The following is a 230,686-nucleotide window of genomic DNA, read 5'->3' on the forward strand; positions in this document are numbered from 1 at the left end:
AGCTGAAATAACCCAGCACCAGTAGGATGTAGCCTAAAAAAATCTGCTTGATGTATTTATTCATAGGGCTGCTTAATTCGATTCATAAGGGGAATAATCGCTGTTCATCCAACGGCTCTTTTCAAAGGTATAATGCCGCCAGCCTTGCACCAGCGGAACCGCCCCTATTAATAGCAAGGCAATCCAGAAGTTAGACCAGATGGGTACGTCCTGTACCAATTTCAACTGGAACGTTTCTGGCAAAGTGGTCCCATAAGCCATGGTCTCCCGGGAAGGTTGCAGGTACACCTGGTAGGTCCCATGCGGAATAGAGGAAAGAATCTGATCAGTGCCAGGGCTTCCTTCGGTCCAGCGCTCCCCATCTTCAAAGCCTGCGTAAAACTCTACCCCCACTTCTACAAAATATTCTCGGCCTGTCTTCACGTTCAACAGGGAGATGCCGGTGGCAAACCAGGTATTGGTGACCGGAGCCCTAAGAATCACCTGCAAGTTAGTAGCCCCTAAAAAGGAAGACCCGATTTCTAAAGTAGGCCCAGGTACCGGGACCAAAGTTCCTTTGCCCGCCTCCTCCGTCACAGTAAAGGTTTGGTCCAGCAATACCTTGTTCTGGTGGAAAGTAAATAACAGCACCTGAATCAGGAACAAGAGTATGGCCGCTATACCGCCTACCTTGGTGACGTATTGGTAAGAGAAGTTATCTGAGAACGGCTCAACGGCACCCACATCAATCTTGTAGGGCATGGGGCTGGTGATGGAAAACGTTTCCTGTACCGTCTCTGGCTCCATGTGCTCCCCCAGCATCCAGCTTTGGTCTACCTTTGAGAAAGAGTGCGTAAGCATGTAGGGCGGTGCAACATACTCCACAAATTGGCTATTGTCTTCGGTGATTTGCCAGGAGAACTCGCCGCGGGCGTACATCACCTGCGAGCGGTATTTGTTATACAGTTTAAACTCCCTGTCTAGGTAATACAGCGAAGTAGTGTTTTTTGCGGCTCCTTTTGAGAAATCAGAGACAAACCGGAAGAAGGTCCAGTGACCGTCATATTCTGCTAGAAAAGAATACCCGTGCACAGGGTTGAAGAGCACATATTCGCGCCACCGATATTTGAAGTTCTGTTCTTTGTACACCACAAAGCCCACTACTTTGTACAGAATGTCCTTTATTCTTCCCTCACTGCCTATGGGTATTAATGGTTCTTGCTTTTCCCGGCCTACTTTCTTACCAGGTACCAAGCCATTCTCCTGCACATCTGATACACGTGCACAACGGTCACAGGCCACGCTTTTCGCTTGGGCGTACGTGTACAATTGGAGCGGATGCTTGCAGTCAGGACATTTTACCTCCAGCGGCAGGGCCGGAAGTTTCCCTTTTTGGGTTAACTCAAAGCCATTCATGGTGCACCCGCGTATTTTTCAAGGTCAACTCCTGTAACTCCACATACTTGCCCAGGTAAGCATGGGGCACCCCAACTCCGGAAGTATGAATGATGCCCATTTGCCCACTCGTATTGAATAACCCGATGGAAGTGAAGTTCTTCTCCAACAAACCTTGGTCAGGCACCTCTCCTTCCCAGTAAATGGACTTCACTTTATCTATAACTTCTATATCTATAACTTCTATTTCCAGCGAGGATTGTAAAAGGGCAAGGGTACCTCCTACCACTGGCTCAATGACCGGCTCTAACCCCGTGTAACTAGACTCCAAAAAAAGGCTGTAGTTACCAGCCCAATCCCCCAGCCAACCCGTTTTGCCGTTACTATATAAAATGTACCAATGATTGCGGTAGCTTTCTATGAGGAAGTACTGGATGCGCCCAATCACCTCAAACGCTTCATTTTGGTAAGATCCGGTAGCTCCAATCTGCAGAATGCTCAATTCTTCTCTCACCGGTTCTGCTTTCTGGATGCCTGCGCCCTCCACCCGAATTTTCCGGTTAATGGTGAAGCAAGTTGGGCACACTTGCGCCAGGGAATATTCAGTTTTGAAAACCAGGGGAGAACTACAGGAGGGGCATGAAAAGGCAATGCCCACGGGTGTCATCATACAATTGTGAATGGGTCAAACGATAGTGGTAGCTAAAGACCTCGCCTGTTTTAAGCTTGATTTTCTAAAAATAAGACTAAAATATTGAAATCAATACTGCCTGCCACCTGAAAAGAAACGCTATTGCTAAAATTCAAAATCAACCCTTAAATTTTCTGAAGCAGCATTCCTGCCCTTGTCCTTCATGTGAATTACCTTCTAAAAGCCAAACAAAAGGATTTCAGGAGGTATAAACTACTCTGTATTAGCTTATTCAAACAAGGCAACTACTTGAATGAATTGTGAAGCAAGAACTAGTTGGTACTTGTCGAGGAAATATTGCTCAAAGGCAGTTTCATACAATGCGAGGAAAATATTTTTCAGGCAACATATTGCAAATGCAAGGAGTACTACTAACTTTGAAACACAAAGTACTTTACATGGCTACACAACTAGAACACCTAGAAACCCTGAAAGAGATCCGGCGCATCATGGACCGGTCTTCCCGCTTTATTTCCTTAAGTGGTTTGTCTGGCGTATTTGCCGGCATTTTCGCCTTACTAGGTGCCGGAGTAGTGAACTGGTACCTTGACAGTCACCATTTGGTGACCCGCAACATGTATGAAGTCACCCCTAATTGGGACACAGTTGTTTTTCTTTGCTTGGTTGCCGCGGCTGTACTAGTAGCTGCGTTAAGTTCCGGCATCTTCTTTACCGTAAGAAAAGCCCGCCAAGCGAACCAGTTGGTGTGGGATAACCAGATAAAACGACTACTGGTCAACCTGGCCATTCCGCTGGGCGCGGGGGGTATTTTCTGTGGCGTGTTGCTGTACCACCAAGTCATTTACCTCATTGCTCCTAGCATGTTACTCTTCTATGGCCTGGCACTTCTGAACGCAAGCAAGTACACCCTGCGTGACATTTACTATTTGGGCCTCTGCGAGATGGGATTAGGGTTGATGGCTTGCTTCTTCATTGGATATGGCTTGCTTTCCTGGACCATCGGGTTTGGTGTGCTGCATATCCTGTACGGCGCCATCATGTATTTCAAGTATGACCGGAAGGCCTAGGTGGTATGGGGATGACTTATCTGGAGCAGATGAACAAAGCCTTCGAGAGCAAGGCGCGGCTAGGCATCATGTCGGTGCTGATGGTGCGGGAACGGGCAGATTTCAGCACCCTCAAAGAAACCCTGCACCTCACCGATGGCAACCTGGCCAGCCACCTGCGTGCGCTTGAAGTGGCCACGTACCTGAAAGTAGACAAACAGTATTTAGACCGAAAACCCTACACCACTTATGCTGCCACCGAGTACGGTAAAAATGCCTTCCACCAGCACCTGAACGCCTTTGAACAACTCATTTTAAATAACAGACTCAATACTCCATCAAAAAAATTTAACTATGAACTTTGAAACACAAAGTACTTTAAGCAAACCCACCCCAGAAGAGACATCCCCGCAACTGACGAAGAAACCTTTACTTCTTACCGGCTTCATCCTGATTATCATCTCCTACAGCATTTTCCTCCTAAAGGAATGGCGCTTATGGGAGCATGGAGAAAGCTTTGGGGGCATTTTCCTGTTCAATTACCTGATTGCGGCAGGTTACTTCCTCACCTTGGTGTTCCGCAAGTTCTTCCGCTTCAAGGAGCCGTTGCAGATGTTAAATCACCTGATGCTGTTTCTGGTCTTAGGGCTGATCAGTGATTTCGCGCTGAATAAGGAAATGAAGATTTTCCTACCATCCGTAGATTGGTTTACCGGGTGGCTGATCCTTACCTCTCTGGCCATGATGGGCTATTCTTTCAGATCTTTGCTTCCCAGGGCGCTTCAGTTGACGATGGTATTTCTTCTGGGAACCGGGGTGGTTTTGTTCAGCTATTTCTCGCTCTATTTGGCTCCTTACTACTTTGTGGGAGCCATAGGTGCCATTGCCTTGGGCATTGGGTTGCACATCTTTATTCCTTTGTGTTCGGCCATCGCGGTGGTAGTAGCCGTGAAGCGGATGAGCCAGGCAGACACCACGGTGCTGCGGACCTTTGTGTCCGGAATTTCGGTGACGCTGTTGTTTGCCTTGGTTTACCTGAGTCTTTGGCAATCAGGAGTGGAGAAGGTCAACCGGATCCTGAACTCGTACCAGGTACAGGAAAACCAGGACCTGCCTCGGTGGGTGGCGTTGAGCCAGCAGGTGCCCACCACCCCAATCTTCGAACGCATTGTGCAGTCTGACTTGGTGTACCAAACCGCCAGCGAGACGTTCGACGTCTTTGGAATGCCAAATCGGCAGTTTGAGGAACAACAACGGCATGACCCCATGGTGGTAGTGGCCACCCGACTTTTCCGCAAGCCCGATCTTTCTACCCAGGAGCGGGTGAAAATCATGGAGAGCCGGTTCAATGCCCGCCACCTGGCCCAGGAGCGCTTATGGTCTGGCACGCACCTATCCACCAGCAATGTCATCACCCAGGCCCAGATATTCCCGCAGCATCGTTTTAGTTACACCGAGAAGATTTTGACGGTGTATAACAACCACGCCAGCAACTGGGGACAAGAGGAAGCCATTTACACCTTTCAATTACCAGAGGGCAGCGTGGTCACGTCGCTTTCCTTGTGGATCAACGGGCGGGAGGAAAAAGGCTATCTTACCACCCAAAGCAAAGCCGATAGTGCCTACAAAACCGTGGTAGGCGTGGAGGCCCGAGACCCCTCGGTGGTGCATTGGCAGGAAGGCAATACCGTGAGCGTGCGGGTTTTTCCGTGCACCCCACAGGAAAGCCGCCAGTTCAAGATTGGGGTTACCTCTCCCCTCCGCTTAGAAGGCGGAAATTTGGTGTATGAAAACATCTTCTTTGACGGCCCTTCGCCTAAAAACGCCGCAGAAACAGCCATTATTCGGGTGGAAGGTGACACCGTCCCAGCAGACTTGCCCAGTGGTTTTGAGCCGACAACTCTTGGCAGGTTTGAACGCTACGGCGCTTACTCCCCAGATTGGAAGTTTAAAGTGAAAGCCTCCAACGTCAGTCCTGCTGGTTTTGCCTTTGAGGGACAAACCTACCACATGCAGCCGCACAAACCAGAATACGAACCATTCCAGCCCACCCGGGTTTACCTTGACCTGAACAAATCCTGGACCCTGAAGGAATTTACCTCGGTGTGGGCGGCGGTGAAAGGCGCCAAGGTGTACGCCTACGGTTCTTCCATGACGAAACTCACCCCCGAAAACCACCTCACGGTGTTCCAGCTTCTTCAGGAGCAAAACTTCTCGCTGTTTCCGCTGCACCTGGTCAAAGACCCCGAACAAGCCCTCATCATCAGCAAAAGCACCGGCAACTCTCCCAATCTAAAGGATTTGGAAGGCAGCCGTTTCGCAGATGAATTTGCAAAAACAGCCTCAAAACAGAAGTCCATCCGGCTATTCCATTTAACAGGACAACCTTCGCCCTACCTCAGAACTTTGAAGGAACTGAGGTTGATTCAGTTCGCCCAAGGTTCTTCTGCTGAGTTGGCGCAACTTTTAACCGAAAAAAAGTTTGTAAGACCTGACTCTGATCCCAATGCCGTGGTTTTGGACGAAGCTCAAATAAAGATATCCCGCACCCCGTCTACTGCTACTTCCCAACTAAATGGCCCTGATCATTTGATGCGCCTTTTTGCCTATAATCACTTACTGCAACAAATTGGCCCTAAGTATTTCCAGAAGGACTTTCTGGAGACAAACCTGATTGAAGAGGCAGCCCAGGCCAATGTGGTAAGCCCGCTTTCCAGCTTGGTGGTTCTGGAAACCAAAAAAGACTATGAACGCTTCGGGATTGAAGAAAGCAAGAACAGCCTGGGAAATGCCAGTGTGAAATCTTCTGGCGCCGTTCCTGAGCCACACGAATGGGCCCTTATCATCATTGTACTCCTGGTCGTATCTATTTCGGTTCTCAAGCCTCGGCTACTATCATGATGCACCTACCTCTTAATTCCTCCAGGCTTCTCCTCCCGCAACGCTATCTGTTAGCATGGTTGATCGGCATGGGCTATCTGCTCACTGCCGCCTTTTTCCTGCGCCAATACTTGCTCTGGAATCCGCAGTGGCTTTTGGGACTTGCCTTGCTTCCGTTCATCACCTTGCGCACGCCCCAGAAAACCTCGCCTCTTCTTTTATTGGTCACCGGGTGCATCCTGGCATTTTCGGGGTACTACCAGATTACCACGGTATATTTTTTTGGTTTTCTGCTGGTGCTATGGTTTGCCGCGCAAACGCTGCTGGGCCGATCAGGGATTTACCCCCTGCTCATGCTTTCGGTGGCTTCCCCTATTTTCGGGTACGTGGCAGATATCCTGAGCTTTCCCCTTCGGCTGGAGCTTACCAGGGCTGCAGCCTTCCTCATAGGTTTTATGTATGATTCGGCAAAAGCGGCCGGAAACATCATCTTACTGAACGGGCAAGAGTACTCCGTTGATCCGGCGTGTGCAGGCCTTCACTTGCTATCCTTCTCCTTTATGATAGCGGTTTTCCTGCTCGCGCACGTGCACCGCACCCAACAGAAAGCCTGGACCACCTGGATGTTGTTTGGATTACTGCTCCTGGTCCTGGGTCTTAACCTGGTTAGTAACCTCCTTCGGATCTTGGTATTGGTATTGCTGCAAATTGGTCCTTCCAACCCCATGCACGATGTGGTTGGCCTACTTTGCCTGGTGCTGTACACCCTCTTACCTTTTTACTTTCTGGCCAGAAAAGCATCTATGAGACTACCGCGCACGGAACAGCCAGAAACCCCTCAGTGGGTTTTTCCTAAGAAGGTTCTTTGGCTACATGTAGGATTGCTGGTGAGTGTGACCGTGTGTGGGTTTAAAGTGCAGCAAAAAAAGGTATCTTCCCAAATAGTAGCCCAAATACAGGCGCCGGGTTTTCAAAAGGAATTGCTGCAAGATGGAGTGCATAAATTCACCAATGAAAAAGCCCTTATCTACATGAAACCAATCAGGGCCTTTTACTCCACAGAGCATCACCCCATGATTTGCTGGGAAGGAAGCGGCTATTTGTTTCAGAACATCAGTCTTGGTGATATTGGGGGCCACCTGGTTTACACGGGCATTCTCAAGAAAGAGAAAGCGCTTTTACATACTGCCTGGTGGATGGACAATGGGCAGTACCAAACCGTTGAACAAGCAGATTGGCGCTGGCGCATGGCAAAGGGAGAACCGGCGTTCCACCTGGTCAACGTTACGGCCGCCTCTGAGGAAGAACTAGTAAGGCAAGTAACCCAATTGCTGGAAAGCAAAGCCATCACAAACAAAGTAGCGCACAGGTAAGCTGCACCAAGTCTTCATTCCCCAATACTCAGTAAAGTTGAATGCCCTGTTTTGCGGCTGTTTTGGTAAAACAGCCGCAAAACAGGGCATTCAACTTAATGTAGGTTCAGATTACAATTCAGGTACTGCACCGGCCAACTCGGCTTGCCGGTAGTCTTTGGCGCTTTGTTGACCCAGGAAATAGATCAGAATGCCACCTATGGTACAAGAGGTCATGACGGCTACCATGGGCAAGGCCGTGCCGTTGTGGAGTAAACTCACCGCGCCCGAAACCAAAGCCCCGATACCCATCCGGAAGCTTCCTCCCAAAGCGGAGGCGCTACCGGCAAAACGGGAGAAAGGCGCCAGAGACAAAGCCGAGGCATTTGGCGCGGTAAGCCCCTGCCCCAGCAGAAAGAGGAACAGCACGATGATCAGGCCCAGTTGGTCAAACCAGCCGGCATACACCCCCAGCACCATCAGGGTTCCTACCACGGTCTGGTAAAGAAGGCCCATTCTGATGATCTGCTCGCTTTTGAGTTTCCGCAACAGGATGTGGTTGAACTGCGGCGAGCCGATCATGGCCACCGAAAGAATGGCGAATATCCAGCCGTATTCCTGCTCACTCACCTTGTAGATGTTCATGAACACGTCTGGGGAGCCGGAGATGTAGGCAAAGGGGGCTGCGGAGGCAATTCCGCCTACCAGGGTATACACCAGAAATTGCGGGTTGCGCAGCACAGTGAGGAAATTGCCAAGCACCGCCTTCGGTTTAAGCGACATGGAAGCATCAGGCTGTTTTCCTTCGGGCAAGGCAAAGAAAATCCCAGTCAGAATCAACAGGGTAATACCGCCCAAAGCCAGGAACACCGATGGCCAGCCGAACGCCGCCGTCATGTAACCGCCCACCGTGGGCGCAATCATGGGCGACACGGCAATTACCAGAATCAACCAGGAGAAAACCTTTGCGGTCTCCGTGACCGGGAACAGGTCCCTAACCAGGGCCTGCGCCGCCACCATACCCGCACATCCGCCAACTGCCTGCAGAAAGCGCATGCTGATGAGCATATCGGGGGAAGTGGACATGGCACACCCGATGGAGGCCAATATGTACACGCCCAAGCCCACGTACAAGGGGTACTTACGCCCGAAACGATCTAGCAGTGGTCCGTATAACAACTGCCCCGCCGAAATACCAATAAGATAGGCTGTTAGAGAAAGCTGAACGGTAGAAATGGTGGTATGAAGATCCTCGGCAATGGCCGGAAAGCCCGGCAGGTACATGTCAATGGAAAAGGGACTGATGGTGGAGAGGGAGCCCAGAATCAGGATAATAAGGAAATACTGTTTACGCGTCATAACTGTAAGCCAAAGAGGGCAAAGGTACGGCATCTCTAGGTCAATCACCCAGAAAACCCCAACGTACCAGGTACCATCTGTGAAACCAGCTTTTATCTACGGGTATCCTCCGCAACCAGCCTACTGTTTTGAAGGTGTTTTTCAAAAATCAGGCAGAAAAGGAACATTGGTTTTAGCAGTTGTAAAATTCCAGGCATCATCTGTAAATGATGAATTTGCATTTCAAATCATAATGAGGCTCACGGCAGTTGCAAACTGCCAGTCATGGTAGGTCCAAGTCACAGACTTGAACCATGAAAAGTTCACCCACCCCTACCCCTCCGAGGAGGGGAATAAAATCTGTTAACGCTTCTCTCCTTTTGGCTAAGTATGGGAAGTTTCGCTGTGCTTGGATGTATAGGCTATGACTACTTGTATCAAATCCAGCCTTTCGGTTGAGCGCCTTGCCAGGTTCCGGTGCCGCAGGCATTGCGACCGAAAGGGAGCAAAGGAAGCTGGCGCAGCGCGAGGCCGGAAGGCGGGGCCTCGCGGCCGTGAGCGCACGGAGCCCAACAATACAACAATAAAGCTCATGCACCCACGACAACTACGGCGCCACGCCAGCACAAACGGACTACGCATACACAAGCAAACTCAAGCAGCTTCCTGAGAAAAGCCAAGCAGCTAATCATAAGGCTTATAAAAAGAAAAAGGGTGTTCAGAAAGGCATAAACCTTTCCAAACACCTTAAAACTTAAACGCTAAAACTATTTCTTATTTCCCATCCTGGTACAGCAAATGATAATACTCATCCGCCATCCTCTCTGATCCAAAATAGGCCGTGACATCCCGCATACTCTGCTTCATGATGCTCACCCACTTCTTACGATCCACATAATAGGCCGGAATGATCTCGGTCTCCAGGATGTGCATCATGTTGGTGTAATCTACCTGGTCCTGTTCATAATCCGGTAAGGTGGTATCCACGATGGGGAACAGGTAGCTGTTCTCGCCGTGCTTCCCGAACTCCGGAATCCAGCCGTCCTGTACTGAGAAGTTGATGGCGCCGTTCATGGCGGCGGTCATTCCGCTGGTCCCTGAGGCCTCTCTGGGGCGACGTGGGGTGTTCAACCAGATATCGGCGCCCTGTTTCAGTTTGGCAGAAAGGTCTAACTCATAGCCGGTGAGCACGGCCACATTCTTCTTCTGGTGCGATACCTCAATAAGCTTGTTGAAGATGCTGATGGCGCCGTAATCAAAGGGATAAGGCTTTCCGGCCCAGATCACCTGCACGGGCTGCCCTTCGCGGTTGATGAGCTCAAAGAAACGGTGCAGGTCATAGAGCAACAGATCGGCGCGCTTGTAGGCGGCAAACCGGCGGGCCCAGACAATGGTGAGCACATCGTTCTTGAAAATCTTCCCGGTCTGGTCGGCCACTACCTCAAAGAGCGGTTTTTTCATCTCGCACTTCAACTGTACCAACTGCTCATCATCGTTGGCTTCCAGGGCCTGCCGCAAAGAAGGATTCTGCCAATAAGAAACGTTTTGGGCATTGGTGATGGATTTGATCTCGCTCACGCCCTCATTGCCGTACCACATCTCGCGGGAGACATCGCCGTGCAGCTTTGACACGCCGTTGGCGATTTTGGCCAGCCGCAAAGCCGTAAGCGTGTAGTTGAGGCTGGTGCCGTACGTACCGGAGATACGCCGCGCCTCCTCCACGGGCAAGGGACCGAAGAAAGACATCTTGGCCAGCAGGTCCACGTCATGCTCTTCGTTCCCGGCTTTCTCTGGGGTGTGCGTGGTGAAAACCATGCGCTTTTTCACCTCGTGGATGTCGCGGTACTTGTCAAACAGGTGGAAGACCAACGGCAAGGCGTGGGCTTCGTTCATGTGATAGATGGCGGCGCCGCCCAGGGTTTCCACCACTTTGGCTCCTCCAATGCCTAGGATGATGCTCTGTGCGATGCGCGTAGGCAGTTCAGGGTCGTACAGACGGTGGGTGATGGTCCGGCTCAGGAAATCGTTCTCGGGGATGTCGGTGGTAAGGAAGTACATGGGCACCGTCCCGAAGGTCTCGGCGGGCAGTACCAGGGCTTTGACCCAAACCGGATTGTTGTGGATGGTTACCTGCACCATGATGCCGGTGTCTTCCAGGAAGGCGTAATACTTCTTCTGGAACTGAACGCCCATCATCTGGTCATCGGTGCGCACCTGGTCATAGTACCCGTAGCGCCAGAGAATGCCAATCCCGATCATGTTCTGCCGATGTTCGTAGGCGCTGCGCATGTGCGAGCCGGCCAAGTACCCCAATCCGCCCGAATAGATTTTCAGAGCCTGGTGGATGCCAAATTCCATACTGAAGTAAGCCACTCGCTCACTGTACTTCTCATTAATGGTATACGGATGATACCATTTGTTATAGTTTGCCATATGATGTGGGCCGACGTAGGGTAAAACAATTCTGAACGATTGGCTCTCCTGAAGCAATCCCTGTACCAGCCTTTATAACTGAACCAGGTTGCCGCAATGAAAAATGCGTATTAATACTAGCCATAATCTAACACAGAAACAAACACTTGAAAATATCTTTCTAGGCAAAAGCCAGAAATGGCCTTTGGCTTCCTTCCTAGCCCTATAATTTGGCTGCAACCACAGAAATCTTAAAAACGCACCTTTCAGAGCTGGGCTTTAAACATCAAAGCGACTAAACTAACCAGATAAATCTTTATCTATTTACAAATGAGGCTAATACAACATCCTTAAAGGTACTTCCCACTGCTTTTGCCTGAATACCGGGATTGATTTCCAATCTGCTTAGCTCTTAATACAAACGCCTCTGTTTCATAGCCGATTTCACAAAACCGGCCCTGAAACAGAGGCGTTCTATTCATAGGCTTGCAGCCTGATGGTCAAAGAAAATCTACGAACGTGGCATCTAGCAAGCTGATGCCATAAACTTAAAGGCAAAATAGCCTCAGGAGTTGGACTACGACGCAACTATGCTTTTTTGGACTTCCATCTTACCGGCCGAAATCGTCCTGTACACGAACGATATCATCTTCGTTGGAGGGATTGGAGACATCTGTGTGCTGCCAGATCTCGGCCAGAACTCCCCACTCCTCTAAGCCCACCAACCGGTGGCGTTCAGATTGTTTCAGGGTGATAAGGGCACCCGGCTCTAGGCGCTGCAGTTGGCCTTCTTCGTCTGTAGGGCTGGTGACTACCCCCACTTTCCCTTTCACCACTTTCCAGATCTCGGCGCGGCGGTGATGGTACTGCCAGGAAAGGCGCTTCTCTGGGGCCACTACCAAAATCTTCGGGCTCAGTTTCCCTGATATCCGGAGGTCATCCACGGAGATCCCGTCAAAATACGTATCGGCAAAATCCTGGGCCTGGTTTTCATCAATCACGAAGAAGCCGCCCCAGGGCCTGGTTTGGTCCTGACTGGCCACGGTAAATCCCTTGGAAGTCAGTTCTTGTTCTATTTCTTGGAAAAGGGCTTGTTTTTGGTCTTCAGTAGAGGACATAATTTGATCTGGTATAGGTGTACAGCGGCTAATTTAATAGCAGAAGATTAATTAACCACATAAATTTTTCCCACTAACAGGTTTACAACCGGTTCTTCCGCTTTTGGCGGGTTTTCACAAAACTAGGCTCTAAACAATACCTTCAGTGTTCTTGGCAAGTGTTAATTTAGCTAGAAGAAACTGGCAGATTTATTTATAACATCAAACAACATGCCTTATACCGGCATGTTCTAAAAAATTAAATTATATATTCGATAATGCTATTATTGAAATATTTACAAAATATAAAGTGATATACCTCCCTTCGTTTAATTACAGTTTGTGTTTTTCGGGCAGTTACCTAATAGGAAGACATTAACAAAGAACCACAGCAGAGAAATCACCTGTCACTTTCGCAAAAGACCTCATAATTTCTCCGAAAGACCTCAGACAAACCTTCAGGGTAGCTTTCAGTTAACCAAACGGCAGGTACAAGGAATGAATCATTTTTGCCTCTCTTCATAAAAGAAAGAAAATAGTTGGTAGATAAACTGGTAGCTTACAGGTCAAAAACCACCCTTTAGGTGCTACTACATTGTTTGAAAAATGAAATTTATATCACACCCAAAGAAGTTATCTTTGTAAAGGAAAAATAAAATTATTGGAGAGAAAAACCAATGGGCAATTTCTACAACTCACCCTCTGCAGAAACTCCTGAATACTTAGATGCCAGGATAGCCGGGAAACTCCTTTCCTTGCTTCAATCTGAAACCTATGAGCGCGGCGAAGCCATAGAAGAAGTTCTTTTGGTAGCCACCTCCTACCGGAATATCCTGAGCGAGAACGCTAAGCTCATGGAGAATGAGAACCCTGATTGCGTGATCTGGCACCTGGACTGCCTTATTCTGGAAGCCACCAACATGCAGAATGATCCAAAGAATGACCTTTTTCTGTACCTAAGGGCATTTCACTCCTTTAAAGAGGTGATGAAGAATATGTTCCCCTTCCTTAATGTCTCTGCCGCTTAATGAACCAGGTGGACTCCTAAGCACACCTTTCTCCGGAACAGTGGAAAGCGCCTTTCTATCCTTGCTCCCATAAACAAGAATAAACGAGCAACCCTCTCCACGGAAGGTAGAAGAGGGTTGTCTGTTCATGCGATTACCTTGAATAGCTTTAAGACTTCCCGTTAGGCTTCTTTGTTCCGATCATCGGCATCAACAAATTTCTCCATCCGGTCATGCACCACAGGCGTGGCTGAATTGGGCGAGACTTGGCCCGGGTAACTGTCGGGGATCTGATCTCCCAAGATCTTGCCCCAGGGTTTCAGGCCTTCAATGCGGTCGAATACGATTTTCAGCACGGCCACCAAAGGGATGGACAGGAACATCCCCGATACGCCCCACAAGGCTCCTCCCAACAAAACGGCCAAGACAGAAATCAACGCGTTGATCTTCACTTTGGAGGAGACAATGCGAGGCACCAGCACGTTGTTATCTATAAACTGAATAAGTAGGTAGGCCCCGATGATAAACAACTGGGTGGTATAGCCGTCTTGGGTAACGGTGGCCATCAATACCGGCAGCGTTATCGCGACCAAGCCCCCCACATAGGGAATCATGTTCAGGATAGCCCCAATCACGCCCAACAGGATTGCGTACGGTACGCCTAAAATCAGGAGGGCTGTAGAATTCATAACCGCCACAATGGACGCCTCAATGAGCAAACCCACAATGTAACTCTGGATAGCCGCTTTGGTCTCGTGCAGAATCTCTGCAACGGGGTTGGTGTCCTTTGTAGAAAATACCTCAAAAATAAAGTTCAGGATCAGGGGCTTGTACAGCAGAAACAGAAAAATATACACCGGAATCAGGAACAGTAAGCTAAAGACGCCCAGCACACCACTCACCGTTTGGCCCACCAGGGCTTTCCCACCGCTGGCCGTGTCTTTCAGAAACTGGGTTTGTTTCTGAATACTGACCCCAAACTTGGTTTGCAGAAAATTCTGAAGATCGGTCAGTATCTGGGTGAACTTCAGCTTTAGGGCCGGCATCATCTCCCCAAACTGGACTATCTGGGCGGAAAGAAAATACAGGATAGCTCCCAAAATGATTAAAGCGATGAGCAGCGTAAGAATAATGGAGAGCACCGTGGGTACCTTCAGGCGCATTAGGCGGCTGTTCAACGGATTGAGCAGAATGGCAAGCAGCAGCGAAAAGGCAATGGGTACCAGAATATCAGCCAGCGTGTACATCACGTACACCAGCAGAATAATACCCAATAAGGTGAGGGTACTCTTCTTGTAAAACGGTTCTGAAGAAGTCATAGCAAGGTGTACTACAATGATATTAGAATGTTGCCCAGCCTCTTCCGCTTTCTACCTGAGAAGGAAGACTCCTAATCCATTTTAAAACTTCCTCTTCATAACTTGAATGTTAAATTCCAACAGGTTTGGATTTACACTACAAACCCAGGATACCATTCCCAACCAGAAAGCAGGCAACATCAGAAGGCCTGGAACTAAAAGCCGTGCTTTAGGCCTGTTTTCTAAAAAAGGCGCCTTAAACATAAAATAGCCACTCTTTGGCTTAGAAGGAAGGGCTCCCCCATTTCTTTTCGGCACTTCCTCCTTGAGTTCTTAACCTGAATTCAAGCAAACAAGATAACTATTTGAATAAGCAGCGAATGGCCTTTTGGTAGGCAATAGGTTCAGCTTTCCTATAAATGAGGTGATATAAGAATTTCCCTGAGGCAGAACCAATGCCGCCTCAGGGAAAAGAAAAGCTGATCTATTTCAAATTCCTGCACAGCTTGGCAGAACGGCCGGATAACTGGTGTCATATTTATTTTTGTACCAGCAGTTATCAGTTCCAGAGCCATCCCAGAAAAGATCTACGCCAGGGAAGGGAATAGGCAGAGTTGGCGGCGATGCCCCGTTCTTCTTTACCACATTGTTGAGCACCCGCGTGCCGTCTGGGTCTGGGTTAATCAGCAAAAAAGCCTCGGGGGGCAGGCCGGCCAATCCGCCCAGCAAACGGGTACTCACCACAGCTATTCCCAGGAAATTGTTGTTCATGACCAGATTCCGTTCCAGGGTGGTATTATCTGTGCCCACCACCAGAATACCAGAGCCGGTGGGTACGAAATTCTCAAACCCGCCGCCAGGTTCAGAGAAATTCACGTGGTTATTGTCCACTACCCTGTTGTTTTGGAGCAGAATATCTGAAGAAGTGGTCACCCTGAGGCCAGGCAAAAGCACCACCAGCACACCCGCCGAGTTGTTATAGCTTTGGTTATTGCGGGCCACCACCCTGGAGCAATTTTCAATCTCCAACCCAATGACATTCTCAGAGGTTTTATTAAAACGCAACTCCGTGTCTTCAGATTGACCAATGTAAATGCCACTGTCTGTATGACCCCGGGCAATGCAGTGCTCAATAAGCCCATGGTTAGACGCGATAGGAAACAACCCGTACTCGCCGCAGTTGAGGGCCGTGACATGGCTCAAGACGTACCCATCGGCCCGGATGAGGATGACTCCGTTTTCCTCAAAATTCCGGAGCGTGACATTGTACAACTTGAAGCCGTCTCCCGCCGAACCCACCCTAATCCCGTTGTGGGCTTTACCGGGGTTTTCAATAACCACGGCGCCACTGCCAATAAGGGTAATGTTAGGCTTGTTCACCACCACGGTGTCTTTGTACACGCCGGGCAGAATTTTGATCACATCTCCAGCCGATGCCTGGTCCACCGCTGCCTGGATGGAAGTGCCAGGTTTTACCACAATATCAGGTTTCCCTTTAACTTGGGCCATAGCATCTGCCTCAAGGAAAGCAGTGGGTTGGGGTACTGGCTCTTCCTCACAGGAGAATAACAGGAGCGTGACCATGAATAGAGCCCATTTTCCCAGTTTTAAGGTAAAACCATAGCCTGTTGCAGGTTGGTTGGTAAGAGTTGAACGCATAGTTCTTTTGGTTAGGACATAAGTAAACAACACGAGGCCAGCTACTCATCCGGGCGGTTAAACCTAGCCCGGCGCACGAAGGACCTGAAGAAAGGCATTAAGGAAAGCGCAAATCAGGGGACAACAAGAAGATGCAAGTCACAATGGAAGATTGCGCCAGCGTTTTTGGTACAAGGGCATTTGAGCTCCACACCTCCCGCCAAAAGAAAGCTGCCCTCCCTTATTCCAAGCCGAAGCAAACAGCTTGGAATAGGTGGACATCAGCTTTTATTCACTTATTAGAAGCCAATTTGGTTTTGGCCATGGAAGCTTTCACCAAAGCATACTCGGAGCTAGGCTCATTGAGGGAGTTGAGCTTCTTCGCCAGTTGGGCAGCTTTCTCTGTGTTCCCAACCTTGGCTTCGGCCAGGGATTGGTAATACAGCACCCGGGGACTGTTCTGGTCAGCTTGGGCCAAGTGGGTCAGGGCGTCTTTGGGGTTTTCCTGCTGGTATGCGATAATGCCCATGAGTTTATGGTATTCCTGCATTTGCCCTGCATTGGGGGTTGCTTCCACCTTGGCCTTGAACTCACCTGCTTTAGCAGTGGCTTGCGCATAATCCTTGGCTTTGGCTGCCATTAAGGCTTCCACAAACAGCTGCCGTAGCTGGAGATTGGCTTTTTGGTAAGGGATGAGCTCTTCCCTGTTTTGCAATGGAATTAGCTGGGCTAGACTGGCTTTGGCTTTAGGCAGGTCATTCATCTGGGTGTAGATTTGCGCCTGCTGCAAATAGGCCCAAATAAGGTAGTACGTGCTATGGTGTTGCTGCAGGAGTTTTATTCCCCGGTCAGTGGCTAGGATGGCTTCTTTGTAGCGGCCTTCCCACAGGTATGACTCGGCCAGGGCCATGATGTTGTCCGCTTTCTCGGTGTAGAGGGGTGCCTTGCTTTCGGCGTACTGGTAGGCTTTGCGGCTTTCGTCCAACTGTCCCATGAACAAATAGTTGTGCCCTATTTTGGTGAGCGAAACGTTGAACCCGGGGTCCAAGGCGGCGGCTTTCTTGTAGTTCTGGATGGCTTCCTGGTGTTTGCCCCGCTTGGTGAGCAGATCGCCCATGGAGTCATACGGATTGGCCTCTTTGGGGCTAGCCTTGATGTAGTTTCTGAACGCCTCCTCGGCCTTGCCGAAGTCTTCTTTCTGGGTATAAGCGTAGCCTAGCAGGTTGTATGCATCCCCAAAGTGAGAATCCAACGCCACCGCTTTCCCTAAATGCAGAATGGCTTTGTCCGCATCATTGTTGTTCAAGGCAAACTGGCCGTTCAGAAGGTGCACGTACTTGTCATTGGGGAAACGCTCCGCCAGGGTAGTCAAGTGGCGCATGGCTTCCTCCGACCTGTTCTCCACGGAGGCCTGCATCACGGAAATCATCAGCTGTTCCCCTTCAGAGGCGTTGCTTTTCAGGGCGATGGCTTTGTTGTAGTGCTCCAGGAAATTTTCCGGGTCCGGTCCAGAAACCTGGGCCCGCAGCAGGTGTGCCATGGAGAAATCGGGGTCCAGCTGCAGGGCTTTGTCCAGGGCTTGCGCGGCCTTGTTTTGCTGCATGTTGCCCATGTGTGCCCGGGCTTGTTTGTAATACTGCCGGGCCTCCCCGGATTTGGTGGTGATGGGAATGGGCGCTTCCATCTCTTGACGGGCCCAGGAAGGCCGCACGCTGAGCATCAGAAAACCCAACAGCAGGCAAGAAAGGAAACAATGGTAAGGGATTGACTTTCTCATGATTCCAGGAATTGAAAGAGAAAAGACACAGAGGACACGGCAGAGCGTGTAGCTTAGCAGGGCGAAATTTATGGCGAAAGGCGCCATAACTATAGAGCCGGGAGGTAGAAAGGGGGCACACCTACCCCAGAGAGGTGCAATTCTAATTGAATTTACTCTTTTCGGGATAGGTTCCCTACTTAATGCCGCTTTATTTGTGCGCCTTCGCTTAGATTTCAGGCTATTTTTAGGGAATCAGGAAGAAAACAAAAAGACAGCTGAGGTATTCCCCTAGATGTTTTTGCACAAAGCCGTTTCTATCCCAAGGTTCAGTTTTCCCGCGTTTTTAGGAAAACAGCCTCTAAACAGGCATAATTTCCTGCTCCCTCCTAACTTTGGAACCAGTATAAATTTTACTATATGAAGCAGCTTCCTGGTCTGCTAGAAGCTTGTTCTTTCTCTCGTAGCCCCGCCCCTTACTAAACACAAACATGCTCCTTTATTTGCTTTTGCCCTTAAGGGAAGCTCCGCTCTGGTGGTCAAACAGGGCTTGTTTCTCCTCCAGTTCATCCATGACCATGGCCGCTAACCCCACTAGTAGCTGCTCCTCCTCCTTCGTGAATTTACGGGGCTTGCGGTCACCAATAGCCACCACACCAATGTTGTAACCATCCTGGGTCTTCACAGGCGCGCCGGCGTAAAACTGTAACCCGAAGTCGCCGTGGACCAGGTGGTTTTGCGCCAGTTTTTGCTCCAACTTGGCATTTTCAAAAAAGGTGACATCATCCCGAAGAACGGCATGCGAACAAAGCCCAATTTCCCGGGCGATGATGCTACTTTCCCCTTCTATGCCTACGCTGGCTTTCACCAAGATATTTTCTTCCTCCACAAAACTCACGAAAGCGAAAGGCACATTGAAAATCTTGGCTGCCATGCTGGCGACATGCTGAAACGTACCCGATAGCACAAAGTCGTTCAAAGCCGTGTATCCGTACAACTTATTGAGTCGTTCCTGCTCGTTATGAGAACTGGAGAGGTTGTCTGATCTATTTTCCATAAAGAAAACTTAAACTAAAACGCTACTTCTTCTCGCCCCCGCAGGGTACGGGAGGGAAATAGAGGTAACGCCAAAAAGCTGCAGGGGTTTGTGAAGTGACACCTGCTGTCCGCTACGATTTAGCCAGGTACATCAAGAATCTGGTGCCTTTCCCGGGGCTGCTGGTAACTTCAATATGTCCGCCCATGGTGTCTAAATGATTTTTCACCAGGTACAGCCCCAAGCCCCTGCCCTCCTGCGTAGCATGGAACCGTTTGTACATCTTAAACACATGCCCCTTCGCTTTCTCCATATCAAACCCAGTGCCGTTGTCTGAAAACGAAAGCAAGGTTCCCCGCTCTGAGTTGACAAAACACTTGATCCGGATTTTAAGTGGCCGGCTGAGGGAACGGTATTTGATGGCGTTGGATACCAGGTTATAGAAAATACTGTAGAGATAGGCTTTGTTCGCCAACACCAGCTGCCCTTCCTCAATTTCCACGGCAATGGTCGCGTCTAGGTTCTGGAGGGACTCCGTACAGGCGGCGAGCACCTGCTGGATGATGGAAGTAATATCCACGAGTTCCCGCTTCAAGCTATCGGCGCTGTTGCGGATGCTCAGGATGGTGTTCATGTCCTTCAGAACCGTATCTAACCTGAAAGCAACCTGCCGAAGGTAGGCAAGAGAGGTATCAAACGTTTCGGAGTCTTTGCTAACGGTGGTGAGGAGCTCAGTCAGTCCCATCACATTCGCCACGGGCGCCCTGAGGTTATGCGAGACAATGTAGGTAAACTGTTGCAGGTCGCTGTTCTGCCGGTAAAGATCCTTTGTCAATTTGGATAACTCCAACTCAGAGTACTTCAGGGCAGTGATGTCCGTCTGGATGACCACCATTCGGGCAAGTTCCCCGGTGTCCGAGAAAGCCGGATTGATCTCCACGCTCACCCACAGCCCTTCGCCATCCTTTTTGCGGTTCAGTACCTCAAAGGTAGCCGACTCTCCGCGCAACAGCTTTTCCTCAATAGGCGGATAGATAGAAGAATCCATTTTAGGGTGATGCAGCAGTTCTGAGGGCTTACGGCCCACCGCTTCTTCCAAGGTGAATCCGTGCAGCCTGGTAAACCCATCGTTCACCCACTCAATAATGCCGTTTTTGTCTATGATGAGCACCCCATTATTAGACCTGCTGGCCACCAGGGAGAGTTTTTCCAACTGGGTTTTAGCGGTAAGCAGGGAATTGGTGGCAGTCTGAACATTACCTTCCATCTCTCTTTCCATGTGGGTGGCCTCCCGGGCTGAGCAGAACATGAGGTTTTCTTCCGTAGACCATTCAGCCGACCAGACAACCCCTTGCACCTCGCCTTCTTTGCGGATGTATCGGTTACCAAATGCCGTGGCCCTTTGTCCCGCCATTACTTTCTGTGCCGTCTGGAGCGTGGTATACCTATCCTCAGGGAGCACGAAATCCAGATAAGGCCTGCCTTCCAACTCTTCGCCTTCGTATCCTAAGATCCGTTTGCAGGCCCCTACCACTTTCACAAACCTACCTTCTTTGTCTACGCAACAGAGCATGTCCGGCGCATATTTCAATAATCGGTCAGACAAGTTTTGTTCTTGTGGCATTTCGTATAAAATTTTTTATCTAATCTTTTTTAGCCTGAAACTCCCATCGGACCTCCAAAGTCAGGCATAAAAGTTTTTCAGCCTTTAAAAGTAAGAAAAATAAGAAAGCCATTTAGAGGTTTGTACAAGTCGTAGGAAGGTGCCAAAAGCAAGAACAAGCACCGGCTTGCTCTACTCACTCACCGAGAGCCTATTACCTTCTTTAGGAGCATAGAAGCAAAAATTTGATGTAAAGTATCCCTCCTGTTTTGCCTGCTGATTTCGTCTCGTTTTCTGAAAACCCGCCTATAAACAGACGTAATTTCCAGATCAACGCTAACTTTGGGGCAAACTCAGCGGCTTCATGCGCCCTATGGTACTCACCCATGGGCGCTCATGTCACGGACGCCTTACCCAACCTGAGAACCTATGAACCTATTTGACCTGATTGGCAATACACCCTTGGTGGAGCTTCAACATATGTCCCCGTCCAGCAACGTGCGGATTTTCGCGAAGATGGAAGGCCAGAACCCAGCGGGCAGCGTGAAAGACCGACCCGCCTACAACATGATCAAAAGTGCCCTGGACCGGGGCGACATACAACCCGGCGACAAACTGGTGGAAGCCACCAGCGGGAACACCGGCATCGCGCTGGCCATGATCGCGCAGGCGCTGGGCCTCAGGATCTCGCTGATCATGCCCGATAACTCCACTGCTGAGCGGGTAAAAAGCATGGAAGCTTACGGAGCCGAGGTGATTCTGACCCCATCTGCCAAAACCATTGAATACTCCCGCGAGCTGGCCGAGGACATGGCGGCCAACCAAGGATATTACCTCCTGAACCAGTTCTCCAACCCAGACAACTACCTGGCGCACTATAAAACCACCGGACCCGAGATCTGGCGCGATACCCAGGGCCAGATCACCCATTTCGTGTCGGCTATGGGCACCACAGGCACCATCATGGGTGTCTCCAGGTACCTAAAGGAGCAAAACCCTAATATCCAGATTGTGGGCACGCAGCCAGGACCCAATTCCAACATCCCGGGCATCCGGCGATGGTCGCCCGAGTTTCTGCCCCAGATCTATGAACCGGCGCGGGTGGATCGTATCTTGGACATCAGTGAACAGGAGGCTACGCTTATGACCAGAAGGCTGGCCAAAGAAGAAGGGATTTTGGCCGGTATGAGCAGCGGCGGCGCGCTGCAAGCCAGCATCAGGGTAGCCCAGGAACTAGAGGAAGGCGTGATTGTCTTTATTGTCTGCGACCGCGGCGACCGCTACCTCAGCACCGACCTCTTTGAGTAAAGCCTTGCCATCTCTTCCAAGGGAGGGTGTAAGAAAAAGGGGAAAAGGCTACTAAAGACATATGAACAAGCATAAACTTTCATTCCGCAATATTCCGGGTTGGGCTGTTGCCTTGGCAATCTTCGGGATTTTGTACCTGACGGGACTCCACACCGAAACTATCGGTCAAGTGCAGCGGCTCTTGCTGGCCACCGGACTCAAAAAGGCGGATGTTCCCGAGGGCACCACCCCAAACAAAATTGCCGAGACTGACCTCTCCCCGTCCAACCAGATGGCAGGAACCGGATTTCAGTTGACCACCCTGGACGGCAAGGTTGTTTCCTTTGAGAGTTTAAAAGGCAAGGTAGTGTTTCTGAACATCTGGGCCACCTGGTGCCCACCCTGCGTGGCAGAAATGCCCAACATCCAGAGCTTATACGAGAAAGTAGGCTCAGATAAAATTGCCTTTGTGATGCTATCCGTGGACCAGGCAGGATTGCCGAAGGTGCAGAAACACATCCAAAGAAAAGGCTATACTTTCCCGGTGTTCCTTCCGGCCAGTCCCTTACCCCAGGAATTTGACAGCCCCTCCATCCCAGCCACGTTTATCCTTTCACCCGAAGGCAAAATCGTGTCTAAACAAATAGGCATGGCCGAGTATGACACGCAGGAGATGCGGGATTTTTTGGTAAACCTTGCTAAATAAAGGGGGCTGTGCTTCTCTTTATTGGCTAAGAAACGAAGCTCATGTTCTTCAAGAAAGGCATGATGTCCTCGTTGGTGATGAGAAAGACGGTTTCATTTCCCCGGCTGGCCACCTGGGTTTCCAGCGACAAAGCCGAGAATAGCCGAGCGGTATCTTCCTCCTCCTCTACTACCTCTACCCTTCCTAATCCTGAGCCTTGTGTATCCGTTGCTTTCCTTTTCAAAAGCAAGGCCACCACTTCCGCGGAATTAGATAAGCGTTTACTTATGCCCAGGCAATCTTCTAAAAGTCGTTTTTCTTCCTGCAGTAGCGCTTCTCCTTTCCTTTCTTTCAAATCTTTGAAATACTGACATAAGTCGAAGATCAATTTTGCCACTATAAAATCGGACTCCACCTTCCAGAACTCCCGCATGCGGTTAGCCTTTGAACTGGTGCCGTTTCTATACTTCTCATGGTAGAAATCAAGGCCCACACTCCTGTGCACAAAGGCCTGTAAAGAGGGATCTGTGAAGTTCAGGAGGAAACCCTGCTTCATTCTGAGGAGGTTCTCCAGTTTCTGTTTTTCCAAGGAGTTTAAATCTGCCATAGTGTATAGATGTAGGGGAAATCTATTTGATTTAGTACTCTTTGTTTTAGGGTCATTTTTTAAAAAGCAGGCGCAAAAAGGCCCTGCTTTCACCTCCTTACTTTTGTGGCTTGAGCCGGAAAACTGAGATGGAATAAGGTTTCACGCCCACCTCAAAGGTAGGCGCCACCTTTGTAAGTTTGGTGGACTGTGGAACATACTTTTGCGGCGACTCAAACGAGTTCTCCGCCTGGTAACTTTCCGAGGATAGCGTCACCACTTCTCCCTCCGGCGACAAGCCCGCCACACCTTTTAGGTTGAGGCTGGTCTGGTAAGTTTCTGAAGAGCCGTTCACCACTTTCACAATGATATCGCCGGTTTTCTCGTCCACGCCAGAGATGCTGTAGAACATATCCGGTGTATTGTAGCTCATAAGCAACTTATCGTTCAGGTAGCAATTAACTTTGTCAAGACCAACCTCCAGCCGGATGTCGTACCATTTTCCGGTCTCTATTTTCTCGGGCAGTTTGGTGGAAGCCGATAAGTTGGCCACTTCCGTACCTTCGGTGACTTGCTCGAAGACGGCGTACTGGTTCCAGTAAGAACCGATGTGCGCCCGCATCTGCGTTTTGCCGCCATCTTTCACCGCGAACGGAATGATAAATGCGTTGTACCCGCTGAGCTTGCGGCCTTTCAGCTTGAGAGTGTAAGTGTCATAAGACTTGTCTTTGAGCATGGCAAAAAGCTGCGCCCCCTCGGCGGTTTGGCCTAGGGCGCCTTCCTTCACGCCCCAGGTGCCCCGCACCTTCTCCCACTCGCCTTCGGCTTTGTCGAAATTGCTGCTGTAGACCACCTTGCCCTTTTGGATGACCTGAATGTCTTTGTACTCGGTTTGGGTGTCCCAGGTACTCAGTCCGATGCCCCCGGCAAAAGCTGGCTTGGTTATCTTGGCGGGCTGCACCTGAACCGTGGTGGCCAGGTTCTGGTCGGCGCGGTGCTGGTTCAGCATTTGGATGGCGTAGTAGGAGATCCGCGCGAAACTCTGCGAGTTGTTGAAGTTGATCAGGTTCACCGGCCAATCCACGTCGTTGGTATTCACCAGCAGCGGCGCGTAACTGGACATGGTCACCAGGTCGCCGTTGCGTTCCATGGCCAAGATGTACACGGCGTCATTCAGCGCCGCAAGCATGTTCCCGCTGCCCACCCCCGCATTGGTGGCGTATTCGCCCACGTACAGCTCCCAGTCACCCCGTTTGTAGTTATCGAAGTGATCGTAGTTGTTCATGGCCCAGTACGCCGATTTGTAGGCGTGCTCATCGGCGATGTCCAGCTTCTTCATCCCGTCCAGGGTATGGCGATTTACATCGGCGATGCCCATGCTGGCGATCACTTTCAGGTCGGGGTATTTGGCTTTAATGGCATCGTAGAACAGGTTGAACCGGTTGGCGTACCAGGGACCGTGCTGCTCGTTGCCCACCTCCACGTATTTCAGCGGAAAAGGCGCCGGGTGCCCGTTGGCGGCCCGCACTTTCCCCCACTTGGAGGTGGCGGGACCGACTGCGTATTCAAGGGCATCCAGCACATCGGCAATGACCTCGGGCAGTTGGGCATCTGGCAGGAAGGTCCCACTTCTGAACTCACAGGCCACGCCAGCATTGAAGACGTACATCGCATCGGCGCCGGTGTCCTCGCAGAACTGCAGGAACTCATGGTAACCCAAGCCGTCGCTGGACCAATACCCCCACGGACTGAAGGTCCCCGGCCGTTTCTCTACCGGCCCGATGCTCTCTTTCCAGTTTGGCGCGCTCTCCACGGTGATGCCTTCTACGAAACAACCACCCGGCCACCGGATAAAGGAAGGTTTAAGGTCAGCCAGGTACTGTGCCAGATCGGGTCGCAAACCGTTCTCGCGGTTCTTGAAGGTTTCGGCAGGAAAAAGCGAAACGAAGTCCAGAAACACTGTCCCGGTACTCCCGAAGTTGATGACGAATTTGGCTTTAGAATCAGCGGCATTCGCTACCAGATCACAGCTTAACTTTTGCCATTCTCCGGCTTTGAATGAGTTTATAAACACATGGCTGCCCAGGGTATTTCCGTCTTCGCTCTGCAGCGAAACGGTCAGCGGCCCTTTGTATTTCTTCTCCGTTCGGGCGTAGAAACTGAGTTTGTAGGTTTTGCCCTGGTCCACCTTTATGCCCCAGAACCCTTCATTAACCAGACTGGCCTTGCCGGATTTCTCAAGACCAGAAACAGTTACCTTAAGGGAGTTGGGCGTGGCTTCATTCAGCGGTTTTTCCTGTGTTAAGGCAAGCGTCACCTCGGCTACGCCGCTGGTCTGGGTGGACCAGGCCGGCCAATCAGATTTCAAAACCCAGGGCATTTTCCAGTCACTGGCTTGCCCATTGGGCAGGTTGTAGTGCGGACCCGGGTTTGGGACTAGAAACCCGTTAAGCAGGGTGGTGCCTTTGGGGATGCGGACTTCTTCAAACCCTCGGTTCTGGATCAGTTCGCCGTACAAGCCTCCCTCGCCCCCGTGGCTGATTTCCTCAAAGAAGATCCCGTGCAGCGTAGGCGACACCTTCTTTTCCCGCTTCTGGGCATCAATAGAGATGGTGGCCTGCCGCTGCCCGAAACAGACCGTAAACGAAGCGATCCAAAGAAGAAGGGTTCCAACGCTAGCGTTCATACGAAAACTGTCTTTTAGATTTCATGGCGGGAAGTGGTGTGGGATTACGGCTTGTTTTTAGGAAAGGAACCCTAAACCAGACTTGGAAAACTTAAAAGAACTTTGAGTTTCCCAGGCCAGGACAAAGTGAACGAATTACTTCACTGCCCATTCATGGATGCCGGTCGCGGCCTCCTTAGGTAATTGGATCTCCATCCGCAGCGCGGTAGTTTTCACCGGGGCGAACTTGACCATGTTGTACTTGTCCTTGGCTATTTCGTAAGCCGTGGTGTTTTTCACCGGTATCCACTTGTCGCCTTGCTTGTAGAAGATCTGGTAAGAGGCCGGGATGGTGCAACCTCCCCAGGGGCTGTCATCAAACCAGTACACCTGCGACTCAGATACGGTGTGCTCTCCGTCAAAATTCAGCTGTACAAACTCTTTGGTGTTTTTGTTCGGCCACCAATGCAGATACGGGTAGTTGGAGTCTCTTGAATCCTGTGGATCGTACTGGTCTACCAAAGCGGCCAAGGTTCTGGCATTCTTTAGTGAGGCTGAGATCTTGCTGGTGGAGGCGATGGTGGGCGCCGGTTGCGGCTTGGCAGCCGAGGCCTCGTAAGGTACCCACACCGTCATGTCTACTGAACCGCGGTTCGCCCAGGAGAAGTACGGGATGGCTTTCACGGTCTGCTCGGTTTGCAACAGGGCGGTGGTGTTGGCCTGTCGTTTGGTACCTACCCCATTTGTTTTGATCACCGGCACGCCTTTCAGCAGGCTTGCCTCGAAGGTCTCCTCCACGGGGGCGTTTTTGTCCACTAGGATGTTGTGCACCAGGTTGTCTTTGTTATCGGGTCCTTCCAGGCAGTAAACCAAAGGGCCGCGCTGGAAAGAGAACTTCCCGAGGTCGTCTTTTACGTTTTTGTTCGCCAGCACTTTCTCGGTTTCCATGGGAAGGTCCAGCGTGATTTTGTCCCCTTTTTTCCATTTCCGCTTCAAAACGGCATAGCCTTTCTCGGTGCTGTATTGGATGGGTTTACCATTCACCTTTAAGACAATCGGCTTCTTGGTGGCATCGGCGAAGGTGTACAGATCGCCGGGCACCGGCTGTTGCTGCGCCCAACCGGGAATCCTCACCCTAAGGGTAAAATCCTTGTTCTTCTGCGGGTCTACTTCTAGGTTTACGGTGCCGTTGTAGGGGTAATTAGTTGTCTGCTTCACGTTCACGGAGCCGGCGGGCAGGCTGATGTCGCTGGCGCTGGTCATGAACAGGTTCACGTACAGATCATTGTTGTTCTGCGCGTACACGTAGCCCGGCACCGATGGCAGGAAGCGGGTCATGTTGGAGATGCAGCAGGCGCAGCTGAACCACTCGCCCCGCTGGTGCTGCCCCATAGAAGCTAACGGATTGGGGTAGAAGAACCGGTTCCCCGACAAAGAAATCCCCGAGAGAAGCCCGTTGTACAGCGTTCTTTCCAGCACGTCAATGTATTTGGCGTCGCCGTGCAGCAAGAACATGCGGTTGTTCCAGTACACGTTGGCGATGGAGGCGCAGGTCTCAGCGTAAGCCGACATGTTCGGCAGATCATACGCTTTCCCGAAGGCCTCTCCGTTACCCGTCGCCCCGATGCCGCCGGTGATGTACAGTTTTTTGTTTACCACATCGTTCCAGATGGCGTCAATGGCTTTCAGGTAGCTTTTGTCCCCGGTAAGCGCCGCGATATCGGCCATGGCCGTGTACATGTAAGTGGCCCGAACGGCGTGACCTACCGCTTCCTGCTGGTCCACCACCCGAGCGTGCGCCTGGTTGTACTCGGTTCCTTTGGGACCGCGCACGTCCAGGAAGAACTTGGCCAAGTCCAAGTACTCTTTCTTGCCCGTGATCCGGTACAATTTCGCCAACCCGATTTCCACCACCTGGTGGCCCGGATACTTTTCCTCCTTGCCGTACCTGAAGTCCTTCACCAACAGATCGGCATTCTTCAAAGCGATGTTCAGGAGTGTTTTCTTCCCAGTGGCCTGGTAATGCGCAACCGCCGCCTCAAACAAGTGGCCCGAGTTGTACAACTCATGGCTGAGGTCCTCCTCTTTTTCCCAGCGTTTGGAACCAATCCACTCATGCGGCTTGGCGGCCTTCACCGTCCGGAAGGTGAACAAATACCCGTCCGGCTCCTGCGCATCCCCGATGATGGTGATAAGGGAATCCACGTAGGCGTCCAGCTTGGGGTTCTTCTGAACCTGCATGGCGTAGGAAGCGCCCTCAATCACTTTGTAAATATCCGTATCGTCGAAGGTAAACTGGCTGAGCTTGTCGCCTTCCAGTTTGCCCGCTGCTCGCAGGAAATTATCGATGCGGCCCTGCTCCCGGCTTTTCTCCAGCGTGTGCGGAATGGTCACCGTGGCGTTCACCAGCATCTTAGGCGCCCAGAATTCGTCCTGCACGTGCACGTGCGTAAACGGCACCGGCTGAATAGGATAATCATTATGTTGGTGCTGCGCTACCACGGGTTTTGCGAGAAACACAAATCCGGTAAGGGCAACGGCCATGAATCTGTTTATGAACATAGCGTCAAACGTTAAGGCTTTGAAAACTGGGGAAGGATGGAAAACCGAAACAGGTTTACCAGCGAAAAAGCGTGTCTAACAGACACCTTTCATCTAACCAAATTTAGATTTCCCAAACCACTTTCCCTGACCGGATATTAGCCGATGCTTCCACCATATTAACATGGACCTACCATCAAACCCAGCCAACTACCTGCAAGCTGTTTTAAGACTACTTTTCTGGAATCAACTTGAAACCGGGGTTGAGCAGAATGCTGAAAGCCAAAACGGTCACCCACATGGATATGGATGACCGTTTTAAACTCTTTCTGGATGTTCCGTTTCTGGGCTATTTTCTGGAAAACAGGCAAATAACTATTCTTCAATCTGAATACATTCCTAAACGTGAGCAACCTTATTATTTGCGGCAAAGCCTAGTTATTGCCGAAGTGTTACTAACCTACCGAACTTCTGAACTCTTCCATATTCCTCGGAACAGGATTTCCTAGCAGCCTGCTTCCCTCCGGGGTGATTAGAAAATCCTCTTCAATCCTGATGCCGCCGAAGTCTTTGTACTCCGCTACCTTGTCATAGTTGATGAAGTCGGCGTGCAACTTCTCCCCCGCCCACAGGTCAATCAGATCTGGGTTGAAGTAGAGGCCGGGCTCTACCGTCAGAACAAATCCGGGCTCCAGGGCGCGGGCCAGCCGCAGGGACTTCAACCCGAACTGGGTACTCTTTTTCTGGTCTTCGGCGTAGCCCACGTACTCTTCGCCCAGGTCTTCCATGTCATGGGTGTCCAGGCCCAGCATGTGTCCCAATCCGCACTGGAAAAACAACGCATGGGCACCCTGCGCCACCGCCTCCTGCGGGTCGCCTTTCATCAGTCCGAATTGCTTAAGCCCGTCCACAAGCGAGGCACAGGCCTGCAGATGCACGTCTTTGTATAGCACGCCAGGTTTCAGCATCGTAACGGCTTGCTCATAAGCCGTCAGCACCACGTCAAACATTTCCTTTTGCCGAGAGGAAAAACGCTGGTCCACGGGGAACGTACGGGTCATGTCCCCGGAGTAGTGCATGTCCGAGGCCGCTCCGCAATCAACCAGCACTAGTTGGCCGGCCTGCAGTTGGGCGGAACTGTAATGGTTGTGCAGAATCTGACCGTTTACCGTCAAAATGGTAGGGAACGCCAGGTTCCCGCCCGCAGTGATGGCGATGGCCTGCAGCTGTCCTGCCAGCTCTGCCTCGGTCATTCCGGCCCGGGCAAGCAGCGCGGCCGTTTTCAGCATCTCGCCGGTGGTGTTAATGCCTTTCTCGATTTCCACCACTTCTTCCGGGGTCTTGATGGACCGCTGCGCCACGATGGTTTTGATCAACGGCACCGATACCATGGATTTGATAGAGGCCGGTGACGTTTGCAGCCAGGAACTTAGTTTCAGCAGGTTCTCGGGACGGTAAGGCGGCAGGAAGTGGATTTCGCGCTTTTTTGCCAAAGCCTCCCGGAAAAAGGATTCCAGCGAAGACAGCGGATTGGTCGCGAAAACCCCTACTTCGGAGCCCTGCTCCCGGATGGATTTCTGCGGTCCCATCCAGACGATATCGTCCGGCGTCAGTTCATCCCCGAAGAGTACCTCGGCATCGTCTTCTACATCAATCACCGCCACCAATCCGGCCCGGTCAATCCCGAAGAAATACAGGAAGGTGCTGTCCTGCCGGAAGTGGTACCAATTGTCTTTGTAGTTCATGCTGCTCTGCTCGTTGCCCAGCAGCACAATCAACCCACTTCCTACCTGCTTTTTCAGCCGTTCTCTCCGGCTCACATACGTTTCTTTGTTGAACATACTTTTATCTCCTATCAGATGCCCGAACTTCACCAGAAATGCTTACCGCTGATACGATTCGGGCCACCCTGTATCTTTACATTCGTTCTGAATACCGCTGCCGCTGAGCGCCGATGACCCGCAGCTGTTTAAGGCAATTTTACAAAAAACGGCCCTAATACGGCTTACAACACTATCTCCTTTTAACCTGAGCTTGTGGCTGGGCAGCACCTTTGATGGGCTTTATCATGAACTGCATTTCATACGAAGCGTACGGCAACCGGTATTTTTCCAGCGGCCAGGAACGCCAACTATCCACGCCTCCTACGCCCATTTGGGCGGCATCTATGCTGAGCTGCGTTTGGGGTCTGGGCTTCAGTTCGGCGGCGTGGCGTTGCTGTTTCTCTTCGCCATCGTCTAAGTCCTGGTCAAAGTAATGGAGGGCGCTGATGCTGAGCGGGGTTTCTGCTGTTACCTGCAAACCGTTTCCGGTGCCGTTGGTGACTTTGTACCAGCGCACATCGGTCTTGTTGCCGGTTTCCTGGGGGCGAACATACGGAAAATACTGCTCCGCTACGGTTTGCTTATACACGCCTAAATGGGCGCTGAAATTCCGGTCCTGATAGTTCTCATGCGGACCTCGGCCGTAGAATTCAACAGCGTTAAAGCCGGCCGGCAAGATCCACTGCATCCCGAAACGGGGCAGCATCTCTACTTTCTTGGAGGTATCGGCTTGCAGTTGCTGCCGTACCAGCATCTCGCCGGAACTGTTCAGCAGGTACTGCACCGCTAACTGGCCAGACACTTCCGGTAGCGTGTACACGGCCTCCACCGTCACCACCTTGTTCTTTTCTGAAGATGTAAGCTTCTGCAGTTTGGCCTGTTGCGAAACATTTTTCCAAACCTTCAACTTGGTTTGCAGTCCGGCCCCGAAGTCGTTGTCGTTGGGGGCGCGCCAGAAGTTGCTTTTCAGGGCCGCGCCTGCTTCCAGATAATTTACGCCCTCCACCACGTACTGGCTTAACCAACCGGTTTTCTTGTCAAAGCTAATAAATCCAGATCCCAGCGGAATGGTGAGGGTATTAGCTGATTCTTTCACTAGCAAGGCTGCTTGTCCTCTCAAGGCCAGCTGCTGAGGGCTGCTCTTACGCAGGGTCAATTGCTCTTTGGCGATGATATGCCCAGCGGGTACCAATGGTTCTGCCTTCTTGAGCTTGTAGGTTAGGTTCAGGAAGGCTTCGCCGGAGGTGGGTAATTTAACCGGCACTTTCACCTGAGTTGTTTTCTGCGGACCAACCTCCAGCTTGGTGATCTCGCCGGATTTCTTCTTCACACCATCTACCACCAGCTCCCACTCCAGTTTCACGTTCTCCAGCCCGGTAAACAGTTTCTCATTGTACACCGCAATAGTGGTGGGATTCACCAAGGTGGAATGAACATCCTGGTACACTTTCTTCATCTCCCAGGCGTGCGGATACGGCTCCCGGTTGGCGTAAAAGATGCCGTTGCAGTTGAAGTTCTTGTCTGAGGGAACGCCCCGGTCCTTGGGCCCGTAGTCGCCGCCGTAAGTGTAAATGGTATCCCCGGCTGCGTTCACATCCTGGAAGGCCTGGTCCACGAAATCCCAGATAAAGCCTCCCTGAAAGGCGTGTTTGTTTTCCCGGATCAGCTGCCAATAATCTGTGAAATTACCCAGCGAATTGCCCATGGCATGCGCGTATTCGCACATGATGAAGGGCCGCTCAGGCGTGGGATTGGCTTTGGCATAAGCGGCCATTCCTTCGGGTGTGGGGTACATGGGAACGATGATGTCCGAGTTCCACTCCCAGGTAAAGGTCTTGTAATCGGCCACGGCGCGCTCGTACTGGACCGGACGAGAAGCATCGCGGGCTTTCATCCAAAGATAAGACTGGTAGAAGTTGAACCCGTTTCCGGCCTCGTTTCCCATACTCCAGACAATAATAGACGGGTGGTTCTTGTCGCGCTCCATCATGCGTTGCACCCGCATCAGGTGGGCATCTACCCAAGTAGGTTTATTGGCGATGGTCTTGGTGATGTCATAGCCCATGCCGTGCGATTCAATGTTGGCTTCGTCTACCACGTACAGGCCGTAGGCATCACAGAGCTCGTACCAGTACTCATCATTGGGGTAATGGCTGGCGCGCACCGCGTTGATGTTGAACTGCTTCATTAGTTTGATGTCGCGCAGCATGGCTTCTTTGGAGATGGTCTGCCCCGTTTTAGGATCGGTCTCATGACGGTTCACGCCTTTCACCATGACCGGCTTGCCGTTCACCAGCAGCTTTCCGCCTTTGATCTCCACCTCTCTGAAACCCACCCGCTGGGGTATGATCTCGGTCACGTTCCCTTGCCCATCTTTCATCTGGATGACGGCATTGTACAGGTTCGGGGTCTCGGCGGACCAAAGTTTGGGAGCGGTTACGGCTAAGTTGAATACCGCAGAATCTGAGGAAAAGATGATTTGCTGTTGCTTGATGAGCTTCTTCCCGTCCAACAGTTGAAAATCGGCGGAGACGGGCTGGGTTGGTTTCTGATTCAGTTTGAGTTTCACCCGGAGCGAGGCATTCTTATAAGCGTCGTCCAGACTAGGGGTGAGTTCCACATCGTACAGGTGCACCGGGTTGCGGGCCAACAGGTAACAATCGCGGGTGATGCCGCTGATGCGCCACATGTCCTGGTCTTCCAGGTAGGTACCGTCGCACCAGCGCATGAGCTTTAACACAATCAGGTTCTTACCGGGCTTTAGGTAAGACGTGACATCGAATTCTGAGGGTAATTTGCTATCCTCGCCATAGCCCACGTAGGTGCCGTTCACCCATACCGCCAGGTTTGATTTAGCCGCTCCTATGTGTAAAACCACTTGCTTGCCTTTCCAATTCTGGGGAAAGGTGATTTCGCGGCGGTACACGGCCGTGGGGTTTTCCTGCATGGGCACTATGGGCGGCGTGGGTGGCATGAGATAGACAAACTCGAACCCGCCGCTGGAATAAATAGGGAAGCCATAGCCATTCAGCTCCCAATTACCCGGCACCTGGAAGGTTTTCCACTGGCTGTCGTTGAAGTCAACGGCCTCAAAGCGGGCGGGCAGATCTGCCGGATTTTCCACCCACTTGAATCTCCAGTCGCCGTTCAGGTTGAGGTAATTGGCCGATGTTTTCCAATCTGCCTTCTGCAAGGCCGCCTCCGTTTCATACACCTCATACGAGCTGTGCATGGGCATGCGGTTCTCCTCGTTCCGGCGTTCATCCAGCCACATAGGTACCTGGGCCTGAGCCGCTAAACCGGAAACCATGAACACCAAAGGAGCTATTCTTCTGAAAAAGGAAAGAAGCAAAGGAATGTGGAAAAAGTACGTTATCATGTTCTCAGAAGAAAATCCTTGCCTGCGTTTCAGGGCTGTTTTGGTAAAACTGCTCCGAAAACAGGCAAGATGGTAAGCAAATTTAACGGTGGGCTTCCGTTTCAACTTCTGCCCCACACCCCTGTGGTTTTGGGGTTATTTTTCTAAAATCAGCCTTAAAACTGGGAAGGGTTATTCTACCGGTTTAAGGATGGCAGCCCAGCCACCTCCGCCACTCATTTTCACGGGCACGATATCACCAGCTTTCACATTTCTGCTTTCGATTTTGTAGTCCTGCGGATGGCGGTCGGCGTTGATGCCGTCGCGGAGGATTTCCATTCGATAAGTCTTCCCATCCAGAAAAGTTAAAGGAAGGCTCAGGTCCCGGGCATCCCAGTTCGTCATACCCCCGATGTACCAGTTCTTGCCGTGCTGCCGGGCCATGGCCACGTACTTGCCTGATTCTCCAGCCAGGGCCACGGTTTTGTCCCAGGTAGTAGGAATCTGACTGATGAACCTGGTGCACTCCGGGTCTTTCAGGTAGTTCGTGGGACTATCGGCGAGCATCTGCAGCGGGCTTTCGTAGATCACGTACATGGCCACCTGGTGCGCCCGGGTGCCTTGGCTCATAGGTTGGTTGAACACGTCTTTGAAGCCCGCCTTGGTGGAGTTCACCATGGCCCCGGGCGTGAAATCCATTGGTCCGGACACCATGCGGGTAAAAGGCAACGTGACATTGTGCGTGGGGGTGATGATGTCGCTCCACTTGTTGTTCTCCAGCCCTTTCACGCCCTCGTAGCTGAGCACGTTGGGGTATTTCCGGTTCAGTCCGACGGGTTTGTAGGCCCCGTGCAGATCCACCAGCAAGTGGCGCTGGGCGGCGGCTTTGGCTACGCGCTCATAGTAGTTGACCATGTACTGATCGCCGCGGGCCATGAAATCGACCTTCACGCCTTTCACGCCCCATTTCACAAATTGGTCCAGAATCCCGTCGATGTCTTTGTCCAGGGTGTTCCACAGCGCCCACAGAATCACTCCCACGTTCTTGCTGTTGGCGTACTGCATTAAGGCCTCCAGGTCCAGGTCTTTGTTGGGCGCCATCAGGTTGGTGGTGGCCGCTGACCAGCCCTCGTCCAGAATGATGTACTCCAGGCCGTACTGGGCCGCAAAGTCGATGTAGTATTTGTAGGTATTGGTGTTCACGCCGGCCCTGAAATCCACGCCGTACACGTTGTTGAAGTTGTACCAGTCCCAGGCCACTTTGCCGGGCTTGATCCAGGCGATTTGCTGCAGCACGTTGGGCGAGGCCAGTTTGTACACCAGCTCCGTTTCCAGCAGGCCTTTGTCATCAGTGACGATGAGCGTTCGCCACGGAAATGTCCTTTTGCCCGAGGTGCGGGCGATGTACCCGGCTTTGCGGGTGATCTGCTCATTCCGGTCACTGTTGCCTTTCAGCTTTGACTCCAGAATCACCTTGGGGAAGGCTGAGGTTAACTGAGAACTGCCGCTCCCGAAGAGAAACAGGTTGGGGTAATCGTACAGGTCAGTTTCCGTGAGAAGCACTTTGGTGCCTTTGCCCGAGGTGAACAGCAGGGGAAGGTATCCATACTGTTGGTTTCTGATTGATGCTAGCGTAGTATCTTTGAACGTAGCCTCGTAATGCGACTGGAACTCAGGGTCGGTTTCCTGAGGCCAGTATACCTGGTAGTTGCCGCCCATCTGGAAATCGGCGGTTTCTTGCTGCACCTCTATTTCCTTACCTGGAAAATTGGTTTCAAACCGATAGGCGGCTCCTTCATTGTAGGCCCGGAAATGAACCACATACCCGCCCTTACACTGCAGTTTCAGCTCGTTGTACACATCCGGAATGGAACGGTTCTTCACCGGCACCACCGCCGTAATGGTCTCCTTCACTGATCTGCGGACATCCTTCTGCACCACCGGGTTCACGCCCAGCTTCTCCCCCGACACCAACGTCATGCTCAACGGACTAGGCAACAGCACCGCCTCCCCTTTCCGGGCCACCGACCACTTGATGACATCGGTCACCGACACCTTGACCTGGATGTTTTTATCCGGCGAAGTAATTAGATAGTCTTTCGCGAAGGTGATCGTGCTGGTTAACCAGAGGCACAGCTGTAGCACCAGAATTTTCCCGAGGAGATTGCGTTGCATGGAGTTTCGTTTCGTTTGCTCAAGGCTGAGCCCGAGCTGTTTTAGGCCTGATTCCTGAAAAATTGCCTTAAAAGGGTTTCAATAAAACTGGGATGAAAGCCTACCGTCCACCCGGCGGACAATGTTGCTTCAGGTAATTGGTGAACAAAGTAGCCAGGTGTTCCGAGGTCCCCTCTCCTTCCGAGATGCTGTGCGACCGGTTGGGATACGGCATCATCTGGAATTGCTTGTTGTGCTTCACCAGTTCGTTGATGAGTTGCTCAGCGTTGTTGTAGTGCACATTGTCGTCACCAGTGCCGTGGATGTAGAGCAGGTTTCCTTTTAGGTTTTTGGCGTGCGTGATGGGCGAACCGTTCACGAAATCTTCCAGGTTCTCCTGCGGCAGGCCCATGTAGCGCTCCTGGTAAATGTTGTCATAGGTGAGCTGGTTACCCACTGCCGCCACGGAGATCCCGGTCTTGTAGATCTGCGGATACTGAAAGAGCAGGTTAAGGGTAGCCGAGCCGCCGCCGCTCCAGCCCCACACCGCTACCCGAGAGGTGTCAATAAAAGGTTGTTTCAGGATCTCTTGCGCGGCCATTGCCTGGTCTTTGATGTTGAGGCGGCCTACCTGGCGGTAGATGCTCTTGCGCCAGTCCCGGCCCTTCGGTCCCGGGGTGCCGCGGTTGTCTACGGACACGTACACGTAGCCATCAGCGGCCATGCTGCCGTTGTACAGGTTGTTCATGCCGGTGCCGTAGCTGTCCAGCACCGTCTGACCGGCAGGCTCGGTGTATACCTGGAACACCACAGGGTATTTCTTCTTCGGATCAAAGTTGGTGGGCTTCACCATCCAGGCATCCATCTCCACCCCTTCAGAGGTTTTCACTTTGAAGAACTCCACCGGAGAACTCGCTTTGTTTGACTGAGTCAGCGCCTGGTCCACCGCACTGGTGCCACCTAAGGCTTTATGGTAGGGTAGGGAAATAGATTCCGAGGCGGGTCTGGTGTAATGGTTGGAGAAACTGTGGAAGGCGAATTTGGCGTTAGGCGACACGGTGTACTGGTGCGTGCCGGGTTGCGAAGCCGGGGATAGCCGCTCCAGTTTGCCTTTGCCGTTCAGCTTTACGCGGTACAGATATTTCTGCGTGGCATTCTCCGGAGAGGCCATCACGTAAACATAACCGTCCTGCTCATTCACATTCACGATGGACATGACGTCATAAGCGCCTTTGGAGATGAGGGTTTCCTTTTTGCCGTCGCGGCTCACGCGGTACAGGTGGCGCCAGCCGTCTTTCTCGCTCGCCCACAAAAACTCTTTCCCATTGCTGAGCCAGTCCCAACCGCCGTTGTTATAATTGCTGTCCCAGGTAGAGATCACATCAATCCAGGCCTGATCTTTCTCCGAGTGGATGTTGGTGGCTTTGCCCGAAGTAACATTGCACAGGAACAGCTTGCTTTCATTCTGCTTGCGGTTCAGTTGCTGCAGGATGATCTCGTTGGCGTTGGCAGCCCACTCCATGCGGGGCACGTAATTCTGGCGGGGATCACCGGGCACGTCCATCCATTTGGTAGCACCCGCGGCCACGTCAATCACCCCAATCTTGTAAGGCGAAGGTGCTTCTCCGGCAGAGGGATATTCCACCGGCAACACCTTGGAATACACGCCCTCGGTGAGGTTGAACATGAAATAGTCTTTCACGTCAGAGGCGTCTATCTGCCAGAAAGCGATTTTCCTGCTGTCTGGGCTCCAGCGGAATCCGTCGCGGCAGGCGAATTCCTCTTCGTAGACCCAGTCAAAGGTGCCGTTGATGCGTTTGCGGGTACCGTCGGTGGTGAGCTGTTTCACTTGTTGCGAGGCGATGTCCTCCACGTAAATATTGTTCTCGCTCACGTACGCCACCTGCTTACCGTCTGGCGAAAACTTAGCAAACATGAGCGAGGAAACCGGACGACCCACGCCTAACTGCTGCAGTTTTTTCGTTTGCCGGTCATACACCCAGTAGTCGCCGCGGGTGTGATAGCGCCATACTTTCTGGGTGTTGGTAAACAGCAAGACTTTCTGTTCGTCGTCTGAGAAGGCGAAACTGCGCACCTTCAACGGCTCTGCTTTTCCGGTGGGCACCAATTGTCCTTTCTCCACCAGTACCAGTTTGGTTTTACCGGGCAAGGTATACGCGGTGATGTTCCCCTCCTCCGGCACCACATAGGTGTTTCCCGACTTGAGCCAGAACACGCCGCCGCGCTGTTGCGCGAAACCCGGCAGCCCCAATGCCAGCCATAGAAGAAGTAAAAGGAAAAGCGGTTTCCCGGATGTGGTACGTGACCTGTTCATATCTCTTGAGGTTGATTCACCTGCAGTATCGTGTTTTTTGAAGGAGCCTCCAAGTGCCGTTTTGAACAAGCCCTGTTTCAGGCCTACTTTCCTGAAAACTAGCCTAAAACAGAGGTTAAAAAGGAAGGCGTAGGTTGAACTTTCCGGCCCTAATTAATTTATTTTTTAGAAGCGGATTTACCGTTGGCATTGCCGTAAAAGCGCCAGTTGGAGGTAAAATCCTTAGGTAGTGGCTGGTTCAGCAGAATGGCGCGGACCATCTCCACGGGCAGGTTGTTTTCCTGGATGATGGCATCGTGGAACTGCTTGTTCGTCATTTTGCCGGTCTGCACCAGTTCCTTCTGCAAGGCGTAGAATTGCAGGCCACCTATCATGTAGGCCAGCTGGTACAGCGGACTGTACCGGCCCTCAAAGGAGCGGCGCACCTCGCCCTCGGCGTTCGCGCGTTCGTGGCCCACGCGGTCTACCAAGAAATCAATGCATTCTTGCGGGGTCCATTTGCCTAGGTGATAATTCAAGGAGAATATGATGCGGGCGCACCGGTGCATCCGCCAGAAAAGCATGCCTACGCGGTCTTCGGCGGAGCGCGGAAACTTCTGGTCCCAGAGCTGCATCTCCCAATAGAGCGACCAGCCTTCGGTCCAGAAAGGCGTAAAAAAGGTGCGGTAGGCTTTGTAACGGTCGTTCATGAAGCCCTGCAGGTGGTGCCCGGCAATGAGTTCGTGGTGCACAGTGGCACGGGAGAAATGCGGGTTGTTGCCGCGCATGCTCATGAGCTTGTCTTCATGGGCCATGGTGCTGGTGGGGTACGAGATGATGAAGGTCTCGCCGCCCAAGAAAAAGGGGTTTACCAGTTGCCGCTCGGGGCTCATCATCTGCATGCGCCAGGTTTCTTCCGCTACCGGTGGAATGGTGATCAAGTCTTTTTCTTTCAGAAAGTCCACCGATTGGTTGTAGAGATCCAGCATGGCCTCGGGCTGCTTGCCGGCGGGCACGTACAGGTTCTTAACTTTCTCCAGCGCCGCGTGCCAGTCTTTGCCGAAGCCCATTTCCTGCGAGGCCTTCAGCATTTCCTGGTCGCACCAGGCAAATTCCTTGTTGGCAATGTCAATCAGCTCCTCGGGGGTGTAGGGGATCATCTCATACTGCAGCTGCCGGATGAGTTCGTCTTTCCCGATGGGATTGCCCACAATGCCGCTCTTGTCTATCTTCTGGCCTTTCGCCGGCACCTTGCCTTTTTTCTCGGCCAGAGCTGCGTACTGGGTCAGCAGGGTGTCTACTTTTTTGTAGGGTTCTTTGGTCCACCATGAGAAGCTGGGCTCATAGTCATAGTAGAATGTGTAGACACTTTTAAGAGCATCTTTCAAGTCCAGCGTCACGCCTTGTAAACGGTAGGCCAGGTCCCGGTCTAAACGCGGTTCCGCCTCTAAAGCGGTTTTGGAGGCGGTTAAACTTTTCTCAATCAGGTTCAGGTCGGCGGCTATTTTCTGCCCATCCACGTTGAGGCCGCGGCGACGGGGATTTTCTAGGGCATAGATCTTTTCCGCGAAGGGTACCCATTTGCTGATTTGGCTGTACTCCCTGGCGGCTACGTCCAGCAGGCGCAGTTCCTCGGCCAGGTTGCGCTTGGTGAGAAGGTAGTCTACCCTACTGCCGGTGTTCAGTTGGTCGTAGTTGAGGGTGCTGAGTTGCTGCTGGTATTCTTTGTACAGTTTCTGAAAACGGGCCGTAAACTCGGGCGAGTTTTCCATGAAATAGAAGCGCCGCAGACTCCCTTCATCGGCTTTCAGTTTCACCAGCAGGTTGTTCACCTCGCTTGTCTGTTCGTACAGCACATTGGGGCTCTGGGCGAACGTGGCCCCCGAACTCAGGAGCGTAAAAACAACTGGTAAACAAGAAAACGTCAGGAAGCGAGGCCAGCGGCAGATCATAGTTTTGGAATGGCTTAAGGGTCTTGGTGAGCAGGGTAAGCGCACTTCGCGCTCCCCTCTTCCTGGAAGAGAAGAACTTGCAAAGAGGTTAACTGTATCGGTCCGGCGAGAAGGCGTCTATGCCCACCGATGATTTCCGGTTCATGAGTTCCTCGGTGAGCAGCTTACCGGTGGCCGGGGCCAGGCTGAGGCCCATCATGCTGTGGCCGGTGCCAAACAGCACATTGTTCCAGCGGCTGGTGGCACCGATGTACGGCAAACCATCCGGCGAGCACGGACGCAGGCCGCTCCAGATTTGGTCCTTTTCCGGAAAATCGGCCTGAAAACCGCCGTAGTATTTGGAGATAGAATTGTGGATGCCTTTGACCCGGTTCAGGTTGATGCTGGTGTTGTCATTGGTGATTTCCATGGTGCCGCCAAACCGGACCTGGTCTCCGAAAGGAGTTACCGCCACGCGGGCCTCGGTGAGAATGGCCGGACGCTGAATGGCGGGAGCATTCTTGGTTAAAAAGCTGTAACCTTTGCCGCCCAGCATGGGCATGGTGATCTTAAGTTTACGGGCCACCTCACCGGCCCAGTTCCCGGCGGCGATGATGACCTGGTCCGAGGCAAACTCCCCTTTGTCGGTGATGACGGAAGTGACGGATCTACCGGAGGTGGCAAAGTCCAGCACTTCCGCACGACGAACTATTTTGACTCCTTTCTGTTCCAGGTGCCGCACCAGATACGCGTGCAGCTGCGACGGATTTAAATGAGCATCGCCTGGGAAAAAGACCCCGCCGCGCACGTCCATGCCGGCATGCGGTTCCAGTTGCTTTACTTCATCTGGTGACAGAATCTCGGTTTCCAGGCCGTGCTTGCGGGCCAAGTGCGCGAACTCCACTTCCTCGTGGGCTGCCTCTTCGGTTTTGTAGAGCATCAGCAGTCCTTTTTCTTGGAAGCCCACTTCCGGCGAGTTGTGCTTGCCGGCAAAGTCTACGTACAGGTTTTTGCTGTACAGACTCAGGTTCTTGAGGTACGGAATGCTGTATTCCACGTGCTTTTTGGTGGCCGCTTTGTAGAAAAGCAAGCACCACTGGGCCAGGCGCAAATCCAGCTTGGGATGGATGTAAAAGGGACTGGTAGAGGAAAGCATCCACTTCATGCCTTTGGCGATGATGCCCGGCGAGGCCAGCGGCACAATGTGGCTGGGCACGATCATGCCGGCGTTGCCAATGGAGCAACTGTTGGACAGATCCCCTTTGTCTATAATGGTGACCTCAAAGCCTTCATCTGACAAATAATACGCGGTAAAAAGGCCGATGATGCCGCCCCCCACAATGGTAACTCTGCTCATATTAAATCACTTGGAATCCGTGAACATAAGGGTCTTCGTCATCGAAAAAGATGGTGTTGAGCCCCGTAACAATGGCCCAGCCTTCAATGCCGGGCAGAATGGCGGGTTTGCCGGCCACCGTGGTTTCTCCTTCAATGGTGCCGTTGAAGATAGACCCGATGTAACTTTCATGCACAAACACATCGCCGGGTTTCAACTTGCCTTTGGCGTACCATTGGGCCATGCGCGCCGAGGTTCCGGTGCCGCAAGGCGAACGGTCAATGGCTTTGTCGCCGTAGAACACGGCATTGCGGGCGGTGGAGGTTGGTTGCAGTGTATCGCCGGCCCAGAGCACATGGCTCATGCCGTTGATGGTAGGATTCTCAGGGTGCACGAAGGTGTACTTTTCGTTCATGCGCTCCCGGATGACGCGGCTCCAGGAAATGAGCTTATCGGCGGTGAATTCCTGCAAACCAGGGAAGTTTTCCTGCGGATCAATGATGCCGTAGAAGTTTCCGCCGTAGGCCACATCCAAGGTCAGTTCACCCAACTCCGGGCATTCCACTGTCAAGCCTTCGGCGGCCAGATAAGAGGCCACGTTGGTCAGCTTCACTGATTTTACCTTTTTGCCTTCCTGGGTATATTGGATTTTGACCAGGCCGGCGGGTGCCTCCAACCGTAGTTCGCCGGGCGTTTTGGGTGTAATCAGACCTTCTTCAATGGCGATGGTTACGGTACCGATGGTGCCATGGCCGCACATGGGCAGGCACCCGCTGGTCTCGATGTACAAAACGGCTACGTCGTTCTGCGGGTCATGCGGCGGGTACAAAATGCTCCCCGACATCATATCATGGCCACGCGGCTCAAACATGAGGCCTTTCCGGATGTAGTCAAATTCCTGTAAGAAGTGCTGGCGCTTTTCGCTCATGTTAGCACCCTGCAAAACGGGTCCGCCCCCGGCTACCAGGCGCACGGGGTTCCCGCAGGTGTGGGCATCAATACAGAAGAAGGTTTTTCTTGCCATAAAGGGTTAAATGGGGTCTTTGGTGAACTGTCCATCCACGGTACGCCAGATGGAAAGGGGGTTCTGATCTTTTAATTCATCGGGCAGCAGGTCCTGTGGTGCCGATTGGAAAGTGATGGGCCGGGCAAACCGTTTGATGGCGTTGGTGCCCACCGAGGTGCTGCGGCTGTCTGAAGTAGCTGGGAACGGTCCGCCGTGGGTCATGGCGGGGCTTACCTCCACGCCCGTCGGCACGCCGGCGAACAACAGACGGCCGCATTTCTCGCGTACCGTGTCTACCAGGTTTCCGGCTTCAGCTAGTTCATTGGTCGTTCCCCAGATGGTACAGGTGAGCTGCCCTAGCAGCACTTCCGCCGCCTGCTCCAGTTCTGCCATGTCATTATAAGTTACCACCAAGGTGAACGGCCCGAAGACCTCTTCCTGCAGCGCCGTATTTTTAAGCCACTCCTGCACATTGGTTCTGGCTAAGGCGGCATGACCGGTCAATACATCTTCCTCCGCCGTCACCAAGGTTTCCACGCCGCTTTCGGCCAGTAGTCTGGTCAAGCCCTGGTAGTAGTTCTTGGAGATACCCTCATGCAGCATTTTATCGCCGATAGATTCACCTAGTTTTTGGGAAAGCAGGTCTAAAAAGGACTCGGTCGTTTGGGACTGCGGATAAAACACTAACCCCGGACAGGTACAGAACTGACCTACGCCCATCAATACCGAGGCTGCTGCCTGTTCTGCTAAAGTCACGGTTTCTGCTTCTGCTTTCTCGGGCAATATGAAAACAGGGTTAATGCTTCCCATCTCGGCATAGACCGGAATAGGCTGCTCGCGCTGGCAGGCCTGATCAAAGATGGCTTTACCGCCTTTATAAGAACCCGTGAACGCCACCGCCTTGGTTTTAGGATGCTTTACTAGTTCCTGCCCTACTTCAATGCCGCCGCTTACGTGCTGGAAAACCCCAGTTGGCAAACCGCAGGAGCCCAGAGCCTGTTGGATGGCCCCGAATACCAGCTGGGAGGTTTTTGGGTGCCCCGGATGCTCTTTGTACACCACTGGACAACCAGCGGCCAGCGCAGAGGCAGAGTCTCCACCGGCGGTGGAGAAAGCCAAAGGGAAATTACTGGCCCCAAACACCACTACTGGCCCTAAAGGAAACAGCATGCGACGCAGATCTGGTCTGGGCAGGGGTTTTCTATCGGGCAAAGCAGGGTCAATAGTGGCTTCCAGCCAGCCGCCCTGCTCCAGCAATTCGGCAAAAGCCTTAAGCTGGTTCATGGTCCGGCCCCGTTCTCCGGTGAGGCGCGCCAAAGGCAGATTGGATTCCTGGCTGGCTACCTGCAACAGTTCGTCTCCCAAGTTTTCAATCTCGGTGGCAATGGCCCGCAGAAAGGTGGCTTTCACCTGGGCGGGTGTTTTTTTGTAGGTATGGAATGCTACCTCGGCGGTTTGAAGCACCTGGTCTAGCGACATGCTTGGCATTGATTATCCTCCGTTTTAATAAATCTTGTGCCTTTCGGCGTAAGCCATCTTACCAGATGGCCCTATAAAGCCTAAGCCTATGTACTTTCACATAGGCTTAGGCTGCTACAAGGATATAAGTTCTTTTTCTGTTTTGAAGTCAGGCAAAACCGGACGGGTTTCCAGCGCCTCGTTGATGATGGCCAGAACTTGCTCGCGCTCTGCGCCTTCCAACGGCAGCCGGGGCTGACGTACGGCCTCAGTGCCCAGGTTTGTGCAGACTTCGGCCAGTTTGATGTTCTGCACCAGTTTAGGATGCACATCCAGTTCCAGCAGCGGGTAGAACCACCGGTTGATTTTCACGGCTTCCTCTAAGCGGCCGGCTTTTACCAGTTTATAGATAGCCACGGTCTCAGCGGGGAAAGCGCAGACCAAACCGGCTACCCAACCTTCGGCACCCAGTACCAGGCTTTCCAGGGCCAAGGTATCCACACCGGAAAGGATCTTGTATCGATCCCCGAAACGGTTCTTCATTTTGGTGATGTTACCTACCTCGCGGGTAGATTCCTTTATCGCCTGAATGTTGTCCTCAGAGGCCAGGTCTTCAAACATGTTCAACGTCACCTCAATGCGGTAATCAATGGGGTTGTTGTAGATCATGATAGGAAGCGGCGTGGACTGGGCAACGGCCTTGAAATAGGTCACGGTTTCCCGGGCATCGGCTTTGTAGCGCATAGGAGGCAGCAGCATGAGTCCGCTCGCCCCGTTCTTCCGGGCTTCTTCGGCCGCCTGAATCGCCTTGGCAGTAGACTGCTCGGCTACGTTCATCACCACGGGCACCTTGCCGTCTACAAACGCAACGGTTTCTTTCACCAACGTTGCTTTTTCTTCATCTGTTAAGGTGCTGGCCTCCCCTAAGGTCCCCCCTAAAATGATCCCGTTCACCCCGGCATTCAACTGAGCCTCAATGTTGCTCAGAAACGCAGGTATATCAAGTCGGTCATGCTCCGTGAACTTGGTGGTGACAGCAGGGAAAACTCCTTTCCATTGTACATTCATGGCGTGCTATTTTTTATTGTTACTGTATTTGATTTTTATAATTTTTAGACCTGTATAAGAGCTTAACAAAACTACCCTTTAGGGGCTGAAGGCAATTCCTACATTTTACCCATTGGTAATACAGAATTATCAATTAGGGCGCTTGTGCCGATTTATCAATAATGTTAGTTAAATTTAGGTAGGTTCCTACTTCTTACTTTCTTACCCGCACCATGAAACCCTTACATTTCAAAATCCCGAAAACATCAGGCGAATCCGTAAGGGTTCAGTATGATGAGCAGCGTCATTTCTACGAGAACCTTCATTTTCACCCCGAGTTGCAGATCATGGTCATCTGCGAAAGCACCGGCACCCGGTTTATTGGCGACAGCATTGGCAGTTTCGGTTCGGGGGACATTGTGGTGCTGGGTTCTAACCTGCCGCACGTGTTCCGGAACGATAAAAAGTACTATGAACCAGACTCTGAACTGCAAGCCAAGAACATCTCCGTGTTTGTAGACCTTGCGTCTTTTGAAGATAATCTTTTCTCGCTTCCCGAGGCACACGACCTGCAAAGATTTTTACTTAACAGCAAGCGCGGCCTGCTCATCAAAGGCGAAACCCGCAAAAAGGTGATGGCCCTCCTGCAGGACATGCGTACCCTAAAAGGTTTTGAGCGCATCATCCAGGTGCTGATCATCTTCAACCTCCTCTCCCACTCCACTGAACTGGAAATGCTCTCCTCGGTAGGCTTCAACGCGAACCTCAACGAATCTGACAACCGTAAAATCAACGATGTCTTCAATTACATCATGAACAACTTCTCTGAGGACATTAAACTCAGCGATGCCGCCAACGTGGCCAACATGAGCGTGAATGCGTTTTGCCGGTATTTTAAGCAACACACCCAAAAAACGTACTCTCAGTTCCTGAATGAAATCAGGATTGGCCATGCCTGCAAGCTCCTGATTGAGGACAAATGGAACATCCGGGAGACGGCGTTTGAATGCGGCTACGATAACATTTCCTACTTCAACCGCCAGTTCAAAGACATCACCAACTTCACCCCCACTGAGTTTGTCAAGCTCCACAACACCCGATTCACCAAAGACTTTTCGTTGGTGGAAACAGCCCAGGAGTAACGGTTTTCTTCTTGGGTGGATTGAATTTAGCCAGCTCTGTTTTAGGGCTGTTTTTCGGATTTCAGGCTTAAATCAGCTTTTGGCCTTTTCCTGGTTCTTGATCTCCCAAGCGGGCGGATCAATGCCCAGTAGGTGCTTCACGAAAAAGTCGCGGCGTTTGTGCTCGCCGTAGTCTCCGCCGGACGAATGGCCCATGCCAGGCACCATCAGGAAGTCGAAGTTCTTGTTCGCTTTGATAAGCGCGTCTACCAATTGCAGCGTGGAAGCCGGGTCTACGTTGTCATCCATTTCGCCCAGAATTAGCATCAGCTTGCCTTGCAGTTTATGGGCGTTGACCACGTTAGAGGAGGCGGCGTATTCCGGCCCGATGGGAAAGCCCATCCATTGCTCATTCCACCAGATCTTGTCCATTCGGTTGTCATGGCATCCCGCGGAGGAAACCGCCACTTTGTAGAACTCGGGATGGAACAACAGGGCCCCGGCCGAACTCTGCCCACCGGCGGAAGTCCCGAAAATGCCAACCCGCGTCAAGTCCAGAGACGGATATTTCTGGGCGGCGGCCTTCATCCAGGCAATGCGGTCCGGGAAGCCCGCATCCTTGATGTTTTTCCAGGCGACATCCTGAAAGGCTTTGGATCGGTTAGAGGTACCCATGCCGTCTATCTGCACTACCACAAACCCCAACTCGGCCAGTTCCTGCATGTGCCGGGCGCCGGAGTTAAACGTTTTGGGCACAAACGCACTGTGCGGACCGGCGTAGATATATTCAATAACCGGGTAATTTTTAGCAGGATCAAAGTTGGTTGGCCGCACCACAATGCCCCAGATTTCGGTTTGCCCATCGCGGCCTTTCGCGGTAAACACTTCCGGGGCTTTCCAGCCGGCTTTAGGCAATTCAGCCGCATCGGCTTTCTCCAGTTCCATCACTACTTTCCCATCGGTAGCACTTCTGAGCACCGTCACAGGCGGACTATCTACCCGGGAGTAATTGTCCACGAAATACTTGAAATCAGAGGAGAAAGTACCGGTGTGGTGGGCGTCTTCCTTCGTGAGCGCGGTGAGGCCGGAGCCGTCGAAGTTCACCCGGTAGTACTGGACCAGGTACGGGTCCTGTCCTGCTTCGCGCCCGCTGCCTTCAAACAAGATGCTGCGGTCTTTCTCATCCACGTGGATTACCCTCCTCACTACCCAATCGCCTTTGGTAATCTGGTTTTTGACGTTGCCGGTAGCGCCGTCATAGAGGTAAAGGTGGTTCCAGCCATCGCGCTCAGAGGCCCAGATGATCTCTTTCCCATCCCCCACATCCTGCCGGAATCGCTTGCCGCTATAGTCAATAAAGGTCTTGCTTTCTTCTTTGATCAGGTCCCGCACCTTGCCGGTGAGCGCATCTACCTCCAGCACCTTGTAGGCCTGGTGGCCTCGCTGGTTATACTCCACCGTGAATGCCTGCCCGTTTTTCCGCCAGCTGGGGTTAGACAAATCATACTGCATCCCCACCCCAAAGAGCGCCGGGTCCACCGGCACCTGCCGCTTCTCCTCCACCAGGAAAAGCTGGGGCGCCCGTTGCGGCAGCGCGTCGCCGGGTTTGAGGTAATTGCGGGAATGGAGCTTGGGTTGCAGTTGGTCTAAGGGCGAGGACTCAATCAAGTACACCAGATGTTCTTTGTTAGGCCGCACCCGGTTGGTGGCCAATTTCTTTGAGTCCGGGGACCACTCCAGATAGGAGGAATAGTACTCTCCCGCCGAGCCATCGAAACTTAACTGATACTCTTCTTTTTTGTCTTTCACCGAGCGGATGTAGACGTTGTGGTTCTTGATGAACGCCTCCCATTGCTTATCCGGCGAAGGCACGGGCTTGTTGCCTTGGTCGCTCCCCCTATCGCCCCAGTAGCGGTTGGATCGCTCCTCGGCTTTGCCCAGGTTCTGCTGTTTGTAGGAATTCAAAGGGCTGCGCCATTTTGTTCCTTCCGCGGTAAATTCCAGGGCTTTGCCATCCTCCACAAAGGTGATCTCAGTAAAGGGAAGGTTGTACGCCTCTACCGGTTTGCCCAAAGCCGATGATAATTCCTTCGCTAGTTTCTGCTGATCAAAGGCCGGTTTTTTAGAGCGTTTCCGGGCGTTGACCAGCATGAATTCCTTCCCTTTGGGCGTCTGCCGCACATACCAGAAAGACTCTTTCCCTTCCTGCCAATTGAACCGAGTGGGCGCATAATACACCTTCGTATTCATGGCGACCTTCAGCTTCTCTGCGCGTTCGTAATCGGCCTTGGTTCCCTGCGCCCGAAGTTGGGCAGAACTCAGGAGAACAATGGCACAAACCAGCAGCTGCTTCAAGGTGACGTTGTGCCCGCTCGGCTTGGCAAAAGGAAGGTAGGGGAAGTGAAACATTTCAGGCCGGATTTGGTGGAAGTGTACTGCAATATGTCTTTAATACCGGTAATTTCTGTTCAGCATATTAGCATCTCCTGATACAATATTAGCAGGTCTGCTGGAGCTGAAAACTGTAATTCGAAAGCTTATAAACCACTAACCATCAAAATTTTACGATTAAGGAAGCATAGGTTCTGTTCTCGGTCTCTGCGAAGTTGCTATTGCCGTTTAGAGCCTAAATTTGGAATATCGGCTTTAAATCGGCTATAAGCGTATGTAGAAAAAACGTAACTTTTTCCTCCCCCTTCCCAAGCGAAGTTTACCCAGTATCAAGCCGTTTTAAATAAATCCGCTTAAAACAAATTAGAGTGAATATGGCTGCTTAGATACTCTCTTTACCAGCGACTTCCACGTAAAAATTAGGATCAAGGGTAAGCTCCATGCCGGGTTTTACGCCGCTTAGTTCTTTCCAGGTGGTCACCGGTTCCAGCCATTTCTCCTTGCCATTTAGGTACACTTTCACGGGCAGGTTGAACCCGGCGACGGTGTTGCTCCAACGGTATTTGAGGGTGTTGCCGGCGAGTTGGTATTCCAACTTAGGAATCCGGATGTCGCGGAGGTATTGGTTAAAGAATGGCGTAAGGTCACGCCCTACCTGCATGCTTAGGTAGTTTTCAATTTGCTGGGTGGTCACGGTCTGGTGGTAGAATTCCTTGTTGAGCCCCCGCAGGATGTCGCGCCACTTCTTGTCGTTATTGACTACTTGCCGAAGCGTGTGCAGCATGTTGCCGCCTTTTGGGTACATGTCGCCGGAGCCTTTGTGGTTTACGTTGTACTCCCCGATGATGGGCTGCTTGTTCCCGATGCCAGCCCGGGTTCCGATCACGTACTCGCTGCCGGCTTTCTTCCCGTAATGGTACTCCACAAACAGGTTCTCCGAGTAGTTGGTGAAACTCTCGTGGATCCACATATCGGCGATGTCTTTGTAGGTGATGTTGTTGGCGAACCACTCGTGCCCCGATTCATGGATGATGATAAAATCGAACTTCATGCCCCAGCCGGTGGAGCCGCTGGGATCTTTGCCGCGGTAGCCGTTTTTGTACCCGTTGCCATACGTAACGGCGCTCTGGTGCTCCATGCCGGTGTACGGCACCTCAATCAGTTTGAAACCGTCTTCATAGAACGGGTACGGCCCGAACCAATGCTCAAACGCCTTGAGCATGCGGGGGGCGTCTTTGAACTGCACTTTCGCTTTCTCCAGGTTCTCCTTCAACACATAATAGTCCAGATCCAACAGGCCTTTCTCGCCTTTGTATTTCTCCGAGAAATGCACGTAGTCGCCAATACTCAGGTTCACCCCGTAATTGTTGATGGGGTTGGCCACAAACCAGTGAAAGGTTTTGGTGCCGTCATTATTCTGCTGCACACCCCGGAACTTCCCGTTGGAGACATCCATCAAATTCTCGGGCACGGTGACGCTGATCTGCATGCTGTCGGGCTCATCGTACATGTGGTCTTTGCAGGGCCACCACAAACTGGCGCCGTCGCCTTGGTTGGAGTTCGCCACGAAAGGCTGGCCGTTGGCGTCTTTTTTCCAGGTGATGCCGCCGCTCCAGGGTGGGTTCTTGCTCACCACCGGTTTGCCGCCGTAATACACCTCCACGGTGTTCACCGCGCCCTTAGTTTGTTTCTGATCTAGCTGCACAAACCAGGCGTTTCCGTCGCGGGTGAAGGTGAGTTCTTTCCCGTTCTGCAGAACCTTTTCAATCTGCATGGGCGGCTGTAAATCCACCTGCAGGCGCTGGTTGGGCGTAAGGACTTTGTAGGTGATGGCGTTCATGCCTTTGATGGTGCTGTCAGCGGGGTTTACCTTCACATTGAGGTGGTAATACGTCAAATCCCACCAGGCCCGCTCCGGGGTGATACTTCCCCGCAGGGTATCCTGACGGGTAAACGTTTTGGTCTGCGCCTGCGCCACGGTGCCCCACAGCAACAGAAAAATGACCGACAAAAAACAGGTTCTCACGCTAAGTGATGTATAATCCATAGGAAAACTGGTCAGTTGTTTCAGGCCCGATTCTCAGAAAACTGGCCCAAAACAGGTAAAGCAAAATACAGGAGTACACGCTGGCCCAGATTTGGCGAAAAGTATGAATCTGCTCCAGCGTGCAGCTACCTTTTATCACTGGTTATAATTCAGCAGGATGCCGTTGATCTTAGTGGGCAACCAGACCTGCATCGGGCTTTTGCCCCGGTTGGCCCAGGAATAATAAGGAATGGCGGTGATGGTTTTTCGTTGGGTCACGGTAGACAGGCCATCGGCACTCACGGAGATAACCGGTACTTCGGCTTTCAGGGCGACCACGCCGTTTAGGAGCTGTTGGTTGAAAGTAGCCTCAAAACGGGTATCCACCGGCACTACCATGTTCCAGGCTTCCTTGCCGTTGTCCACGCCTTCCACGCAATACACCAGCGGACCGCGCTGCAGGGCGATCCGGTTCTGGTTGTAGGTCAGGCTGTCTTTGGCCACTACCTTTTTCACCTCCATGGGGAAGTCCAGTTCCAGGCGATCACCTTTCTTCCACTTGCGGTCAATGACGGCGTAGCCGCGTTCCATTTTGTAAGGCACCGCTTTCCCATTAAGTTTGAGGGTGAATTTAGAAGGGGTCTTGTCAGAGAAGCGGTACAGGTCACCAGGCACTGGTTCTCCCTGTACCCAACCCGGAATGCGCAGGTGCAGCGTCGCGTTGGTCGCCTTCGCCGGATTCACGGTCAGATCCACTTTGCCCTCCCATGGGTAATTGGTTTTCATCTCCAGCGGAAGGTTCCCGTTGGGAGTATTGAGATTGGTCTGGCTCCCGATGTATAGATTCACCCACACCCCGTTTCCAGACTGCGCATAAACGTAATTGCCCAGCGAGGCGATGAGGCGGGAAATATTAGCCGGACAACAGGCGGTTCCGAACCACTCGCTGCGTTGGTGCTGCCCCCGTGAGGCCAGCGGATTACCATAGAAGAACCGGTCGCCGCTCAGCGACAAACCATCCAAGGCTCCGTTGTAGAGGCTGCGCTCCAGCACGTCTACGTACTTGCTGTCGCCGGTCATGGAGCTCATGCGCTGGTTCCAGAACACCATGCCCACCGAGGCGCAGGTTTCGCAGTACGCGTGCTCATTGGGCAGGTCATAGTCTTTAGAGAAGCCTTCGTTCCGGCCCGAGGAGCCGATGCCGCCGGTGATGTACATGTTGCGGTAGACCACGTCTTCCCACACGTTTTTCATGGCGCCCATGTACGCTTCATCGCCTTTCAGGGCAGCCACATCGGCGGCACCGGTGTACATGTACATGGCCCGCACGGCGTGCCCCGTGATCTCCTTCTGCAGTTTCACCGGCACTACATCCTGGGCATAGGCGGTGTCTTTCCAGTCGGTCCAGGTGTAGCCTTTGGCTAGTTTGTGGCCCCGCTCCTCCAGAAGCCAATCGGCTAAGTCCAGGTACTTTTTGTTATTGGTGGTTTTGTACAGCTTCACCAGGGCCAGCTCCAGTTCCTGGTGCCCAGTCACCCAGTGCTGCTTGCCTGGCCCGAACAGCGAGGCGAAATGATCCGCGAATTTGATGGAGACATCCAGCAGTTTGCGTTTGCCGGTGGCCTCATAGTAAGCCACGGCGGCTTCTATGAGGTGCCCGCCGTTATAGTCTTCGTGCATGCTCATATCGGTCCAGCGCTTCTCCGGGAACTGGAGCGTGTAATAGGTATTCAGGTAGCCATCGGGTTGCTGGGCCTTGGCGATAATGTCAATCCACTGGTCGGCTTTCTTCTCCAGCTCAGGGGAGGGTTTGTTTTTGATGGAATAGGCAATCGCCTCCAGCGCTTTATAGACATCGGAGTCATCGTAAAAAAGGCCTTTGAACTCGCCCTTTTTCAGCCCAGCCATGATCTCGAAGTTCTGGATGCGGGGCGTTTTCACCTCAGTTTGCTCAATACAGACCGGAATCGTGACGGTGGCCACCTGGTCAATGCGGGGCTTCCAGAAGGCATCGTTGATGGTGACTTTGGAGAAGTTCACCGGCGCGATGTTCCTGATGCCGCCCTGCGCGAACGCCCCCGTTTGCACGAGGCAAATGGCCAGTAGACTAAGTAGGTTTTTCTTCATTTTAATGGTCTTTTACAAAAAACAGAGCGTAAACACCTGATGTGAGAAAGGACAAGAGAGCCTTTGCCTGGGCTTTAGTGCAATTCCATTCCGGAACATGCAATTGCACCTGGGACGGCTGGAAAGCGAACAAACCGCTAAGAACCATGGGCAGGATATACCATCTTTTCCGATTGTTCATAAATAGGGGGTTATATTTATGGCATCTGATTTAAACCACCGTGCCCGTCACATCACCTATTTTGGTGCAACTAACTGGTTCCACTGACTCTTTCTGCGCAAGGCAAAGCATTTTCCCGCGGCATCTGGTTTGATTTAGGGCTAGTTTCAAGAAAACAGGCCTAAAGCTCTCCTCTATTGAAATCTTCTTCTAATGCAATAAACATTATTACCTTTAAAAGAGACTTCAACATGTTAGCCAATGGTAATACTATGTTAACAGTCGCTTAACAGACCGGAGGAGAAACAAAAAATCTGCTCACCCTTACCCCTTTTACAAGGAGCATGAATGAGCAGACACTCTAACAAACAAACCAATTACACTCTAATAACTTGGATTTTGCACCAGTTTGGGGTTCTTATTGATCTCATCAGCCGGAATGGGGAACAGTGCTTTGGCATCACTGCTTGGGCTGTGGTTAAACCAGGCTTTTTTCCCGAACACCCCGAAACGGATCAGGTCTTGTCTGCGGTGCGCCTCTGCGGCAAACTCCCACCCTAATTCATCCAGCATTCTCCCGAATTGGATGTCGGCACCGCCGCTACCAGGACCAGCCTGCACGTTCCCGTTCACATCCTGCAACCCGTACTCATAGGTACTCCCTTGCTTCAGGTCATCGCCGGTTACGGTGGCTTTGGCTGGGTTTGTATTTTTGAAAGCCCGCTGACGCACTTGGGTTACCAAGACGGCCGCCTCATCAGCCCGGCCTAACCGCAGCAGGCTTTCGGCTTTCATCATGAGCACATCGGCGTAGCGCAGCATCGGGAAGTCGTTGTCCAATGCCCCGGTAGCTCCTTCCTTGATTTTATACTTCCCAATCCGGTAGCCTTCGTTTGATTCCGTGGCAGCCATACTAGGCAATAGCTTTTTGTAATCAATGACCACTTCACCGGTAGCAGCATTCTTTTGGGGTCCCATAATCCAGGTGTCCTGCAAACGGCTGTCCTGTGCATCATAGGTGTCTATGAACTGCGGAACAGCGGCGTTGCCTCCCCAAGGTCCGGCTTGCATCTTGTATACAAAGCGGCTGGCAGGGTCCAGCGTTTTCATATGGACAATATTGCCCTGACCATAGATTTGGTCATATGGAATGGCAAAAATGATTTCCTGGGAATTCTGATTTGTGTAAGTGAAGACATCTGAATAGTTAGGGTCCAGCGAGTATTTCTGACTGTTGATGATCTCATCAGCCAGCTGGATTGATTTTTCCCATTGGGGAGTGCCGGTGTAAACTTGAGCATTCAGATAAATCTTCGCCAACAAAGCTTTCACGCCCCACTTATTAAACTGGCCGTAGGTGGTTTTAGGGTCATCACTCAGGACATCTACTACTTCCAGAAGTTCTTTCTCCACAAAGTCATACACCTGCTGGCGCGATTTCTGATCTGGTAGCTGGATGTCTTTGTAATCGGTTACAATAGGAACATTACCATGGTTATCTAAAAGGAGATAATAAGCGAATGCCCGGGCGGCCCGCAGTTCTGCTACCAAGGCCTCCTTGCCTGTTTCTATGGCGATTTCACCATCCGCAATCTGGGCAAGCACCCGGTTGGCCGTGTTAATGCTTCTAAAAGCGCTGCCCCAGGTGTTCTGAGGTTGCCACTCCAGTGCTGTCCAAGCGTGGGTGTGCATCCGAAGATAAGTACCCCCATCATACCAGCCATTGGGTCGGGCTGGGGTAGCGATGGCATCTGCACTTTCCTCCTGCAAATCAAAGTACCCTTGCCAGCCCATCATCAAACCCCTAAACGAGGCATACACGGGCGCGATAATGGCAGGAATGTCCTTTTCAGTTGGTTTAAAGCTATCGGCAAGAACCTGCGAATAAACATCTTCATCCAGGTTGGTACAAGAACTGATAGCGCCCACGGCCCCTAAAGTGGTGGCCAGTGTATAGGCAATAAATTTCTTTTTCATGATCGTACTTTTAAAAACCTAGAAGGATACATTAAGGCCAGCCGTGAACGTACGCGTGGTAGGGTATTTGTCCCGCTGGTCGTTGCCCGGATCAAACCCAGAGTAACTCACGCCTTCGGGATCCAATCCTTTGTAGTTAGTGAAGGTTACCAGGTTAAGGCCAGACACAAACACTCTTGCGTTTCTCACAACTTTGATCAGGTCTTTCGGCAAAGTGTAGCCAAAGGTCACGTTGTCAATCTTCACGTAATCTCCTTTTTCAATGTAGTGGCTTACATACACCAAGTCATTATTAAGGCGTTGGCCGTAAACCGGGTCATATGCGGTTTTCAGCATGTTGTAAGCTGGGTTCTTAGGGTTCTCATAAAACATGCGCTGGAAGTTGAGGATGTCATGCCCAAAGGCGCCTCTGATGTTGACCGTCATGTCAAAGCTCTTGAACCGGGCAGAGTTGTTCCAACCCAATACATGTTTTGGAATGGCATTGCCATAGTATTGGCGGTCTTCCTGGGTGGCTTCACTGATAGGAATGGTTTCTCCGGATTTGCTCTCCACCAGCCATCCGCCGTTTGCGTCCACCCCTACTGTTTTCCATACATAGAAGCGACCAATGGGTTCTCCAACCGCTACCCGGTGCGTGAAGTCTTGAATAGGCTCTCCGGTATACCCAGCATCAAAATACTCTGCCGTGGTTTCAAACTGGTCATTGGCTAAGGAAGCCAGCTCCGTTTTATTTGTTGAGTAGGTCAGATTTGAATTCCAGGTGAAGTTCTTGGTTTCCACCGGTACAAAATTCACCAGTGCCTCAAACCCTTGGGTCCGTAGCGTACCCGCATTGATGGTAATGAAGTCAAACAGGTAAGGAGGGGTGGGAACCCTAAAGTCATACAGCAAGTCTTTGATGTCACGACGAAAGAAATCCAAGGAACCACTGATGCGGTTTTTCAGGAAACCGAAGTCAAGCCCCACATTGTACTCCCCTTTTTTCTCCCAGCGCAGGTCTGGGTTAAAGTTACGTACCGGAGAAAAACCCCTTACCCATTGCCCTCCAATGAAGGCCCCTTCATCCCGACTGAAGTTATAGCTGATCTGAGAGATATACGAGGCGTTGGCAATAGTACCCGTAACCCCGTAACCCGCTCTTACTTTCAAGTCAGAAACAAACCCTAAGGAACTCATAAATTCTTCCTGGCTTATTCTCCAGCCCACAGACACTGCCGGGAAAGTACCCCATTTGGAGTTCATCCCAAATTTAGAAGAGCCTTCCCGCCGCACGCTTGCCATGAACAGGTACTTATCATTCCAGGCGTACGTGGCACGGCCGAAGAAACCTATCAGTTTCCAATTGTCTTTTCCGCTACCAATACTTGCATTACCAGCCTGGAGGGCTTGACCTACTCCCAGGTTGTTCCAGCCATAGGCATCTGTAGGGAAATTCCAGCTATCGGCATTGAACCCTTCATTGGTTTCATCTTGCCAGCTATACCCGCCCAAGACACTGAAACTATGCGCCCCTATGGTTTTGGCATAGTTAGAGGTAAGCTCCAGCAAGTTAGTCCTGCTAGCGTTGGTGCTTCTGCCGGCGTTGCTGTTGCGGTTGTCTAGCCAGGTGTCTGAGTGATTGAACGTGGAGGCATATCCAAATAATGAGTTCCACTGAATATGGGATCCCAGCATCTTGAAATGCAGGTCTTTGATTGGAGAATAGTCTAAGCTTCCGCTCATTCTCATTTCCTTAGTAGAATACTCCTGATTGTATTCCTCAATTCTAGATACCGGATTCAGGTAGAAGTACCCGCCCCGCTCCTGCCATTCACCCGTCTCGGTACGCACGCGGTCCGTTGGGTTACGAATGATGGCCTGCCGGTACGCATATCCGTCGCCACCACCTTGCTTAGAAGAACCAACGGTGTTGATCAACTGGATGTTTGCCTTTAGCTTCTCATCAAACATGGCGTGGTTGATATCTGCCCTGGCCACAAAGCGCTCCTGCCCTGTCTTTTTTATTATACCCTCCCAATTTTTGTAGTTGAGCGAGCCTGTAAAATTGGTGGCAGAATTTCCCCCGAAGAAAGTTAAGTTGTGGTTATGGCTGATAGGTGTCTGCATGATCTCATCCAGCCAGTCTGTATTTCCGCCATAATCATCATAGTCAATGCCTTCCTCTGCGATCAACCGGCGGTAATCATCGCCCGTCAACAGTTCAGGTCTCCTGGCAATTTTCTGGATGCTGGTATAGGCATTGTATTCCACGGTGCTACGGTCGCTCTGGTTTTTACGGGTAGTGATCAGGATTACCCCTCCGGTAGCCCGGGTTCCGTAGATAGCAGCCGCTGAGCCGTCTTTCAACACGTCCACGGATTCTATATCCTCTGGCGCAACCGTGTTCAGATTGCCCGGAACGCCATCTATAATCACCAATGGGTTAGAGTTTCCTATAATGGAGCTCATACCCCGCAGGTTGATTTGGGTACTGGCATTAGGGTCTCCGCTGGGGGTGTTTACTCGCAAACCAGCTACTTTCCCCTGTACCAACTGGGCCGCATCACGCACTGCCCCCTGCACAAAGTCTTCTCTGTCTACTCCGGCTACGGCGCTAGTTACATCACCCTTCTTCTGGGTTCCGTAACCAATGACCACTACTTCCTCCAGAACCTGCCGGTCAGCTTTCAGCCGGATATTAATCTGAGACTGGTTGCCCACCAGTACTTCTTGGGGAGTGTACCCGATATAACTGAATACCAAAACAGCATTTGCAGGGGCAGATAGCTGGTATTTACCGTTTACATCGGTCATAACCCCAGCCGTTCCCCCTTTCACAGAAACAGAAACCCCTATCAAGGAAGAACCGTCCTCACCCGAAGTCACCGTTCCTGACACTGGTCGGTCTTGTCTCGTGATTTCAAGGTGGCCTCTTACCCCAGCATAGGCACTTTCCTGCTGTACACAGGGAAGAAGAGCGTACAATACCACGGTACCCGACAAAGCGAGTACTCTATTCGTAAATTTCCATTTCATAAAGTCAATTGTTTAATTACAAATTGAAATAATTCACTTACCCTTCAGACATGAAGGTGCCATCTACCAGAACCAGGAGGCGCTGGGTTGCCATCTGAGAAATTGACAGATAGAAGCTGTAAAACGAGCAGCCGAAGCCAGATGTAGCTATACCCACCAGCAGTGCGGGTATCAACGAGAAAGGAAATGCTGCTGAACACCTCCTACTCTCAGGAAAAGTTTGCAAAAGCCTATTCTTTAAAAAAACTAAAGGGTATAGGCAGGAGCACAAGAAGAAGGGAATACCTGATTACCTCAGCCCTCTTTTGCGGGATACTTATATGGTAAACTCTTTTTAGTTGATTTCTAAAGGGTAGCAAGAAGAAAATCCCCAGGAATTAAGCAGGCAAACAATCACACCTCCAAGAATAATACAAATTACCCTTGAAAACGATGGTTCATATAACAACTCTAGGTTATTTGAACCTTTACAATATGACCTCTTTCTGCTTCCCTGGTTTTTTTCAAATAAATTTCCCCATTACGGTTAAACCTTTGCACCCTATTTCATGTCCAAGTAGAAAATCATCATAGTTCTTCAAATAATAAGACAAGGTTTCTTTTAGCACTTTCTCGTTAGCCAGTACAAGGACTAACGGTAATTGTTTTACCTGATCTGATGTATTGAGTGCGGCACCTTTACAAATCTACTATATACTCTGTTGCAACCCCTCTTCTGGATTATCTAATACAGATACTATATTAACAATAGGTTAACAACTCCTCTTCTTGGAGAACTACAGGTAACTTATACTGAGGCGGGCTTTAAGAGGCAGGAAATACTACTTACCATCATCTAGCAGTGGTACTGCAAATGCACGGGCATACAGAGGCGACCAAGCCGGAGTGGCACGGCATACCCGTTTACTGGCTTTTTTTACAGAAACGTCACCAAACCCTGAGCGCTGACGTCAACCCAAGAGCATGAGACACTGTTCCCTACAACGGCACGCGGTCGGTAAGGGTGTGGAGAAACGCTACAAGGGCTTTCCGCTCCTGCGCATTGAGCTGTAACTTGTCACTGGGCAGGGTTTGGTTTTCAAGCGGGAGGCCCAGCCCAACGCCGCCGCCCTGGTCGTAGAAGTCAATCACCTCTTCCAGGGTCTGGTAGGCCCCGTTGTGCATGTAGGGACCGGTTTTGGCAATGTTCCGGATGGTGGGCGTCTTGAAGGCAAATCTCAGCTCTTCTATTTTATTATGGACGTATCTTCCTTCATCTGGGTCCAGAGTGGGCTTTTTACCTTTAGGCGATTGAAGCACCCCTAAAACCTCACCCTCGGTATTGGCGAAGGCCGGGCCAGCCGTGCCATTGAAGACGGGCATGAAATGGCAGGTGCCGCACTTAGCCTTCCCCATGAACAGGTTGAACCCGGCGATTTCCTGGCTGTTCAGTTGATTTTCCTCGCCTTGCATATACAAATCGAAGCGGGAATTGAAAGGAGACAGTGACCTGACGTAGGCTGCCAAGGCCATCGTCACGTGCCTGGGTAAAATTTCTTTTTCGATGGTGGGAAATGCTTTTCTGAAGGTTTGGACGTAGGCAGGCTTGCCGTTGAGCTTAACGGCAGCTTCTTCCACCGAGGCATGCATCTCGTCTTTGTTGGAGATGACATCCAGCGCCTGGTTTTCCAGCGTGGGCGAACGCATGTCATAGAACTGCGCGTGCTGGTACCCTGCATATAATAGAGTGGGTGCGTTGCGGCCCACGAATTGACCAGTGGCCAAGGCACTGCTTTTAGGAAGACCGTCGGTGAAGGCCAGTTCTGGTTGGTGGCAACTGCTGCAGGTGCGGCTACCCGCAGAGAGGATGGGGTTGTAAAACAGGTCTTTCCCTAAAGCGACTTTCTGGGGAGTGGGCCGGGCTTCCAGATTCCCTACAAAGTAATTCAGGTTTAAGGCGTCTGGTTCAAACAAGGTGGCGGCCTTTGGGTTCACCGCGAGTGCCGCCGGAACAAACGGAATGCCCAGCTCCTGCTGCCAGGCCACCATGCCGCGCGTAATAGGGTTGGCATATTGCCTGATGAACTTCATGCGGTCAAAGGCATCAAAGTCCTGGGGTTGGCCGGTGAAACGGATGGCCTGCTCCAGCAAGGTGTGCAGCGCGGGGTTCTCCCCGAAAAAGGACAGCACTTCCTGGACCGCTGCCAACGCCACGGCGGTCTCTTTTACGCCTGTTTTTACCAAAGGAGTGTCAAACCCGGTAATGCCCAAAATCATGGTTCTGAACACCTCCTGCTTGGCGGCATCCAGAATGTGGCCTTCGGTGAACACGGTCTCGTCCAGGATCACGCGGGTTCTTTTAAGGGTGGAGAGAAAGGCTTTTATTTCCCGTACCAACTCAGGTTTATCTTCTGGCTGCACCGCCGGGTACACGTATTCTTCTATGACCTGCAACCCCGAGGGCGGGAATACCCGTGTCTCTTCTATCTCGATCTCGGGCAGCGGTGCCCCGTTCAGTTCCTTGCTGGCCGTGGGGGCATAATACTCCGTGATTTCTTATACGCTTGCCGGGTTTGCAGAAATGCTTTTTGCGTGGCCGCCTCGTCTCCGGTTTGCGCGCTTTGGAGCAGTTGCCTTTCCGTTATCAGCTGCAGAGTATCAAATTGGGCCTGCAAGTGCTCTTTTGTTCTGGCGGTTATTTCCTGCTTCTTTTTAGGAAAACAGCCGCAAAACAGGAAAGCAATCAATAAGAGAAATGAAGAAATTAGGGTTAGTCTCATGGTGCTTATACAGGTGAAAGACAAAAGCCTTACCGAAACTCGGAAGGCTTTTGCAATTGACAGACGACAAGGGATGGAAGATAAAACGAGTTCTTTTTAGCGGGCTACTCCGGTGAGAATCACGGTCTGGCCGCCCTCTTTGTTGTTGATGACACCACTGCCATCGGCTCCTTTGCCGCCGGGCAGGAAGCTGTCGCTGGTCCAGGTGTGGGGGTGGATGTTCACGACGAAGGTACCGGGCACGCCCACCAGGCTGGAGATGTCATACATGGCTCCGTACTCCCAGGAACTCAGGCGGGTGTCGTTAGTGGGGTTGTACTTTGCATTGAAGGTGGCGTCTGATCTGCGGTGGTCCATCTCCAGCATCGGCTTGATCTGTTTAGAAGCGATACTGTACTGCCAGATGCGGCCGTCATGCTTGTTGTTTTTGTAATAAGAATCACCGTCTTCCTGGATGTAGACGAAGTTTTCTGTGACGCAGATGTTGTCTGGGTTCACGATGCTGTTGCCTGGGTCTTCGGCACCGTCAATCAAAGCCGTAAGCTTGCCGGCCAAAGGGTTGTTGGCGTCCAGCTCCAGTTTGTATACCCGTCCCCACATGGTGAGCCCTGTTACTGGCGTAATTTTGTCTCCCTGGCTCACCCCGGTGGAAGTGAAATAAAGGGTTCTGTTCGCGTTGGCAGTGCCTTTGCCATAGTCCAGGTCTTCTACCCGGGCAAACTGAAGCGCGCCTTGCTCCACGGTCTGCGCAGCCAGCTGGGCTCCGGTACTGGTGGCGACATCTTTGTACTCCACAAACTCCACGTCATAAGCCGTGTTCACCTGCATATCGGTCTCCACGGTGTTTTTGTTTGTCCGGCGCAGCATGTACAGTTTGCCGTTCTGTAAGTCACCGGTGGTGTTGGAAAGGTAAAGGTTCACCTGGCCCAGGCTGTTGGCCGCGTTGCTTTCGTCCTCTCCTATGAAGATGGCCGTTTTCCCGGGATAAGCGGCCTTAGGAAGCGGAACGGCGTTTTCTGCGCTGCATTTGCCCAAAGCTGGCAAAACCCGGTTAGGGTTGCTCTTGTCATTGGTTGACCCGAAAGGGTTGATGGCATGGATCATGGACTCAATGCCGCTCTCGCCCGCGGTCAGGAACGTAGGGCCGAAGCCATGCTCCTCAGGAGTGGCCAGGGTGGCCGAGCACAACCTCCAGCGTCCGCCCGCCCCATCCACAATGTACTCCCCTTTGGTGGGTTTCAGGTTTTTATCCAGGAACACCCGCGAAACGGACTGCAGAATCTCATGGTTCGTGATCATGACGTACCCTTCGCCATCGGGGTTCTTCAGCATGCCGGAGCCATCTGGCTGGGCACCATAGATAAAGGAAGGAGAACCCTCTAGTTTGTCATCGCTGCTGATGAGCGTATTGATTTTGACGCCCTCAAACCCAGACAGCAGTTTCACCAGCGAGGGAGTCACAGACTGATTCTTGATCTCCAATGCCGGCGAAACGGGGGTCGTCTCCTCAGAGGAGTCATCGTCCTGGCAGGCCCCCAAGAAGATTAGAGCGGTTAAGCCTACCGCGAAGGCTGATTTTCTGGTAAAAAAAGGTTTCATGTGTAGGGGTTGAGTTTATACCTCAAAAGTATTCCCCTGGTGTTACCCCTTCGTTAGTTCACCTTTAATCCATTGTTAAATCTGCCTGCTGTCCTTAACGCTTCCGTAACATGAAGGAAATGCAAGAACACAGGTTTCAAATAGCCAGATTGGTATAGCGATGATAGGTTTTCCAGTATCTAGTTCCTTCACATACTTAATAAATCCTTCCCGTTCCTCCTCATCAACTCTTTTTAGAGATGGTACATGAGGTTTAAATGGCTCTCCATCACGTCTGGTGCTAGTAGTCTGCCGTTTGTGTAAAATTCCGGTCGCCTATCTCCTACCGCTATCAGTTTATCTTGGCCGTGATTAAAGAGAGACCCAGCTTTTAAATAAGTACACTTCTCCTTAGCCAACTTCAAACCTATACAAACTACTGATTCTCCAATGCTCTTTTGAAGCTATTTTTTAGAAATGGGCATCAAATCAATTCTGATTTTTATTTCCTATTGAAGGTAATTGGCCCATTCAACTCCTTAGCCGTCACCTGAAAGGCTTCCTTACCACTGAAGTTTCAGCAGCGCAACTCCTTGACGCTCCAGTTTCATATCCACTACCGCCTTTCCGTTGATGACAGAAACTGTGCGGGGCGAGCCCAGCATCTGTAGCTGGCCTGCTTTTTCCAATTCTTTGATTTGTATTGCAGTAGGGTTTTTAGGTGATCCCATCTTTTTCCAAAGCTCATAAGAGTTGCTGTGCTCGCTGTCAATGAGGTACTGCGTCAGTTTTACTTTTTTGGCCGGAACGCCGCTGATGCGCACTGCTATTGCTGCTGCATCGCTTTTGACATCATCATCGTGGTAGTTCCAAAGCATGACCGTGGCTTCCTTAGCATCTTTAGAGGCCAGTGCATTGATGTCGGTGAAGGATTTCCGGAAGCTGGAGTCCACGGCAGTACGCAAACCATAGCCTTGCTCTGAGGTTACCGCCACTCTGTCGCCTTTCATCATCCCAAACATGCGGAACACGTTCAGAACCGGTTTATCTACTCCGTTAGTAGCCAAATCCCTGAAACCATAAAACCAGGGTTGATTCTCAAACTCAAACGACCAGGAAACAGCTCCGGCAAAGTTTACCTGGTGCAGGTCGGCCAGCAGGTATTTACGGGCAAACGAGGCGGCGGTGTAACTGGAGTACATGGTGCCGTTGCGATAGGCATTCTCAGGGTTTGTGGCCATGCCACAGGCGGCACATCCTTCTGGGTCTGACTCTCCTATGATGACTGGCAGATCCTTGAACTGCGGGTACGCCCTCACAAACTTAAAGCCTGCCTCTATATCCCTCAACTGCGCACCCATGTTCATGCGCACATGTCCATCCACTAACCGCGGCGCTCCTTTGGCGTGAAAAAGGATGGCATCTACCGGCGTGCCTTTTTTACCAGTGGCATAGTTGGTACCCTCCAGGCAGTGCTTCGCCCAGGACTTCATCCAGTTTTGCGCGTCTTTTCCGCCCGTTCCTGCAATATTGATGCCGCCTACCTTGGCGGTAGGCAAGGCTCTTTTAATGGCATCGGCGGTATAGTCATACAGCTTGAAGAACTCTTCCATGGAGCCTTTCCAGTAGTGGCCGTTCGGCTCATTCCAGGGCTCCCAATACCAACTCTCCACCTCTTTTTGGCCGTAACGCTCTACCGAATGCCTTACCCATTGAAACACCAACTCGGCCCACTTGTTGTAATCTTTTGGTGGATACGCCCAGCCTGTAATGATGTCGGTGTAGGGGTCGCCGGGCTTCCAGTAATGCCGATACGGTTCTGGATGGGTAGAAAGCGCCTGGGGCATAAACCCAACCTGCGCCAATGGCTTCATACCTCTCTGGACATACGTATCGAAAATGCTGTCAATCAGTCGCCAGTTGTAGATCGGGTTTCCGGAAGCATCTTCGGTATAGGCATTAGTAGACCCCCATTTCAAGGCAGCCTCCCCATCGCCGGTGACCAATAAACTGTGGGTACGGACATACACCGGCACCGGACTCAACTTGGAAATCTCCGTCAGCAGTTTCTTGCCATCTTTCATGTAGGTGTAGTTTGGCTCATCATAGCCAAACCATGCCCAAGCTGGATACATTTTGCCTACGGATTTTGTGAGATCAATCTCCACCGACACTTGTTTCTCCTGGCTACTGGTTCTCGTTTGCGCATTTCCGCTCTGGGCGAAACCTCCAATGGCCATCACCCCAGCAAGGGCCATGAGGACCAATCTAGTAGCACAAGCCGTAACAAATCTCTGCATCATGTCCTTTGTATATGAGTTAAACTTTGATTTATTACTTGAACTGGTCTTTTTCTGCTGCCAGTGGTATCTACTTATCTAGGCTGACCTGAATCCTAAACAATACCTATCTCCTATCCTCTTTAGGTGACCGTGTTCTGAAAACAGGTTGGGCTATCGCCTGAGCGAAATGTTCAGAATAACCGCTTAAGGTATTTTCAATTGACTTTATACTTCCAAATGAACATCAGCCTATCCAAAGCAATATAGTGTTTATTTGACACTTATTAAACATTTCACAAAATTTAGGTAAAAAATCACTTGTTCATTACCAGAATACTATCAACAAACCTGCTATCTAAGATTGAAACACGTTAACTGGATATATAACAGTTGGAAATGCAGCATGAAAAGTTAGCCGTGGAGTTACCTTTCACACCTAGTTGGAGTTAGGCCTTACCACAACAAAATGGAATGCTCCATTAAAAAGCATGCAATGAAACGAAAGTTTAAGTGGGGGTTGATATCGGATGATTTGGTATGCAAGCATGGCAGAGTCGAGGAGAACACTCCTCCAGAGGCTGGCATGGTAGGCCAGAGAAATCCTCATAGCCCAAGGCTGTTCCTTACTTGCCCTAACAAAACCGAATGAAATACCGAGTTCCATCACCAGACCAAAATGTAACGCGGTCTCTATGGTTTGTACGCGGGCGAAATTCATGACATTACTGACTTTTCACCATAGACTCATCCAATCCTCCAGTTGCCGGGAATGGTGGTTCATTGGCCCTGGTGCGTTATTCGGAAGCGCTTGAATAAGTTATTCTACTGGTTGATGGTTCACCTGTCAGCTTTCAGAATACAGCGTTAGGCAATAGCCCCTCAATCCACTGTCAAGGGAGGGCCTACCACTTTCATGTTGTGTTCCGCCATCAACCGCATGCCAATCTCGGGGGTCATTTTTTCCACCTTGCCATAGGCCCTGAAAAACTCCTCCAATTTTGCCGCCGGTTGGGCGATGATTAGGAAGGTAGCGGGTATTTCACTGACGATTGTGAAGCAGTGCGGCACGTTCCGGGGGATGAACACGTTATCACCCACTTTCAGAAAGAAAATCTCCTCTCCCACTTTGAACTTCACTTCCCCTTTTGTCACATAAAATATCTCATCAAAGTCAGGATGGATATGGAGAGGGGGGCCCGTCGCCTTTGGGTTGTTCGAACTGGTCATGACGGCCAAGTCGCCGTCCGTGTCCTTTGACAGGACTTTGAAGTCAATGGGAACTACCCCGTCCAGCTTCACGCTTTCGTGCAGCCGGTTGTCCCCGTCAGCTACCTTGAAGCCTTTCTGTGGCCTTTCGGAGGCAAGAGCTTCTGTTTGTTTTAGACTGAGCATAGGTAAGGACATTAAACTCGTTTTGATAAAAGTCCCTCTTTTCATCTGTCTAGCGATTGAAGGTTAGTGACAATCAATCTTCCGTAAAACTCACAAGAACCGGGGAGACTTTAGTGGTAAGAAATCGGCGACTTTCAAACGTACTTGAAATTAGGGTTAAGCAGTAATCGTTGTTCGGGAGCGCCTGCATCCTCTTGGATCAGTTCATTAGGGGTGCCGTTGGAGAAGGCCTTAAAATCTTTTGCCAGGTGTTGGTAGTCACTGTAGCCACTTTCCCAAGCCACCTCCAGCCATGTCAAATCTGGGTTCCGCTGCTTCATAAGGTAGGCTTGGTGGAAACGGCATATGCGGGCATAAAGCTTAGGCGGAACACCGATCTGCTGTAAAAACCGGCGTTCCAGTTGACTGGCACTCAGGCAGGCTTCTTTTGCCATGGCATCCAACGTGAACGCTTGGGGGTTCTCAAAAAGCAGTTGGCCAATTTTATCCACTGGATGCCTGATGTTTTTCAGTTTCTGGATTCTTCCCCAGAGAAACCCCTCTATTAACGCCAACATCTCCCCATAGGAAGGCGTATTTGCCAGCCGCTCATGGAGCAGCCTTGCTTCTTGCCCAAAGAGTAATTCTGCGTCCACATTCCTTTGCAGGAATTCGGTCATAGGCAAGCCAAGGAACTTAAACAAGGCACCGGGCTGGAAGCGGACACTGATAGCGAGGTAATCCTTTGGGAGGTGCAGGTTTTGGCGGGTGGTAGGTTGACCGAAAATCACCGTTGGCGCCCTCTTTTCCGAGATCCCTGTCTCAGGGGTACTTGATACCACAGTGCCCTTGATATAGAAAATGATTCCCTGTTTGGGACAGGCCGGATAAGGCTTTACGGGAGCCGCTTCCAGGTTCCTGAAGTCGAAGTGAATAAGCAAAAAGTCCCGGATGAACTCCTGGAGATGGGCACTTGGCCTGCAACACCTGTAAATCATACCAGAAAAGTTAAGGTTACGCCCAATGTAGCAGGTGTTTCCTAAGCAGCGTTGTCCAGCGGTACCTTAGCCTCGCCCCTGTTCCAATGGTTGATGAAGATAGATTGTTGGCAGGTTGCAACCGAACCGCTGTTTTGAAACAGGTTGTAAGCGGCCGGTAACGTAATGGCTCCGGTAAAATAGATAATTTTACCGGAGTCTCAGTTTCTCGTTTGTTTACGTTCTAAACGGCAAGTAGTAACCATTGCTTCTTGGTTTTAATCACAAGCCAAGAAAAGATCCCGTGCTGGGTCGCTTGGGGAGTTGTCCTCAGGGTCAAAGCCTTCGGACACTAAATAGAGGTACCAAGCAGTTCAAAGCCCTAGGCGAGCTAGTTAGAGGGAAACGTTTGGGTACTGGTTTTGGGGAATGCTTCGCAAGCTTCTCAGGGCCTGGCATCGGACCTCATCAAAAATATCACTAGTAGCTTTGCCGAAGGATACAATCACTTGCATATATTTAATACTATAGCCAGTCATAGGTTTGTATAATGTCTAATCGCCTCTCATGTTCGAAAACCTAAACCGTCGCCATTTTATCAAATTAGGGATGAGTGCTACTGCCATTGCGCTGGTGGGAGTGCCTTTTCCATTAGCCGCCCGCGATAATCCCAACCCAAACCACTTGCCGCGCTGGCGGGGCTTTAACCTGCTTGAGAAGTTTAACGGTGCCCATAACCAGCCTTACCGGGAAACCGACTTTCAGATGATGGCCGAATGGGGTTTTGATTTTGCCCGCCTACCTATGTCGTACCATTGTTGGTCGAGGCCCGATAATTGGTTGCAGATGGAGGAGAAGGTACTGAAGGAAATTGACCAGGCTGTTGCCTATGGCCGCAAGTACAAGGTACACGTAAACCTGAACCTCCACCGCATTCCAGGCTACTGCGTGAATCCGCCGGAAGAGCCGCTTAACCTTTGGAAAGATGAAAAAGCCCTGGAGGGCGCTGCCTTCCACTGGCAAACGTTTGCCAGGCGCTACAAAGGCATCTCCAATAAAAGGCTGAGCTTTGATCTGATCAACGAGCCCTCCAAGGTAGAGGAACCCGATTACGTGCGCGTGGTGACGCGGCTGGTGGAAGCCATCCGGTCCGAGGATCCGAAACGCCTTATCATTGCCGATGGCATGCAGTACGGCACCAAGCCTGTTTTCGGCATCAAAGACCTGCAGGTGGGCCAGAGCACCCGCGGTTACGGGCCTTTCCAGCTTACGCACTACAAGGCGTCCTGGGCATCCGGCTCCGATACATGGCCCCTGCCTACCTGGCCCTATAAACAAAGCGAAACGGATGTGTGGGACAAAGCGCGCCTGCAACGCGAAATATTTGACCCATGGAAGAAGTTATCAAATGAAAACGTAGGGGTGCATGTGGGTGAATGGGGGGCTTACAAACACACGCCCCACGATGTGTCCCTCGCCTGGATGAAAGACAATCTGGAGATTTGGAAAGAAAACGGGTGGGGGTGGTCGCTGTGGAATCTGCGCGGCGATTTCGGTGTACTGAACAGCGGTCGTACGGATGTTGCCTACGAAGATTATAAGGGGCATCAACTGGATAGAAAGATGTTGACGCTGCTTCAAGCTTACTAAAAATACAGAGCCACGAAATCATTCCCCGAAACGCATCCTGAATAGGTGGCTGTTTATTGCATTTCCTAACCCGAGAGCCACCTGCTCTTTCTACCATAAAGATGAACCGGAAGGATTCGAAAATAACAAGGCAAACCATAAAGCAAATGAGGCTGACCCAAAGGGACAGCCTCATTTGCTTTATGGTTTGTACAGCTCGACAGGATAATTGCCAGGTTAGTTTAGCTGCCCTGGTTTCAGGCCAATGGACCCGACCCAGGTTATCCTGTCTTCCATAACCTCTTCCTTTATAGTTAAAGCCAGACGTATATTAAATCAGGGCCAAGTATGCGCGTTCGGCCTATGCTTCTTGGTTAGCCGATTAGGAGAGCATTGGTGTATTTTCCATCAGTGCTAATTGACAGGCACCTCAGCGACTTCCCGATGCACAAAATTGGAGGTGCGGTGTTTTATCAGCCACTTGCCGTTTTCCTTGACGAAGGAGTCCTTGTAGATGGTGTACAGCGTGGTCTTCACCTCCTTCCCATCCTGCTTCCCGACCAGTATCACCCGACAGTAGCTGGTCGCCTGCGCTTTGTTCCCCTGCAGGTCAATGGTCTGCTGCCCGTTCTGGTGGTACACCGTGTGGAAGTTCGAGAGGAAGCCGGAGAAGGCCTGTTTCAGCTGCTCCCTGCCTTTTAAGGGCGCTGCCGACTGGCCATTGGAGACGGACACCACTACGCCGTCGGCGGTGAAAAGCAGGACCTGCTTGTCTATCTCCTTCGTGTCGGCGAGGTTGGAGAACTCGTCCACTACGTATTTGATGGCCATTCTGTCCTCGATGGCGGCCAAGCGCTGTTCAATGTTTCTGTTGTCCATTTTCTGTGCGAATGTCAGGGTTGAAAATAAAACGAATGTGAATACTCCTATGACTGATTTCATGGCAATGGTGTAAGAAGAGATGAGGTTATCTTTTGGGCAAAGGCGTTTTCCCGGCAGTTCCTTTGGAAGTGGTTCCCAGGCTCGTCCCCGTGTCGTGTGACTCCTTCAGGTTAGCAGGCGCCCTGTCCCCGAACACCCCGATGGAAGCGAACCCGGTCTCTAGTTCGCTCATGTCACTGGTCGTCAGATTCACTTTCACGGCACCCATGTTTTCCTGCAGGTGCGGGATCAGGCGTGTGCCGGGGATAGGGACGATAAACGGCTTCTTCGCCAGAAGCCATGCCAGTGCCACTTGCCCGGAGGTGGCGTCGTGCCGGTTACCCACTTTCTGCAGTACCTCCACCACTGTTCGGTTCTTTCCCAAAGCCTCCGGGGTGAAACGGGGGAAGCCCAGGCTCTTGCGGATATCACCTTCTGCAAACGCATAGTTGGGCGACACCTTGCCCGTCAGGTACCCCATGCCCAGCGGACTCCAGGGAACAAAGCCTATTCCCAGCTCCTCGCAAACAGGAATCACCTCGGCCTCAGGGTCCCTGGTCCAAAAGGAGTACTCGTTCTGGATGGCCGTCACGGGATGCTCCGCATTGGCCCTGCGGATGGTTGCCGCACCAGCCTCGGATAGGCCGTAATGCCGGATTTTCCCTGCCATGATCAATTCTGCCATCGCCCCGGCCACCTCCTCGATGGGTACCTGGGGGTCCACGCGGTGCTGGTAAAGCAGGTCAATGTGATCGGTCTGCAAACGCTTGAGCATGAAGTCAACGGCCTGCTTTATGTGCTGCGGTTTGCTGTTGAGCCCGCCTTTCAACTGAGCAGTTTCAAAGTCAATGTCAAACCCTATTTTGCTGGCGATGACCACGTCCTTGCGGAACGGCTTCAGGGCCTCGCCCGTGATCCTCTCGCTGGTGTGCGGGCCGTAGATCTCGGCGGTATCAAAAAAACGCACGCCCTGCTCATAGGCGCTTCGGATCAATTTGATCGCATCTTCCCTGGAGGGCGGGTTGCCGTAGGCCCACGCGATGTTCATGCAGCCGAACCCGAGCTCGGTGACTTCTAAGGAACCTAGCCTGCGCTTCCCCAACGTGCTGTTTTTCATATCTGTCCCAGTTTTATGGTCGTTTTTAAAAGATGAGGCGAAAACCCCGAAAGTGGCGGCCGTGAGGCCCATTCCCAATCCGGCCGCTGTGGATCTGGCCAGGAAGTTCCGGCGGTTGATTTTGTTTTGCTCGTCCATGGTTATTGCTTTTGGTCCATACAAAATTACTTGCTCCAAAGGCCATACTTGTGACATATTTATCAGTAGTATTGTCACAAAACACCTTGGTTTGTAATTTAAGTAAGCAGGCTCTAACCCAAACAGACTGATATGGATGCCGACAGAGAGATTGTGGTATTGGAGATGGCAGGTAATTGTGAGGTTCCCACAGACCTTCTTGGAAATTACTTCATACATGTGCTTTGCCACGGAGGGACAGCCCACTTTAGGTTAGCAGGCAGACCGTACCAACTAGGCGAGAATGATATTGCCATACTCCTCCCAAGCCTGGAATTTAGCGGGATAGATTGTTCGGAAGACTTTAAAGCAACTTGCCTTTTGGTTTCCTTCGGCCTGATGAGCAGGAACAACCCCGACATCGGCTGGGGCATCAAGGGGTTTCTGTTCTCCCAGGAGAATCCGGTGGTTCACCTCTCCGAAAGAGACAGCGGAAGATGCCTGGACAGCTTCAGGCTGTTGGAGGGAAGACACAGCGACGGGCGGCACCGGTTCCGAAATGAGACAGTGAACCTGCAGCTGCAGATGTTTGTCATGGACATGTGGGACATCTTCTCCAAGGAGATGGAGAAGCGCAGCATCAACAACCAGAAAGGCTCTCTATTCGAGCGGTTCCTGCAGCTGGTCCAAGAACACTGCATGGAAGAACGGGAGGTGGACTATTACGCCTCACAGCTTTGCATCACCCCCAAGTACCTGACGGAGGTCTGCAAGAAGAACAGCGGTAAGACTGCCTTGGAGTGGATCCAGAACTACACCACCCAAAGGCTCATCATTCTTCTGGATAACAATAAACTCAGCTTCACCGAGATTGCTGACACGCTGAACTTCTCGAGCCAGTCGTTCTTCAGCCGGTATGTGCGGAAAGTTCTGGGCGTTTCGCCGAGTGAATACCGCCAACGGATGGCGGATTTGTAATTGTGCATCCCGCCAATGAACAATCTAATCTCCTTATATCTCCTGAAGCATTTATCGGAAATCGGAGTAGCCCAAAAGGATTTATCTATTAACCTTGAGATTATCTAACAAACCTTACTGAATCATTTTTCGAATCTGAAGCTCTTTCAGATCAATTAATGAAAGATATTTCTTTACCAAATCTTTAACTCCAGAGGCTGATCATCTCCTCCTCAGGTAGCGGTCTGGAAAAGAAATCCTCCCAGTTGGTTCCCATTCCATCTACCATATGGGGCAATTCAAAGATTTTTCCTTTCGCGCACCCGAACCGCATGGCCTGTACCATTGCCTCGGCTACGCCCTCCGCGTCAATGGTTACGTCTCCCAATCCCACCTGTTTTGAACCTGCCTGCTTATCTGCTCCTTTGTCTTTGTTAAGGTAAGTCGGCCGTAGGATGGTGAAGGGATGACCACTTCTCTGTAGCATCCGCTCCGTTAACCCTAGCCAATAATCAGCTTCAAGGTAAGAATGGGTACGTTCCATACTTCGGCAGCATCGATAGATGACATGGGTTTTCTGGTCCGCTGGGATACTGTCCAAAGCTTTGTCCAGGCCTCCGAAAACAACCAGTTCATACCCCCTTTCCCCTGCGAAATCACCCGCCCCGTGAGCTGCGAACAAATGCGTTACTCCCTCCACCAAGCTCTTTAGGTCTTTTGAAGAGATAAAGTCCCCCTCCATTATCTCAACTGCATCTCCGAACAGTTTTTTTGCCTTTGCCACGCTTCTGGAGAGGACCCGCACCTCAAGATCTCGCGCCACCAATTTCTGGACCAGGTGCCTGCCGACCTGTCCTGTTGCGCCAAGCACGGCTACAGTATTTCGCATTTAAAGCCCCTTTTTATAAAATCTTTATTAAAACAGTACGCAAGAACATCATACCAAATACCAGGGCTAACCCCTTGATCTTTAGTTTATTTCTTTTGCACAATGCAACTACTTTGACAAAAGAGTCAAGAATTGGGTTTATTGATGCCTAGGTTCTCTCTGCTGTATTTTTCTGGGGTTTCGATAACCTCTGAGATGAAAGTAGCCAGGCTTTTCTGGGAAATGACCGATCCTTTCTCTGGTTCGCCTTTCCGGGTGATCTCGAAATCCACCTCATTGTCATTGGTGAACCAGGTTGGCCGTAGGATGGTGTAATCAAGGTCCGATGCCTCAAGCTCGTCGGCAGCCCGGCGGTAGGGCTTCAGTACGGGTTTCATTGGGGAATCGTATATCCCGATCGAGCTGAGGAAGATAACCTTCTTCACGCCTGCCTCTGTCATCGCTTTCACAATGTTGCTGGCCATTGCCTCCAAGTCTCCGGCCAAGTTCGCATACACGATATCTTGGCCTTTGACTGCCTCTTTCAGCTGGTTGTAATTTAGCACGTCGCCTTCAATGATGCAGCAGCCGGTAATGTCCTTGTTTCTCAACCGGTTTTTGCTTCGCAGGAACAATGTCAGGTTGATGTCTTCCTTTTTGACTAAGATATCGATGACGTGTTTTGCGATGTTACCGCTTGCGCCGAGGATAAGTACGTTTTTCATTTCTATTTTCAAGTTTAATTGATTCGAGCAAGTCTTAAGATGTTGCCACTGGTCCTCTATTCTGCTTCCATCAGGAGGCGGAACCCGATGCTGATGCCCCGATAATCAGAGTCATAGGGTTTGCGGAAGGAACTGCGCCAACTATTGGATGTCTGATGCCAACAACCTCCCAGGTTTTAAACATCCTTCAATACAGTTTCGGGAGCGCGAACGCCCATCAAGTTGATTTTCTCAAACGCAATCCGGAATTCCTTCAACTCATTAGGAGTGAATGCCACCTTGAATGCTCCCAGGTTTTCGTCCAGGTGATGCAACTTGGTTGTCCCGGGAATGGGTACGATAAAGGGCTTCTGCGCCAACAGCCACGCCAGGGAAAGCTGAACAGGGGTGACACCTTTGCGGTCAGACCAATCCCTGACAAGGTTCAGGAGCGCCATGTTGTTTCTGATGGCTTCTGGGGTGAAATAGGGAACAGCGGTAAAACGCGACTCGTCCGAGAACCGGCTGTATTCGTTGAACCTATCGGCCATGAACCCTCTCACCACGGGACACCACGGCACGAACCCGATGCCCAGCTCCTCACACAAAGCCAAGGTCTTGTTTTCATGCACACGCTCCACCAAGGAGTACTCGTTCTGCAGGGCCGTGACCGGATGTATGGCGTGCGCCTTCCGGATATTGTCAAGGGAAGCCTCCGAGAGACCGAAGTGCAGGGCTTTCCCCTCCCTGATGAGGTCCTTCACAGTTCCGGCAACGTCTTCAATAGGCACCTGCGGGTCTACCCGGTGCAGATAGAGCAAATCAATGCGGTCGGTCTGCAGACGACGGAGCATGCCTTCCACCGCCTTGCGGATACTGGCCGGTCTGGAATCCCGCCCGACACTCTTTCCGTTTTCGAATTTGAAGCCGAATTTACTGGCGATCACTACCTTGTTTCTAAGCGGCTTCAAGGCCTCGCCCACGTATTCCTCGCTGGTGTAAGGGCCGTACACTTCGGCCGTGTCAAAAAACGTGACTCCGCGGTCCACCGCTCCCCGTATCACTTTCACCATCTCATTCTTAGGCCGTGGCGGATTGTAGCTGTTGCTGGTCATGCTCATGCAGCCCAACCCAATGGCCGAAACCTCCAGCTTCCCCAGTTTCCTGTTTGGCAAAGCCGAATTCCTATTCTGTAGGTTGGGGCTGTTTTTAGGTATGGCGTTCCCGCTGTTGCTTTGGGCAAAGCCAAGTTGCGCCAGGGCGATGGCCGAGGTGGCCATTGCCCCCGTGGCAATGAATTTTCGGCGGTTAATATTACTGTTTCCCATAGTTCTCTTCTTTACATTTCTTGAGGATGAATTGGCCCGGACCAGTCATTTACCGGTCAATCCGTTTTTGCATGTGGGCCGGGTACCTTTCTCCCTGGATCTCAATCCTGGAGGCAGCCTCTTCGATTTTCTGTACATCGTCGGCGGTTAGGTTGACGGAGGCGGCACCGGTGTTTTCCTGCAGGCGGTGCAATTTGGTGGTGCCTGGGATAGGCGCAATCCAAGGTTTCTGGGCCAGTAGCCAGGCCAACGCTATCTGGGCGGGCGTGGCATTCTTTTCCGCGGCGATGGTCTTCAGTAAATCCACCAGCGCCTGGTTGGCTTTCCGGTTCTCCTCCGAAAAACGGGGAACCACGTTCCTGAAATCCGAGCTGTCAAACTGGGTCTGTTCAGTGATGGCACCGGTCAGGAATCCTTTCCCCAAGGGACTGAACGGCACAAAGCCGATGCCCAGCTCTTCCAGCGTTGGGATGATTTCCCTTTCCGGCTCACGCCAGAACAAGGAATATTCGCTTTGCAGCGCGGCAACCGGTTGCACGGCGTGGGCCTTGCGAATGGATTGCACCCCGGCCTCCGAGAGGCCGAAGTGTTTTACTTTTCCTTCCTGAATTAATTCCTTAACGGTACCGGCCACGTCTTCCATCGGCACGTTGAGGTCTACCCGGTGCTGGTAATACAGGTCTACGTACTCCGTTTTCAGCCTTTTGAGCGAACCCTCCAAAGCTTTGCGGATACTCTCCGGGCGGCTGTCCACAGGGTTGCCAGCATTACCGTCCAGAAAACCGAATTTGGTAGCGATGACTACCTTTTCCCGCAAAGGGGCCAGTGCCTCGCCCAGTAACTCCTCGTTGGTAAAAGGCCCGTACACCTCGGCCGTGTCAAAAAAAGTGAGACCTTGTTCATAGGCGGCATGTATCAGGTTGATGGCCTCCTGCTTGTCTGTCGCAGGGCCATAGCCATAGCTCAGGCCCATGCAACCTAATCCCAGGACAGAGACTTCCAGTCCGCTGTTCCCTAATGTGCGTTTTTGCATCGTTTTTGAATTTTTAGGCTTAAAACAGAATGTTAAAACCAGGTGTGTTACTACCCGGAGGTGGTATGGAGGTTCACCAACTTCCATTTGCCGTTCTTCTTCGTGTACACTTCGGTGTAAACCAAATGGTAGACACTTCTTCCGTTTACCGTAAAGGCGGCCTTGCCCACCAACACGGCGGTGTCGCCGTACACTTTAGCGGAGTGCTCCCTCAGCGCGATTTTGTTGTACACGAAAGCGCCGGTCCTCATCTGCCGAATCCAATCCGCTTTGGTGGTGATGTGCCCGGTGAGATGCACGAAGACCAACTCGTCGTCGAACAGGTCCGCCACCTTGTCTACTTCCCGCTCGGTTTTCCAGCGGAACTTGTCAAGGGACAGGTTCAGTATCTCGGCTTCTGCGGTTGATTGTGCCAATGAACTCATGGTGAAGGAAATTGAATGGAGGAAAAACAAGGTGACAAGGATATCCCTGGCGCCGGACATGAGTGAACTACATGCTGCCTAGCCACTTCACAATGGCCGGGTCACGGTGGTCAAAGAAGACGCTCGCTTTGGTGTCCAGTGCCTTGATAGACTCCATGTCTTCGGCGCTCAATTCAAAATCAAAGACGTTGAAGTTCTCCTCAATCCTTTCCCTGCGCACCGATTTGGGGATCACCACCACGCCTCTCTGGATCAGCCAGCGAAGGATTACCTGGGCAACGCTCTTCTGGTATTTTGCCCCGATGGAAAGCAGCACTTCATTGCTGAACATGTTGTTCCTGCCCTCGGCAAACGGTCCCCAGGACTCTATCTGCACCTTGTTTTCCTGCAGGAATTCTTGAGTCTCGGTCTGCTGGCAGAAAGGGTGCGTCTCTATCTGGTTCACCGCCGGCACCACCTTGTTGTGGAGGATCAGATCCATCACGCGGTCTGGGTAAAAGTTGCTTACCCCAATGGCCCTGATCCTGCCCGCCTGGTACAGCTCCTCCATAGCACGCCAGGCACTGTATACATCACCGTAAGGCTGGTGGATGAGGTACAGATCCAGGTAGTCCAGTTGCAGCTGCCGCAGGGATTTCTCGAAGGCTTTCTTGGCGCTCTCGTATCCGATGTCAGACACCCAGAGTTTGGTGGTGATGAACAGCTCTTCCCGGGCTACGCCGCTCTTCTTGATGGCCCTGCCCACTGCTTCCTCGTTGCCGTAGGCAGCGGCGGTATCAACCAGGCGGTAACCGGCCTGTATCGCTTCCAGTACGCTTCTTTCGCACTCTTCGGCATCCGTGATCTGGTAAACACCAAATCCCAGGATGGGCATCTCTACCCCGTTGTTTAAGGTTACTTTTTGCATAGTTTTCAGAAAATGGAGTTGAAACGCGCATGCCTTTTTTAGTGAAAGGGCAGGCGCTGTATAGGTTATTCGGACATGGAAAGCAGACCTTCGTCCAGCCTCGCTCCCTGTATGTTGATTTTGGACAATTCGGCTTCGATCTCCTGCAGGTCTGCGGGTGTCAGCTCAAGATCGATGGATTTGAGGTTGTCGTCAATGTACTCCACCTTGTCCATCCCGGGGATTGGGACGATGAAGGGCTTCTGGGCCAGCAGCCAGGCAAGGGCGATCTGCACCGGCGTGGCGTTCTTCCGCTGGGCCACGCTGCGTAGCATATCCACCACGGGCATGTTGGCTTTCATGGCCTCCTGCGTGAAGCGCGGGAAATTCGCCCGCAGGTCGGTGTTCGGGTCAAATTTGGTGTTGGGATCAATGGTGCCGGTAAGGAAGCCAGTACCCAATGGTCCCCACGGTACGAACCCTATGCCCAGTTCCTCGCACAACGGCAGTACCTCCGCCTCAGGCTCCCTGGTCCAGATAGAATATTGGTTCTGCACGGCAGCCACCGGGTGGACGGCATGCGCGCGGCGGATGGTATTCGCCCCGGCCTCAGACAGACCGTAGTATCTGATCTTACCTTCAGCGATGAGTTCCTTCAGGGTACCGGCCACGTCCTCAATGGGAACGTTGGGATCCACCCGGTGCTGGTAATAGAGATCAATGTAATCGGTTCTCAGTCTGGTGAGGGACTCCTCCACCACTTTGCGGATGTGGGCCGGCTGGCTGTTGATGCCGGTCTCTGAGATCATCCCGAATTTGGTGGCGATAACCACGTCTTTGCGGAAGGGTGCGAGTGCCTGGCCTACCAGCTCCTCGTTGGTATAGGGACCATAAGCTTCGGCGGTATCGAAGAAAGTAATTCCTCTCTCCACTGCGGTGCGGATTACCTTAATACCGTCATTGATATCAGCCGCTTGTCCTGTCCCAAAGCTCAAGTTCATACAGCCCATGCCCAGAGCAGAAACCTCCAAGCCACCGGTTCCTAATTTGCGTGTTTTCATAACCTCTTTTTACTCGTTGGTAGTTAGCATTTAGTATCGGCGGTGAACGATTACCACTTTCAACATGACAAAGGTCCCACCTATTTTAAGCTCAGGTTGTATACAGATTACTGTATTCCCTACCATTATTACTGATTGGGGGTATAATGCACTGGCAAGGCCCCTTAAAAGGCTAAATTTGAGATGAATATGAAAGTAAGATCATGGAGAACATCTTAAAGTTTGACACCGTCGCCCAATACAACGCCTTCAATGACCACGAGACCCTGCACCCGCTGGTCAGCGTGTTGGACTTCTCAAAAACGCATCCTAGGCAACATTTCCGGGCCAATTTTGGGGTGTATACCATTTTTCTGAAAGAGGTTAAATGCGGGAACCTGCGGTACGGATGCAACTATTACGACTATGAGGAGGGGACCCTTGTATTCGTGGCGCCCGGGCAGGTGATAGGTGTGGAGAACAATGGGGAAGTCTATCAGCCCCAGGGGCAGGTCTTGGTGTTTCACCCGGACTTGATCCGCGGCACTTCGCTGGGACGACATATCGAGGATTACACCTTCTTCTCCTATGAGGTGCATGAGGCGCTTCACCTATCAGAAAGGGAGCATAAGGTGATCCTTGACTGTCTGTCTAAGATAAAGTTGGAACTGGAACTGCCTATTGACAAGCACAGCAGAAAGCTGATCGTGTCTAATATTGAGCTGTTCCTTAATTACTGCGAGCGTTTCTACGATAGGCAGTTCATCACCCGCGAGCAGGTGAACAAGGGTATTTTGCAGAGGTTCGAGGATCTATTGACGGACTATTTCAAGTCTGACAAGCCCCAGGAGATTGGCCTGCCCACGGTGGGGTACTTCGCCGAGCAGCTCCACCTGTCGGCCAATTATTTCGGGGATATGGTGAAGAAAGAGACCGGCAAATCAGCCCAGGAGTACATCCATCTGAAGATCATGGATGTTGCCAAGGAGAAGATATTCGATACCAGCAAGACCGTGAGTGAGATCGCCTACGAACTAGGGTTCAAATACCCGCAGCACTTCAGTAGGGCTTTCAAACAGCATGTTGGATCTACACCAAATGAGTACCGGATGTTGAATTGATGGTGTATCTCCTAGTGAAATAAAGCTAGATTGGCTTTAATGTTTATCAAAGCGGCTAAGTCAAAAACTAAAGCACAAATAGTAAGTTGCTTGTTAGAACTTGGGCTTACAGTTAAAGGGCAGGTTATGTCTCTTCTATTGCAAGGCTTTGATTTTGTTGATGAGGTTTGATTAGGAAGGATTACTGCTTTGTGGGAATTTAATAGTGCAGTAAGTGCAAGAGATGCAGCCCTATCTAAAGTGTTGTTTGCAGGTTCATCTCTCGGTAAACGCTAGCAACTACTCCCTTTGACCAAGTTCAGATCTACCAACTTAAACTATGAAATTTGTGCCACTTTTGTAAGTTGCTTCATTTTTGGCATTTGCTAGATCTGAAGCGAAAGTAAGGAGGAAAAGGCGAAGATAAGCGGAAAGCAGATTATTTGAATTCAGGAAAATTTTAAGGTGAAATCCTGGCTTGTTTATGCTCTATTAAACCCTTTCTTCAGAAATGCCGTGGTCTTCCTTAGAACGTGAGTCAATATCCTCAGTCCTGCTTATGATCTCCCTGATGACCTCATCCAGTTCCTTTGCGGAGACGGCAAGCCTGGGAATTACCTCGGCGTTTACCCGGTCGCCTGGGTTGTCTAAGTTGAACAGGTTTGAAAGTCCGAGGATATTTGCCACTGGCCTTCGCACCACATGCGACTGGAGGAACGCTATCTCAGTCAATCTCTTGTTTTTCTCCTCCAGTACCCTTTCTGATTCTTTCCTTAGCGAGAGTTCTTCCTGGGCTTGGCGCAAAGATTTGCGCAGTTCCTCCACAGACATGTTCTCCAGGTAGCAGAGCAGGAATATGGCGGTGACGCTGTATATCCAAAAGGTCATGGGAGACTGCCCTAGGGCCTCCTTTACTGGCAATACATCATAATAGTCTGCCAGAGCGAGCGCAAGCCCTCCCAAGGAGGCAGCAATGCCGAACAGCCAAATCTCCTTCCTGCCCAGCGTCAGGCCGGCGAACAGCACCACAATCGGCAGGATCTTCGAACCATGGCTTTTGATGCCGCCCCCGGTCCACCCGAACCCGAAAATCATCAGCAGCAGAAAGGAAATATAGAGGTAGGCGCTTAGGGAGACATGCCCTTTCTTGGTGGAGACGATCAAGGGAATGCTTACGGCCCAAAGGAGCAGCAGGATGATCAGGTACCGGGGAACATGCTCCGGCTGCAGGAACATATTCACGATGAAGGACACGTTGATGACGAGGAGGATGCTCCAGATAATCTTTATCAGGATGGAGGATTTCCTGCCCAACTCTGGGTCGGCGTCCTTACTTAGGGAGTTCACATTCAACATGTCCCGTCATGATTTAGTTATGTATTTTCTGACCGCATGTAATAGAAGAACACCCATAGCCGACCAATGTTTCACCCTTTCATCTAGAGTGGCCGCTAATTTAGGATTTAAATAAAGGTTATATGTTATTGAGAGGTAAATACTTTACCGAACTCCGCTTTTGCCGCATGTGCAGGCACGAGCCTGCGCTTAGACTTCGAACAGGTTCTGCTCGGAAGATTTCACTGTTCGGGAAAACACCTTGTAAAACCTATGGGCAATGCTGGTAAATACCTACTTGTCAGGTTAAAACACGGATTGTTGCCTATGCGTGAAACCTGTAGCGCACCCAGGGGTATGATAAGGAACAAGGTCCCGTTTTCATATTTGTTTATTCAATCTCCTTACCCGCCCGCGCTCTGAGGGGAACAGGATTGGCCGCACGCCCCAAAAGGTGTGCGGTTTCCTTTTGCGGCCTGTCCTTGGCGGCTAGGCGGGTGACTCCCCCGGGCCGGGCAGCCGGGGGCCGAACCTAGGATCCAGAGGCTGGCGGCATAGCCACTCCACCCGCAAGACCCCTTCACGGGTCAGCGACACGTAGTCTCGGTGAGCGGAGACCTGGATGAGTCTTCCCTCTTGGAGGGACATCAGGTGAGGATCCAATTCCTCGGCGCCCACGCTGAGGGTAGTTTGCACTTTGCTGGACTGCACCAAGGAACCATGAGGCGCCTCTGGCAGCGGTACCAAGGCATAGATCACACTCAGGATTAAATCCTCCACTCTTCCTCCTTTCGAACTTATACGGCAGGTAAGGTACGTATTTTTACGTAATACTGCTGATAAACAGAATTTTATATAAATCAAGCAGAGGCGCGGCTAACTAAAGCGAAAGAAACTACCTTGATAAACTGTTATATTAACTTGCTGATGTTCACCAAAACTATGATAGTAGAAACAACATCAAAAATTTATGCCATCGCCTTCTGAAACTTAAACAAGCCGCAAGGCTTAGAAGGCAAGGGTATTGACCAAAATACCTTCCGGTGATATGTCCCAGGCTTAGGCAGGAACGTCAGAACAACTAATGCCCCTATTCTAAGTAAAAGATTTCAGACCAACACGAGAATGTATGGAACTACTGAAATTCAAAACCAACATAGGCCAGGAGGAGGAGATAGGCAAGGTCGCTCCTTACCTGGACGGGGTAACGGAGGTAAGCAAATGGAAGGTGGACACCAATACCGGAGAGAATATCCTGAGCGTCTCAGGCGATAACCTTGATCCCCAGAAAGTGAAGAACGCCGTGGCGGAAGCCGGGTTCAGCGCTGAGCTGCTCCGGGTGCTGGGCATTGGGGGGGATGAGTTATAATTTGATCAGTTGAATTTGCCTCTATAAAGAAAACCGTCTGCCCATGGAAGCAAGAAGCACATAGGCAGACGGTTTGTTTTTAAAAGCACTGTTGAGGTACAACTTCCGTGTTTTAGGGTTAATTCCAGAAAATCGGCCCTAAAACGGGAAAGCGGCTTGGTCATCAGCTTTGACTTCCCGCCAGGGGTACCCTGAAGATATGGAAGTCCAGCCCCGAGATGTCACCCACCGCCTCATGGATGCGCGAGGTGGTGAAGTAGAAGTTATCGTGCTGGTCTATGGTGAAGGTGTCGGGCCACTTCACGTCTTTCCCTTCCACAAAAGTTCTCAGCTCGCCGTCCGGAGTCCTTACCATGATGGCGTTCTTCTCCAGGTCGCCCAGGTAGAGGTTCCCATTTTTATCGAAGATCATCCCGTCCGGAGCCGGGGTTTTGCCCAGGTCTTCCACCTGAGCGCCCAAGGCGGCAGCATCCAGGGACTCGTCGTTCAGCGCCCGGGTGGGGACGCGGTAGAGCGTGTAGCCGGTAAGGGCGTGGTAGTAGAGGTACTGCCCGTCGTTGGAGAGCGCGATGCCGTCTGCATGCATACTGGGTTTCTCGCCGTCCTTTACCCAACGCTCGCCCTCCACGGTCAGCCACACGTCCTCTGATTTGGTAGACGGATGATCGTCCAGCAGTCGGCGGGGTACGCCGGTCTCCAGGTCCAGCACAATAATGGCTCCTACCCCTGACTCAGTGATGTAGATCTTTCCAGCCTCCCGGTCAATCCGCAGGTCGTTGAGGTAAGATTTTTCGGGCGCGATGGTTTTGTCAAAGGTCCAGTTGTTTTTGAGCGTGTTAGACTCCAGATCGAACTCGTAGAGCATGGCGTTGCCCACCACCCCCTTCATCATGGGGCTGGCTGGGTCCAGCACGAAGAGGGAGTCCTCGTGCGCCACCACCGACTGCACGCAGATGAAGGTATTAGGCTCCGGCTGCCCGTGCCAGGCGTTCCAGGACTCATCCGGGTAGGGTCGGTACTGCCCGTTGGCCAGTACTTCCACCACGGAGTACGGCAGGTTCTCGTGCCACCGGGGAAAGTTGGCGAACAGCCGACCGGTCTGGCTGATGGTAACGCCGGTTACCTGGGTACCTTTGAAGGTAGCTACGTTCGTGAGGTTAGCAGTGGCCATGGTCATGATTCTTTTCTGATGGAGGTGTGTCCTTCCATGGAGTGCTGGAGGTTCAGCTCACCCGTAGGTTCCTGTTTGAAGGAAGAATCCGCTTCCTCGCCGGCCGGGCCTTTGGCGATGGTAATGCCACCGTCCACCATGTAATGGGCACCTGTTACAAAAGAGGCCTCGTCCGAAGCCAGGAACAGGTACACGTTGGCTACCTCCTCGGGAGTACCGCGGCGGCCGGTCAGGTTGGCTTGCTTGTTCAGCTTCTCCATCTTGGCGTCCATGGGGCCCAGCTCTTTGTGCGTCCAGGCGGTGTCAATGGGCCCCGGTCCTACTACGTTGCAACGCACCCCGTAAGCCGCCTGCTCGGCGGCCAGTCCCTTGGTAAAGGCGATCACGAATCCCTTGGTGCCGCCGTAGGGCGCGTTCTGTGGAATGCCCAGCACCCCGGCCTCGGAGCCAGCGGAGACGATGTTGCCCTTGGTTTTCTGCAGCTGGGGCAGGGCGGCCTTGGACATCAGGAAGGTAGTCTTCACGTTGTTCTTCATCATATAATCGAAGGACTCTTCGGAGTAGTCGGTCAGGTAGTTGGTCTCCACGAACACGCCGGCGTTGTTAATGAGGATGTCCAGTTTCCCGTACTGCTTCACGGCCAGGTCCACGCAGCTCTGGGCCACCGGCCACAGGGAAAGGTCGCCGGTGAAGTGGATGGCCGTGCCGCCTTCCTGCATGATTTCTTTGGCTACTGCCTCTACCGGATCATCGGGTAGCCCGGCCACTACCACACTCGCCCCTTCTTTCGCGAATTTCTTACAGATGGCCTCGCCAATCCCGGCTCCTCCGCCCGTCACTATGGCTACTTTTCCTTCTAATCTGTTTCCCATTACAGTACTTTTTGAGATTTTTAGTGTATGTCTTTCCCTCCTACCAACCCGCTAAGGTTTACGGGAAAACCTTTTAATGTTTTCAGCCTAGTTTTGAGTATTCAGCCCTAAAATGAATCTACATCCTTTTGTTGAGGACCATTGGAGACTGAATGGTTTGCCAATCAATAATAATCTTCTTAGCGGAAACATGGGAAGGCAAAAAGAAACCAGCCCCAAACCATTGGTTCGTTTTAGGGCTGGTTTTAGAAAATGACACGCTTTCATGAATCGTGAAACGGCTATTTATCCTCCCACGATCAAGGCTTCAAAACGACCTTCACGCAGTTGTCTTCCTTCTTCTTGAAGATATCGTAGCCGTGCGGGGCTTGCGCCAGCGGCAGGGTGTGCGTGATGATATCGTCTAGCCGTACTTTGCCGTCCACCACCAGTTGCATGAGGTGGTCAATGTAATGCTGTACCGGGGCCTGGGTCCCCATGAGGGTGACGCCTTTGTCAAACCAGCGGTAGATGGGGAAGTTATCAAACGGGGAGCCGTACACACCCACCACGCTCACCACGCCAGCCCTCCTGACGGCCCGCAGGCAGGTCTCCAGCACCTTGGGCGTACCCTTCTCCAGGTTGATGACCGCTTTGGCTTTCTCCAGGAAGTTACGGTCCGCCTCCATGCCTACGGCATCAATGCACACATCGGCCCCGCGCCCTTCGGTAATGCTCCGGATGTATTCCACCACCTGGTCCTCGCTCTCCCACAGCAGGGTCTCAGAATTAGCCGATTGGCGAGCCATGTCCAGCCGGTATGGCTGAATATCGATGTTGATGACCCTTCCCGCGCCCATGAGCCAAGCCGATTTTGCGGCCATGATGCCTACCGGACCGGCCCCGAAGATAGCCACCGTCTCGCCACCTTTAATGCGGCCCCAATCTGCTGCGGCCCAACCGGTGGGGAAGATATCCGTCAGGAACAGCACTTGTTCATCGGTGAGGCCCTCGGGAACCTTGCGCGGCCCAAAGTCTGAGTAAGGCACCCGCACATACTCCGCCTGCCCGCCGGCGATTCCTCCGTACAGGTCTGTATAGCCGAACAGGGCCGCCCCTTTCTGGTCTGCGAATCCTCCGTCTGGTCCATATTTGCTGTTGGAGTTCTCGCACTGGGTAGGCCAGCTGTTGCTGCAGAAAAAGCAGTGGCCGCAGGCAATGGGAAACGGCACCACCACGCGGTCTCCCTTCTTGAGGTTCGTCACGCCACTGCCTACTTCCTCCACAATCCCCATGAACTCATGGCCCAAAACCATGTCTTCCATCTGGGGAACGAAGCCGTCATAAATGTGGAGGTCAGACCCGCAAATGGCGGTGGAGGTGACCCGGATGATGGAGTCGCGGGGTTCTTCAATGATGGGGTCCGGGACCGAATCAACGCTTACATCACCGATTTTGTGAAACACGAGTGCTTTCATAAAGAATGGGGGTAAAAGGATATACAACTCTTTTTATAAGGATTATAACTTTTACAGGCACCTCCCCTCTTTAGTTGTCTTCACATGCACAAAAAGGCTTCTTAATCTTTAGGCCGATTTGGAGGGGCAAGAATCAAGAAAGATGAAAGTGGCAAGAGTACAACAGAAAGGCATCGCGACTATTAGATTTCCTTATCTGATAGGACATCCTTAGCTTGTGAGTATATTAAGCCACACTCCCGGTTTAGTGGGCTTTTTACAAATATGACCGGAAAACGACAGCCTCCCTCACGGAGAGCAGTATAAGTGCTTTCATATTGGCTCCTTTACGCTCTTTAAGCAGGTTCTCTACAAAATCTGGCAACTCCTACCCCCTTTTGATTGCACAAATCCTCAGCTCCCCACAACAAAAACGGACGAAGCATGGTAGCATAGGTAAAATACTTTCTACGCCATGGGAGCAAGCAGGAAATGATGAAAAGGCACCTCATAGACAGGGGCATCTCTGACCCCAGGGTGCTGCACCATGTTGGAGGTGGACCGTACCCTGTTCGTTCCGGAGGAGATACAAGGGCAGTCCTATAACGACAAAGTCCTGCCTATCTGCATGGGGCAGACCATCAACCAACCCTACATCGTGGCCTACATGGCACAGGCCTTGAAGCTGGCGCTAGAGGACGCGGTACTGGAAGTAGGCGCAGAGGAGGCACTGACCACGTAGGCGTGTTTCCCGTATTCTCCTCACTAGGAGGATTTTTAAAGTTTCAGTTGCAGTACACTGGATTCCTATAAGACAACCCATAAACGTCACAACCAATGGCAAAGGAAAAAAGAGAAACAATCCCTAACTCCCAGGCCACCCGGGTGATTCCCCAGGGCAAGCTGCTCATCATCGGCGGAAAGGAGGACAAAGGAGATACGCCCGAAAGGGAGAAGGAGCATAACGTCAACTTCATCAGCGAGCAGATCCTGAAGCGGTTCGTGGAGGAGCTGAAGGGCGAAAATCCCTTGGTGGTGGTGATCCCGACGGCTTCCCGCATTCCGGAGGAAACCGCCCAAGACTATCTGGATGTATTCCAGAGCCTGGGGGCCAAGAATGTGCAGGTGGCGGATATCCGCAACCGCCAGGATGCCAACAAGCCCGAGTATGTGGAATTGATTAGGAAGGCGGCCGGCATCATGTTCACCGGCGGCGACCAGCTCCGCCTCACGGCCATCTTCGGCGGCTCTGAGATGCTGGTGGCCATGAAGGAGCAGTATGCGTTTACCCAGGTGGTCATTGCCGGGACCAGCGCTGGCGCCACGGCCATGTCTACGCCCATGATCTACGAGGGTGAGTCTGAGGGAGGCTACATCAAGGGCGACGTGCGGGTCACCACTGGCCTTGAGTTCCTCAAGAACGTAGCCATTGACACCCATTTCCTGACAAGGGGCCGCATTGTGCGCCTTACCCAGGCCATCTGCACCAACCCCGAGTGCATCGGGATAGGGCTGGAGGAGGACACGGCCATCTTCGTGACCCAAGGGGGAAACGTGGAGGTGGTGGGCAGCGGGCTGGTGACGGTGGTGGACGGAATGGGCATTACGGAGACCAACATCTACGACATCGGGAACGGACAGCCTTTCACGGCCAAGGGGCTGCGGATGCACATGCTGGGGAATGGAGATGAGTACGTGGTTCCTTCCTACATGAGGTTTCAGCTGCAGTAAGCCTGTGCAGCTTTTAGGCTATTTTATAAAAAGTAGGCTCAAATCAGTGACCCCATTCCCAATGGGTACTCTCTTCAGGGGTGACCCTGAAAGAGTTCAGGAGGGTTTCTTCATTGAAAATGGAAAGGGGCTTCATTCACCGGCAACATATATCCTTATCATCACGTGATTTACGATACATGAACAATGTCTCCATCTACCGCGCCAATGCAGTATTGCTTCTGGGCATACTGACCATCATCGCCTTATACTATGGCAAAGTCTTTTTCATTCCGCTGGCCTTTGCCATCATTTTCGCCATGCTTATGACGCCGGTGAGCCGCTGGCTGGAAAACAAAGGCGTGGGCCGCATACCCGCCACCCTTCTCTGCATCCTTATCATCCTGTTGTTCATTGCCGGCATCTTGTTGATCATCTCGCTACAGGCTGCCAGTTTCTCCAAGGATTTGCCTCAGATACAAAGCAAGCTGCAGCAAACGCTGGGGCAGGTGCAGCAATGGATTCAGCAGCAGTACGGCGTGGCGCCCCAGGAACAGATCACCTTTGTGCAGGAGCAGATCTCCAAGTTTTCCCAGTCGGCGAACAAGTTCCTGACCACGGCGGTGAAAGGCGCCATGGGCCTCATCACCTCCTTTGCCCTTATCATCCTTTATCTTTTCTTCCTGCTATGGAAGCGGGAAAAATACGAGGCTTTTTTCCTAAAGGTCTTCTCCGGGGACGAGAAGCCAGTAACCCGTGAAACCCTTCAACAGATCACCAAGGTGGCGGCCCAGTACCTGGTGGGCAGGCTTATCTCCATGGCGTTTCTGGCAATCTGCTACATGATCGGGTTCTCTATCATCGGGGTGAAAAATGCGTTGCTCATCAGCCTCATCGCGGTGCTGCCCACCATCATTCCGTACGTGGGCTCCATCATCGGCGGTATTTTCCCTGTCCTGATGGCGTTTGTGAGCGGGTCCACCGGCATGGTGATCCCGGTGGTTTGCGTCATCGTGGCGGCCCAAGTCATTGACAACAACCTCATAGAGCCTATCGTGATAGGGTCTAAACTGAACATCAGCCCTATTATGACCATCTTCGCCATCGTGCTGGGTGAGCTGATTTGGGGCATCCCCGGCATGATCCTGTTTGAGCCACTGTTCGCCATTATCCGGATCGTGTGCGACCACGTCCCCAAGCTGCACCCATACGGATTCCTGCTAGAGGATGATGTGGAGGAGCCTAAGTGGATTGAGAAGATAAAGCACGTGTTCTCAAAAGGCTGAGCCAAAGAGCAATGGTTGTTACCTGATTTCTCTTTTTTGAAGTTTTCTCTTTAGGTCAGCCTTCATAGAGTTTTGGCTTGGTAGAGGTGCAAAGCCAATTGCAGGTGGCTAGAAGAACACTAATCTTCTTTGGATGGCTAGCTAAAGTCTGCCTCAAAGATTCCCAAGGTATATTTAACCAGTATGAGCTCTCTTCCTTTTTGCTGATGAATACTAACAAGCATAAACTTGAAGAGCATTAGAATAAATAGACTCCTAACCTGGAATGTTTTGAACTAGGTGTTCAGGGTTTCATTTCAACAGCTCAAATGCTATAGCACTCTGTAACCGGTAGTTTTTTTAAAGCGTCCGTGCCAACGGATAGTTTACTTTGCCGCTTCGATAGCTTTTTGCAAGGCGTCCTTGTTCATTTTGCTGCGACCACTGATCCCAAGTTTCTGGGCCTGTTTCATCAGGTCTGCCTTGGAGGGCGCTTTGTGCTCTTTTTCTGCCTCAGCCTTGGCGCGCTTCACCGCGGGGGTATTAGCCACGTGCTGGTCCCCTTTCTTGGAGCCCTTCACCTTCTTTTGCTCGGCCTCCTTTTTCTCCTGCGGGCTCAGCTTTTCCCATACTTCTTTAGGCAAGTAGCGGCTTGTCTCGCCGTCGTGGCGGGTATCGGCGTGCCCGTCCTTGGTCTGCCAATCTTCATCGGTCCACTTTTCCAACGACTTGGCCGCCTCGTCTTTTTTGCCTTTGTAGCCACCGCCCTGCTTTTCGTACTCCTGCACCAGCAGCTGGCTCTTGCGGGCCGACCATTGTCCTTTTTTGCCTCCTTTGTCAGACTGCATCAGCTCGTCTTTTATTTTCTGCCGCAACTCCGGCTTCGTGTACTGCTCTTCGTCTCTGCTCTTTGTCATACTTATTCCTAACTTAAATTCTTTTGTAAAACGATTATAAGGATGATAAGTTTTTGACAATATGTGACTTAACAGGTGAAACTAAGGAGGCATACACCATTTGGCTTAGTACGCACCTACCTCCTTTCACTTAAACCAAATACTCTACTTAAGTACAAGTAAAGTAAGTGAGCACCACTTACATAAGAAATGAAGAACCAATTAGTTAGCTAACCATTATACTAATTGCAAGTATACAGTTGTAGACTATAAAAAGAATGACATGGCTGCTACAGAATTTGATAAGGAAGAGCAAGAACAGATTTACCAGGACTTCAAAGAAGTTGTGAATATGACTCCCTCTGAACTGGAGAAGTGGTTAAAAACAGAAGAATCTAAAGAAGTAGGGTTTAAGGAAGATGCTGCTGGGGAATCTGTAGGGCACGAATCGGGAGGAAAAATCATTCAGATTCTTCACAAAAAGAAATCAGACTTGACAACCGACGACTATGCACACATGCGCAAAGTGGTAGGCTATGTGCACCGGCATACAGCCCAACGACCGTCCGGTGATATAGAGGATACCCCATGGCGGTACTCCTTGAAGAACTGGGGACACGAGCCAAATAAGAAGGAAAAAACAGAGGGTAGGCGGTGATCTCGCTCAAGTTTAGGGAAGCTGCTTCTGGCGATTCCTCAGAAATACTGCTCCAACTAAAGGACGCCTCGGCAGCATTGGGCCTGATTCCCAGAAAACAGGCCCAAAACGTTACTTGAACAACAGCACGCAGGCCACCGGTACCAGCACCAGCGAAATCAGCGATGATACGGACACCAATAGGGCGGCATTCTCCTCCTCCGTATCTAGAAAAGACGAGAACACTACTAGGTTGGCCGCAATGGGAAACGCCGAGATAAGAAACAGCAGCTTCTGCTCGTCTGGTCTCAGTTGACCCACCAGCCCCATCTTGGCCCAGAGCAGCAAGCCCAGAAACGCCGCTGTGGCCAGGTACCGCACCTCCATAATCTTCCCGAAGGTCTTGTAGGCAATCTCCCTGAAGTTCACCTTAGTGAGCCCAAAACCGATCATGACCATGCCCAGCGCCGAAAGGACCCAACTGGCACCGTCCATCACGGGCGTGAGCGTCTCGGGCATCTGAAAACCCATTGAATTGGCAAAAACGGCCGCGAAACAGGCGTACACCGCCGGGATCTTCACCTCGTTCAAGGCCGCTTTCTTCACGGGCAGGTCTTTGCTGCGCGAGATGAGGTAATATCCAATGGTATCGTCGTAGAAAACGCGCAGTTCCTGTCCTTCCACCCGCGAACCTTCGTTATTGACATCCCCTTCGTAACCGGCTACTTTAGGCTAATTCAGGTGCGAAACGATGGCCAGCACGCCCGGCGCTTTCTCGGCGTCTCCGGTGTCAAGTTCTTTGATGCGCCCCTTGGCAATGGTACTGGTCACCAAAACACCGAAAGCAACCCCTGGCAGATGGTATTCAGCTGCGTATTTGGCGCCTCCGGTTACCTTTAGGTGACTTTCTACCCAGCTGACGGAGTCGCTGATAGTTACCTTTTCTACGCCTTTGTTTTCCTGGTTGTTGGCACCGGGTATTCCCTGATCAAGGCATCTCACACCCGAAGGTTGCCTTCAATAGAATCATCCAACGTAGTGCCAGTGGCAGCCCCGGCCACCATTTTCAACAGGGCTACCGCGTCACCGTGCTTGTTGTCCCAATAATAGCCTTCTATTGTCTCCACCTTGATGGCGGTTATTCTCGGGTCATCCACTCCTCCTGTAAACCATGTCTTGAGGATAGGCTCCCAGAGCTCCTTGATCAACTCCTTATCAGTGAAAACAGTCGCCAACCCGTAGAGGCTCAGGAAATCGGAGTGGGCAGAGCCTTGGAAAAGGAGATGTACGTGCCTGTCCTCCTCCAACTCATGGTTCTTGTGGCTGTCATCTGCGCTCAGAAACCAGAAATTTCCCTGGTCGTCCATTTTCTGCACGGACATCGGGCGGACCGCCATGGGTTCCCCTGTCCTGATGCGGGTGCAGAAAAAGCAGGTGTTGTTCTTGCCGGCGAGCTCCTTAATCTTTTTGCCGGCCTCGGCACCCTGAAGGTCCCGATGGTTCTCCTCCGGCTGTTGGCGATTGATACTGTCCATGATGCGATTTTGAACTTATTGGTTAGTACGATGCGATTCCCTAAACAGGGACTACCTAAGATAACGCACGCTTGATGGAAAGGAATGGGATTCCTTTTCAGATGTCACCCGAAGGTGTATTCCAGAGCCATCCCGGGGCACCTGTTGGGTTAACATCGGGATGGCTGTCTATTAGGGTCTGATCCCCCACAAAATGGCGATCTCTGGAAAGAATACGCAGGTACAACTTACGGCTGCCCGCTTCCGCCGCCCGCGCCGTAAACCTGGCCGGTCGCGTAGCTGGCGTCACTGGCGGCCAACTGCACGTAGATGGAGGCCAGCTCCACTGGCTGCCCAGGCCTGCCCAGCGGGGTATCACCCCCGAACTTCTTCAGTTTCTCCTGGGTAGCCCCACCGCTCACCTGCAGTGGTGTCCAGATAGGACCCGGAGCCACCCCGTTCACCCGGATCCCCTTCGGCCCCAGCTGTTTGGCCAGGGACTTCACGTAGCTCATGTTGGCGGCCTTGGTCTGGGCGTAGTCATGCAGCTCGGCAGACGGGTCGTAGGCCTGCTCAGAGGTAGTGCAGATGATCGCGGCCCCCGCCTTCATGTGCGGCAAAGCGGCCTTGGTGATCCAGAAAGGCGCGTACACGTTGGTCTTCATGGTCCGGTCAAACTGATCAGAGGTTATGTCCAGGATGGAAGGTTGTGTCTGTTGCAGGGCCGCGTTGTTGACCAGGATGTCTAAGCCACCGAGCCCTTTCACGGCTACTTCCACCAGTCGTTTGCAAAAGGCCTCGGTTTGTATGTCCCCCGGGATGGCGATGGCCTTGCGGCCCTCGGCCTTGATCAGGGCGATGACCTCCCGGGCGTCCGGCTCCTCGGCGGGCAGGTAGTTGATGGCCACGTCCGCGCCTTCCCGGGCGTAGGCGATGGCGGCGGCGCGCCCCATGCCGGAGTCCCCGCCGGTGATCAGGGCCTTGCGTCCTTTCAGGCGCCCCGACCCTTTATAGCTCTTCTCGCCGTGATCAGGGCGCGGGTCCATCTGGCTGGCCAATCCCGGCCAGGGCTGTGACTGCCCCTTGAAAGGAGGCTTGGGGTATTTGGTGGTGGGGTCCTCCATTTTGTAGGGAGCCTCTTCTGCCGCCAAGGGAAATGCACTAGCGGAAAGGACCGGCCCGACTGTCGCGAGGGCCAACCCAGCCCCCAGCCCGCCTATCGCCTTGCGACGGCTTTCTATGTTTTTATCTTCCATTGTTGTGAAAATGTATTCTGATAAAGATTCAGTTTTGCATTGGAGGATGGGCGATTCTGCTCATCGTTGCTGTTAGGATCCCCTTGAGAAAAGCCCACCTATCAGGCTGCCACCTCTCAGTGTTCCATCGTACTAATTAAAAAAGTCTATAGCCCGAACGCTTTCTTCAGCTCGTCGGCCGCCATCTTCTGGGCCTCCCTCGCCTCCGGGACCACGGTGGCCATCCCGAAGAACTCGTGCGTCACGCCTTCATACACTTTGGAGGAGACGTTGATGCCGGCTGCCTTTAGTTTGGCGGCGTACTGCTGCCCCTCGCTCAGCAGCGGGTCTATCTCGGCGTTGATCACGGTGGCGGGCGGAAGCCCGTTCACGCTGGCCACGTCCACCAGGGAGATCCAGGGGGAGTTGCCGTCGGCGGGCGTCCGGAGGTAGTGCATGAAGAACCACTCCATCAGAGGCTTACTCAGAGGTTTGGCGTTGGCGTACTGCTGGTAGGAAGGGGTGTTGGTGTCGTTGTTGGCGATGGGGTACACCAGCAGTTGGTGCACAGGCAGCGGCACGCCGTTGTCGCGGGCCATAATGCTTACCGCGGAGGCCAGGTTACCCCCGGCGCTCTCCCCGGCCACGGCGATCTTGGCGGGGTTGATGTTGAGCATGGCCGCATTCTGCCGCACCCACAGGTAAGCGGCGTAGGAGTCCTCGTGGGCGGTGGGGAACTTGAACTCGGGCCCTTTGCGGTACTCAACGGAAACCACCACGGCCCCCACCTGCTCGGCCAGCGCACGGGCTGAGGCGTCATACGTGTCAATGGTAGCGATCACCCAACCCCCGCCGTGGTAATACACGATGCCAGGTAACGCGCCAGTGGCGTTCTTGGGCCGGTAACTGCGCACGTGGATGGTGCCTCCCTGCACCGGCACCTTGTGGCCCATGGTGTCCACCATGGAGGCAGGCATGGGGATGTTGTACTCGTCCATTACGGCCATCACCGCATCGGTGGGCGTGGGGGCCATACGGGCCTGTTGCGGGGAGAGGGTCTGCAGGGGAACGCCGTTTGTGAGCGAGTCAAGCTTCTCAATCACGCGCAGCATCTCGGGCTTTATGGTGGGGCCCCAGTCTGGCTTTGGACCCTTGGGGGTGATGCCTGAAGTCATTGCCTCATCGTCGTCACCGCAGGCAGAGAGCGCCAACCCCATCAGTGCCAATAGGCTAATTTTGCGAAGCGTAGCACTGAGCGAGTTTCTTTTGGGGGAAGTTTCCTTGAGTTGATGGAAATTATTCTCTTTGGTAAATTGAAAATTCATAGGTTTAAAATCCTTGATAAATACAAAATATATGTATTGCGAATTTTACCTACATGCACGTTTTAAGTTTCCTATATTTATGTATTTTTATTTATTTACTATAAATATTACAATGCAAAAAACCTTTAGCAGAAAATATGGTTTAACAGATCCTATTACCTAAGAAAGTAAAAGCAGTGAGACATGCTATATAGTCTTACTACAGAAATGAAGGAAAATTGAATTTCTTCTTTTTCGCTAAGAAGAACGCCATCCTCAACATCCTCTCTCACGACACGGCCGGCCCTTTGCGCATAATTCATAGCCTCTCCCAGATCTTGCGCGACGGCATGGAGGAGGACTCATCGGCATGATTGAGCGGAGCAGCCTTCAGGGCGTGCAGCTAATTCAGGACTTCATCAAGCAAGAGTTTCTGGAATCCTCCGAGGCAAGCCTCATCAGGCGCCGGGTGGGCCTGGCGCAGGCCATACGGGAGTCCATGGAGGAGTACCGTCTGGCCCAGAAGATGACCGCAAGGAGTTCCGTTTCCTCGCTTCCCCGGAGAAGGTCTACCTGGAGGTGTACCATACCAAGTTCATGCAAGCGGTCATCAACCTCCTCCCCAATGCCATTAAATTCACCCCCGACGGAGGCCTAATCACCGTCTCCATTTAGGAGCGTGAAAACTTGGTGCTGTTAACAGTAGCCGGCACGGGCGTAGGAATCCCCGAGAAGTACCACCCTACGCTTTTTGACAAGTTCACCCGCGCCAGAAGGCCCAGTATCAAGGGCGAGCAGTCGGTGGGCCTGGGCATGTCCATCATCAAAACCAATGTGGAGTGGCAAGGGGAAAAAATCACGTTCGAGAGCTCGGAGGGCAAAGGCACCGCCTTCTACATCAAGCTGCCTAAAGGCATTGGCTAATTCTTTCGATCAGATGGATTCCTCTAAAGTAAGTACGCTCAGGTAGCCGGGTGAGAATCGGCTTTCGCGGCTGGACCATCTGTGGTCCCTTCTCCCGATCAGGCTATTCTTTGGAGAAAATACCCACCCAGGACTCCGCCTCCCGGAACCGCCGCACCAATGGTTCGTGACCAACCTACCAACGTTATGTCTAACCTGTTGATGAGGTTGGAGAGGACTTTTGATAAGAGAGTTGGTACCTATGCAACATTCTGTCAAAACCTTCGAGTTGAAAGCCTGACCATGGAAAACAAAAGCTGGGAAATTGCTGTACCTACCTATATCACTAACCATCAACACCATACCTCTATGAAATTCATTACCAAACAGGATGCAACTACCGGCGAGGAGATACAGCTCTCCTACACTGACTTCAGCGCGGGGCGCCCCGTTGTGCTGATCCACGGCTGGCCCCTAAGCAAAGAGATGTGGGAGTACCAGGTAGACGACCTCGTCAGCGCCGGGCTGCGGGTCATCGCCTATGACCGGCGGGGCTTCGGGCACTCCGCCAAACCGTGGCAGGGCTACGACTATGATTCCCTCACCGAGGACCTGAGAGACATCCTGGAGCAGCTGGACCTGCGCGATGCCGTGCTGGTGGGCTTTTCCATGGGCGGCGGCGAGGCCGTGCGGTACCTGAGCCGGTACGGCAGCGAGCGGGTTTCCAAGCTGGTGCTGGTCAGCGCCGTCCCGCCTTTCCTTGCCAAGACCTCTGAAAACTCCGAAGGGGTGGACCAGGGCGTGTTCGAGGAGATCATGGTCAGCCTCAAGGAGGACCGGATCGGGTTCCTGGACGATTTCGGCAAGAAGTTCTTCGGGGTGAGCCTGATGAACCACCCGGTCAGCGCTCCCCTGCTGGACTACTACCGCATGCTGGCCTCCGTCGCCTCTCCCCGGGCCACGCAGCAGTGCGCCTTAGCCTTCGCCCAGACCGACTTCAGGGCTGACGTGCAAGCCATAAGGGTACCGACCCTGATCATCCACGGCGACGCCGACCAGACCGTACCCATCAATGCCAGCAGCGACCGCACCGCCGCCATGATCCCCGGCAGCCAGTACCTGGTGTACGAAGATGCGCCCCACGGCCTGTTCTACACCCACAAAGAGAAGCTGAACCAAGACCTGATCTCCTTTATCACCTCCGCATAGTTCCCCTTAATGCCCACTGCCTCTCCCTCACAGGATGGTAGTGGGCATTTACTTGTAGTGAAACCTGGAATTGGCTAAGTGGGGTGAAACAGGGGGCTTGTCTCTGTGATATACGGGTGTGTTCTCCTGATAGAACCAATTTGGGTCTGACCGGGTAGGTCGAATTTCAGAAGATTCGTTTGTTTTTACGCGAAGGAAGGGCCATCACTTTGAGATAAATGCTCCGTGAAGGAAACCCTGTGATACAATTACTCCGGTAATGCACGGCTGGACACAAAGCCGGGTTGATTGCCGATGAACAAATCAGAGGCCTGCACCTCTTGCACTTTCCGCACTAATCTCCTTTTTACCTTTATAACCGTGTTAGGCGAGATAGCACACAGGGTGATAATCTCCCAAACAGAGCCTCTTTCTTCCCTAAGTTAGGCTATCACTTTCCGGTTCTCCTCCTATCCCTGCGCTGGGTTGTTCTCCAAGCCATGCGCGCGCCTTTCTGTTGCATCCTTGAAAAACCTTTACCGCTACCTTCTTAGGCCGTCAGCCAACGGATAAAATACGGTATTTTCTGTCAGGGTAAAAACACAAGGTAAACTGCTATTAATTAACCAGTTAAAGTGTTAAATTAAAGATTACAGGTTGAACCAGATCCTTACATTTTAACGATAAAACCATGTACCAACATTATACTATTCTTGTCCATAAACCTCCCTCACTCCTCAGATGGAATCCAGGGAAATTTTATTTAAGATGGCCCTACTTATTGGTCTCTCTTGTTTTGCTGGCAATGGTTGCCCCCAACCTGAAGGCAGCAACGTCGGCAAGCCCAAAACCTGGTTTTGGCGATATTTCCGCTTTTCGGCCCCTAAACTCCCCGCCCCTTTTGGATAAGCCCGAATACGAAAAAAAGGCAGCAGACAGCAGTACTATTTCTCCCCGCTATACTCCCATTAATGTATCACGATTGCAGAGCCTCATAGGCAAAAAGATAGTGAGTGTGGCGAAAGGAAGGGACCGTACCTATGAGTTTGACGGGTATACTATAGGCACGCCCTCCACCAGTACCCTTGTCCTTGCTGCAGACGGGACGGTGTATATCTATCATCCCTATTACCCCCAGGAGTATTATGTAGCGGAGGTCCCTGTGCTTACCAACGTGAAGTCCATTGCGGTAGGTTACCACCGGTATTATGCAGTGGAGGCAGACGGGAGCGTGTACGAGTGGGGAGGGATTTATGAAGGAAACAATATACCGGTGCAGATACAAGGCCTGTCCAACATAAAAACTGTAGCCAGTGGGGGCTACCATGCCCTCGCTTTAGATGAAGCAGGAAATGTTTTTGCCTGGGAAGACGGAGGAGCCCAGTTAGATTATTTCTATTCTTCCAATGGAGTTGACCTGCAGTCAATTAGGAAGGTATGGGGCCCGGGAGCCAAAGCCATTGCGGCAGGTGATTGGCACTCTCTCCTGATTGGGGCAGACAACATGGTGTACGAATGGGGGTATCATAGGTCAACAGAAGGTAGGCATCCAGAATATCCCACAAGGCAAACCTTCTGGTATTCCCCGCTTCCCATAAAAAAGGTACAAGGCATTGAGGGGGCAAAGGCTATTGCGGCAGGCCTTTTCACTTCCCAGGCTTATGGAACAGATGGTAAAGTGTACAGTTGGGAGTATGTCCAAAAAGAATTTTCAGGGTTATTTCTTACTCCTTCGTTAGAATTCATTCCATACATCTACTACGAGTACAACTCCTCCTATGCCGCCGTGGAAGTGCCGGATCCCTTTCCGGCTAACTGCGTGAATCCAGTTGTCTCTTTCATCGCCTCTCCAGCCGCCTTGGGTTCCCCCACGATCTTCACGGACCTCTCCACCAATGTGGCCCCCGGTGCGGTCTACGCCTGGGACTTCGACGGGGACGGCACCGCAGACAGCCACACCAAGGGGAACGTCTCCTTCACCTTTCCTTCGCCCGGCACCCACACGGCCAAACTCACCATCTCGAACGGCATCTGCGAGCAGACCCACTCTGCCGCTCTCACGGTGAGCGCGCCGGTAACCTCTGACGCCCGGTGGGACTTCCGGTACGGGGGCACGGGCAACGACCGGCTCCATGCCATGGCCAAGGCCGACGACGGGGGCTTCCTGCTGGGGGGAACCTCCTCCTCCACCGGCAACGGCGACAAGACGGAGGCAAGCCGGGGCGGCAGGGACTTCTGGCTTGTGAAAGTGAGTGCTACTGGCGTGAAGCTCTGGGACAAGAGGTACGGGGGCTTCGCCGACGATGAGCTAAGGACCATCACCCCTACCCCGGACGGGGGCTTTCTGCTGGGCGGCAGCTCCCGGTCGGGCACGGGCGGGGACAAGTCCGAGGTGAGCCGCGGCGGCACCGATTTCTGGGTCGTGAAAATCGCGGGTGACGGCACCAAACTCTGGAACCGGCGCTTCGGCGGGGCGGGTGACGAGGACCTGCGCGCCGTCACCATTGCTTCGGACGGGGGCTTCCTCCTGGGCGGCTCCTCCGCCTCGGGCATAGGCGGCGACCAAAGGCAGGCCAGCCGGGGCCTCACCGACTACTGGGTCGTTAGAATCAGCGCAAACGGGACCAAGCAGTGGGACAAACGCTTCGGGGGCTCCGCGGCAGACGAACTCCACTCCCTGGTGCAGACCCCAGACGGGGGCTTCCTGCTGGGCGGGCAATCCATGTCTGGCATGAGTGGGGACAAGGCGGAGGCGAGCAGGGGGCTCAGTGACTTCTGGGTCGTGAGGATCTCAGGCACCGGCGCCCAGCTCTGGGACCGGCGGTTCGGGGGCGCGGCCGAGGACCGACTGAGAACCGTCACCCTCACCTCAGACGGCGGCTTCCTGCTCGGCGGCAGTTCCCTCTCCGGGGCGGGCGGCGACAAGTCCGAGGTGAGCCGCGGGGGCCAGGATCTCTGGGTCGTTAGAATAAACAGCGCCGGGGCCAAGCTCTGGAACCGCCGCTTCGGTGGTTCATCTGACGAAGAACTGACCTCCGTGCTGGAGACCCCGGAAGGCAACCTGCTGCTGGGCGGCTCCTCCGCCTCGGGCGTGGGCGGCGACCGGAGGCAGGCCAGCCAAGGGTCAACTGACTACTGGGTTGTCCAGGTCTCGGGCACCGGTGACAAGCAGTGGGACAAACGCTTCGGGGGCGCCGCCGCCGACGGGCTGCAGTCCATCGTCATAGCAGGTGACGGCGGCCTTTTGCTCGGGGGGATTTCCTCCTCCGGCACCGGCGGGGACCATACCCAGCCCGGCAGGGGGCTGGCTGACTTCTGGATTGTGAAGGTAGGCGGGCCTATTCCTAGCCAAGCCCCCATTCATATGACCTCCTCGATTCAGGAAAGCCCAGTGGCCCAGGGCCCTGAGAATGGGGTAAGCGCTCTGTTGGCGAATCCCAACCCCTTCGGTGACAAGGTGCACCTGCGGTTCAGCCTCACCAAGGCTGACCGCATCAGCCTGAGGGTGTACGATGAGCGGGGCCGGGAGGTGGCAAGCCTGTACGAGGGGCCAGCGGAGGCCGGTACCCACTCAGTAGAGTGGCTTGCCTTCGGGCAGAAGTCCGGTGTTTACTTTGTCCGGTTGGCCACCTCGGCCGGCAAATCCATCCACAGGAAAGTGGTCCTCATCCGGTAACCAATTTCTTCTGCATGCTCTTGCCGGAGTCTGTGCCTCCCCTTTCCTGTAAAGGGCTTGTAGACGAGGATGGGCTATCGGGCTCTCTCCCTGTGCTTCCCTTATAACCACAGGAGAACCTAGAGTTTGATGCGGCGCGCTCTTCACCCGGCAGGGACCTACTATGGATTAGCCCTGCATTCCTTACACTCGGCACTTCTTGGGAACAAGAGGAAAGACCTTTTTGCCTGGTTTATTAGGGAATTTTACTAGCAGGGTGCCGGAACAGCTTTTCGTATTTGAGGGGCGGGGATATGGGTTAGTTGTAGGAACCTCAATACACGTGCTTGTGTCAGTAAAAGCTATAGCTTATTGTGATGCAGTAAAATGTCGATTATGTATCGCCCTGTCGTACTCAAAAGGGCATCTGTTAGTGTACTACTTTTTTTGACACCGCTGGGGTTGATGAAACCCGAGCAGAGGGCTTACCTGAGAGGAAGTAATGAGATAAGGTTAGCACACGAACCCTTAGGCTTCTAGTTAAACCTGGAGCCAGAATCAATAGTAATAGGAAGTAGGGTTATTTGGTACCTGCCACCGTTTTCGCCTGCTTCGTGTCGGCCCGCTGGTAAGTCACGCCCCACTCGTGCGCCTTGCCGTCCTCTGTGGTCATGGTGGCTTTCAACACGAGTTTGTTTCCTTCTACCTTGGCCGTTATGTCCACCTTGTTCTTCTCATTCATCATATGGGGTGCCACGATGAACTTAGGCTGGAATCTGCCGACGGAGAGGGTGTAGGAGCCCAGAGCCACGGTCCTCGGCTTGCCCCCGTTCCTCTCCACCCACATGAAGTGCGTGGGGGTGATAAGCTGGAATTCTTGGGCAGTCGTGTCAGTCTCAGTTTTCCCCTCGAACTTATGGTAGGAGGAGAGGAGATTCCAGGTCCCTACCAGTGACTTGTCGGTGTTGGGGGTGTCTTTGACTTTTCTGTAGACCTCATGGAGCTCCACCTTTTTGCCGTCGGGCAGGAAAATGTGGCCGTCTTGATAGAGTTTATCACCCTCCACTTTCATCGTGAAGGCGGTAGTGGCGTCTCCAACCAATTTTTCGACGTACTTATTGCCCTCCAAGGTGTAGGTTCCATGATCTCCTTCCATTCGCAAAGTATCCGATATCATTCCCTTTAACACATACATCCAATGGGTGGGGGTGATGACCTTGTACTGTTTGACGGCGCTGACGTCCCGGGTTATCGACGCGCCGGTTTCATCTTTCCCATTCATGGAGACCATCTCCCAGGTACCTACGATGGGAGGCGATGTTTGGGCCTGCAGGTGTGATATGATACCACACAGCAGTGCCATTGCGAAAATCATTGCTTTTTTCATGTTATATTTTTTTAATTAGAAATGAATCCTTGCTCTATTATATAATTAACATAATAAACTAGCGGATAGAAAGAAAAAAGCAATGTATTATGGCTGACTTACAAGAAGTTACCCAAGGGAGAAACATCTGTACAGGTACTTCTATTTTGTCATTCTTTCTTCTGTTCTCTTTATCCCAAAATGGCTGCAGGTTTGTATTATGAAAGCAGATTTTCTGTTGCTCTAGATGTGTGAGGTCAAAAGAGACACAAGGGATTATATGGTCTATGCGCACTCCCTCCTATTTCCCCAAGTGATACCAAGCTTAAATTGATTTTCCAGATGGTGTTTTAAGGCCTTTATCGTGCAGCCCAACAAACCCATTGTTTTTAAGGCTTTCTGGAGCTAGTAGGTTTAAGTGCTTGGCGTACTCAGGACCTAAGTCGACACCTTATTGCGAAACTGAGATCTGTCTTAAACCTTTTCTGGACATTCTCCCTTAATCTTTTCTTGTATTGCTCTGTTTTTTTGAATACAACTATTTACAAATAGGCTGTCTGTAAAGCTAAGTTTAAGAGAAGTAACTAATTCAGATGATAGCCTATAAGCTTTGTTATGAGTAGCTGAAAATGATAAAGAGTGTATCTCAGGAATTGATGGTTACTAAATGACTGGGCAATGTCCTTAACCTGCAATAATTGATGATATTTACCTGTTCTACGACGCTGCCTTTTAAGTAATTATGGGGTCATTTGTTAAGCCCGGTCCTTTGTTTGAAAATTTTTTACAAGCTCAAAAATGCGTTAGGAGAGAAAAAAGGAGGGCAAATGGATACCAAATGTTTGGAAATTGTGTGCAAACAAAAAAGCCACCTACAAGCTTCAACTTGTAAGTGGCTGATTTTCAAGTGGGCCCACTTGGAATCGAACCAAGCACCTACTGATTATGAGTCAGTTGCTCTAACCGAATGAGCTATAGGCCCGGCCAAATCTTTGATTTGGGAGTGCAATTCTACAAATTTGTGTTTTAAATCGCAAAACAAAGCACTCATTAATCGTGGACTTTTCTTCAATTAAAAATATCATCTTCGACCTGGGCGGTGTGATCATCAACATTGACTACGCCAAAGGAACAGACGCCCTGAAAGCTTTCGGTAAGACCGGCGCCAACGTGGATTTCAGCCAAAAAGCCCAATCTGAACTATTTGACCTCTATGAACGCGGCGACATCTCCTCTGAGGAGTTCCGGGAAGGGCTGCGGGCCGAGTATTTCATTGACGCCTCTGATGCGCAGATTGACGAAGCCTGGAACAGCTTGCTCTTGGATATTCCCGCTGAGCGGATTGAACTGCTGCGCGAGCTGAAAAAGCACTACAATTTGTACCTGCTTAGCAACACCAACGCCATCCACATGCTGGCCTTTAACAAGATTGTGGAAGACAACTTCGGGATTCCCAGCCTGGACAGCTTGTTTGACAAAGCCTACTACTCGCACCTAGTGCGGATGCGGAAGCCTGGTGGGGAGGTTTTTGAGCACATTTTAGCGGAAAACGGCCTGAAACGCGAAGAGACCCTCTTCATTGACGACAGCATCCAGCACATTGTGGGAGCCAAGCAAGTGGGCCTGCAAACCCTTCACCTGGCTCCTCCCCTTACCATAAACGAAGCCCTGAAGGAGGCCTTGCCCGCGCATGAAGCGTAACCTGCTCCTGCATGCGCTGCTTTTCCTCCTGACCCTTGCGACTACTACGTTTGCCGGGGCGGAATGGCGTTATGGCAGGTCCTACTTCTACGGGCTGGAGGGATTCATCTGGCCCCCGGCCATCAGTGGAGAGGAGGTAGTGGGCGGCTTGGTGTTTTCCCTGGCGTTCCTGGGCTTTCTCACGGCCCACGAGTTCGGGCACTACCTTACGGCCCGCTTTTACCGGGTGCGGGTGACCCTGCCCTATTACATCCCCGTTTGGCTGGGCGTCACCTTCGGGATCGGGACCATGGGGGCTTTCATCAAAATCAAAGAGCGCATCTTCTCCCGGAAGGAGTTCTTTGACATAGGCATTGCAGGCCCATTGGCGGGGTTTGTGGTGGCACTGGCCTTGCTTGGCTATGGGTTCACTCACCTGCCTTCTTTGGAGTACCTGTACGCCATCCACCCAGATTACCGCGCCTGGGGCCAGAACTACGAGGCTTTTGCTTATCTCCGGCCCGATGACCTAGCCATAGGAAAGAGTGTGCTGTTTTGGCTTTTTGAGGAGTTCGTGGCTGATCCTGCCTTGCTGCCCAGCCGCTACGAGATCATGCACTACCCCATTCTGTTCGCAGGGTTCCTATCCCTGTTTTTCACCGCCCTGAACCTGTTACCCATCGGCCAGCTGGATGGGGGGCACATTCTCTACGGGATGATGGGCTACGAGCGCTTCAATCGGTTGTCGCCTATCCTCTTCACCCTATTCGTGTTTTACGCCGGGCTGGGGCTTTTTTCGTTGCAGATAAACCTGGAGGAGGACTGGTGGAAATGGGGCGGTTACGCGCTGTACCTGATCATTGTGTTTCAGCCCCTCTTTCCTGATTCCCGCCGAGGGTTGCTCGTAGCCGCCGGGGTCCTCAGCGGTCAATTGGCCGTTCAGGCGCTTTGGCCCGAGGTGCAGGGCTACAATGGCTGGCTTGTCTTCGGGTTGGTGCTGTCCAGGGCATTGGGCGTGTTCCATCCACCCAGTCCTAATGAAGAACCGTTGAGTAAGGGAAGGATCATGCTGGGTTGGTTCGCATTGGTCGTGTTTGTCCTCTGCTTCAGCCCGGCCCCATTCATCATTGATTAGGCATTTTGTTTTGGGGCTGTTTTCTGGAAAGCAGCCCTAAAATGGAACCCACCCCTACCCCTCCGAGGAGGGGAATTAATACGCTCCAGATAGTGCTGCTCCCACTTATTGTTTGGCCGTAGTTCTGGCCCTATCCTTTGTAGGGGCAATCCCTTGTGGTTGCCCTTGCGCTTGCCACTGCAGTTTCAACTCCAACAACCATAACTGCGGTAGTAATGTAGATTCCCCTCCTTGGAGGAGTAGGGGTGGGTTTTTCAAGCGTCTAGATTGCTGTTTGAAGCAACTGAAAAGCCCATTTGAGGCTTTGCCTCACGGAAGTTGCAAACTTCCGTGCATGTTGGGTCCAAGTTGAAAACTTGAACCAGGTTTTTAGGTGAGTGAACTAGCGCCAAGCTCATTTGGATATTAATTCTTAACCCAGTAATTCTAGGCCGTAAAAAGAAAACCCGTTTTGGGGCTGTTTTTTGAAAAGCAGTCCCAAAACGGGTTTTCTAGCTTTAAGAGATATTCTATGCTTCGTTATAGGCCAGCATGCCGCCTACCACGTTGCGCACGTTGGTGAAACCTTGCTGCTGCATGAGGGCCTGGGCGGTGGCAGAACGCTTGCCGGAGCGGCAGTGGACCAGTACTTCCTGGTCTTTGTAGTCTTCCAGTTCATGCATGCGTTCTGGCAATGATCCCAGGGGAATCAACTTGGCGCCCGCAATGCTTTGCTCCTCAAACTCCCAAGGCTCGCGCACGTCAATCAGGATGGGCGTTTCGTTGTTGGCCAGGCGTTGTTTCAGCTCGGCGGCGGTGATATCAGAAGTAATCATTTTTGAAGGATTAGTTTAGCGGTTCTAAATTGGTCACCTTTTCGGGCTTTTACAAGATAAATTCCCGTGGCCAGCCCAGCGGGCAATGTCAGACGCTGCCTTGCCTGGCCTTTAGACCAGGTTTTCAGCAACTGACCCGTGAGCGTATAAAGCTCTAGTTGGTCAAAGGCCTGGCTGAGGTAGAACTCTCCCGAGGTGGTAGGATTAGGGTACAGCAGCGATTCGGCCGTGGCGAGATCATCCCCGGCGGAGGTCAAGGTACCGGCCATGACCGGCCTGAGGAGCAGGGCACCGCCCAGGTTCGCCACCGGTCCCCAGGCAGTAGCTCCGTTCATGGCAAACAGCTTTCCGTCAGCGTTCTCGTTCAGGTCAAAGCCGATGTTCACAAAAACCCCGCCCGAGGGTTGTCGGTAGCCCACGTAGAAACGACCCTGCACTTCTATCTGCCGCTCCAAAGTGATATCCAGCCAGTTGTTCAAGTCAGCGGCGGCCGGCAGCACGAAGCGTTGTTCGTACACCGGCTGAGTCCCAGGCAGACCATTATTATCGTTCCAGATGCGCAGGAAAAGCTCCGTGCCCGGGGTGTTGGTACCGGTAAAGTAGATTCTGACAGATTTGAGGCGATCGGTTTTGTTCAGGTCAAACTGGTAGGCCAGCTGCACCGCCGAGCCAGAAGGATAGCTGAAACCGGTCTCCGCGGAACCATCGTCATAGGCATAGTAATCCTGAAGATCGGTCTGGCGCCGAAGGGTGTCGTTGTAGCGGGTGTAGAAGTTAGGTTCTTTGGTGTTCAGGAAAAGCAAGGTCTCCAAAGAATAAGGCTGGCTTTGGCTTCCCAGGAAAGCACTGGAGGGCGCCGCCGTAATGGGGGTTCTGGTACCAGCGTTGACGGGCGCACTGCCGCGCAGGAAAGTATCCACCACCCCGGTGGTCAGGTTCCGTACCGAGGCGCGCCAACTGATGGCCGCGGGCACGTTGCTGAGGTTCCCCATCTCAGACCCCACCTGGGCTCGGGTCTCGGCAGCGGGGTTCTCCAAGAATTGCCAGATGGGCATGGAAGTGTACCGCTGTAGCAACGAAGGCAGCCGCTGGGTGAGGGCTACGTCAAAGGTCTGCAGTTGGCCCATGCGGCGGTTACGGTCCAGATACACATAATCCACGTGCCAAACATCCCTAAGGCCGCTCTGCCGCCCGCTGCTCACCCACCGGAACTGGAAACCATTGTAGAGGTAACGGCTCTCTTTCAGGGTCAGCATGACCGGGGCAAAATCAGTGGAGCGGCCGTTTCCCTTTTGGGTCCAGACGGGGTTCCAGGCGCCGTTGGCGTCTTTGAACTCCAGTTGCAGAAAGAATAGGTTGGAGCTGGAGAAATCAGGAGCATCCAGCAAGCCGCCGGACTGCCAGTAGAAGCTGAGGTAGATGGAGTCCTGGGACTGCAGACCGCCCAGGTTGAAGGGTTTGGAAGTAAGCGTATCCGTGGGACCGATGCTGGTGCTTACGCCGTAGGGCTGCCCGTCGGCCTGTAAACCGTCAAAGGAAGCCGCGAAGATAGAGGGAGGATTGGCTGCGTAGCGGTTGGTCACGGAAACGCCGCCTCTGGAGGTCCAAAGCGCAGGATCAGGAGCGCCTTCGCCCTTGGCGAAATCGTCAAAAAAAGGAAGGGCCAGGGTATCGCCGGAGGCCAGCGGCTGCGGGGTGTTACCGGGTTTCAGGGCCGTTTTCCCGAAATCTGCTCCTAAACGGGGCAGTGAGGTGAGCGGGGTCAGCACCTGTGCGCGGGCTGTCCATCCCCCTAAGATTAAAATCAGAAAGATGGTCAGTCCCTTGCGCATAGAGGAATTTTTATTGGATTGGCGTTACCGGTTGCGGACCGGCCACCCAGATGTCTATGAATTGCCCCGTCCGGATCATCGTTTTCACGCTGTCAGTGGTCGTGGGCCTTTGCTTCAATACGGTTCCGTTGGACTCTCCGTTGGGCCCTTCCATGTAGATAACGGACCCAATCTGTAAACCTTGTCCGGTTACCAGCATGGTGGCCTCGTCTACGGGCATGCCCACCAGCAGCGGCACTTCCAGTTCGGTGTTGCCCAAACCGTTGCCCACTTCCAGGTCAATGCGCGATCCTTTGGCCACCGGCTCACCGGGCTTGATCTCGCGGCCGTTCACAAACTGGCGCAGGATGGAGTTCTCGGCCAGATCCGGCACGTACTTGATGTCGCCCAGATTCAGGTCATAGCTTTTCAGGATCATCTCGGCGTTCTTCACCGATCCCTCAATCAGCTTCGGCATCTTGATGAGTGGCGGGTTTTTCATGTTGATGCTCACGTAGATCTTACGGCCTTCTTTTACCTTCTCCCCTGCCTTCGGCTCCTGGGTGATGACGGTAAACGGCTGCTTGCCCTGCTCATAGGTAGAGTCGCTCACGTAGAAGCGCAGGTCTTTGTCGGCGAGGAAATCTTCCAACTCTTCCACGCTCATGCCCGCCAGGTTGGGTACCGAGATGGTTTCACCGTGGTTGGTGGTGCTGGGCAAGTACACAAAGAAGAACAGGAACAACAGCAGCAACACAATGGCCGCCATGATAAACAGGTGTTTGAACACATCGCCCAGAGACTGGGCCTTGAGAAAACCACTCATGAATTAAGAAATAACTTTTTTGGTGCGCTCCATGCCAAACTGCAGGATGCGGTCAATGAAATCATAAGGCTTGTACCCGTTGATGGCGGTCTGGTGGAAGATACACGTGGCCGGGGTCATGCCGGGCAGCGAGTTCACCTCAATGATGATGGTCTCCACGCTGTCATCGGGGTGCACCCGCACAAAGGCGTCTATCCGGGCGTAGCCTTCAATGCGCAGGATCTCGGCCACGCGCTTCAGGTCCTGCTTCACCTGGTCTGAGATGCGCTGGCGCTCCTGCGGGTTGCGGGCATACCGGGCCGGGGTAATGTTCTGCCCCTCGCCAGCCAGAAACTTCTCTTCCAGACTCAGCACCTCTCCTTCGGCCAACGCTTCAGAAGCCTCAAATATTTCGTACTCGGTGCGGCCGTTAGGGCCGTAGCTGGTGAGCAGACCGCCGGTGATCTCCAGGAAATGCTTCGCGCCCTCGCGGGAGATGAGGTTCTCAATAAGGAAATAGCCTTTCAACGGCACCTCTTCCTTGAAGCTCAGCTTAAGCACGCGTGCCGGAGTTTCCGGGATTTCGATTTGATTTCTGAAAATGAGCTCGGCAAAGGCTTCCAGTTCCTCACGGGACTTGATCTTCTTCACCGCCGAGGAGCAGCCGTCATCGGCGGGCTTGGCGATAAACGGATAGCGGAAGTTTTGCTCAATCTGGGCAAAAAACGCCTCGGGGTTTTCCTGATAATCCTTCTTGAAGGCCAGCATGTGGTCGGCCACCGGCACGCCGTTCTGGCGCAGAATCTTGTTCGTCTCAAACTTGTTGATGGTCACCTGCGACGACTGGATGCCCGATCCGTTGTACGGGATGTGGAATTTCTCCAGCTGGGTCTGCAGTTCGCCGTCTTCGCCGGGTCTGCCGTGCAAGGCAATGAACACCGCGTCTACCAAGCCCTGCAACTGCTCAAATGTCAAGCGCTGCGGTTTCTGCAGCGAGTTGCCGGCGTAAAGGCGCGTGATGCCCGAGGCCGCTTCTTTGATTTGCGCCAGCACCGGGTGCGTAGGCACGCCTGCCTCAGAGGCTTCAATTTTCTCCTTAATGTCGTCGGCGTTGTCCTTCAACATGATGTTGATGGGAATCTGGTACAATTGGTGCGACTCCTCGTTGCCGGTCAGGAAAATAGGAATCGGCTCGTATTTGGTAGACGAAGACAGCTTCTCATAGATGTTACGGCCGCTTTCTACGGAGATGTGGCGCTCAGAAGAGTATCCGCCCATGATCACGCCTACCCGCAGTTTGTCCAGGCGGTGCGCGCGCTCATCGGCCATGGCCGTGTCTAATTTCTTCAGCAAGCCAGTCAAGTACGCCGTGTTCTTCCCGCTTTTCACCCGCTCAGACAAAGAGGTCCGAATGATGTAGGTCAGGAACTGAGAAGGGTTCAACCCGATCTCGGCGGCCTGGTGGAAGAAGAACGATGACGGCAACATACCCGAGGTGGTGTTGGGGTCATTTAGGAAAATCTCGCCAGCCTCGGTGATGAAGCCGTCCAGACGCGCGTACACGTTGAAGCCCAGACTGGTGTACAGGCGTTCGCACTGCTGCCGTATTTCCTGGATCTGCTCGGTGGGCAAATCAATGGGCGTGATCTTGCGGCTGAGGCCCGGCAAATATTTAGAGCGGTAGTCAAAGACCTCGCCGCCTTTTCTGATCTCGGTGGGTGGCAACGCGATGGGGTGACTGGCCTGGTCCTGCACCACAATGCAAGAGAATTCACGACCATTGATGAAGGCTTCAATGAGCACCTGCGTCTCGCTCTCCACATTGGTGAGGGTGAGCGTTTCGGGGCCGTTTTGGGTGAAAGTAACCGAAAGCAGGCTCAACAGTTCCTCGGGGGCATACACCAGTTTTCCGTCCTGGGTCTGCACCGGCAAGCCGATGCCCTCGCGGATATCGGTCAGGGTTTTGATGAAGTGCAGTTGCTGTGCGGCGCTCTTGCCCGTCCACTCCTCCTTGCGGATGGTGAGCGAGAACAGGCTGCGGGCCACTGCTTCTTCAAACAGCTGCAGGTTTTTCTCTTTGATGATGGACACGCCAATGGAAGACCCCTGGTGCGGCGCCTTCAACACCAATGGCAGACCAAGATCAGCCACCAGGCTGTCCAATAAAGCAGCGCGGTCCTGGGTGGAATGCCATTCCTGCAAACTCAGGATGCGGTAGTCTGGCGTAGCGAACCCATGCTGCTGCAACAAAGCCTTTTGCGCGATCTTGTCAATGCCAATGGCCGACGGCAGAATGCCCGAGCCGGAATACGGAATGCCGTACCACTCCAGCAAGCCCTGGATGCTGCCATCCTCGCCGTACGGCCCGTGCAGGGTCAGGAATGCGAAGTCAAAAAGCTCCTTGAACTGGTGCGGGTGAATCCGTTTTCCCACGCGTGACGCGATGTCATTCAGTTCCTCCTCGCTCAGGTTGCCCAAGCTCTCCAGGTACATCTGCAGGCCATGCTCCGTGGAAGGCAACACGTCTACCGGCGGGTAGAAATCGCGGATGGTTCCTTTGTAGATGAAGTGCCAGTCCAGCAGAATGAAGTTCCCCAGGCTGTCGGCGAATACCGGCACGGCCTCAAACAGGGATTTATCTAAGTTATCGAAGACGGTGCGGCCACCGGCGAAAGAGATTTCGCGCTCCCGGGACGGTCCACCAAAGATGATTCCAATTTTCATTAGGGCAAAGATACTGGTTTTTGCTCTTTCGTTCCTAGTGCCAGCGCTTTCCATCTCACGCAAGCCTTCACATACGCAATGGGGCAACTGCTCAGAACAAAGATAGCATTACGCGATGTTCCGTTTTCAGACTGAAATCAGGTAAACAGCCTAATAATGGTGATAAACTCAGATTGCCCTACCGAAGCAAGGTTTATATATACTCCTTTGGCTGTATATAGTATATTCGGCGGTCCAATTCCGTTTACCCGACTAATGGTAGGCATATAAACGGATGTTTGGCTCAGTTCAAGGTGCCAATGACCGGATCTGCTCCCTAAATACGGTAGTTGGCGGTAATTTTAAAAAATATAAAATGGGATATTATATCAGAATATTTGGGAAGAACGACCCTGAAATACATTTGGATAAAATTCTGAAAAGTCTAGCAGATGAAGGCTTAGAAGCTAAACTACTACTTGCAGAGGGTGAAAGCGCTGCAAACTGGACTTTGCTCGACATAAACAATAAAGTAGGTGTGCCTCTGATTCAAGTTGAAAGAAACCCAGTCATTGATGGTGAACTTGGCAAAGAGGAGCTCGAGGAGTTCAGGGAATCTATCAAAGAATACAAACCGACTTCAGCGGTAAAGTGGCTTGACAAATATTTCAGTAAAGTTAAGGTCATTTACACCTTCCAAATCCTGAACGCAGCATTCGAAGATGAAAACTATCCTATTCTTGAATCAATCAAGACAACGATTTGGAGACAGACAGGCGGTATTTTCCAAGCAGACCTAGAGGGTTTCTCCAACGAGGACGGTTATCATATTCTTTGGCAGTTTTCAGACAATGTAACCGGCGACTATTCTATGGCTGTAAGGAACATGCTTGGGCAGTGGGTAAATTTCAGAATGGACTTGGGCGACCAAAACCAGCGGGAGGATTTCTGGAACGGCAAAGTACCTAAGGGAGCTGTGAAAATTTAAAAAGAACTTCCGCCAACATTGTGTAAAATTTATGCGTCGGCCGACGGCTTAGCACACTTTTTACACGAGGCCGATGTGCGACAGTTTAATAATGTAATCTTGAAACAGACACTAATGTTTTTGGCGGCTTTATTTGTTGCGGCTGTATTGTGCACAAATAACATCGACAAGTCTAAAGCAAGAAGCTTTTCAGAAGAGACAAAATTTATGATAAAACTATACAAAAGCATTGACGGACAACTCCACTATTGGGAGACTTGGGATAATGATGTAAAATCAGCAGTTGTACATTGGGGGATAGTAGGACAAAAAGGGCAACAGAAGGAAATCAAATCTGGACTTCTAACCAGCTTTAGAAAATCAGTTCAAAAGGAAATTGACCAAAAGTTAGAAGAAGGATATTCTGAATTTGAAGAAGACCAAATTTCATTCCTAGAGATTGAATATAAGATTGATGGTTTCGGGACAGATGCGGACTTGGATAAAAGGCAACGACTCGAAGAAAGGATGGACGAAACATTAGGCTGGACTGGACTCGGGCACACTGACGGTGGAAGCATTGGAAGTGGCACTATGGAAATTGGCTGTATGGTAGTAGACTTCGATATCGCCAAAAAAGTAATAGAAGAAGACTTGAAAGACACTGAATTCAGTGACTATTCAAGAATATATAAAATGCAATAAAAAAATCGACCGCACAACATTGGTATAAAAAGCAGCCTCGGTCGACGGCCTCGCCACCCCTTAACAAGTCTTTTACCACCATTTAAAAGAATATAATTAAATGAATAAACTCCTTACTCTCATTTTAACCTTTTTAACTGTTTCAGTTTATGGGCAAGTTGACCAATCTATATGGGACAACTTGAAAACCGTTTCGACCGATTATTATGAAATTAAATTTCCATCTAAGTGGAGGCATATTCCAACTGGCGGGCAAGGTCCAGAACAACTCATAGAAGCTAGCGGACAAGCGCTTCCAGCAGTTTTGAATGGCTCACCTGTAATGGTTACAATTTTCTTTGTGAAGCAAGAAGGTAGAGATCTGGATGACTGCAAGGACAAATGCTTAAATGGATACAGAAGCAATCCTGACAGAGAGTTTCCAAAGCAATTCATAGACGGTCAGGAAAAAATCAAACTGGCACAGGGAGAGGAAGCATATTTTCTAAACACTCGGTTTTATAGAAAATCAAAGGGTTTAAATCAAAGTAGATTTGACTTAGTTGTTTATTCAGACAGAGCAAAGGCAGGTTATATTTACACTATTTCAATTCAATACGCTGATCATGATTACAAATTTGAAGACGATAATAATCTTGAAGACTTTGCAAAACGACTATATAGTTATCTAATACTCACTTCCTAATAATTTATTAAAGAAGAACTCGTGGCAACACAGTATATACAAAACCATAGCTTCGCTGAGGGCTCTTGATATATTCAACGTTTGCATTTAGCTTAAATAATAAAATGATACAGGATTCTATAATTGTCAAGCAAAGACACGAGCGATTCATCAAGAAGGTTTGCGAAACAGAAATCGTAATTGGACTTGAAAGCGGGGACGGATTCGCCACGTCAAGCTCAAACAACTACGAAGACGAGGATGAAAATCCCATCCCGATGATTTGTTTCTGGTCAGAAAAGGCATTTGCAAAGGCATGCGCCAAGGACGGATGGATAAATTATACACCGACAGAAATACCTCTCTCAGAGTTTTTGGAGAATTGGTGTGTAGGCATGAACAATGACGGACTTTTGGTAGGGACTAATTTCGACCAGAACATGTTCGGCCATGAGATTGAGCCATTCGACTTAATACTTGAAATAATAGCAGAATTGAAAAGCTATGGCAAGAAACTCGATTTCCAAAAGTTTGAGGGTATAGAAGACTTAGAGACGCAAGTCAAAGAATTGTAAAAAAGCCTTTTGCAAACCTTGTGAAACCGGCATTTTGGCGGACGGCCATCGCCGCAGTTTACACAAGGCCGTAAGCCTTATTTTTGATGAAATTAACAGATATAAATAATTATTTAGAAGAACACTCTAATCGATTCAAATTAGCAAACATAGCTGAAGAAAATTGCAAACGGCTTTTAGAAGAACGAACAAGGGATAGCCAAAGCGAGTGGAATGACTATAGGTTTCCTAATCTAGTTTTTCGACTTATTGAACAAGTTTTAGTCTTTAACCACATTCTTAGGTCGACGCCACAAATAAGAACAAGAATAGGGATTTACATCAAAGATCCAGACAAAATTCATTTCATGGATTTAGAACAAGTAGGTTATTACCAACTCGACTCTATCGAAGATGGAGAAATTATCGATGATTGGTTGGTCTTTGAAAAATAAAAAGAGAAGCTGCAGTTACGCAAAATAAAACTAGGGCTAACAACACTTAAACGCCAGCTATCAGGCGACAGCTATCACCATCGTTTACACAAGTCCGTTAGGCAAAAGTTTATAACGTGGAAATAAGAACCTATAACCAAGAAGACAAAGCATCAGTGGTTCACCTTCTACAGTTGAACACTCCCGAGTTCTTCCATCCTTCGGAGCAAAAGGATTTAGAACATTACCTGGACCATGAGGTGGAGGATTACTTTGTGGTGGAAGAAAATACTGTGATCATTGGGGCAGGTGGAATCAACTATTTCCCCGAGGAAAAAATCGCGCGTATTTCGTGGGACATCATCAAGCCGAACCTACAAGGAAAAGGCATTGGCAAAAAGTTAATGGAACACAGAATCAACCACCTGCGCGAGAAGCAAGAGATTGAGTTGATAGTGGTAAGAACCACCCAGTTGGTTTACAAATTTTATGAAAAAATGGGCTTTTCCCTATCCAAGGTGGAGAAGGATTTCTGGGCACCCAACTTTGACTTGTACCAAATGGAGCAAAGGAATAAAGGGTAAGACCTTGCCCTTCTTATATAACTACCCACCCCCAACCGAAACCCTTTGGGACAATTTACACCAGACCAACAAAGAGCTTTCTTAGACTATTTTCTCTGACTACAAAGAACTACTAAATTCCGCCGTATTATACCTATTTGACTGTCGCACTCATAATGCACTTTCTCAGACGATGCCCCTAATATTAGATGGGGACAGCTCCTATTTTGATGGCGTTTTTCAAAAAACAGCTTACAAATGGCAGTGAATTACTATGAGAAAATAATTGTCTCAACCATGATTTCCTTGGAAGAGGTTATGCAATTATCCGGCGGACCTGAGGAAGATAACTCCGGTGGTAAAAGAAAAGGGAGCCTATTTCACGCGTTTGTGAAATAAGCTCCCTTTTAGAAAAGAGGCCCTAAAACAGCTTTATCTTCCTTAGTGCCGTCTTATGGCGCCCAACCACCGCCCAATGCCCGGTACACGTTCACCATGGCGTTCAGTTGCTGCATTCTGGTTTCCACCAAGTCAAACCTAGACTCCAGCGCATCGCGTTGGGTCAAGAGCACCTCCATGTAATCTGCCCTCGCAGAGGTAAACAGTTGGTTGGAGATGTCAATGGACTGGGTGAGCGCCTCCACCTCCTTTGCCTTTAAATCATAGCTTTTCTCCAGGTTGCTGATCTTGGCCAGTTGGTTCGCCACCTCTACATACGCGTTCAGAATGGTACGCTCGTAGTTGTAAACCGCCTGGATTTGCCGGGCATTGGCGCTGGCGTAGACGGCTTTGATGCCGTTCCTGTTCACCAAGGGGGCCGCAACATCGCCCGCCAGGGACAATAGCATGGACTCTGGTTTCAGCAGAAAACTAGGATTAAAGGCCTGAAACCCTACTCCTGCCGAGATGCCCACCGAGGGATAGAACCTTGCTCTGGCTACCTGCACATCCAGTTTGGCGGCTGCCAAATCAAGTTCGGCTTGCCTGATGTCTGGTCTGTTGGCGAGCAACTGCGCCGGAACCCCGGCACTTACCGCTTTGGGCGTGACACGGGCAAAATCCTGGGTGTTGCGTTGCACCGGTTGCGGGAACCGGCCCACCAAAAAATTGATCCGGTTCTCGGTCTCGGTGATCTTCTGCTGGATCTCGTATTGCAGGCTCTGGGTGTTGAGCACCTGCGCCTGGAATCTGCGAACCGGCAACTCCGTCACGCGGGCGGCTTCCTTTTGCAGGCGCACAATCCGTAGGGCATTGTTTTGGATCTCGATGTTCTGCTTCACAATGGCCAATTGGTTGTCCAGCGCCAGCAGCTCATAATAGGAGTTCGCGATCTCAGAAACCAGGTTCGTCTGCATGAAATTCCGTCCCTCTACCGAGGATAGGTACCGGTTCACAGCCGCCTTTTTCGCGTTGCGCAGCTTGTGCCAGACATCCACCTCCCAAGTTGCAAATGCCCCCACCAGGTAATCCTGCAATGGCTCGGGCATCTCTCTTCCTGGTTCAATGTCGGTGGTGGCTTCCAAGGCACCGATGTTGGTGAACCGGGCCACTTTGTCTACGCCCGCACCAGCCCGTAGCCCTACCGAGGGCAGGTACTCCCCTTTTCTGGCTTTTACCTCGTTTCTGGCAATCTCAATTTCCTGTAAAGTGATGTTCAGCTCCTGGTTGTTATGCAGCGCCGTGTCAATCAAGGAGACCAGATACGGATCGGTGAAGAAGTCCTTCCACCTGGCCTGGGCGGTGTTGGTAGTATCCTGCGAGTTGGTGAAACTCGCAGGCACTGTTCTGTTTTCTGATTTCTGTACCAGCGTAGGTACGCTGCAGGCGGTATAGGTAAGGGCTACCAACGTGATCCCAAACCAATTCCTTATTCTTTTAGTGAGCATTGATTTCGGTTTCTAAAGGTTGCGGAAAACTGTCAATGGCATGCACGTAGTCTTCCGTTAACGTGGATTCTTCTTCGTCTTTGATCAGGTGACGACCGTCGGCCATTTTGGCGAAGATGTAGTACAGGCCAGGCACGATGATGACCCCGAACACGGTCCCGAACAGCATCCCGCCCAAGGCCGAAGCCCCAATGGTCCGGTTCCCGATGGCGCCGGCCCCGGTCGCAATGATCAACGGAATAAGCCCCGCGATAAACGCGAACGAAGTCATCAAAATAGGCCGGAAACGCACCTTGGCTCCTTCAATGGCGGCCTCCAGAATAGAGTACCCTTGCTGTCGCTTGAGCACGGCAAACTCCACAATCAACACTGCGTTTTTACCCAGGAGCCCCACCAGCATGATAAGCCCGATCTGCGCGTAGATGTTGTTCTCCAGCCCCATCATCTGCAGCACCAGAAACGAGCCAAACACCCCTACCGGCAGCGAGAACACCACCGCCAACGGAATGATAAAACTCTCATACTGGGCCGCCAGCACAAAGTAGACGAAGGCCACCACAATCGCGAAGACGTAGATAGACTCGTTCCCCCGGATAGACTCGTCATAGGACAGACCTTCCCAGGCAATGTCATAGCCCTTCGGCAGCGACGTAGCGGCTACTTCCTGGATGGCATGGATAGCATCGGCAGTGGTATAGCCCTTGGCGGGTTGCCCTTGGATGGAGGCCGAGTTGTACATATTGAAGCGGGTGATCTCATTAGGTCCCTGCGACTTTTTCAGCTTCATGAACGCCGAGTACGGCACCATCTCGCCCGCCTCGTTCTTCACATACAGGTTCAGGAGATCAGAGGGCAGCCTTCTGAATTTAGGGTCAGACTGCACGTACACCTTGAAGAACTGGTTGAACTTGGTGAAGCCTTGCTCATAGGTAGAACCAATGAGAATGTTCAGGTTATCCATGGCTTTGCCAATAGACACGCCTTTCTGCATAGCCAGGTGATTGTCTATCTCCAACTCGTACTGCGGATAATTGGCCGCGAAGAAGGTGAACAAGCCCGAGAGCTCCGGCCGTTTGCGCAGGTTGTCCATAAACTCCTGGTTGATCTTGTCAAACTCGTGGTAATCGGTATCGGAGTTCTTGTCCAGCAAACGCATGGAGAAACCGCCGGAAGAACCGAAGCCAGGGATAGCGGGTGGCTCAAAGAACTCAATCACCGCGCCCAGGCCTTTGGATTTCTCCTCCAGTTCTTCCATGATCTCTTTCACCGTGTGCTCCCGGTCTGACCAGTCTTTCAGGTTGATCAAACAGGTACCCGCGTTGGAACCCCGGCCTTCAGTCATGATCTCGTAACCGGCTAGGGAAGACACTGACTCTACCCCATCAATCTCTTCACAGACTTTCTGCAGCTTTTGCGAGACCTGGTTTGTTTTCTCCAGGGTAGAGCCCGGAGGCGTCTGGATGATGGCGTAAATGGTGCTTTGGTCTTCGTTCGGGATGAAGCCCGATGGCACCATCTGGTTCTCGATGAAGATACCAGCGCAGAAGGCCAGCAACACCCCAAACGTCAGCCATCTTCTGCTCACGATGGATTTCAATAAGCCCACGTATTTTCCGGTCAGTTTATCAAAACCACGGTTAAAACTGTCCAGCGCCCGAGTAAAAACGTTGCTCTTCTTAGGGTGCCCGTGGTGGTTCTTCAACAGCATGGCGCACAGCACCGGGGTAAGCGTCAAGGCAATCAGCGCTGAGATCACAATGGAGCTGGCCATGGTGATGGAGAACTGCCGGTAGAACGTACCCACCGGACCGGTCATGAAAGAGATAGGCAGGAACACAGACACCATTACCGCTGTGATGGCGATGATCGCACCGCTGATTTCGCCCAGCACTTTCTTCACTGCGCTAAAGGGCGAGAGATGCGGTTCTTCCTCCATTTTGGCGTGGACGGCTTCCACCACCACAATGGCATCATCCACCACAATCCCGATGGCCAATACCAAGGCGAAGAGCGTCACCAGGTTAATGGAGAGCCCGAAGAACTGGATCACGAAGAACGCCCCGATCAAGGATACTGGCACCGCCAGAATCGGGATGAGGGTGGACCGCCAGTCGCCTAGGAAGATGAACACCACAATGGCTACCAGAATGAAGGCATCGCGGAGGGTATGCACCACCTGTTCAATAGAAGCATCCAGGAATTTGGAAACGTCATAGCTGATTTTGTAATCCATTCCCGGCGGGAAGTACGGGCGCATTTCCTCCAGTTGGGCTTTCACATCGGCAATCACGTCGCTGGCGTTGCTGCCGTAGTTCTGCTTCAGAACAATCGCCGCTGAGGGGTGGCCGTCCAGGTTGGAGTAGATATCGAAGAATTCACTGCCCAGCTCTACTTTGGCAATGTCCTTCAGGAGAATGCTTTCGCCCTGGGAGTTGGCCCGGATGATGACATTGTCATACTCCTCGGGCTTGTTGTACCGGCCTTTGTAAGTCAGCACATATTCCAGGGATTGCGCGGCAATACCGGAGCTTTGCCCAATCCGGCCCGGCCGGCCGATGATGCTTTGCTCGCCCAAGGCTTTCATCACTTCCTCCACGGAAATGTTGTAGGCCCGCATGCGGTCTGGGTTGAGCCAAACGCGCATGGCGTACCGGCGGCTACCCAGGATCTGGGCCCTGGCTACCCCTTTGATGCGTTGGATCTCAGGGATCATCTTCACGGTGGCGTAATTGAACAGGAACTTCTCGTCCATGCTCTCATTCTTGGAGTAGAGGTTGACGTACATCAACATACTGGGCTGCACCGGGGTAATCACCACGCCTTCGCGCTGCACCAATTCCGGCAAAAGCGGCATCACTTGGTCCACCCGGGTCTTCACCCGCACCACCGCATCGTTGGGGTCGGTGCCCGGTTCAAAGATAATCCGGAGGGTAGCCTCACCGGCGCTGGTGGCATCGGTGGCGATGTAGCGCATGCCTTCTACCCCGTTTATGGCCTGTTCTAAGGAAATCAGGGTATATTTGACCAACACATCGGCGCTGGCGCCGGGGTAAGCGATAAAGATATTGACGGTGGTTGGCGCGATGTCCGGGAACTGGGAAATGGGCAGTTTCCGGATGGCCAAACCACCCACAAAAACGATCATGACCGATATTACGATAGCGAATACGGGTCTGCGTATGAACTTGCTAAACATGTCTTCTGGTTTTTAGGACACCCGCTTACTCAGCATACAAATTCAGCTGAGATAGGACAGTTTTAGGCTCCACGTATTTTGAGTGTATTTTTTCGTTTTCGCGCACTAAACGCAAACCTTCCAAAAGGATCTTGTCATTCTCAGACAAGCCCTTCTGCACCACATAAATGTGCGGCAACTCGGCGGCCAGGGTGATTTCGCGGGAGCGCAGCACATTGCCTTTGTCCAGCACATAGACATACTTCTTGTCCAGGACCTCAAAGGTGGCTTTCTGCGGAATCAGCAGGGCGTTCTTCATGGGCACTTCCATGAGAATGTTGCCGGTCTCGCCGTGGCGCAGCAGGCCTTTGGGGTTGGGGAAGGTGGCCCGGAACGCGATGTTCCCGGTCTCGTTGTTGAAGTCAGCCTCAATGGTTTGCACCACCCCAGCGTAGTCAAACACCTGGCGGTTGGCCATTTCAAGCTTCACCTGGGTTTGGTTCTCGCTGTGCTGGCTCGTTTTGAAGTCCAGGTATTCGGCCTCGGGCACGTTGAAGTACACCCACATCTCGCTGTTGTCTGAAAGGGTGGTGAGCAGATCTCCTTCGTCTACCAGACTACCCAACCGCACCTGGAAATGGTCCATGATGCCATCGAACGGGGCTCTGATCTGGGTGAATCCCAGATGCACCTGGGCCAGGGACACCTCGGCTTTGGCTTTGTTCAGTTTAGCCTTCGCCATGGCCAGTTCACCGGGCGCTACCACGTTGCTGGAGGCCAGTTTTTTGGTGTTCTGGTACTCAATCTCCGCGAAACTGGCCTCAGCCTGGGCTTTTTGCAGCTCTGCCTGGTACATGACCGGCATGATCTGGAACATGAGCTGTCCTTTTTTCACGTGCTGCCCTTCATCCACATAGATTTTCTGCAGGTACCCCTTTTCCAGGGCCCTTATCTCAATGTGGCTGATGGAGTGGATCTGGCTCACGTATTCCTTGGTGATCAAGGTGTCTTTTGCGAGAGGACTGGTGACTAGAAAGCTAGTCGCTTCTTCTTTCTCTACTTTCTCTGACTGGCAGCCCGTTTGCCACAACAAGGCACACAAGCCCACGAGCATGAAAATTCGCTTCATCCTGTTTTGGAATTATTATGAAAGGATTGGTTGATGATTTCTCCTAAGAAGTGTATCTGAGATACACTTGTGCCTGCACGCAGGGCCCTGCGCCGCGGCACTTAACAGAAAAGATTTTTTATGAGATTAGTTAAGGCATGATGCCCAGCTGGGTGTTCGCTCTCCTCCTGCGCAGGCAGAACTGGAGAACACCTAAATTATAAAAAGTGTGTGCTTACACATGTGCCGCCAGGTAGCATCCCGCTAGCTGGTACATGGCAATAAAAAGGGAGTGAGCGGTAACGGGCAGTTACCCCAAAGAAGGATGAATCAAATCCGGAAAACCCGGAACAGGAGATACCACCTGTGATAGGAAAAGAATGCAATCTGCTTACAAGTATGTAAGATTTGTTGCAGGCAATTTAAAAGGAGGGCTAGGGCGCCGGCGTAGATAACCGCAGAAAAGAAGGTCCTGCTATCCAGCTTGTGCTGAGGAGAAACTACCTCATCTTCCTCCACCTCGGTTTCTGAGGGGGAAATCTTGTCATGCCCTGTGGCTACGTCAAGTAAAGTAGCTTTGAGGTGAAAATCATAAGAGCTCTGGATACCAGCAATGCCAGCCTGTTGTACCCCAGTAAAGATTTTTACCGGAGAAAAGAAAGCGCTTTCCTTGTAGGTTTGGGCAGACAGGTAGCCGTATACTCCCAGAAGGAGAATACCCAGACACAGAAGATATTTGAAGAAAGCCTTTAACATCTGCGCGCAAATGTATACCAAGCAATTAAATTAGGCAAGTGCCGTAACTCATAAATTCGGATAACAAATGATACGCACTATGAACATGCTCATGTCAGGTATGAAAGCTTGAAATTCAGCATCTTTAAGGCCCCATTTTGATACCCACTTCATAAACCCAAAAAGCGCTAAGTTAGCCCTTTAATTGCTACGAGGCCGTTGAGACTACTCAGGCACAGCGGCGCACGTACCTTATTCCTTAACCATTCAAAACATGAAAGCAGTAGGATTTAAAACTTCTCTCCCCATTTCAGACCCGAACAGTTTTATAGATGTTGAAATAGACCAACCTACCCCAACAGGCCACAATTTACTCGTGAAAGTGAGGGCTGTCTCCGTGAACCCGGTAGATTATAAAATCAGGCAGAACGCGGCTAAGGATACCGTTTTGGAGCAGCCCAAAGTCATTGGGTGGGATGCAGTGGGCGTGGTGGAAGCCGTGGGCGAGGCGGTTACCCTCTTCCGGGAGGGCGATGAGGTGTATTACGCCGGCGATATCACCAAGCCCGGCAGCAACGCTGAATACCAACTGGTGGATGAGCGGATTGTAGGCAAGAAACCAACCACCTTGACAGACGAGGCCGCCGCTGCCATTCCGCTGACCGCCTTAACCGCCTGGGAAATCTTCTTTGACCGCATGCGGCTTTCCCGCGAACGCGACCAAAACAAAACTCTGCTCATCATTGGCGGCGCGGGCGGTGTAGGTTCCATTGCCATCCAGATGGCGAAGAAACTGCTGGGGCTCACCGTCATCGCGACGGCTTCCAGGCCAGAAACCATGGAGTGGTGCCAAAACCTGGGCGCCGATTACGTGGTGAACCACCGGAACCTGGTAGACGAAGTGAGAAATGCCGGCTTCCAGTACGTGGACTACATCGTGGATTTCGTGGACACGAACCAGTACTGGGATGCCATGGCCGATCTCATTAAACCGCAGGGTCACATTGCCTCCATCACCGGCAGCGCCACCCCTATCCCGCTGAACAAAATTAAAGGCAAGAGTGTGACTTTCTCCTGGGAACTGATGTACACGCGCTCCAACTTCCAAACCGAGGATATGGTAGAACAGCACCACATCCTGAACCAGGTAGCCGACCTGCTGGACCAGGGCGTTCTGCAAGGCACCCTCACCCAGACCCTGCATGGCCTCTCGGCCGAAAACCTCAAAAAGGCCCATGCGCAGCTGGAATCAGGCACCACCATTGGGAAACTGGTCATCAAATACTAGAACTTGGAAGCCCCTGCCTGGGCCGTTTTCCAAGCAGGATGTATTTGCACTTACCTAAACAGCTTGTCTCCGTTTTTGGGCCGGTTCCGTAAAAACAGCTCAAAAACGGACGGGCTTTCCAGATTTTGACCTTGGAATGGGCCGGTACACAAAGAAAAATTTAAATACTATATTTGCCCCGACCTGTTTCGGCGGGAATCCGTAGCTAACATCAAACCTTTAGCAGACTATGATAACCATTGACCAATACAATTTCCAGGGCAAGCGGGCCTTGGTTCGGGTAGACTTCAACGTACCTCTGAACAGCAACTTTGAAATCACCGATGACACCCGCATCAGGGCAGCGGTGCCTACCATCAAGAAAATCCTCAACGATGGCGGCTCGGTGGTGCTGATGTCTCACCTGGGCAGACCCAAAGGCGGACCGGAGGAGAAGTACTCGTTGAAGCACCTGCTCAAACCTTTGGAAGAAATCTTCCAGATGCCCATTCAATTTGCCCAAGATTGTATTGGCAGCGAAGCCGTGGAAATAGCCAGCAACCTGCAGCCCGGCCAGATCCTGCTGGTAGAGAACCTGCGTTTCCACAAAGAGGAAGAGCAAGGTAACCAGATTTTCGCCGAGAAACTGAGCCTGCTGGGCGATGTGTACGTGAACGACGCCTTCGGGACGGCACACCGGGCCCACGCCTCTACCGCTATTGTGGCAGACTACTTCCCGCATGACAAAGTATGTGGTTCTGTGATGCAGGCCGAGTTGGAGAACGCCCAGCGCGTGCTTAGCTACGCCGATCGTCCGTACACCGCCATCATGGGCGGCGCCAAGATCTCGGACAAAATCCAGGTGATTGAGCAGTTGCTGGACCGCGTGGACAACCTCATCATTGGCGGCGGCATGAGCTACACGTTTGCCAAAGCCCAGGGCGGTACCATCGGGAACTCGCTGCTGGAGGAAGACAAACAACAGTTCACCCTGGAGCTCCTGAAGAAAGCCGAAGAAAGAGGCGTGAAGATCTACCTTCCCTCAGACACTGTCATCGCCGATGCTTTTGACAATAACGCCAGCAAGCAGGTGGTAACCAGCGGTACCATTCCCGATGGCTGGATGGGCCTGGACATAGGACCAGAAACCATCGCTTCTTTCTCTGAGGTGGTACGTAACTCCAAAACCATCCTGTGGAACGGTCCGATGGGGGTGTTTGAGTTTGAGAACTTCGCAACCGGCACCAAGGCCATTGCTGAGGCGGTGGTAGAAGCCACCAAGAACGGGGCGTATTCCCTCATCGGAGGCGGAGACTCTGCGGCAGCGGTTACCCAAATGGGCCACAGCCACAATGTTTCTTACGTGTCTACCGGCGGCGGCGCCCTTCTGGAGTACATGGAAGGAAAGCAACTACCTGGCGTTATTGCCCTGCAACTAGAAGAAACTCCATTGACCTAATCAGTTTATGGAAGATAAAACAGAAACGGCGGCAAGAGTTCTTGCCGCCGTTTCTGTTTTAGGTCTGTTTTAAGAAAATTAGCTTTGAACCAGCAGCTACTTACTTAACATATTTTTACAGCCAAAGACACTATCTTTCCTTCCGTTGCAGGTTGCCCTCAGAGGTATAGGCTACTACCCCACTTTCCAGCATCTCCTGGATAAGGCCGCCCAGCAACTCCTGCTCGGAGGAACTGAAGTGCATGGCAATTGATTTGGGGTGCAGCGGCGTTTCTTTCAGGTGACTGAGGACGCGGGCTTCCATGTGGAGTTTGTTCTCGTCCAGTTTCTTCTTCTTTTTCTGCGCGAGGCAATAGTCACAGATGCGGCAAACCGTGGTGGATTCTTCGCCAAAGTAGGCCAGAATCTGGAGGGTACGGCACTGCTTTTTGTTCTCCATGAAGTGGAGGACTGAGGTAGCCTTCTGCAGCGCCCGTTCCCTGAAAAGCAGCAGGCGTTTTTGGTCTATCGGCAGTGAACTGGCATCGAACCGGGGTTGGGTAAACTGTACCTGCGGGCCGTCGTGCTGCGGTTCATAGACCAATACCTTGCGCTGGTGCAGATGCTGCAGTTGCTGCTTTACGGTTTGCTCGGGCACCGCCAAATGTTTGGCCAGGCCTTTCTCCGATATCTTCACAAAGTCGCGGAACATCTCGCCGCCGTAGAGCCGCAGCAATCCCTTTATGATCGGCTCCAGGCTCTCGTTCAGGAGCTGGAACTCATACAACTGCGTGTTGCTGAGCAGAAGACTTACCTTTGACGGACTATAGAACCCTTCGTTCAACTGCAGCAATCCTTCGGTCTCCAGCTGTTTTAAGGCGAAATGCACTTCCACCGGAGCCAATTGGTAGGTGCGGCTGAACTCGGCTAAGTCAAAGTCAAACGACTGGAACGCGCCGCTGCCGGTAGCCAATTGGTAGAAATTGGCCAAGGCCTGGTACACCCGCTTCAACGTCTCTATCGGTGGGTACGCCTCTTCGGTCTTCTTCAGCAGCAAGCCTCCGTCCTCGGGACCTAATAGCACGGTAGCGTAGCTGTACTTACCATCACGGCCGGCGCGGCCCGCTTCCTGGTAATAGGCTTCCAAAGAGTCAGGTAAGTCCAGGTGCACCACCAGGCGGACATCGGGTTTGTCAATCCCCATCCCGAAGGCGTTGGTGGCCACTATCACGCGTACGCGGTCCATGAGCCAATCGGTTTGGGCGCTGGAACGGGTTTGGTGCGGCAGACCGGCGTGGTAAGCGGTGGCTTTGATGCCTTGCCGCTGCAGCCACTGAGCCAGTTCCTCGGTGCGGCGGCGGTTGCGCACGTACACAATGGAGGTACCGTTCATCTTCTGCAGGATCTCGCGCAGACGACCTTCCTTGTCCTCGGTGGGCAGCACGGAATAAGACAGGTTCTTTCGCGCAAAACTCTGCTGGAATACCTGCCCGTTTTTGAATTTGAGTTTCTCCTGGATATCGGTTTTCACGGCCTCGGTGGCAGAGGCGGTCAACGCCAGCACCGGAACCTGGGGCAGCAACTCGCGCAGCTTGGCAATCTCCAGGTAGGGCGGCCGGAAATCATAGCCCCACTGCGAAATACAATGCGCCTCGTCTACGGCCAGCAAGGTCACATTCATCCGCTTCACCCGCTCCAGGAACAGATCGGTCTGCAGGCGCTCCGGCGAAACGTACAGGAACTGTACCCCGCCAAAGACACAGTTGTCCATGATGATGTCGCGCTCCCGCTCCGGTTGGCCCGCGTGCAGCGCCGCCGCCGAGATGCCCCGCTTGCGCAGGTTCTCCACTTGGTCTTTCATCAGGGCCACCAACGGCGAGATCACCACGCAGACGCCCCCCATCACCAGCGCCGGCACCTGGAAACAGATCGATTTCCCGCCCCCGGTGGGCAGAATGGCTAGCGTGTCTTGCCCCGCCAACGTAGAATTGATGATGTCCTCCTGCCCCGGCCTGAACGCCTCGTGCCCCCAATACTGCCGCAGGATGTCTAATGTATTTGCCATAGATCGTCCAAAAATACGAATTTGTCTGAGGATGCAGGTGTTGGCGCGACCGGTTATTGGCAGAGACACTCGCAGGACCTCCGGACACTGCGAGGTCTTTTGAGTAATCGGTAAAGCTGTGGCGAATGACCTTCAACCCACCCCCTACCCCTCCCAAGAGGGGAATCCCGCTTATTAGTTTTGGAGCTATTTTGCGGAAATGAGGCTGGAAACCTTAGTCATTCTCACGATGCGTAACGCTTTCACATTTTTTATCAGACTACGATTGCAGCTATTCCCCTCCTGGGAGGGGTAGGGGTGGGTTTACATTTCCTACACACATTCTCTAAAACAGCCCTAAAACAGAAAACCCGGCCAAGTGGCCGGGTTTCTATACATTCACTCTATTTAAAAACTTAGGCAGCGGCAGATTGGTCGTGCTCGCGGTCCTCAATTACTTTCTTCAGTTTCACAATAGACTGCTTGGCACGCTCCTCATCCAGTTTGTTGATGTTCAGGAGCATCTTGGTTTTCTCCTGACGCGTGATCACCGGATTGTTCAGCAGGCGGATGATTTCTTCCTTCTGCTTGGCGGTGGCGTACTTCACATTGGCTTCTTCGGCTACCGGAGCCGGAGCAGCGGCTACCACCGGAGCAGGCGTTGGCTCTACCGGAACCGCGTCGGCCGGAACGGCTTTCATGGTCTTGGCAGGGGCCGCAGGCTTAGCGGGTTGCTCCACTTTCTGCTCGGTCACGTTGCCTTGGTAGTCCATCTCCTCTGCAGGAGTTGGCTCATACCCGGCGGCTCTGATAATCCAGGCTAAGATGTTACGGTAGGCTTTGCCGATGGCTCTGGTCTGCGCCATAGAGGCGATAGCGTACTCTTGGTAGTACTTGCGGCCCTGCTCTTTGTTAGAGCAGATTGCGAAACCGGCGCCAACGATCTGCTCGGTGCGCAGGTTCAGCAGGTTCACTTTGGCCAGGTACTTGATCTCGGTGCTATCACTCATGTTGGTGAGTTCATCTACCACGGGCAGAATACCCAGACGGGAACCAGCGTACTGCCAGCCTTCCACGTTCACGTACTCTTTGCCTTGTATGTTTTGATACAGCCGATTCTCCTTAATGAACTTCGCCAAATCAACGGCCAAGTGCATGGTCTCATCAGAGCGGGAGATATCAAAACTTTCGATTTTGTTCTTCTTAACCACTTTCTCTTCGTTACTAGCTTGGTTCATTTTCGTCTGCGTTTATTTCTTTTGTTGTTACAGATTGATAACAGAACCTCTTCCCTAAAAGTGCCAAATAGGTGAATTTTAACTCTATTTTATCCTATTGATTATCAATCACTTACAAGTATTTACTAAAATATTTTTAGCATTTATAACCGCTTCATACACAGCACTTTACCTGAAAAGCTAAATACATTAGCAATATCTTACGCCTGGCGAAAGACACACAGCGCTAATTACCTAAATACCAGAACCTTATTATACGTTTTAAAACAGAAAAGAGGGGCCAAAACAGGCAGAAATGCCTGCACCTTAACCGCTGAGCCGGTAAAGGCATGTTTTGAAAAAAAGAGCCCAGAAACGGCGTTATCTACAGCCTGATCTGCCACGCGCCGTCTTCCTCCAGCACGTGCACGCGATACCCGGCAGCCCGCAGTTCCTGGACTTTCCTGGCCACGTATCTTCGGCTGTTGGTCTGGTCTAAGACAAGGGTGCGGACTGAGAAGGCTTTTTGCAACCGGGGCAGGTCGAACCACAGGTTGTGCTGCAGTACCACCGCATCTAGCGTCACCGGCCTTTCCAGGTTTCTGGGCAATTTCCGGAGCCACAGCAGGCGCTTTCCCTGCCAGACTACCACACGGTTTCCCTCCAGCGTTTCATAAAAAGGAAGGGGCTGTTTAAAGGCTGTTTCTGGAAAATCAGTTGCAAAAGGAATGTCCTGGCGCACGCCTTTGGCCCACCAGTAAGGCTGCACCTGGTAGGAAAACAACTGGGGCTGCGCGAAGAAAGCAGAATCTGCCAGGAAAGTCACTTCCCTCCCATGTACGACACTCACCACGCTGCTCCGGCGGGCGCTATGGATGACCAACTCCCGCGTGCGGCGCTGTCGATGCGCCTCGGCCAGTTCCGTACCTGAGACAAAGGCCAGGCACAGCACACACAGCGCTAGCCAGGAAAGTTTCTTATGGACCAGAAACAGCACGGCCGCAAAGATCAGGAGGTACAAGGCCGCTACCTGCCCAGGGGTGACCACAAACCCATCCAGCACCGCTTTCGGCCAATGCTCCAGCCAGAGCAGCACTTCGTTCAAGATCCAAAGCGTTTTTTCCAGCAAAAAGCCAATCCAGCCGTTGACTACGGGTACCCAGAAGAACATCATGAAGGCCACTCCCATGTATAACCCGACGGAGGTGAGCGGCACCGCCACCAGGTTAGCTACCCAGAAGTATACCGGAAATTGGTGGAAATAATAAAGGCTCAGCGGAAAGGTGGCCAACTGGGCTGCCACCGAAATAGCCAGCAACTCCCAGACCAAGCGCACGGCGCGGTTCTCCGGGTTCCAGAACTTTAGGAAAAGCGGCTGCAGCAACACAATACCGGCCACGGCCAAAAAGGATAGTTGGAACCCGACATCGTAAAGGAAATTAGGCTCGTAGATGAGCAGCGCCAGCGCTACTACCGCCAGCGTATTGAGAATGGAAGCCCGCCGCCGCAGCAAAAGCCCCAACTCTACCAAGGAGAACATGCACACCGACCGCAGCACCGAGGCCGACATCCCCGTCACGAAGGCGTAGAACCACACCACGCCCACTACCAAAAGAAAGATGAGCAGCTTACTCGTCTTGCCGCGCCGCAAGGGTTTGAGGAAGAACAGCAGCACTCCGTACAACAAACCCACGTGCAAACCACTTACCGCCAGCACGTGCATGGTACCGGTTCGGGCATAGGCATTGCGCAGCGCGGCATCCAGATCATCCTGCACGCCCAGTACCAGCGCATGGGCAATGGTCACTTCGCGCTTGGTCTCAATGTGCTCCCCGAAGGCGTTTTCGAGCTGTTTTCTGATTTTAAGGCTCAAAGCAACAATGTAGCTGGGCGGTGCATAGCCTATGGACAGCCAGGTACCTGTAGGTAAATACGCCTGCCACTGAATGTGCTTCAAGGCCAGGTACCGGCGATAGTCAAACTGGAAAGGATTGGCGGGAGCAGCGGGCGGAGAGAGCGACCCCTGCACCAGAAGTCTTTGCCCGTATTGCAGGGAATCAGCCTTGGGCGAGTGGGGCAGGAAAACGGCGACCTGACCCTGCGCGGGGTACCATTTGCCTTGCGCGCGCACGGCCTCTACCCTGCCCACTGAACTGACCGAGTTTGGCTTCAGGGCCACAGCTTTCACCAGCGTAATCTGGTAATGCGTGATTTGTTGGGCGGGTACTGGAAGCGTTTCGGGGGTATTTTTGTAAAAAGAGGCCCAAAACGAGAAAGCGGTTACGGCCAACATCCCGGCCAGACCGGCATATCTTCGGTGCCGGGCCAAGGGCTTTTTATAAGCCAGCCAAAGGAGGGCCAAAAACAGGAGCACAAAAAAAGCCGCCAGCTCCCCCGCGAAGGGAAAACCACGGCCGATGGTATGATACAGGAGAATCCCGGGTATGAAACTACCCACCAGCCTGAATGTGCCGGTGAGCGCCCTTTTAGCCATTGCCTACCATTTTGTCTTGCAGCACCACAGAAGCCACCTTGCAATCCTGAAACCCCATTCCTGCGGCTAAGGCCTGTGCCTGAATGTTAGAGACTTTTTGGGCGAAATAAGTCATGGCACTGAATTAAGTTAAAAGAAAACGGCAAAGGCGCATTCCCCCGGAGGAGAAGGCACCTTTGCCGTAATTAGAATTTAGTCGTCGTGACGGCGGAAGTTCTGGCGGCGGCGCGGGGCATCCTGCAGTTCCAGATCACCATTCTTCTCGCGTTCCTCGCGCTCTTTCTGGCGCTTGTCATCGAACTTGGTGTAAGCCTCCACAATGCTTTTCACCAAACGGTGACGCACTACGTCTTCGGCCTGCATCTCCACAAACCCGATGCCTTTGATGTCTTTCAGCACCGTCATGGCCTCAATCAAACCCGAGCGCTGGTTGCGCGGCAAGTCAATTTGGGTACGGTCACCGTTGATCATCACCTTAGAGGTAGGTCCCATCCGGGTCATAAACATCTTGATCTGCATGGGCGTGGTATTCTGGGCCTCGTCCAGCAGCACAAAGGCGTTGTTGAGGGTACGTCCGCGCATGTAGGCCAAAGGAGCGATCTCTATGATTTTGTTTTCATAGTAGTACTTCAGCTTCTCTACCGGGATCATCTCTTCCAGTGCATCATAAATAGGCCGCAGATACGGATCTACTTTGTCCTTCATGTCACCGGGCAAGAACCCAAGGCTCTCTCCTGCTTCCACCACCGGACGGGAGATGATGATCTTCTTCACCTCTTTATTTTTAAGCGCCCGCACGGCCATGGCTACCGAGATAAAGGTTTTACCCGTACCGGCTGGCCCCAAGGCGAACACTAAATCATTTTTGGCAACGGCCTCCACCAGTTTGTGCTGGCTGGGGGTTTTGGCTTTGATCACGCCGCCCTTGCTGCCGTACACAATTACATCCGGCGAAGTGATGACCACGTCATCCTCAAAATCATTATCGGCGGCCAGGAACTTATGCACGCTCTTGTCCGTGATTTTCCCGTATTGGTGGTAATGCTCAATAAGAGAGGAAAGGATTTCGTGAATTTTGGTGATCTCAGGGGTTTGTCCCTGGATCTTGATCTCGTTGCCGCGGGAAATGATTTTGCTGCTTGGGAAAGCGGCGGCCAACTGTTTTATATTCTGGTTTTCCAGTCCCAGGAAGTCTATCAATGATATATTTTCCAGGGTTATAGTTTTTTCTACCAAAGGCTATTTCTGTTTATATAGGTGGTTTTAAAACCAATCTACTGAAAATATAGTAGATTTGTTATAAGACAATTTTAGAAATAGTAAAGTTCTTTTGACCAACCGTTCCCATGGGAATTCTCACGTTAATGTCGGATTTTGGCACCACAGACCATTATGTGGCCGCTGTAAAAGCTAAGATCCTGACTATCAATCAGGCGCAGATAATTGTAGATATCTCACATCACGTAGAACCCTTCAATATTGCCCACGGCTACCATGTGATTCACTCCGTTTTCCAGGATTTTCCGCAGGGAACCGTGCACCTGATTGCCGTGGATACGCACGGCACCCGTAACGGCAGATACCAGGTAGCCCGTCATAAAGGACATTATTTTGTCTGCGCCGATAATGGTCTTTTGTCGCTCCTCACAGACGGCGATCCCGAGCAATTGGTGGACCTACCCTTAGTGTCAGATTCATCTTCCCCCGCCCGCGATATTATGGTGCCGGCCGCCGTGGCTTTGGCCCAGGGTGCCACCATGGCTGAGGTAGGGGAACTCGCCGATGGCATGGTGCAGCTCATTAACCGCCAGCTCCGCTTGAACGACCACTCCATTACTGGGCACGTGGTGCACGTGGATCACTACGGCAACCTCATCACCGACATTACCCGGGAGAGCGTAGACGCCATCGGCCATGGCCGCCCGTTTACCATCCATTTCAACCGCGAGGTCATTGACCGCCTCAGCACCCGGTACAACCAACCCAACGAAGGCGACAGCGTGGCCTTGTTCAACCGGCAGGGATACCTTACCATTGGCATCAACAAAGGCCACGCCTCTGAGTTGCTGGGCATGTACTTTGACTCTCCGGTAGACATTAGGTTTGCGCCAGATCCGGCTTAGTTTTATTAAAATTTAGGCATCAAGAATCAACCATTGGGGAACCGCGCCTTAAGCGCCCTCTGCCCATTTCTTTTAAGGTAGTTGTACCTGAAGCTATCAAAAAACCAATTCTAATTCCATGCTGATACGAGTAGTGCGCATGACCTTTGTGCCCGAGCAGGTGCCTGCGTTTCTTGAAATCTTCAAAGCCTCTCGGGACAAGATCAGCGCTTTCCCGGGGTGCAGAAGCGTGGAATTGTTACAAGATTACCACCTGCCCCACGTATACAGCACCTACAGTCATTGGGACTCTGATGAGGCCCTGAACAACTACCGCACCTCTGCCTTGTTTGGGAGTGTCTGGAAACCCACCAAAGCCTTGTTCGCTGAACCGGCGCAGGCTTTCTCTTTTAAACCCGCCGAGGTGTAACGCAAAAACAGGTATATCTTCTTCCCCGCTTCTTGCGTCTTGTATCTATTGTCTTACTTCTAGCGCCTACCTTATACTTTGAACTACTTCCACTTCTACCAGATACCGGAAAGCTTTCTGCCCGATGAGAAAGCCATCCAAACCAAATACTACGCCCTGAGCCGCGAGTTCCACCCAGACTTCTACACCCTGGAGTCACCCGAAAAGCAGCAGGAGATTCTGGAGAAGTCTACCCTCAACACCAACGCCTACCGCACGCTCTCTAATTTTGACCGCCGCATGCAGTACATTCTGGAGCAGCACGGCCTACTGGAAGAAGGCGGCCAGAACGATCTCCCCCAGGATTTCCTGATGGAAGTGATGGAGTTGAACGAGCAGTTGATGGACCTGGAGATAGACTATGATTCTGTGCAGTTCAAGATTGTTTCTGACCAAACCAACGAGATTGAGGGTTTTCTGAAGGCTGCCATCTGGCCGGTGCTGGAAAACTATGAAAATTTACCCCCTGACGCTCAGGCAGAAGCCTTGCTGCAGGTAAAAAATTACTACCTAAAGCAGCGCTACCTCTTGCGTATAAAGGAATCATTGAATAAGTTTGCATCCTCTTCTGACAGATAAAGCGTTTCACGCCTCGTTTTTCAGAATCTACCGAAAAGGAGCAAATGCCCAGGTGGCGGAATCGGTAGACGCGTTGGTCTCAAACACCAATATCTTCACGGATGTGCCGGTTCGACTCCGGCCCTGGGTACCAGAGAGGACAGATCAGTTATTCTGAGTCTGTCCTCTTTTTTTATGCACCTATACTTAGCTATTGAGAAAATTAAGTAATAACCGAAGTTATTCTCAGGTAAATAATTGCCAGTATTCTTCGTGTTAAAAAATTCACATCTAAAGATTGCTTCATCCTAATGTATATGATCAAAATTTCCTCTTTCAGTTACAAAAACGACAACTTCCCTTCTTTCTAATGCACTTTTATTGAATAATAATAAACTATAATTGTATTGATTATTCTGCTTAATCTTAAAATGAACTTTTCTAAAATGATGCACCCTTCTAAAATGTTATAATCGGGTATTTAAATAACCTTATACATACCAGTAATCCATCAAATTTCAGCAAACAAAGTAAATCTAATTTTCTAGACATTATTAAACCATTTTACCTTCTTTCTCCATTTCCTTTTTAATCTGGGTCACAAAGCTCTCCACCGGGACGGAGGTGGTTTTTTGGGCCAAGGCTTCCAGGCACACCCGTTGCACCACATTGATGATCCCAGAGCCGGTGAGTTCGTATTTCTGGGCGAGGCTTTCCAGCGCCACCTGTTTGCCTACCTTCAGTTGTTTGGGCAGGGCGTTTTGCCAGAGCAACAGGCGCTCTGCGGCGGTGGGTTTGGGGAAATGGATGATGGAATGGAACCGCCGGAGAAAGGCTTCATCAATGTTGCTCTTCATGTTGGAGGCCAGGACCACCACCCCGGGATACCCCTCAATGCGTTGCAATAGGTAGGCTACTTCCTGGTTGGCGTACCGGTCCTGGGCATCGCGCTGGTTGGTGCGTTTGCCAAACAAGGCATCGGCCTCGTCAAAGAACAAGATCCATTTTTTGTGCTGGGCTTTGTCAAAGATGCGGGCCAGGTTTTTTTCGGTTTCCCCAATGTACTTAGACACCAGCTGGGACAAGTCTATCCGGTACACGTCCAGGTGGGTATGCTTCCCCAGCAGGGTGGCGGTGAGCGTTTTGCCGGTGCCGGGTGGTCCGTAGAAGAGGGTGCGGTACCCCGGTTTTATTTTCTTCCGCATGCCCCAGGTGTTCAGGAGGGTGTCATTGTGCTGGAGCCAGGTCAGGATGTCCTCAATTTGGGAACGGGTATGGTGGTTGAGGATAAGGTCGGGCCACTCCTGCTCGGTGGTGAGGAGCTCGGCGGCAAACTCTCCGGAGAACCGGGGCGGCGTGACTTTGCCCAGGGTAAGCTGCTCCACCACTTCCTCGTCCAGCAGGAGCCGGCCGCTCATGGTAGGCTCGCCGGTTTTCACGGTCTCCACCTGCAGGAACCCGTTCTGCTGCAACCGCCCCGAATAGCTCAGCAAATCCTGCACCTTGAGGCGCTGCTCCACGTTCTCGCCGGCCAAGACAAACAGGGCCGTTTCGCCGGTGGGCAGAATGCCGCGGTGGTTGGTGCCTTTCACCCCGCCAAACTCGGGAAAATCGCCCCCGTCTGGCAGGAAGTTCAGGATGATGTTGCTATAGAAGCCGGGGTTCAGGTGGGGCGCCAAAGCCAGCAGCACGATCAGGAGTTCCTCGTCATTTAGGGCTACTTTCTTGAAAACACGTCCGAAACCGTCCTCTTGCAGCAGGGCCCGGAGGTAGGTTCTGTCAAACAGGGGTTCACCTTCGGAGGCGCCGGTAAAGTGGCGCAGCCGGTGGTCGATGACCAGGGAAGTGTACTCCAGGAGCTGTTGGTGAAATCCCACGGGTGGCTGGCGGTTTTAAGGGTACAGGTTTAAGGTTTACGGGCTGATGCGGGTTTCTCATTCCGGGGACTGCTGCATGACGTGGGTTAGTTCATGCACCAGCAGCTGGCGACCGGGGGTGGTGGTGGGCGCGTACTGGCCCTGGTTGAAGTAGATGTCCTGGCCGTGGGTGAAGGCCAGCGCCCCTAATTCCTCAGCCATAGCGACGGCCTCGGCATCTGTGTGGATGCGCACCCCCGAGAAATCAAAGTTCATCTTGGTGTTCAGTTCCTGGAGCAAGGCCGGAGGCAGGGCCTCTCCTCTCCCTTTGGAGTCCTGCAGTTTTTTCTCTACCGAAGGCGGGGCCACGGTAGCGTTTTCGGCCTCTTTTTTCTGAACAGGGCCAAAACCAGTTTTCTCTTTCCGGCGGATGGCTTTCTTCTTAACTTCCTTATCGCAGCCCTCTTTCTGCAGGGTTCCGGCCTTGGGTTTTTTCTGCAGCTTTTGCTCGTCCTCTTTCCCTTTGGCCTGAACGGCGTCTTTGTCTTTTTTCTCGCCTTCGGGCGGCTTCTGGGTTTTCTGCTCCTCTTCCCCGGCTTTCCGCACCGTATCCTTTTTGCGTTGGACGCCAGATTTGGTGAGGAACGGGTGCGCCGTGTCCGATGCTTTTTCCTTGCCCCCGAAGAAGGGCTGCTGGTCTTTGATATGGGGCTTGGCCCGGCGTGAATAAACTCTCATGTCGTTTGAAATAAAGGATGGGGCAAGTGGGTGGTGCAGGGAGGGAGAGTTTCCCGCGGCGGTGGCGCCCTGGAAACCGTAGGGAGAGTTGTAGAGGTAGGAGCTGGCCCCGGGGTAAGCTTCTTCCAGAAAACTTTCCGGGTATTCATACCCCGACTCATGGGCCCCCTCTTCTGAAAGAGCTTCGCCGGGTGCACTGGTTTCCTCCGCCGGAGAAAAGAACGACGGATTTCCCCTTTCTCCTCCTCCAGCCGGCTCCGTTTCAGGCGGGTAAAGGGCCGGAGGTTGGTTTGGGCCCGGTTTTTTGAAAACGGGCATAAAACGGGCCTGGGGCATTTCAGCAGGTTCTTCATCCCGGGGCGCTTCTTTCCGCTGAAGGTTTTTCGCTTTTTTGTTGACCGGAGTAGACGTGGGGGCTACCGGGGGGCCAATAAAGGGAGCATTAGTGGCGGGAGCTGGGTCCATGAGGCTGGCTTGGGCTTTTTTCTCCTGGTCCTGCTTGGTGAGTTCGGCCTTGAAGGCGTCTACGTCTGCTTGGGTGACGTACTGGTGCCACATGGTGAAGACGTTGAGGAAGGACAGCTTGGATTCAAGCGTGCCCTCATACCCCCGGATGATGGTTTTCTGCTTCTCAAATTGCTCATACTCCAGCGTACGCGACTCTTCCTCAATGGTCTTGACCACAAACTGTTGCAGCTCCGGCGACTTGGCGTATTTCTGCTTCATTTTGTTTGTGTATTGGGTAGGGGTCAACTCCTTTTGGGTTTCGGGGTTCCGAAGGTCGCTTTTGATGGTTTCCCGAATCTGGGCCTTTTTCTCCTCCAGTTTTTTCTTGGCGTCGCCGTTAATGGCGCTGTCCAGGATTTCTTTTCCCTGGTCGCCTTTGAAATCCGGTTTCTGCATATTCATTTCTTCTATCTTGGGCAGAACGAGCGAATTGTTTTCATCAAACTTGATAGGGAAGTCAACTTTCAGGCCCAGGTTCCCCATGCCCAACTCCTTTTCCGCCAGTACCCATTGGTGGTAATACAGGTTCACTTTGGCAACCCAAAGGTCCAGATCTACGCTTACGGCACCGGTAAGCCGGAAAATAGCTTTGGGGGTAACCGCCATAAAAGCGCGGACTTCTTTTAATTGCAGCCCCTTGTCCATGCTCCAGTCCGCCTTTATTTCTCCGCCTGCTTCCGCCTTCAAGCCCAAACCTGCCTGCCCCCCCAGTTCCCCGGTGAGTTTGGCGATCGCGACGCGTGCTTCCAAGCCAGCTGTAATAGCCATATACAGTTCAGCGTTGGCCATAGACCCCAAACACCCCTTTATTTCCAATTTTACTTTTTCTAATTCCTTGATGTTGGTTTCCGGGAAACCAACCTTCAATTCTTTTAAAACCAAAGGATCCCAATCAAACTTGAAAAACACGCCGCCAGTGATGAACGCCGAGATGCTTAAACCCGGAATGCCCACCAACGGGATGGTTAATTTTGGGAAGGGGAACAGTTCTTTTGCAGGAGGATGGTACCCTTCGCCAAAAATTTTTTTATTTGACGCGGTGGCTTCGCCCTTCACCATTACCTGTTTATCGGGGGTGAGCCGCACGCACAAATCTCCCTTGATACCTTTTAACACTTCTACCGAAAGCTCACCGTACCCAAACACCGTCACCTTGCCGGTTTTGTCAGGCTCGCCCTTCGGCTCTCCTTTATCGTTGAGCGTTTTGTTCGTAACCCCCACTTGGATAGTCCCGTCAAAGCGGCCTTTCTTGTACTTGACGGTGGCACTAGCGTCAAAGATGCCGTCTTCGTAACAGATTTCAATGGAGGCGGCCAGGTCAGGGACGTTGGGCAGGTCCGGTTCCGCCTGTCCCTTTACGCCCAGTTTCAGGTCTTCGCCTTCTTTGGCCTTCAGGGTAACTACCACCTTTCCGCTTTTAAGCCCGGGAAGGGTAGAAAGGGTCACTTCGGCTAGGAACTTGAAGTCCTCTGGGTTCTTAAACTCAGCGGCCAACGTGACCGTCTTAACCCCAGGTACCGTGAGTTCGGCCCCGCCGGCGGCAGAGAATACCTTGTCTTTGTAGCCTACCGTCAGCTTTCCGCTTTTGAGACCGGTAATGGTATCAGGTTTCAGTTCAAGGTTTCCGCCAATGCTCCACTTGTCCTCGTCATAGGCAATGGAAATATCCGCCTTGCTGAACCACCGGGAGTCAAAGCTGAAGGTGCCTTCAAAGCCCAGGGTCTTGCCCACCTTGGCGAAAATGTCTCCCTGGCCCAGGTTGCCTATGCGGAAGCCCAGCCCCCCAGCCACGGAAAGGCCGTCCTCTGAACTTACCTCTATACTTATTGTGCTGTAGTCTATTTTAAAAGGTGCAGGAATATACTTGGAGATGATATTCAGCGGAACGTCAGCTTTGACGGTGAACACTTCATTTTCAAGCGAAAAGGAAATATCAACCCCTTTCAAAACAGATAGCGTTGGGTCAATCTTCCCTTTTACGCTAACATCCAAGCCATTAAAAAGAATATCATTCTCATTGATCACTATAGGACTGGCCTTTTTCAGGAACAATCCTTTCAGCAGGGGAGCAATTGCTTGTTTCTCTCCACTGTCCTGAATCACATAAACATCTTTTTTCTCTTTATTAATGGGAAGTGTTTTCTTTTTAAGCTTTTTCTCCATCCCAACTGCATTCTTCTTATCTGACAGCTTGTTATGAAAGGTGATGGATTTAACGGTATCAGTGTAATCAACCGTCAGGTAAAAAGCACCTACTTTAAAATCGTTTGCCGTGTACGGAATAATGTAACCAGCCTTTCGGTCACTAGTTTTTAATAGAAAATGATTTTCAGGGATACATGCCTCCTTTATCTCAATTAATTCTTTTGTATAAGGATTGTAATCATCTTTAGGATTCTTTAACTCAGTATAATAGTAGTAGTCTTTAATGTCTAAATCCGCTGATTCGCAATTTAAGCCGTGGACAAAAATTGAGTCAGGATAATTCTTCCGTACCTCCTTCCCAGAATTTGGCAAACCAGTGTTTAAATAGGTAGCATTATAATGTTTAATTAAATCATCAAGATGCGTGTTTATGCTTTTGAAGACTTTCTCACCAACCTTACGATTCTTTTCCCTTTCTAAAAGGATTAGATTCTGAATACAATCAGCATCCCCTCCAAGCACCTGATAATCAATCATATGTTCAATCTGAAATTCCTTTGGGGTACCTTGGTAATCCCAGAAAGGCACCAGAACCTCATTGACAATTTGGGTAAACGTACCTATGATGCCTTTGCCACTTGCTTTACTCTTGCCTTTCTTTCTGGAAAATTTATATAGTTTACTGGTATCTGCTATGTCACTGTCTTTTAACTCCCCTACTTCCTTCAACTTTTCCCTTACCCCTTCCCGCACGTTACTTTTCCAGATGTTTCCCTGGTTTGTCTTTCTCTCCCCTCCTTTGGGCAAATTATAAGGTTTTTTTATTTGGTTTAACCAGGCGGTTTCCTCTTTTATGATGAGGTATTTGTTAAGCTTGAGTTTATTGATGTGGAATTGTAAGGGTCTCGTTTTTTTTAAATAAGACCCATCTTTCGCCTTGTTCTCCTCTATCTCTTTGCCCGGCACTTCCTTGAACTTCTTTTTTTCCGACACAGCGTCTTTGCGCTGCACAATACCTTTCTTCTGCACGTTGCCTCCGCCGGTCTGCTGCACCGTGTGGGTGAGTTCGTGCGCCAGCAGGTGTTTGCCCGCCTGCGTTTCGGGGCTATATTTTCCGGAATTGAAGTAAATGTCCTGACCGTGGGTGAAGGCCTGGGCGCCCAAATCCTGGCTCATCTGCTCGGCCTGGGGACCGGTGTGCGTGCGGACCCCGGAAAAATCAGTCCCGAAGCCTTCTTCCATTTCCTGCCGGGTTTTGGAGGGCAGCGGAGTTCCGGCCCCTTTGGAACCGTTGAGTTGGCCCTCCAGCGCGGGAGAGGCGGGCGCGGTTTCCCCGGTGGAGGTTGCGTTTTCTTTCCGGCTGATTTCGGGGGGACCGTCTTCTGCCAGAGAGGTGCTTTCCTCTTCCGGGTTCTGGTGCCGCGAAACCGGGGAGATGTCCTGGGCCAGGGGTTTGGACTGCAGTTTTTCCTGGTCCTGGCGCTCTGCGGGCGCGGCGGGCGTTTGCTGCAGGACTTTATCAGCCATGGCGTCTGCCTCCTGCTCGTAACGGTCGCCGGGCGGGCCTATCTCAATGCTGCGTTGCACCCCCGAGGACGCAAAGAAGCTGTCTTCCCCCCGCTTGCTGAAGAAAGGCGACTGTTGGCTCCGTTGCAGCACTGCAGCGGAGGAAGATTTCTCAGAACCCGTTTTCACCATGTTTTCAGGAATTTAGGCCCAATCCACCCAAAGGGCTTGGGGCATCCAGGGCAGTTTCACCAACGAGTAACTCCAGGGGAGCGACTCCAGCAGCATGTCATAACTTTTCTGCTCCACCTGCAGCAGCCAGTCGCCGTCTGGTTTGCGGGTAAGGCGACCGTCGCGTTGCAGGAAGCTTTCGCGCAGGCCGGTGGGGCTGGTGTTTTTCAAAACCGCCCAGTACCGAATTACCGCCCGCAACACGTTTTCGGCCTCTTTTTCGCAAACGGAGGTCAATCTGACCTGGGCCGGGACGGGCGTATCCAAGGGCACCCCGCACAGAATCTTGTTAAGCAGCAGCTCCGGTTCCGTGGTGCGGTCTTGTCCCGTCACCAGGTACTGCAGCCAATGCACCGCCGCCGAAGGATCCCGCAGCTGGTGGTCCGCCACCAAACCGCCGGTGCCCAGGTAGGTTTCCAGAAACGGGGCCAACAACACCAAGCCCGCATTCTGCAGGTACAAGCCCTCGGTTTCCTCGGCCGGAGCCTGGTTTTTCTCTGCCGAAACCGGGGCGGAACTGCTTTGCTGATCGGCATTCGGCTTTTTATAATTCTGGGGAAGCGCCAGACCCGCCTGTTCCCAAATGACTCTAACTTCGGGAGGAAGTGTGGCTACTATCTGGGGAAGGCGCCCGGAGGTAGTCACTTCCTCCGGAAGGCTTCGCACCAAAGCACGCAGAAAATCCACCGGAAACTGGTACGCCAACCGGGCCACGGCATCTTTAGTTTGAAAAACTTGCCTCAGGAATTCCTGCAATTGAGGCTTGGTTTTCTTGGCAAGGAAATTTTCCGTTTTAGCCGTAAAATCCTCAAAAGAGCCCCAAAACGCCCACCAAGGCAAATGGCCCTTTTGCAGGAAAAACAAAAACGCCTCCCCTGTTGCTTCTTCGGCCGTTACTTGAGTAAGGCCCCCCGGCAAAGGGTCTTCCTTTCTTTTCCCGGAAGATATGGCGCGGTTGCCGCCCCAATCCCACGGCTGGTCCAGGGCTTCCTCCGGGGCTGAACGGTGAAATGCCTGGTCGAAGGACTGAAGTACCTGGCTCACTAATTCATCTCCCAGGGAGGCCACGTCGGTGACTTGGACGGTCAGCACCACCTGGTCCAGGCGCAGGATTTGGTCTGGTCCGGCGAGGCGGTCAAATTGCGCGCTTAAGGCCGGGTTCAGCCGCTCCTGCACCAGGCGGCTTACCCGCTGCTGAAGGTCCAGGGCGGGTTCCAGGGCGGGCATTTCCACCTCTACTATCTGTTTCCGGATCAGGTGCATGGCGCTGGGTTATCCGTTGAGCAAGGAACTTTCTTTCACGAGGTAGCAATCGCCCCGCACTCCCAGGAACCACACCGGACTTTCATCTGTGTGGGTGGAGAACTGGCCCTCTTTGTCCTGGGAGAAGAACGGCGACCCGCTCCCGAACAGCCACAGCACCTGCTCCAGCTCCTGGTTCGCCTCTACCCTGAAGCCTACCCCGTTTTCCTGCCGTTCCAGCGTTACCTGTATTTGGTCCTGCGGAATTTCCTCGGCACAGCGCTTTTTGCGGATATTCCGGCATTTGTCCATCTCCTCGCAGCCAAACTTCTTACCCTTGGCGGTAGTATTCCGTCTGCGGTCATGGATTTGCCACTCCTGCTCAGTGTAGCGGTTCTCGATGGAGAAGGCATCGCCGCCTACGCTGAAGGTAATTGCGGTTCTGAGTTCAAAGGTGTGGCAGACGTAGTGTTCCACGCCCAGGAGACGTTCCTCTGGCTTGTAGCGCAGGATAAAGGTTTCCGCGTTGCCTATCTTCCCGGCCATGTGCTCGTTCAGCACCTCCACTAGTTTTTGGATCCTTTGGTGGAATTCGTCTTGGGGCACCTCGTTTAAAATCTCCCGTAGGATACTCGCAAACTCCACCTCATGGGTGTTGTTGCTTTCGGTGTCATGCACCTTCAGGAGGGCTTCGGCTTCCAGGATGGCCAGGCGTAACCCACTGGCCGGCATAGGGAACCACAGCGGGTACCAGCACAGCTCGGCTTTGCCGTCGCAGGGCAGGTCACAGGGTTCTTCTACGGGCGCGCACTGGTGGGCATTCACCTGTACCTGCAGCGTTTGGCCGCTGGCGTCTGTTACCGTGAGGTCTTTGCCCTGCCCGCTGGGGATGGTCTCCTGGTGATCGGTGCCGGACAGGGGAACGTTGTTGACGGCGTACGGGGTCTGCCCGCCGGTAATGGAGAGCGTCACGGAGAACTGCTGGCCTGATTCGTCGCATTCCGGATCAGTCATGGCTACCCGAAGCCTTTCCACCTCTGGCTCACAGGTGTGTTCTGGTATCTCCACGATTTTCTCCTGGCCGGCCTCGTCGCGCACCGTGACGGTTTTGCCTTCGCCGCTGGGAACCTGCACGGGGTACGGATGGGGATTCGCGGGCTTGTCGTTGACGGTGTAGGGCGCGGTGCCCCCGCTGATCTGCAGGGTCACGGTGAAGAACCTGCCGGTACGGTCGCACTCCGGTTCAGACACTTCCACGGCCAAATCGGTCGGTTCTTCCTGCGGGGGCAGCTCCAGGTTAAACTGGACCGGCGGGCAGTCTGAGCAGCAGAGGTACGGCAGGTAGAAATCTACGAACACGTGGCCTTCCGGAACTTCCGCCCTCTCCCCTTCCTCGGGTTCCTGCCCCAAAATTACCAACAGCGGCGTGTCTACTTCTTTCACTTCTATTTCCTGGCTGGGGAACCCCGTGAAACTGACCAGTACGGTGGTGGGCAGGAACGGCAGGTACAGCAGAAAGCGGCCTTCGGCGTTGGTGGTGGCGCCGCTGGCGGTGCTTTTCACCAGCACCATTGCTCCTGACAACGGATTCCGGTTGGCGTCTACCACCTGGCCTTTTACGATAAACCGCCCCTGTTTGGGTTTGGGCGCTTCCTCCCCGTCTTCGCCGGCGTACACCAGCAGCAGGGTTCCGCCCACGGGCACGCCGGCCTTATGGGTGATACCCGGGTGTTTTTGGACATAATTCCCGAACAATAGCTGTTTCTGAATTTGCTCCAGCCGTTTGCGGTAGGTGTCCAGCAAGGCAGAAAAGGCTTCCTTTTTGCAGGCGCTCACCAGGGCATCCAGGTGGTCAATGATGTCTTCCAGTTCCCAGGGATTTTTTTTAAGGCGGTCTGGAGAAGAACTAAGCATTTCCTTCAGTTGGCGAATCAGGGAATTGGCATAGGCCTGCAGGGTCTGGTTCTGTTTCTGGAATTCCTCCAACTTGAACTGCGTGAGGGTGGGGGCCTGCTCCAGCAATTGCCCCATCTCCACCAGGTACTGGATCAAAAGCAACACGGCCTGTACCTCGGACTCCTGCCCCAGGGCCAGCACCCGCGCGTAAGTGGCAGTAGGGTTGTTCTCCAGAAAGGCGTGCTCATACAAGGCCCCCAGGGAATTCTCGTCATACAGCAAGCCCTCCCGGCTGCCAAAATACGAGAGCCGGGACCGGAGCAAAGTGGTCATAAGGGCGGCGGAACGGGTGCCCGTAGCATCGGTCACAGTGGAAAGGACTTTCTTGCCGGGCCGGAGTTTGTAGAAATAGGCGATCTCCCGTTGCAGCAAACAGCGTAAATCTTCCCTCAAGGTCAGGTAAATGGCTTCCAGGTCCTGAAAGGAGCAGGCATGGGTGCGCCAATCCAGCACGTTCTGGTGATTTCGGCCGGTTTTCAGGACCACCACGTCAAACGGGAGCCGGTACTGGCGGCGAAGCTGGAGCACCCGGGTCAGGGCTTGCCGCCAGGGCAGGCCCACGTGCCCCTCTACCCGCAGGAAATTATAGGGCTCCAGGTCATATTCCAAGGGGTTCAGCACATACTGCTCCACCGGCGAGGGATAGCTGGCGGCGTGATAGGTGAGGTTGTTTTTGGCCTTATTCTGGCGGGTTTTCTGGGGGCTCCACACCTGGTACAAGGGCGGGCTGCCCTCCCCCATCTTGTAATAATACGGGATGGCTTTCTGGGAGAGATCAGTCTTGCCCAGGTAACTGGGCGTGATGCGGATGCCGGTTCCCCTTATGGCGAGGGCAGGCACCGGAATGCTGAAATTCTCCACCATCCTGATCAGCCGCTGGAACAGTTGCCGCAGCTCTGTGCCCAGGTGCTGCTGTTGCCCGAACACCGGCGAGGGAATGAAATAATGGCGGTACTGGCTGTAGGTCTGGGTGGTGTCTTCGGTGGCCAACCCCAGGAACAGATGGCGGGGAAACAGGTCCTGGTCTGGGCAGCAGAGGCTGGTAACCTCCAGGCCCCGCGCCCTTATCTCGTTGTACGCCTCCAGCAGGTCAGCCAGGAAATCAAAGTAATAGGAATACAGCAGCGGGTTGGTGAGCGAGAGCTTGTCTCCCGCGTAGGTGAAGGAATTCCCGAACTGCTGCAAGACCGTGTCGGCCACCCCGCCCAACAGCGGCTGGTACAATGAAAAAGCCTTGAGCAGCAGCTCTTTCACCTTCTCAACGGTAGTTTTGGTTAAAATAGCCCGGAAACCCTCCAGCACCTCATGGGTGGTGAAGATAGCCGGGTTCTGAACGGGCACATCAAAGCGCTTCAGCTTGAATTCAGGCAGCAGGGCTTGGGCCTGGTGCAGGTTCTGCAACTGCTCCAGGCTGGGCCCGTGGGCCTGCTCGGTCTGTTTGAGCAGGTCAGCGTTGGATTTCTCCAGCAGCAGGTAGCGGTACGTGACCTCAATCACGGAGCCGCGGTCATCGCAGGAATAGGGCGAGCAGTTCTTGAGGTTTTCCTCCTGCAGTTCCACCAGCACCAGCACCACCTTGTCGCGCAGGAAGGTGGCCGACAGATTGTGGCTTCCGCCGGAAGGCAACAGTTCCCAGAGCGGAAACTGCTGGCGGGGCACGGCACTGGTGTAGAACGGCGGATAATCCAGCTGCTCGGGTAGTTCATAGGGTTGGTAGCGCTTCAAAACAGCCTCGGGCAACGACACCAGGTACCCCGCCGAGGTCACGCCGCAGCCCTGCGTGACGGTGATCTGGTGCAGGGCAGTATCTGGTTTCACCTCCAGCCCGCACAAAACGCCTATCCCGATCAGGTTGGTGCGGGTGAGCCGGTTCTGCTCATCCAGGTAGTGGAACAGGTCGTTCAGGTGGTCTTTTTTCAGCACCTGGTTGGCGACAAACTGCGGATAGGTGAGTTGGGTGGGTTCCATGGCAATGGGAATTTAAATGTCTTCAGCGGCTGCGGGTGTTTCTCCTGTCTTCTAGTGAGTTATATTCTTCTTCCTGGGCGATGGCCAAGTACTTCCTCCTGGTATCACTTTGTCTTTTCACTGCGCCTAACCGAAATCTTCCGCCAGGCTTCCTCTCCGTTTCGTGCCCTTTTCCGGAAAACAGCCCCGAAACGAACGCGCCTCCCAGGGCCTTCGCTCCTCCCTTTTCAGGTGCTTCCTTTCGGAAAACCGACACCTCCTTTCTTTCCTGTTTTAAAGCCGATTTTTCGAAAACAGCCGTAAAACAGGGCCTTGCCTCTTCTCTCCTTTCACTATATCGGGCGGTTTATTTTTTGCCTTATCGAGGGCGAGGCGCGGTTTGGTTTTCATTTCCGGCTTATCCCAGGAAAGTGGCGTCCAACCGAACGGGGTTGTCATCGTTCCCGTCTTCACAGTCGTGGAGGGTGGCGGGCGGGTACATGCTTTTGAGCTGGCCCAGCGTGCGCACCAGCCGGGCATGAGTCTGCAAAAGGGGCAGTTTGTAGCGGTAGTATTCCACCAGCAGGTTCTTCAGTTTGGTGAAAAAAGTGCTTGGCAAGGCGGGGCAGGTTTGGGGACTCTCAGTGGGCGACAGCACGAACAGGTCGGTGAGTTGTTTCCGCCAATCGGCGGCTTTGAGCACGATTTCCTGGTTTTCCGCCACGTCCAGCCAATTGCGCAGGGCATCAGCGTAGGCGGCGGCCAAGGCCGAGGCGCAGGCGCACAGGGTTTCGGGTTTCTGTTTCTCGCCTGTTTCCAGAAAATGGGCCGCTAAAAGGGCCTCCACCTGTTTCTCCAGGGCGGGTTCATACGGATCCAACGCCAGGAGTTCCGTTCCCCAGGCAGCCCAACTTTTCCGGAACAGGTTGAACTGGAAGCAGTTTTCCTTGCCCAGAAAATAAGTAGTGAGCGTGGTTTTCAAGGCTTTGGCAACCGTATTTTTCAGGGCCGTTTCCAGTTCTGCGGCAGGGCCGTGGCTGGGCAGCAGTTCGTCAAACAGGCGCTCCAACACCTCGGTGGTCAGGGGCTGGAAGTTGCCGGACACGAATTCCTGCCGGAAGGCCTCGTTGTACGCCTCCAGCCACTCTTCGGCGTAGCGGCACAGGGCGCTCTCCAGTTCCTCCAGGCGGCTGGGGTCTTTCAGGTGGCCTTCCAACACCCGCCTCAAGAGGCAGAGGATGGCGGCATCGCCTTCGCCCCGGCAGACTTCGTTGCCCACCCAGCAGATCTTAGCCAGGAGGTGAGCGGGGGTTTCCAACCGAACCTGGCGCTCCGCGAACCGCCTGAACTCCAGGTGCCGGAACAGCGGCAGCCAGCCCGGCAGCACCAGCGTGAGTTGGAACGAATACGGGTCTTCCTCGCCGCAGAACGTGCAGTCGGGGTCCAGGCAGACGGGCAAGAGCACCTGCCCCAAGACCCGTGGCCGCAGCAGCAGATGCTCCACCACAAACAAGACGGTGTCTTCCGGCAACCCCAACAGAAGGATTAGGCGTTCCTGCAAACCCGAGGTGTTTTCCGGATCCGCCAGGCCCGGAGGGTTGTGGTAGTCTACGGCCTGGCCCCGCTGGGCGCTGATCTGGGGAATTTTCTGGAGGAACCGCGCTTTGTCTCCTAACAGTTTCTCCTGCACCTGCTTTTCCCAGGCCAGGGGGCCGCCTCCGCTCCCACTGCCGGGGTCATAGGTGTAAAGCAACAAGGCATAATCTGTGAACTGCTCCCCGAACCGGGCCAACTGGTGGCTTAGGAACCGGTTCCGGCGGCGGAGGCCTTCCTCTTCGGTCTCAGCCAGTTCGTTTAGCTTGTCGGGGGTGAGGCCGGTGTACAAGCCCTCGGTTCCTTCTATGTTCTGGATGAGGGTATTGCCTATAAATCGGGTAAAGTAGCTGCGTTTCTGGGTGGGATCCAGGCTGAAGAGTCGGTGGCTGTTGGCGAGCTGGGCCAGGTAGTTCACCAGCAGCTGCTCAAAAAACAACAGGTAGGCTTTGAGCTGCCTGGCCTGGGCTTTCCGCAAAAGGGAAACTTGTTCCGGCAGGCCCTCAAACCCAATGCCGTAGGTCAGGGGAAACGAGTACTGCACGGGGAAGTACTCCTCCAATTCATGGTAGGTACCGGTGGGCACGGGCAGGTCCAGGGCACCGTGCCCGCCTTTCTCCGTTTCTGCGGTGCTGCGCAATTGCTGCAACACGGCCCACACCTCTGGCCAGTTGGCAGGCAAAAAGGGCAACTCGTTTTTAAAGAACAGGAACTTGGACTGCTCCAAATACAGCCGCGGCTGGTGCCGGAACGACAAGGCCAAACGCCAGGGCTCACTGGGCAGCACGGCGCGGCCCTGCGCATCATAACGAGTCAACACCAAATTGCGGATGGCCACCACGCCCTCCACCTCCACCAACCGGTTGATGATGTCTGAGGTGTACAGGTTTTTCCGGAGCTGCGCGGCTTCCACCTCATCGGTTTTCAGGAAACCGTGCCGCAACCCGGGGCCGTTGAAAATCTCCTCCACGGGCAAGCCCTCCTCCAGCAGTTCCTGGAGGCCATAGAACCGAAGGGCCGGGTTAAAGTACTGCTCTACCTCAAAGTAAATGGAGGCCAGCACTTTCTCCACATCCGCTTCAGGCGTGAGCTCCACATCGGCGCAGACGGCAATGTCTTCCACGGCCACCGGGCTCACGCGGCAGTAATCCTCTGAAAGGTTGCGGGTGGCGTGCAGCGCGTTGGTAGCTTCTCTGAGCAGGTTTTGGATGCGGCTTAATTTGCGGTGGTACAGGCGTAGCAGGCTGTTTTCCGTGGTATTTTGGAATTCGGCCACCAAATCGGCTACTGGAAAATCACGGCGGGAGTCGCTCCTATCCGGAAAAACGGTGAAGGGGACGTTTTCCAGCACCAGGGTTTCCTCGGTGCCCGGCACCTCCCTATCGGGCAAAAACCTGATTTCCAGGGAAACCACCAGCGGCAGGCGCAAATCACGGGCGGAGACAGTACCGCCTATCAGATCAGTATCAGGGGCGGTAAGCTTCGCGATTTTGGTGACGGTCACGCCCTTCTCCACCAGGGCGCTTGTTCCGGCCAGGAAGTTCTTGAACCGCGGGTACTCCTCCCGAACCTGCGCCCAGCCCGGGAACCGCACCTCCAGCAGGGTGGTTACCAAGCGGTTGGAGGCTGCCAGGAACAAGGAGAACACGTGCTTCAGCTTGCCGTTGTTGAAATCGCCCAGCTGGGCATCTTCCTCCATTTCCAGCAGCACGTCATACATTCCTTTGGGCACCACGGGTTGGTCGGTGGACCCGTAGGTGAGCGTGCCCGTTTCACAATTGGCGTATACCGGAACTTCGCAAGGGCATTCCTTGCAAAACAGCCAGGCGTTCCGGACCCTTGGCAGATCAATGAGCACCTTCCGGAAATCTGTCAAGGTCCAGGGGCAGTTGGCCAGGATCTTGGCCGCCGTGAAAAAGCCCTGGTCCTGCCCGCCCAACGCCAAGGGAGCGGCCAGCAGGTCCTGGGTATTGAAACTGGTGCGGTAGCCAAGTTCCGTCTCGGCGTAGCACAGCAGTTCCAGGATGGTAATGCCCGGATCATGGAGGTTGTAATCTGTCCAGAACCGGCTGCCCAACCGCTCAATGTACTCCAGCCCCTTCTGCCGCAGGAAGTAATAGTCTTCACTGGGAAGTAGCGTCGGGAATTGCGGTATGGTGATGGGCTCTTGCATCCTTTCTGCGTTCGGTTACCTTAATTTATTTTGACCTATGCGTACCTCAATTATCCCGTGAATTCTGTTCTCAGCAGCCGCATTTTTCCTTCTCCAGTTTTTTCGGCTCTTCCTCCAGCACGGTGACCTCGTGCTCCTCCTCCGGCACCGAAACCAGCACGGAACAGGCCTTGGACGCCGTGACTTCCTCCACTTCCTGCTCCAGCAGGCCCTGCCCCGGCACATGGTACACCTGGAACTTGGTCAGGAAGTCGACGTATGGGCGTTCCTCCACAAAGTCAATCAGGGTGGATTTGTATAATTTACCCCCGAAACGGAGGTCCTGCCCCTGCCCATACGCCCAGGGCGACAGAAAACGGGTGATTTCCTGCCGCAGCAATTGGGTGTAGGCCGAGACATCATACTGCGGAAAAAAGGCCACTTCCAGTTTTACCTTCACCTGCTCAAAGATGGGGTTGCGCACGTGCAGCGTGACAAAACAGGAAAGCCGCTGGCGCAGGAAGTCCTTGATTTCCTCCAGTTCCCCCACGCTGGTGAGCGGCTGCAGCGGGTCCACGGAAGTACGCTGCCGCAGGTCTGGGATGGTTACCAGCGTGACGTGGCCCGGGGCTTTCTCAGAGTAAATGCCAGTGGTGCCGGAGGGTTCATAGCGGGTGTGCGGCAGGCATTTCACTTTATAGATGCTCGGAAACGCCTCCAGCACCAGACGTTCGTAATCCCAGAGGGCAATGGCGCGGTCCTTGTGCCGCAGCCGCTCGCTCACCCGCCGGTAAAAGTGCGGCGGCGTTTCGGCCAGCGCCCCCCCGAAGGAGGCGAAAGGCTGGTCCACTTTCTTTATCCCGGCCACCGGCTCCAGCAGTTTGGTGATGCTGCTGGCGGGTAGGTGCTGGGCCAGAAAATCCGGGGCGTTCTCCTGGTCCTGAAACACCACCAAGGTCGCCTGGGGCAACACTGCTACTGGCCGGCAAATGGCTTCCGAGGCGGTATGGACGGCAGCCCGCAGCCAAATCTGGCCGGCGGGCAACAGGGTATGGTCCTGGTCGGCGGCCTTGGGCAACTGGAACCGGATAATGCCGGATCGGGTCAGCTGCCCCGTAAAATCACTGACCTGCTCTTTTAAAAACGACACCCAGTGGTTTCCCACCAAATAGCTCCAGTGCACGTGGGCATCGGGTTTCTTCACCAGGGGATTGGCGGAGCCCTCCACCAGTTGGAACAGCACTGAAAGGGTCTGCGGCGGCGTGGCCCCTTCCACCCCCAGGTAGAATTCGGCTTCGTGGGCGAGCCAGTCCGGCACGGATCCATCTTCTTCCTTCACCTCCACATAAGGGTCTTCCAGGTTTTTGCGCTGAAATTTGGGAACCAGCCCCAAAACAGCCGACTCCCGCAGGTCCAGCCGTTTCAGGGCCAGGTGCTCTTCTTTCTGCCCGAAGGGGTACTCGTGGAAAAACTGTACCTGCCGTCCGGCAAAGCTGTCTTTCACGGAAAAATCCACCGTGGCCAAGGCCGTATAATCCAGGGAGATCTGCTCTATGACCGGCGTATAGGGTTCCGTGGGCACCGGTGCCATTTCATTCAGGCTATTCTGGAGCTGGGTTATTTTTTCGGCGGCCTCGTCGCTAGAACTGAGGATGGTTAGGAGGTCCTCTTTCTTTGGTTTGGCTTGGCCGCTGGCTTTGTCAATCAGGTAATCGGTGAGTTCTTTCAGGTATTTCCGGTGCCCGAAATCATCGTTCAGTTTGAGGCGCAGAAATCCTTTCACGGTGGCCGCGGTGTAGTCTGGCCGGGCCCCGTACTCCAGGTGCAATTGGTCTTCCGCGGAAAGGGAAACAGCGGGCAAGGCGAACAGGTCTGCGGTAGGCGTTTTAGTTTGCCATTGCCCCTGCTGCAGGCTTTGGATGGTGAGGGATTTGGTGGTGACCGCGCTGGGTTTGTCTTTCCAGGTGACGGTGAGCGCTGAGAGGGTGGCATTCTTCTTCAGGAACACGTCTGGGTGGCCCACAATCAGGGAAGCATCTTTCTGTGGCAAGGGACCGAACGGCATGAACGGCTGCGCGGGGTCCAGCATCCCGAAATCATTGTACAACTGCAGGTTCCGCAGCCCTTTCCCTTCCACCGCCAGTTCCACCTTGGTCAAGGTGGCTTCTTTTACCTGCTCATACAGATACGCACTGCCAGGTTGGGGTTGGATCAGGATCCGGAGCACGGGGTGCGGGGTGGCAAAAGTGGCCTGATGGACGGCGGCGTCAAAGGGTGCAGTAGCTGGTTCATCGGGCTGCAGCCGGGCCTTCAAAACCAACACTTTGTTCCCGCTCTCTTCCTGGAAACTGAAGTACGGGCTCAGGAGGGAAAGCGGGTGCCAGCCTTCGGCGGTAGTCACAAAGGCTTTGATGCCGCCGGAATAATCCCCCAGGGGCAAGGTAGTGGTGGTGAGGTGCAGTTTAAGCGTGACGGTGCGGGTGCCCTCCGTGAGGTACAGCAAGGGGGAAGCCACCGCAAACCCAATTGTAGCGGCGGGCATGGCCAACTGGGTGAGTTTCCCGTGGCGGTAGTGTTTGTTGCCAAAGAAACTCCAGCCCTGCTCCACCGGCGCGGGCTCTTTTCCGGTCCCGTCCAGGGAGTTAGCCGACGGGGAAGCATACAGCCACTGCTTCTGCACCTGGAGGCCCGTCGCTTTCTTGTTCTCGTCTTCCTCCGTGGCCGAGTAAAGTGATTTAAAAGCGGAAAGCCGGGCCTGGTTAGGAACGAAATCCTGGGTTAAAGCGAACAGCACCTCCTGCCCTACACTATCTTTTCCGGCCTGAAACAGGGTGCCCTGCTGCAGGATTTCATGGGTCACGTGCGGGGCCAGTTCCACTACCACGTGCGCTTTGCTGGGCTGCGCCGGTTTCAGGGTGAGCAGGAGGACTTCCTGGTAATAGAAATCCAGGTGGCGGGCAGACAGCGTGTTCAGATGGTCGCGGTTGTAGAGCAGCAGTTGCAGGAACGACAGCAGTAGGGTGAGGTGCGGCGCGTGGTCGGAGCGGGAGGTGAGCGCGTCCTGAAACTGCTGCCGGGCTTCGGTTACCACCCGGGCGAACGCCCGCAGGAACTGGTCCAGGGCGGTGGCAAAAAACGCATGGTTGACGGCGAAGTAAATCTTGCGGCCAATTTCCCCGGGGGCTGTGGGCCCGAAAATCTGGTCGTCCGCCACCGCCGCAGTTGTCCAAACCGCAGAGAAAGATTTAGCCAGGGCTTCTGAGCCCGTAACAACTTTCTCGCCCAAAATAAGGACCGGCGGCACCATGGTTTCGTCCAGCAATCCCTCAGTTTTGGCGGCGGCATGGTAAGCTTTGAGTTTCTGCAGTTCCGGGGCCAGCTTGCTCTGGATGAGGGTCTGGAGCGTGGCTTTCAGGGGAACCGAGAGGGGCAGCCGCTGGGCTAATTTCTCCAGGCCCCAGGCCAGCGAAGCCACCAGCCCAAACACCTGCGCGAAGGCGCTTTTCAATTGTTGTTCGTCTACCGGATGCCTGCCCAGCGCTTGCCTGATGCCCTGATTCAGGAGGGTGGAAAGGTGGCGTCTATACGCATCCACGTCCTGCACCGCCACCAACGCCAATACCGCCGTGGCATCTTTCTCCAGGAACGCGGCCCAGGTTTGGCCCTGGAATTGGTTATTCACCCCGTAAAACCGCAGGTGCCCGCCCAACTGCTGCGCATACACCAACCACTCCGCCACCCCGTGCTCCTCCACCGGCACCCCCGAGGGAGCCAAGGCCGGATTGGAGCGGCCGGGTTGGTCGGTGCCTTCGCGGGGCACCCTGTGCGGAAAGAGGCTGTGGGCGCAGGGAGAACTCATAGGGCGTTGTCGGTTTGGGGCGGGTTGGTGAGAAAGTGCAGCAATTCGGTCCCTTCGGTTTTGTAGAAGGGGAACACAAAGTTGAAGCGCGAGTTGGTGGTGCGCACCCGGTAATCTACCTCAATCAGGAGCAAGCCTTCCAGTTGGCGGTCCGTGTTGAGGAACACCCGTTCCAGGTCAATGCGGGGCTCAAAGTAAAGAATGGCGGTTTCAATCTTGTCGGTGAGTTGGGTTTTGAGCGTGGTGTCCAACGACGCAAACACCATTTCTTCCAGGTTGCACCCAAACCGGGGTTGCATCAGCCGCTCCCCTACCATGGTGGTGAGCAGGATGTGGAGGCTGCTCTGGATATCGGCAATGCCTTCCAACATACCCACCTCGCCGTTGAAATGGTCAAAGGTGGGTGGGAAGCTCCAGCCGCGGCCTAGAAAGTTTTGGGTGGGGGTAAATGCCATGGGTTTTCAGCGGGTTAGGTTCAGGAGAAAGTTCAGATGCATCCGTTTTAGCGTCGTTTTCCAGAAAAGAGGGCGAAAACAGCCGGGGCTCACCCACCAATCAGCACAGATAAAAGCCCCATTGTGATGCTGCCGCCATGGGCAGTGGAGTCGCCCAGGCGGGCGGCGGGCATTCCCCCGATGAACACGGAGCCGGATCCTTTGACGATGGCGTCTGGTGGGCCGGCGCAGGTGGCCAGGTCACCCAGGCGGGCGGCGGGCATGCCCCCGATGAGAACCGTAGGTGCCCCGGCCGGCAAGATGGGCCCGCCCACGTGGGGTTTGGGGCCATCAGACAGAGGGCAGACGTGCAGGTCAGAGACGCGGGCGGCAGGTGGCATTTCTTGGTTGGTTTAGGGTGCGCGTAGTCAAAAGCAGAGCAGTTGTTTCAAGGCCGTTTTGCGGAAAACAGGCTAAAAACCGGGAGGAGCACGGCGGGTGGGCTTTGGAGGAAACCAAGTCAGTTGATCATGACCGTGCCTCCTTTTACAATGGCCATGCCGTTTCCCGCCGAAAGAACGTTGCCGCTGCCCCCTTCTGCCTTGAAACTGGAACTTGCCTTGGCGGCGATGTTGATGCCCTCCAGTTTCACGTTGCCGACAGCCTTGAGGGTGATGTCTTTGATGCTGCTAAGGGCGATGCCGTTTTTGTCCAGGACCACCTTGTTCCCGTGCTGGTCCTGGAGTGTGATGCGTTGGTCCTTTTCGCTCAGGTGCAGCTGGTTCCCTTTCGGGGTTCTGATGGTTAAGGTTTTGTCTTCGTCATGGAACAGGATTTTCATGTTGCTGCGGGAGAAAAAGCCCTTCTCGTGGTTCAGGTTGGAGGCAGCGATTGGCGCCGGTTTGGCGCTGCTGTGGCACATGCCCAGCACCACCGCCTGCAGCGGGTCGCCGTTGAAGAATCCTACCACCACCTCATCCTGGAGGTCGGGCCGGAAGAAGGTGCCTCTCTTTTTGCCGGCGTCCAGGGTGGCCACCCGGGCCCAAACGCCCTCGTTCTTCTCGCTGATGACCGGTAACCGCACCTTGATGCGGTCCTGCCCGGCGGGGTCTTTCTCCAGCTGGGTCACCACGCCTACCTGCAACCCGGTGATCCCCAAAAACGGGGTGGTTTGGCTGCCGGGTTTGGTGGTTTGGGAAAACCACTCCGGGTTGAGGCCCAACTGCACCTCAGATTCCCAGTTGCCGTGGGCGATCTGGTGCCGCACGCCAGATACAAAGGCCGGGCCCTTGAACCGGTCCCCTACCCCTTTCAGTTCCACCAGGCTGCCGGGCAGCAGCAACGCCAGCCCCTGGCACCGGGCCCGGCCCCTGATTTTGGCCAGGCGGTGTTTCAGCAGTTTGGCGTTGGCCAGCTCGCGCAGCACCGGCTCGGGTATCTGTCCGCTCTGTGGTTCGGGCTGCATCTCGGCCTTGAGCACCTTGGCCAGTTGGGTGGCCGCCAAATTCCCGTTGAGGTTGGCTTTGGGTTCCCGGGCCTCGGCCTTCTTCATTTCCTGCGCCGCCAGGTCCCAGGCCTGGGCGGAGAGTTCCGATGGCTGGACTCGGGTGTCTATCTCGGCATCCAGTTCCAGCAGGGTAGCGCCGTATTGCAGGGTGACCAGTGATTTTTGCTCTGTTTTGGGCTTTTCTACGGTAACTTTCCCGTCGTTGACCAGGCAGATCAATCCGTTCTGGTCCAGGCGGGAGAGCATGAAATCCCAGTCGGTGGCGTGGTACTGCACCAGTTGGGGATGCCGGAATTTGGTGTCTTCCACCTTCTGGCTCATCCTGTGCCGTTTGAGCAGCGTCTCGGCCACCATGCTGTCACTCTGGTTTTGGTAGTACTGGCTGCGCGGCGCAATGGTCATCTTCACCGCCTCGTCTTTGCACTCCACGGTAAGGAAAGAGCCGTTCTCGCGCACCTTGATGCTGTGCCGTACCACCAAGCCCTTGAAGAGCGTCTCGTCCTGGCCTCGGTAGCCGGCTTTGATCTCAATCTTCTTACCGGGCACAAACAAGTCCTGGTCGCTGAGGGCGAAGGTCTCCGCGGCGGCCTCGCCGTCCAGCATCACCAGGGTGGCGGTGGGGATGCGGTTCACCTCCCGGGTCACCACCAGGGAAATCACGTGCACGGTGTCTGACACTTGCGTACCGTCAGAGAAAATCTGGAAGGTGCAAACGTCTGGCGAGGCAGAGGTGGGCAAGGTTCTGGTGCTGGTCATTTGGCTAAGGGCGGAAAGAACAGGGTTTGGCCGGGGGTTAGCCGCCGGAAACTGGTGAGTCCGTTTGCTTTGGCTACCTGCAGGTAGCGCCGGGGGTCTTCATAGAGCCTAAAGCACAGCAGCGGCAGATTGTCGCCGGCCAGCACCTGGCGTTCGTGGGTCAGGTCCGGCGACTGGCTTTTTTCCCGGGCCACCCGCAGGTTCTCTTCCACGCTGCCCTTGAACTGGGTTTTAGCCAGGGCCCTGATGGGCGTGCCGTCTGGTTTGAAAAGCTTAAAGGTGATCTGGAGCGAGGTAAGCCGGCACTTGAACAGGCTCACGCCCCACACCAGCTTGAAATGGCGCGGCTGGTGAATGGCCCCGTCATAGTCCACCAGCAGCTGCTTGAAGGTTTTGAGTTCGCCCCAGATGTCGCCGGTGGGGCTGCCTTCAATCAGACCGGTGCTGTCAAAGAGGAATTCAAAGGCGAACTCCTCGGGCTTGGTGTGTTTGTACTTGGGCTGGGCTCCGCTGGTGCCCTGGCCCTGGCCGTCATTATACTCAATCTTGTAGTCCAGCTGGTAGGTCTCTGGGTTGACCAGGGCGTTGTACTCCCCGGCCCAGGAGGCGTCGTTCAGGTCCGCATCGCGGTACGCGATGATCTTGAGTTTCTCCAGTTTGCCGGTGTCTGCCATGGCTGCCAGGGGTTAGCGTTCTTCCCGTTCCCGTAAAATGTGCATCACCTGCTCCACGCACTCCGCAATCAAGGCTTCCCGGTCTTCGCCTCCAATGGCAGAGGTTGATGTGCCGGAGGTTCCCGCGGAACCGGCCCCAGAACTGGCCGGGGCACCTTCGGTCACCACCACTTTGATGTGCAGTTCTCTTATTTCTACCGGCATGGCAAGCTTAGTTTAGCGTGAAATAGTTGTAGCGCAGCTCCAGGGTTTCTATGACCACGGTGTTGCTTTCCGCATTCAGATCCGTCACGGACCACCGCCGGGGCCAGGCGTTCACAATGTTCCAGCTCTTGATGGGCTCGTGCTGCTCGTTGAGCAGGGTCACCAACAGGGTGGCCCCCACAAACACCTGCCGCTGGAAGGCATTCTGGCACCATTCAAAGACCTTGGAATCTTTGGTGAGAAAGCCCCGCTTCAAAACCAGGTCCGGGTATTTGGTCCGGACGGGCAGCACGTGCTCAAACCGGTTCTCGCCGCCTTCCTTGAAGGTCTCGGTGTCAAACTCCACGGACAACCCCGTCACCGACTGGAAGCGGGAATCGTTCTCGGCATTGCTCACGTTGGTAAACTCCACCTTGAAATGGAAACTTACCGGCGGATAGTACCCTTCCATACCCGGTCCTATTTCACCAAACTCAGTCCCTCGTGCGCGATCTCAATGGTCTCAATGGCGACCTCGTTGCCGTCCGCCTTGAGGTCACTGGCCTGCACCTTGGTAGGAAAGGCGTTGAGGGCTTTCCATACGAAGACCGGTTCGTGGGTTTCGTTCAGCAGCTTGATGGTGATGTCGCGGCGCTCGGTTTTCCCCAGCATGCTGGTTTTGTTGAACCAGTCGTAGAAATCGGTCTTGCCCACGAAGGTGCCCCGCTTGAGGGTGATCTTCTCGTTTTTGGGCAAACCCGGCTGGGCGATCTTGCCGTAGGACCGGCTTTGGCCTTCGCGGTACTCAATGATGTCTACCTGGGTACTCAGGCCCGTGACTTCGGTGAAGCCTATTTTGTTCCCGCCCCACTCAACCTCAAAGTGAAACTTGGGCAATGGATATTCGGCCATAATAATTTTGACTAGGTGGATGTGCGCTGGAGTTGGTATTGGTCATTTTGAACGCTGGGGAGAGATGGTTTCAGGCCTGTTTTCTGAAAACAAGGCCTAAAACGCCTTTCACCGCAGGCGGAGGCGGGTCTCAGGATTCCGGCATTTTATGCGAGAAGCGGAGGATGATGAACTCAGCGGGCCGCACCACGGCCAGCCCGACCTCCACAACCATACGCCCTTCCAGAATGTCCAGCGGGGTCATGGTTTTGCCCAGTCCCACGGCCACGTAGAAGGCGTGTTCGGTGATGGCCCCCTGTAATGCACCCTGCCGCCAGAGGGTGGTAAGGAAGTTCTCAATCATGGCCTGCACGTTCACCCAGGTTCCGGCGTCGTTGGGTTCAAAGACAAACTGCTCGGTGGCTTTCTTGCAGGACTCGGTGACCATGTTGAAGAAGCGGCGCACGTTCACGAATCGCCATTCATTGTTGTTGCCGGCCAGCGTGCGGCCGCCCCACACCAGGGTGCCTTTGCCCGTGAATGCCTTGATCACGTTGATGGACTTCCCGAAGTTCACGTCTACGTTCAGCTCCCCGTGCTTCGTCTCTTCCAGCTTCACGGAGGGTGCTATCACGTTGGCCAGGCTTTCATTGGCGGGGGCTTTCCACACGCCCCGGGCGGCATCTACGCGGGCGTACAAACCGGCAATGGCGCCGGAAGGCGGCAGCAGGGCAGATTGCTCTTCTAGGTACGAGATGACGTTGCCCAGTACCGGAATGCGGCGCAGCAGGTCGGTTTCCATGGCGTCTTCGGTGTTCTGGGCGTCACGGACCATGTTGGTGAGGAGCATGTACAGGCCGTTGAAGATAAAGTCGGCCCGCTTCTCAATGATTTCCCGCATGTTTTGCACAGCATTCTCACGGGCGGGGTCTGTGTTCCCGGAAGCATCTGGGGTGAAGGTGAACCCGGCGGGGTCTGCGTCCAGGGCCAAGGCTGTGTTGATGGCGTTTTTCAGGTCCACAAAGTGCCAGACACGGGCATTCAGGTTGTTCAGGCTGGCAATGCCGGGATCGCCTACAATTTTCTTGTCTTTGGAGAGCACCTCCACCCCCATAAGCTGCTGCAGGTATACTGGCAAGGTAGCAGTGGCTGAGAGGACGCGGGTCTCCAGATTAGTTCTCAGGGTGCCCGTCAGGAGGCCGCTTGCGTCGGTTCTGAGGCTTTCGTCAACGAATTTATCCAGGAGCTGGTAAAGGAAATCCCACACGGCGGTGTAGCTGGTTTTGACGGGCGCAATGTCTGCGTAGCTTCCGGCCAGCGTGGCGATGGCGCCGTAGAAGGCCGCTTTCTTCTCCTGGTACATGTCGTCAAGGGAAAGGGTAGTGCCCAGAAAATCAGCCAGGGCTGTGTTGAACCGCTGGGAACTGGAAACCACCTTCTCAAACTCCGCCAGGTTGTCACGGGTGGTATTATCATTGGTGTCCACAAAATCTGCGTCCCAGTCTATGGGCGCCATCAACTTGGTCACCTTTCCCTTGATATCGCGGTAGCGCACCTGCCGGGCCAGGTTCACGCGGATGTAGGGGTAATAAGCGGCCCCGAACTGCAGGTTGCCCATGCCGATGTTGGTGCGGAAGGCGTCTATGTCTGATTGCCGGAACTTCTCCTCCGCGGGAAGCTCTATCCTGACATCGGCAATCAGGAACCGGTCTTTCAGCTTGTAGCATTGTTCTAAGGCCATTACGTGGAGGCCGCCCAGTTTATCTGCCGGCAGCTTGACACCGTCCGGAAAAAGGAGGAGCGTGGGCTCATCTTCCTTCCGCAATTCACCCAAGGCCCGGTCTACCCCGGCCACAAATTCATTGGGCACAAACGCCTCGGGAAATTTGCCCAGGGAGACCAGGTAGCACTTGCCGCCCCCGTTCCGGAAATACATGCGCAGGCTGTCATACAGGTAATAGGCGCTTTCCACCGTGGCGGTTTTCACGGTGTTGTTCACGTTAAGGTCTATGCCCGACACCTTCAGCGGCGGACTGCCCCCGAACATCTCTTCATATTCCACCAAAGAATCCAGCCGCACGGGGGTGAACGCATAATCTTTCCCCGCCGAGGTGGTGCGCTGGGTATAGCCAATGAAGGCCGGCACCGCGGTGTCTACGGCAGCAATGGAGGGCGGGAACTTGGGGACCTCATCAATGTAAACTCCGGGCACCCGCAGGGTAGAAAGGTTCAACATGGCTTGGTTAGGTTAAGGAAACGTTTTGGGTTCATGCGTTAGGTTTGTCACATCTTGTCTAGGTGGATCTTGTACACTTGGGCGTTTTTCAGGTCGCCGCTGCCGGTAAGCAGGCTGTAGTTGCTGAGGCCGCCCTTTCCCGCAATCTCCAGCCTTCCCCACACCTCCCCTGGCGGGGCAGCAGCGGGAATCTGAAGGCTTTGGCGGCTGACATAGGGAAGCTTATTGTCAGTGGGTTTCCACAAGGTGGTATCTGTAAGGGCGGCTCCCTTGCTTTTGACTAGGGCCCGGTAATGCTTGCTGTCTTTCCGAACCAGGTCGCCAGGCAGGTATTCTTCCTCAGGGTGGTACGTGGGCAAGGGCACGCCCAGGTGGGGGTAGGTTCCGCCCAGCATGCGCGCCCACTGGTTTCCCAGCAAATAGAACCCTCTCTCCCCTGCTGCCTGGCGTTTGCTGGCCAAAGCCGCCTGGCTGCCGGGCTGCGGCGTCTGCCACTTCAGCCAGAAACCCAACACCATTTTTTCCAGGTTGGCCAAGGGTTTCTTGGTCCCGGGCAGCACATCAGTGAGTTGGGTAAGCAGCAGGAAACCGGTTTTGGTAGGTTTCAGGAGAACCTGGTACGCCTGCAGGGCTTTATGGGTGGCCGCGTCTGGTTCCACCGCCAGCCACTCCCGCGTGTCATAGGTTTTCAGCTTTTGGGCCTTGCGCGCCGCAGGCAGGTCCTGGGTACCGTCATACACTTTCCCGCCCTCGTCCAGGAAATAGTGGTGGAGGATTTCTACGGCTACCAATTGCAGGTATTTTCGTCTGCTGCTTTCCATTGCCGGGTTCATAAGGGCGGTTTGAAGCCAATTTTCTCTTCGGTCTCCAGAATGACGGCCCCGCCTTGGGTGACGGCTTCCTGTTTCAGTTCCAGCAGGCGCATCAGGTACAGCACGGAGGGGTACTGCTTGCCGCCCAGGGTTCCCCATAGGTGGTTCAGTTCCTCAAAGGTGGGCGAGTATAGGTCCACAATCAGCTTGAACTCCCGCAGGCGGTCATAATCTATGAAATCGCCGTTCACGGCAATGTTGCTGTTGGTGTGGGTGAAGATGTTCCGGCTTTGGAAAAACCGGATGAGCCGCGACAGGTAGGTCAGGGCTTTCTCGTATTTGTTGGTGGTGGCCGAGAAAAGCACGAACAGGTTCACGAACACCGGCGGATTGAAATACTCGGTTTTAAGGGTGGCGCTGTTGGCAAAAGAGTACGGGCCGTTCTTCAGGCTCTTTTCTTCCCGCAGGTTCACCAGGGTGACCACCACCTTGTCGCGCATTTCGGCGTTGTCTGTGCCGGTGGGGGACTCCATGGTGGCAATGTTCCCCAGCACCACGGTGTCTTCCAAGGCGGGCTGAATGCCCTCAAAGAAGGTATTTAGCTCGGAGGTTACTATTTTCAAGGCGTGTGAAATCACAGTCACCCAATTAAAACTTTGTAAAAGTCAGAATTATTTCCTCAGGCAAGTAAATCTCCCGTGTATTAGGAGATTATGCAGATTCTATTTTTAAAACTTAACTCTTTTTGCAACAGATATATTTCCTTATTACATATATTATATAGAAGATGTCACCCAATACAAAAGAGTAATCACCATCCTATCTGAATGTTATTTAATACTTTACAATACATTGAGTTTTATTTTTTAACATGCTTGTTTCCAAAAGCATTTTGGAAACCAGAGGCGGCATTTTCCTATAGTAGGAAAGGTGGGATCTGAAGATTCTATACAGGCCAATAACTATTTTTACTTTTACCCTGTAAAAGCGTTTTTAAATAGAATTAAATCTTGCCCTGTAAATTTTAACACTAAATTAATATATTTTTACACTTAAACAAGCTATGATTCCATTTTTTTCTTAGAAGGATAATCAAGTTTAGTCAACCAATAACTTCTAAGAAAAGGGTCAGGATATAACTAAGTACCTTCTATTTTAAAATCTTCATAGCTTTCAACCAGACCAATCCTTTTTGTAATTCAACTTGCCCAAGTTCAAGTAAGGCTTAAGGATATTCTTGACTCAGGTAAGTCAAAATTATTATGCCATAAACATCCCATTTTTGATAAGTCATAGAGCACCATCAATTTTTTAGCTAGTTAAGTTAAAACAGGTGATAGGAACCAGATTGAAATATTCACCTACAACTTCGCGAATCAAGGTACTTTCTATAGAATTGTAGATAAAAAAAATTCTTTGTTACTTCCTGAATTTAAAAAAATAGAAAAACAAAGTTGATAGCAAATGTCAACTGTTTCACAAAGATCAGAAGGCGTATTTAAATTAGGCATGTAGCATTGTTTAAAAGGATGAAAGAATGTTATTGAGTTATCATCAATGATATAAAACTGTTTTGAAGGCATGCAACAAACAGATGCTCATATTCATTTGATAAATTGTTAATGCTTTCTAGATCCTACATAAAGAATTTCGACATTAAATCTGCTTGAAGTTACTAGTAACATATATATCATCATTTACTTACATTTTTTTAATTCAGGGAACAATATATTCAACTAACGCAAACTAAACTTCCAAAAGAAAATTTTCATCAAGAGAAATTCTTGCCTATAATATTTGAAGCGGTCAAAATTATATAAACCACACCCATGAAAGAGAGCGGCTTGCAAAGATTCCTGAGTGCTCAGGAAAGAGACTATGAGGTGGCGCTAACTGAAATAAGAAGAGGACGAAAACAAAGCCACTGGATGTGGTATATCTTTCCCCAAATAAAGGGGCTGGGCTTTAGCGAGACGTCCAACTTCTACGGCATCAAAGACCTGCAGGAAGCCGAGGCATATGTAAAGCACACTGTTTTAGGCAGCAGGCTCGTGCAGATCTGTGAGGCACTTCTGAAACTGGAAGAGAACAATGCCCATCGCATCTTCGGAAGCCCAGATGACCTGAAACTCAAATCTTCCATGACCTTGTTCGCCGCTTTACCAGACACAAACCCTGTGTTCAGAGAAGTTTTGCAGAAATTCTTCCACGGCAAGCAAGACGATAAAACGTTACAACTCCTTCGCCCTTAACTTTGCTTGGCAGAAAGAAAGGTGAATGTTGTTCTTACTTAATGATGCTTTAAATCACTATAAATGGATTTTTAGCTTAGTTTTAGAAATATAAAGCAAAAACGGAATGTTAGATACCAATAAGCCCTATGTCATTTGTCACATGTTGGGCTCTGTAGATGGCCGGATCAAACAGGATATCTGGGGATTTAAAGACCATCATAAGTACTTTGAAGAAACCGCCGAAAAAATTGAAGCAGATGCCTGGTTAGTGGGCCGGGTAACCATGCAGGAGTTTTCCAGCAAAGAAACCTATTCCCTGGAGGGGGATAATGATTCTATCCCGAAAGAAGACTTTGTGGCGGAGCAGGAGGCGAAAACCTATGCGGTGGTGATTGACCCATCGGGGAAATGCTTCTGGGATACCAACATGGTCTCTACCGAGCACGTGATTGAGGCCCTGACCGAACAAGTGCCTTCCGGCTACTTGGCCCACCTCAGAAGCAAGAACGTGTCGTACATCTTCGGAGGGAAAGAGGAGTTAGACCTTGACCTGGTGCTCAGAAAACTTTACAGCCTGTTTGGCATGAAGACGGTGCGCATTGATGGCGGCGGTCACGTAAACGGTTCTTTTCTGAAAGCCGGCCTGATAGACGAGTTCAGCCTGGTGCTGGCCCCCGTCGCCGATGGTACCATTGGCTCCCCCACCGTGTTTGAGGCTGAGGAAGGGTATGAAAACCGGAAAGCCACGCAGTTCAAGATCAAGTCCGTAGACCGCATCTATGATGATTTCCTGTGGATCAGGTATTTAGTGGTCAAAGAACAAGAAACCGGGAGATAAAGCTTCATAAACCATTGGTTATTGGTGGTGTTCGCAATATTCCACTTGTTCACTGTGCTCGGGAGGGTCCATTGAGCAAAATTGGTATATTAGAATCATCATGAGAACAGTGATTACATTGGGTATGCTTACCCTTTCCTTCCTACCAGTTTTCTTCCTGTATAGGTACATGAAAAACAGAGGTGTTTTATGGTTAGTCCGTATGCTTACCTCTATCTGTGTTTACCTGATAACAGTGGCGATCGAAGGATTGGTCGTGTTGTGGCTTTATGTAATCTCTGGTGGGCATTAAAGCCTCAATTTCTAACCCATGCTAATATTCATCGCCTTGTTCATCTCCCCTATTATCTTGTTCTTCCTCTATCGTAACCTGAAGATAAGCGGGAGCAATGCGCCTGGTGACAGAAATCTTCTTTTGTTGGTTTTAGTCCTTTCCAGTATCGGATTCCTGTGTTGGGGAATCTGGATATTCCAGATGCTTAAGTGACATGATGGTTTCAGATACTTTCCTTCTATTCTTTCTCACCATTACCTCTGTTGTGTTCCTCGTACTCATGAACCGCTGGATGGTTCGTCAGGGATTTCCCAAGCCAGTCAGGTGGAAGGTGACGGTTATCCTGGCAGTTGTAGCAGCGCTGATGTCATTGGGGCTTATGTGGGTGCTACGACTGTATGTTGAGCATCAGGATATGAAAATGGAAAGGGAAATAGATGCCAAGATCGTGACACTGGCCTCCTTCTGTTCAAGGACGTAGGCATTCCTCTTTTGCCAACTGTTAGTACTTCAGCCGCGCGTCGAACCTACCGTCCTGAACCGCGATGCTGTCATCAGGATCCTTGGTGTTGTACAGAACCCCGCTGAAGGTGCCTGATACCACCTTCTCAATGGTGTCGAGCCTCGTCACTTTCAGGGTGCTGGTGTTGGGCACGGAGTTCCTGTACACCTTCTCCGTCTGGGGACCTACGTAGTCCGAGAACACCATCTTTCCCCCTTTCCCCTCTTCCAATGCGTACGTCCCAGTGGCGGTGATCCCCTCAACCACTATGCCGAAAGCCTGGTCTACGCTGTTGAAGGTGCGGGCAGCTGATACTTCCAATTCGTATCCCCTGGAGGGGCTTCTCGGGTAAAAGGCCGTCACAACGTTGTCTTCGCAGTTGGCATAGGTGAAGGTACACCATCTCCCATGACTCGACCATACCTCCACATCCCTCAATAGGAAGCCAAGGGTTCCCTGCCCCGTCTGGGTGGCGGGGGGAAGCGAGGGAGGCGGCAGTTCATCCTTCCGACAGGAGGTGAGCACAGCGGCCAAGGCGAAGAATCTTAGGGTTGAGGTGAGCTTCATAGTGCTTTTTACAAGAACCGCATACAGGCCTGCTAACGCCACCTGCCTACTAAATTTAAATAATTTCACCATTACTTAGACTTGATCAGCCCTTCCCAGGGAAGGTGCTAGGGTCGGCAACCATGGTCACCTCAAGGGTATCTGCGTATGCGCCGAGCTGGTGATAGTCCCACTTACTCCTGTTGTAACTCCCGTCGGGGGATTTTGCCTCCAAGCCGAAAGCGTTCATCTCGTTCGCCACCCCGCGCAGGTAGAATACCGTATCGTTGTGGTTGCCATGCACCCACACCACAGGGGAAGGGGAAAACCCCACGTTTGCCGTGGCCCAGACCTTCAGGGGCGGGTAAGGGTTGTTGATCACCTTGAGTCGGACCCTGAGCACGCTTATCTTGTGCAGGTCAAAATCGTAGGTGCCGTTACTTCCCTTCACCTCGGTTTCCCCTGGGTGATCCTTGGCATAGGCATAGGTCGGTTTATCGGAAAAACTCAGCCACCCGCAGGTCACATACGTCTGGTTGAGGTTTTTCCGCTCAAAGCCCAGTTCGTAGTGGCCGCTGGCATCCGTACGCGTGGAATCAAGGATATTCTGGTACATCCAAGGCATGGACACGCCCCCGTGGTCGAAGACGTAGACGAGCTGGTTGGCTACGGGCTGCTGGCGGTTGCTGTCATAAACCCTTCCCTTTACGGTCACGTGCCCGTAGTCCTCCTCCTCTTCCATGCATCCAGTCAGGAGCTGAGCAGCAAAAAGCAAGAGAAAAGAGAGGTAGGTCTTCATGTACAATGTCATATGATTCTTTGCCTTTAGCCTTCTACTACTTTACGTCAAATCGTCCTTTCCGCACATCCACGGACTCTGCGTTTCTGCCCACCTAAGGCGCCTCGAACCAGAAGGTGCCAGAGACAATCCTGCTCACCGTGTCCAGCTTGGTGACGTGGACCTCCCCTTGGCTGGTGGATGTGGTCAGGTAGTATCGCGGGTTGCCCCTCTCGGTGCCGTCATAGAAAGTGGCGAAGGAGCCTAGGGTATTAGAGCCTTTGAAGGTCCGTTCTTTAAGGGGGTAGCGGCCCGTGGCTGTAAGCCTTTGCACTTGCACCTCCAGCAGGGACTCCTCCGCTCCGATTGGCTGCTCGCCCCTGACGGAGAAGTAATCCTGGTTGTGGTTCACCTCCAGCCCACCACCTCCTTCGATGCACCCCCAGCAGGCACGGCTCCGCCACGGTTCCCCGTTCACCTCGGCGGCCATGGTATCGGCCCCATGCTGAGTGGCCTTGGGTAGTTTCTCTGCATCGCTGAATAGTTCGCAGTCAGTTGCCCAGAACAGCAAAGAAAGGAGCAAAAGGGAGGTTCTTCGCATAAAATGGGCTGTAGTTAAGTGAGGCAATGGCAGACGGTGAAGACTAAGGAACCAAGTATCTACACTTTTTTATATACAACTTAAACGAAAGAAGGTACAAACTTCCTATTCAGCATACAACATTGTCAGATTTCTACTCATATTATACCATTTTATTCTTCTTTAACCTGTTTTGCAACTGAAATCACTCTTCATGGCCAAAAGAAAGGTATGTACTAGAGGAGCCGTTATTGTTGCAAGGAGACACGTCGTTACAGGGTAACGACGTTACATTTTTACCTCGGCTACATTATCCCTCAGGTTCCAGTCAATCAGAAGATGATTTGGGTCTATGCCTGCTTGGGCCGGCTTGTTTGGCACAGTTACCGTAATGGTCTGCTGGTTAGAATGAATTAAGTGCTTCTGCAGGTAAAGAGGTTTGCCTAGCTCCTCCCCCGCTTTCGCTGGAGCGTAAATTCCTACTTCCATCCAATCCTTTAGAGGAACTTCCTTTTCCAACCCGGCTTCGCTGACCGCGGTTTTGCGAGCCTGCACGTTAAGGGTCACCTGCCAGGTGCCCGCTTTGGTCTGCTTCACGGTAGTTTGGTTTGCCTTAAGATCCCAAAAGGTGTTGGCCTTGAAGAGAACGTGGAGCAGGTACTGGAGCGAGTCTGGGGTGGCCGTTTGCAGTTCCTGGTAAAGGTCAAGGGAAGTGGCGAACGGAACCTTGCCTGGAGGGTGCTTTTGGAGCAAGCGACGGAGGGCCCCGTTTACCTGGTCTTTACCGATGTACTGGCTCAGCGCATGCAGCGCCATGGGGCCTTTGCGATAACTTTGGTACCAGTCATCGGCGTGCAGGAGCGGCAAGGCAGCTTTGGTCTGCGGGTTCTCGTACTCCTCCATCAGAAAGTTTAACAACTTCTTCTTGTGCGCTGGTCCGTAGGCTGACTCCAGAACGCCCATGGCAGAGTACCAGGCAAGGCTTTCGGAAATCAGGCCTGCTCCTTCTACATAGGCTTGTTTGAGCTGGTTTCCCCACCATTGGTGCGCTACCTCGTGCGCTACCACGGCCGTTACTAGGTCAAAACCCCGCTCATCCGCCTCCGGATCTAGAAGGAAAAATCCTTCCTCCGCCGTAATGTTGATGGGCGCAGCGTGGTTCCCGAAACTGTACCCAGGATGTGCCACAAAGCGGAGTTGACGGTGCGGGTAGGGCCCAAACTGCTTTGTGTAATAGTCCAGTGAGGCAACTGCGCTCTTGACCATCTGCTTAGAGTTCTTTGTATGCCCCGGCGGGTAGAAAATCTGGATGGAGACCTCCTGCCCCAGGCCATCCGATGAGTTACGCCATTTTCCCTCTTGCAGTGCGTAGTTTGCCGAGTAAAAAGCATATTCATTCCGGATGGGTGCTTCTGTGACGTAATGGAAGTAGCGGCGGTCGTCTTTGGTCCAGGTCCGGCGCAAGGTGCCCGGCGCCACCACCTGTTGGTTGGCTTCGGTACCCACTATGGCTTCAAAACTGATGCGCTCAGGAAAGGTGGCATACCGTCGGGCGGCCACATCGTAGAGCGAGGCAGTGGCGGGGCGGGGTGCCAGGCCATACATTTTCCGGGCGGCAGCCTCATCTAGTTCCCTGTAGGGCTGGTACCCGATGACCGGAAGCCACTCCATATTCCGGAAGTGGGTGCCATTTTCCCGCACCTGCGCATCGGCTCCGTTGTTGGTAAAGCCTTGGGGGTTATAGGTTACCTGAAATCGGAGGCGCAGCGAATCGCCAGGGGGAAGAGGCTTAACCAGGGCGTACAGGCGGAAGCCAAGCTTTTCATCCAGGAGCACCTCCCTGGTGGGCCGGTCAAAGTGAACCGATGTCGTTTCCACGCCTGCCCCGGGCGCCAGATGCACCGAATCAATAGGCTCTTGGCTCTTATTCACCAACAGGTAAGTGCCCGCTATCTCCACCATCCGCTGGGACGGGTACATTTCTACCTGCAGGTTTACACCGGTGAGCAAAGGTTGGGGCACGTTCTGGTATTGTTTATAACGCTGCTCGTAGGCTGCCCGTTGCGCCGCTAAGGCCGAGGAGTTGAGGTAGTCATGCCGCACGTTGGTGTTATAGAAGATATAGCCGCCCAACAGGAGAATCCCTCCCACTGCTAGCGCCGTGGTCAACGCGGTAGTGCGGGTAAACCGGCGACGCGCTAACTGAAGACGCGCCTTTACACTTTGTTCCTGACCACGGACCCAAAGGAGCCTCGCTGCCACACCAAACAGCAGCGCCCACGCCACCCAATAGGCTTTAAACCACAGCCACGGCACCACCGATGGGCCAAAACCACCCATGCTGGTATACGACCATTTAGGACTAGACCCGAACACCAGAAGCTTGTGCTCCAGCCCCAAGCTAGGGGCATACATCAGGAGACCAAAAACAAGAAGCATCACCAAATGACCTATGTATTTCTGATTGATCACCACGTGCACCACCAACGCCAGCAAGGCAAAGAGCAGGCATTCTACCAACTGGAACCCAAAGAGCACTTTCAGGTACAGCCCTACCTCCACCTCGGCTCCGCCGATTCCGATTTGGGCCATAATTCCGGAAAATAGCATAAAAACGAGGCCGGCCACCAGCATGAGACTCAACGATAAATATTTGCTTAGGAATAGAACCCATTCGGGCACAGGTGCCGCATTAGAAAGCTGGTGGAGGCCACTTTCCCGTTCGCGCCAGACCAGTTCGCCAGCGTAGAAAATAACGAGTAGGAAAATGATTATCCAGAACTTTCCGGGCTCGGTGAAGGGAGCAGCCAAGATCGTTAACACCTGGTCGGTCCTGGGTAGCAGGGGAACTCCCTTGGTCTTTAAATTCCCAGGCATCGCGAAGCCTATCACCAACGCAATGAGCCCCAACAGTAGTAGCCCAGACTTGCTTTTTGCCAATGCCCAGAAAGAGTTGAACGTGAGAAGCTTTAACTGGTGCAGGTGGGTTGTGGAGTTGAAGATTCCCCTCCCCTGCGGCAATGATTCGGCTTTTTCCCAGGTCAGCCACGACAGTACAGCCTTTGTGTAAGTGGGCTGAAGTGCCTGCTTCCGTTTCTGGCCTGTTTCGGGTAAAATGAACTGAAAACGGAAATAGGTGAACGCCAGCATGCCCATAGCCAAGCATAACCAAAGGATACGGTTTGCTAAAAATGCTCCCTCCAGTTTCAGAAGGCGCGTATTCGTTTCCAAGGGGCTCCATTCAAGGCTTAAATGGCTCAGCACCGGCGTAAAACCCATGGGGTCCACGAGCGTTCCCCAATCTATAGGGCCCTTTATCACGCCCAACCCCTGCCCCACCCCGTAGGCCGCTACAAAAAGGAGGATACCGCCCAGGTAGCTGGCCATGGCTTTGCGGGTAATCGCCGCCATAGAGAACTGGATAGCCGTGGTAATAAACGCGTTGGGTAACACCAGAAAGAAGTAGGAACTGAGGTAGGCCGATAGCCGGAACGGACCCAAAATCTCGGCCTCTATGCCCGTGAAATAGATGGTCAGGAAGATACTCGCCGGAATAGACAGCAGCACGAGTACGTTGAGCAGAAAGGCTGCCAGGAATCGTCCGCCCAGGTAGTCCCTTTTGCTGGCGGGCGAGGTGTAGGTAAGGGAGAACATGCGTGTCTGCACATCCCTGGCAGCCGCATCGCCCGCTACCGCCCCGCTCATCAACAGCCAGAAAACACAGCATAACACAGTGACGGCTGCAATAACAATGGGCGCATTGAGCAGGACATACCCCTCTCGCGCATCAGAAGCAAAGTTAGCCGTCAGGAAGAGGTACGCCAGCACGAACACCACCGCAAAGTACCCCCATGTAGACACCTGCCGGAGTTGGTAGGTAAACTCCAGGTGAAAAATCTTCCGGAACTTCATGGCTGTACCTCCTCCACTTCTTGAGCCAATGCGTGTTGCCCCTGCACCCCGGTCATGGCGCTGAAGTACACATCTTCCAGGTCTGGCGTTACCGGTTCAAAACCGCTGCCGGGGTCAACCGGACTATACACGTGTACCAGGGTGCGCCCACCAAGGGACTTGGCAGAAATGACCTGGTGCTCCTGCGCTACGGCAGTCAGCTTGTTTTTCTCAATGAGCGTACGCCATACTTTCCCTCTCAGGGCAGCCACCGCTTCCTGCGTTTGCGCCTCTAGTAGAATCTTTCCTTTGTCTATGATGGCCAGGTTGGTGCACAGTGCAGATACATCTTCCACGATGTGCGTGGAGAGAATCACCACGCTGCTCTCGCCCAACTCGCTCAGAAGGTTCAAAAACCGGATGCGCTCGGCGGGGTCCAGTCCAGCTGTGGGTTCGTCCACAATCAAGAGTTTGGGATTGCCCAATAGCGCGACCGCTACCCCGAAACGTTGCCGCATGCCGCCCGAGTAGCCGCCTAGTTTCTGTTTGCGATTTTCCCAGAGGTTGGTTTGTTTCAGGAGGCCCTCGGTCACCTCCTTGCGGGAAGCCCGATTAGTGAAGCCTTTGAGTACCGCAAAGTAATCCAGCAACTCCTCGGCAGTGGCTTTCGGATACACCCCAAAATCCTGCGGCAAATAGCCGAGGCTCTGGCGCACTTCCTCCTTTTGGTTCACCACATCCAACTCTCCTAAAAATATCTGCCCCTGGTCCGGCTCCTGCAGCGTGGCCAAGGTGCGCATGAGCGTAGATTTGCCTGCCCCGTTAGGTCCCAGCAAGCCGTACATGCCGGGCGGAATGGTCAGCGAAATGTTACTCAATGCTTGAACGCCGTTGGCATAGGTTTTAGATACGTTCCTAATCAGCAGGCTCTCGGTCTGGTTTTCCATATTTTTCATGCTTTTGCAGTGGAATATTGCTCTTTCTGTTTTTCGGCTTGATTTTGAGAAAACAGCCTTAAAACAGACGCTCCGTTTTTCTAGAAAATCGGCTGTGATCAATTCACCCTCCATGTCGCCCTGGAAGGAACTTGGTTGCGGACGGTAGTAATGCTACCTAAATGTCATTCTAGTTCGCCCACAAGATCCTTTTAGGATGACAAAAGGGGATGTGTACTTTGTATTACCTTCCATCTTAATTAAGGAAAGAGATGGAATGACAATCCTTTCCCACTCCTTTCTTGGGTAAAAGAACCGTCTTCCTAACAAAGCACAAAAACTGATATGCAGGCGCTAGAAAGCAATCGACGAAGGGCGGCTTTTCACCCGTGAGTGCACTGGCAGGTTGGGGCTTGCTTTTCGTAGATGGAGAAAAGGAACTGGTCGAGTAGAGGTGCAGGGGCTGCGGGGAAAAGGTATCTTTGTTCTATGCAGAGAGTCAAAAAAATCTTCAGGCTGGTACATCTCTTCGTCTGGCTTCTTTTCACCTCTTTGGTGAGCCTGCAATTGCGGACGGATGACCCATCGATTTGGCTTCCCTTGACTACAGGGTTTATCCTGACGTGCTTGTATGTTTTTTACAGCCACTTCTATCTCCTTACCCTGCACTCAGGTCAGAAAAGGAATAGGGAATATTTTCAAAAGCTGGCAGCAATTTTCTTCACCGGCCCTCTCCCATTCGTGATTTTACATCCTAAAACTTCTGGTACATGGGACCTGTTCTTGGGATATTATCCCGTATCGCTGTTGACCATGGTTCCCATCTTTCTCTTTCTCAGTTGGCTGGCCCGGGTCACCGAGACGCTGGTACTGAATACCATCAGAAAAGAGCAGTTGGAGAAACAGGCGGCGGAAACCGAACTGCACTACCTGAAATCACAGATAAACCCCCACTTTTTGTTCAACACCCTCAACAACATCCACACGCTAGTCTACAAACAAGCCCCCACGGCCCCTGAAGCCGTTTTGCGCCTGGCCTCCCTCATGCGTTATATGATTTATGAATCCAACGCGCCCACGGTGCCGCTTACCCGGGAGATCAACTACCTGCAGGATTATATTGGATTGCAGCAGCTTCGGTACAAGAACTCGCCGGTAGTTGATTTGGCCATAGATGGTACGCCAGAAACCTGTGAGATTGCCCCCCTGCTGCTAATTCACCTTCTGGAAAACGCGTACAAACACAGTCCCGCCCGTCTGGAGCCCGGTGCGATAAAGGTGCGGGTGGAAATAAAAGCCGATTCGCTTACCTTTCAGATTCAGAACCCAAATGGTACTCACCAGAAGAAAATGGAGGTGGAGGAACCCGGTGGTATTGGATTGACTAATGTCCAGAAGAGACTGCAATTGCAATACCCTGAGCAGCACCGCTTGGAGATACACAACACCGGGGAAACGTTTGGGGTAAACCTGGAAATTAACGGTACGCACGCGCACGTCCATGAAAGAGAAACTCAGCTGCTACATCATTGATGACGAGCCTTTGGCTCAGGAGATTCTGGAAGAATACGTAGCCAAAGTCCCTTTTCTGGAGCTGAAAGGAACGTTCATGAGCCCTTTGGAAGCGGCGGAAAACCTGAAAAAAGACAAACCCGACCTGCTCTTCCTGGACATCAACATGCCGGACCTAGATGGGCTCAGCTTCATCCCCTTGCTGAACCCCAAGCCCATGATCATCCTGACTACGGCCTACGACCAATATGCGCTCAAAGCCTTTGAGTTGGAGGTGAAGGACTATTTATTAAAGCCTTTCTCTTTTGAACGCTTCTACAAAGGAGTGCTACGGCTGTACCAGGAGCATAACGCTAATCAGGTACCTGCTAAGAAAGAAGTAACCGGCGAGCCTAAAAGCGAACAAGAGTACCTTTTCCTGAAGGTGGGCCACCGCATTCAGAAAGTCGCTACAAAGGACATCCTTTTCATAGAAGGCATGAAGGACTACCTTCGGGTGCACACTGCGCAGGAAAAGATCATGACCTTAACCAGCTTCGCCAGATTGGAAGAACTGCTGCCGCCTCAGAATTTCGCGCGCGTGCACCGGTCGTTTATGGTGGCGATTGACAAGATTGCCCATATTGAAAAAAACAGGATCAGCATTGCGGACCAGATCATCCCCATCAGTGATACCTACGCCGATGCTTTTTATAAAATGCTGAAGGGCATTTAAGGAAAAAATCTTTTCCTTAAATGCCCTTCAGCATTTTTTCTGACTGGCAAACTTGAATCTGGTGAAATTACTTCTTGCTGAAACGGGCTACCCAACCTCCCCCTTTGGCCAAGTTGGCCGAAATGGAGGAGTGCCTGTTAACCTCTAGTTTCTCCATTTTAAAATCCTCGGCATTGCGGTTGGCGTTTACCCCGTCTTTCCACACCGTCATGGTGTAGTCTCCCTCTCCTAAAAACGATACATCCACCTGCAGCTCTCGTTCCGACCAATCGGTCATGCCGCCTACGTACCAGTCCCCGTTTTTGGCTTTTCGGGCGAGTAAGACATAATCCCCTACTTTGGCCTGCAAGGGAATGGTTTGTTCCCATTCAGTAGGGACTTTACTCAGGAACTCCATGGCTTCGGGTTGTCTGTTGTAGTGGGTAGGATTGTCGGCGAGCATCTGAAGCGGGCTCTCGTAAATGACATACATGGCCAATTGGTGTACCCGTGTTCCCATGCTCATAGGTTTTGACCAAACGGGTTTCCACATGTCTTTCTGGGCGTTCAGCATGGCACCAGGGGTGTAATCCATGGGCCCGGCGACCATCCGGATGAAGGGAATGGTCACATTATGCTCGGGGTTAACAATATCGCTCCCCTTGTTTTGCTCCAGGCCAAGCACCCCTTCGTAGGAAAGCACATTGGGGTAGGTGCGGTAAAGTCCTGTGGGCTTGTAGGTGCCATGAAAATCCACCAGCATTTTTCTTTTGGCCGCCGCCTCTGAAACCCTGATGTAATACTTGACCATCTCCTGGTCGTCGCGCTGCATAAAATCAACCTTGATTCCCTTAATTCCCCATTTGGCGAACTGATCCAACGTAGGCTCCAGTTTAGGGCCGTCTAGCGCGAGCCAATTGGCCCAAAGCACCAGGTTCACGTTCTTTTGTTGCGCGTAAGTAACCAGTTCCTCTATGTTGATGCCCGGCATCTGCTTCATCAAGTCCCTTGTGTCGCTCCAGCCCTCATCCAAAATCACGTATTCCAACCCATACTTGGAAGCGAAATCAATGTAGTACTTGTAGGTTTCGGTATTGACGCCGGCTTTGAAATCTACCCCCGTGATGTTGTTGTCGTTCCACCAGTCCCACTGAACTTTGCCGGGCTTTACCCAACTGAAATCCCCTTGGGCAGGGCTGGAGAGTTGGTACACCAATTGGTTTACCAGCAACTCCGCATCATTACGGGCCACCATGATCACGCGCCAGGGAAGCGTTTGCGGAGAGGGAAACTGGGCAATGAATTTTTCCCGCTCTGCCACCCGCACATTCCGGTCTCCTTCCACTTTGGTTTCCTTGGGGTGATACGGAAACACTCCCTTTACTCCGCCTGTCCCATTCCCCCGAAGCCACATGCCCGCATAATTGAGAAGGTCAGCCTCGGTGAGTAATACCTTCTTTCCTTGGACACTGAAAAGGGCCGGCAAGCTCGCCAGACTTTTGCTGCTGATGCTGTCCAGGGACAGTTGATGGTACGCCCGCTCGTTGTGGGAGAAGAATTCATCCTCTAAGGGGTACCAGGCGTTTTCGGCTTGGTTTAAGCGAAACGAGGCAATTTCACCCATCACTTTAGAAGGGCCTTTCTGGTTGATGCTCCAGCGCCAGGCAACGCCATTGTTGTAGGCCCGCCACTCCAGCCTCAGATTGTTTGAAAAAGCCAGGCTCAGTACATTGAAATGATCCTGAATGTCTTTGCCTTTTTGCCACACCACTGGGTGCAGCACCTGGTTCACCGACCGCTTGGAGGTCTTTGTTACTTTGGAATTTTTCCCCAGCCCAAAATCTGTTTCCAGGTGAATGACTGAAGGAATGACCAGGTGTTTACCATCGGCAAGTACTTCATAGGAAACGCTATCTGAGACGATGAGCCTGACCTCCGTTTTTTTGTCTGGGGAGAACAAGCTATACCGCTGGGCCTGCACTGTTACCGCCAAGCACAGAAACAGAATTGTAGAAATACCTTGTTTTACCATCTAGGAATGCGCTGTAGATTATTAGAGGATATCACTTGAGAGTTTTATGCCCGATTTATGGAAAACAACCCTAAAACGCCTTCTCATAATGGGCAGGGTTTTGGCATTTTGAGGCTCAAAATCAATTGCCTGTGACAATGCCTAATTCGCCTCCATTCCGGAATAAGTCATGGGAGACGAAATACCCTTTCTGGGCTTTGTCATTCACCAGGATGGATTTCAAGGCACGGTCTTTCCCCTGTTTCTTGATCTGAACCTGCTTTCCGTTCGGCAGTTTCCAGGTTACTTCATCAAAGATGGGGACCGTGACCAGGTACTCATCATCAGCGGGAGAGAACGGGTACAGGCCCAGGGCATTGAAGACGTACCAGGATGACATCTCGCCGGAGTCGTCCATGCCGCAGAGCGCCAATCCGTCCTCTCCAATGCCGTAGAGGTCGTTCATGATGCGATCAATCATCTGCTGTGATTTTTCGGGTTTATTGATAAAGTAGTAGGAAAACGGCGCCTCGTGGTCGGGTTGGTTTCCGTGGCAGTACTGCCCAATCATGCTCTCTACGTTTCTGGCGATGTGGTTGGGATTCCAGGGCAAGGTGAACAGGGAATCCAGTTTTGCTTCAAAAGGTTTCGGGCCGCCGTACAGGCCAATCAGTCCTTTCATGTCGTGCAAAGCGAAGAAGGAGACTTGCCAGGCATTCGCCTCGCGGTACATGTACTCGTAGTACGGATACTGCGGATTGAAATTTTTGATCCAGTCACCGTTGGCCAATCGGCCCCGCATGAACCTGGTTTTGGTATCGAACATGTTCCGGTAATTCTGGGACCGTTTCATGAGCACCCGGTAATTCACCGTATCGCCCAAGGCCTTGGCCAACTGAGCCAGGGAATAATCATCATAAGCATACTCCAGGGTTTTGGAAACGCCGGCTTTGGCCTTGGTCTCCACGTGGGGGTTCGCCACATCGGGGTCAGAGATAAAGCCTTTCTGGATGTACTCGGTAATGTAAGGCCGCGCGCCGCCCTCCACGTTGGCGTTTCGCAAGAGCAGGTTATAGGTGGCTTTCACATCAAAACCGTCTAACCCTCGGGCGAAAGATCCGGCGATAAAAGGAGCGGCATGGTCGCCGTGGAAAAAGGTGGGAATGAAGCCGGTTTTATCACCCACGTCTTTGAGCGACTTGATCACATCTACCGTGACTTCAGGAGAAACAAGGCCCAGTAAAATGAGGTTATTTCGGTAGGTGTCCCAAAGGGAAGGCTCGGTGTAATAGTTGAAATCGGCTTTCGCTCTGTTTCCTTTTGCGTCTGTATACTCTTTATTGGTATCGCTGCGTAAGGCTGGCCAGAGAAAAGACCGGTACAAGGACGTGTAGAATAATCCCTTTTGTTTGTCTGTGCCTCCTTTTACCTGGATTTTTGAGAGCAGGTTCTCCCAGGTAGCATCGGCCTCATTCCGGATGGTAGCGAACGATTTGTTTCCTATTTCATTTTCCAGATTCTGCTTCGCGTTTTCCACGCTCACAAATGAAAGCCCGATGCGCATGTCAACGGTAGCATTGCCCCCATCCTTCAGGTGCAGAATAGCCAGACCCTTCCTTGTGTCCTCACCTCTTTTATCCAGGCTGCTTAGCTCCGTGCTGAGGGTGGCGTAGAAGTAGATCTTTTCCCCTACATCCTGGTGCCCCTGCACGGCATTAGTTCCTACTTGCTGGATGCTCCACTTTCTGACGCGGTTGTTCGCTTTGGCCAGGTCAAATACAATGCTGCGGTCCTTGCTGGAGGGATACGTGTATTGGTGAAAGCCGCTTCTGAGCGTAGACGTGAGGTCTACTTGGATTTGGTAGTCTTTTAGAAAAACCCCGTAAAAACCCGGAGCGGCCTTTTCCTGGTCATGGGAGTACCTGGAGTAAAACGCATCTTTGCCCTGGGTGCTTCCGGTGACGGGCAGCACGGGGATGTTGCAGAGGTTCCAATGGCCTTTGTTGGTGTGCGTGAAGGCATGAATGAGGGTGTCTTCATACTCATAGCCCGCCCCGGAGCCATACTCGGTGATAGGGCTAAGCTGAACCATGGCATTGGGGAGGGAACTGCCCGGGTACACCAATCCGGCCCAAACGCGCCAGCCCTCAGGAGGGGTATAGCCTATGATTTTCGGGTCCAGCAAAGGGGCTGTACCTATAAAGGTGTTCACGTACTGGGTGTAACCCTTATTGGTTGACTCAGTCTTAACAATTTCTTCAGTAGTTGGCTTTATCGTTTTAGCACAAGAACTTAAAAGAATTGTCGCCAACAAGAACAAAGTAGTTTTGAAGGTATTCATTTAGGGGAAAGGTTAACTGGTGATGGGCTTTCACAAAAAACTGGTTCAGCTAGAAGTAAAGAGCATGGAACACAGCTCAAGGATAAGCCTAATTCAATTGAAGGGATTCAAAGGCGCAGGAGGAAATGCAGCGCAATACACTCTGGTGCAGAAAGGCAAGGAGAAAGGTCTCCCATCAGAAGGAAAAAGGTTTGGAAAGCAGGAAGTTGGGGGCCCCTCCTGCAATCCTCCCCTGGTAAAACCCGGCTTTAGGCCAGGAGCTTGGGCGATTCCTGGTAGGTTTTCCAGAGCAACTCCCCGAACAAGGTGTTGGCCCAGGCAAACCAGGAACGGCTGAACTTTTTGGGATCGTCTTTGTGGAAACTCTCGTGCATAAAACCAGTGCCTCCGTGCGTGTTCTTCAGCATGTTGATACACGTCTTGATTTCCTCCTGGCTGGTGCTGGTGAGGCCTCTCATGATAATCGCCATCGGCCAGATCATGTCTTTGCCCACGTGGGGTCCTCCTACTCCCTCCCCGGCTTTTCCTTTGTAGAAAAACGGGTTGCTGGCAGATAACACGAATTTGCGGGTATTTTGATAAATGGGGTCCGAAACGCTGATTGCTCCTAGGTACGGCAAAGACAAAAGACTGGGCACGTTGGCATCGTCCATCAGGTAGTGGTTGCCAAACCCGTCTACTTCAAACGCATAGAGTTTGCCGTGTTTGGGATGGTCAATGATGGCATGGTCCTTCAAGGCAGCTTCCACTTCTTTTGCCAAAGCAGTCATGTCATTAGCGGTCTTCTGATCCTTGGCGATTTTGTCCATCATTTCGGCGGCCTGCCGCAAACTCACGACGGCAAAAAAGTTGGACGGCACCAAGAAGGAGTAAACCGAGGCGTCATCACTGGGCCTGAAAGAGGAACAGATCAGCCCCACCGGGTTTACCGGATTACCGTACCCAGCCATGGAAAGCGTATCAGTAGCGAACTGGGTGGTGCGCTGGAACTTGTAAGGCCCTAGGTCTTGCTTGCGCTGCTGCTCTTTAAAGGTCTTGAGCGTAGTTTTCACCGCTTGTTGCCACTCCGTACCGAAAGGCTTGGTGTCATTGGTGGTTTTCCAGTAGTGGTAGGCTAACCTGATGGGGTAACAGAGCGAATCTATTTCCCACTTACGCTCATGCACGCCAGGTTGCATGTCGGTGTGGTCGGTCTTCCACTCCCCTACTTTGGTGTCATCGCCGTAGAACGCATTGGCATAGGGGTCTTTCAGAATACAACGGGTTTGGCGGTTGATGACGCCGGCAATCAGTTGCTTTAACTTCTCATCTTTGTTCGCAAACTGCAGATAAGGCCACACTTGCGCCGAGCTGTCACGCAACCACATGGCATCAATATCACCGGTGATGACATAGGTATCCGGTTTGCCACCATCCATTTTGTGCGTTACCGTGGTGTCTAAGGTACTGGGGAAACAGTTCTGAAACAGCCAGCTTAACTCTTTGTCCTTGACGTTCTTCGCAAATTCTGAAATGGCCTGGTCCACGGACTTACTCTGGAAATTCCGCTTTGCCGCAGAAACCCGAACTACCGGGAATTCTGCCGAGGCGAAGAGAAACTGGGGGTTGAAAAGCACGCCGGCTCCCACCAAAGCCGAACTCTGCATAAAGGTTCTTCTATTCATTTGGGTTGTACGCTAATGAAAATTCTGAATGTAAAATCTGGAAAACGGATGCTGTTCCTTTGACTCTTGAGCTGCTCTTGAACTTTGCGTTGCCAACTCAGCCCTTTTTAGTCAAGGAGGTTCAATTCATCCAATCTCGCCATGGCCTCCAGGAGCATGAGCCCAGAAAGCTGGGTAGAGAAATCAGTGGATTCACCAGGCATGTTTTTCCAATCAGGACTAATGGTCAGCGCCGGCCTCCGGATGCCTTTGGCATAAAGCGTTTCGGCATTGTATTTCAGAAAGTTGATATATTTCGCTTTTTCTACCTGCGGCACATTAGGCTGCTCAATCAATCGGGCCAAGTAGCGCACCAAGATTCCTTTGAAAAGACCACCGTCTCCCTGGTTTTCGCTTCTCAACAACCCGCCAGGGGCCAGCTCGGTGCTGTTGATGGTGGAGTTGGCGGTGCGTACGGCATCCGTTAGGTAGGCTTGGTCACCGGTTGCTTTGAACAGCTCCTCGGCAGCGCCTATGAACACGCCCTGGTTGTAGGTAAAGATCCAGTTCTTGTCTACCTGGCCATTCCCGGTTCTGTTGATTCCGTCCCAAACAATTCCGGTAGACGGGTCCACCAAGGTCGACTTCAGCCAAGTGTAAAGGGTTTTGGCTAAATCAAGGTCCTCCTGCTTCTTTTGCAGTTGGTACAGCCTTGAAGCTAAAATGATGGCGGGGGCATTGGCGGGGGTGTTCTTGTAATCCAGTTGGGTTTTCTTCCAGGCAATACCGCCGCCCTGGTTCGCATTCAAGCCGGTTTTGATGTCTTGCCACAGCAAGGTGGTTGCTTCCAGAAAAGCGGGATCTTTGGTGGCATCGTAGGCCCGAAGGCTGGAAAGGGCAAGCCACTCCATGTCATCGTAGAACTCGTTGGGCAGGGCGCCGTTGTTTTTGTCTTTGATGCCGTTCAGCAGGGATTTCATGCGCTGTACATAGACCGCTTCCTCCGTGCGTTGGTAAGCATCTACCAGTGCATCCAGGGCGTGGGCATTCCACCAGTAGTTGAAATTGGTGTTGCCGGTATTGTTCTGAATGAAATACTTCCCATCAGTGGAGAGGAAGGTACTGTAGGTTTTATCCTGCAGCGAATCTGCGGTTGCCGCCCAGTTGTACACCACCACTTCTGAGTCACGGTCATACAGCGGGAAGGGCTCCTCTTCACAGGAACTGAAAACTCCTAACACGGCTATCAAGCCAATGCACAGGAGGCGTTGAAAATGTATTGTTTTCATAAAAAGAGGCTTAAAACGTGAGGAACCTCCCCAACCCTTTTCCTGATCACAGAACCAGAGTTGGGGAAGAACCAAGATTTATTTCACAGTGACAGAATGGGTGTACTGATCTGCCGTCGCACTGAAATCCACTTTGATGTCAGCGGTCTTGCGGTCAGCGTTCTCATTGAATTTGAAGGCGTAATCATACTGGGAACTGTTCACCGGGAACATATACCAGTAAGAAAGGGCGGTATTGCTGTTAGGCCGACTGTTGTCACTGTTCTGGCTGCCATACCACTCCATAGATTCTTCTCCGGCCGCGTTCAATACCGTAAACCTGAATTTGTAGCGCTCATCGCGTCCCCAGCCTTCCTGCTTGAACTCTACCGGAGCGTTCTTGATTTCCCAGGTGCCTTTACCAGCATACGGCAGGTCATACCAGATCTTGTTATCCGCGGAGAACCATAAGCCCAAAGACTTGATTTCAGTGAACTCAGCAGAGGCGTTATTCAGGTTCAACCTGATCCGGTACACTTTGGTATCGCCGGTAACCGTGGTGGTGCCGCCTTCTACCATTCTGCCGTTGTTGATGGAGTACGTGATGGGGGTTCCGGTATTTCCCGAAGCGAAATTGTAGGTACCGGCTTTCAACGAGGTATAAATTTCAAACACCCCAGATTGCGTCTGTTTGAAAGGAAGGGCTTCACTAAGGGTTTCGCCGCCTTCAGAGGCAGAACCCGTGATGTACAAGGCAGAAGGAATCTCCGCGAAACCAGCAGGACGTTCCAGCTCCAGCATATGCGACACGCTGGATTTCTTCACATTTATCCCTTTTGAGGAGAAAACGGTCCATTTGATTTTCCCTTTGCTTTGAGAGGCAATGCCGGCCATCTTCGCGATTTGGTTCAGGCTGGCGTAGCTCATGGTGAGCATATTGCCAATTCCGTTCCCATCAGACTTGATACTGTAGATAGGATCAGAAAAGTCCCCCGACTCTTTGTCGAAAACCACTTCATAGAAGACGATGCCGTTGTCTTCTGCCTTTGCCTGGCCCCATTCAAAAACAGCGCTGCCAGAGGCGGGCTCCAGTTTTATGGAGGTGTTGTTTTCTGGCGTGAACAGATTGGTAACCTCGGTTACCTGGGTATGGTCAAGTTCTTTATCATCTTCACAGCTTGTTAAAAACAACAACGCTGCCGCCCAAGAAAGGAAATGAAGGAAAATTGAATTTTTCATATGTGGATGGATAGAGGGTTAAAAAGGAGAAAAATTTACCAGTTAGGGTTTTGAGTTAAATTGGGGTTAAGCGCCCTTTCATCTCTGGGAATTGGCCACAGGTAGTGCTTGCTTTCATCAAAGCTTCTTTGATTAACCCTGATGTAGCCATTGTCCACCGAAGGAGAGCCAAACTGCGCTCCATGTGCCCAACCATTCAACACTTGGCCCCCGATTCTCCATCTGCGGATATCGAATATGCGGAGTCCTTCAAAAGCCAGCTCTATGCGGCGCTCGTTCCGGATGATGGTTCTCAGTTCATCCTGGGCTACCGCTGGGTAGTTCAAGGCGGCGGGATCGGTGAAGCCAGCGCGGGCCCGGAGGGCTCTGATGGTCTGGTTCCAAACGGTTTCATTCATTTGCCCCAGCTCATTCTTGGCTTCGGCATACATGAGCAACACATCCGCGTACCGGATCATTATGAGGTTCAGCCCAGACAGGAAGTTCACCGACGAGGTAGGATCATAATACTTTCGGAAGTAATATCCGGTAGGAGAACTCACCCCGCCTGGTTTGTACTCATCCACGGCCGAGGCATCTGGATCAGACCCTGGTTTGGTATAGATAGTCTCGGTGGTGCCGTTTGGCCTCTTCCATTCATAGCCGTTGTACACAATGGTAGAAGCGAAGCGCGGGTCACGGTTGTCATACGGATCTGTTTCGTCATACTCTGACCCGGTTTCCTGTATCCTTTTTCCGTTCTGGGTCAGGTAGCTGTCCACCAATTCTTGGGTGGGCGCAAGGGCATTCAAGCGGGCACCAACGGCCAATGGAGCGATGTCAAAGAAATGGTTGTGAGCTCTTACCTCGGGTACAAACTGGATATCTAAGATGACTTCACTGTTGTTCTCGTTCTGGGGCAGGAATACACCCTCGTAAGAAGAGAATAAGCTGTAAGTACCACTGCTGTTGTTGAGCAATGATTCACAGGTGGTGACCACATCCTGCCACCGGCCTTCATACAACAAAGCCCTGGCTTTTAAAGCGATGGCGGCCCCTTTGGTGATCCTGCCCCTGTCTGCCGCGGCATAGGCGGTATTAACGGGTAAGGCCTCTGCAACCTGGGTTAATTCATTCAACACAAATTCCAGCACTTGGGCCCGGGGAGTTCTGGGGATTGTCTTGGCTTCCTCCACGGAGATATCGCGGTCGAAGAAGGGCACGTCTCCATACCAGGTCATCAGTTGGAAGTAATGGAAAGCCCTGATGAAGCGAGCCTCTGCTTTCATTCTTTCTTTCAAGGTGGCATCCATGTTCTCCACCCGGTCTACATTCTCTAAAAAGATATGGCAGGTCTTGATTCCCGAATAATGGAAATTCCATTCTTCCCGTATTCTGCCCAGGGAGGCGTCATAGGTTCCAGCGGCCAAAGAAGCCACTCCGTTTTGGTCTCCTCTCCCGTTGTAGGCATTGTCTGACATGCCTTCATTAAAGAAGAAATAGTCACTGCGGTACATCTGGGAATAGGCAGAGTTCAGGACACTGTTGGCCTTTTCAGTCGTAGTCCAGTAGTTGGCATCCGTGAACCGATCTTCCGGCACCAGATCTAAGTCGTTGCAAGCTGTGAAAGAGATGGTCACAACCCCTAGTAGGCAAAAGATGAATTTGGAAAATTTATGCATGTGGCTGTTTAATTAGAAGGTGACATCTAGACCAAAACCATAGTAGACAGGCGTAGGATAAGCTCTTCCACTGTTTGCCCCAGAATTGCTCAGGTTGTTGTTGAACTCAGTGACTTCCGGATCTATGAATTTCAACTTGGAGAGCGTGTACAGGTTTTGCCCGGAGAAATAGGCCCTCATGGACTTCATACCTATTTTACCGATCAGCGAGGTTGGCAGGGTATAGCCAATCTGCAGGTTCTTCAGTCTCACATAAGAAGCGTCATAGATGTACATATCTGAACCCCTCCGGAAGTTGTTCTCGGTTGATTGGCTGCCGCTGGCCGAAAGCCGCGGGTACCGGGCGTCTGGGTTCTGTGGAGTCCAGAAATCAAGCTGGTGCTGGTACATCACCTGAGAGTAATTAAAGTGGAAAGGCTCCACCAACTCGCCTCTCAGGAAGGTGCTCCGCTGCCCTACTCCCTGGAAGAAAACGTTCAGGTCAAATCCTTTGAACCTCAGGTTATAGGTAGCCCCAAACGTGTAGCGGGGAAAAGGATTACCCAGGACAAACTTGTCGTTTTCATCTATGATGTTATCCCCGTTCACGTCAACATACCGGTTGTCACCCGGAGACACGTTGAGCCCTGGTGGTTTAGGGCCTCTTTCTATTTCATCAAGGTTCTGAAAATAGCCGTCTCTTTTGAGACCAACATACGACCTGAAGGGCAAGCCCTCTCTTAGAATCACCTGCATCTCATCTGCTCCTGTCAAAGCCTCTTTTCCTTCAAAATAGAGCACCTTGTTTTTGGAGTCTCCCAGGTTGAAAGAAAAAGAGTGGTCAAAACTGCCATGGGAAACACGGTAGTTCAGGTTGACCTCCCAACCTTTGTTCTCTACCTTACCGGCGTTATAAGTAGGAAGCGAAGTTCCATATACCCCTGGTACACTAGGCGGGATTAGGATATCACTGGTAACCTTATTGAAGTAGTCCAAAGACAGGGTTAAAGCGTTATTCAGGAAACTAGCATCTACCCCGGCGTTGAAAGTCGCGGCTTTCTCCCACCGTAAGTCTGGGTTGGCAAACGAAAAGCCTGTGCCGCCTACGGGTGAATTGTTAAATCCATAGGCATTTTGGTAGGTAAAGTAGGTAGTCATGAACTGGTAGTCCCCTACGCTCTGGTTCCCCAAAACCCCGTAAGACGCCCGTAGTTTCAGATCACCTAGATTGTCGCGGTAACCCGACAGGAAGCTCTCCTCCGTGATTCGGTAACCTGCGGATACCGAAGGGAAAAAGCCCCATCTGTTAGTTCTGTTGAATTTGGAAGATCCGTCTACCCTGAAGCTGAATTCACCGTAGTATTTGTCTCTGAAAGAGTATGAGGCTCTCCCGAAAAGGGAGTTCAAGCTTGTTTCATTGGCTCTTTGGTTTGAGTTATAGGAATCTGGGCTTACGATGGTTCCAGACACCGGAGTGCCTAATTCAGGATCTGTATAAGTTTTGAATAATCCGCTGCTTCTACTGGTGTACGATTCATTGGAGATACCTACCAGCACATTGGTGGTATGGTCTACTGAGAACGTTTTGTTGAACTCGGCTAAGAGCTGGGTATTGAGGGAAAGGTTCTTACTGTTTTCATCATTCGTATTCCGGTTGGCGCCCGAAGTTCCGTTAGGGAAATAGTCTACCTGCATGGATCTGGCAAAAAGTTGGTTTGAAACCAGGCTCCCGCCAAATACCCCTCTCAGTTTAAAAGACTCCACTATCTCAAACTCCGCATTGATGTTCCCGAAAATATTATCGTTGTTATACTTCCGGTAACCACCTTTCTCCAACACGCCCAAGGGGTTGAATTCAGAAAGAACATCATTGGTCAAGTAGCGGCCTTGTTCATCTTTCAGTTGATAATAAGTAGGCACTCTACCCGCATCCACAATGAGGGTTTGGGTAGAAGAAGAATGGTCTTTGATCTGGCTGCGGGTATAGGCCAAGATGCTGGTCAATTTCAGCTTACCGTAATCACTGGTTAGGTTAAGGCGGTAGTTGTACCTTGAGTGGCCGTAGTTTGGTCCTACCAGGTTACTCCGCTGGTCAGCCATACCCGCAGAGACCAGGAAAGTAGAGGTCTCGCTGCCGCCTGACAAGGTTAGATTATGGTTTTGTTGAACAGCATCCTGTAGGATTGTATTCAGGAACCATTCATTGTCGCCCTGCTCCTGGAATCTTCTGATGTCCTCAGCTCCGTAGATGGGAGGCAAGCCTGCATTCACGGTCGCTTGGCTTCTAAGGATGGCGTTCTCATACCCTTTTACCGGTTTGTATAAAACCTTAGGCTCCTGGATACCAACTAAGGCATTGTAAGTCACCGTTGGGCGGGTATTTTTCTTCCCCTTCTTGGTGGTAATAAGTATGACCCCATTGGCAGCCCTTGAACCATAAATAGCGGCACTCCCTGCATCCTTCAGAACAGAAACGCTTTCAATATCATTCGGATTTAACAGGTTGATATCTCCCCCTACTATTCCGTCAATCACCACCAAAGGACTGTTGTTCCCCAGGGTGCTGATACCCCGGATGTTGATGCTGGCGGACTGGCCGGGTTCATAACTGGTCTGTTGGATGATGAGGTTGGGAGAGGCCCCCTGTAAAGCCTGGGTGGCGGTCATGGCGGGCTTTCCCTCAATCACGGCAGAAGTCACCTGGTCCACGGCTCCCACCACGCTGGTGCGCTGCTGCGTTCCATATCCCACCACCACTACTTCCCCCAGAGCCTGGTCATCTGCCTCCAGGGTGATATTAATAGAGGTTCTATTGCTTATGGGTACTTCCTGCGTTTTGAACCCGATGTAGGAAAAGACGAGTACCCCCGTTTCAAGCCCGGTTGGTAATTTGAGGGAATAGCGTCCCTCCACATCGGTGGTTACCCCAATGCCAGCCACTCCTTTCACCACTACGGTCACCCCGGGCAAGCCAGTGCCTTGCGCGTCTTTCACTTCCCCAGTGATAGTGATGTCCGCCTTAACCTTGGTATTTTCCAGCAGGGTGGTTTTGGGGCGGGCGTTCTGGGGCGTGGCAGGAATGATGATATAGGTATTCTTATCCACCTTCTCCGCACTGAGGTTATGCGGCTTCAAGATCCTTTCCATGTCCTGGGTTAAATTGCCGCTGATGGGTTTCAGGACACTCTCCTCGGCTTTAATTCTGGAAAGCAGCTCACTGTCATAGTTGAGGTTAACCTTATAGTAGTTACCCAACTCTTTTATCACTTTGGAAAGCGATACGGTTTTTTGCTCCATTACCATATAGCGACCAGAAGGAGCCTTTACGGAAGCAGTCATTGCTTGCCCAGACACCTGCATTGCTACACATATAAGGAAAGGAGTGAGCATTTTTTGTTTGCTAAAAGGTTTTACCATACGGACATGAGATTTAGGTATAATGTTTTTAAAAGGTCTATTCTGTTGTTTTGAGCACTGGAGCCGAAGGAGATTTCAACTAATTTCCAGCTGATTGCCTTTTTGGGATATTTTAAGATTAAATAACTTCTCAAGCGTGATGATGAGTACCTCCACTTTGTCATGGGGCACTGAACCTGTATACCGTCTGTTCGCAAGCGCTTCATTGGTAAAGGTTACCTTAAAGCCATATACATCCTCCAGAACCCGCGCTACTTCTGAAAGCGGGGCATCTGCGAACATGAGTTTGTTGTGTTGGAAAGCACTATAGATCTCTGGGTTTTGAACCATCCGCTTCACCAGCTTTGCTTTTCCGCTTGTCTCAGAAGAATAGGCGGTTAACTCACCTGGGCTGAGCGTCTCTTTTGCCAACGTTTCTTTAAAATACCCCAGAAACCCTTCATCGGTCACGGAGAAGTTCACCTTTCCCTCGTTCAGGACCACTTTGGTGTCGTGGGGCCTTTGGGTGGCGGTGAACTCGGTGCCAATCACTTCAATGGCCACATTCTCAGCCAACTTCACCTTGAATTTCTGGTCGTTTTGCTGGTGGGTGACCTTAAAGAAAGCCTCCCCGGTAAGCGTTACTTCTCTGGGGTAGTCTAAATTCCAGGGCTTCTTATAGCTTAAAGAAGAATTCCCGTTCAACGTCACTTCTGAGTTATCCGGCAACAGAACCTTTTTCACCTCGCCATAAGGCGTCGCATACCGGATCGTCTCTCCTTGGGTCTGATGCAGGAAGTAATACAAGGCTACACTGAAAAGGACAAAGGCAGCAAAACTGGCCGCTATCCTATAAATAACTCTCCATCCCGCAGGACGAAGGGGGTGGATGGTTTCAGGTGTTCTGTCAAGGTCTGCATCTGGTTGCGTCTGTATCCGGCTTTGGATCTGGCTCCAAACCTCAGCTTTCTCAGAGGGTGCCCATTGGGTGCCTGTAGTGTGCCCCATGGCCAAGACCAAAGCCTTAGCTTGCCCTACAAGTTTAGACTGATCAGGATGAGCGTTGAGGTAGGTTTGCCAGTAGGCTGCAGCGTTTCCATCTCTGCCTAGAACCCAATCGCAGAAGCTAGGGTCTAATACAAAATCGTGCAGCGTCTGGTAATTTTCCTCCATCTGGTGTGCCTGGGCTATAGTTCTAAATAGTAAAAGGAGATTTGACCTCTAAGTGACCCACCGAATGCGATAATTTTTTACATATTTCTTAAAAATGACTTTGAAACGCATTTTACAATTTGAGAAACTCCTTAAAATCAGCAAATCCATTGAAATAGTGGCAACCACGCACCTATCTCAATGGATCGTAAAATTGAACCGGTACTCAGGAAAGTGGGAGTATGCTTAGACTAGCCTCTAGCTTATAGAAAGAATTTTGCCCCACTCAGCACAATCAAACTAGCGAGTACATCAAATTGCAACTTATAGTTAGGGAATGATAAAACAGAAGCGGTGGCAGTAGACGGAGTGGAACTGTAGAAGCTTTTCTGGAGAATGTCTATGGCTCTATAAATCAGTTTGTAAACGGCCCTAGGCGTGATCTCCAGCAAGGTGGCGATGTCAGTGAATTCCATGTTCTGGTAAAACCGGAGATAAATTGCCTCCCGTTGACGCTCTGAAAGGTTACCCATCGCTTTTGCCAAATGCTGGTGTAAAATGTTTTCATCTTCCACCTGAATCAAGGTATCTTCCGAAGAGTATTCTTTCTCGTTCTTGGTTAGGGTATGCATCTGATCGGTGGACAGGGTACTTCCTTCTTTCACCTTGAGCGCAATCTGCCTTCTTACCGAGCGCAACAGATAATATTTGATGGAGGTAGTTGGCCCCAGCAGATGACGTCGGTTCCAGATGTTCACGAACAGGTCCTGCAAACAGTCTTTTACCAACTCCCCATCGTGGTGCAGCCGACAACCATAGTGAAAAAGGGTATCAGAAAAATGAGCAAATATCTGTGAAAAAGCTTCCTCATCACCTGCCCTCATCCTATCCCATAGGTCAGCCTCCCCTTCCAATAATTGCGCTTTTCCCATTTATTGAACTGTTTTCCTGTAATTATATGAAAACTTTACAAAAAATTAACTTTATAAGCCTTTATATTTTAACAGGAGCTTTCATTTAAATGGGTTAGCTATAACCATGATGGCAGAACCCCTCTTTTTGGCATAAAGTAGAAGAGCGACTCTTTCGTTTTCTGGTACACTTTCTAAGGCACCACCGTGAGGTTAAAGTTTGAGTTTAGGGTAAGAATAATCGCGAGCACCTTTCACTCACTTTTTCAAGATTCAAGGCATAATCAAGTCTGATCCAACTACACTCCGCAAGGCATTATCCCACTTCCATTGTATGATAGTTCTTATGAGAGCATGATAGATACTTTCAATACTTCACAGAGATAAACCTTGGCCGGAGGTGATGCGGGTGCTTATGGATATCGGCGATGAAATCAAAGGAGTTGACGTTGTAGCTGATCAATAGCTCCCCAGGTTTGGATAGGTGCGGATGGGCTTTGGCGTTGTAGGTGTAGAAATCCAGGTCTTCATAGACCTCGGGGGTTTCGAAGATCTTTTTGGCGGGCTGGAAAGGTCCGGCAGGGGTTTGCCCCGTCTGGATAGCGACGGTAGGCGAATTGGTGTCTAACTGGTACGAAGCCAGCACCCGGCCGTCTTCCATGAAACTCACACCCATCTCATTGGACACCCGGCTGGTCAGCGCGGCGGCTTTATGCACATCAGTGCCCCAGGAGCTTCCGTCCCAGTAGCGCCATTGGCTGAAATCCTCGAATGCTTTGTCTTGTACCCGGGCCACCAGAAGTTCTTTCTTATCGCCTCGTACGCCATAGACATAAATGTAGCCATCAGGTTTGGGCGCTTTGGCACCTACGGTATTGGCCAGCACGGCTACCCCAAACACCACTTTCCCTTTGCCGTTGCTGTCCTTGAAAAACAAAGGCGTATCCATTTGCCGGTGGTTGGTGAAGGGCGGCCGACTTCCTTTGGGCACCGCGATCAGGGAAACGCCAACATCTTCAAACGGGTACACGCCCCCGGGTAAACTCTTGATCCGGTAAGCTAAAATGTAAATGGTGCTGTCTTTCTGATGGTTGAAGAACCCGTCTCCTAGCCAATAATAATCCCCCGGCTGGGCCTTGGGGGTGTGGGGCTCAAACATGGAGGCGGCTTTGCCCTTCTCGTCTTTCCGCCAATGAAATTTGATTTTCTTCGGGTCTGGAGTGCTACCCTGCAAGTAGCCCACCGAGTTGTGCACCATCTGCCAATCGGCTTGCAGTGAGTCGCCTTTGATGTCCCCGATGATGGTATCACTGAACCACAGGAACGTTTCAGTGGAAGCAGTGGCTTGGCCTGACTTTTCTACTCCATTGAGAGCTACGCAGTAGATTCCGTCTGCCCCCAACCAGCCCGAGTTGTGCATCAGCATCTGCTCCCACTGCGGAACAGAGGTGGCTTTCACTTGCCGGACATTGCTTACAGCGGATGGAGCATTCTTCTCCGAAGACTCGGCCGCCATACTCTTGTTCTGCTGACAACCGCCAGCCAGCATAGCCATGGCAGTGAACGGAACCAATCTAAAAACCATCCATTTTCTTCTGCGGAGGTGGGCACTACTTTTCATTTGTTTTTGAGATTTTAAGCCGAAAACACAAACCGAGGCCCCACCAAAGGAGGGCTTGAACACAGAAAAATCACGCTACGGATTTACTCCTCCCAAGTATCGGTGCGAAAAGGCATGGCGGGTAAACCTTCTTTGTTCCCGAAGTTGGTCATGGGATAATTAGTAAAAGCATACCTAACGGCCACCGGCTTCTTCACCTTCTCTGAAGACAGCAGTACCTGATCCTTCACGATGGATGCCTCTGCCGGGTAGAAAATTTTGTCCTCGCCAGCGAGGTAGAAGTGCCTGGGCTTTTGCCCGTCTGAAGTGGTGAGGCCTGTACCCAGGCTTTGAGGCAGAAAAGAGACCATCACTTTCTTTCCCCTCACCTTATACTCCCTGAACTTGGGCCCCAAATACACCACCTCTGGTTGGGCATAATTTTTCGCCAATGCAATTTTGGCCAGGCGCAAACCCACGTCTTTTTTGTTGCGCGGATGGATGTCGTTCACCTCCCCGATATTCATGGTGACGGCCATTCCGGTGTTCTTCACCTGCAACATAGCGTCCTGGGCTTCGCGTAGCTTGGCGTAATACGTGGCCGTGGAGTCTTTTTCTTCCCAATTGTAGGGCGTGACCTGCACGTAATAAAAGGGCAAATCACCTTGGTTGAAATCTTTGCGCCAACCCTCCACCATGGCGGTGCACAGGCGCGTGTAGGCGCTTCCGTCTTTCTTGTTGGACTCGCCCTGGTACCACAAAAAACCTCTCACGGAAAGATCTTTTAAGGGATGAATCATGGCGTTGTACAGCAAGGTGGGCCGGGCCAACACCTCAAACAGTTTTTCAAGGGTTTTGATGGAATCAAGGCTTTCCTGCGCCTGCGGGCTGAGGTCATAAGGCGTCAGGTACTTCGCTTTCACCTCAGGGTCACTTTCCAACGCCTCCCTACTGGTCCAGGCCTGGCAAGCAGATCCGCCTACCGAGGACACCACCAACCCAATGGGCACCTGTAGTTTTTGCAGTAACTCGCGCCCGTAAAAATAAGCGACCCCGCTGAAGTCTCCGGCGGTTTGCGGCGAGCAGACCAACCAGGTACCTTTCGCATTTTCCTGGGGTGTTTTCTTGAAATTGTTCTCAATGTTAATCAGCCGGATGGCGGGATACGCGGCCGCTGCTATTTCCTTTTCATAGTCCAGCACGCCCCTGAGCCAAGGCAGCGCCGGTTTCAGTTCCATGTCCATGTTAGACTGGCCGCTGCAGAGCCACACCTCCCCTATCAGGATATTAGATAAGGTGAGGCTTTCCTTTTTACAAGAAACAGTGATGGTGTGGGCCGAAAAGTCACCGGGTTTCACTTCAGGAACGGGCACCTGCCCTTTCCATCTGCCGGAAACGTCTGCCACAACTTGCACCGGCGAAATGTTCCAATCTACCGCAAGCGTGATAGTATCTCCTGCCGAAGCGGTGCCCCACATGGTAAAAGGCTTGCCTTGCTGGACCACCATATTGCTTTGAAGCACCGTAGCCACCGTGAATTTTAACTCCGTTTTAAAAATTGGATGCCCAAATGAACAAACCCGTGACCCCTGGTACCCACACACGCCTGCCCATGAAACGATTGTTCCACTTAAGCAAAGCAGGACCAGAAGTAGAACTTTGACGCTTTTCATGGGTGAGGTTCAGGAATGCTTTAGAAGAATGCTGAACGTTTTGGAGCTATTTTTTACAAATCGGCTTTAAAAAAGAATCAGGAAAAGAAAAGGTGGTTTTACTTAGCTTCTTTGATTTTACTCAGCAAACTACAAAAGCTTCACTTTAATGAACCTTGGGCGATACAGGTTGGGGTGTACCAGAATGTCTTTGAAGAAGTCAAAGGAGTTGACGTTGTAGCTGATGAGCATCTCGCCGGGTTCTGACAAATTGGAATGCACCTTGGCATTATACACGATGAAGTCTTTGTCCATTTTGATGTCTTCTGAGCAGTCCCAGATTTTGATGATCGGGCCGAAGGGACCTTGGGGTTTAAGACTCAGACGGAGGCCTACGTTGTTCCCGATGCCATCGGTTTGGAACACCATGGCATAGCGGCCGTCAGGCAGTGGGGTCACGCTTAACTCGTTGGAGGCTCGGTCGGTGATGTTGGCCAGTTTAGCGAGGTCAGGGTTCCAGGTGGTGCCATCCCAGTAGCGCCACTTGCTGAAGTCTTCAATCTCACCGGGTAATACCCGCGCCACGATCACGTTTTTGGCTTTTCCGCGCACGCCGTACACATACACGTAGCCATCGGGCTGCGGGGCGCCGGCTTCTTTGGTGTTCACGAAAATAGCCCCGCCCAGCGACCCGTAATCGTCTGGGGCACTGCCCGGCAAAAAGAATGGCGTGTCCAGTTGGCGCTGGTTTTTGAAGGGAGGTTTGCTTCCGGCCGGGATCACGATCAAGGCATTGCCCACTTCCTGAAAGCCAAATACCTGCGCCCCGGTATCGCGCACGCGGTACCCGAAGATGTAGGTGTCATTATTTTTGGCGGTATTCACAAAGCCATCGCCTAGCCAATAGTATTCGCCCGGTTTGGCTGCCGGCGTTTGGGGGATGAAGTTGGCCCGGTGCTTTCCGGCTTCGTCTTTGTCCCAGTAGAAGGTGATGTTTTCTGGCGCGGGCTTGTTCCCTTTAATGATGGCCACCGAGTTGTTGATCATCTTGTACCCCGGACTCAGCTTCCCGTCTTTGATATCCCCGATCATGGTATCACTGAAAAGCAGCATGGTCTCGGTGTTTCTTCCGGCCCCGGCCGAGTCTACCCCGTTTTTAGGGATCGCGAAGATTCCATCGGCGCCAAACCAACCGGAGTTCCGCTTGAAAAGCGCTGTCCATTCGGGGGCCTCCGCCACTGTAAACTTCAGGGTGGTGATGTCGGTGTTCACCGGTTTCTTTTGGGGCTTCCCGTCGGTGTCGCCTTTGTCTGAAGAGCAGGTAAGCAGCGATAGACAGACAAAAAAAGCAGTGTTCTTAAAGAAGCTATTTCTAAGAATCATAGGTCGGTTTGGGAAAAGAAAGCAGGACTGTTTGGTAAACCATCAGCAGAAATGTAAAAAGAAGCCCTTTGCCTTTTCGGGCTTGTTTTCAAAAAACAAGCACGAAAAGGCATTTGAGTACTTATTGTTTAGGGCTGGCATCAAAGGTGTACACAAACGTTTCTTTGTCTGTGTAAGGAGGTCCGAATACGGATAAGTCCAGGGTGATTTCCATTACCAGGCGGTCCTTGGTCAGGGATTTCACGGTGTAGGTTTCGGTGGTCACTTTAGAAGGATCAAACACCGAGGCATAGGTCTGGGTGAAGGTTTTCTCGTCATCGCTCAAAGACCAGGTGGTGTAGGTATTGAATCCGTCAAAGACACAAGGCTTGGAGCCGTAGTTCACGGCCATGGTTCCGTTCTCGTTGTACACGAAAGAATCATCGGTCTCACAATCCTCAATGTCTTCTACGTCTGGGTTGGGCGTGGTGTGCATCTTGGACTTCAGGTTCCAGCGGTAGGAATACAGGATCTGCTCGCCCGAGGCCGTGGTGTTCACGGTCAATACCTTCTCCCCTACTTTGCCGTTGTTGTCTTCGGCCCGGAACGTGAACCCCACCAACTTGTCTACTTCACCTGGCGCGTGGGTGTAGGTGAAGTTGTAGGTATAATCGGTCTGGCCGGTAGACGGAAGCTGCACGGTCTGCACCCCGCCAGTTCCGTAGGTATTGTCGTTCTGGAGGTTGACCTGTTTAGTGATTCTGAGCGCCTTCAGACCTCCGGGCACCTTGATGGAGACGGCTACCTCCACGGGTTGCCCGGTTTTACCAGATACCTCTTCTTTTGACAAGGTCAGTACCGGCGCATCGGGCGTGGATTCATCGTCTGAACAGGAAGTCCAGAAGGTCATAGCCACCAAGGCCAGACAGGAAAAAAGGAAGGAAGAAATCTTTTTCATATGCATATGATTTAAGGTTTAAAGGATAGGCGAACGGGTAAGCAGGTACATTCTTGGTATGAGCAACTGGTGTTGTGGGTTCTGTTTAGGGCCTATTTTTCTAAAAACAGGTCAAAAGCAGCGCCACTGGCAGGTCACCGAGCTACCAAAGGGTCAGGTTTGAGTTTTTCCGGCTGGCCCGCGGTCCAGGATTTTTCAATTTCCTCCAGGGTTCTTCCTTTGGTCTCGGGCACCAGGGTCCAGACAAACACAAAGGTCAGGACAGACATGGCCATGAAAATCCAGAAGGTGTAGGCGCTCCCGATAGAATCCAACAGGATGGGGAAAAACTGCGAGACGAAATACACGGCCACCCATAGCGCGCCCAGGCAAATGGACATGGCCCGGCCGCGGGTGCGGTTCGGGAAAATCTCGGCAATGATCACAAAGGCCAAGGGCCCCAGTGACACCGCAAAGAAGGCGATGTACGCCAAAATAAAGACCAGCACGATGTACCCTTTCACCATATCCAGGTAAAAGGCGCCCCCAATGATGAGCAGGCAGACAGCCATGCCTGCCGAGCCCGCCAGCAACAAGCCTTTGCGGCCCCAATTGTCTACATACTTGATGGCGACGATGGTGAACAGCAGGTTCACGGCGCCCACCAGAATGGTCTGGAGCAAAGCAGAATCAGAGCCGTCACCGGTGGATTTAAAAATCTCCGGGGCATAATACATGATGGCGTTGATGCCCGTCACCTGCGAGAGAATGGCCAAAACCACCCCAATGAAAAGGGCTTTCCGGAGACCCGGTTTGAAGAGTTCCCCCACGGTGCCCGATTCCTCGGAGAGGGTGTTCATGATCTGCTTCAGTTCCAATTGGGCTTCTCTTTCGCCGTTAATCTTGGTAAGAATCGCCAGCGGCTCCTCCACATACCCTTTCTTGGCGAGCCACCGGGGGCTTTCGGGCACAAAAAATAACAGCACCATGAAAATGAGCGAAGGAATGATCCCCGACCCAAACATCCAGCGCCAGCCTGTGGTGATGTTCCAGGTCTCGTCATACAAGCCGGCAATGCCCGCGTTCACGAAGTAGATGAGCAGGATGCCGGATACAATTCCCAGTTGATTCAAAGAGACCAACCGTCCCCGGATAGCGGCCGGCGCGATCTCGGTGATGTACATGGGGGCCAAAATGGAGGCAATACCGATGCCCAGCCCTCCGATCAGCCGGAAAATAACAAACCAAGTCAGGTCTGGGGGCATAGCCGTTCCTATGGAGGAAACTGCAAACAAAATGGCCGACAACATGAGCACTTTTTTGCGCCCGATTCTGTCACTGAGCGCCCCGCTAAAGGCCGCCCCGATCATGCAGCCCAGAATGGCGCAGGAGGCAATCCACCCCATCATGGCCGAGGACAGATCATAGTTGAGCTGCAAAAACCCGATGGCCCCGGCAATCACGGCCGTATCATACCCGAAGAGCAACCCACCCACGGCGGCCACCAGGGTGATGCGGTACACAAACCAGTTACTTCCTGCCTTTTCCATACACGGCTTAATTTTGGTTGAAGGAGTATTTTGCGTTAAAATCAGGCGGCGTGCGCACGTAGGCTTTCAGGGTTGCGCACTCCTTACCCATGCCTTCTCCGTGCGGCCGTATGGAGTAAGCCCCCACCGAGGCGGGCACAATAAAGGTCTCGGCGTAATGAATGATAAAAGGTTCAAAGGCTTGGGTGGGGCTTTCCACAATGGCTTCGGTGCCTTCAATTAGGTTCAGAACATTCACGATGCCTTGGGTGTGGTGCGGTACTTCTTTGGTGAACCAGTGCCGGCGGGTTTCAATAAAGGAGCCTTCATGCAGGCCGGTTCTTTCTTCGCGCCAGCCATCGCCTTGGCCCACTGGCTCCACCTTGTTCAGGATGTTTTCCTGCGTCCATTGGGTGGTGCGGTCCCACTGAATCACGTTTTTGCCGTGTTCCAGCGAAATAGGCCGCGGTTTCCCGTCCAGGCCCATCCGCCCCCAATCCCAAAGTTTGAAGGTGAAGATGTAGGGCGTGGCACTTATCTCCAGCACCACGCTGTTGGCGCCCGAGCAATGCACCGTACCAGCCGGAATGAGCACATGGTCGTGCTTTTTGATGGGCCATTTCTCCACGTGGTTCTCGGCCTCAAAGTACTGGCCCTGGGTTTGCGCGGCTTCCAGTTCATGGATCATGCGCTCGGGCACCACGTCTTCTTTCATACCCAGGTACACAAAGGCATCGTCTTTGGCATCCAGCATGTAGTAGCTTTCATCTTGGGTGTAGGGCATCCCGAATTTCTCCTGGATGTACTCGGTGAGCGGGTGCACCTGCAGGCTGAGATTACCCCCTTCCATGGTATCCAGGAAATCGAACCGAATGGGAAACTCATCGCCGAAAGCCTCAAACACCTCTTCGCCCAGCAGTTCTTTAGGGTGCGAAAACACCAGGTCTAGCGAAGGTATTTCCAGCACGTTTTCGCCAAAACGATATAAAAGGCTGTTCTCCTCGGGCACACAGTCAAAGCCCCAGGCGAAGTTCTGTTCTGAGCGGTCCAGGTCACAGACGTCTTTCAGCCACTGGCCTCCCCACGGTCCGGGGTCAAAGAAAGGCACCACCCTGAAAGGCCGGGTGAGGGTGTGTTGCAGGGCATCATGTAAAGCCGCTCCTGTAATTAGTTTGGGAACATCGGGCTGGGTGGTATCCAATACATAATCCCACTTTGCCATCAGGGTCTTTTTATGCCGGTCACACACCCGCCAATCCACAAAGAAGGCTCTTTTGTAGAGGTAAGAGAAGGATTCCGCTTCATTGGCTACCCCCAAATTCCCTACCTTGTTTCTCCTGAACCGCAACTGAATTTCCCAACGGGGCATATCGGCGTAAATCAAAAGATCGGCCTCAGGAGCTATGAGGCTGGCGCCCGTTCCAACTACCAACAACACTCCCTGAAGGGCTTGCTGGATTTCGGTTCTGGCGGTTTCCAATTTCTGGGCATCCTGGAAATCAGTTAAGTGCAAAGGGGCCATGTACCCGAAAACCGGATCATCGGTCACGTATTCTTCCACCAACTCATCAATCTGTCTTTCAGATTTGAAGGCGGTAGAGGCGCGGAGGATAGCAACCGGTTGTAAAGTCTGTGCCAAGCCTAAAATGACCTCTTCGATTTCTACGCCGTGGTAACACTCTACTACTACCACCATTTTTTGCTTGGTTGCATCCGCTGCCCTTTGGCTGATTTCTTGACCAATGTTTTCCCACCCTGCCACACACGCATGGCCTTCCACTCTGATCTCGGGATACTTATCGTAGTTTGATTTTTTCAAAGCCGTTTAATTTTGGTGAAACACTAAATACCCAACCCCCAGAAGGGCGGCACTGTCAAAGGAGGAAGCGGCCCGCACTTCCACTTTCCCCCAGGGAGTCCAGGCCAATTCATTTATTTTAGACTGCAGGTACGGGATGATGTAAGCGCCGCTTCCCATGATGCCGCCGCCCAGCAGCAGTACCTCCGGGTCGTAGGCATGGATCAGGTTGATGGCGCAGGCCGACCATACATCCAGGCACTGGTCGCGCATCTGCAGGGCCAGTTGGTCCTTTTTCTCTGCCAACTGGAACAGTACCGAGAAGTCAATCTTCGGCTCTACCCGTAACAGGCTTTTAGCGTACAATGGCTGGGCTTTCACCTTTTCATCCAGGCTCCAACTGGAGGATTCTGCCTCCACACACCCGATGTTGCCGCAGTTACAGACCCTGCCCCCTAGGTTCACCGTGAAATGACCGCCCAGGCAGCCGGCCTGAAAATGCTTGCCTCTTAAGACTTTTCCTTCAATGACCGCCGAGGTTCCTACGCCGGTGCCCAAGGTCATGAGCACCACGTTGTCCACCCCTTTGCAGTGTCCGTACTGCCACTCGCCCACCAAGGCAGATCTGGCATCGTTTTCTAAAATGATGGGTAGATCCCAGGCTTGCTGCGCCCAGGCCGGGAAGTCAATCTCCGGAGCGTCCCCGTACTTTTTATCAATGGACAACACCTTTCTCTGCACGCTGTCTACTATTCCCGGGATAGAAACTCCCACGCCGCTTACCTGATCCAGGGAAATGTTCTTTTCTTCCAGCAGCTTGTCAATGGAGAGCTTCACAAAGGGCAACCTTCCCCGGAGGCCCTGGTCTGAGTAGGCGTCTATCTGGGTCATGGCTAGGACCTTTCCCTCCTGCACCAGGCCCAACTTTATCTTGGTGCCTCCCAAGTCCATCGCGATGGCAATGCGTTCTGTCATCTTGCGGTGCCCGTTAGTAGTTGTTCTGCGGAAGGTTCGGGTTCAGATCCCGCTCCCGCTGCGGGATTGGGAACAGGTAATGCTTGGCGGCCGGAACCACGCCAGGTTTGGCCAGAGGCACCAGCATTTCCAGAGTTTTGGTGCGGGCCAGGTCAAACCAACGGTGCCCTTCGGCGACAAACTCCATCGCTCTTTCTTTCAGAATGGCTTCCCGCATCTGCTCTTTGGTGAGCCCCACGTAATCAGGGACGGTGGTGCGGTAGATGGTCCCGTCAAAGCGGGCGCGCTTGCGCACCATATTGATGTACTCATGCGCCAGGGCAGCATTCCCTAGTTCATTGTTGGCCTCGGCGTACATCAGGAGCACATCGGCGTAGCGCAGCACCGGAAAGTCATTCTCACTACCGTTTCCCTTAGGCTCCATGGCCCGGTCCCAAAACTTCTGGATGTAGGGCCGGATGGGGGTGACAGCACCGCTTCGGTTCACGTACTCAGTCAGGAAAGTGACTTCTTTTCGGCGGTCGTTGAAGTCAAAGAAATTGAACAGCTGCATGGTGGGCGTTTGCCAACCCTGAGCGTTCTCTACTCCTTCGGCACTGAGTTCAGAGGGCAAGAGCCGCACCTGAAACTGCCCTACTTCCCAAAAACTGATGGCGCCTCCCTGGTCCCCGAACCCCACTGAGAAAATGGCTTCCTTGCCGTTTCTGTTGGCTAATTTGAAAACCTGGTTAAAATCCTCCCAAAGGGCGTACTGGTTGGAATCGATCACTTCTTTGGCTTTCTGGGCAGCCTTGTCCCATTCCTGGCGGGTGAGATAGACTTTGGCGAGCAAGGCCTTGGCCGCTCCCTGCGTGGCTCTGCCCTTCCCACTTCCGGCCGGATAACTCAACGGAAGGTTCTCGGCGGAGGTCAGGTCTGCTATGATGAGGGCGTAGATTTCATCTGGGGTGGCCACGGCCGGGGTCAAAGGCTCCACTTCCTTGGTAAGCAAAGGAATGCTGCCGAACATGCGCACCATATTGAAGTACAGCAACCCTCTCAGGAAACGGGCTTCGTTCAGGAGGCGGTCCTTCAGGTTCTGCTCCATCTGGATGCTGGGGATGCGCTCAATGGCAATGTTGGCGACTGTGATGGATTTGTAATGCATGGCCCAGACCTCCAGCAGGGCGGCATTCTGCGGACCATGCGAAAAAGTGGCGATTTGGTCCAGGTCTGGTGCGAAAGGGTGGTTGTTCAGCAATTCATCCGAGGCCAGCCCCGCCGTTACCCATAAGGTGCTGTGGTACACCCCAGCGGTGGAACCGGTGCTGGTGGAGTTTAGGTAGGCATAGATGGCGTTCACCGCCTGCACCGCATCATCAGCGTTCCGGTAGAAGTTGGTGACCGCCACAAAGTTTTTGGGGTTCTCCTCCAGAAAGTCCTGGCAGGAAGGCAAGGAGAGCAAGACCAGTAAGGCCAGCCCCGCTTTTCTTAGGATTTTAAGATACGTCTTCATCTTTTCTTTCTGGAAATTAAAACCCGATGTTTAGCCCAACTAAGTAGGTTTTCGCCTGCGGATACCCGCCCCGATCCACCCCAATGATGGCCGTGCTCTGCCCGAAGGTATTTGCCTCAGGATCATAGCCCGAGTAGTCTGTTAAGGTCCAAAGGTTGGTGGCGCTGGCGTAGATTCTGAGCGTTTTCACCTTTACTTTCTGCGTCAGGGAACTGGGAATTTGGTAGCCCAGACTCACATTCTTCAGGCGGATGTAAGAAGCGTCTTCCACGATGTTGGAGGAAAACACCCCGTTATCCAGACTTCCGGCCGCCAGGGCGCGCGGGTATTGGGTGCTGGGATTATTGGGCGTCCAGCGGTTCAGTGCGGCTTCGGCCAGGACGTTGTTCTGCCCGGTGAAATTCTGGAGATCAAACAGGTTCAGGTTGGCCATCTTGTTACCTTGTGATCCCTGGAAAAAGAAACTCAGGTCAATGTTCTTGAAGGAAAGGGTGTTGGTGAGGCCCCAGGTGAAATCGGGTTGGGCGCTGCCCAGGATGGTGCGGTCTTTCTCGTCAATGACCTGGTCGTTGTTGATGTCCCGGTACTTGCGGTCTCCGGCTTTGGCTCTAGAAGCAGGGTTGGAGGAGGTGGCTTCCTGCCCTTTCAACACCGGGCTGGTTCTGGCTTCCTCATCCGTTTGGAAGATTCCTTCAAAAATATAGCCGTAAAACGTACCCACCGGCTCCCCTACCCGCAGCAAGGTGCCGCCGCCCATTAGAATATCAGTCTCACTGTTCAGGTTGGTGACCTCGTTCCGGTTCACGGTGAAATTCAGAGAGGTTCTCCAGTCCAGGGCGCCCTTGGTGTTGATGGTCCGGACATCGAACTCAAAACCCCGGTTACGGATGTTGCCCACGTTCAGCACCGTGGAGTTAAAGCCGGTAGTGTACGGGACAGGCGTAGACAAGAGCAAATCAGAGGTTTTCTTCTCGTAGATGTCGGCGGTGACGGATAGCCGGTTGTTCCAGAAAGAAGCATCTAACCCCAGGTCAAACTGGGCAGTGGTCTCCCACTTCAGGTTCTTATTGGCGAACGAGAGCGGCTCGCGACCTGTGTAGACTTCGGTCCCGTTGAAAACTCCCTGCCCGTAAGCCCCTACCAACGACAAAGATTGGTACGGCGGAATGGCCTGGTTCCCGATGATGCCGTAGCTGGTTCTCAGTTTCAGGTCAGAGATAAAGGAGAACTGTTGGATAAAGGCCTCATCTGAAAGGCGCCAGGCCACTGCCCCCGAGGGAAAGAATCCGTACTGCTTTCCGGAAGCGAACTTAGAGGAACCGTCTACCCGGCCGGTGGCGGTAAACAGTAACCGGTCAAAGAGCGTGTAATTGGCCCGTCCCAAATAAGACACCATGCTCCACCTGGACTCCCCGTTGGCGGGTTTCTGGGGCAACAATCCTGCGGAGATATCATGATATCCGGTCCGGTCATCGGGGAAATCGAAGGCATAAACGAGCAGACTTTCGTTGTTGAACTCCTGCAGCGTGTAGCCCAACAGGAAGTCTACCTTGTGGTTTTCGTTGATGGAGGGTCGGTAGGTCAGCGTATTTTCATTCAGCCAGGTAAGCCCCGTCACCGTCCCGATGGAGGCCTCGCCTTTGCTGGCTTCAGTGCGTTTTAAGAAATTCGGGCCAAAAGCGTTCTCCTTGGACGAGAACCCATCAATGCCGAAACTGGTCCTGAACTCCAGGTTCTCCAGAATCTTGTACCGTGCATAAACGTTGCCCAGAATTCTGGATGATACGCCGTAAGAGGTAAACGCATCCACATCAGCCACGGGGTTGCCCAGCGTCTTGCCCAGGTAGCTGCCGCCCCGGTTTTCAAAGGTGTAGCCGCCGGGCTCATTGGGGTTGTATACCGGCAAGATGGGGTTGAACAAAAGAGCGGAGGTGGTGACACCGGGTACAATGGTCTCGGTAGTAGTCAACACGCCGGAGGAGGTGAGGCGGGAGTAACTCACGCTGTTGCCCACGGCCAACTTGGAGCTCAGGTCCCGGTCTAAGTTGGCCCGGAAGGAATAGCGCTTGAAGTCTGAGTTGCGGATGATCCCGTCCTGGGCGAAATACCCCCCGGTGATGGCGTACTTGGTTTTCTCATCGCCGCCGGAGAAGGAAAGTTGGTAGTTGGCAATGGGGGCCGTCCGGAAGATCTCGCCTTGCCAATCGGTGCCGGCACCCAGGCTGGCGGGGTTGTTATAGATGGGCGTTTGGTTGGCGTTGATTTTGGCTTCGTTGACAAAATCAGCGAATTGGGCGGCATTCAGGACCTCCAGTTTGTTCGCCACTTCCTGCACACCGTAATAGGTGTCGAAAGTAACAGTTCCAGTCCCGAATTTGCCACGTTTGGTCGTGATCAGCACCACGCCGTTGGTTCCCCTTGATCCATAAATGGCGGTGGCCGAGGCATCTTTCAACACCTCAATAGACTCAATATCATTTGGGTTAATGGTAGACAAGGCACTGATGCGCGGCCCCAGGTTCACGCCCAACGACATGTCATTGGCATCGCTGCTCACTAACATGCCGTCTATAACATACAGGGGCTCGTTGCCGGCGTTGATGGAACTGGTCCCTCTAATGCGGATAGAGGCCTCTGCCCCTGGCTTCCCTGACGTTTGGGTAACCTGCACGCCGGCAGCCCTTCCCTGCAGGGCTTGTTCAAACGAGGTGGTCGGCGTAGCCAGAAGCTCCTCTGACTTCACGGAGGCCACCGACCCCGTTAAATCGCTTTTGGTGGTGGTGCCGTACCCAATCACCACGACTTGGGTCAGTTCCTGGTAATTCGGGCTTAAAACGACGGAAACCCAACTTTGGTTTTTTACGGGTATTTCCCTGGAAACAAACCCAATGTAGGAGAATACCAACACCGCCTCCTCATCTGGTACCGAGAGGGTGAACGCTCCCTGCGCATCCGTGGAAGTGCCGTTAGTAGTGCCTTTCACCGTCACACTAACGCCTGCCAGAGGCTCATTCCCGTCACGGGAAGTCACTTTGCCCTGGATGGTTCTTTCTGAGGTTGCTTCCAAGGTCATGGAGAAGGACTCTCCCTTCACCTGATGAAAACAGGTGCTGAAAGCGCAGCACGCCAGTAAATTGAAGACGACAAGCCTTGTCTTGAGGTGAATCATATGAAGCCAAAAAGTAAAAGGTGAAGCGGTACTTTACTCCTGTACTATGTTCATATGTCCCTACATACCTTTCATCAGAGGTAAGGCGGGAATCTGAAACCTGGGTTCAAAAGGCACTGAAAAAGGATATGTTAAAAGCGGGTAGTTGCCTAAAGAGCTAAAAGCCCCTGCAACCTACCGCCGCAAAAACGGGGAAAGTACTTCAAAAGAATTCTCAGGAAATGGGCAGTTTACCCTCTCTCGATTTCAATGGTGTAAGTAAACCGATCAGCCCGGTAGTAGCCTAAATTATATTCAATGGGTCTGCCCCCTGGATCACATACCACCCGTTTCCGGAACAGCACCGGGTCACCCACCTCTATCTCTAGTTTTTCAGACAGTTCTTTATCCGCTAGAATGGCGCTGATTCCCTCTTTTGACACCGCTGCCACCGTATGGTAGGTTCTTTCCAGCATGTCATAAAGCGGTTGGGTGAAGTCCTCTTCGCCGGTTAACCCCACCCGCGGATGGAAGTAAGATATAAAAAGGACTACCGGCCCAGAGTCAAGTCCTCGCAGCCTTTCCAGCTTTACCACTTTAGATTTGCGGGTAATATTGAAGAGCCTTCTGATCTCATCATCGGCATCTATCAAACTCACTCCTATTTCATAGTTGCGGAAGGTAACGCCCTTCTCCCCCATTTCGTGGGTAAAACTTGACCACTTGTCAAGCTTGGTGGTGATGTTGTCCTTGGAAACGGTGGTGCCCACCCCTTTTTTCCGGATGAGCAGGCGCTCAAAAACCAGTTTGTTCGTAGCCTGGCGCACCGTATTCCTGGAAATACCTAGTTGCTTGGCCAAAGCTACCTCGTTTGGCAGAAGTTTTCCTTCCTGGTACTCCGGATTCTTGATAAGTTCCCGTAGCAGGTCCTCTACCTGCAGGTGGAGAGGAATAGCACTGCCATGATTTATATTGAATACCTTCATACCAGAGGCGCCTTTATATGTCTATATGTTCATACATATTCAACTACTTAAAGGTATACTAAATTTATATATTTCCTAAATTATTTGACAATAATTTAACTTTTGCAAAAAGACCCTTCCAAACAGCTCATCCTTCTACAAAATCTATAAACCATTCCTTTTACTTTGAAGATTTGGAAAATTTGCAGCAAACCAGGAAGATGGGCTACTTCTATTACTTACCAGCTATAAAACACTGAGCATAAGAAAGCCCTGCAGGCTCATACATCTACATGGCATTCTTATTTATCTCAAAAATTCCGTGAAGGAAGGCACCTTAAACAAGATGCTTTAGCTGATGGCCTAAGAGGTAGTTGAAGTAAGAGCATCAATTTACGATATCATCATTCCTCTATACTCAAAAAGACCTTTCTTTATTAGAAACATATTCAAAACAAGGAACCATTAAAATTCCCTCATTTTTTTTGCTAATAACGCGGTTTTACTACTCTTGTAGTAGTACTGATGTACCCGGAAAACACCGATTGATGAATTATTGATGTATGTGATTTTTAGGAGGCACCCCGCCCCCGCCCCTATATTTAAGCAACATTTTCACAAACACTTATATCTCAATAGTTTATTTCAACACAAAGGATTTTCCGCTTCTCTATAAGAAAGTGCAGACCTGCAGCACTGTTAGGTGAAATCCTGATCTATCTACATCAACTGCCTTAGGCAAGCTTTATACTTCTATTTTTTTAAACATTTAATCCTTAAACCCTTATGAAGATTCTATACTATGCAAGGACTACCCTGTTTAAACAAGGCAAGTCAATCCTACTGTTAGGACTACTTCTGTGCACTACTTCCTTTTTAAGGGCCCAAAGCCTGGTATGGGAAGAGAACTTTGATGGCACCAACATCAACCCAGATAATTGGACCTTTGATTTTGGTGACGGCTGTGAACGTGGGGTTTGTGGCTGGGGAAACCAGGAACTGGAATATTATACCAGCCGTCCGGAAAACGCTAGGCTGGAGAACGGAAATCTCTTGATTGAGGCCCGCCGGGAAAATTTTCAGGGAAAACCTTTTACCTCAGCCCGTTTAAAAACCTATGGGCGGGTACATTTCAAGTACGGCACCCTGGAAGCCAGAATCAAAGTACCCGATCTTAAGAATGGGTTATGGCCGGCGTTTTGGATGTTAGGTACCGCCGGGGTATGGCCTGCCAGCGGCGAGATAGACATCATGGAAATGGGTTCCGCTGGTGCCATCCGGGACGGGGTCATCAACAAACGCGCGGGGGCCGCCGTGCACTGGGAAAGCGGCAATAGCCAAGCCGACTACAACCAGGACTATAACAGCTCCACTGATCTAACCGATGATTACCACGTCTACAAAATGACCTGGGATGCGGAGTCTATCAAGGTGTTTATAGATGGGGTACAATTCTTTAACATCAACATAGCCGGAGCAGCCGGGTCAGATTTGGAAGAATTCCACCAGTCGCAGTACATCATCCTAAACCTGGCAGTGGGCGGCTTGTACACCGGCATTCCTACCCCAGAAGGTGTTACCGCCCCGCTGCCGGGTAAAATGTACGTAGACTATGTAAAGCTGTACCAGAATGCGGGTGATGAGCTGTACCTGGGCAAGGACAATGCTTTTGCCGGTAATTTCGGAATTTATACAGAAAACCCACAAGTCAACAATAAACTTACCTACGGCCAGGATGCCAACCTGTATATCTGGAACAACCTGGCCAACATTACGGGGGCCACTGCCTTTGAAGGCAACGAGGTACTGGCTTTGCGGGCCGCCGCTGGCAGCTGGTTCGGGTTTGGGGTTGATAACAAACCCATTAACCTGCTCAATTTTGCCGATGGTTTCCTGAAATTCAACATGAAAACCTCCTACAATGGCCAATTTAGGGTAGGCGTCAAAAGTGGCCATGGAGAAAGTTGGATAAATTTTGCCCCCGGGGCTTCTCCCTATGGTTTGGTGCGCGACGGCCAATGGCATGAAGTAAGCATCCCCTTAAGCGCTTTCAACAACCCTAACATGGGCATGCATATTGATTTAGGGTCCATTACCCAATCCTTTATGTTTGCCGGCGATGCTCCTGGCGCCACTGCAGATTTTTACATTGATAACATCCATTATAGTGGTGGGGTTGCAGCCAATCCGGCTCCGGAAGTATCCCTTACTTCCCCGGCAAACGAGGCTGTGATTTCTACCTCATCACCCATCACAGTAAGTGCCAACGCCAGCGATGCCAATGGAACCGTCACCAAAGTAGATTTCTTCAGCAACAACGTCTTGCTGGGCTCAGATGACACCAGCCCATATAGCTTCACCTGGAATAATGTGCCGGCAGGGGTGCACACCATCACGGCCAAGGCCAGTGATAACGAGGGCACCGTGACTACCTCTAAACCCATCACCCTGTATATAACCGCTCCCAACCATACCCCTCCGGCCGTTTCCATTATCAGCCCTACAGCTAGTTCCAGTTTTACCACCCCAGCCACGGTCACCATCAATGCCAATGCCACAGATGATGGTTCTGTCTATAAAGTGGATTTCTATAATGGCACTACCTTGCTGGGCACAGATTTCACCAGCCCTTTTAGCTATACCTGGTCTGGTGTGGCTGCCGGAACCTACAGCATCACCGCCAAAGCAACGGATAACGGCAAGTTAACCACTACCTCAGAAGCTGTATCTGTGTTGGTGAAAGACAATACCGTGGTGGCCAATGAGTTTGGAATTTATTCTGAGAAGGCTTCCATTACCCAGAAACTCGTTTTTGGCCAGGACGCCAACCTGTATATTTGGAATGGCCTCTCCGCTATCTCCGGCGCGGCTCCTTTTGAAGGCAATGATGTACTGGCACTGCGGGCCACCCCGGGTAACTGGTTCGGCTTTGGCATTGCCAATGATGTTAAAAACATCAACCACTTTAAGACCGGTTCTTTGAGGTTCCATTTCAAAACTTCTTTTACCGGTCAGTTCAAATTGGGCATCATCTCCAGTGGTGGCGAAAGCTGGATTGAGTTCCCGGCCAATGTCCAGAAATTTGGGTTACTCCGCGATGGCGAATGGCATGAGGTGGTAATACCCATGGTGAACTTCACCAATGTAGACTTAACCAACCTCACCCAGGCCTTCGTGTTTGCGGGGGATGCCCCTGCCACCAATGCTGATTTTCACCTTGACAATATTTATTTCAGCACCCAGGCCCCGGCCAACACCGCTCCCGTGGTCACCATTACCTCTCCTACGGCCTCGGCGGTATTCACGGCACCAGCCACCATCTCCCTCACCACCGATGCCTCTGATCCTGATGGCACCGTTTCCAAAGTGGAATACTTCAACGGCACCACCAAAATTGGGGAAGACCTTACCGCTCCTTTCTCCTTCACCTGGAACAATGTAGCTGCCGGTGCCTACACCCTCTCTGCCAAGGCCACCGACAATGGAGGCTTGGTTTCCACTTCTGCCGAGGTAAAGGTGACGGTGCAAGACGCTGCCAGCCGTGGCCCTAACCTTGCGCTGAACAAACCGGTTACGGTTTCCTCCCTTGAGAACCCAAGCACCCCAGGCACCAATGCCGTGGACGGAAGCCTCACTACCCGGTGGGCCAGTGCGTTCAGTGACCCTCAATGGCTAGCTGTTGATTTAGGCGCTGCCTATAACATCAACGAAGTGAAAATCACCTGGGAGCCCGCCTATGCCAAAGACTATGAAGTGCAGACCTCCCTGGATGGGACCACCTGGACCAACGTTAAAACCATTACGGGCAATTCTGCCCTGGTGAATGATCACACTGGTTTAACCGCAAACGGCAGGTATGTCCGGATCTATGGTACCCAACGGGCTACCGCATACGGATATTCCATCTTCGAGCTGGAAGTGTATGGCGCCGCTCCCGAAGCATATTGTGGTACGGCTGCCAACGGTGATTACAGCTACAAAGCCGCCACCTCAGGTGAAAACGTGAATTTCACCTTCCATCCACTCGGTGCCACCGCCGGCGGGAACTTAGCCATTATTTATATCAAGGAAGGCGCAGCCAATAGCTACCCCGGGTATACCATGGCGAAAAATTCTGCGGGTGATTTCACCTTCTCTAAACCCATCGCGGCTGGAACGCCCCTGAGTCTCTACTTTACCTACCAGGTAGGCGCCAATGGTCCCGAAAGGAATTCCGCGGCTACTCCTCACGATTATACGGTAGGTGCCACCTGTGGCGATGCTCCCGGCACAAGCGCCCCAACCGTTAGCATTACCTCTCCAACGGCCTCCGCTACCTACTCAGCCCCAGCTTCCATTACCATCAACGCCGATGCGGCAGATACCGATGGCTCCGTAGCCCAGGTAGAATTCTACCAGGGAACCAATTTGCTTGGCTCAGATAACACGGCGCCTTATTCGTTCACCTGGACGAACGTGGCCGCAGGCACCTACGCTCTCTCGGCCAAGGCTATTGATAACACGGGTCTAAGCACAAGTACCACGGCAGTACAAGTGGTGGTTAATGCAGCCGGTTCATCCGGCACAAACCTGGCCCTGAACAAACCGGTCACTACTTCCAGCAATGAAGCCCCTGGAACTGCCGGTGGCAACGCCGTGGATGGGAACATGGCCACCCGCTGGTCCAGTGCCTTCAGTGATCCGCAATGGCTTGCTGTAAACCTGGGTAAATCTTACAAGGTGAACCAAGTGAAAATTACCTGGGAACCTGCTTACGCTAAAAATTACCAGGTACAGATTTCAGACGATGGCAGCACCTGGAACACCATCAAAGAGGTGGCAGGGAACTCAACCCTGGTCAACGATCATACTGGTTTGGTTGCAACAGGCCAATACATCCGGATCTATGGCACGGAACGTGCGTTGCCTTACGGGTATTCCATCTTTGAACTGGAGGTATATGGCGAGGAAAATTCTGTTCCGGTAAGCACACCGCCTACGGTGGCCATCACTTCTCCATCTACTACCACCTTTACCGCTCCGGCCAGCATCAGCCTAACTGCTTCTGCTAGTGATGAAAACGGCACCGTAGCCTTGGTGGAATACTTTAGCGGCGACACAAAACTAGGCGAAGCTACCTCTGCTCCGTATTCTGTCAACTGGACGAATGTAATGCCAGGCACGTACGTGGTGACCGCAAAGGCCACGGATAACGAAGGCCTCACGGCCACGTCCCTTCCCATCACCCTCCATGTGAACTACCCTGATGCAGACGGAGATGGCGTTACTTCTGAAACAGACTGCAATGACACCAATGCCGCCGTTTACCCGGGAGCCCCTGAAGTGTGCGATGGCCTGGACAACGACTGCGACGGCCAAACGGACGAAGGCGTAAAAACCGTTTTCTACGCTGATGCTGACAAAGATGGCTTTGGCGATGCCTCTACAACCACCCTGGCGTGCGAGGCTCCAGCCGGTTACGTGTCTAAAGCAGGAGACTGCAACGACCAGGATGCTTCTATCAACCCCGGCGCTACCGACCTTTGCGATGGCATTGACCGCAACTGTGATGGCAAGGTTCGGGCTCCCATCCAAGCTCCAACCATCACGGTTACTCCTTCTTCTACCGTTTACACCGGTGGCCTTGCCAACACGCTTTACTTAGGATATGGTGCTAAAAGCGTGACCTTGACGGCGCAAGCTGCTGGTGCCATCAGCTTTGCTTGGAATGCCGCTCCCGGATTGACCAATGCCACCTCGGCCAGCGCCACTTTCACCCCAACGGCTGCTGGCACTTACACCTTTACCGTGGTATCTTCCAACTCAGACGCGTGTACTTCCAGTGCCTCCCTTACGATCAAAGTGATTGACGCCCGCGGTGGGAAAAAGCAGGACAAGGTGGTCGTGTGCCACAAAGGCATAGCCACGATAGTTGGCTTAAATGAAGTACAACTCCATTTAAGCCATGGAGACAAATTAGGAGCATGTACTATTTCCAGTGTAGCCGCTACCCAGACCACCTCCTTACAACAAGAGGCACCGGTAACCTTAAGAGTTTACCCTAACCCTGCCAAAGGCAAGGCAACTATTGAGTTTACCTCTGTAAAAGCAGGCCAATTTGAGGTAGCGGTCTATGACCTGAAAGGTACCTTGGTAAAAGTAGTGGCCAGAGGAAAAGCAACAGAAAGCCAGTTCTTCACCTATGAAGTAGACGCTACCAAGTTCGCTGAAGGGGTTTATTTAATCCGGCTGGTTTCCGAAAACGAGGTATCAACCCAACGCTTGATGGTGGCCTATTAATCAAAGGCTATCACAAAACACCTGAAAAGCTCTGGCGGATGCCAGAGCTTTTTTCATATATATGTACTTGTTAAGTAGGCCTGTTAGGAAGCCATCTTTACCAAGTGATTTTCAAAAAAGAGCCCTAAACCGAAAAAACAAAAAGCCAGGTCACCCCCGCTTTTTGTTTCTAATAGGACCTTCAACTTGCCAAGAAAAACAAAAGCGCCACCGTTTAGGGCCTGTTTTTGTAAAACAGGCCCTAAACGGTGGCGCTTTATCAATAGGCTTTTACCCCTACTTCTTTTCCAATCAAGCTAAAAGCTTAGGATTCTCCTGGTACGTTTTCCAGAGGAACTCCCCGAAGAGCGTATTGGCCCAGGCAAACCAGGAGCGGGTGAAGTTCTTGGGGTCGTTCTTGTGGAAAGACTCGTGCATGAAACCGGTTCCGCCGTGGGTGCTTTTCAGGGATTCAATGCAGGCTTTCACCTCTTGGGCATTCGTGGAGGTGAGGCCGCGCATGGTGATGGCCATCGGCCAGATCATGTCCTGCCCCACGTGTGGACCACCGATTCCTTCGGCGGCGCTGCCTTTGAAGAAGAACGGGTTGTTCTCAGACAGAATGTATTTGCGCGTGTTTTGGTAAACCGGGTCAGAAACGGGCAGGGCGCCCAGGTACGGCAATGACAAGAGGCTAGGCACGTTGGCATCATCCATGAAATAATAATTCCCGAAACCGTCTACCTCAAAAGCGTAGATTCTGCCGTGCTGCGGATGGTCTACCACGGCGTGGGTCTGCAGCGCTTTCTCCACCTCAGAAGCCATGGCCAACAGGGTATCCGCGGTATTCTTGTCTTTGGCGATGGCGTTCATCATCTCGGCGGCTTGTCTCAGGCTCACCACCGCGAAGAAGTTGGAAGGCACCAGGAAGGAGTACACGGTGGCATCATCGCTGGGCCGGAACGCAGAGCAAATCAGACCAACGGGTTTCACCGGGAAGCCGTAGCCGCCCATTGGCAAAGTATCCGTGGGGGCATGGGTCACGCGCTGGAATTTGTAAGGCCCCAGGTTCTCTTTGCGCTGCTGCTCTTTGAAGGTCTGGTGAATGGTTTTGATGGCCTGCTGCCACTGGGCGTCAAAAGGCTTGGTGTCGCCGGTCTCTTTCCAGTAGTGATAGGCCAACCGGATGGGGTAGCACAAAGAATCAATCTCCCACTTGCGCTCGTGCACGCCGGGTTGCATTTTGGTCAGGTCCGTCTTCCACTCCCCTACTTTGCTCTCATCGCCGAAAAACGCGTTGGCATACGGGTCCTTCAAAACATAAGAAGTCTGCCGATTGATTACTCCGGCCACCAACTGCCGAAGCGGCTCGTCCTTCTTCAGGAACTGGAGGTACGGCCACACCTGGGCCGAGCTGTCGCGCATCCACATGGCGTCAATGTCGCCAGTGATGACGTAGGTATCGGGTTTGCCGTTGTTGTTTCGGTGGGTAACGGTGGTATCTAACGTGCTGGGAAAACAGTTCTCAAACAGCCAACCCAGTTCTTTGTCCTTCACGTTCTTCCGGAACTCCTTGATGGCCGCTTCCACCGATTTACTCTGGAAATTACGCTTGGCCGCCGGTACCCGCACCAACGGAAAATCTGCCGGCGAGGCGAATAAAGACATAGGGGCAATTACGGCGCCGGCGCTTAAAAAGGCTGAGCTTTGAATAAAGGTTCTCCTGTTCATGTAAGTTGTTTTTTGAATATCGAAGTAAAAAGCCTTCTTCCGAGAAGGAAAGGCTTATTTGATTTTCTGCTTGTCCACGCCTTCCTGGGTGATTTTCACCGGCTGGATAAAGCCTTTCTCGTCAAAGGTCATGCGGTCAATGCAGGTCACCCGGTGGTCTCTACCAGTATCGCCCAAGGGTCTTCGGTGGTAGACAATGTACCAGTCATTGGACTTAGGATCATGCATGACGGAGTGGTGCCCGGCGCCGGTGGCCACCTGCGGGTCCTGCGCCAGAATGGTGCTGATGCGCTTGAACGGGCCCATGGGTGAATCAGCGATGGCGTAGGCCACCCGGTAATCGGGGCCGCCCCAGCCGCCCTCAGACCACATGAAGTAATACTTGCCGCCTTTCTCAAACATGAACGGGCCTTCCACATAGCCCTCGGGGGTGATTTCCTTGAAGGTAGTTCCGTCTTCAAAGGGCGTAAAGCTGGTGAAATCATCTTTCAACTTTGCGATGTTGCAGTGCCGCCAGCCGCCGTAGATCATGTAGTACTGGCCATCTTTGTCTTTGAACACGAACTGGTCAATGGGCTGCGCGCCGTTATGGAATTTGTCTATCAGCGGCTTCCCCAAGTAATCTTTGAACGGCCCCTCAGGTTTATTAGCGACCGCCACGCCAATGCCGCCTTTTTCATTGTCGCTCTGGATATCATTAGCCCCGAAGAACAAAAAGTATTGGCCTTTCTTCTCTACTACAGCCGGAGCCCAGATGGCTTTATGCGCCCATTTCACCGCGGTCGTATCCAGGATGCGGGGGTGTTTGGTCCAGTTCACAAGGTCCGGCGAGGAGAAGGCATCAAAGAACACCTGCTTTTCATAAACTGCCGAGAAGGTGGGATATATCCAGTACTTCTTCCCGAAGATGGCGCCCTCCGGATCGGCGTACCAGCCGGAGAAAACCGGATTGCCGGCGGTGGATTTCTCAACCGTTTTTGCCGCTTTCTTAGGAGCCGTTTTGGCTACGTTTTGGGAAAAAGCCGGCAAAACCGCACCAGACAGGAGACTGCAGAGAACTATCGTTTTAAGAGATGTTTGAAGAGACATATAAGCAGTTGAAAGGTAGAAAGGCTGCCTTCAGGAAAACTGAAGGCAGCCCGGATGAGGAAACAAAGGCCCCACAAAATAGGCAAAGAATCGGTCTGTTTTGCAGTATGGCCCGGCAGAATCTATTTGGTAATGGCGCTCTGCAACGGCTGTTTGTCTAGCTTGTCCTCCAGCAGTTTCATGAAATAACCGCCTACCACCGAGCGCGCCTGGAACCCGGTCATGTTGCCGTTCACCGTCTCGTGCCAGTCACTGATGGGCACCCGGGACGAGGTTTCGTTCGCGTATTTCCAGACGGGCATGAGGATGGTTTTAAAGTCTTTGGCATTATCCGCGAGAGTGGCGGTCCAGATAATCCAGTCAGATTTGGTGTAGGTCTTGCGGCTGTCCAGCGGCAGACCGTAAGGCTCCTGTTTGGTCAGATAGTACTTTACCTCTGTTTCGCGCACGCTTTTAGGAAAGATGTTCAAATCCAGGATATCGTCCCAGGCCAGGTTGTACTTCTGGCTCCAGGTGCCCTTGTTCTCGAAAGCCAGGGTATAGTGGTTTCCGTCTTCGGCCAGTTTCATCCACTTCTGCGCCATCTCTTTGGCATCGGTGTTGTACTGTTTGGCCACCTCGGGTTTGCCCAGCATTTGGGCCAGCATGCCGTAAGCACCCAGGGCCTCAATGGCTTTCACCGACAAGTTCGCGTTGCGGGCCAGGTGCCCGGCAAAGTCATCGGTAGACAGCTGGTTCTCGGGGTCAAAGCCGCTTTTCTTCAGGAATTCGGCCCAGGTGGTGAGCGTTTCCCAGTGCTTGCGGGCGTACTCGGCGTTGCCTTCGGCCTTCGCGATGGCCGCCGTTAAGATGAGCATGTTACCGGCTTCCTCCACGGGCATGTCCTCGCCGTAGGTCTGGCCGTTAGCAATGGGGTACGTGCCCAGGTCATGCGCCGGGAAAGGCTTTTTCCACTGGCCGCTCTCGCTGTAGTAGAAGATGCCGTTTAGCATGCCTTTCAGTAAATCTGGGTTGTAAACGAGAAACAGCGGCGCCGAAGGATAGGTCACGTCTACGGTGTTGATGGAGCCGTTGCTGAAGTTCTCCTTGGACAGGAACAGAATCTCGCCCTGCGGACTTTTCACCAGAATGTGGGCCGCGATGGCCTGGCGGTACGCCAACTCACAAAGATCGGCGTACTCTTTCCCACCAGATTTTTGGGCATCCTGGTACAGCTGCTTGTCAAACGCCTCGCACTGCTTGATGGTCTTGACGTAATCAACGGAGGCTTGGCCCAGTTCCTTTTCAATGGTGGCGGCTTCGCTTTCTTTCCACCAAGGGCGCAGGTTCTGTTTGAAGTATTGAACGGCGTAGACCTCATCGTACCCCAGCATAAAGACCTGTTCTCTGGCCTCGGTGCCTACTTTTCCCAACGGCACGATGGTGCTTAGCATCAGGCTTCTGCCCTGCGCAGTGTTCTGCACCGCCGGAGTTGTGGCGGAGAGAAACGGCGCCACCGCTTTACTTACCGAAGTCACGTACTGGTTGGCCTTCGCCGTGGCCGGAACCGCGACGTACAGGTGTCCCCAGTCGATCCGCACATCGTCGCCTTTCTTCTGCAGCAAGGGCTGCGCTGTGGTGCCGGCTTTCAGGATGGAGAGTTTCTCGGCAGTGTACTCCTGGGTGGTTACTTCCTGGTCCTGTGTGTTCACCGCGATGTCTGACGAAGCGCCCAAATACAGCTGCACGTTGTGGGCCACCTTATCGTTTGATTTCACTTTCATGGACACGTAAGACACCGGCCGGGCCAGCACGTCCAGGTTGTTCATGAGCAGCGGCGAGGTGAAGGTGGCGGTCACGTCCACTTTGCCGCAGGTGAATTGGTAGATGGTTTGGGTGGCATTCAGCTGCACGCTTTTCTGCACGGCCGGTAATACCTTGGCGTACTCCTTGGTGGTTTCCTCGCGCACGATGCCTGCATCCAGCCATCTTCCGCCGGCGGTGTTGGCGATGTGGATAGCCAGCACGTTGCCTTCCTTCTTCAGCTTTTTGGCGACCTCGGGCTTAATGGGAATGTACTCGTATTTATGCACCCATCCGGCATGGCGGTAGATTTCCTCGCCGTTCAGGTAGACTTCCACATTGTCGTCGTGGTTCAGTTTCAGGAACAGGTTTCCGGCATCGGCCTCGGAAAAAGAGAAGGTTCTCCGCACCCAGAGGTTGCTGCTCTCCCAAGGGGTTTTGGCCTGGGTTTTATCATCCCCGAAAGGGGCCTCCCCGGTTTTCCAGGAAGACGCGTTGAACTGCTGGGATTGCCAGCCCGCGCCGGGTTCATTTTCTGTATAGGTGAAAGAATACGATTTCTCGTCTGCCGCCGGAAGCACCGGCGCGTACACTTTGGCCTCTTGGCCCAGGAACCGGTACACGGCACCGTCTACCTTCACCATGCCAATGAGGGGCATCTCCTGGCCGGTCCAGTGTTTTGTGGCCGATTTTGACAAATCATCGCCAAACGACCAGATACTGAAATACGGGTTATGCGTGACTAACGGGTAAGCGGGCGCCCGGAGATTCTGTGCGGTGAGCACTACTTGGGGCAACCATACCAGAAACAAAAACAGACTGATTCTTTTCATACAAATGGGGAAGAAAGGTTTGTTAGCTTATAAGGAAGAATTTTAAAATAATAGTGGAGAGGGTATGCTAAAGTTAAGGTTTTCTGCATTTTATCCAAGGAGAGCCGAAGTTGATCCTCACCAATTCACCTCCACCCTGATGCCTTTGCTGTCATTCTCAAACTGCACCAGGTAGGTGTTGGTCTCTTTGTGCCAGGCAGTCTGCACATCGGTGAGTTTTTGGCCACCGGCATCCGTCAGGGTGATGGTCTTGGGCTCCGCAGGCAATACCATCCGCATGGCATTTCTGGTGTTGGAAGGACTCTTGGTCAGGAAAGAATAAGCCGTTTTGCCTTTCTTCTCTTCGTACACCCGGGAGGCCGCACACAAAACCACTGGTTCTTTTTTGCTTTTCAGGCGAGTCAGGTTGTACAAGTAGGCTTGCTGGCCCGGCTTCACTACTTTCTCGGGCAGCACCGGCAATGCAGGGTCAAACAGATCTACCACCGGGCCTTGTATTCTCAAGGGAGCATCGCCTACACTTTCGTCAAGCACCGCCGCAATGTCATAGGGCCCGCGCTGCAGCAGAAAGTGGTTTTTGCTAATGACTTTCCCGGCCTTGGCATCCGTTTCATAGGCGTTTTTCACCAAAGAAATAAAATCCGCATCCTGGCTGGCTTGCAGCACCAATTCTTTGGGATCGCGGCGCAGGAGGTACAACTTGCCCTTGCCTACCGCATAGCTTTGCTTCCCTGAAGCCTCCTTGATGCCCAATTGTTCCAAGAGGTGTTCTGAGGGAGCTTTGTAGGTCTTACCGCCCGTGTTCCACCATTCTTTCACCGTCTGGAATGGGTCTTGGTCCCGGCCCACGTACACCAGCACGCCGCCGTTTTTGACCCATTTTGCCAAAACCTCGTGCGAAACCGGTGACATTGGTTTCATGTTGGCGTAGCTCATGATGAGCACTTTGGTGTTCTTCAGGGTCTGGTCCAGGCCCAGGTTTTCCATGTGCACTGTGCCTACTGGAATGCCCTGTTTCAGGAGGGGCATCACCATGCCGTAGAAGTTGGAAAGCTGCGGATCTTCGTAGCCTTTGTGCGTGGGGAACCGCTGGAACATCATGGAATTGGCCAGCAGGATGTCAATGCCTTTGGTGCCACTCACCTGATTGGAAGATAAGGGCATGTCGTTGAGCGAGTTCACCATGACCTGCATCTGGGTGGCGTAGGTTCTGGGGATGGGCTGCGTTTCATTGCTGTTTTCCATCTTGAACTTACCCAGATAAATGCGCTTGGGCCAGGGCATCACCTCATAGGAAGCCACCATGGGGTACAGCAGTTGCGCGGTGAACGTGGCCTCGTAGTTCCGTTTGTAGTCGTCCCAAGTTTGGCGGCGGTCTTCAATGGGATCGGTAAGGAAGAACATCTTGCGACCGGTGGGCGCGGTCATAGACACCATGGAGCCGTACTCCAAAAAGGCGTTCTCAAACACGCGTTCTTTCAGCACGCCGTTAAAGTGGATGGGCTCCCGGGAGGTGCCCGTCCAGACCTGCGCGATGTAGCCGTCCATTCCCTCCAGGTTCGCCAAACTTGCCTCCGGACTCACGATGGCCCAGGAAGAATAGTTGATGAGCGAATGCGTAGGCACGTAGCATTTGACCGTGACGCCTTTGCTTTGGCTGTACGAGCGCACGTAGGCAAACACCTCTTTCAGGGCGTTGAAATACAACTGATATTTCAGTTTGGAGGAAAGGTAGGTGGCCTCGGGAGATTCATCTTGAGCAATCCAAGGAAAGCCGTACTGTTTTTCCCACTCTTTTTTGAAAGAAGGCCCATAACCCGCGCGGGCCCAAAACTCCGGTTCCTCCAGGTGCACAGCGGTGACTCCGGCGTCAATGGCCCTTTTCACCAGTTCCTTCATGTAAGTGAGGTACGTGGCCGAGGGAACCACGTAGGGCACGTCTTTGCCGTGCCAGATGGTCTCGCCGTTTTTCATGACTTGGCCGTCTTCCCAATGGGTTTTTCCGTCGTACTTGCCGGTGAAGTAGTCCTGGTACTCGCCCCAGGCGATGCCGGTCATGAAATGCACTTTGTAGCCTTTGTCGCGCCAGCTTTTCACGCGGCCCTCAAAGTCGCCGCCTGCATCGTTGATGCCGTAGACGATGGCCACATCGGAACGCACGTCATAGTCCGCCGCCCAGGCATCGGCAATCTGGAAAGCGGTTTTCTCACCATCGGGTTTGGGGGCTTTTAGCTGGGCATGACTCGTCATTCCCAACAGCAGGGCACCACTCAGAAAGAAAGCGACTCTAGATTTCAGGTCCATGGGGGGTTACGGTTGAAAGCGTTTAAATAAACTAAAGCTATTCCTTGGGAGGGCACACCTGCATCATACCCACCACGCTGCTCGCCTCGTAAGACTGGATGGTACCGGTTGGGCAACCCACGCGGTAATCCCTGAAAGTGAGATTCCGTGCTTTATCGCGGTTTTTCCAAGCCAGTGTAATGTTTTCCTGGATCCAGGGCTGATACTGGGGCTGGTTCGCGTCTTTGATGAGCATCATGATGTAGCGCCCGAAGATGGCCTTCAACACGCCCTGCTCGTTCCAGTCGCCCTCAGCAGGAAGAATGCCGTTGGCATCGCTCATTTTCTGCTTCGTGTAATCGGCGGCCAACTTGGCGTCGGTGAGGTAAGACTCAGTGCCGGTGGCTTTGTAGAGCATCACGGCCGCCCCGATGCTGGTTCCCTGGTTGTAGGTGTAATCGCTCCAGCCCACGTTGCCCTGGGCCACGTTGATGTTATCCGCGATTCTGCCGTTGCTGAACAGGTTGGCTCTGGCCCAGGTATAAATGGTCTTCGCTTTATCCAGGTACTGGGCATCCTTGGTGATCTTGTACAGCTCCATGGCCGCTATGACCGTGGGGTAATTGATGCAGGCGTTCTTGCCGTCTTTGGCGAAATTCCAGAACATACCGCCGTCTTTGGGGTCATACGATCTGCCCCAAACGTTCTGGAACCCTTCTTTGGCTTTGTCCAGGTAGACTTGGTCTCCGGTGATCTGGTGCGCCCGGGCCATTGAGATGATCCACCACATCATGTCATCGTAAATGAACCACTCGCGGGTGTTGTTCCAGTTGTAGCCGTCGTACTCCTGAAAGCCGCCTTGGTAGATGTCATTCACCAGCTTCAACTGGTCCGCGTCTTTGGTGCGGTTGTAAGCATCCATGGCAATGTCCCAGTAAATAGCCTGCGTCCAGATGGCGCCTAAGCCCGTCTTCGCCGAGGTGCTGTAATATAGTTTTGCCTCCGGATTGTAAAAATGGGTATTAAACGCAGTATAGGCAGTCGTCACATCGGCGGCGGTGAAGGTGTCCGTCTCCTTGGTTTTATCGGGGATTACCTCCTCTTCTTCCTTCTCGCTACCGCAACCAAGCAGCAGCAGCACCAACACGGACAAAGAGAGACATTTTAGCTTATTCATCTTTTGAGAATTAATCGTCTGAAAACTGGGCAGAATTGGCTGCCTTCCCACCTGCTCCTGGGGTAAACCTAGGACCTACTTCTTGCCTAATTCTATCGCTTGTCCGCCGCCGGCCGCCGATAAAGAGAAAGGTTTGTTCTCTTCTTTGACGCCCCGGTTCAAGGCTGGTTTGTCGCCCATCACAAAACTCAAGGTTCCGCCGGCGGTAATGTCGGCGTGCCGGATATAGTTGTGGTCATAGGGCTTGCCGTTGAGCGAGGCCGACTGGATGTACACGTTCTGCTTGCTGTTATTTTTGGCCTCCACGGTAAACTTCTTGCCGTTCTCCAGCGTGACAGTAGCTTTCTGGAACACCGGGCTCCCGATGACATATTGGTCGGTGCCCGGGCAAACGCTGTAGATGCCCAGGGCGCTTAGCACGTACCAGGAGGACGTCTGGCCCTGGTCTTCATCGCCGGGGTAGCCGTTCTCGGTGGAGTTGTACAGGCGGTCCATGACCATGCGCACTTTCTCCTGCGATTTCCAGGGCTCGCCGCCGTAGTTGTAGAGGTACGGCATGTGCTGGATGGGCTGGTTGCCGTGCGCGTACTGACCCATGTTGGCCATCACCATCTCGGTCATCTCATGAATCATGCGGCCATAAGAACCCACTTTCACGGTGTTAGGCACACTGAACACCGAATCCAATTTGGCCGTGAACCGCTTTTCGCCGCCCATCAGCTTGATCAGCCCTTGTATGTCCTGGAACACCGACCATTGCCAGTGCCAGGCGTTACCCTCGGTGAAAGGACCGCCCCACTCCACCGGATCGAAATTGGGTAGCCACTCGCCGTTTTCTTTTCGGCCGCGCATGAACCCGGTGCTGGGGTCATACACGTTTTTGTAGTTGTACATATTCCGGGCGAAGAGCTGCTCATAGAAGGAGTTGCCCGTGAGTTTGGCCAGTTGGTAGCCGCAGAAATCGTCGTAGGCGTATTCCAAGGTTTTCGCGGTGGCCTCGCCGTGCCGAGGCATGGAAACATAACCCAGCGTGTAGTAGTCTTTCCAACCTTCGCGCCCGTTGGCGGGTCCCCAGGGGCCTTTGTTCGTGGCTTCGTGGTAATAGGCGTCCAAGGCACGCTTGGGATCGAAGGTGCGAATGTTTTTGACCCATGCATCGGTGAGCAGCGAAATGGCGTGGTTCCCGATCATACTGCCCGCCTCACCAGGAAACGACCAGGACGGCAACCAACCGCACTGATCCTTGGCATCCAGCAGGGCCACCATGTAGCGCCCGTGCATGGTGGGGTGCAGGATGGAGTTCAGCGGGAACTGCGCCCGGAACGTGTCCCAGAAACCGGTATCGGTGTACATGTAGCCCTCGTGCACTTTGCCATCATACGGGCTGAAGTAATAAGGCTTGCCGTCTTTGTCATATTCAAAAAACTGGCGTGAAAACAGACTAGCCCGGAAGAAGCAAGAGTAAAACGTGGCTTTCTCTTCCTCGGTGCCTCCCTCCACCATCACGCGGCTCAGGTGCTTGTTCCAGACTGCTTCGGCAGCGGCTTTGGTGTCTTCCAGCTTCTTGTACTTGCCCAGCTCTCTGCTCAGGGTGAGTTCAGCCTGCTCCGGGCTGATGTACGAGGAGGCTACTTTCGCCTGCACTTTTTCGCCGTCTTTGAACTGCACGTAGGCGCCAATGCCCTGCCCTTCGCCAGTCAAGGTGCCCGCGGAGATTTTGCCTTCTTTGTTTTCCCAGGTTCCCTGGTTGATGAACGGTTTATCAAAAACGACCACAAAATAGCTTTTGAAGTTGTCCTTCAGGCCCCGGCCGTTGTGCACGTACCCAATGATTTTCCGCTCCTTGGGGATGATCTTCACCATGCTTGCGCCGGTGTACCCATCCAGCACAATGTAAGAGCCTTCGGTTTTAGGGAACGAGAAACGGGCATGCACCCCGCGCTCCGTCGGCGACATCTCGGTAGTGACGTTGTTGTCCAGCTTTACCTTGTAGTAGTGCGGTTTGGCGACCTCGTTCGAGTGGCTGAATTTGGTAGCTCTTTTGTCTTCGTGCACCTCCAGCTTGCCGATCACCGGCATCAGGGAGAATACCGCGTAGTCATTGGACCACGAGCTGCACTGGTGCGCCTGCTGAAATCCTCTGATGGTGTTTTTAGAGTATTGGTATTTCCAACCGTCGCCGTTCTGCCCGGTTTGGGGCGTCCAGGTGTGCATGGCAAACGGCAGCGCGGTGGTGGGATAGGTATTGCCGCGGGTCAGGTCAAACGACGAGTTTGTTCCCTGCAAAGTGTTCACGTACTGCACCAGGTTGGGAGTACCGGCATAAAGCGATGTGCTGCAAAGGATAAAAAAGGAAAGGACGAGGAATCTTAGTTTCATCTGTGTCTGGGGTAAAACATTTGAAAGCGTAATCAGAAGTGATTTCAGCTTGTTTTCTGCTGTTTTCCAGAAAACAAGCTGAAATCAGCAAACCAAATTTAGAAGGGCTTTATTACCCTTTAAAACGTTTTAGCATGCTGCTATTTGCTCAGACATGAATTACATTAGTCTGCTGCTATATACTCATAGTTGAAGTTGATAATTGGTTACAACGCAGGATTTGAGGCGTATTGCTGCCACAGTTCATCCACCGTTTTGCCCGTCAATTTAACCCATAGCTCAGGGGTGTAGGTCTTCTTCCGCAAAGCGGAATCCAGGTTGTCTACTATTTTGGGGTTCTTGTTCTTCTCCACCCAGGCCAGGAAACGGCCGGTGATGCGGTAGCTGTTGGTATAGTGGTGCTGCGGACTGAAGGGGGTCAAAGACCAGCCGCCGCCGGCATTGTCCACGCCGAATTTGTAGCGCACGTAATCGGTGATGCCTTCGGTGAGCCAGCCCGGACCTGCATCATGGGGATAAGCTTGTACCAGGTGGAATACCTCGTGGGTCACCACGTCAATGTCACCGGGGTGTTGCAGCATCCAGAACGGGCTGTACCGGATGATTCCGTCACTGGCGGCGGCTACTCCCTGGTAGGCCGGGTCAATGATGAAGGTGACTTTCTTGGTGGTGTTGGGGTTGAACCTAGCCGCTTCTTGGGGATACACTTTGAAGAAGGCATCGATCATCCGCTTTTTGATTTGCTCGCCCTCTTGCGCGAAAGCTAGGTCCCGGTTATAGAAAAGGAGGGTGTAAGGGCCTTTGGTGACAGAATCCTTGCTTATGTAGGCCCCTATGTACTTCCAATCATCTATGCCGGCAATGTTCTTTCCCGGTTGCCCAGCCTGCGCGCATGCGGCGGTGAGGGAGCCAGCGAATAGCAAAGAACCAATGAGGAAACGTTTCATATTCTACAGGGGGATAAAGGTAAAAAGAGGTTTATTTTCGAAGGGTATTCACGGCTTCCACTTTCTCCAGCAGACTGGCTTTCCAGGAACTAGCCGCCCCAATCAAGGCCGACTCCTCCCCCAGCTCCGCCACCCGGATGGGGATAGACAAACCCGCGGTCTGCAGGTGCTTCTCCAAGGACTGGGAAAACAGCGGATAAGCTTTAGAGATGTTTCCGCCGATGACCACCATAACCGCCCCTACCTGTTTCACGGCCGTTTTGATGAAATCGGCTAAATTCCGCCCGAACTCATCAAAAACGACCTGCGCGGTTTGGTTCTGCGGGGCCAGATCGGCCAGTTCCTTCACCCCTTTCACCTCTTGGCCGGTGAGCTCCCGGAAACGGTTCACGAACCAGCGGGTAGACAGGTAATCTTCCGCGATGCCTTCTTTGAAGGGCGAGTTCCACAAGTCAGCGTCTTCCACTTTCCCGTGGTGGCACCAGGCCGAGCCCAAGCCGGTGCCTAAGGTTAGACCCAGTACTTGCTCAACGCCCTGGGCGGCGCCGCAGAAAACCTCGCCCAGTAGAAAACATTCGGCATCGTTCAAAAACCGGATGTCGTCTGCCTGCACTAAAAGCTTTTCTGCCAATAATTCCTTTACATTCAGTTTGTAGAGGATGTCGTATTTGTTCTGGTCTTTGATAAGCGAGACGCCGTTTGGGTAATCGAAGGGCCCGGGCATGGCAATGCCTATCTTGCCGGAAGAAGTACTGTCATATTTCTGCGCCTGCTGGATAACCTCGCACCAGTTTTCAATGATCTCGTTCACGGAGCCCTGGGTGTTGATCTCCTTTCTCACGTAGCTCCCCGTCACCAGGGAACTCGTTTCCATATCTACAAGGGCGGCGGAGATATGCGAACCTCCTACATCTATCCCCACTACTGTTGCATGATTCATAGCTTGTGATTTTGAATCCGGTGAAAGCCATGTTCCCTTACAGGGAAGAGCCCTCACGCCTTCTAACTAAAACAAATTTCTGTCCTTTTGATTGGCCCGGCTCCTTGTTGAAAGGAAAGAAGCCGGGTCCTTATTACTTCCCGTTCTGGGTCACGTACTGTGGTTTGGAGAATGAGAAAGGCAAGGCGCTTTCCTCGGTTCCGCGTTTGGTGTTGGGCTTGTCTGCCATGTCAAAGCGCAGTTTGGCGCCTTTCATCAATTCAAAGTGCCCCACCCAGTTCTTCTCGTGTTTTTTGCCGTTGAGTTTCAGGTCCTGCACGTACAGGTTGTCTTTGCTGCTGTTAGGCGCCTCAATCTCCACTTTCTTGCCGTTCTCTAGTTCCAGAGTCATCTTGGGGAAGAGCGGTGCGCCTAACACGTACTGGTCGGTGCCCGGGCAAACCGGATAGAAGCCCATGGCGCTGAACACGTACCAAGCCGAGGTTTGGCCGTTGTCTTCATCACCGCAGTAGCCGTCTGGGGTTGGTTTGTACATGCGGTTCATGGTCTCGCGTGCCCAGTACTGGGTTTTCCAGGGTTCTCCGGCGAAATTGTACAGGTACGTCATGTGCTGGATGGGCTGGTTCCCGTGCGCGTATTGGCCCATGTTGGCGATCTGCATCTCCCGGATCTCGTGGATCACGCCACCGTAGTAAGAGTCATCAAATACCGGAGGCAAAGTGAACACCGAGTCCAGTTTCTTCACGAAGTTCTGTTTGCCGCCCATCAGGTCAATAAGGCCCTGCACATCATGGAACACGCTCCAGGAGTAGTGCCAGCTGTTGCCCTCGGTGAAAGCATCGCCCCATTTGAATGGGTTGAAAGGTGCCTGAAACTTGCCGTCTTTGTTTTTGCCGCGCATCAGGCCGGTGGCCGGATCGTAGAGGTTTCGGTAGTTCTGGCTGCGCTTGGCGTACAAGTCTATCTCGGCCTGCGGTCTTTTCAGGGCCTTGGCCAGTTGATAGATCGCGAAATCATCGTAAGCATACTCCAGGGTGCGGGCGGCGTTCTCGTTGATGTTCACGTCGTAAGGCACGTACCCCAGCTTGTTGTAGTAGTCCACGCCTTTCCGGCCGATGGCCGTGATGGGTCCCTCGTTGTTGGCTCCGTGCACCAAGGCCTCGTAGAGCTTCTCAATGTCATAGCCGCGCATTCCTTTCATGTAAGCATCCGCTACCACAGAGGCCGAGTTGTTCCCGATCATAATGTCAGAATAACCTGGGCTGGACCACTCGGGCAACCAACCGCCTTCTTTGTAATCGTTGATGAGGCCTTCCTGCATCTCTTTGTTGATGGCAGGGTACATGAGGTTCAGGAAAGGATACAGGGCTCGGAACGTGTCCCAGAAACCAGTTCCGGCGAAACGGTAGCCGTCGTGGACCTTGCCGGTGTACGGGCTGTAGTGCACCGCTTTGTTCGCGGCGTTTACCTCATACATTTTGTGGGGGAAGAATAGCGTGCGGTAGAGGCAGGAATAGAAGGTGCGTTGCTGCTCCTCGGTGCCGCCTTCCACCTTGATGCGGCCCAAGGTTTTCTCCCAACGGTCGCGGGCTTTGGCCATGGTCGCGTCAAAATTGTCTTGGGCTAGTTCGCGGCTAAGGTTCAACTCAGCCTGCTCCTGGCTGATGAACGAGGAAGCAACTTTCAAATTCACCTTCTCCCCTTTGGCCGTTTTAAAACCGATCACCGCACCGGAATGGTTCGCGGTAAGTTCAAGAGAATCTCTGCCGGTGAGTTTGTTTCCGCGAAAAGTGCGGGCCAGCACAATAGGCTTGTCTACGTAGATGACGAAGTGGTTCTTGAACTCTTTCAAAGGACCGCGAGCGTATTTGGTGGTGTAGCCTACAATCTTCCTCTCTTTGGGCAACACCTTCACGTAAGAGCCTTTGTCCAGCGCATCAATCACGATGAACGAGCTATCCGACTTAGGATAAGTAAACCGGAACTGGGCAGCGCGCTCAGTGGGGGTAAGCTCGGCGGTCACGTCATGGTCTGCTAAGTACACGCCGTAGTAATAAGGCTTGGCCGTCTCCGATTTGTGAGAGTACCAGCTGGCCCGTCCGTCCTGATCGAACTTCATCTTGCCGGTCACCGGCATGATCACGAACTGGCCGTAATCGTTCATCCAGGGCGAAGGTTGGTGCGTCTGCTTGAAGCCCCTGATCTTGTCGGCGGCGTACGTGTAGGCCCAGCCGTTGCCCATGGTGCCGGTCTGCGGGGTCCAGAGGTTCATGCCCCAGGGCACGGCCACGGCCGGATAGGTGTTCCCGTTAGAGAGATCCGGTTTGGAGTCGGTGCCCATCAAGGGGTTCACCAGATCCACGGGGGATACGTCTGCTTTCTTTGAAACTTGGGCGGAGGAGAAGAACGGTACGCTTGCTAGAATCCAAATGAAGAGTTTTTTCATTAATCAGGGGATTTTGATGTGGCCTAAAGGCTTGATTTATTGGCTTGTAGAAAACTGTCCCTAAAGATAGAAATCCTAATGGTCAGACACCGTGGAAGATTCTGCGTTTAGAGGCTGTTTTCTACAAACCCTTGCTAAAACGTTTTAAAAGCTAATATAGTAGTTTTATTGCACATTCCAGAGAGAAGCTCTCAGTCCTAGTTCAAAACTTCCCTTTACGCCGGTCAGGCTGTTCAACGCCGAGGAACCGGTGGTGTACATTCCGGTAAGCGCCAGTCGTCTTTTCACATCGGCGCCAAACCCAAAGGTCACGTTCTTGGAGCTGTGGTACATGCCAAACACGTTGAACTGGTTGTCTACAAAGGTCAGGTTGGCCCCGGCATCAATGAGGTCGTCAAATCCTTTCACCCCCCGGTACACCACTTTCGGTTCTACCCCCACACTGGAACCCAGCGTAAGCTTGTAGCTGGCGGCGGCGAAGTAAGTGGACCGGTTCACAGTATTGCTCTCGTTGAGGCTCTTGTCCAGAAACGCCCTGATATTGGGAAAAGAGCCCTGAATCGTGAGTTTTGAATCAGTGTAGGCTACTCCAACTTCACCCTCCACATACGGTCCCTGGTCATTGAACCGGGCTACGGTTTGGTCATCCACGTCACCTACCATTTCGTCCATGTCAAGCTGCTCATTCACCACGCCGGCAGACAACCCGAAATGCAACTGGCGGGTGCTCTGGTTCAGCGGCAGGTGGTACGAGTAGGTAGCCATGGCTCTGGCGCGTTTGATCAACCCTTCTCTGGTTTGCCCCAGGTTCACCCCCAAGCCTACTTTGTTGCTTAGCCCGTACTCAGCGGTGATGGCCTCCGTGGAAGGAGCATCTGAGATGCTCCCCCACTGGTTGCGGTAATGGAGGTTTACCTTAAACCCTCCGGTTACCCCAGCCATGGCCGGATTAGCCAGGTACTGATTTTGAAAATAGATCGCTCTCAACGGATTGATCTGGGCGGCACTCTCCTGCACCAGCGCCACGCAGCAGAAGACAAGCAGAAAGAGAGGCAGCCCTTTTTTTAGGTTATATAGCTTTTTCATATGGCTTTCTATTTTTAATCACGGATAATGGTAAGGGCTCCTTTGGCGGGAGGTATTCCTGATCCTAAGTCAATCACATAGTAGTACACGCCTTGGGCTAATGGCGAACCTTGGTACGTCCCGCTCCAATCATTGGCGTAATTCTCTTTCTCGTACACCACTCTGCCGGCGGTGTCAAACACTTTTAGTTTGCTGCCAGGGTAAGTATTGATGTTCCAGATGACCCACACATCGTTTTTGCCATCATTGTTAGGCGTCAGGATGTTGTTGGCCTGCAAGGCTACGCCACCTTCCACCAGCACGGTAAACTCCGTTTCTTTGGTGCATCCTTCGGCGGTGCTGGCGGTCACTTTGTAGACATACCCCTGGGTTGGTTTGATCAACAGCTTATTGCTGTTCTGCCCACTGATGATGCCCGGCCCGTCTGCCCACGTGTAAGTGTAGCCTTCTTCGCCCGTTGCTGTTAACTGAATGGTCTCCCCTCTTGGCACTTTGCCGTTGCGGTCAGCGGCCACGCTCATGTTCAGTTCATAGGAAGTGATTTTGAAAGTGGTAGAGAAGGTATCAGTACCGTTATTCAGGGTACCACCATCGTCTTTCACGGTCACCGTTACGGTTGCTTCACCAGGCTGGCCTTCCACCAGCTTGTAGGTAAGAGTTGCTTTCCCGTTTTCAACCGTACTTACAGATAAGTCACTGAAGAGGGCACTTCTGTTTGAAGAAACCGAAAGGCTAAGTTGTTGTCCTGGCTCAGAAGTTAAACCTTCTAGCGGAATGGTGTAGGCGTCTACCACGTTACAGCTATTCTGGTCAGCTATGGCTGCAATGGTAGGAGCCTGGTTTGAGCCTTGGGTGATGGTTTCTGCTACCGTAGTATAAGGAGCACTTATGCCCGAGGATTGGCTGTAGTCATTGATAGGCCTAACTCTGTAATAGTAGCGGGTAGCTAATCTAAGTCCTTCGTCTGTGAAGGTGGTAACATTGGCAGCAAGGGTTTGTACAGGTAGAAAGGAGGTCCCGTTGGTAGACCGTTCAATCTGAAATCCGGTTTCGTTTTCTGCCCGATCTGTCCAATCTAACTTCACCTGCGTTTCTGAAAGGGTAGTTGCCAATAGATTTTCTGCTGGCAACGGCAACCTTTCATCATATAAAGTGGTGCCGCTTACGGTAGATGAAAAGATAGAATTACCTGACGCACCCATTGCCTTTACCCGATACTGATAAGTAGCCAACACTCCCAGATTTGTATCTGTATAAGAAGTGGCGCCAGCCTCAACCGAATTCAACCTTGAATAGGCTACTCCGTCTGTTGAGCGCCAGATCTCATACCCTGTTTCATTAGTGGCCACATCGTTCCAGTTGAGGGTAAGCGTGCTTTCCGTAGCGTTAGAAATCCTTACATCACCAGGTACGGCAGGGGCGTTCTGCGGAATCCCCCAAATTTGCCATTCAGAGATTTGGACGGCATCACCAGAGCCGTTGTTCGCCGTGATATCTAACTTGTAATATTTGAATGGTTTATCATTAGTAAAGGAGAAAGACATCTCCAAACGACGGCCAGCAAAAACTTGGTTTTTCCGGGTGTCAAGGATGGTCCAATCTGTTCCGTTAGTAGATCCTTGGAACGTCCAATCTTTGGCATCCCTTTCAGGAGCGTCATCACCTGAAACAAGGGTATATTTGGTTACTACATCTGTGGCGGTAGTAGATTCGTATTGCAACCACAGGGTTACCGGTCTTTGTATACCACCAGCCAAAAACTTGGTTTGAAAATTATTATCAACCAGTTTAGAAGAGTTTTCGGCTTGATTTCCTGTATTCTCTTTTGAAACAGTAAGCCGTCCTCCATTATCGGTTAAATCAGCCGTAGCACCACTATAATTCAGGGTTCTGGAGACATTCACCACAGAATAACCTGAAGACTTCCCGGCCCCGATGGTTCTGACCCGGTAATAATACTTGGTGTTTTGCGCTAACCCTTTGTCATAATAAAAGTTTGTGTTAGCGGCTACCGTAGCTACTTTAGTGAAGGTAATGCCATCTAAAGAGCGCTCCACTTCAAACCCGGTTTCGCTTGCACTAAAGTCAGTCCAGGACAGATACACTTCATCACCTGCGTTAGCAAAAGCATTCAACCCAGAGGGTGCAACAAATCCCTCTCCTTCAAAGAGCCGCCACTCTGCCAACTGGAAAGTTCCTCCGTCTTTAATGGCACTTATATTTAGACGATAGTAGGCATAAGCAGTACTATTTGCCATTGAATACACCTTGGTTTGAAAGCGTTCAGTGAACATCTCTCCGGAGCGGGTGTCTAACATCGTCCAGTCAGTTCCGTTTTGTGAGCCCTCCAATTTCCAATCTTTAGGGTCACGGTTGGGGTCATCGTTAGCGGAAACTAGCGTATAGGTACCCACTGCTGCTGGTGCTGTTAGTTGCAGACGCAACCACTGCTCACCTGGCCAGTGCGACAGGAACTTTGAGCCGGGATTGTTGTCAATTACTTTCGGTGATCCCTCTCCGGCGGCCTGCCCTCCATCGTTTTCTCTTAAAACAGTTAAAACATCACCTCTGGCCGTCACATCAGGATTTTTAACCGCCGTAAAAAGCCGCCACTCTGCCAATTGGAAAGTATTGTTCGCTTTAAGGGCACTAATATTTAACCGATAATAACGGTAGGCAGTTGAATTGGTGATGTTGTACGTTTTTGTCATGAACCGCTCTGGGAACATCTCTCCGGTGCGTACGTCAAGCTCTACCCAGGTTGTCCCATTGTTTGATCCTTCCAACTTCCAGTCTTTGGGGTCCCGGTTGGGGTCATCGTCTGCGGAAATAAGCGTGTATGTTCCCACAACTGCGGGCTCTGTGAGCTGGAATTGCAGCCACTGCATGTTATCGAAATGGGACAGAAACTTAGAACCAGAGTTATTGTCAATCACTTTGGGTGAACCCTCCCTAAACGTTGGCCCCTCGTCATTCTCCCGGAATACCGTGAGGACCCCACCTTTTGCTGTGAGATCATCCTGTGCTGCGGCTTCATTGATGACGCTGAAGAAACACAGCGCACTAAGTGCCACCCTCACAAATTGTAACATTTGTTTCATATATGATTTTTTAAGGATATATGTAAAATCTAAGTAGTCTTTTAGAATCCTTTTGAGTAGAGAAGAGCTAGGTTCAGGTAAAAGCAATCCTTCCTGAACCTAGCTAACCAATTACCACCCAGTATTTTGAACCAGTAATTGGTTGATGTTCATCTCACTCTGCGGAATTGGCCACAAGTAATGCCGTTTGGTAAACACCCTGGTCTCAAAAGGCACTTTGTTGTAGAAATTGTTGATGTCCGGCGCAGAGATGTCTAAGGCAAAAGTTGGCCCGTTGAAAGCCGTTTCTGCGATCTTCCATCTGCGGGCGTCAAAGTAGCGCACGTTTTCAAAGGCCAACTCTACTCTGCGTTCTTTCCAGATGGCTTCTCTTACTGCGGCCTGTCCGGTAGGCGCCTCTAGCTCCGCAGAGCCATACTCAGGGATTCCTGCCCGATTTCTGATAAGGTTGACATAAGTAAGAATGTCTGGGTGGCCGGGGCTATACTCATTTAAAGCTTCAGCGTAATTGAGGTAGATCTCAGCCAGGCGCAGCATCACGTAGGATCTGTCACCATTGCGCCAGTCACCCGTGCTCATGTTCTTCCGGACAATGTAACCCGTAGGCGTGTAGTCATTTCCGGCTCCAGAATTCTTTCCGGAGTTGCCGCTGAACCAGGTCCTGGTGACGATATTCCCAGTGTTCCTATTTAGCCAAAGGCTGTTGTCATAGGTTATCCCCACATAAAACCGAGGCTCTCTGTTTACCCACTGGTTAAATACTTGTCTGGCCTCGGTGTCATTTGGTGCTTTAAAGCTGGAAAAACCTGAGGTCATGTACCCTGATTTAGGATCCTCAATGGACCTTCCGTTTGCCGTGAAGTAGGCATCTACAATGTGCTGGGTGGCCCCTAAACCGCCACTTCCCTTCGCTTCGGCCTGTGAACCGGCGTGGAAAGGCGTCATTTCATATTGTCTTGGATTGATGCCCGCGTCTACTCTGGCAAAGATGACTTCCTTGTTCCACTCATCCAGGAACACATCTCGGGTGGATAGGTAGGGGTCAAACTGGCCTTGGGCGTTGTTCTTACGGTACAAATCAAAGGTGCCCGGAACGTATTCATCAATAAATGCTTTGGCAGCATCAGCGGCTAGCTTCCATTTATTAACATCATACTGTTGGTTGATCAGTTGCTGACCATCTTTATTTACCAGGGAAGCATAGTCTGCATTTCCGTTGAACAATGGACTTGCCGAGTACAATAGCACCTGGGATTTGATAGCCTGCACATACGACTTCGTCATGCGGCCATAGTTCTGCTCTGTTGCTACAGTCGGAAGATCTGCCGCTGCTGCGTTGAGTTCTGCCAACACATAAGCTACACACTCATCATAAGTATTTCTGGGCTTCTTCAACTCGTCTGCTGGTGCGTCTACCGGAATGGACTCATTTCCTACCAGAACTATCGGTCCGTACAACCGCATTAGGTGGAAGTAATATAATCCTCTTAGTGCTCTGGCTTCGGCCTTGTACCGCTTTACCAAGGCACCATCCGCGCCACAGTCGGTGCATTGGTCCACGTTTTCAATGAACACGTTTGCTCTTCTAATGCCCCGGTAGAAATTAGACCAAATGGAATTGACAAAGCCTGCGGAAGGGTCCCAAGCGCCAATGTTCACGGAGTTACTTCCCACGAAGCCCCAAACGTATTCTGCCTCGTCAGAAGCCGCGAGCCAAGGTCCTACGTTTCCGTCGCCGCCCAGGCCTCTTTGGCTTGCATCGTCCGGAATCTGGGAGTACACATTG

Annotated in this window: 155 protein-coding genes and 2 tRNA genes (2 of these 157 running past the window's edge); 38 read left to right on the forward strand and 119 right to left on the reverse strand. The window is 52.2% G+C overall.

Translation table 11 applies throughout. The annotated features are described in order from the left end of the window. The 3 genes in view from FOA19_RS23415 to FOA19_RS15660 are tightly spaced (at most 8 nt apart) and all read right to left on the reverse strand, a layout consistent with a single transcriptional unit that may run on beyond the window. Positions 1 to 64: the beginning of a hypothetical protein gene (locus tag FOA19_RS23415; RefSeq protein ID WP_190300423.1), read on the reverse strand. It extends 113 nt beyond the left edge of the window; only the first 64 of its 177 coding nucleotides appear in the window; its start codon is at positions 62 to 64; the stop codon falls past the left edge of the window. Between the two features lie 8 nt (positions 65 to 72). Continuing rightward, positions 73 to 1,395 (reverse strand): DUF4178 domain-containing protein, encoded by a 1,323-nt coding sequence (locus FOA19_RS15655; protein ID WP_149091713.1) that lies wholly within the window; start codon positions 1,393 to 1,395, stop codon positions 73 to 75. Beyond that, positions 1,382 to 2,044, reverse strand: a complete 663-nt coding sequence (locus tag FOA19_RS15660) for a hypothetical protein (RefSeq protein WP_149091714.1) — start codon at positions 2,042 to 2,044, stop codon at positions 1,382 to 1,384. Before FOA19_RS15660 ends, FOA19_RS15655 begins: the two co-directional genes overlap by 14 nt. Before the next feature lie 419 nt (positions 2,045 to 2,463). Between FOA19_RS15660 and FOA19_RS15665 the strand changes: the two genes are divergently transcribed. From FOA19_RS15665 to xrtN, 4 genes are read left to right on the forward strand one after another with little or no spacing between them, the layout of a single operon-like run. Next, on the forward strand, positions 2,464 to 3,093 hold the full coding sequence (locus FOA19_RS15665; RefSeq protein WP_149091715.1) for a hypothetical protein: 630 nt from the start codon (positions 2,464 to 2,466) through the stop codon (positions 3,091 to 3,093). Between the two features lie 11 nt (positions 3,094 to 3,104). Next, positions 3,105 to 3,437, forward strand: coding sequence for a winged helix-turn-helix domain-containing protein (locus FOA19_RS15670; RefSeq protein WP_149091972.1), 333 nt, complete (start codon positions 3,105 to 3,107; stop codon positions 3,435 to 3,437). Further along, a complete protein-coding gene (locus FOA19_RS15675) occupies positions 3,427 to 5,973 on the forward strand; it encodes an XrtN system VIT domain-containing protein (RefSeq protein WP_149091716.1) in 2,547 nt (848 codons plus the stop codon). The genes FOA19_RS15670 and FOA19_RS15675 overlap by 11 nt, the downstream gene beginning before the upstream one ends. Continuing rightward, the gene (gene xrtN, locus FOA19_RS15680; RefSeq protein WP_190300424.1) at positions 5,970 to 7,325 is read left to right on the forward strand and encodes an exosortase N; all 1,356 of its coding nucleotides are present in this window, start codon (positions 5,970 to 5,972) and stop codon (positions 7,323 to 7,325) included. The genes FOA19_RS15675 and xrtN overlap by 4 nt, the downstream gene beginning before the upstream one ends. 111 nt (positions 7,326 to 7,436) lie before the next feature. On the opposite strand, the gene FOA19_RS15685 is transcribed toward xrtN, so the two are convergent. From FOA19_RS15685 to FOA19_RS15695, 3 genes are all read right to left on the reverse strand, one after another. After that, positions 7,437 to 8,663 (reverse strand): multidrug effflux MFS transporter, encoded by a 1,227-nt coding sequence (locus FOA19_RS15685; protein ID WP_149091718.1) that lies wholly within the window; start codon positions 8,661 to 8,663, stop codon positions 7,437 to 7,439. A 753-nt stretch (positions 8,664 to 9,416) separates the two neighbouring features. Next, positions 9,417 to 11,075 carry an alpha-glucan family phosphorylase gene (glgP, locus tag FOA19_RS15690; protein ID WP_149091719.1) on the reverse strand — a complete coding sequence of 553 codons (1,659 nt, stop codon included), beginning with the start codon at positions 11,073 to 11,075 and terminating at the stop codon, positions 9,417 to 9,419. Between the two features lie 590 nt (positions 11,076 to 11,665). Continuing rightward, positions 11,666 to 12,172 (reverse strand): cupin domain-containing protein, encoded by a 507-nt coding sequence (locus tag FOA19_RS15695; RefSeq protein ID WP_149091720.1) that lies wholly within the window; start codon positions 12,170 to 12,172, stop codon positions 11,666 to 11,668. A gap of 656 nt (positions 12,173 to 12,828) precedes the next feature. Between FOA19_RS15695 and FOA19_RS15700 the strand changes: the two genes are divergently transcribed. Beyond that, the gene (locus tag FOA19_RS15700; RefSeq protein ID WP_149091721.1) at positions 12,829 to 13,179 is read left to right on the forward strand and encodes a hypothetical protein; all 351 of its coding nucleotides are present in this window, start codon (positions 12,829 to 12,831) and stop codon (positions 13,177 to 13,179) included. 161 nt (positions 13,180 to 13,340) lie between these two features. Here the strand turns inward: FOA19_RS15700 and FOA19_RS15705 are convergent, their stop codons facing one another. From FOA19_RS15705 to FOA19_RS15725, 5 genes are all read right to left on the reverse strand, one after another. Beyond that, the gene (locus FOA19_RS15705; protein ID WP_149091722.1) at positions 13,341 to 14,477 is read right to left on the reverse strand and encodes an AI-2E family transporter; all 1,137 of its coding nucleotides are present in this window, start codon (positions 14,475 to 14,477) and stop codon (positions 13,341 to 13,343) included. A 468-nt stretch (positions 14,478 to 14,945) separates the two neighbouring features. After that, complete coding sequence (locus FOA19_RS15710) at positions 14,946 to 16,115, reverse strand: parallel beta-helix domain-containing protein (protein WP_149091723.1); 1,170 nt, start codon at positions 16,113 to 16,115, stop codon at positions 14,946 to 14,948. A gap of 271 nt (positions 16,116 to 16,386) precedes the next feature. Further along, on the reverse strand, positions 16,387 to 17,871 hold the full coding sequence (locus FOA19_RS15715) for a tetratricopeptide repeat protein (protein ID WP_190300425.1): 1,485 nt from the start codon (positions 17,869 to 17,871) through the stop codon (positions 16,387 to 16,389). Positions 17,872 to 18,349: 478 nt separating this feature from the next. After that, the gene (locus tag FOA19_RS15720; RefSeq protein WP_149091725.1) at positions 18,350 to 18,907 is read right to left on the reverse strand and encodes a GAF domain-containing protein; all 558 of its coding nucleotides are present in this window, start codon (positions 18,905 to 18,907) and stop codon (positions 18,350 to 18,352) included. Positions 18,908 to 19,019: 112 nt separating this feature from the next. Further along, complete coding sequence (locus FOA19_RS15725) at positions 19,020 to 20,510, reverse strand: PAS domain-containing sensor histidine kinase (protein ID WP_149091726.1); 1,491 nt, start codon at positions 20,508 to 20,510, stop codon at positions 19,020 to 19,022. A 408-nt stretch (positions 20,511 to 20,918) separates the two neighbouring features. Between FOA19_RS15725 and cysM the strand changes: the two genes are divergently transcribed. Together cysM and FOA19_RS15735 are read left to right on the forward strand one after the other, a co-directional pair. After that, a complete protein-coding gene (gene cysM, locus FOA19_RS15730) occupies positions 20,919 to 21,797 on the forward strand; it encodes a cysteine synthase CysM (RefSeq protein WP_149091727.1) in 879 nt (292 codons plus the stop codon). A 61-nt stretch (positions 21,798 to 21,858) separates the two neighbouring features. Beyond that, positions 21,859 to 22,482 carry a TlpA family protein disulfide reductase gene (locus FOA19_RS15735; RefSeq protein WP_149091728.1) on the forward strand — a complete coding sequence of 208 codons (624 nt, stop codon included), beginning with the start codon at positions 21,859 to 21,861 and terminating at the stop codon, positions 22,480 to 22,482. 25 nt (positions 22,483 to 22,507) lie between these two features. Here the strand turns inward: FOA19_RS15735 and FOA19_RS15740 are convergent, their stop codons facing one another. The 12 genes from FOA19_RS15740 to FOA19_RS15795 form a co-directional block, all read right to left on the reverse strand. Continuing rightward, positions 22,508 to 23,068, reverse strand: coding sequence for a hypothetical protein (locus tag FOA19_RS15740; RefSeq protein ID WP_149091729.1), 561 nt, complete (start codon positions 23,066 to 23,068; stop codon positions 22,508 to 22,510). Between the two features lie 97 nt (positions 23,069 to 23,165). Next, positions 23,166 to 25,733: an alpha-L-arabinofuranosidase C-terminal domain-containing protein gene (locus tag FOA19_RS15745; RefSeq protein WP_149091730.1), complete on the reverse strand. Its 2,568-nt coding sequence runs from the start codon at positions 25,731 to 25,733 to the stop codon at positions 23,166 to 23,168. 135 nt (positions 25,734 to 25,868) lie between these two features. After that, entirely contained in the window at positions 25,869 to 28,274 is a 2,406-nt protein-coding gene (locus tag FOA19_RS15750) for a glycoside hydrolase family 127 protein (protein ID WP_223808925.1), read from the reverse strand. A gap of 434 nt (positions 28,275 to 28,708) precedes the next feature. Beyond that, positions 28,709 to 30,094: an aminopeptidase P family protein gene (locus tag FOA19_RS15755; RefSeq protein ID WP_149091731.1), complete on the reverse strand. Its 1,386-nt coding sequence runs from the start codon at positions 30,092 to 30,094 to the stop codon at positions 28,709 to 28,711. A 172-nt stretch (positions 30,095 to 30,266) separates the two neighbouring features. Next, positions 30,267 to 33,455 (reverse strand): glycoside hydrolase family 2 TIM barrel-domain containing protein, encoded by a 3,189-nt coding sequence (locus tag FOA19_RS15760; RefSeq protein WP_223808926.1) that lies wholly within the window; start codon positions 33,453 to 33,455, stop codon positions 30,267 to 30,269. 171 nt (positions 33,456 to 33,626) lie between these two features. Beyond that, a complete protein-coding gene (locus FOA19_RS15765) occupies positions 33,627 to 35,609 on the reverse strand; it encodes a glycoside hydrolase family 97 protein (RefSeq protein ID WP_149091732.1) in 1,983 nt (660 codons plus the stop codon). A gap of 100 nt (positions 35,610 to 35,709) precedes the next feature. After that, entirely contained in the window at positions 35,710 to 37,923 is a 2,214-nt protein-coding gene (locus tag FOA19_RS15770; RefSeq protein ID WP_149091733.1) for a S9 family peptidase, read from the reverse strand. 158 nt (positions 37,924 to 38,081) lie between these two features. Then, entirely contained in the window at positions 38,082 to 39,854 is a 1,773-nt protein-coding gene (locus FOA19_RS15775) for a DUF885 family protein (RefSeq protein WP_149091734.1), read from the reverse strand. An 88-nt stretch (positions 39,855 to 39,942) separates the two neighbouring features. Continuing rightward, positions 39,943 to 41,190, reverse strand: coding sequence for an NAD(P)/FAD-dependent oxidoreductase (locus tag FOA19_RS15780; RefSeq protein WP_149091735.1), 1,248 nt, complete (start codon positions 41,188 to 41,190; stop codon positions 39,943 to 39,945). Between the two features lies 1 nt (position 41,191). After that, positions 41,192 to 42,193 (reverse strand): 4-hydroxyproline epimerase, encoded by a 1,002-nt coding sequence (locus tag FOA19_RS15785; protein ID WP_149091736.1) that lies wholly within the window; start codon positions 42,191 to 42,193, stop codon positions 41,192 to 41,194. A 6-nt stretch (positions 42,194 to 42,199) separates the two neighbouring features. Next, complete coding sequence (locus tag FOA19_RS15790; RefSeq protein ID WP_149091737.1) at positions 42,200 to 43,654, reverse strand: aldehyde dehydrogenase (NADP(+)); 1,455 nt, start codon at positions 43,652 to 43,654, stop codon at positions 42,200 to 42,202. Between the two features lie 114 nt (positions 43,655 to 43,768). Beyond that, positions 43,769 to 44,701, reverse strand: a complete 933-nt coding sequence (locus tag FOA19_RS15795; protein WP_149091738.1) for a dihydrodipicolinate synthase family protein — start codon at positions 44,699 to 44,701, stop codon at positions 43,769 to 43,771. A gap of 212 nt (positions 44,702 to 44,913) precedes the next feature. On the opposite strand from FOA19_RS15795, the gene FOA19_RS15800 reads away from it, so the two are divergent. Next, complete coding sequence (locus FOA19_RS15800; protein ID WP_149091739.1) at positions 44,914 to 45,822, forward strand: AraC family transcriptional regulator; 909 nt, start codon at positions 44,914 to 44,916, stop codon at positions 45,820 to 45,822. 72 nt (positions 45,823 to 45,894) lie between these two features. Here FOA19_RS15800 and FOA19_RS15805 read toward each other — a convergent pair whose 3' ends face one another. The 10 genes from FOA19_RS15805 to FOA19_RS15850 all read right to left on the reverse strand — a co-directional run bounded on the left by FOA19_RS15805 (position 45,895) and on the right by FOA19_RS15850 (position 66,488). Further along, positions 45,895 to 48,210, reverse strand: coding sequence for a S9 family peptidase (locus tag FOA19_RS15805; RefSeq protein ID WP_149091740.1), 2,316 nt, complete (start codon positions 48,208 to 48,210; stop codon positions 45,895 to 45,897). Between the two features lie 364 nt (positions 48,211 to 48,574). Next, on the reverse strand, positions 48,575 to 50,239 hold the full coding sequence (locus FOA19_RS15810) for a M1 family metallopeptidase (protein ID WP_149091741.1): 1,665 nt from the start codon (positions 50,237 to 50,239) through the stop codon (positions 48,575 to 48,577). Positions 50,240 to 50,374: 135 nt separating this feature from the next. After that, complete coding sequence (locus FOA19_RS15815) at positions 50,375 to 52,345, reverse strand: glycoside hydrolase family 127 protein (RefSeq protein WP_149091742.1); 1,971 nt, start codon at positions 52,343 to 52,345, stop codon at positions 50,375 to 50,377. A gap of 544 nt (positions 52,346 to 52,889) precedes the next feature. Next, positions 52,890 to 54,482, reverse strand: a complete 1,593-nt coding sequence (locus FOA19_RS15820; RefSeq protein ID WP_149091743.1) for a RagB/SusD family nutrient uptake outer membrane protein — start codon at positions 54,480 to 54,482, stop codon at positions 52,890 to 52,892. Between the two features lie 18 nt (positions 54,483 to 54,500). Further along, positions 54,501 to 57,500, reverse strand: coding sequence for a SusC/RagA family TonB-linked outer membrane protein (locus FOA19_RS15825; protein ID WP_149091744.1), 3,000 nt, complete (start codon positions 57,498 to 57,500; stop codon positions 54,501 to 54,503). Positions 57,501 to 58,478: 978 nt separating this feature from the next. Beyond that, positions 58,479 to 59,933, reverse strand: coding sequence for a cytochrome-c peroxidase (locus FOA19_RS15830; RefSeq protein ID WP_149091745.1), 1,455 nt, complete (start codon positions 59,931 to 59,933; stop codon positions 58,479 to 58,481). 422 nt (positions 59,934 to 60,355) lie between these two features. Further along, positions 60,356 to 61,858, reverse strand: coding sequence for a PhoX family protein (locus FOA19_RS15835; protein WP_149091746.1), 1,503 nt, complete (start codon positions 61,856 to 61,858; stop codon positions 60,356 to 60,358). Between the two features lie 542 nt (positions 61,859 to 62,400). Continuing rightward, positions 62,401 to 64,077, reverse strand: coding sequence for a GH39 family glycosyl hydrolase (locus tag FOA19_RS15840; RefSeq protein WP_223808950.1), 1,677 nt, complete (start codon positions 64,075 to 64,077; stop codon positions 62,401 to 62,403). 921 nt (positions 64,078 to 64,998) lie between these two features. Next, positions 64,999 to 65,511, reverse strand: coding sequence for a cupin domain-containing protein (locus FOA19_RS15845; RefSeq protein WP_190300426.1), 513 nt, complete (start codon positions 65,509 to 65,511; stop codon positions 64,999 to 65,001). 134 nt (positions 65,512 to 65,645) lie between these two features. Continuing rightward, a complete protein-coding gene (locus tag FOA19_RS15850) occupies positions 65,646 to 66,488 on the reverse strand; it encodes a helix-turn-helix domain-containing protein (protein ID WP_149091748.1) in 843 nt (280 codons plus the stop codon). A gap of 546 nt (positions 66,489 to 67,034) precedes the next feature. Between FOA19_RS15850 and FOA19_RS15855 the strand changes: the two genes are divergently transcribed. Next, positions 67,035 to 68,117: a glycoside hydrolase family 5 protein gene (locus tag FOA19_RS15855; RefSeq protein ID WP_149091749.1), complete on the forward strand. Its 1,083-nt coding sequence runs from the start codon at positions 67,035 to 67,037 to the stop codon at positions 68,115 to 68,117. Positions 68,118 to 68,510: 393 nt separating this feature from the next. On the opposite strand, the gene FOA19_RS15860 is transcribed toward FOA19_RS15855, so the two are convergent. Together FOA19_RS15860 and FOA19_RS15865 are read right to left on the reverse strand one after the other, a co-directional pair. Continuing rightward, complete coding sequence (locus FOA19_RS15860) at positions 68,511 to 68,975, reverse strand: nuclear transport factor 2 family protein (RefSeq protein WP_223808927.1); 465 nt, start codon at positions 68,973 to 68,975, stop codon at positions 68,511 to 68,513. A gap of 88 nt (positions 68,976 to 69,063) precedes the next feature. Beyond that, the gene (locus FOA19_RS15865) at positions 69,064 to 70,272 is read right to left on the reverse strand and encodes an aldo/keto reductase (RefSeq protein ID WP_149091751.1); all 1,209 of its coding nucleotides are present in this window, start codon (positions 70,270 to 70,272) and stop codon (positions 69,064 to 69,066) included. A gap of 378 nt (positions 70,273 to 70,650) precedes the next feature. On the opposite strand from FOA19_RS15865, the gene FOA19_RS15870 reads away from it, so the two are divergent. Next, positions 70,651 to 71,229, forward strand: coding sequence for a helix-turn-helix domain-containing protein (locus FOA19_RS15870; protein ID WP_190300427.1), 579 nt, complete (start codon positions 70,651 to 70,653; stop codon positions 71,227 to 71,229). Between the two features lie 184 nt (positions 71,230 to 71,413). On the opposite strand, the gene FOA19_RS15875 is transcribed toward FOA19_RS15870, so the two are convergent. The 7 genes from FOA19_RS15875 to FOA19_RS15905 all read right to left on the reverse strand — a co-directional run bounded on the left by FOA19_RS15875 (position 71,414) and on the right by FOA19_RS15905 (position 77,513). Further along, entirely contained in the window at positions 71,414 to 72,097 is a 684-nt protein-coding gene (locus FOA19_RS15875) for an NAD(P)H-binding protein (protein ID WP_149091753.1), read from the reverse strand. A gap of 125 nt (positions 72,098 to 72,222) precedes the next feature. Continuing rightward, positions 72,223 to 72,801 carry an NAD(P)H-binding protein gene (locus tag FOA19_RS15880; protein WP_149091754.1) on the reverse strand — a complete coding sequence of 193 codons (579 nt, stop codon included), beginning with the start codon at positions 72,799 to 72,801 and terminating at the stop codon, positions 72,223 to 72,225. A gap of 176 nt (positions 72,802 to 72,977) precedes the next feature. Then, positions 72,978 to 74,108 carry an aldo/keto reductase gene (locus FOA19_RS15885; protein ID WP_149091755.1) on the reverse strand — a complete coding sequence of 377 codons (1,131 nt, stop codon included), beginning with the start codon at positions 74,106 to 74,108 and terminating at the stop codon, positions 72,978 to 72,980. 49 nt (positions 74,109 to 74,157) lie between these two features. Then, positions 74,158 to 75,141, reverse strand: a complete 984-nt coding sequence (locus tag FOA19_RS15890; RefSeq protein WP_149091756.1) for an aldo/keto reductase — start codon at positions 75,139 to 75,141, stop codon at positions 74,158 to 74,160. A 50-nt stretch (positions 75,142 to 75,191) separates the two neighbouring features. Further along, positions 75,192 to 75,566, reverse strand: a complete 375-nt coding sequence (locus FOA19_RS15895; RefSeq protein WP_190300428.1) for a nuclear transport factor 2 family protein — start codon at positions 75,564 to 75,566, stop codon at positions 75,192 to 75,194. Between the two features lie 67 nt (positions 75,567 to 75,633). Then, positions 75,634 to 76,473 (reverse strand): aldo/keto reductase, encoded by an 840-nt coding sequence (locus FOA19_RS15900; protein WP_149091758.1) that lies wholly within the window; start codon positions 76,471 to 76,473, stop codon positions 75,634 to 75,636. Between the two features lie 65 nt (positions 76,474 to 76,538). Beyond that, positions 76,539 to 77,513, reverse strand: a complete 975-nt coding sequence (locus FOA19_RS15905; protein WP_149091759.1) for an aldo/keto reductase — start codon at positions 77,511 to 77,513, stop codon at positions 76,539 to 76,541. Positions 77,514 to 77,716: 203 nt separating this feature from the next. Between FOA19_RS15905 and FOA19_RS15910 the strand changes: the two genes are divergently transcribed. Continuing rightward, positions 77,717 to 78,613: a helix-turn-helix domain-containing protein gene (locus tag FOA19_RS15910; RefSeq protein WP_149091760.1), complete on the forward strand. Its 897-nt coding sequence runs from the start codon at positions 77,717 to 77,719 to the stop codon at positions 78,611 to 78,613. 471 nt (positions 78,614 to 79,084) lie between these two features. Here FOA19_RS15910 and FOA19_RS15915 read toward each other — a convergent pair whose 3' ends face one another. Further along, the gene (locus FOA19_RS15915; RefSeq protein WP_149091761.1) at positions 79,085 to 79,948 is read right to left on the reverse strand and encodes a hypothetical protein; all 864 of its coding nucleotides are present in this window, start codon (positions 79,946 to 79,948) and stop codon (positions 79,085 to 79,087) included. A gap of 468 nt (positions 79,949 to 80,416) precedes the next feature. After that, positions 80,417 to 80,707 carry a hypothetical protein gene (locus tag FOA19_RS15920; RefSeq protein ID WP_149091762.1) on the reverse strand — a complete coding sequence of 97 codons (291 nt, stop codon included), beginning with the start codon at positions 80,705 to 80,707 and terminating at the stop codon, positions 80,417 to 80,419. A gap of 349 nt (positions 80,708 to 81,056) precedes the next feature. On the opposite strand from FOA19_RS15920, the gene FOA19_RS15925 reads away from it, so the two are divergent. Continuing rightward, positions 81,057 to 81,296, forward strand: a complete 240-nt coding sequence (locus tag FOA19_RS15925) for a copper chaperone (RefSeq protein WP_149091763.1) — start codon at positions 81,057 to 81,059, stop codon at positions 81,294 to 81,296. Positions 81,297 to 81,459: 163 nt separating this feature from the next. Here FOA19_RS15925 and FOA19_RS15930 read toward each other — a convergent pair whose 3' ends face one another. From FOA19_RS15930 to FOA19_RS15940, 3 genes are all read right to left on the reverse strand, one after another. Next, a complete protein-coding gene (locus FOA19_RS15930) occupies positions 81,460 to 82,467 on the reverse strand; it encodes an SMP-30/gluconolactonase/LRE family protein (protein WP_223808928.1) in 1,008 nt (335 codons plus the stop codon). A 2-nt stretch (positions 82,468 to 82,469) separates the two neighbouring features. After that, positions 82,470 to 83,339 carry an SDR family NAD(P)-dependent oxidoreductase gene (locus FOA19_RS15935; RefSeq protein ID WP_149091765.1) on the reverse strand — a complete coding sequence of 290 codons (870 nt, stop codon included), beginning with the start codon at positions 83,337 to 83,339 and terminating at the stop codon, positions 82,470 to 82,472. Positions 83,340 to 83,638: 299 nt separating this feature from the next. Next, positions 83,639 to 84,796 carry a zinc-dependent alcohol dehydrogenase gene (locus FOA19_RS15940; RefSeq protein WP_149091766.1) on the reverse strand — a complete coding sequence of 386 codons (1,158 nt, stop codon included), beginning with the start codon at positions 84,794 to 84,796 and terminating at the stop codon, positions 83,639 to 83,641. Positions 84,797 to 85,322: 526 nt separating this feature from the next. On the opposite strand from FOA19_RS15940, the gene FOA19_RS15945 reads away from it, so the two are divergent. The 3 genes from FOA19_RS15945 to FOA19_RS15955 all read left to right on the forward strand — a co-directional run bounded on the left by FOA19_RS15945 (position 85,323) and on the right by FOA19_RS15955 (position 87,771). Beyond that, positions 85,323 to 85,517 (forward strand): protein-L-isoaspartate O-methyltransferase family protein, encoded by a 195-nt coding sequence (locus tag FOA19_RS15945; RefSeq protein ID WP_149091767.1) that lies wholly within the window; start codon positions 85,323 to 85,325, stop codon positions 85,515 to 85,517. 95 nt (positions 85,518 to 85,612) lie between these two features. Next, a complete protein-coding gene (locus FOA19_RS15950; protein ID WP_149091768.1) occupies positions 85,613 to 86,506 on the forward strand; it encodes a cyanophycinase in 894 nt (297 codons plus the stop codon). A gap of 179 nt (positions 86,507 to 86,685) precedes the next feature. Continuing rightward, the gene (locus tag FOA19_RS15955) at positions 86,686 to 87,771 is read left to right on the forward strand and encodes an AI-2E family transporter (RefSeq protein ID WP_149091769.1); all 1,086 of its coding nucleotides are present in this window, start codon (positions 86,686 to 86,688) and stop codon (positions 87,769 to 87,771) included. Positions 87,772 to 88,136: 365 nt separating this feature from the next. Here FOA19_RS15955 and FOA19_RS15960 read toward each other — a convergent pair whose 3' ends face one another. Then, complete coding sequence (locus tag FOA19_RS15960) at positions 88,137 to 88,667, reverse strand: DUF5872 domain-containing protein (protein ID WP_149091770.1); 531 nt, start codon at positions 88,665 to 88,667, stop codon at positions 88,137 to 88,139. Positions 88,668 to 88,929: 262 nt separating this feature from the next. On the opposite strand from FOA19_RS15960, the gene FOA19_RS15965 reads away from it, so the two are divergent. After that, entirely contained in the window at positions 88,930 to 89,304 is a 375-nt protein-coding gene (locus FOA19_RS15965; RefSeq protein ID WP_149091771.1) for a DUF3140 domain-containing protein, read from the forward strand. Between the two features lie 111 nt (positions 89,305 to 89,415). Here the strand turns inward: FOA19_RS15965 and FOA19_RS15970 are convergent, their stop codons facing one another. From FOA19_RS15970 to FOA19_RS15990, 5 genes are all read right to left on the reverse strand, one after another. Then, the gene (locus FOA19_RS15970) at positions 89,416 to 89,967 is read right to left on the reverse strand and encodes a hypothetical protein (protein WP_149091772.1); all 552 of its coding nucleotides are present in this window, start codon (positions 89,965 to 89,967) and stop codon (positions 89,416 to 89,418) included. Between the two features lie 48 nt (positions 89,968 to 90,015). Continuing rightward, on the reverse strand, positions 90,016 to 90,285 hold the full coding sequence (locus FOA19_RS15975) for a hypothetical protein (RefSeq protein ID WP_223808929.1): 270 nt from the start codon (positions 90,283 to 90,285) through the stop codon (positions 90,016 to 90,018). Beyond that, on the reverse strand, positions 90,282 to 90,818 hold the full coding sequence (locus FOA19_RS15980) for a pyridoxamine 5'-phosphate oxidase family protein (protein WP_149091773.1): 537 nt from the start codon (positions 90,816 to 90,818) through the stop codon (positions 90,282 to 90,284). Before FOA19_RS15980 ends, FOA19_RS15975 begins: the two co-directional genes overlap by 4 nt. Before the next feature lie 227 nt (positions 90,819 to 91,045). Continuing rightward, positions 91,046 to 92,053 (reverse strand): SDR family oxidoreductase, encoded by a 1,008-nt coding sequence (locus FOA19_RS15985; protein ID WP_149091774.1) that lies wholly within the window; start codon positions 92,051 to 92,053, stop codon positions 91,046 to 91,048. Between the two features lie 146 nt (positions 92,054 to 92,199). Continuing rightward, positions 92,200 to 93,357 carry an alpha/beta hydrolase gene (locus FOA19_RS15990; RefSeq protein ID WP_223808930.1) on the reverse strand — a complete coding sequence of 386 codons (1,158 nt, stop codon included), beginning with the start codon at positions 93,355 to 93,357 and terminating at the stop codon, positions 92,200 to 92,202. Between the two features lie 669 nt (positions 93,358 to 94,026). Between FOA19_RS15990 and FOA19_RS15995 the strand changes: the two genes are divergently transcribed. From FOA19_RS15995 to FOA19_RS16005, 3 genes are all read left to right on the forward strand, one after another. Continuing rightward, entirely contained in the window at positions 94,027 to 94,260 is a 234-nt protein-coding gene (locus tag FOA19_RS15995; RefSeq protein ID WP_190300429.1) for a sensor histidine kinase, read from the forward strand. A 348-nt stretch (positions 94,261 to 94,608) separates the two neighbouring features. After that, positions 94,609 to 95,448 (forward strand): alpha/beta fold hydrolase, encoded by an 840-nt coding sequence (locus FOA19_RS16000; RefSeq protein WP_149091776.1) that lies wholly within the window; start codon positions 94,609 to 94,611, stop codon positions 95,446 to 95,448. 994 nt (positions 95,449 to 96,442) lie between these two features. Next, the gene (locus FOA19_RS16005; protein WP_190300430.1) at positions 96,443 to 99,103 is read left to right on the forward strand and encodes a T9SS type A sorting domain-containing protein; all 2,661 of its coding nucleotides are present in this window, start codon (positions 96,443 to 96,445) and stop codon (positions 99,101 to 99,103) included. Between the two features lie 559 nt (positions 99,104 to 99,662). Here FOA19_RS16005 and FOA19_RS16010 read toward each other — a convergent pair. Both FOA19_RS16010 and FOA19_RS16015 read right to left on the reverse strand, forming a co-directional pair. Beyond that, positions 99,663 to 100,238 (reverse strand): hypothetical protein, encoded by a 576-nt coding sequence (locus FOA19_RS16010; protein ID WP_149091778.1) that lies wholly within the window; start codon positions 100,236 to 100,238, stop codon positions 99,663 to 99,665. A gap of 1,118 nt (positions 100,239 to 101,356) precedes the next feature. After that, positions 101,357 to 101,430, reverse strand: a tRNA-Ile gene (locus FOA19_RS16015). A gap of 74 nt (positions 101,431 to 101,504) precedes the next feature. Between FOA19_RS16015 and FOA19_RS16020 the strand changes: the two genes are divergently transcribed. After that, positions 101,505 to 102,149: an HAD family hydrolase gene (locus tag FOA19_RS16020; protein WP_149091779.1), complete on the forward strand. Its 645-nt coding sequence runs from the start codon at positions 101,505 to 101,507 to the stop codon at positions 102,147 to 102,149. Then, positions 102,139 to 103,263 carry a site-2 protease family protein gene (locus tag FOA19_RS16025; protein ID WP_149091780.1) on the forward strand — a complete coding sequence of 375 codons (1,125 nt, stop codon included), beginning with the start codon at positions 102,139 to 102,141 and terminating at the stop codon, positions 103,261 to 103,263. The genes FOA19_RS16020 and FOA19_RS16025 overlap by 11 nt, the downstream gene beginning before the upstream one ends. Positions 103,264 to 103,772: 509 nt before the next feature. On the opposite strand, the gene FOA19_RS16030 is transcribed toward FOA19_RS16025, so the two are convergent. The 4 genes from FOA19_RS16030 to FOA19_RS16045 are packed head-to-tail and all read right to left on the reverse strand — an operon-like array spanning position 103,773 to position 109,418. Beyond that, entirely contained in the window at positions 103,773 to 104,078 is a 306-nt protein-coding gene (locus FOA19_RS16030) for a rhodanese-like domain-containing protein (protein ID WP_149091781.1), read from the reverse strand. Then, positions 104,075 to 105,910: a T9SS type A sorting domain-containing protein gene (locus FOA19_RS16035; RefSeq protein WP_149091782.1), complete on the reverse strand. Its 1,836-nt coding sequence runs from the start codon at positions 105,908 to 105,910 to the stop codon at positions 104,075 to 104,077. The genes FOA19_RS16030 and FOA19_RS16035 overlap by 4 nt, the downstream gene beginning before the upstream one ends. Before the next feature lie 10 nt (positions 105,911 to 105,920). Next, on the reverse strand, positions 105,921 to 106,715 hold the full coding sequence (locus FOA19_RS16040) for a PASTA domain-containing protein (RefSeq protein ID WP_149091783.1): 795 nt from the start codon (positions 106,713 to 106,715) through the stop codon (positions 105,921 to 105,923). Between the two features lie 3 nt (positions 106,716 to 106,718). Continuing rightward, positions 106,719 to 109,418, reverse strand: coding sequence for a D-alanine--D-alanine ligase family protein (locus FOA19_RS16045; RefSeq protein WP_149091784.1), 2,700 nt, complete (start codon positions 109,416 to 109,418; stop codon positions 106,719 to 106,721). A 274-nt stretch (positions 109,419 to 109,692) separates the two neighbouring features. Here FOA19_RS16045 and FOA19_RS16050 point away from each other — a divergent pair, with 274 nt between their 5' ends. From FOA19_RS16050 to FOA19_RS16075, 6 genes are all read left to right on the forward strand, one after another. After that, positions 109,693 to 110,385 carry a hypothetical protein gene (locus tag FOA19_RS16050; protein ID WP_190300431.1) on the forward strand — a complete coding sequence of 231 codons (693 nt, stop codon included), beginning with the start codon at positions 109,693 to 109,695 and terminating at the stop codon, positions 110,383 to 110,385. A 99-nt stretch (positions 110,386 to 110,484) separates the two neighbouring features. Beyond that, positions 110,485 to 111,069 carry a hypothetical protein gene (locus tag FOA19_RS16055; RefSeq protein ID WP_223808931.1) on the forward strand — a complete coding sequence of 195 codons (585 nt, stop codon included), beginning with the start codon at positions 110,485 to 110,487 and terminating at the stop codon, positions 111,067 to 111,069. Between the two features lie 100 nt (positions 111,070 to 111,169). Continuing rightward, positions 111,170 to 111,754: a hypothetical protein gene (locus FOA19_RS16060; protein WP_149091786.1), complete on the forward strand. Its 585-nt coding sequence runs from the start codon at positions 111,170 to 111,172 to the stop codon at positions 111,752 to 111,754. 104 nt (positions 111,755 to 111,858) lie between these two features. Beyond that, complete coding sequence (locus tag FOA19_RS16065; RefSeq protein ID WP_149091787.1) at positions 111,859 to 112,308, forward strand: DUF2750 domain-containing protein; 450 nt, start codon at positions 111,859 to 111,861, stop codon at positions 112,306 to 112,308. Positions 112,309 to 112,394: 86 nt separating this feature from the next. Then, entirely contained in the window at positions 112,395 to 112,742 is a 348-nt protein-coding gene (locus tag FOA19_RS16070; RefSeq protein ID WP_149091788.1) for a hypothetical protein, read from the forward strand. A 116-nt stretch (positions 112,743 to 112,858) separates the two neighbouring features. After that, on the forward strand, positions 112,859 to 113,305 hold the full coding sequence (locus FOA19_RS16075; protein WP_149091789.1) for a GNAT family N-acetyltransferase: 447 nt from the start codon (positions 112,859 to 112,861) through the stop codon (positions 113,303 to 113,305). 431 nt (positions 113,306 to 113,736) lie between these two features. Here the strand turns inward: FOA19_RS16075 and FOA19_RS16080 are convergent, their stop codons facing one another. Genes FOA19_RS16080 through FOA19_RS16090 form a run of 3 tightly spaced genes read right to left on the reverse strand, consistent with a single transcriptional unit; the run spans position 113,737 to position 119,474 of the window. Further along, positions 113,737 to 115,170, reverse strand: coding sequence for a TolC family protein (locus FOA19_RS16080; RefSeq protein ID WP_149091790.1), 1,434 nt, complete (start codon positions 115,168 to 115,170; stop codon positions 113,737 to 113,739). Continuing rightward, complete coding sequence (locus tag FOA19_RS16085; protein ID WP_149091791.1) at positions 115,160 to 118,366, reverse strand: efflux RND transporter permease subunit; 3,207 nt, start codon at positions 118,364 to 118,366, stop codon at positions 115,160 to 115,162. Before FOA19_RS16085 ends, FOA19_RS16080 begins: the two co-directional genes overlap by 11 nt. 25 nt (positions 118,367 to 118,391) lie before the next feature. Beyond that, entirely contained in the window at positions 118,392 to 119,474 is a 1,083-nt protein-coding gene (locus FOA19_RS16090; protein WP_149091792.1) for an efflux RND transporter periplasmic adaptor subunit, read from the reverse strand. Positions 119,475 to 120,462: 988 nt separating this feature from the next. On the opposite strand from FOA19_RS16090, the gene FOA19_RS16095 reads away from it, so the two are divergent. After that, positions 120,463 to 121,476: a zinc-binding alcohol dehydrogenase family protein gene (locus FOA19_RS16095; protein WP_149091793.1), complete on the forward strand. Its 1,014-nt coding sequence runs from the start codon at positions 120,463 to 120,465 to the stop codon at positions 121,474 to 121,476. Between the two features lie 229 nt (positions 121,477 to 121,705). Next, positions 121,706 to 122,914 carry a phosphoglycerate kinase gene (locus FOA19_RS16100; RefSeq protein ID WP_149091794.1) on the forward strand — a complete coding sequence of 403 codons (1,209 nt, stop codon included), beginning with the start codon at positions 121,706 to 121,708 and terminating at the stop codon, positions 122,912 to 122,914. A gap of 130 nt (positions 122,915 to 123,044) precedes the next feature. Here the strand turns inward: FOA19_RS16100 and FOA19_RS16105 are convergent, their stop codons facing one another. The 5 genes from FOA19_RS16105 to FOA19_RS16120 form a co-directional block, all read right to left on the reverse strand. After that, a complete protein-coding gene (locus FOA19_RS16105) occupies positions 123,045 to 124,958 on the reverse strand; it encodes a RecQ family ATP-dependent DNA helicase (RefSeq protein ID WP_149091795.1) in 1,914 nt (637 codons plus the stop codon). Between the two features lie 395 nt (positions 124,959 to 125,353). Next, the gene (locus FOA19_RS16110) at positions 125,354 to 126,175 is read right to left on the reverse strand and encodes a hypothetical protein (protein ID WP_149091796.1); all 822 of its coding nucleotides are present in this window, start codon (positions 126,173 to 126,175) and stop codon (positions 125,354 to 125,356) included. 364 nt (positions 126,176 to 126,539) lie between these two features. Then, complete coding sequence (locus FOA19_RS16115) at positions 126,540 to 128,648, reverse strand: ComEC/Rec2 family competence protein (RefSeq protein WP_149091797.1); 2,109 nt, start codon at positions 128,646 to 128,648, stop codon at positions 126,540 to 126,542. After that, a complete protein-coding gene (locus FOA19_RS23690; RefSeq protein ID WP_262713908.1) occupies positions 128,641 to 128,763 on the reverse strand; it encodes a hypothetical protein in 123 nt (40 codons plus the stop codon). Before FOA19_RS23690 ends, FOA19_RS16115 begins: the two co-directional genes overlap by 8 nt. A 77-nt stretch (positions 128,764 to 128,840) precedes the next feature. Then, positions 128,841 to 129,884, reverse strand: coding sequence for a PhoH family protein (locus tag FOA19_RS16120; protein ID WP_149091798.1), 1,044 nt, complete (start codon positions 129,882 to 129,884; stop codon positions 128,841 to 128,843). A 110-nt stretch (positions 129,885 to 129,994) separates the two neighbouring features. On the opposite strand from FOA19_RS16120, the gene FOA19_RS16125 reads away from it, so the two are divergent. The 4 genes from FOA19_RS16125 to FOA19_RS16140 all read left to right on the forward strand — a co-directional run bounded on the left by FOA19_RS16125 (position 129,995) and on the right by FOA19_RS16140 (position 131,931). Next, complete coding sequence (locus tag FOA19_RS16125) at positions 129,995 to 130,771, forward strand: SAM hydrolase/SAM-dependent halogenase family protein (RefSeq protein WP_149091799.1); 777 nt, start codon at positions 129,995 to 129,997, stop codon at positions 130,769 to 130,771. 118 nt (positions 130,772 to 130,889) lie between these two features. Continuing rightward, complete coding sequence (locus FOA19_RS16130; RefSeq protein ID WP_149091800.1) at positions 130,890 to 131,180, forward strand: putative quinol monooxygenase; 291 nt, start codon at positions 130,890 to 130,892, stop codon at positions 131,178 to 131,180. Between the two features lie 78 nt (positions 131,181 to 131,258). Beyond that, the gene (locus FOA19_RS16135) at positions 131,259 to 131,798 is read left to right on the forward strand and encodes an iron-sulfur cluster co-chaperone HscB C-terminal domain-containing protein (RefSeq protein ID WP_149091801.1); all 540 of its coding nucleotides are present in this window, start codon (positions 131,259 to 131,261) and stop codon (positions 131,796 to 131,798) included. 46 nt (positions 131,799 to 131,844) lie between these two features. Next, positions 131,845 to 131,931 (forward strand) — tRNA-Leu (locus tag FOA19_RS16140). A 400-nt stretch (positions 131,932 to 132,331) separates the two neighbouring features. On the opposite strand, the gene FOA19_RS16145 is transcribed toward FOA19_RS16140, so the two are convergent. The 16 genes from FOA19_RS16145 to FOA19_RS16220 all read right to left on the reverse strand — a co-directional run bounded on the left by FOA19_RS16145 (position 132,332) and on the right by FOA19_RS16220 (position 159,625). Further along, the gene (locus tag FOA19_RS16145; protein ID WP_149091802.1) at positions 132,332 to 133,654 is read right to left on the reverse strand and encodes an ATP-binding protein; all 1,323 of its coding nucleotides are present in this window, start codon (positions 133,652 to 133,654) and stop codon (positions 132,332 to 132,334) included. 57 nt (positions 133,655 to 133,711) lie between these two features. Continuing rightward, positions 133,712 to 138,721, reverse strand: a complete 5,010-nt coding sequence (locus FOA19_RS16150; RefSeq protein ID WP_149091803.1) for an eCIS core domain-containing protein — start codon at positions 138,719 to 138,721, stop codon at positions 133,712 to 133,714. Positions 138,722 to 138,733: 12 nt separating this feature from the next. Then, positions 138,734 to 140,023 (reverse strand): contractile injection system tape measure protein, encoded by a 1,290-nt coding sequence (locus FOA19_RS16155; protein WP_149091804.1) that lies wholly within the window; start codon positions 140,021 to 140,023, stop codon positions 138,734 to 138,736. A gap of 9 nt (positions 140,024 to 140,032) precedes the next feature. Then, complete coding sequence (locus FOA19_RS16160; protein ID WP_149091805.1) at positions 140,033 to 143,926, reverse strand: carboxypeptidase-like regulatory domain-containing protein; 3,894 nt, start codon at positions 143,924 to 143,926, stop codon at positions 140,033 to 140,035. A 397-nt stretch (positions 143,927 to 144,323) separates the two neighbouring features. Further along, entirely contained in the window at positions 144,324 to 147,671 is a 3,348-nt protein-coding gene (locus FOA19_RS16165) for a hypothetical protein (RefSeq protein WP_149091806.1), read from the reverse strand. Between the two features lie 70 nt (positions 147,672 to 147,741). Beyond that, positions 147,742 to 151,509: a baseplate J/gp47 family protein gene (locus tag FOA19_RS16170; protein ID WP_149091807.1), complete on the reverse strand. Its 3,768-nt coding sequence runs from the start codon at positions 151,507 to 151,509 to the stop codon at positions 147,742 to 147,744. Next, the gene (locus FOA19_RS16175) at positions 151,506 to 151,964 is read right to left on the reverse strand and encodes a GPW/gp25 family protein (RefSeq protein WP_149091808.1); all 459 of its coding nucleotides are present in this window, start codon (positions 151,962 to 151,964) and stop codon (positions 151,506 to 151,508) included. The genes FOA19_RS16170 and FOA19_RS16175 overlap by 4 nt, the downstream gene beginning before the upstream one ends. An 89-nt stretch (positions 151,965 to 152,053) precedes the next feature. Continuing rightward, positions 152,054 to 152,344, reverse strand: coding sequence for a PAAR domain-containing protein (locus FOA19_RS16180; protein ID WP_149091809.1), 291 nt, complete (start codon positions 152,342 to 152,344; stop codon positions 152,054 to 152,056). Positions 152,345 to 152,463: 119 nt separating this feature from the next. Further along, complete coding sequence (gene vgrG / locus FOA19_RS16185; protein WP_149091810.1) at positions 152,464 to 154,206, reverse strand: type VI secretion system tip protein VgrG; 1,743 nt, start codon at positions 154,204 to 154,206, stop codon at positions 152,464 to 152,466. Further along, positions 154,203 to 154,880: a CIS tube protein gene (locus FOA19_RS16190; RefSeq protein ID WP_149091811.1), complete on the reverse strand. Its 678-nt coding sequence runs from the start codon at positions 154,878 to 154,880 to the stop codon at positions 154,203 to 154,205. Before FOA19_RS16190 ends, vgrG begins: the two co-directional genes overlap by 4 nt. Positions 154,881 to 154,892: 12 nt before the next feature. After that, positions 154,893 to 155,084, reverse strand: coding sequence for a DUF5908 family protein (locus FOA19_RS16195; RefSeq protein WP_149091812.1), 192 nt, complete (start codon positions 155,082 to 155,084; stop codon positions 154,893 to 154,895). Between the two features lie 7 nt (positions 155,085 to 155,091). After that, positions 155,092 to 155,535, reverse strand: a complete 444-nt coding sequence (locus FOA19_RS16200) for a phage tail protein (protein ID WP_149091813.1) — start codon at positions 155,533 to 155,535, stop codon at positions 155,092 to 155,094. Between the two features lie 8 nt (positions 155,536 to 155,543). Then, entirely contained in the window at positions 155,544 to 155,975 is a 432-nt protein-coding gene (locus tag FOA19_RS16205; protein ID WP_149091814.1) for a phage tail protein, read from the reverse strand. A gap of 130 nt (positions 155,976 to 156,105) precedes the next feature. After that, positions 156,106 to 158,190 carry a phage tail sheath C-terminal domain-containing protein gene (locus tag FOA19_RS16210; protein WP_223808932.1) on the reverse strand — a complete coding sequence of 695 codons (2,085 nt, stop codon included), beginning with the start codon at positions 158,188 to 158,190 and terminating at the stop codon, positions 156,106 to 156,108. A 47-nt stretch (positions 158,191 to 158,237) separates the two neighbouring features. Further along, on the reverse strand, positions 158,238 to 159,023 hold the full coding sequence (locus FOA19_RS16215) for a hypothetical protein (protein WP_190300432.1): 786 nt from the start codon (positions 159,021 to 159,023) through the stop codon (positions 158,238 to 158,240). Next, positions 159,020 to 159,625 (reverse strand): DUF4255 domain-containing protein, encoded by a 606-nt coding sequence (locus tag FOA19_RS16220; RefSeq protein WP_223808933.1) that lies wholly within the window; start codon positions 159,623 to 159,625, stop codon positions 159,020 to 159,022. Before FOA19_RS16220 ends, FOA19_RS16215 begins: the two co-directional genes overlap by 4 nt. 1,206 nt (positions 159,626 to 160,831) lie before the next feature. Between FOA19_RS16220 and FOA19_RS16225 the strand changes: the two genes are divergently transcribed. Both FOA19_RS16225 and FOA19_RS16230 read left to right on the forward strand, forming a co-directional pair. Next, positions 160,832 to 161,254, forward strand: a complete 423-nt coding sequence (locus tag FOA19_RS16225; RefSeq protein ID WP_149091817.1) for a DUF1810 domain-containing protein — start codon at positions 160,832 to 160,834, stop codon at positions 161,252 to 161,254. A gap of 106 nt (positions 161,255 to 161,360) precedes the next feature. Next, complete coding sequence (locus FOA19_RS16230; protein ID WP_149091818.1) at positions 161,361 to 162,074, forward strand: RibD family protein; 714 nt, start codon at positions 161,361 to 161,363, stop codon at positions 162,072 to 162,074. A 776-nt stretch (positions 162,075 to 162,850) separates the two neighbouring features. Here the strand turns inward: FOA19_RS16230 and FOA19_RS16240 are convergent. From FOA19_RS16240 to FOA19_RS16260, 5 genes are all read right to left on the reverse strand, one after another. After that, complete coding sequence (locus tag FOA19_RS16240) at positions 162,851 to 163,417, reverse strand: DUF5025 domain-containing protein (protein ID WP_149091820.1); 567 nt, start codon at positions 163,415 to 163,417, stop codon at positions 162,851 to 162,853. 85 nt (positions 163,418 to 163,502) lie between these two features. After that, positions 163,503 to 164,207 carry a hypothetical protein gene (locus FOA19_RS16245; protein WP_149091821.1) on the reverse strand — a complete coding sequence of 235 codons (705 nt, stop codon included), beginning with the start codon at positions 164,205 to 164,207 and terminating at the stop codon, positions 163,503 to 163,505. A gap of 82 nt (positions 164,208 to 164,289) precedes the next feature. Beyond that, positions 164,290 to 164,775, reverse strand: coding sequence for a DUF6252 family protein (locus FOA19_RS16250; RefSeq protein WP_149091822.1), 486 nt, complete (start codon positions 164,773 to 164,775; stop codon positions 164,290 to 164,292). A gap of 267 nt (positions 164,776 to 165,042) precedes the next feature. Next, positions 165,043 to 168,666, reverse strand: a complete 3,624-nt coding sequence (locus FOA19_RS16255; protein WP_149091823.1) for an ABC transporter permease/M1 family aminopeptidase — start codon at positions 168,664 to 168,666, stop codon at positions 165,043 to 165,045. Then, a complete protein-coding gene (locus FOA19_RS16260; RefSeq protein WP_149091980.1) occupies positions 168,663 to 169,592 on the reverse strand; it encodes an ABC transporter ATP-binding protein in 930 nt (309 codons plus the stop codon). The genes FOA19_RS16255 and FOA19_RS16260 overlap by 4 nt, the downstream gene beginning before the upstream one ends. A gap of 801 nt (positions 169,593 to 170,393) precedes the next feature. On the opposite strand from FOA19_RS16260, the gene FOA19_RS16265 reads away from it, so the two are divergent. Both FOA19_RS16265 and FOA19_RS16270 read left to right on the forward strand, forming a co-directional pair. Continuing rightward, positions 170,394 to 171,113 carry a sensor histidine kinase gene (locus FOA19_RS16265; RefSeq protein ID WP_223808934.1) on the forward strand — a complete coding sequence of 240 codons (720 nt, stop codon included), beginning with the start codon at positions 170,394 to 170,396 and terminating at the stop codon, positions 171,111 to 171,113. Beyond that, a complete protein-coding gene (locus FOA19_RS16270; protein ID WP_149091825.1) occupies positions 171,082 to 171,807 on the forward strand; it encodes a LytR/AlgR family response regulator transcription factor in 726 nt (241 codons plus the stop codon). The genes FOA19_RS16265 and FOA19_RS16270 overlap by 32 nt, the downstream gene beginning before the upstream one ends. A gap of 67 nt (positions 171,808 to 171,874) precedes the next feature. Here the strand turns inward: FOA19_RS16270 and FOA19_RS16275 are convergent, their stop codons facing one another. From FOA19_RS16275 to FOA19_RS16365, 19 genes are all read right to left on the reverse strand, one after another. Next, the gene (locus tag FOA19_RS16275; RefSeq protein ID WP_223808935.1) at positions 171,875 to 173,779 is read right to left on the reverse strand and encodes a glycoside hydrolase family 97 protein; all 1,905 of its coding nucleotides are present in this window, start codon (positions 173,777 to 173,779) and stop codon (positions 171,875 to 171,877) included. 160 nt (positions 173,780 to 173,939) lie between these two features. Continuing rightward, positions 173,940 to 176,138 (reverse strand): GH92 family glycosyl hydrolase, encoded by a 2,199-nt coding sequence (locus FOA19_RS16280; RefSeq protein WP_149091827.1) that lies wholly within the window; start codon positions 176,136 to 176,138, stop codon positions 173,940 to 173,942. Between the two features lie 248 nt (positions 176,139 to 176,386). After that, on the reverse strand, positions 176,387 to 177,802 hold the full coding sequence (locus FOA19_RS16285; RefSeq protein ID WP_149091828.1) for a glycoside hydrolase family 125 protein: 1,416 nt from the start codon (positions 177,800 to 177,802) through the stop codon (positions 176,387 to 176,389). 107 nt (positions 177,803 to 177,909) lie between these two features. Beyond that, complete coding sequence (locus FOA19_RS16290; protein ID WP_149091829.1) at positions 177,910 to 179,070, reverse strand: glycoside hydrolase family 76 protein; 1,161 nt, start codon at positions 179,068 to 179,070, stop codon at positions 177,910 to 177,912. A 78-nt stretch (positions 179,071 to 179,148) separates the two neighbouring features. Continuing rightward, positions 179,149 to 180,288: a SusE domain-containing protein gene (locus FOA19_RS16295; protein WP_149091830.1), complete on the reverse strand. Its 1,140-nt coding sequence runs from the start codon at positions 180,286 to 180,288 to the stop codon at positions 179,149 to 179,151. A 35-nt stretch (positions 180,289 to 180,323) separates the two neighbouring features. After that, complete coding sequence (locus FOA19_RS16300; protein WP_149091831.1) at positions 180,324 to 181,949, reverse strand: RagB/SusD family nutrient uptake outer membrane protein; 1,626 nt, start codon at positions 181,947 to 181,949, stop codon at positions 180,324 to 180,326. Between the two features lie 12 nt (positions 181,950 to 181,961). Then, positions 181,962 to 185,267 (reverse strand): SusC/RagA family TonB-linked outer membrane protein, encoded by a 3,306-nt coding sequence (locus FOA19_RS16305; RefSeq protein ID WP_223808936.1) that lies wholly within the window; start codon positions 185,265 to 185,267, stop codon positions 181,962 to 181,964. 153 nt (positions 185,268 to 185,420) lie between these two features. After that, positions 185,421 to 186,497: a FecR family protein gene (locus tag FOA19_RS16310; protein ID WP_149091833.1), complete on the reverse strand. Its 1,077-nt coding sequence runs from the start codon at positions 186,495 to 186,497 to the stop codon at positions 185,421 to 185,423. A gap of 242 nt (positions 186,498 to 186,739) precedes the next feature. Further along, complete coding sequence (locus FOA19_RS16315) at positions 186,740 to 187,408, reverse strand: RNA polymerase sigma factor (protein WP_149091834.1); 669 nt, start codon at positions 187,406 to 187,408, stop codon at positions 186,740 to 186,742. Positions 187,409 to 187,754: 346 nt separating this feature from the next. Beyond that, the gene (locus tag FOA19_RS16320) at positions 187,755 to 189,008 is read right to left on the reverse strand and encodes a DUF4185 domain-containing protein (protein WP_149091835.1); all 1,254 of its coding nucleotides are present in this window, start codon (positions 189,006 to 189,008) and stop codon (positions 187,755 to 187,757) included. Between the two features lie 83 nt (positions 189,009 to 189,091). After that, positions 189,092 to 190,495: a sialate O-acetylesterase gene (locus tag FOA19_RS16325; protein WP_190300433.1), complete on the reverse strand. Its 1,404-nt coding sequence runs from the start codon at positions 190,493 to 190,495 to the stop codon at positions 189,092 to 189,094. A gap of 294 nt (positions 190,496 to 190,789) precedes the next feature. Then, positions 190,790 to 192,022: a DUF4185 domain-containing protein gene (locus FOA19_RS16330; protein ID WP_149091837.1), complete on the reverse strand. Its 1,233-nt coding sequence runs from the start codon at positions 192,020 to 192,022 to the stop codon at positions 190,790 to 190,792. Between the two features lie 121 nt (positions 192,023 to 192,143). After that, entirely contained in the window at positions 192,144 to 192,959 is an 816-nt protein-coding gene (locus tag FOA19_RS16335) for a hypothetical protein (RefSeq protein WP_149091838.1), read from the reverse strand. 134 nt (positions 192,960 to 193,093) lie between these two features. Beyond that, positions 193,094 to 194,488 carry a sugar porter family MFS transporter gene (locus FOA19_RS16340; protein ID WP_149091839.1) on the reverse strand — a complete coding sequence of 465 codons (1,395 nt, stop codon included), beginning with the start codon at positions 194,486 to 194,488 and terminating at the stop codon, positions 193,094 to 193,096. Between the two features lie 7 nt (positions 194,489 to 194,495). Further along, positions 194,496 to 196,163: a class I mannose-6-phosphate isomerase gene (locus FOA19_RS16345; RefSeq protein ID WP_223808937.1), complete on the reverse strand. Its 1,668-nt coding sequence runs from the start codon at positions 196,161 to 196,163 to the stop codon at positions 194,496 to 194,498. A gap of 129 nt (positions 196,164 to 196,292) precedes the next feature. After that, positions 196,293 to 197,240, reverse strand: a complete 948-nt coding sequence (locus tag FOA19_RS16350; protein ID WP_149091841.1) for an ROK family protein — start codon at positions 197,238 to 197,240, stop codon at positions 196,293 to 196,295. A gap of 13 nt (positions 197,241 to 197,253) precedes the next feature. Beyond that, positions 197,254 to 198,735, reverse strand: coding sequence for a RagB/SusD family nutrient uptake outer membrane protein (locus tag FOA19_RS16355; RefSeq protein ID WP_149091842.1), 1,482 nt, complete (start codon positions 198,733 to 198,735; stop codon positions 197,254 to 197,256). Between the two features lie 16 nt (positions 198,736 to 198,751). Then, positions 198,752 to 201,808, reverse strand: coding sequence for a SusC/RagA family TonB-linked outer membrane protein (locus FOA19_RS16360; protein WP_190300434.1), 3,057 nt, complete (start codon positions 201,806 to 201,808; stop codon positions 198,752 to 198,754). Between the two features lie 326 nt (positions 201,809 to 202,134). Then, positions 202,135 to 202,869, reverse strand: coding sequence for a GntR family transcriptional regulator (locus FOA19_RS16365; RefSeq protein ID WP_149091844.1), 735 nt, complete (start codon positions 202,867 to 202,869; stop codon positions 202,135 to 202,137). A gap of 765 nt (positions 202,870 to 203,634) precedes the next feature. Here FOA19_RS16365 and FOA19_RS16370 point away from each other — a divergent pair. Beyond that, entirely contained in the window at positions 203,635 to 209,127 is a 5,493-nt protein-coding gene (locus FOA19_RS16370; RefSeq protein ID WP_149091845.1) for an Ig-like domain-containing protein, read from the forward strand. Positions 209,128 to 209,418: 291 nt separating this feature from the next. Here FOA19_RS16370 and FOA19_RS16375 read toward each other — a convergent pair whose 3' ends face one another. From FOA19_RS16375 to FOA19_RS16430, 12 genes are all read right to left on the reverse strand, one after another. Further along, complete coding sequence (locus FOA19_RS16375) at positions 209,419 to 210,837, reverse strand: glycoside hydrolase family 125 protein (RefSeq protein WP_149091846.1); 1,419 nt, start codon at positions 210,835 to 210,837, stop codon at positions 209,419 to 209,421. A gap of 54 nt (positions 210,838 to 210,891) precedes the next feature. Beyond that, entirely contained in the window at positions 210,892 to 211,926 is a 1,035-nt protein-coding gene (locus FOA19_RS16380) for a glycoside hydrolase family 43 protein (protein WP_149091847.1), read from the reverse strand. A 122-nt stretch (positions 211,927 to 212,048) separates the two neighbouring features. Further along, positions 212,049 to 214,541, reverse strand: coding sequence for a glutaminase family protein (locus tag FOA19_RS16385; protein ID WP_149091848.1), 2,493 nt, complete (start codon positions 214,539 to 214,541; stop codon positions 212,049 to 212,051). A 117-nt stretch (positions 214,542 to 214,658) separates the two neighbouring features. After that, the gene (locus tag FOA19_RS16390; protein ID WP_223808938.1) at positions 214,659 to 216,845 is read right to left on the reverse strand and encodes a hypothetical protein; all 2,187 of its coding nucleotides are present in this window, start codon (positions 216,843 to 216,845) and stop codon (positions 214,659 to 214,661) included. Between the two features lie 37 nt (positions 216,846 to 216,882). Then, positions 216,883 to 218,001 (reverse strand): glycoside hydrolase family 76 protein, encoded by a 1,119-nt coding sequence (locus tag FOA19_RS16395; protein ID WP_149091849.1) that lies wholly within the window; start codon positions 217,999 to 218,001, stop codon positions 216,883 to 216,885. 75 nt (positions 218,002 to 218,076) lie between these two features. Beyond that, positions 218,077 to 220,380 (reverse strand): GH92 family glycosyl hydrolase, encoded by a 2,304-nt coding sequence (locus tag FOA19_RS16400; RefSeq protein ID WP_149091850.1) that lies wholly within the window; start codon positions 220,378 to 220,380, stop codon positions 218,077 to 218,079. A gap of 206 nt (positions 220,381 to 220,586) precedes the next feature. Beyond that, the gene (locus FOA19_RS16405) at positions 220,587 to 221,327 is read right to left on the reverse strand and encodes a basic secretory protein-like protein (protein ID WP_149091851.1); all 741 of its coding nucleotides are present in this window, start codon (positions 221,325 to 221,327) and stop codon (positions 220,587 to 220,589) included. 31 nt (positions 221,328 to 221,358) lie between these two features. Then, positions 221,359 to 222,267 (reverse strand): ROK family protein, encoded by a 909-nt coding sequence (locus tag FOA19_RS16410; RefSeq protein WP_149091852.1) that lies wholly within the window; start codon positions 222,265 to 222,267, stop codon positions 221,359 to 221,361. Positions 222,268 to 222,400: 133 nt separating this feature from the next. After that, complete coding sequence (locus tag FOA19_RS16415) at positions 222,401 to 224,713, reverse strand: GH92 family glycosyl hydrolase (RefSeq protein WP_149091853.1); 2,313 nt, start codon at positions 224,711 to 224,713, stop codon at positions 222,401 to 222,403. 165 nt (positions 224,714 to 224,878) lie between these two features. Further along, a complete protein-coding gene (locus FOA19_RS16420; protein ID WP_149091854.1) occupies positions 224,879 to 225,799 on the reverse strand; it encodes a PorP/SprF family type IX secretion system membrane protein in 921 nt (306 codons plus the stop codon). Positions 225,800 to 225,813: 14 nt separating this feature from the next. Then, the gene (locus FOA19_RS16425; protein ID WP_149091855.1) at positions 225,814 to 228,900 is read right to left on the reverse strand and encodes a T9SS type B sorting domain-containing protein; all 3,087 of its coding nucleotides are present in this window, start codon (positions 228,898 to 228,900) and stop codon (positions 225,814 to 225,816) included. 111 nt (positions 228,901 to 229,011) lie between these two features. Continuing rightward, positions 229,012 to 230,686, reverse strand: the 3' portion of a protein-coding gene (locus tag FOA19_RS16430; RefSeq protein ID WP_149091856.1) for a RagB/SusD family nutrient uptake outer membrane protein. Its footprint extends 149 nt past the window's final position; the window shows 1,675 of its 1,824 coding nt (coding positions 150-1,824); its start codon lies off the right edge, out of view; its stop codon occupies positions 229,012 to 229,014.

Source organism: Rufibacter hautae (genome assembly GCF_008271695.1).
Lineage (GTDB): Bacteria > Bacteroidota > Bacteroidia > Cytophagales > Hymenobacteraceae > Nibribacter > Nibribacter hautae.

Excerpts from the sequence above, each read along its gene's own strand:
- FOA19_RS15700 (WP_149091721.1), top strand. The coding sequence starts at position 12,829 with ATGGGCAATTTCTACAACTCACCCTCTGCAGAAACTCCTGAATACTTA.
- FOA19_RS15885 (WP_149091755.1), bottom strand. The coding sequence starts at position 74,108 with ATGGGAAACAGTAATATTAACCGCCGAAAATTCATTGCCACGGGGGCA.
- FOA19_RS16040 (WP_149091783.1), bottom strand. The coding sequence starts at position 106,715 with ATGAGTGGTTTTCTCAAGGCCCAGTCTCTGGGCGATGTGTTCAAACAC.
- FOA19_RS15870 (WP_190300427.1), top strand. The coding sequence starts at position 70,651 with ATGAGCAGGAACAACCCCGACATCGGCTGGGGCATCAAGGGGTTTCTG.
- FOA19_RS15845 (WP_190300426.1), bottom strand. The coding sequence starts at position 65,511 with ATGCTCAGTCTAAAACAAACAGAAGCTCTTGCCTCCGAAAGGCCACAG.
- FOA19_RS16260 (WP_149091980.1), bottom strand. The coding sequence starts at position 169,592 with ATGGAAAACCAGACCGAGAGCCTGCTGATTAGGAACGTATCTAAAACC.
- FOA19_RS16115 (WP_149091797.1), bottom strand. The coding sequence starts at position 128,648 with ATGGCTAAAAGGGCGCTCACCGGCACATTCAGGCTGGTGGGTAGTTTC.
- FOA19_RS15915 (WP_149091761.1), bottom strand. The coding sequence starts at position 79,948 with ATGTTGAATGTGAACTCCCTAAGTAAGGACGCCGACCCAGAGTTGGGC.
- FOA19_RS16000 (WP_149091776.1), top strand. The coding sequence starts at position 94,609 with ATGAAATTCATTACCAAACAGGATGCAACTACCGGCGAGGAGATACAG.
- FOA19_RS15890 (WP_149091756.1), bottom strand. The coding sequence starts at position 75,141 with ATGCAAAAACGCACATTAGGGAACAGCGGACTGGAAGTCTCTGTCCTG.
- glgP (WP_149091719.1), bottom strand. The coding sequence starts at position 11,075 with ATGGCAAACTATAACAAATGGTATCATCCGTATACCATTAATGAGAAG.
- FOA19_RS16300 (WP_149091831.1), bottom strand. The coding sequence starts at position 181,949 with ATGCATAAATTTTCCAAATTCATCTTTTGCCTACTAGGGGTTGTGACC.
- FOA19_RS15805 (WP_149091740.1), bottom strand. The coding sequence starts at position 48,210 with ATGTTTCACTTCCCCTACCTTCCTTTTGCCAAGCCGAGCGGGCACAAC.
- FOA19_RS16370 (WP_149091845.1), top strand. The coding sequence starts at position 203,635 with ATGAAGATTCTATACTATGCAAGGACTACCCTGTTTAAACAAGGCAAG.
- FOA19_RS16330 (WP_149091837.1), bottom strand. The coding sequence starts at position 192,022 with ATGATTCTTAGAAATAGCTTCTTTAAGAACACTGCTTTTTTTGTCTGT.
- FOA19_RS15935 (WP_149091765.1), bottom strand. The coding sequence starts at position 83,339 with ATGGGAAACAGATTAGAAGGAAAAGTAGCCATAGTGACGGGCGGAGGA.
- FOA19_RS16305 (WP_223808936.1), bottom strand. The coding sequence starts at position 185,267 with ATGACTGCTTCCGTAAAGGCTCCTTCTGGTCGCTATATGGTAATGGAG.
- FOA19_RS16045 (WP_149091784.1), bottom strand. The coding sequence starts at position 109,418 with ATGAAAATTGGAATCATCTTTGGTGGACCGTCCCGGGAGCGCGAAATC.
- FOA19_RS16250 (WP_149091822.1), bottom strand. The coding sequence starts at position 164,775 with ATGCGAAGAACCTCCCTTTTGCTCCTTTCTTTGCTGTTCTGGGCAACT.
- FOA19_RS15855 (WP_149091749.1), top strand. The coding sequence starts at position 67,035 with ATGTTCGAAAACCTAAACCGTCGCCATTTTATCAAATTAGGGATGAGT.
- FOA19_RS15910 (WP_149091760.1), top strand. The coding sequence starts at position 77,717 with ATGGAGAACATCTTAAAGTTTGACACCGTCGCCCAATACAACGCCTTC.
- FOA19_RS15665 (WP_149091715.1), top strand. The coding sequence starts at position 2,464 with ATGGCTACACAACTAGAACACCTAGAAACCCTGAAAGAGATCCGGCGC.
- FOA19_RS15765 (WP_149091732.1), bottom strand. The coding sequence starts at position 35,609 with ATGCAACGCAATCTCCTCGGGAAAATTCTGGTGCTACAGCTGTGCCTC.
- FOA19_RS15725 (WP_149091726.1), bottom strand. The coding sequence starts at position 20,510 with ATGCCACAAGAACAAAACTTGTCTGACCGATTATTGAAATATGCGCCG.
- FOA19_RS16090 (WP_149091792.1), bottom strand. The coding sequence starts at position 119,474 with ATGAAGCGAATTTTCATGCTCGTGGGCTTGTGTGCCTTGTTGTGGCAA.
- FOA19_RS15710 (WP_149091723.1), bottom strand. The coding sequence starts at position 16,115 with ATGCGTTCAACTCTTACCAACCAACCTGCAACAGGCTATGGTTTTACC.
- FOA19_RS15875 (WP_149091753.1), bottom strand. The coding sequence starts at position 72,097 with ATGCGAAATACTGTAGCCGTGCTTGGCGCAACAGGACAGGTCGGCAGG.
- FOA19_RS16375 (WP_149091846.1), bottom strand. The coding sequence starts at position 210,837 with ATGAACAGGAGAACCTTTATTCAAAGCTCAGCCTTTTTAAGCGCCGGC.
- FOA19_RS15740 (WP_149091729.1), bottom strand. The coding sequence starts at position 23,068 with ATGGCAGATTTAAACTCCTTGGAAAAACAGAAACTGGAGAACCTCCTC.
- FOA19_RS15940 (WP_149091766.1), bottom strand. The coding sequence starts at position 84,796 with ATGAAAGCACTCGTGTTTCACAAAATCGGTGATGTAAGCGTTGATTCG.
- FOA19_RS15695 (WP_149091720.1), bottom strand. The coding sequence starts at position 12,172 with ATGTCCTCTACTGAAGACCAAAAACAAGCCCTTTTCCAAGAAATAGAA.
- FOA19_RS16345 (WP_223808937.1), bottom strand. The coding sequence starts at position 196,163 with ATGGTGGTAGTAGTAGAGTGTTACCACGGCGTAGAAATCGAAGAGGTC.
- FOA19_RS15720 (WP_149091725.1), bottom strand. The coding sequence starts at position 18,907 with ATGGAAAATAGATCAGACAACCTCTCCAGTTCTCATAACGAGCAGGAA.
- FOA19_RS16265 (WP_223808934.1), top strand. The coding sequence starts at position 170,394 with ATGGTTCCCATCTTTCTCTTTCTCAGTTGGCTGGCCCGGGTCACCGAG.
- FOA19_RS15950 (WP_149091768.1), top strand. The coding sequence starts at position 85,613 with ATGGCAAAGGAAAAAAGAGAAACAATCCCTAACTCCCAGGCCACCCGG.
- FOA19_RS15675 (WP_149091716.1), top strand. The coding sequence starts at position 3,427 with ATGAACTTTGAAACACAAAGTACTTTAAGCAAACCCACCCCAGAAGAG.
- FOA19_RS16290 (WP_149091829.1), bottom strand. The coding sequence starts at position 179,070 with ATGAAAACAATACATTTTCAACGCCTCCTGTGCATTGGCTTGATAGCC.
- FOA19_RS15820 (WP_149091743.1), bottom strand. The coding sequence starts at position 54,482 with ATGAAAAAGAAATTTATTGCCTATACACTGGCCACCACTTTAGGGGCC.
- FOA19_RS15660 (WP_149091714.1), bottom strand. The coding sequence starts at position 2,044 with ATGATGACACCCGTGGGCATTGCCTTTTCATGCCCCTCCTGTAGTTCT.
- FOA19_RS16165 (WP_149091806.1), bottom strand. The coding sequence starts at position 147,671 with ATGCAAGAGCCCATCACCATACCGCAATTCCCGACGCTACTTCCCAGT.
- FOA19_RS15715 (WP_190300425.1), bottom strand. The coding sequence starts at position 17,871 with ATGAGAAAGTCAATCCCTTACCATTGTTTCCTTTCTTGCCTGCTGTTG.
- FOA19_RS16170 (WP_149091807.1), bottom strand. The coding sequence starts at position 151,509 with ATGAGTTCTCCCTGCGCCCACAGCCTCTTTCCGCACAGGGTGCCCCGC.
- FOA19_RS15990 (WP_223808930.1), bottom strand. The coding sequence starts at position 93,357 with ATGAATTTTCAATTTACCAAAGAGAATAATTTCCATCAACTCAAGGAA.
- FOA19_RS16380 (WP_149091847.1), bottom strand. The coding sequence starts at position 211,926 with ATGTCTCTTCAAACATCTCTTAAAACGATAGTTCTCTGCAGTCTCCTG.
- FOA19_RS16230 (WP_149091818.1), top strand. The coding sequence starts at position 161,361 with ATGTTAGATACCAATAAGCCCTATGTCATTTGTCACATGTTGGGCTCT.
- FOA19_RS16210 (WP_223808932.1), bottom strand. The coding sequence starts at position 158,190 with ATGTTGAACCTTTCTACCCTGCGGGTGCCCGGAGTTTACATTGATGAG.
- FOA19_RS16390 (WP_223808938.1), bottom strand. The coding sequence starts at position 216,845 with ATGGACCTGAAATCTAGAGTCGCTTTCTTTCTGAGTGGTGCCCTGCTG.
- FOA19_RS15945 (WP_149091767.1), top strand. The coding sequence starts at position 85,323 with ATGTTGGAGGTGGACCGTACCCTGTTCGTTCCGGAGGAGATACAAGGG.
- FOA19_RS15825 (WP_149091744.1), bottom strand. The coding sequence starts at position 57,500 with ATGAAATGGAAATTTACGAATAGAGTACTCGCTTTGTCGGGTACCGTG.
- FOA19_RS15770 (WP_149091733.1), bottom strand. The coding sequence starts at position 37,923 with ATGAACAGGTCACGTACCACATCCGGGAAACCGCTTTTCCTTTTACTT.
- FOA19_RS15960 (WP_149091770.1), bottom strand. The coding sequence starts at position 88,667 with ATGACAAAGAGCAGAGACGAAGAGCAGTACACGAAGCCGGAGTTGCGG.
- FOA19_RS16310 (WP_149091833.1), bottom strand. The coding sequence starts at position 186,497 with ATGGAGGAAAATTACCAGACGCTGCACGATTTTGTATTAGACCCTAGC.
- FOA19_RS16255 (WP_149091823.1), bottom strand. The coding sequence starts at position 168,666 with ATGAAGTTCCGGAAGATTTTTCACCTGGAGTTTACCTACCAACTCCGG.
- FOA19_RS16100 (WP_149091794.1), top strand. The coding sequence starts at position 121,706 with ATGATAACCATTGACCAATACAATTTCCAGGGCAAGCGGGCCTTGGTT.
- FOA19_RS15750 (WP_223808925.1), bottom strand. The coding sequence starts at position 28,274 with ATGTTCATAAACAGATTCATGGCCGTTGCCCTTACCGGATTTGTGTTT.
- xrtN (WP_190300424.1), top strand. The coding sequence starts at position 5,970 with ATGATGCACCTACCTCTTAATTCCTCCAGGCTTCTCCTCCCGCAACGC.
- FOA19_RS16225 (WP_149091817.1), top strand. The coding sequence starts at position 160,832 with ATGAAAGAGAGCGGCTTGCAAAGATTCCTGAGTGCTCAGGAAAGAGAC.
- FOA19_RS16095 (WP_149091793.1), top strand. The coding sequence starts at position 120,463 with ATGAAAGCAGTAGGATTTAAAACTTCTCTCCCCATTTCAGACCCGAAC.
- FOA19_RS15840 (WP_223808950.1), bottom strand. The coding sequence starts at position 64,077 with ATGGCCATTGGAGGTTTCGCCCAGAGCGGAAATGCGCAAACGAGAACC.
- FOA19_RS16195 (WP_149091812.1), bottom strand. The coding sequence starts at position 155,084 with ATGCCGGTAGAAATAAGAGAACTGCACATCAAAGTGGTGGTGACCGAA.
- FOA19_RS16325 (WP_190300433.1), bottom strand. The coding sequence starts at position 190,495 with ATGGTGGTCCAGCAAGGCAAGCCTTTTACCATGTGGGGCACCGCTTCG.
- FOA19_RS15860 (WP_223808927.1), bottom strand. The coding sequence starts at position 68,975 with ATGGACAACAGAAACATTGAACAGCGCTTGGCCGCCATCGAGGACAGA.
- FOA19_RS16160 (WP_149091805.1), bottom strand. The coding sequence starts at position 143,926 with ATGGAACCCACCCAACTCACCTATCCGCAGTTTGTCGCCAACCAGGTG.
- FOA19_RS15900 (WP_149091758.1), bottom strand. The coding sequence starts at position 76,473 with ATGCAAAAAGTAACCTTAAACAACGGGGTAGAGATGCCCATCCTGGGA.
- FOA19_RS15980 (WP_149091773.1), bottom strand. The coding sequence starts at position 90,818 with ATGGACAGTATCAATCGCCAACAGCCGGAGGAGAACCATCGGGACCTT.
- FOA19_RS16175 (WP_149091808.1), bottom strand. The coding sequence starts at position 151,964 with ATGGCATTTACCCCCACCCAAAACTTTCTAGGCCGCGGCTGGAGCTTC.
- FOA19_RS15795 (WP_149091738.1), bottom strand. The coding sequence starts at position 44,701 with ATGAATGTACAATGGAAAGGAGTTTTCCCTGCTGTCACCACCAAGTTC.
- FOA19_RS16335 (WP_149091838.1), bottom strand. The coding sequence starts at position 192,959 with ATGAAAAAGATTTCTTCCTTCCTTTTTTCCTGTCTGGCCTTGGTGGCT.
- FOA19_RS15780 (WP_149091735.1), bottom strand. The coding sequence starts at position 41,190 with ATGAGCAGAGTTACCATTGTGGGGGGCGGCATCATCGGCCTTTTTACC.
- FOA19_RS16110 (WP_149091796.1), bottom strand. The coding sequence starts at position 126,175 with ATGAACCAAGCTAGTAACGAAGAGAAAGTGGTTAAGAAGAACAAAATC.
- FOA19_RS16200 (WP_149091813.1), bottom strand. The coding sequence starts at position 155,535 with ATGGAAGGGTACTATCCGCCGGTAAGTTTCCATTTCAAGGTGGAGTTT.
- FOA19_RS16010 (WP_149091778.1), bottom strand. The coding sequence starts at position 100,238 with ATGGAAGGAGATCATGGAACCTACACCTTGGAGGGCAATAAGTACGTC.
- FOA19_RS15755 (WP_149091731.1), bottom strand. The coding sequence starts at position 30,094 with ATGTTCAACAAAGAAACGTATGTGAGCCGGAGAGAACGGCTGAAAAAG.
- vgrG (WP_149091810.1), bottom strand. The coding sequence starts at position 154,206 with ATGACCAGCACCAGAACCTTGCCCACCTCTGCCTCGCCAGACGTTTGC.
- FOA19_RS15785 (WP_149091736.1), bottom strand. The coding sequence starts at position 42,193 with ATGGCAAGAAAAACCTTCTTCTGTATTGATGCCCACACCTGCGGGAAC.
- FOA19_RS15835 (WP_149091746.1), bottom strand. The coding sequence starts at position 61,858 with ATGAAACCTTTTTTTACCAGAAAATCAGCCTTCGCGGTAGGCTTAACC.
- FOA19_RS16420 (WP_149091854.1), bottom strand. The coding sequence starts at position 225,799 with ATGAAAAAGCTATATAACCTAAAAAAAGGGCTGCCTCTCTTTCTGCTT.
- FOA19_RS15850 (WP_149091748.1), bottom strand. The coding sequence starts at position 66,488 with ATGATTTACAGGTGTTGCAGGCCAAGTGCCCATCTCCAGGAGTTCATC.
- FOA19_RS16295 (WP_149091830.1), bottom strand. The coding sequence starts at position 180,288 with ATGAAAAATTCAATTTTCCTTCATTTCCTTTCTTGGGCGGCAGCGTTG.
- FOA19_RS15775 (WP_149091734.1), bottom strand. The coding sequence starts at position 39,854 with ATGATCTGCCGCTGGCCTCGCTTCCTGACGTTTTCTTGTTTACCAGTT.
- FOA19_RS16405 (WP_149091851.1), bottom strand. The coding sequence starts at position 221,327 with ATGAAACGTTTCCTCATTGGTTCTTTGCTATTCGCTGGCTCCCTCACC.
- FOA19_RS16245 (WP_149091821.1), bottom strand. The coding sequence starts at position 164,207 with ATGACATTGTACATGAAGACCTACCTCTCTTTTCTCTTGCTTTTTGCT.
- FOA19_RS16320 (WP_149091835.1), bottom strand. The coding sequence starts at position 189,008 with ATGAAAAGTAGTGCCCACCTCCGCAGAAGAAAATGGATGGTTTTTAGA.
- FOA19_RS16190 (WP_149091811.1), bottom strand. The coding sequence starts at position 154,880 with ATGGCAGACACCGGCAAACTGGAGAAACTCAAGATCATCGCGTACCGC.
- FOA19_RS15735 (WP_149091728.1), top strand. The coding sequence starts at position 21,859 with ATGAACAAGCATAAACTTTCATTCCGCAATATTCCGGGTTGGGCTGTT.
- FOA19_RS16240 (WP_149091820.1), bottom strand. The coding sequence starts at position 163,417 with ATGAAGCTCACCTCAACCCTAAGATTCTTCGCCTTGGCCGCTGTGCTC.
- FOA19_RS16215 (WP_190300432.1), bottom strand. The coding sequence starts at position 159,023 with ATGAACCCGGCAATGGAAAGCAGCAGACGAAAATACCTGCAATTGGTA.
- FOA19_RS15790 (WP_149091737.1), bottom strand. The coding sequence starts at position 43,654 with ATGTCGCTAGACCAGGTGCTTCAAACCGCCGAGGTAGCATTCCATACC.
- FOA19_RS16085 (WP_149091791.1), bottom strand. The coding sequence starts at position 118,366 with ATGTTTAGCAAGTTCATACGCAGACCCGTATTCGCTATCGTAATATCG.
- FOA19_RS16030 (WP_149091781.1), bottom strand. The coding sequence starts at position 104,078 with ATGATTACTTCTGATATCACCGCCGCCGAGCTGAAACAACGCCTGGCC.
- FOA19_RS16105 (WP_149091795.1), bottom strand. The coding sequence starts at position 124,958 with ATGGCAAATACATTAGACATCCTGCGGCAGTATTGGGGGCACGAGGCG.
- FOA19_RS16035 (WP_149091782.1), bottom strand. The coding sequence starts at position 105,910 with ATGCGCAAGGGACTGACCATCTTTCTGATTTTAATCTTAGGGGGATGG.
- FOA19_RS15955 (WP_149091769.1), top strand. The coding sequence starts at position 86,686 with ATGAACAATGTCTCCATCTACCGCGCCAATGCAGTATTGCTTCTGGGC.
- FOA19_RS16280 (WP_149091827.1), bottom strand. The coding sequence starts at position 176,138 with ATGAATACCTTCAAAACTACTTTGTTCTTGTTGGCGACAATTCTTTTA.
- FOA19_RS16080 (WP_149091790.1), bottom strand. The coding sequence starts at position 115,170 with ATGCTCACTAAAAGAATAAGGAATTGGTTTGGGATCACGTTGGTAGCC.
- FOA19_RS16205 (WP_149091814.1), bottom strand. The coding sequence starts at position 155,975 with ATGGCCGAATATCCATTGCCCAAGTTTCACTTTGAGGTTGAGTGGGGC.
- FOA19_RS16130 (WP_149091800.1), top strand. The coding sequence starts at position 130,890 with ATGCTGATACGAGTAGTGCGCATGACCTTTGTGCCCGAGCAGGTGCCT.
- FOA19_RS16065 (WP_149091787.1), top strand. The coding sequence starts at position 111,859 with ATGATACAGGATTCTATAATTGTCAAGCAAAGACACGAGCGATTCATC.
- FOA19_RS15655 (WP_149091713.1), bottom strand. The coding sequence starts at position 1,395 with ATGAATGGCTTTGAGTTAACCCAAAAAGGGAAACTTCCGGCCCTGCCG.
- FOA19_RS16070 (WP_149091788.1), top strand. The coding sequence starts at position 112,395 with ATGAAATTAACAGATATAAATAATTATTTAGAAGAACACTCTAATCGA.
- FOA19_RS15930 (WP_223808928.1), bottom strand. The coding sequence starts at position 82,467 with ATGGCCACTGCTAACCTCACGAACGTAGCTACCTTCAAAGGTACCCAG.
- FOA19_RS16400 (WP_149091850.1), bottom strand. The coding sequence starts at position 220,380 with ATGAAACTAAGATTCCTCGTCCTTTCCTTTTTTATCCTTTGCAGCACA.
- FOA19_RS16385 (WP_149091848.1), bottom strand. The coding sequence starts at position 214,541 with ATGAAAAGAATCAGTCTGTTTTTGTTTCTGGTATGGTTGCCCCAAGTA.
- FOA19_RS15905 (WP_149091759.1), bottom strand. The coding sequence starts at position 77,513 with ATGAAAACACGCAAATTAGGAACCGGTGGCTTGGAGGTTTCTGCTCTG.
- FOA19_RS15815 (WP_149091742.1), bottom strand. The coding sequence starts at position 52,345 with ATGAAGAAAAACCTACTTAGTCTACTGGCCATTTGCCTCGTGCAAACG.
- FOA19_RS16340 (WP_149091839.1), bottom strand. The coding sequence starts at position 194,488 with ATGGAAAAGGCAGGAAGTAACTGGTTTGTGTACCGCATCACCCTGGTG.
- FOA19_RS15670 (WP_149091972.1), top strand. The coding sequence starts at position 3,105 with ATGACTTATCTGGAGCAGATGAACAAAGCCTTCGAGAGCAAGGCGCGG.
- FOA19_RS15685 (WP_149091718.1), bottom strand. The coding sequence starts at position 8,663 with ATGACGCGTAAACAGTATTTCCTTATTATCCTGATTCTGGGCTCCCTC.
- FOA19_RS16270 (WP_149091825.1), top strand. The coding sequence starts at position 171,082 with ATGAAAGAGAAACTCAGCTGCTACATCATTGATGACGAGCCTTTGGCT.
- FOA19_RS16355 (WP_149091842.1), bottom strand. The coding sequence starts at position 198,735 with ATGAAGACGTATCTTAAAATCCTAAGAAAAGCGGGGCTGGCCTTACTG.
- FOA19_RS15865 (WP_149091751.1), bottom strand. The coding sequence starts at position 70,272 with ATGGACGAGCAAAACAAAATCAACCGCCGGAACTTCCTGGCCAGATCC.
- FOA19_RS15965 (WP_149091771.1), top strand. The coding sequence starts at position 88,930 with ATGGCTGCTACAGAATTTGATAAGGAAGAGCAAGAACAGATTTACCAG.
- FOA19_RS16360 (WP_190300434.1), bottom strand. The coding sequence starts at position 201,808 with ATGACCTTGGAAGCAACCTCAGAAAGAACCATCCAGGGCAAAGTGACT.
- FOA19_RS16365 (WP_149091844.1), bottom strand. The coding sequence starts at position 202,869 with ATGAAGGTATTCAATATAAATCATGGCAGTGCTATTCCTCTCCACCTG.
- FOA19_RS16050 (WP_190300431.1), top strand. The coding sequence starts at position 109,693 with ATGTTTGGCTCAGTTCAAGGTGCCAATGACCGGATCTGCTCCCTAAAT.
- FOA19_RS16150 (WP_149091803.1), bottom strand. The coding sequence starts at position 138,721 with ATGGTGAAAACGGGTTCTGAGAAATCTTCCTCCGCTGCAGTGCTGCAA.
- FOA19_RS16125 (WP_149091799.1), top strand. The coding sequence starts at position 129,995 with ATGGGAATTCTCACGTTAATGTCGGATTTTGGCACCACAGACCATTAT.
- FOA19_RS15705 (WP_149091722.1), bottom strand. The coding sequence starts at position 14,477 with ATGACTTCTTCAGAACCGTTTTACAAGAAGAGTACCCTCACCTTATTG.
- FOA19_RS16315 (WP_149091834.1), bottom strand. The coding sequence starts at position 187,408 with ATGGGAAAAGCGCAATTATTGGAAGGGGAGGCTGACCTATGGGATAGG.
- FOA19_RS15925 (WP_149091763.1), top strand. The coding sequence starts at position 81,057 with ATGGAACTACTGAAATTCAAAACCAACATAGGCCAGGAGGAGGAGATA.
- FOA19_RS23690 (WP_262713908.1), bottom strand. The coding sequence starts at position 128,763 with ATGACTTATTTCGCCCAAAAAGTCTCTAACATTCAGGCACAGGCCTTA.
- FOA19_RS16180 (WP_149091809.1), bottom strand. The coding sequence starts at position 152,344 with ATGCCACCTGCCGCCCGCGTCTCTGACCTGCACGTCTGCCCTCTGTCT.
- FOA19_RS16025 (WP_149091780.1), top strand. The coding sequence starts at position 102,139 with ATGAAGCGTAACCTGCTCCTGCATGCGCTGCTTTTCCTCCTGACCCTT.
- FOA19_RS16395 (WP_149091849.1), bottom strand. The coding sequence starts at position 218,001 with ATGAATAAGCTAAAATGTCTCTCTTTGTCCGTGTTGGTGCTGCTGCTG.
- FOA19_RS15745 (WP_149091730.1), bottom strand. The coding sequence starts at position 25,733 with ATGAACGCTAGCGTTGGAACCCTTCTTCTTTGGATCGCTTCGTTTACG.
- cysM (WP_149091727.1), top strand. The coding sequence starts at position 20,919 with ATGAACCTATTTGACCTGATTGGCAATACACCCTTGGTGGAGCTTCAA.
- FOA19_RS16410 (WP_149091852.1), bottom strand. The coding sequence starts at position 222,267 with ATGAATCATGCAACAGTAGTGGGGATAGATGTAGGAGGTTCGCATATC.
- FOA19_RS16285 (WP_149091828.1), bottom strand. The coding sequence starts at position 177,802 with ATGAATAGAAGAACCTTTATGCAGAGTTCGGCTTTGGTGGGAGCCGGC.
- FOA19_RS16350 (WP_149091841.1), bottom strand. The coding sequence starts at position 197,240 with ATGACAGAACGCATTGCCATCGCGATGGACTTGGGAGGCACCAAGATA.
- FOA19_RS15895 (WP_190300428.1), bottom strand. The coding sequence starts at position 75,566 with ATGAGTTCATTGGCACAATCAACCGCAGAAGCCGAGATACTGAACCTG.
- FOA19_RS15760 (WP_223808926.1), bottom strand. The coding sequence starts at position 33,455 with ATGATAACGTACTTTTTCCACATTCCTTTGCTTCTTTCCTTTTTCAGA.
- FOA19_RS15880 (WP_149091754.1), bottom strand. The coding sequence starts at position 72,801 with ATGAAAAACGTACTTATCCTCGGCGCAAGCGGTAACATCGCAAAACAC.
- FOA19_RS16415 (WP_149091853.1), bottom strand. The coding sequence starts at position 224,713 with ATGAAAAAACTCTTCATTTGGATTCTAGCAAGCGTACCGTTCTTCTCC.
- FOA19_RS16155 (WP_149091804.1), bottom strand. The coding sequence starts at position 140,023 with ATGCACCTGATCCGGAAACAGATAGTAGAGGTGGAAATGCCCGCCCTG.
- FOA19_RS15800 (WP_149091739.1), top strand. The coding sequence starts at position 44,914 with ATGAAACCCTTACATTTCAAAATCCCGAAAACATCAGGCGAATCCGTA.
- FOA19_RS15810 (WP_149091741.1), bottom strand. The coding sequence starts at position 50,239 with ATGGATTATACATCACTTAGCGTGAGAACCTGTTTTTTGTCGGTCATT.
- FOA19_RS15985 (WP_149091774.1), bottom strand. The coding sequence starts at position 92,053 with ATGGAAGATAAAAACATAGAAAGCCGTCGCAAGGCGATAGGCGGGCTG.
- FOA19_RS16425 (WP_149091855.1), bottom strand. The coding sequence starts at position 228,900 with ATGAAACAAATGTTACAATTTGTGAGGGTGGCACTTAGTGCGCTGTGT.
- FOA19_RS16060 (WP_149091786.1), top strand. The coding sequence starts at position 111,170 with ATGAATAAACTCCTTACTCTCATTTTAACCTTTTTAACTGTTTCAGTT.